Here is a 230,686-nt window from a genome sequence, read left to right on the forward strand (position 1 = left end):
GAGGGGAGACCCAAACAAGGGTTTTGGCAAATTTTTTGAAAGAAAAGTACCCCCGCCAATAAGTACACCATCACTTTGGCGGTATAAGGTGATATGTCCTTGGGCGTGGCCCGGGGTTTCAATGATACTCCATCCGTCAAGACCAGGAATACTTGTTTTTTCATCAATTGCCATACTAATGCGGCGGGGGCTGCAGGAAAACAGCAGCGTCTTTTTCATCCGGCCGATAGCAGGAACAAAATACTCATCTGGTATGCCAAATTGACGGAAAAGCATTGAGTAAAACTCGTCATGATGCTGGATAAATTCAGGCGTTCTTTCAAGCCAACGCTCATTATGAAGGTGGGCATATATTTCAAGCTCTGCAGGAAGGAAATCAAGCAGTCCGACATGATCTGGATGATGATGGGTCAAGATTACCTGCTCAATATCCTCTGGTTGAAGGCGAAGTTCTGCAAGCTGTTCCCGAAAAGCTTCCCAAGCTTTTTTCGTTCTTACACCAGCATCTACAAGCGTAAGCCTGTCGCCTTTAATCAAATAGGAATGAACGTCTCCGACAGGAAACGGAGTAGGCATTGTTAATTTTGCAATTCCATTTTTCCACTGTGACATTCTTTTGCTCCTTAAAAAATGATATTCCCATAAAATGTTCAGGTAAAATTTAGTTTACATGGAATCAGCCGTTATGTCATTATTTTCACATAATATTTTCTGAAAAAACTAATAATTTATTCTTTTGGACTTGACAGATTGTTTGTCCATGCTTCATAATCACAATTAAATTATTAATCAAGCATTGCGATGATCAGGCCAGTAAGCATGAAAATGGCGAAAAGAGAGTGAAGTCCATAGGCTGTAAGACTTCGCCGCCCGCTATCGTGCCCAAACCTACCTGTGAGCTGCCGGGAAAACCCGGACGTGCGCCCCCGTTAACGGGCTTTCGAGCTGCATTTTTCCAAAAGGAAAAATGAATGAAGGTGGTACCACGGAAGTTTCAGACCTTTCGTCCTTTGTACAAGGATGAAAGGTCTTTTTTATTTCATTGACAAAGGAGCGGTAAACATGAAGAAACTTGTATTTGCAGGGGCCGGCTCCATTGCCGAAGCCTTAATATCAGGGATTGTCAAAAGCGATCTGATTGATGGAAAAAACGTGTGGGCGACAAACCGGGGAAATGCAAAAAGGTTGGCAGAACTTGAAAAAAAATATAGAATCTCCACCTCCTATAATGTAAAGGGGTTATATCAGAGAGCGGATGCAGTCGTTCTGGCCATGAAACCAAAGGATGCTGCAAATGCGTTGAAAGAAATCTCTCCATATCTAGAACACGAAACAATGATTATTTCTGTGCTTGCTGGTATATCGATTAGCACAATCGAAAAAGCTGCAGCTCAGCCAATGACAGTTATCAGAGCGATGCCGAATACTTCTGCAGCGATTGGACTCTCTGCAACAGCGCTTGCTTCCAATCGTTTGGCAACAGACTCACAGTTAAAACTGGCAAGGACTTTGTTTGAAACGGTTGGAATTGTTTCCGTCGTAGAGGAGTGTCAGCTTGATGCGGTAACAGGCCTTTCAGGCAGCGGTCCCGCTTATATTTATTATTTAGTAGAGGCGATGGAAAAAAGCGCAGTTGAAATTGGACTCGACCGCAGGCTTGCTAATGATCTTATTGTCCAGACCTTGATTGGGGCTGCGGGAATGCTCTCGAAATCGGAAAAGACGCCTGAACAGTTGCGGACGGAAGTAACCTCTCCTGGCGGCACTACTGAAGCAGGGATTCGTATTCTTGACACACAAGGAGTACAGGATGCTATTATTTCATGTATTAAAGAGGCTTCCCTGCATTCAAGGAAAATGGGAAGTTTGCTTTCACAGCAATTGGAAAAAACCGTCCATCAATGAGACTTATTGTTTCTTCTTTTTCCAAAAAGCCCGTATACTGGGATTATATGTAGAAAGAGAAACCGCAAGGAGGCTAGAAGCATGAATGCAAAGCTATTTACTTCTTATACTGTCAAAAATGTCACATTAAAGAACAGAATTGTGATGGCTCCTATGTGTATGTATTCTTGCATGGAAGAAGACGGCATGATCACGGATTGGCACCATACCCATTATGAAAGCAGAGCGGTCGGCCAGGCAGGCTTGATTATGCTGGAGGCTACAGCAGTTACACCGGAAGGACGGATATCGCCGCAGGACTTAGGCATCTGGAACGACAGCCATGTCTCAGGGCTTTCTGCGCTTACAAAAAAAATTAAGCGGCATGGAGCAAAAGCGGCTATCCAGCTTGCTCATGCAGGGCGAAAGTCCACTGTCCCAGGCGAAATACTTGCGCCTTCAGCGATTCCGTTTGATGAAAGCTACAAACAGCCGAAAGAAATGGATAGAAATGAAGTGAAATTTATCATAAAAAGCTTTGGTGAAGCTGCAGCAAGAGCAGGAAAAGCCGGATTTGACATCATTGAAATTCACGCGGCTCACGGTTACCTTATCAATCAGTTCCTATCTCCACTTACGAACAAAAGAACGGATGAATACGGAGGCTCGGAAGAGAAGCGCTTCCAAATTCTTAAAGAAGTGATCGAACAAGTAAAGGCCGTTTGGAATGGTCCTCTATTTGTTAGGATTTCCGCCCATGACTATACAGAAGGCGGGCTGACACCAGATGATTATGAGAAGATGGCAATCTGGATGAAAGATCTAGGCGTCGATTTAATCGATGTCAGTTCCGGAGCAGTTGTACCGGCAAAGATATCTGTTTATCCAGGCTACCAGGTGAAATTCTCCGAAAAAATTAGGAATAATGCAAATATACCAACAGGGGCAGTCGGTCTCATTACGTCAGGCTTACAGGCGGAAGAAATACTCCAAAATGATAGAGCTGACCTAATTTTTATAGCAAGAGAGCTCCTTCGCGATCCATATTGGCCCCGCACTGCAGCAAAGGAACTGGGTACCGAAATTGCACCTCCAATCCAGTACAGCCGAGGCTGGAGATTCTGACATTTTGAATCTATCCAAAAAAAGAGCCTCCAATGACCGACACATCGGGAAATGGAGGCTCCTCTTCCTAAATAATCATTCCTTTTCAACTCTCTGACGAAAAGGAATGTTCACTTCCATAAAATCTTCAGAGATAACGGTATTAGGGAATACTTCCTGCGCTTGCATTTGAAGCTCTCTCCAATCATTACGGTCATAACGTGAGCTAATATGGGTTAAGACGAGCTTGACAGCACCAGCCTCCAAGGCCGTCTTAGCTGCCTGCAGTGTTGTCGAATGGAAGTACTCGCGAGCCAGCAGCTCTTCTCCCGAAGAAAACGTCGCTTCGTGCACAAGCAGGTCTGCATCCTCTGCCAGCAGCTTTGCGTTTTCACACAGTCTTGTGTCTCCGAGAATCGCAACAACCCTTCCTTTTTGGCTTGGGCCCATAAAAGCCCTTGGAGAAAGGATGCGGCCGTCTTCCAGGATCACTTCTTCCCCTTCTTTGATCTGCTTATAAATAGGTCCCGGTTTTATACCCGCTTCCTTTAACCTATCTGCAAGAAGTGTGCCGGGACGGTCCTTTTCTACTATACGATATCCGTATGAGGGAATTCCATGCTCTAGCAGCTTTGCTTCGACAAGGAACTGATCATCCTCATAAATTTTGCCTTCTTCTATTTCCACCACATTTAGCGAATACTTTAAATAAGTCTTGCAAACATCAAGAGTTACCCTTAAATATTCTTTCATTCCAGGTGGGCCATAAACCGTCACCTCTGAGGTTCCGCCCTGGAAAGACCGGCTTGCAAGAAGTCCGGGAAGCCCATAAAGATGGTCACCGTGAAGGTGGGTGATGAAAACCTTGGAGATTCTCCGCGGCTTAATAGAAGTATGCAGAATCTGATGCTGGGTGCCTTCCCCGCAATCGAATAGCCATATTTCCCCTCGTTCTTCCAGCAACTTGAGGGCGATCGATGTTACGTTTCTTTGTTTGGCTGGAACACCTGCTCCAGTTCCTAGAAAAAATAAATCCATGCAACTATCCCCTTTTGCACCTTTAAGTTTTGCGTTATCACTCTAAAGGCATACTACGCTGTTCCCACTATACCATAATTTCCTTTTGGGAAGGATACCATCCATTGGACACCACGAAGTTCCCGGCGTAACATTTGCTAAATGCGCGTGAAACAGCTAAAATTTTATATTTGAACAGTACTTTTGACGTATACTCCTATACTACATATAAAGAGAGGTCCTTCATTGTGACACAGAACAACAAACCAACTGCACTAATCATGATTTTTGGGGCTACAGGAGATCTAGCAAAAAGAAAACTCTACCCTTCCCTGTACCGCCTCTTCACAAAGGGAAAGCTTGACCGCTTTGCCGTTATTGGAGTAGCGCGGCGAGCTCTCACGAATGAAGCGTTTCAAACTAGCGTTAAGAATTCCATCAATGGGCATGAAACTTCAAATGAAAACGATCGAGTGGAGGAGTTCGTTTCGAAGTTCTATTATCATTCTCACGATGTGACTGATCCCCAATCATACGCTGTTCTGAAAAAAATGGCAGAAGAACTTGACAGCCATTACAACCTTGACGGCAACCGGGTCTTCTATCTAGCAATGGCTCCCGAATTCTTCGGATCGATTGCAGAACATCTCAAAAAAGACGGTCTCACTGATGTCGATGGGTTTAAGCGCCTTGTCATCGAGAAACCATTTGGCCATGACCTGGAAAGTGCAAGAGTCCTAAACCGTCAAATCAGGAAAGCCTTCAAGGAAGATGAAATTTACAGGATTGACCATTACCTCGGTAAAGAAATGGTGCAAAACATCGAAGTGATTCGTTTTGCTAATTCCATCTTCGAACCACTCTGGAACAACCGCTTTATCTCCAATATCCAGATTACCTCAAGCGAGGTGCTTGGCGTGGAAGAGCGAGGGCGCTATTATGAAACGAGCGGAGCGCTGAGGGACATGGTGCAAAACCATATGTTGCAGATGGTCGCACTTCTTGCAATGGAACCGCCAATCCGTCTGACAACAGATGAAATTCGATCAGAAAAAGTACGCGTTTTCCGCGCCCTTAGAACGGTTATAGGGAAAGACGTCAATGATTATTTTGTCAGGGGTCAGTACGGAGAAGGCGACATGAATGGAGAGACTGTCCCTGCTTATCGCGATCAAGATATGGTTGACCAGGAGTCCAATACGGAAACCTTTGTTGCCGGAAAGCTCATGATTGATAATTTCCGCTGGGCAGGTGTGCCTTTTTACATCAGAACAGGAAAAAGAATGGCCGTAAAATCAACGAAAATTGTTGTTGAATTCAAGGATACCCCAATGGATCTTTACAATCGTCAGGAAGGTTCTGTCAGCCCGAATCTTCTTGTCATCCATATTCAGCCGGAAGAAGGAATTACCCTTCATCTTAATGCAAAAAAAGGCCAGCACTCCGGCTCAACTCCAGTCAAGCTGAGTTATGCAAATAAGGGCATGGATGGTCTGAATACACCTGAGGCTTACGAAAAGCTCCTTTACGACTGCTTAAGGGGAGATGCTACAAACTTTACTCATTGGGATGAAGTGGCATTATCATGGAGTTTTGTGGATAATATCTCCGAAGTATGGGAGAACGAAAAAGAAGCGAGCTTCCCTAACTATCATTCAGGATCTATGGGACCTGATGCCTCTGAACAGTTGCTTGAGCGCGATGGCTTCTTCTGGTGGCCTGTTAACAACCTCGATGTAGACAAATGCTGACAAGAAAGTAGGAGAGAAAATGAAAATACATGATATTACAATGCCCATCTACGAAGGAATGCCTGTCTATAAAAACAAACAGGAAAAACAGCCGGAATTAAGGACAAAAACAAATGGACATGTAACCGAGTCTAGACTCTGTCTTGACGTTCATACAGGAACCCATATTGACGCTCCACTGCATATGATGAATGATGGGGAAACCTTTGAATCAATTGCGATTGAAAGGCTTGTTAGACAATGCAAGGTATTTGACATGACAGCAGTAGAAGAAAAAATCACATTGAAGGATATCGAGAACCTTTCGATTGGAGAAGGAGACTTCGTCCTGTTTAAAACGAAAAATTCTTTTGATGAAATCTTCAATTTTGATTTTATTTTTGTGGCGGAAGATGCAGCACGCCATCTCGCTGAAAAAGGAATCAGCGGCGTTGGAATTGATGCACTTGGAATTGAGCGGGCACAAGAAGGACATCCGACCCACCGTACGCTAATGAGCAAAGATATCATCATTATCGAGGGGCTGAGGCTGGGAGAAGTCAAAGCTGGAGAATATCTCATGGTAGCAGCTCCCCTAAAACTGCAAGGGACAGACGCAGCCCCTGCTAGGATACTGCTGATCGAGAATCAATCATAAAAATAAATTTGGCCTCTTGCTCATTGCAAGGGGCCGTTTTTTCGTCATCCTCCAAAAAACAAATCTAGAATATTAGAAGCATTCGAAGACTTTTTATTATAGAATTCTGAATAACCGCAATTTTTACAGTAAATAACAAGAAATTGGTTAGTTTGCAAATCAAATATTTTGGACATTCCAGTTCCAGTCATCGCTACTTCCTTTTGCCCGGCATTTCTGCTTCCGCACTTTAGGCAGCCCTTGCTTTCCATAGGATTACCCCCTCTTTTTCTGTGCTTAATATACGAGCAAAAAAGGAAAAAGTTTCATTTCCACTTCCGAAATAAAAAGCGAGTTTCCAAAGCAATAAGCCCTTTGGAACGCTCGCTTTTTTTGTAACCGTTCAACATCGATTCGCTCCGCTCATCGTGTTTCCTTTGCCGCTCATTAACGGGCAGTAATTTCAAACTGCCCGTAAATGCCCGATTGGCTCATCTAAAACCAGCAAAAAACGCTGGTTAAGATTCGCTTTACCTCAGCCGGATGCCTCCAGGCCGTACGGCGCTTAACGGTTGCCTACGCTTTTCATTTTGTCTAGCTCCGGCAACCAGCGCCTAACGTCCTTCGGCCTTCGCCTCTACGATAAGTCAACATCGATTCGCTCCGCTCATCGTGTTTCCTTTATCTCAGCCGGATGCCTCCAGGCCGTACGGCGCTTAACGGTTGCCTACGCTTTTCATTTTGTCTAGCTCCGGCAACCAGCGCCTAACGTCCTTCGGCCTTCGCCTCTACGATAAGTCAACATCGATTCGCTCCGCTCATCGTGTTTCCTTTATCTCAGCCGGATGCCTCCAGGCCGTACGGCGCTTAACGGTTGCCTACGCTTTTCATTTTGTCCATTCGGTGTGGAAGATTCCTTCCTTATCCACACGCTGATAAGTATGGGCACCGAAATAGTCGCGCTGTGCCTGCAATAGGTTTGCAGGAAGGGTCTCGGTCCTGTAGCTGTCATAGTAAGCAAGAGCAGATGACAAGCATGGTACAGCGATGCCGTTCATCACAGCGGACGATACCACTTGACGAAGCGCATGCTGGTATCCTTCTACAATCTCCTTGAAATACGGATCTAGCAAAAGGTTATTCAAAGCAGGCTCTCTGTCGTACGCATCTTTGATTTTTTGGAGGAACTGAGCCCTGATAATACAGCCGCCTCTAAAAATCATTGCAATATCACCGTATTTTAAATCCCAGCCATATTCTTCAGATGCTGCTCTCATTTGCGCAAAGCCTTGCGCATAAGAGCAGATTTTGCTCATATAGAGAGCTTTCCTGACGGACTCAATAAACGCTTCCTTGTCTCCGCTAAAGGCAGAAGCTTCCGGCCCCTTTAAGAGTTTGCTCGCTGCAATACGCTCTTCTTTCATTGCTGAAATAAACCGGGCAAAGACGGACTCCGTAATAAGCGGAAGGGGAACGCCAAGGTCAAGCGCACTCTGGCTTGTCCATTTACCTGTCCCTTTCTGTCCTGCTGTATCAAGAATAAGGTCAACAAGCGGTTTACCTGTTTCTTCATCGATCTTAGTAAAAATATCTGCAGTAATTTCAATCAAGTAGCTATCCAGCTCGCCTTTATTCCAATTTGCAAATACTTTATGAAGCTCTCCAGCGCTTAGCCCAAGCACACTCTTTAACAAAAAGTATGCTTCTGAAATCAGCTGCATGTCGCCGTATTCAATTCCGTTATGTACCATTTTCACATAATGTCCTGCACCATCTGGACCAATATAGGTTGTGCATGCTTCTCCATCGACTTTTGCAGAAATATCCTTGAAAATCGGCGCAACCAGTTCGTAGGCTTCTCTTTGTCCGCCCGGCATAATAGATGGGCCTTTTAACGCACCTTCTTCGCCTCCAGAAACACCCGTTCCGATAAAATGAAATCCGAGTTCGCTAAGTTCTCTATTTCTCCTTTGTGTATCAGCAAAGAACGTGTTGCCACCATCAATTAGAATATCTCCTTTTTCAAGGTACGGCTTAAGCTGTTCAATGGTTGCATCTGTTGGGCCGCCTGCTTTTACCATCAGCATAATTTTACGAGGCTTTTCAAGCGAATTCACGAATTCCTCCACCGAATAAGCTGGGAAGATGTTTTTACCTTGTGACTCCTTCACCATTTCATCCGTTTTTTCCTTTGAACGATTGTATACCGCAACGGAATATCCTTTGCTTTCCATGTTCCAAGCAAGGTTTTTTCCCATGACGGCCAGTCCGATGACTCCGATTTGTTGTTTCTTCATATGATTTTCTTCCCTTCTGTCTGAAGTCAATATAAGTCATAATGGAATACACTCTAATTTAGCAATAAACAGATTTTCTTGCAAACAATACCTTCCGCTTCCAATTAATCCTTGTCTTCCCGAGGTTTACTTCCCCGAAGGAAGTCTTTGTTGAAACCAGTATCTTGTCCTTTATTTCCGATTACAGCATCGGCTGTACTGATAATGCTCTTTCCAAATTTGTTTCTAAGCTTGGCGAGTGTTTCAAATAGCGGTTCTTTCTTTGCTTCCATTTCATAGGAGAAAAGATCCAATTGCTTCATTGCACTATTTGCTTCCACTAAGTGTCCCGCCGTTACCCCTAACAGCCTGACAGATTCGCCATTCCAGTTGCTAAGAAAGAGTTCTTTCGCAACAGCAAGGATTTCCTCCCTTCTCTGCACAGGATTGACGAGTCTTCGGTTCCTTGTAATCGTTTTTCTATCTTTGTAACGGATGGTAATCGACAGGGACGTCGCAGCTACCTGCTTCCTCTTCATTCTTCCCTCAACCTGCGCAGATAATTTTCGAAACACTGCAATTAGCTCCTGCTGATTGGCTACGTCTCTCGGCAAAGTAGTGGAATTACCAATGCTTTTGAAATCATGGATGGATTGTGGGTCCACTTTCCTTGCATCATTCCCATTGGCTCTTTCTTTCAGTCTCAATCCGTTTATTCCCAGTACTTTTTTTAGCTGAATCTCATTTGCATGTGCAAGGTCACTGATTGTGATGACAGAGATATCCCTGAGCTTTTCTGCAGATTTAACACCAATACCATGCATATCTTCAACAGGACGAGGCCAAAGAATACGGGGAACATCCCTTTTCCGGAGAATGGTGATCCCCATAGGCTTCTTCATGTCTGACGCCATTTTAGCGAGAAACTTATTAGGGGCTATTCCAATGCTGCATGGCAAGTCCAATTCTTCGAGGATTTGCTTTTGAATGCTCTTGGCTATTTCAATGGGAGTACCAAGTTCAGCACTATCCGTAATATCCACATACCCTTCATCGATGGAAACCGGTTCAACAATACTTGAATATTCGCGGAGAATCTCAAACATCGCATTTGAGGCCAACCGATAGCGGTCAAAATTAGGTCTTTTCACGATGAGATCAGGACAGAGTTTTTTTGCTTCCCATAAAGGCATGGTCGTTTTGACTCCCTTGCTCCTCGCTTCATAGCTACATGTAACGATAATTCCCCTGCGTTCTTCCGGATTTCCGGCAATCGCCAGCGGCTTACCCTTCAGTGAAGCATCATATGCCATTTCAACAGAAGCATAAAAACTATTCATATCAACATGCAAAATAACCCGCCCATTTTTAGGATACATTTCCTTCATCCCAACCCACCTCCCGCATCCTTTCCATTTTAGCAAAAATGCAGACATTCTGTCAGGCTCAATAAGAAAACCGCAGCGATTAAGGCCGCGGCAGTAAAAAGGAAATAATCCTCACCATATCGATCTTAGCTCTTTTCCTGCCATTTCACGGGCTGCATTGATTGCTCTTACAGAAAAAATTCGACTGTGGACTGAGCAAAGATAAATTTTGATGATTTTGTGACTTTTTTTATCACTTCGCACTTAGTTGGCTTGTTCCATTTTTTCCACATACTCAGTGACTTCTCCTATCCCATCGAGCGATACAATGAGAAGTTCAGGATCAATCATCATCACCATTCGACCGTCGAAGCTGGCAATCCTCGAGAAAAAACGGTTATTTCCGCTAGCTAAGAGACTGGTCTGTTTCAAATGTTCCACAGGTATTTCCAAGATCTCTCTGGCATCCCGAACCATGATACCTGCTGAAATACCGGAAGTGTTAATAACGATAATCCTCGTTTTTTCATCTTCTTCCGTTTTCCTGCCATACAATACCATTTCGGAATCAATTACAGGAATTAACTCTTCTCTCACCTTTGCAATACCCTTCAAATATTCGGGCATATGAGGCACATGTGTAATGCCCTCCGGTTTTTCAATCGATACCACCGCGAGAATTGGGAGGGCATATTCCTCCGAACCCGCTTGAAATACAACCGCTTGACTGTTTGCTTCCATACTGTCTGCACTTCCTTCACAATAAAATTCGCTTCCTGATAAAATAAATATACCAAAAAAGGAAAAAGAAAGAGCGCAGCCTGGCGCTCTTCTTAAAATTTATGCTTTTGAATTCACAACTTCTTCAATAATAGCCAATACCATTTCACCAAGCTTTTCAAGCTCTTCTATTGGCATTCTTTCGTTTGTAGTATGGATATCTTCATAGCCTACTGCTAAATTAACGGTTGGAATTCCAAAGCCTGCGATAACATTGGCATCACTCCCACCCCCGCTGTTCAACAGCTGGCAGCTGCGGCCAATTTTTGTTGCAGCTTTTCGGCCAATCTCCACCACATGGTCACCTTCGCCAAACTTAAAGCCAGGGTACATGACATGCACTTCCACTTCTGCACGTCCTCCCATCTGTTCAGCGACAGTCTCAAAGGCTTCTTTCATTTTAGCAGCTTGGGCTTCCATTTTTTCGCCAACAAGTGAGCGAGCTTCCGCAAGAATTTCTACATAATCACATACGATATTCGTCTGGGTTCCTCCTTGGAAACGACCGATATTTGCAGTAGTTTCCTCGTCAATCCTCCCAAGCGGCATCTTTGCAATTGCCTTTGCAGCAATGGTGATGGCAGAGATACCTCTTTCAGGGGCAACCCCCGCATGTGCTGTTTTACCGTAAATGACCGCTGAAATTTTCGCTTGAGTAGGAGCCGCGACAATGATGTTACCGACTTTCCCATCACTATCCAGCGCGTAACCGTATTTTGCCGTCACTTTAGCAGGATCTAGTGCTTTTGCTCCCACAAGACCAGATTCTTCACCAACCGTAATGATGAACTGAATTGTCCCATGCGGAATGTTCTGTTCCTTTAGGACACGGACGGTCTCAAGCATAACAGCCAGCCCTGCTTTATCATCTGCTCCCAGGATCGTTGTGCCATCTGTCACCACATATCCATCTTTAATGGACGGCTTAACCCCTTTTGCAGGTATGACTGTATCCATATGGGAGGTAAAATAAATAGGATCCACGCCTTCTTTTGTGCCACTCAGCGTGCAGATGAGATTTCCTGCTCCATGACCAGTATGCTCAGTAGTATCATCTTCAAAAACATCCACTCCAAGGTCAGTGAATTTTTGTTTCAACACTTTTGCGATTTCTGCTTCGTATTTCGTCTCCGAATCAATCTTGACCAATTCTAGAAATTCATTCAATAAACGCTCTTTATTGATCATGTTAATACCTCCAGTTATGTAGATGCAACTCCAGTATACCGCCAGTTTATCCCATCATTCAAATTCTTTTTCCTAAAGAGGGATATTCCCGTGCTTTTTGCCGGGACGTGACTCTTTTTTCGTCCTTAACATCTCCAATGCTTGGATGATTTTAATCCTCGTATCCCTTGGATCAATGACATCATCAACCATTCCCCTGCTTGCCGCTACATAGGGGTTAGCAAATTTTTCTCGGTATTCATTGATTTTTTGTTCTCGCACAGCCTCCGGGTTCGCGCTGTTCTGAATTTCCCGAGCAAAAATGATATTGGCAGCTCCCTGTGGCCCCATGACAGCAATTTCCGCATTCGGCCAAGAAAACACAAGATCCGCTCCGATCGATTTACTGTTCAATGCAACATACGCCCCGCCATAGGCTTTCCGTAAGATCACTGTAAGCTTAGGCACCGTCGCTTCCGAGTATGCATAAAGAATCTTCGCACCATGACGGATAATCCCCCCATGTTCCTGTTTTATTCCCGGGAAGAATCCTGTTACATCCTCGAATGTAATAATCGGGATATTGAAGGAATCACAAAAGCGTATGAACCGAGCTGCCTTATCAGAAGAATCAATGTCCAACCCGCCAGCCATAAACTTCGGCTGGTTACACACAAGACCGACGACTTCCCCCTTCACTCTTGCAAGTCCGATCACAATGTTTTTCGCAAAATCCTTTTGAATCTCAAGGAAACTTTCCTCATCTACAACCTGCTCAATCACTTTGCGGACATCATAAGGCCGGACTGCATCAAATGGCACAACATCCGTTAAATCCGGACGGTAATCATCCAAGCTGTCTGCTTCAAGCCGCGGTGGTTTTTCTTCATAGCTCTGAGGCAGGTAGTTAAGAAGCGCCCTTACCATTTCAAGAGTTTCTTCCTCTGACTCTGCACGGAAATGCGCATTCCCGCTGATCGTATTATGTACCCGTGCACCGCCAAGGTCCTCCGAAGAAATCTTCTCTCCTGTCACCGTTTCAATCACTTTCGGTCCTGTGATGAACATTTGACTTGTTTTCTCCACCATGAAGACGAAATCAGTGATAGCAGGGGAATATACGGCTCCACCTGCACATGGGCCCATAATGACAGAGATTTGTGGTATAACACCGGAATAAATAGAGTTCCGGTAGAAAATTTGTCCATAACCATCAAGGGATACAACACCCTCTTGGATCCTTGCTCCACCTGAATCGTTCAAGCCAATGAATGGAGCACGATTTTTGGCCGCCAAATCCATTACATTTGCAATTTTTTTCGCGTGCATTTCCCCTAGTGCTCCACCAAAAACGGTAAAATCCTGTGAAAACAAGTATATAGGACGTCCATTTACCTTGCCGTACCCAGTTACAACACCATCCCCAGGTCCTTTTTGATTCTCAAGACCAAAGTCCGAACAGCGATGTTCAATGAAAGGGTTGAGCTCAATGAAACTGCCTGGGTCAACAAGAAGCTCGATCCTTTCCCTTGCCGTTAGCTTTCCTTTTTCGTGCTGCTTTTCTATTCTCTCGTCACCGCCGCCCAATTCGATTTCCCGCTTGCGGTCATATAGTTCATTAATATCGTTGTATATATCACTCATGGCCCTCTCCCTCTTTTTTCTCGCAGAGTTCAAATAAAACGCTTCCAGTAGACTTAGGATGCATGAAGGCCACCAATGCATTTCCTGCACCTGTCTTAGGAGTGTCATGAATCATGAATATTCCTTTTTCACTTATTTCTTTAATCCTATCTTCTATGGACTCTACCCCTAGTGCCACATGATGGATTCCTTCGCCCCGTTTTTCAATAAACTTTGCTACAGGGCTTTCTTGATCAGTCGGTTCTAATAACTCGATTTTCGTTTCACCAACTTTTATAAAAGCCACTCTCACCTTTTGGCTCTCCACGTTTTCGACCCCTGCCAATTCAAGCTGAAGGACGTCCGTATAGAATGGAAGGGACTGCTCTAGCGATTTGACAGCCACTCCGATATGATCGACCTTGTTAATCATCCCATTCCCTCCAAACAAAATACAATTCAAAATAAAGACAATCATTTGATTATTCGACAAAAAAGACGAAAACCCTTCTTTTACATGCAGGTTGTTGAATTCCAAACTAGCATGTAAAATAGTAGACAAGCATAGTATAAGGAGGAATTTTGTGTGGGAAACAAAAAGATGCGAAAATTTATCGTTTATACGATGCTTTTGGTCATGCTTGCTTCCACTCTGCTGCTCGGAATATCTTCTTTCATGTGAGACGGACATTTCAACTGCCTTGAAGGTATAATGTGAGGACAGAATTACTGAAGCAATTTTCCAAAATAGTAGAAATGATAAGGGACTTTCCACTATCGAGTATTCGACAATTGGAAAGCCCCTTTTTTCATCTTCCTATACATATATATTTATGCCTTAGCAAGCTTACCTGCACTACGCAAACCCTTAAAAGAACGCTTCAAAAGAAGAAAGGATTCCATCTCATTTAAAAAATTGAGCAAGGCTGCCCTCGCTTCAAATTCTTCCCTTGATTTCGGCAGCTCCATGTTTTCAAATTCCTTCCTCATCCTCATTAACTTTTCCAAATGATAGAGCACCTTGTTCCCAGGATTAATTCCTTCGGAAAGGGTCTCTACGAAAGCAGCAACCATCTTAGCCTGCTCCACCTGATGAGGAATGGAAGTAACTGCTGGAAGTACTCTTTCAATGATGTCAAATTGCTTCTCACGAATTTTAAAGTATTGGTAGTATAGGTCATCATCTCTAAAGAAATGATTTTCGATATCTTGAAAGGACAATGTCTTCGCTTCATTGATAAGCCTTGCGGTCTCAGGCAGCTCTCTCCCATCCCAGTTGCTATCCCCACATTCAAGATACTTAGAAATTTCCTTCAATATCATTCGGAAGTTTTCTTCAATCTCCCTCCTATACGTTTCCAGCCTATCTTCTGAACTTGGCATATACAGATTCATAACTAAAGCGACCCCTATTCCGACAGTAATCAGGCCTAACTCCTCCATGAGAAAACCTGAAGTAACCCTTCCATTCATATAAATATGAAGAATGATGACACTGCTCGACACAATCCCTTCACTTGCTCCCGCCTTCACGGCAGTTGGAATGAAGAAAAGGAGCATAAGGCCGATGACAAGAGGATGATAGGAAAGCACTTCAAAAAAAGCGACAGAAAATATGATGGCAATGGCACAGGCGAGAAATCTCGACCAAGCAGCCTTCAATGATTGTTTCTTTGTAACCTGTATGCATAGGATGGTGATAATACCAGCAGAGGCGAAGTTTTGAAAGCCAAAGTATTGTGCAATCATCATGGACAGAACCGTGCCGAGTGCTGTTTTGACTGTTCGATAACCAATCTTGAATTTCATAAAATACTCCCGACAATGATTTTCATTCATTATATAACAATCACGCAAAAGACGAAAATGTTTATCCTTTTTTACGTGAAAGAGAAAGCAGCAACACGGATTCCTTTTATAAAAAAGATTCCCGCATTGCTGCATTTTTCAGTTCACTGATTTCTATTCTTTTTCCGATCCTATAACAGCTTTTCCAAAAACTCTTTTGCTCTTTTGCTTTTGGGAGAATGAAAGAACGCATCAGGAGAAGCGTCTTCGATTAACCGGCCGCCATCAAGGAAAAGGACTCGATCAGCGGCTTCCCTTGCAAAGCCCATTTCATGCGTGACAATAATCATGGTCATGCCGCTATGGGCAAGCGACTTCATCACCTCAAGCACTTCTTTCACCATTTCCGGATCAAGCGCTGAAGTAGGTTCATCAAAAAGCATAATAGCAGGCTCCATTGCCAGTGCCCTGGCAATCGCAACCCTTTGCTTCTGGCCACCTGAAAGTCTTGTTGGATATTCCGAAGCCTTATCGGAAAGCCCAACTTTTGTTAAAAGGTCGCGAGCCCTCCCTTCCGCATCTTGCCTTCTAACCCCCCTTACACGAATGGGAGCATACATTATATTTTGCAGGACATTCATATGCGGAAAAAGGTGAAAGTGTTGGAATACCATGCCGATATTTTCCCGTACCTTCGAAATACTGGTTGCTTTATCAGTAATATCCTTTCCATTGATGGATATATAGCCATCATTCGCTTCTTCTAAAAGGTTGAGGCAGCGAAGAAAAGTAGATTTTCCTGAACCAGATGGACCGATGACGGCTACCACTTCCCCCTCTTTTATACTAACATCGATACCTTTTAAAACTTCCAGTCTGCCAAAAGATTTATGCAATTTATGCACTTTAATCACACTGCCTCATCCTCCTCTCAACAATTTTACCAAGCAGCGTGAGAGCCATTACAAGGCAATAATAAATCAAGCCAGCAAACATCAATGGTTCAAGAAACCGAAACTTATCTCCTCCTACAATATAGGCGCGCCTCATCACATCTGTAACTGCTATCGTGGAAACGATCGCTGACTCTTTTGTCAAGGTAATAAATTCATTTATAAGTGCTGGCAGGATATTTTTCAAAGCCTGTGGCAGGATTATATCTTTCATCCTGCTTTTATATGGAATACCTAATGCCATTGCTGCTTCTGTCTGTCCCTTGTCTACCGCAAGTATTCCCGCCCTGATGATTTCAGAAATATAGGCAGCAGAGTTCAAGGCAAAGGAGATAACAGCTGCGGTATACGGCTCAATTTCATAACCTATGATTTGCGGTGCTCCATAGTAAATGAGCATAAGCTGTAAAATTAATGGTGTTCCCCTAAATATCGATGTATAGATGTCAGCAAGCAAGACTAAAACTTGCAATCTACTAATTTTCAGGAGTGCCAGCAAGATCCCGAACAGAAATCCGAGCAGCCCGGAAACGAGGACAATCTCAAGCGTTACAACTACTCCTTTTAAGATATAGGGGAGGGATGGAACTAAGGCTGTAAAATCAAGGTTCATGCAAAGTCCGTTCCTCTCTGTCATAATAATGCTGTCTTATTTTCCGCCAAACCATTTCACAACAAGCTTGTCCACTTCGCCATTTGATAGCTTTTCTTTCAGCACGCTGTTAAATTCTTTTGTGAGTTCACTATTTTTCGGGAAAGCAATAGCAGAACCAGCTTCTTCATCATTTCCTTTAATCGCAGCCCCATAAAGGTCAGGGTTCTTTTTAAAATAGCCATTTGCAACAGTATCTTCTATTATTACTGCATCCACTCTCCCTGATTTGAGCTCCTGTATTAGCTCCGGAATACGATTTCGTGTTTCGATTTTCAAATCGAGTAATTTTGCCAATTCTTTTGCTTTATCTTCCTGAATCGAAGCCAACTGAACTCCGACTGTTTTCCCTTTTAAACTGCTTTCTGATTTCATTTTGCTCTTTTTTTGTGAAACGATCATGTGCCTCGCTGTATAATATACATCACTGAAATCAACGCTTTTCTTTCTATCATCAGTAGGTGTCATTCCAGCCATGACAAAGTCAATCTGATTTGCCTGCAACGCAGGAATAAGGCCGTTAAAATCAATATCCTTCACTTCTACTTCATAACCAAGTTCGCCTGCTACAAGTTTTGCAAGATCAATATCAAAACCAATAATTTCATCGCTTTTTGCTGTATCAACAAACTCAAATGGTGGGTAATCAGAAGAGGTGCCCATCGTTAGCACTTTTTTCTCCTCACCTTCCGTACTTGATGCTTTCATTTTTGATTCCTTACTACTACCGCACGCAGCTAACAGAAAAATTAGCGTTACTGCGAGGAGCATACTAACTGCCTTCTTCATTTTTTGTTTTCCCCCTATAGCTTATGAATTCATATTTATAACTTTAAATGAATTTTAACACAAATTAATATTTATGCAATATGATTTTTAAATATACATATTTTTTCGAGCATAACAGCTAAAATGAAGACATGGAGCATACTCTAAAAAAACACCTTGAACGTAAAAAAGGGTTCAGAATAATGAATTCTGAACCCCTTCTGGGTTTATAACTGCATCATTGTGTATAATCTATACTTCCTCACAATAACGATCAAATGCTTTTTGCAGCTTTGCGACAACTGCTGCCGGATCGTGCCCTTCTATTTCATGGCGTTCGACCATCGTTAAAATCTGACCATCCTTCAACAAAGCGAAAGAAGGGGAAGATGGCGGATAACCTGTGAAATAATTCCTGGCTTTCGCAGTTGCCTCTTTATCTTGACCGGCAAAAACGGTAACAAGCTGATCTGGACGGCGATCATAATGAACAGCATGAGCAGCAGCCGGACGAGCGATTCCTCCCGCACATCCGCACACTGAATTAATCATTACAAGGGTAGTACCTTTTTTCTCCAGTGTTTCTTCAACCTCTTCAGGCGTCTTAAGTTCGCTATAGCCCGCAGCAACAATTTCTTGACGTGCCTGGCGAACAACGTCATTCATAAACAAATTAAAATCCATATTCAATACGCTCACTCCTTTGTGTGGCCTGGTGTCAAATACCTTCCTCTAATATAACAATATAAACATCATTATTTCAATTGAGAAGTTTTATCATCGTGTTTAAAGAAATCCACAGCGGGGTATTTAATTTCTAGTGCCAACACGATACCCTTAACTCCCTAAATGGAAGGACAGCGCGGATTGCGCTGTCCCTTCTTTTTTAAGAGAAGCCCTTAAAGAAAACACGGAACAATTCGTCCACCGCAGAAGCAACAGGTTTTGTCCCTGCAATCACTTCATTCTCGACTTTTGGAAGCAGTGCCTTCACTTCGGGCTGCTGATAAAAACTAAATTCCAGCCTGTCAGAAATGAGGGCGTGAATCCATTCCCTTGATTGTTCACGCCTTCTTTCATAGAAGACTCCAGATTCTTTTGTATTGCTCTCGAATTCCTCCAACATCCCCCAAACTCCAGGAATGCCATCACCAGTCACCGAAGAACATGCTAAGGCCCTTGATTCCCAACCTTTAGTTGCCGGCTGAAGAAAATGGAGGATCCTTCGATATTCCTCAGCCGTTTTATTGGCAATTGGAATATTGGAACCATCTGCTTTATTAACGAGCACTAAATCCGCGATTTCCATAATGCCCTTTTTCATCCCTTGAAGTTCGTCTCCTGCTCCTGTCAGAGCGAGCAGCATGAAGGCATCGACCATGCCTCTGACTAGAATCTCACTTTGGCCAACTCCCACTGTTTCCACGAGAACGATATCAAATCCTGCCGCTTCACAAAGAAGCATCGTTTCCCGCGTCTTCCGATGAACTCCCCCAAGCTTTCCTCCTGAAGGAGATGGGCGTATAAATGCACGAGGATTAACAGAAAGCTTCTCCATCCTTGTCTTATCCCCAAGAATGCTTCCTCCCGTTAAGGACGAAGTTGGGTCGACTGCAAGAACTGCCACCTTGTGTCCAAGATGGCAAAGATAGGTTCCAAATGCCTCAATAAACGTGCTCTTTCCTGCTCCTGGAACACCGGTGATACCAATCCTCATCGATTTTCCCGTTCTCGGCTGAAGCAGCCTCAGCAGCTCTTGAGCCTGATCAAAGTGCCTCTTAGCATTGCTTTCCACAAGCGTTATTGCACGTGCCAGCGCAACTCTGTCCCCTTTTAGTATGTCTTTAGCAAGATCTGCCGGTAAAGGACCTTGAACAGCATCCTTCTTAACGAATCTGCCAGGACGACCATTTCTTTTGCCCTCATTCACAGGTGTAACGATACCCTTTTTAATTTCCCCGACAAAGTGTTCAGAACTATCAGGATCATACCAGTCCGGTTTTCTATTCTTTCCCATACTATCTTGCCACTTCCTCGTAGCCAAGCTTCCTATATATGCATTCAATGACTTTCTGAGCTGCAATGGGAATAACCGTTCCCGGACCGAAGATTGCTGCAGCACCGTTATCAAGAAGAAATTGATAATCCTGTGCAGGAATGACTCCCCCAATGAAAACAACAATATCTTCTCGACCCAGCTTTTTCAATTCGCTTACAAGCTGAGGAAGCAAGGTTTTATGGCCTGCTGCCAGCGAGCTGAAACCGACCGCGTGCACATCATTCTCTACAGCCTGCTTTGCCGTTTCTTCGGGTGTTTGAAAAAGCGGACCGATATCCACGTCAAATCCAACATCAGCAAAGGCAGTAGCAATAATTTTTGCACCTCGATCATGCCCATCCTGCCCCATTTTAGCGATCAGGATTCTTGGTCTCCTGCCTTCGTTTTCCAGGAATTCGCCGGTCATTTCCTTGATTTCCTCTATTGCTTCTTCATTGGAATAGGCTGCACTGTATACCCCGCTGATCGAGCGTATTACTGCTTTATGCCTGCCGCATGCTTCTTCGACAGCATCACTAATCTCCCCGAGCGTTGCTCTTGCACGCGCGGCTCGAACCGCGTATTCAAGCAAATTTCCTTTTCCTGTTCTTGCTGCTTCAGCAAGCTGTTGAAGGGCTTCGCACACCACACTTTCATCACGGTCTCTTTTCAATTTTTCAAGACGTTCAATTTGTTTTTGGCGGACTGCGCTATTATCGATATCAAGAATATCGAGCGGTTCTTCTTGCTGAAGGCGATAGCGATTGACCCCAATAATTGCTTCCTTGCCTGAATCAATTTGCGCCTGCCTCCTCGCAGCAGCCTCCTCTATTCTCATTTTTGGCAAGCCCGTTTCGATTGCTTTAGCCATGCCGCCAAGCTCCTCGATTTCTTCAATATGTTTCCACGCGCGTTCCGCTAGCTGTGCTGTCAGTTTTTCCACATAGTAACTTCCCGCCCATGGGTCTATTACTTTTGTGATGCCTGTTTCTTCTTGAAGATAAAGCTGGGTATTACGTGCGATTCGTGCAGAGAAATCCGTAGGCAATGCGATCGCTTCATCCAAGGCATTCGTATGAAGGGATTGCGTGTGTCCCATAGCAGCTGCATGGGCTTCCACTAATGTCCTTATGACATTATTGTAAGGATCCTGTTCGGTTAGACTCCAGCCTGAAGTTTGGGAATGCGTCCGCAGTGCCATCGACTTTGGATTTTGCGGATTGAAGGACTTCATGATTTTAGCCCATATTTGCCTTCCTGCCCGCATTTTCGCAATTTCCATGAAATAATTCATGCCGATTGCCCAAAAGAAGGAAAGCCTCGGAGCGAAAGAATCAATGCTAATACCAGCTTTTTGGCCTGTCCTGACATACTCCAGCCCATCTGCAAGCGTATAGGCAAGTTCAATGTCAGCAGGTGCTCCTGCTTCCTGCATATGATAGCCTGAAATACTGATACTATTGAATTTAGGCATATATTTGGATGTATACTCAAAGATATCCGCAATAATTTTCATTGACATTTCCGGCGGATAAATATAGGTGTTCCTTACCATATATTCTTTCAAGATATCATTTTGTATCGTACCGGAAAGCTTATCCTGTGTCACACCCTGTTCTTCGGCTGTAACGATAAAAAAAGCAAGCACCGGGAGCACCGCACCATTCATGGTCATCGACACAGACATTTGGTCTAGGGGAATTCCGTCAAACAAAATCTTCATATCGAGGACAGAGTCGATGGCAACCCCTGCTTTACCAACATCTCCCACTACCCTCGGGTGGTCAGAATCATATCCCCTATGAGTAGCAAGGTCAAACGCAACGGATAAACCTTTTTGCCCCATTGCAAGGTTTCTACGATAAAATGCATTGCTTTCCTCTGCAGTTGAAAACCCGGCATACTGTCTCACTGTCCATGGCCTGTTTACATACATTGCAGGATAAGGACCCCTTGTATAAGGAGGCAAACCAGGAAAGTTCTGATCTAACGGTAAATTCTCCACGTCTTCCTGTGTATAAACAGGCTTTAGCTTAATGCCTTCATTAGTTTCAAAAAGGAGCTCGTCGAACTTCCGACCTGCTTCCTCTTCCATCTTTTTTTTCCATTCCTCTTTCGAAATCGCGGTATCAGAAAAAAGATTTACAGCTTTGAAATTTGGCTTATTCACCTTTCGTCACCTCCATCTCAGTCAAGAGTGTGTTCAGCAAAGACAGACTGCCGCTTTGCATGTGGATAAAACCATCCACGCCAGCTGCAATCCATGTTTCTCTTTCTTCTATGGCCGGAAGTCCTGCGAGGAAAACCTTTGACTCCGGTAAAACAGCCTTTATATTTTTCAGCAGTGCTATGCCATATTCCTTATACTGTTCATCTTTTCCACAAATGCAAAAATGTCGTAATCCTGTCGACTTCATCCACTCAATGGCTATGCTCACATCTTCAAGCACTGGATGGCGCTCCGAAGCTATACCACCCGCTGCAAGAAACCCAGCAACAAAGTCTGCTCTAGCTTTATGTTTCGATGGTTCGCCTAGACAAAGCAAACCTGCTGCCGGACGTTTCTCTGTCTGCTTGCGAATTTTCAAAGACTTATTCTTCAATGATTCAAATGGAGCTGCAAGCCTCTCTTGAACAAGGGGAGTGAATAGATTGCAGTTACCTAACTCCTTCAGCGAAAATTTCATCTCTTTTTCTTCTCTAATGAGTGACAGACACTCATCAAGTGTTTTTTCTGTGTAAAATTTCTCTGATGAAATTGCTGCTTCTGCTTGGGCAGGCTCTTCGTTAGGATTTGAATAAATATTCGTGCCGATAATGCTTTGTTTGCGAAGGTCAATGTCTTTATTCCTGGTGTCTCTTGTCTCGGCAATTTGCTCTTGTAACATACCCGATTTCAACGCTTCAAGCATTCCTCCTGCATCCTCCATATACAAAAAGAGCTTCCACGCTTCTTCTGCAAGCGTCCTTGTCAAGCTTTCTATATACCAAGAACCTCCTGCAGGATCTGCTACTTTTTCAAGAAGCGCTTCCTCTTTCAGAATGCTATGAGTGTTTCCTGCAATCCGCTCGGAGAACAATGTTGAGGCACCAATAGTGTTATCAAAGCTCCCTATTTCTAAAAATTGCACTCCTCCAAGCACTGCCGCAAATGCTTCATTACCGGCCCGAAGCAGATTGACATAAGGATCATAAATGGTTTTAGTAAAGATGGAGGTTTCTGCGGAAATAACACTTTTCCCCCATTGAGAGTCTGCTCCAAACGCTTCTGCTGCTTTAGACCATAGAAGCCTGGCAGCTCTGAATTTGGCAGTTTCCATAAAGAAATTTGCACCAGTTGAGAAGTGAAAAGCTATTTTCGACATTGCTTTTTCCAGTTCCCAGCCTTGTTCCAGCAGTCTTCGAATGTAATAGACACTTGTGGAAACGGCAATGGCAAGCTCCTGTACTGCATTCGCACCTGCATTGTGATAAGGGCTAACATCTACCAAGACTGTTCTGACATTCGGAAGCAATCCAGAAGCTTTACCTATCATCTCTCCCCAGTCTTTAAAAAACGCATCTTCGTCAGCAGGAAAGGAGCCAAAAATAGCCGCTTCCGCTATTACATCTGCTGCAATAATCCCATTGGTTCTTTCTCCAATGCCCGAAGCAATGACTGCTGCTAGCATAGGCTTTAATAATCCCTTTGGCCTGAGACAGAATGTCCCTCCATCACCGTGTATATTTAAAATATCTGATAGCTTCTTCGTATCGGAAAAGAGCTTTGGATTGACATGGAAAGAGACCGTAGTTTGTCCCCTCGAAAAAGCTTCCGCTAGCTTCGTTTTTAGTTCCTCCAAGTCACTCCAAGAAACGGGATTAGCGTTATGCCACCCCTTCGCTGCATAACCAGCAGCATTGATTCCTCTTCTGTACGAAGGAAACCCAGGGAATTCTTCATAAGGTTGAGCGTCTCCGGCTGTATACAATGGCTTTAGTCTAATATTTTCGTATGTATGACTATAAAGGCAATCCAAAGGCTTCCCTTTGAGAGATGCTTCAGCAGCTTGTTCCCAATCCTCAAGCGACACTTCCGGGAATTCGGTATTTTGCATGTTCTTCACACTCATCATCCGCTGCCCGAATTGGACAGCCTCCCCCCCTTCGTTAAATTGCATTAAAATTCAAATATTTTCGACCATCTTTATTTTAGTACAATAATGCAAAACTGACAACGGAGCCTTATTAGGGATAAAAACAACGCCGCTGTACGTTGTACAGCGACGTTGTTGCGATTAATAGAGCGGAGTATTTTCCTTCGAAATATTTTCTACTATTTCCTTGATTCTCTTCAGGAAGCGTCCACATACTAGGCCATCCAACACCCTATGATCGAGGGAAAGACAGAGATTCACCATATCCCTTACAGCTATCATTCCATTATCCATTACAACTGGCCGCTTCACGATGGATTCAACCTGGAGAATAGCAGCTTGAGGGTAGTTAATGATACCCATTGACTGAACTGAGCCAAAGGATCCGGTATTGTTGACCGTAAATGTTCCGCCTTGCATATCTTCAGAACGCAATTTTCCTGAACGCACTTTACCAGCTAGCTCTGTGATTTCACGTGCAATGCCTTTAATAGTCTTCTCGTCCGCATGCTTGATAACAGGAACGAAAAGCGCATCATCTGTTGCAACAGCGATTGAAATGTTGATGTCCTTTTTCCGGATGATATTTTCGCCTGCCCACATGCTGTTGATTTCAGGGAATTCTTTAAGCGCTTGAGCTATTGCTTTTACAAAGAAAGCAAAGAAAGTCAAATTAAAGCCTTCCTTCTTCTTAAATTCAGACTTCAGACTATTCCGATATTCCACAAGATTCGTTGCATCCACCTCAACCATCGTCCAGGCATGCGGGGCTTCATGCTTGCTGCGGAGCATATTGGCTGCAATTGCTTTCCTGACTCCAGTAACAGGAATTTCAACATCACCAGATGCGACTGGGATTGACGGAGCTGCTTGTAGCGTTGGAGTACCAGAGGCGGCTTGCTTTTCCTTTGCTGGTGCTTCCACTTCTGGAACAGCTTTCGTTTCAGGAGCGCTTTGCGGAATGTTACCCGAGTCAATGATCTTTTGCAAATCCTTTCTAGTAATACGTCCCTCTGTCCCTGTTCCCGTCACTAAAGAGAGATCAATTCCATGTTCCTGTGACATTTTTAATACTGCTGGAGAGTAGCGTGCTTTCCCTCTTTCTACCGCAGGGGAAGGAACTTGTTTGTCACCTAATCCTGCTGCCTCTGCAGGAACCTTTGTTTCTTTTTCCTCACCTGTTGCTTTTTCTTCCGCATTGCTGCTACCTGGGGTTTCTGTACCCCCTTCTGTCTCTATCGTCAGAATAACTTCACCGACAGCAAGTGTATCACCTTCGCCTGCAATCAATTCCTTAATGGTACCGGAAAAAGATGATGGTACCTCTGCATTTACCTTATCTGTCATCACTTCTGCAAGTGGATCATATTTATTTACCTTATCCCCAGGGGATACAAGCCATTTGCTAATTGTACCCTCTGTAACACTTTCACCAAGCTGGGGCATTGTAATCTGTTGTATAGCCAATGTATGGACCTCCTTCTTCTTTTTCCGCTATTCGTGTTATCAACCTCTGCTAAAACGCAGCAAGCTCCCGCATTTCTTTTTCCACTTTATCAGGGTTGATCATAAAGAATTTCTCCATTGTTGGCGCATACGGCATCGCTGGAACATCAGGACCCGCCAAACGCTTGATTGGTGCGTCGAGATCGAATAAGCAGTTTTCTGCAATGATTGCTGCAACTTCTCCCATGATGCTTCCTTCTTTATTATCTTCCGTCAACAGCAGGACTTTCCCTGTTTTGGAAGCCGCCTCAATAATTGCTGCTTTATCGAGTGGATATACTGTGCGCAAATCAAGGATATGAGCTGAAATCCCGTCCTTTGCCAACCTTTCTGCAGCCTGTAGAGCAAAGTGGACGCAGAGACCGTATGTGATCACAGTGATGTCTTCTCCTTCTCTCTTCACGTCCGCCTTCCCGATTGGCAATACGTAATCATCTTCTGGGACTTCTCCTTTAATCAGGCGGTACGCACGTTTATGCTCAAAGAACAATACCGGATCCTCGTCACGGATTGCCGCTTTCAGCAAACCTTTGACATCATACGGAGTTGATGGCATAACAATCTTTAAACCAGGCTGGTTTGCAAACAATGCTTCAACGGACTGAGAATGGTACAATGCTCCATGAACTCCTCCGCCATAAGGTGCTCTGATGACCATTGGACAGCTCCAGTCATTGTTTGAGCGGTAGCGGATTTTAGCCGCCTCTGAAACGATTTGATTGACAGCAGGCATGATAAAATCTGCAAATTGCATTTCTGCTATCGGGCGCATTCCGTACATTGCTGCACCGATACCGACACCAGCAATCGCTGATTCGGCAAGCGGTGTATCAATGACACGCTCTTCGCCAAACATGTCATACAATCCATGGGTTGCTTTAAAAACCCCGCCTTTCTTCCCAACGTCCTCACCGAGGACAAACACTTTTGGATCCCGCTCCATTTCCTCGCGGATTGCCATTGTCACAGCATCTATATAAGAAATAACCGCCATGTCCGTTCCCCCTTACTTTTCTGCGTATACGTATTTTAGAGCATGCTCCGCATCTGCGTATGGAGCGTTCTCAGCATAATCTGTCGCTTCGTTAACTTCTTTCATGATTCGATCGTTTATTTCTTTTTCTTTGGCATCATCCATTACCCCTGTTTCTTTCAGGTAAGCACCAAAGGTGATGATTGGATCGTTTGTTTTAGCTTGTGCAACCTCGTCTGGTGCACGATAGCTGCGATCGTCATCATCAGAAGAGTGTGGAGTAAGTCTGTAAGATACTGTTTCAATAAGCGTTGGGCCTTCACCGCGCCTGCCTCTTTCAGCCGCTTCCTTAACAGCTCTGTAAACTTCAAGGGGGTCGTTTCCATCAATGGTAACACCTGGCATACCATAGCCGATTGCACGGTCGGACACATTTTCACACGCAAGCTGCTTTTCAATCGGTACAGAAATAGCATACTTATTATTTTCACACATAAAGATAACCGGAAGCTTGTGAACACCTGCAAAGTTTGCTCCCTCATGGAAATCTCCCTGATTGGAAGAACCCTCTCCAAAGGTGACGAAAGTCACAAGGTCTTTTCCTTCCATCTTTCCAGCAAGCGCAATTCCAACTGCATGCGGAACTTGAGTAGTAACAGGAGAAGAACCTGTTGCAATTCGATTCTTTTTCTGGCCGAAATGGCCTGGCATCTGACGTCCGCCAGAGTTAGGATCTTCTGCCTTCGCAAATGCGGATAGCATTAGTTCCCGCGTCGTCATTCCGAAAGATAGAACGACTCCCATATCCCGATAATATGGCAGGACATAGTCTTTTTCCTTATTGAGGGCATATGCAGCTCCAACTTGTGCCGCTTCTTGCCCTTGGCATGAAATAACAAAAGGAATTTTTCCAGCCCGGTTCAGCAGCCACATACGCTCATCAATCCGACGTGCCAGAAGCATTGTTTCATAAATTTCAAGGACTTGGTCATCGCTGAGACCAAGTTTAGCGTGGCGGTTTTCTGCCATTCTATTTACCTCCCGTAAAGAATGTTGGCTAAACTGTTTTTCTAAAATTAGGAATGGATAGCGAGACCATCTACAGCTAGTGCTGCTTCTCCGATTGCTTCAGAAAGAGTTGGATGCGGATGAATGGTATGTGCTACTTCCCAAGGTGTTGCATCAAGAACTTTCGCCAATCCTGCTTCGGATATCATGTCAGTAACATGAGGGCCAATCATATGAACTCCAAGAATATCATTTGTTGCTTTATCTGCGATGATCTTTACAAAACCATCAGATTCCCCAAAGACAAGGGCTTTGCCAATTGCCCGGAAAGAGAACTTTCCAGTCTTGATATCATATCCTTTTTCTTTTGCCTCCTCTTCTGTCATCCCTACCCCTGCTGCTTCCGGGGAACTGTAAATGCATTTAGAAACAAGAGAATAATCAATTGGGGAAACATCTTTTCCAGCAATATGCTCTACGGCAGTAATTCCTTCATGGGAAGCGACATGTGCAAGCTGGAGTCCGCCGATACAATCGCCGATCGCATAAATATGTGATTCTTTCGTCTGGAAAAACTCATTTGTTACAACGAAGCCATTTTCCTTAACGATATCAGTATTTTCCAAACCGATTCCTTCTACATTAGCCTGCCTTCCTACAGAGACCAACAGTTTTTCCGCATGGAATTCCTGCTTTCCTCCTTTAACCTCCGCGCTTATGGTTACGCCTTCGCCTTTTTCCAAGGTATCCGGAAGCACCTTAGCCCCAGTGATGATTTTCACACCTTTTTTCTTCATTAGACGCTGCATTTCACGGGAAATGTCTTTGTCTTCTGTCGGTATGATCCTGTCCCCATACTCAATGACGGTAACCTCTGTCCCAAAGTCTGAAAGCATGGAAGCCCACTCAATCCCGATGACACCACCACCAACTATGATGATTGATTTCGGCACCTCTTCCATTTCAAGAGCTTCATCCGATGTCATTACATATGTTCCATCAACATCGAGACCAGGTAAAGACCTGGGCCTTGAACCAGTTGCCACGATAACGTTCTTTGGAATCAGCATTTCATTTTCTTCACGGTTGTTCATCTCAACCGAAATAGTCCCAGGCATTGGAGAGAATATTGATGGTCCGAGAATCCGCCCGAGACCCTCGTAAACATCAATTTTGCCTTGCTTCATCAGGTGCTGTACTCCTTTATGAAGCTGATCAACAATTTTGCTTTTTCTTTCCTGTACTTTTGAAAAGTCCAGTCCGACATTCCCTGTCATGACACCGAACTCCTCACCGCGCTTAGCTGTGGAGTATACTTCAGCACTTCTAAGCAAAGCCTTGCTCGGGATGCACCCTTTATGTAGACACGTACCTCCAAGCTTTCCTTTTTCGACGATAGCAGTCTTTAAACCTAATTGTGATGCTCTGATTGCAGCAACATATCCCCCAGTGCCGCCTCCAAGAATCACCAAATCATATTCATGAGCCATGATGTTACCTCCTTTATTCGTCTCTCTTTCATCGCTTTCCAGGGTATTCCTTCGCGTCTTCTTCCCCACGCAATACCCTCAAGCTGCCTTCCGCCAGTGCCTGTAACTCATTTTCTCCAGGATGAACGATGACATCGGCGATCCAGTTTACTCTCTCCGAAATTTCCTGGACAAATCCTTTGCCATAAGCAAGTCCGCCTGTCAGGATAATCGCATCTACCTTTCCAAACAGTACTGCACTTGCCGATCCAATCTCCTTTGCAGTCTGATATGCCATAGCTGAATAGACGAGCTTTGCTTTCTTGTTTCCTTTTTCAATCATCTGCTCGACTTTAATGGCGTCATTAGTACCAAGATAGCCGACAAGTCCTCCCTGACCAACGAGTTTCTTCATGATTTCTTCGCGGTAAAACTCGCCGGAAAAGCACAAGCTTACCAAGTCCCCCGCCGGGACAGTGCCAGCACGTTCCGGACTAAAAGGTCCATCGCCATGAAGTCCATTGTTCACATCAATTACTTTGCCCTGTTGGTGGGCCCCAACGGTGATTCCTCCGCCAAGATGCGCAACGATAAGATTGATTTCCTCATATCTTTTCCCAAGCTCTTTTGCCACTCTTCGTGCAACTGCTTTCTGGTTCAGCGCATGGAAAATGCTCTTTCTCTCGATCAGGGAGAAGCCTGATATCCTTGCAAGCGGCTCCAATTCATCCACCACAACAGGGTCGACGATGAATGCAGGAATATTCAGGCCAATGGCTATTTCATACGCAAGGATGCCCCCCAAATTGGAAGCATGCTGGCCTGCAAAACCTGCTCGAAGGTCATCAAGCATACTGTCATTAACGCTGTATGTTCCACCCTCTATCGGTCGCAGGAGTCCCCCGCGACCGCAAACTGCGTCAAGCCGGGAAATATTGATTCCCTCTTCATCCAGCGTTTCAAGAATAGTTTTTTTTCTGAACTCATATTGGTCATTAATTCTCTCAAAGGAATTAATCGTGTCAGCGTCATGCCTGATTGTCTTTTCAAAAACAGAAAATTCGTTATCAAAAACGCCAATCTTAGTTGATGTAGAACCCGGATTGATAACTAAAATTCGATACTCCGATTGCTGCAAAGCCTAAACCTCCAATTATGTGTAAAAGCAAACCAAAATTTTCTTTTAGTAATCCTTCTTCTTTGTAAACAGCAGGAGGCGCCGGATGGCCATCCAGCGCTCCCGCAATTATCATCTTAACGTCTGCTCAAAATATGGTGACCATCCCGCAGGAATTGGCTTCTGGAGTTACGCATTCTCTCGATGCGCTCTTCTACCATCCTATCTGCAGCTTTGTAAGTAGGGATTCCATCACGTTTTCCAATTTCAATGACTTTTTGGATATTGTCATAGATTTGCTCTACTTTCTTCAAAGCACGCTCGCGATTATAGCCATAAAGCTCATCAGCAACGTTAATAACGCCACCTGCATTGATTACATAGTCAGGAGCATAAACAATCCCCATCTCATGGATTTGATCACCATGTGTCGTTTCTTTCAACTGATTATTAGCAGCTCCAGCAATCACTTTCGCCTTGATTTGAGGAATGGTTTCGTCATTGATTACAGCACCAAGAGCACACGGTGCATAGATATCACATTCCACACTATAGATTTCGTTCGGATCAACAGCTTTTGCACCGAATTCTTCAACGGCTCTTTGTACCGCTTCCTTATTAATATCTGTAACAATGAGACTAGCACCTTCTTCATGAAGGTGTCGGCATAAATTATAGGCAACATTACCTACGCCCTGTACAGCTATAACCTTTCCTTCAAGGGAGTCAGTTCCAAATGCCTCTTTTGCAGCTGCCTTCATACCGCGGTAAACGCCGTATGCTGTTACTGGGGACGGGTTGCCGGAAGAGCCGAAAGCCGGTGAAATACCTGTAACATAGTCTGTTTCTTCATGGATTAAATCCATATCTGACACAGTTGTACCTACGTCCTCTGCAGTTATGTAACGCCCATTAAGACCTTGAATATAGCGTCCGAATGCACGGAACATCTCTTCATTTTTATCCTTGCGAGGATCACCGATAATGACGGTCTTTCCTCCACCTAAGTTAAGGCCTGCTGCCGCATTTTTGTAAGTCATACCTTTCGCAAGACGAAGCGCATCCTCGATTGCAGCTTCCTCGGATGCATATGTCCACATACGGGTTCCGCCAAGGGCTGGTCCAAGAGTTGTGTCATGAATAGCGATAATCGCTTTCAGTCCAGACTGTTTGTCTTGGCAAAACACTACCTGCTCATAATCATACTTCTCAAGATATTTGAAAATTTCCATGTTCTTCTTCCTCCCCGAATTGTTTTTTATTGTGCAGAACATAGCGCAAGCGCTAATGAATTAACTTTACTTTCGGCTGAATCAGCTCTGGATGTCAGGACAATGGGCGCTGCAGCTCCTGCGATAACAGCCCCGACTTTGGCACCTGCAAAATACATCAGCGATTTATAAAGGATGTTTCCTGCCTCAATATTAGGGACAAGCAAAATATCTGCTTTGCCAGCAACTTCGCCTTTTACACCTTTATGCTCTGCAGCAATGGCAGAAATCGCATTATCGAGCGCAAGCGGTCCATCCACAATGCAGCCTCTGATTTGCCCCCTGCGGTTCATTTGAGTAAGTGCTGCTGCATCAATGGTAACCTGCATGGCAGGATTGATGACTTCAACCGCAGCAAGCGGAGCAACTTTAGGCTTCTCGATTCCAGCAGCTTTCGCTATGCCGACTGTATTAGTAATGATTTGCGCCTTTTGATGCAAATCTGGAGCAATATTCATCGCAGCATCCGTTACGATAATAAGCCGGTCAAAACCGGGGATTTCAAATACTGCTGCATGCGACAGCACATTCCCTGTTCTAAGGCCATGCTCCTTGTGCAAAACTGCTTTCAAAAGGGCTGCTGTTGGTATGTTCCCCTTCATTAATACATCCGCTTCTTTATTCCTCACAGCTTTCACTGCTTTTTCGGCTGCATCACTAGCAGAAAAAGCATGGACGATCGTTAAATCTCCCGTATTGATTCCAGGATGATTTTTTTCCAGAAGTTTGCTGATTTCCGTTTCGCTACCGAACAGAAGAAACTCTGCCATGCCTCTTTCGATTGAAGAAGCAACCGCTTCCAAGACCTCCTGATCTTCCGCAGCCGCCACAGCGACCTTCTTCTTTCTATTCTGGGCTGCTTTTTCGGAAAGATTTTCGAGCTTCATGTAATACACCCCATTCCCTTCTCCATAAAAAATGCTGGATGCACTAATCTATATTGCAAGAAGCGTGCCAACTCACAAAACTTGTAAACGCTTTACTTTTTTCGCTAAGCATCTGCATTTTTCTGCACTATGTGCAATTAATTGCGTGCAATTTTATTCAAGTTGGTGCTTTTCCAGTTTATAATAAAGGCTTCTAACTGAAATTCCCAATGCTTTAGCAGTTGCTGTTTTGTTTTTGTTATACTTCAAGAGCGTTCTTTGAAGTATTTTTGCTTCCTCTGCATCAAGCTGGCTCGCAAGCGAGCTATCGGACTCAGGGAACGCTTCTTGCCCGCCAGTATCCTGCTTGTCTTTCGGCCGAAGATCCGGAAGGTGCGGAAGAGTAATAACCGTTTCGGTATAATTCATGAAAATAATCGCCCTACCTAGTACATTCTCGAGTTCCCTTACATTTCCCGGCCAGTCGTAATCCATCAGCTTCTTTTCCGCATCCGGGGTTACTCCTTCAATATTTCTTCCATAATCCTGATTGATTTTCTGGATGAGCCTTTCGCAAAGAGCCGGGATATCCTCCTTCCTTCTTCGAAGCGGCGGGATATGAATCGGCATTCTATTCAAACGATAGTACAAATCTTCCCTGAATGACCCATTAGCGATCCCTTTTTCAAGGTTCACGTTTGTTGCAGCAATGACACGGACGTTAATTGGAATTGGCTTGGTGCCGCCAACCCTCGTGATCTCATTCTCTTGCAAGACCCTGAGCAGCTTCGCCTGGGTGTTGGAAGGAAGCTCTCCAATCTCATCTAAAAAAATACTGCCATTATGTGCCTCTTCAAAAAAGCCTCGTTTTCCACCCCGCTTCGCTCCAGAAAAAGCACCTTCCTCATAGCCAAAAAGTTCGCTTTCAAGCAAAGACTCGGAAATCGCTGCGCAGTTCACACGGATAAACTTATTGTATTTTCGATCGCTTGCATTATGGATAGCATGGCCGAAAAGCTCTTTTCCTGTTCCAGACTCTCCCCTTAGCAAAATAGTAGCAGGTGTTTTAGCCCCAAGCTTTGCCTGTTCGATTGCAATTGTCATTTCTTCCGAACCGCCAATAATATCTTGAAAGCTATATTTCGCTTCAAGCGTCCGGATGATTTGCCTTGCTCTGTTCAATTCTCTGCTAAGGCTTTTGATTTCAGACATATCATGGATTACCCCAACGCTTCCTTTCAGCTTTCCATCCACAATAATAGGGGCAACATTCACAATGACTTCTTTCTTATTAGGTCCTACCCTCATGGCAACACCACGCACAGGTCTCCTTGTTTGAAGGACCTTCATATGCATGCTTTCGCCTTCATATATATCCGCAGTTGCAGGCTTACCGATCACTTCTTGTTCCGACAGCCCTGTTATTCGAGAATAGGCTTTATTAATCAGGATTCCTTTCCCATCTTCATCCACTACAGAAACAGCTTCTTCACTCGACTGGATAATTGCTTGAAGGAGGGTTTGGATTTCCTTCAAATTTGTAATTTCTTCCGCCAAGTTCACTACTTCTGTTATATCTTTAAAAACAGAGAAAGCCCCAATTATCGCTCCATCATCGTCGATGATCGGTATTCGGGTAGCAATGATTTTCGAACCATCCGGCAGGACGAGTTCCTGGTTTGTTTCCGTTCTCCCGGACGCAATTACCATCGGAAGTCTGCTAGAAGGAATGACATCCAATATATTCCTTCCAATCGCTTCTTCCTGTGCAATGCCGATTATTTTTTCCGCTGCCCGGTTATACAGAATGATTTCACCATCATTGCTAACTACAATCATTCCGTCTCCGGTAGAATTGAAAATTAAGTCATGCTTGTGCGTTTCATTTTTGAGCATTTTGATTAGCCGCACTTTTTCTTCCATCATGCTTGCCATCAATAAAGCTACGCTGCTTGGTATAATTGCTGCATCCTTTCCGCGGACAGCCCTCAGCTCCTGAAAGACACGGTCATCATCAGTCACTTCAATGATAAAATCAAAATTCTCTTCGTTATACTTCCGCCAATCGCTGCCTGTCCTAATCCCAAGCTGCTTGGCGAGAATAAATCCCGGTGCTTGAGGATTCGTATCGATGATGACACCTATTTCGGCAGTTTCTTTCAGCATTTCTAATATCAGGCTTCCTCCCTTGCCCGCACCAACAATCATGATCCTCTGCATAAATTCCCTCCCTCTCCTCGGAAATTTTTTTCACAGTTCTTCCAAGAAGTCTGCAACTTTCTTCATATTCATTTTAGCTTTTTTCATTTTCCTTGACAAATTTCACGAATGTTTTATCATACTCCTGAGAGTATAAATTTGAAGGGATCTAACCTTATGAGTAGAATTATTGCCCTAATTATTATGCTAATTCCCGGCGCTCTTGCCGCATATGGGATTAAGCTAATGCGCGATATGGTCTTCGGGATAATGCAGCCACCTTTTTCGCACCTCACCTTACAGTTTCTAGCTGGACTTATCCTTTTTCTCGCTGGATTAGGATTTATTGCTGGATTTGTCCTTTATAGGGACCGAAAAAGGAACAAAGTACAGGCACGCTTCCGGCTGCCAAAAGATAAGGTGGAAAAAAGGCCGTGACTGGCAGTCACGGCCTTTTTTCTACTATTTTATTTCTTTTCTGATTGCCACTCCTTTGGCAGGGTCATCAGTAATGATTGCACTGCAGCCCCTTCGAATGAAACGTTCCATTGCCGCTTCTTTGTTTACAGTATAAGGCCTTAACCTAATTCCTGAACGCTTTGAAGCATCAATGATGTCGTCCTGCAGGGTCCGATGATGGGGATGGAATCCTTTCGCCCTGATCGAGGCAGCATATATCCAAGGCATATATATTCCATCCGTTAAGAGGGGAGCTGTCTCGATATTTGGAGCAAGCTGATGAAAGCGGACGATGCTATAATGGTTGAAGGATGAAATGATGATTCTATTCTCCAAGTTCCGCTGTCTGATAAGCAATGCCACTTTCTCTTCCATGCCTTCATAAGGAAAAATACCGTTTTTCAATTCAATATTGCAGACGAGTGCGGTTTCTGCCAACCATTCCAACACTTCTTCCAGGAGAGGGATTCTTTCACTTTTTGGTAAATCCCCGAATTTGTATCTCGCATCAAGCTTTCTCAATTGTGATGCGGAATAATCTCGTACATATCCAGTTCCATTCGTAGTCCTGTCCACTTTTTCATCATGAATAACGACCAATTCACCATCGTTTGTCATTTGAACATCCAATTCTATCCCATCAGCCCTTGCCTTTTCTGCCTCCTGAAAAGATATCATTGTATTTTCCGGATAAGCTGCAGCATATCCTCTATGAGCAAAAATTTCTGTCATATCCTCACACCCCATCACACCATTTTCCTGAACAAATGAACCATTCTATGTAATTCTATTCAGAACTCCTTTATCCATACCCTCATTTTACACAGCAAACACACAATAGGGTAGGGATATAAAGAAAACTCTGCTGTTACCCAGCAGAGCTAACTGATTCACTATAACAGCCTGCAAGCATGGCAATATTTCCCCATCGGTAATGCTCACACTAAATGAAAAAATCCTCGTCTGTAAAATAAAAGGCGAGGACTTTTTTATCTTCGTATGAAGTTAGAAACGCAACATAGTTATCTGCCTAATCACAGATCCTAACCCTTTCAAGAAGCTTTATGCTCGAGTCTCAATTTATCAGCAACCATCGCGATAAATTCAGAATTAGTTGGCTTTGCTTTTGTCATTGAGACTGTATAGCCGAAAAGTGAAGAAATGGAGTCAATGTTACCCCTGCTCCACGCCACCTCGATTGCATGTCGGATGGCTCTCTCCACGCGGCTGGCAGTCGTATTATACTTTTTAGCAATGTCTGGATAAAGGACCTTCGTAATCGAACCGAGCAACTCAATATCAGAGTAGACCATCGAAATGGCCTCTCGAAGATAAAGATACCCTTTAATATGTGCCGGAACGCCTATCTCATGGATGATGCTTGTAATGCTGGCATCAAGATTTCTAGGTTTCTGATCCGATTGGGATGGGCGGTATCCAGGAGTAGACGGTTTTCTTGCAGACACTTTTGCTTTTCCACTTACCTGACGAATATGACTGCCCAGGTTTTCCATATCAAAAGGTTTCAAGATAAAGTAGGATGCACCGAGTTCCACTGCTTTCTTCGTCACATCTTCCTGTCCAAATGCTGTAAGCATGATAACATTTGGAAATGATCCATTTCCAGGCTCTCTAAGCTTTTCAAGTACAGCCAAACCGTCCAAATGAGGCATGATAATATCCAGCAGCAGGACATCAGGTTCCGTTTCCTGCATCATCTCAAGGCAATCCTGTCCATTATGCGCAATCCCGGCAACCTCCATATCTTCCTGGGAGGATACATATTCCTCTAAGAGACCCACCAATTCTCGGTTATCATCAACGATGCAAACTTTAATCTTATCCAATTCCCTGTTCCTCCTCATCCCAATTTCACTATATTTCTTGTCACATTCTATTCTAAAGGACAAATTCGACAATGCAACAGAAAATCCTTTTATATTTTAATTTTTCTTAAAAATAACCCAAAATCTCTATTTTGCTTTAATTATCTCTTAAATTCGACTTATTTTGCAATTTGACAAAATTCCCTGCAGGTAATTGTCGAATTATTTTCTTTATAAAAGTTAAAAGAAGGCCAAAAGGCCCTCTTTTAACTTGCTTTATTTTCCAATTTCCCGTAAATATCTATTCCTGCCTCATTTAACATCCATTCTATATGAACCCCATATCCACTTGTCGGGTCATTTACAAAAACATGAGTGACTGCCCCAACCAGTTTTCCATTTTGAATGATTGGGCTTCCACTCATTCCTTGTACGATCCCGCCTGTTTTCTCAAGCAATCTTGGGTCTGTGACCTTGATGACCATACCCTTTGTTGCAGGAAACTTTTGTGGAATGGTGCTGACAATTTCAATATCGAACAGCTTCACTTCATCTTCTGAGACAACAGTCAAAATTTTCGCAGGTCCTTCTTTTACCTGATGAGATAGAGCGATTGGCATCGGTTTGTCATAAACCCCATTTTCTATATTCCTGTTAAGTGCTCCAAAGATGCCAAATGGACTGTTTCGCTTGATGTTACCGATTACTTCCCTGTCAGATGAAAAACGAGCAAGTTTCTCACCTGGGTTTCCATCTGCGCCTTTTTCAATGGAAGTTACTGTCGATCGAACTATTTGTCCGTTTTCCACTACTACGGGTTTCTTTGTATCCATGTCTGAAATAACATGTCCAAGGGCACCATATTTCTTCGTCTCTGGATGGAAGAATGTCATGGTACCAATGCCAGCAGCAGAATCCCTTATATAAAGGCCCAGTTTGAAACCGCTATCCTGCTTGTCCTTCTCAGGTTTCAGCTTTGTATTGAAATTTCCGCTGTCACGTTTGACGACGACATCCAGGGCACTTCCATCTTCTCCGGCTTGTTGAACGAATGGTGCAACATCAGCCATTTTATCAATTTTCTTTCCGTTGATGGATGTAATAATGTCGCCAACCTTTATTCCAGCACTTTCTCCCGGAGACACTGTCCTTTCCACCCCTTCCACCTGGTGATGTCCAACTACAAGAACACCAACAGTATGGAGCTTTACGCCTATGGATTGTCCTCCTGGTATGACTTTAAAATCTTTCAGGACATTGACATCCACCTTTTTAACAGGGAATCCAGCAAGTTCAAGGACAACTTCGTCTTTGCCAAACCTGCTCCCTTCCAATTTCATCGCATTCTCAGCCTGTTGTATTTTAACTTTTTCATCTGCATTTCCGGTCACACCCGCATATGCAGCAACACTATTTTCTATCTCAAAGTTCTGGCCTTCAAACAAAGTGACCTTTTCAGGGAGAGCAATGTACTCCTGTACCGGTCTGGAGAATCCAATAGAAATTAATGAAACAAGGAGAATTCCACCAATTAAACGCCTGAGAAATTCTATTTTCAATCTTTTCACTCTCCTCGCTTCTAGTCCACACATGCTTTTTAAAAATGGCTACACGTATAACTTTGCCTTGATAAAAGCCATTTATAACCCTAAACAAATAAAAAACCTACCCGATTATGGATAGGTTTGTCATTGTCGAATAATGAATAAGAAAAAGGTCCAGGGAAAAGAGCTATTTACTAGGCAATTTTGTCGTTCTTGCAAGCTGGAGAAGCTCTTCTGCATGTTTCCTCGTGAGATCAGTGATTTCGACCCCTGAAATCATTCGCCCAATTTCTCTTATTTTTTCTTCTTGTGACAAAGGAGTCAGCGACGTTTTCGTTCGTCCATTTTTAATTTTTTTACTGATATACAAGTGGGTATCAGCCATTGCTGCAACTTGCGGTAAATGAGAAATACAAAGCACTTGGGAACTTGCTGCGACCTTGAATATCTTCTCCGCAATAGCTTGTGCTACCCTTCCGCTCACACCAGTATCCACTTCATCAAAGATAATAGATGTCACTCCCTGATGCTTGGAGAATATACTCTTAAGTGCAAGCATAATCCTCGAAAGCTCGCCGCCAGAGGCAATTTTCGATAGTGGCTTCAACGGTTCGCCCGGATTGGTGGACAAGTAGAATGACACTTCATCCCCCCCGCTTTTATAGAATACTCCTTCTTCGGAAGAGAACCTCACTTCGAAGACAGTCTTGTCCATATATAAATCCCTTAGCTCCCGGTGAATCAAATCAGTCAGCTTTTTTGCCCATTTCTTTCTGGCTGACGAAAGGTTTTCCGCTTCAATCTTCAGGTCCTTCTTAAGGGAAACAAGCTCTTTTTCAATTTGGTCAATATGGACTTCTTTATTCTGAATCGTTTCGATTTCCTCCTCGATTGCTGAAGCATACTCGAGAATCTCTTCTATGGTGCGACCATATTTCCGTTTAAGTCCATTCATTTCATTGAGACGCTCTTCAATTTCATTCAAACGTCCTGGATCGAACTCCAGCCCATCCAGCTCACTGCGGAGTGACCGGGCACAGTCCTCGAGTTGATAGTAACAGTTCGCGATCGTTTCATATAAGTCCTTGTATACTTGATCCGCTTCTGAAGCACTCTCAAGGCTTTCCATCACCATACCAATCCAATCAAGACCCTTTTGGTCTCCCTGCAAGGCATTGTATCCAGTATGTATGGACTCGAAAATTTTTTCAAAATTGTTGAGTTTTCTTTTTTCCTCTGCCAGCTCGCTGTCTTCTGAAATTTTTAACTGTGCTGACTGAATTTCGCTGAGTTGGAATTTAATCAAATCGAGCCTGTGAGCCATCTGCTGTTCGTTTTCGCTTAAGTTCTTTAGTTTTTTTAACGTCTGTTCAAATGCACGGTATACATTTTGATACTCTGAAAGAGCTGGTGTGATTTCTGAAGCGCCAAACTGATCGAGCAAATTAATATGCCTTGTTTCATCCATCAATTCCTGGTGTTCATGCTGCCCATGGATATCAATCAAGCTTGATCCTATTTCCCTAAGCACTGCAATAGTCACCAATTTTCCGTTCACCCTGCATACACTTTTGCCGGATTTGGATATATCGCGCCGGAGAACAATCATGCCTTCTTCAACGTCAATACCAAATTCCTTCGCTCGTGTGCAGCAAGGATGACTAGTCCCTTCAATGTAAAACAAACCTTCAATTTCTGCTTTTTCCTCTCCATGGCGTACGAATTCCGCAGAGCCTCTTCCGCCAACCAGAAGATGGACAGCGTCGATGATGATGGACTTACCTGCGCCGGTTTCACCAGTCAGAACAGTCAAACCTTTTTGAAAGGATACAGACAGCGCCTCGATAATGGCAAAATTCCGGATAGATAATTCACTAAGCAAATACCGTCACCTCTTTTACAGCATTTCAAGAAATCGTGCCGAAATAACTTGGGTATCTTCATCATTGCGACAAATAATGAGGATCGTATCATCCCCGCAAATGGTTCCGAGTATTTCTTCCCAATCAAGGTTGTCAAGAAGTGCTCCAATTGCGTTCGCATTACCCGGCATCGTTTTCATTACAAGAAGATGCCCAGCATGATCAAGCCGAACAAAAGCGTCCATTAGTGCACGTTTAAGTTTTTGCAGCGGATTAAAACGCTGATCCGCAGGAAGACTGTATTTGTACCTTCCATCAATGAGCGGAACTTTTACAAGATGCAGTTCTTTGATATCCCTGGAAACCGTTGCCTGGGTTACATTGAATCCAGCTTCCTTCAATTTTTCAACAAGTTCGTCCTGTGTTTCGATATCTTGATTTGTAATTAATTCACGAATCTTTATATGTCGCTGACCTTTATTCAAATATATCACCCCTGTAGACATTCAAATCATTTGCTAATAATTTCTTCTCTCTCATATGTTATCCGATTTTTTAGTATTCCACAATCACGACAGGCCAATCTCCATTGCCCTTTCTTTCATATGGACAAAATTCCGACAATACCATGAAAAAAGAACAGGCTAGGCCTATTCTTCGTTTGTAGATTTACTTTTGAGCACTTTATGTGCTTCTTCCACAATTTGTGCAGGAGAAACAGCCAGGGACAACTCCTCTTCTTCTTCTATTCCGCTCCAATAAAGATGAAGAAGAAATTCTATATTTCCGTCACCGCCAGTAATCGGAGAGTAGGAGAGGTTGCGGACAATAAAACCAAGGCTTGTCACCATAGCAATTACTTTTTCCAATACTGCCTCATGCACCTTTTTATCCCTGACGATTCCTTTTTTTCCAACCTGTTCTCGGCCTGCTTCAAATTGCGGCTTTACGAGCGCAACCACATCGCTTCCCGGAACAAGAAGCGTCCGCAAGACAGGGAATATTAGCTTTAAGGATATAAAAGAGACATCAATGGATGCAAAATTCGGAAGCCCCTTGGTAAGTTCAGCGGGTGTTACATAACGGAAGTTGGTGCGTTCCATCACAACAACTCTTTTATCTTGACGCAGCTTCCAAGCAAGCTGATTATAACCAACATCCAATGCATAGGACATTTGGGCTCCATTCTGCAATGCGCAATCGGTGAATCCCCCAGTCGATGCACCAATATCGAGCATCGTTTTCCCTTTTACATCAATGCAAAATTCTTTCAGCGCCTTTTCTAGCTTGTATCCCCCCCTGCTTACATATGGCATAACATCTCCTTTTATCTGCAAAGGGATATCCGCAATCACTTTCTCTCCAGGCTTATCCAGTCTTTCTTCATTTGAATAGACAAGCCCCGCCATAACAGACCTCTTAGCCTTTTCCCTAGTCTCTGCCAGACCGCGTTCCACAAGGAGAACATCGAGCCGCTCTTTTCTTATTTTCATCGCTTACGCCCTTTTTTCTTTTTGCTTTGCTAGTTTTTTTATTTTTAATTTCACTTGCTTCTCCGTCATCCCAATCTCTTCTAGAAGGGAATCGACATTGCCATGTTCAATGAATTTATCTGGGATACCCATTCTGTCAATAATGGCGCCTTCAAAGCCCAGCTCTTGTGCCGTTTCCATGATGAAGCTTCCAAAGCCGCCTTGAAGAACAGCCTCTTCAATTGTAAGGATTGGAAGATTATCCCTTAGGATTTCAGTCAGCATGGCGATGTCTAAAGGTTTTAAGAAGCGGGCATTAATCACTTTAACCGCAATACCTTCCTTTTCCAAGGACGATGCTGCTTCAAGAGCCATCGGAATGGTCGTTCCGAAAGTAAGGATGACTGCGTCTCCACCCTCTCTAAGCACTTCCCATGTCCCAATTGGAATCGGCTCTAATACCTCATCAAGCGGGATCCCATACCCATTCCCTCTGGGAAAGCGCATTGCGATAGGGCCTGCATCATAGCTTAATGCTGTTTTTACCATATGCCTTCCTTCATTTTCATCTTTAGGCATCATTAAAACGAGGTTTGGAAGATGTCTAAGGAAAGCAATATCAAAAACACCCTGGTGAGTTTCACCATCTGCCCCAACAAGCCCCGCTCTATCTACTCCAATGAAAACATTCAAGTTTTGCCTGCAAATATCGTGGACTACTTGATCATAAGCACGTTGCAGGAATGTGGAATAGATAGCCAGGAATGGTTTCATCCCTTGTGTAGCAAGTCCTGCGGCGAATGTTGCTGCATGTTGCTCCGCAATGCCTACATCAAACATCCTGTCAGGAAATTCGCTTGCAAAGCCTTCCAGTTTAGATCCTACAGGCATAGCAGGCGTAATAGCGACAATACGTTCATCTGCTCTCGCAATTTCCCGGACAGTCTCGCTGACAAGCTTGCTCCATGCTGGGGGAGCTCCTGCTGGCTTGATAAAATCACCTGTCTCCATCTTATAAGGCCCTGTTCCGTGCCATGTCCCAATTTTATCGTTTTCCGCCGGAATAAAGCCTTTCCCCTTTTTCGTAATAACATGGAGCATGACAGGTCCGTCCAGTTTCTTTGCATATGTCAGATTCTCAAATAGATCCTCATAATTATGTCCATCCACTGGACCTAGGTAAGTAAATCCTAGTTCCTCAAAAAACATTCCGGAAACAAACAAGTATTTGAAGCTGTCTTTTATTCTCTCAGCGGTAATCGCAAGCTGCTGCCCTACTGCAGGTACTTTCTTCAAAAGCATTTCCAACTCGTCTTTTGCACGATTGTATTTTCCGGCTGATCGCAGTTTTCCTAAAACATTGTGAAGTGCGCCGACATTAGGAGCAATAGACATTTCATTGTCATTCAGGATCACAATCATTTTTTCTTTTTTATGGCCAATATGATTCAGCGCTTCAAGAGCCATGCCTCCTGTAAGGGCTCCATCACCAATGACAGGGATGACATGGGAATCTTCTTTTTTCAGATTCCTTGCGACCGCCATTCCCATCGCGGCTGATAGTGAGGTAGAGCTATGCCCTGTTTCCCAAACATCATGCTCGCTTTCTGTCATCTTCGGGAAACCGCAAAGGCCCTTATACTGCCTGAGCGTTTCGAATTGGCAGGCTCTTCCAGTTAAAATTTTATGAACGTAGGACTGATGGCCAACGTCCCATATTATCTTATCTTTCGGGCTGTTAAAACATCTATGAAGAGCAATAGTCAATTCGACGACTCCAAGGTTTGGGCCGATATGACCTCCCGTCCTTGACAGGTTCTCGATTAAAAATCGTCTTATCTCGCCGCTCAGCGCTTCCAGTTCTTTCATTGAAAGCTGTTTAAGGAAGGCAGGGTCTTTTATTGATAATAGATCCATATCGGACCACTCACTTTCATTTCTGACTTATGGGTTTCATACAAAGCCACACCCATTAATGGAAAAAGAGCCGCTCACTCGTATGTGATAACGGCGTCCGTTATATTCCATTCTCTATATTTTATTACCATTATGATGCACTAAAATCAAAGGTCTGACAAGCTTGAAAGCAGTACAAGTATAACATAAACCTATCGTGTCCTCAACGAAAGGCTTTGATCTCACGATTTCCGATTACCTATTAATTCGGTAATTTCTGATAAAAGTTCTGTTTGTAGGTTTGTGCTGCCAAGTGCCGCTTTCGCCTTCCCTATTTGTTCTTCCAGTGCTTTTTTAGCACCTTCCATTGTAAGCAATGAAGGGTAAGTACTTTTCTTGTTGTTCTTATCACTTCCTACAGGCTTTCCGATTTGCTCTTCTGTACCTTCCAAATCCAAAATATCATCTCGAATCTGAAAGGCTAGGCCAAGGTGCTGTGCAAAAGTGGATAATTGTCTTTTGGTTTCTGAGTCTGCTTGTGCAATGGCCGCTCCAGCCAAAACACTATATTCCAGCAGTCGACCTGTTTTATTTAAGTGAATATATTTCAGTTCCTCCAGAGAGAGGCTTTTCCCCTCCCCTTGCATATCAGCAGTTTGCCCACCGACCATTCCTTCCGCACCTGCTGCATTCGACAAACCCGCAATCAAGCTTAGCTTTATTTCTGCACTGGCGACATCCTCCGGGATATCGGTTATAAGGCGAAAACTGTATGTCAGGAGTGCATCTCCCGCCAAAATCGCTGTTGCATCTCCAAATATGATATGGTTTGTAGGTTTTCCCCTGCGAAGAGCATCATTATCCATACTTGGGAGATCATCGTGAATAAGCGAATAAGTATGTACCATTTCAATTGCTCCAGCGGTTTCAAGACCGATTGCAGGGCTCTTCCCGAAAGCGTCCAGTGTTGCGAATAATAATAGTGGCCGTATTCTTTTACCGCCTGCTTCAAGAGAATATTGCATCGACTCTTTCAAAATGGCAGGAGCAGCAATCTTTTTCACTTGTTCTGATATATACTGTTCCACTAGTTGTTTATACTCGTTTATAAACTGATCACAGCGCTTCGAATCCAAATTCACTCCTCCTCATTGACAATGAACGCAACAGCCTGGCCGTCTTCTGTCAGTACCTGGGTTAGCTGGTTCTCCACATTCTTCAGCTTATCGCTGCATAGCTTCGACAGTTCAACACCCCTTTTGTAATAGGTGATTGCTTCCTCCAAGGGGACATCGCCTTCTTCGAGTTTTGACACAATATCCTCCAATTCCTCCATCGCCTGTTCGAATGTCAGCTTTCTGTCATCCAACACTTTTTAGTCCCCCTTTTCTATATTGGTAACAACACAATCGATTCTCCCATCAGGAAGCCTGATGAAAAGCTTGTCTTTTGTTTTTATTTGCGAAACGGATTTCACCATTTTCCCCTCCTCGCTATAGGAAATGCTGTATCCTCGCTCCATTATTTTTAGCGGGCTTAGCGCGTCAAGGGTCTGGATGGTTGCATTTAGCTTCCCTTGTTTCGTATTCAAAACGGCAACCATAGTTCTGTTCAATTCCTTTAACAGTCTCTCCTGCTTTTCCTCTGCCACTTTTAGCTGAAAAGCTGGATTTGCTTGTACTAACCGCCTTTTTATATTTGAAAGGGAGTTTTCTTTCATTCTAAACATGGTCTCTGAAGCCCGCTTTAAAGAGTCTTCAAGTTTATCCAACTGCTCAAGTTTTTGCTCATACAGACGGCGAGGATAGCGGAAAGCATAGGAACGTGACAGTCGATTGAGACGGTCACGCTGCCGGCCAGTTTTATCCTTCATCGCTCGGAATAGTCTCGCATGGCGGTCCATAGCTCTTTCCATCAATTCTTCGATATGAGGTACAGCAATTTCCGCTGCACCTGTTGGTGTCGGTGCGCGCATGTCGGCCACGAAGTCTGAGATAGTAAAGTCCGTTTCATGGCCAACCGCAGATATGACAGGTACGGAAGAAGCAAATATTGCCCTTGCGACGATTTCTTCATTAAAAGACCATAGTTCCTCGATTGAACCGCCGCCACGTCCAACAATTAATACATCCAAATCGCCAAGGCTGTTTGCTGTTTCAATCGACTTAACAATAGATTTAGCGGCTTGTTCCCCTTGTACAAGAGCTGGGATAATAAGTACATCTGCAATAGGAAATCTCCGATTTATTGTCGTAAGGATATCCCTGATTGCTGCCCCTGTTGGCGAAGTAATGACTCCGACTTTTTGTGGAAATTTAGGAAGGCTTTTTTTATGCTTCATCGAGAACAAACCTTCTTGCTCCAATCTTGCTTTCAACTGCTCGTATGCCAAAAACAAATCGCCTACGCCATCGGGTTGCATCTCTTTAACATAAACCTGGTAGTTTCCACTAGGTTCGTAAATAGTGATATCTCCCTTGATAAGGATTTTCATCCCATTTTCCGGACGGAATTTCAATGATTTGTTAAAGCTTGAGAACATGACAGAAAGAATTCTCGCTCGTTCGTCCTTAAGGGTAAAATACATATGACCACTCGAATGTTGTTTAAAATTTGAGATTTCCCCTTTTATGTAAACATCCTGTAGATGAGGATCTCGGTCAAATTTTCTTTTTATGTATTTCGTTAAGGCACTGATGGTCAAATATTGTTGTCTATCATTCATGGATACCTCACCTCTTTCCTGCCACCACAAAGCAGCATCCCTGATAATCAACAAAAGCCCGTATCCCCTTTGCTTCACCTAGGCCGGCTGCCTTTCTGGCTATTGGCTTTGGCAAGGTGGCATGGGGATACGGGCAGGCGCATTTAAGACATTTAAAGCGTTGCGGTTTTTTCGGCTGCCTTACGCGCCGACTTCAGTGTATTGAACATGAGCATAGTGATGGTCATTGGCCCTACACCACCCGGTACAGGTGTTATGTAGCCAGCAACCTCTTTTACTTCGGCATATTCAACATCGCCGCATAATTTTCCTTCTTCGTCCCGATTCATTCCGACATCGATGACAACTGCTCCTGGTTTGACAAGGTCTTTTGTAACCATGTTCGTTTTGCCGACAGCAGATACAATAATATCAGCATCGAGTGTGAATTTTTTCAGATCCTTCGTTCTTGAATGGCAATAGGTTACAGTGGCATTCTCATTCAGCAACAGTTGGCCCATCGGTTTTCCGACGATATTGCTCCGCCCAATGACCACAGCGTGCTTTCCTGTCAATTCAATACCTGCTTCCTGAAGCATCACCATAATTCCAAATGGGGTACATGGTAGGAAAGCATCCTGTCCCGTCATCATTCTTCCGGCGTTTACAGGATGAAAACCATCCACGTCCTTATCAGGAGAAATCGCTTCGATTACCCTTTTTTCGTTGATATGGCCAGGCAATGGCAGCTGTACAAGAATACCGTGAATACGATCATCCTTGTTCAACTCTTGAATTTTCTCAAGCAATTCATCCTCACTAAGGCTAGCAGGATATTTAGCTAAGACTGAATGCATCCCAAGTTCATGGCATGCTCTTTCCTTGCTTCCTACATATACTTTTGATGCTTGGTTATCCCCTACAAGAATTACCGCGAGGCCAGGGGTAATACCCAGGGACTTTAGCTGTTCCACCTCGGCAGCAATTTCTTCCCTCTTTTTCTTCGCAATAAGTTTACCGTCAATGATTTTTGCTGTCACCCTAATTCCCCCGTCTCCCTGGAGACTTAAGTAATCAAGTTGTTTGGTTAGGAGTAGCGCTGCAAAATTTTAGAAAGCACTCCATTTACAAACCTGCTTGATTGCTCGTCTCCATATATTTTGGCAATTTCAATCGCTTCATCCAACACCACATTACCAGGTACATCCTCTTTGCAGAACATCAACTCGAAGGCACCAAGGCGCAGCAAATTCCTGTCAACGTTAGCCAGCCTGTCCATTGTCCACTTTTCCAAGTGCTGCTTAATTTCTTCATCTATTTTTTCCTGATTTTCTACATACCCCTCTACAAGGTTTGTCAAATAAGCATCTTGCGGCTCATTATCTAGAACATGGGAAATAGCATCCCTGGGTTCCACCTTGCTTATATCCATCTGGAATAAGGCTTGCATCGCCTTTTCTCTAGCTGTTCTTCTCTTCATTCCTTTTCTTGGCTCCTTTTCTTGGCTCCTTTGCGGCTATATGCTGATCTCTTCTAAGATGATAATAGCATAACATAACCTTTTACGCATGCTTCCCGGTTATTTTTGCTGATATTGATTTCATTTATTTCAGGTTGCCACATTTTCCATTGAAAAAACCAAAGTCCTGTAAAAGGGCTTTGGTTTCTCTTCAAATTATAGCTCCTGTTCGAAATCGCTTTCAGCCTTTTGCGTTTCAAATTGAATTCCTACAACATGAATGTTTACCTCAGCAGCTTCCAAAGCTGTCATGTTCAGTAGAGCCTGACGGATGTTATCCTGAATTTTTTGGGCAACAGCTGGGATGGAGACACCAAACTTCATTACACAAAATACGTCCACGATGATCCCTTCATCGGAGAGTTCTACTTTGACGCCTTTGCCGTGATTTTTCTTACCAAGCCGTTCAACGACTCCTGCAGCAAAGCTTCCACGCATCTGAGAAACTCCCTCGACCTCTGATGCTGCAATACCGCCAATCACTTCAATAACTTCTGGAGCGATTTCCACCTTGCCTAGACCATTGTCTCCATTACTCATTTCCAGTACATGCTGTTCACTCATTGCCTGCACCTCCAGTTATTCTTCTGCCATTACATCATATATTTCTAGGAACTTCGTATTGAATTGGCCCTCCACAAATTTTTCGTGGCTGAGCAATTTCAAATGGAAGGGGATTGTCGTATGGATGCCTTCGACGACGAATTCTGCCAAAGCCCTCTTCATACGGCTGATCGCTTCTTCCCTTGTGCTCCCGTATGTGATTACCTTTGCAATCATTGAATCATAATATGGGGGAATAGAATAGCCAGGATAAGCAGCAGAATCTATCCTGACCCCAAGACCGCCAGGAGGAAGGTACATGTTAATTTTCCCAGGTGATGGCATGAAATTTTTCAAAGGGTTTTCTGCATTAATCCTGCATTCAATTGCCCACCCGTTAAACTCGACCTCTTCCTGTTTGAGTCCAAGCTTCTCTCCTGAGGCGACTTTGATTTGTTCCTTAATCAAGTCGACGCCTGTTACCATTTCAGTAACCGGATGCTCTACCTGGATACGCGTATTCATTTCCATAAAATAAAATTTGCGATTGCGGTAATCATATATAAATTCTACCGTGCCTGCACCTGTATAGGCAACTGCTTTCGCCGCTTTAACTGCTGCTTCGCCCATTTCTTTGCGAATTTCGCCATCAAGTGCCGGCGAAGGGGTTTCTTCCAGAAGCTTTTGCAACCGGCGTTGGATAGAGCAATCGCGTTCTCCAAGATGAATTGTATTACCGTAAGAATCTGCCAAAACTTGTATCTCTACATGTCTGAAATCTTCAATAAATTTCTCAATATATACTCCTGGATGACCGAATGCAGTCATTGCTTCCTGCTGGGTAATGCTGATACCTTTCAGCATTTCTTCCTCTGATTTGGCAACACGGATTCCTTTTCCGCCTCCGCCAGCAGTAGCCTTGATAATAACAGGATAGCCAATGCTCGTTGCAAGCTCGATTGCATCTTCATTGCTTTCAATGATACCTCTTGAACCAGGAACGATTGGCACTCCCGCTTCTCTCATCGTCTCCCTTGCAACATCTTTTGTCCCCATTTTTTGAATAGCTTCCGGTGTCGGACCGACAAAAGTAATATTGCATTCCCTGCAGAGCTCTGCAAAAGCAGCGTTCTCTGCGAGGAATCCATAACCAGGATGGATAGCATCGCACCCTGTCAATTTTGCCACACTAATGATATTAGTAAAGTTCAAGTAACTGTCTTTTGATGGCTTTGGGCCGATGCAATACGCTTCGTCAGCAAGCTGTACATGAAGGGATTCTCTGTCTGCGTCCGAAAATACCGCGACAGACTCAATGCCCATTTCCCGACAAGCCCGGATGATACGTACTGCAATTTCACCCCGATTGGCAACCAATAATTTTTTTATCATCTTGACCTCTCCTTACTCTGGCTTAACTAAGAACAGAGGCTGTCCGTATTCGACGAGCTGTCCGTCTTTTACAAGTACCTCAACGATTTCCCCATCGATCTCAGCTTCAATTTCATTGAATAGCTTCATTGCTTCCACGATGCAGACAATGGAATCCTTTTTTACTTTTGATCCAGCTTTAACATATGCATCTGCGTCTGGAGTAGGTGATTGATAGAATGTTCCCACCATTGGAGAAGTAATTTTATGTAGGTTTGCTGTATCCTTCACTTCTTCCTTCTTCTGTTCCTGGACAGGTGCAGCAACAGCCACAGCAGGCGTTTGTACTGGTGCCGGAGTCTGAACAGCAGCTGGTTGAACTGTCTCGACAGAAACAGTATTAACAGGTGCTTGAACCGTTTGCATGTTCGCACCCTTCTTCATTTTAACTTTCACACCTTCAACCTCATATGAAAATTCATCAATGGTCGACTGATCGATCAATTTAATCAGTTCACGAATTTCTTGCACTTTCAACATTGCTGGCACCCCTTGTCTTATTTCAAATATAATTGAGACTAACTACTAATACTATACGATAATACCATGTTATACTTCAATAAATTAACTGTCGTCTATCATTTTAATCTTTTCTGAATTAAAAGGGAATTCTTATTGTATAATAAACCGCTGGCTATAATGAAAATAAAACAGGGAGATGATGGCACTGGGCAGTTAAAAACCTCGCCATTTCTCCCTGTTTTTAAACATTCTTGCAAAATCTTATTTGCCCGGCTGAAAGTCAACCACGACCGGCTGGTAATCGCCAAGCTCTGTCCTTACCATTTGGATAATTTCATTTGCTTTAGATCTTGAGTGTTTTTCAGCTTTTACGGTAATTCTGACTTTTTCTCCATCTGCTCTAACAAGTACATCCTCATAATCCATTGATTTAATGAGCGTCTCGAGTACATTTTCTTTTTGAGCAATATCATCAAGTTCTTTCATTTTTTCATAGGCATCGTTTCGCTGCTCTGCAGGTATATCAGTAGAGGCTACGATGTCTTGAAGCTCTTCCTTCATCTCATTTCTCTGGTCATTCATTTGCATGCGCAATGCTTCAAATGCTTCATCTGTCGCTGCAGCAGAAATGACTGTCTGTCCATCTTTAGACTGGACAGCTGCTTGCTGCTTGCTTTCAACCATTTTTGCTTCGCTCTTCTCTTTCGCCTCTTGTGTCGCCATTTCCGTCATGTTCTGTTCTGGAGAAGTGATGTAATAGACAGATAGAACAACAACAAGACTCAGCATTGTCAACAACCAAACTGTTTGTTTTTTCAATAACATCTCCTTAATCCCCCTTTGTTTTCTTAGGCAATACGGATACTCGGTGGCTAGGAACATCTAGTGACCTCGTTACCGCTTCTAGTATCCATTTTTTCACTTGTATATTTTCAGCGCCTCTCGCCACGATGAGCACACCCCTTATTTCTGGTTTTTTCGTCTCCAGCACAATCGGCGTTTCCTTATCCCCGTTCTTGACGATGACAAGCTGCTCATCCTTTGAAAGGTCTTCCACTTTTCTGCTACCGCCTTCCCTGTCTGTCTCATCTGTTGTTTGCGACTGAGTGACCGTATTTTTCTCAAGCACTTTCTTTTCCGTCGAATCAGCATTTACCATGACAGATACATCCCTAACTCCCGCAATTCCTTCCAGTACTTCTTTCAACTGCGTTTCACAAGCTTCTTCATACTTGCTGATACTATCGTTTTTTTGTGGTTTTCTCTGTCCAAATACAGCCTCAGTCTTTTTGTTTTGATCTTGTACGGTGGCAGGAACACTGTTGGTTTCTCCATTCTTATCAAACATATTCCCTACCATCATTGCACCTGTACCAATAAGGATGACAAAAAGAAAGTACGGATGTTTGCCTGTTTTTTTATCAGATGGACTTTTCGCTTTAAAAAAACTGTTCTTCAGCCAGCCCAGCGGACCTATCTTATTCTCTTTCACCATTGGCCAGCCCCCCTCCTGACACAATTTTGATTGATTGTACTGGAACATTCCATTTCTTCGCCAGAAGGAAAGCCGCTTCTTCATTTCTATCAGGCGCCATGTCCGATGAATGGGGATGCTGAGTATCAATCCGGATTTCTTCTACCACGGTTACCGCTCCCCCGCTGCTGCCTTCTGCCTCTCGTACAAGAACGGTAATCTGCTCAAGATTTTCCGGAAATGTACGCTTGTCTTGCTCTTTTGTCACTATTTCCACCGAAGCTATCTCCAGGTGGTATTTTTCCATCATCTCCTCCTTTGCGTCCGCTTTTAGTTGGACAGCCATTTGTTCTAAAATATATGCATTCTGGGACTCTTGTATTTCTGTTTTCTTCAATTCTATTAAATTTTCCATGCTGCTTCCTCCAAATTTCCCTTCGGATGGCACCTTTTCAAGCATCTGCTCCAAATCGCTTGAGAAAATTTTGAAAATAGGCGATAGAACAATCGTAATCAACAAGAGTCCTGTAACAATTTTTACGTACTTCTGAAGAGCTGAATTCGGTAGCAGCATTTCAAGCAATGTCGCTAAAAGGATAAAAAGGATGATATTTGTTACCCACTCTGTGAGAAATTCCATTATCCACCTCTATCTGACCATCATGGAAAGATTGCCTGCCGAGACAATGACCGTTATTGTTAGGAAAAACATCAAGGATACGATTGCAAGTGCAACAAAAACATAAATGATGCTCTTGCTTATGACATCAAGGAAAGCAATTACCGGCCCTCCTCCTAGAGGCTGCAGTACAGCTGCAGCAAGTTTATATATAAAAGCGATCAGCAGAATCTTAACCGCCGGAAACGCTGCTAACAAAAGAAGGATTGCTACTCCCGCTATGCCTACAGTATTTTTTAAAAGGACCGAAGCACTGATGACTGTTTCAGCCGCATCCGTAAATGTCCGGCCGATAACCGGGATGAAATTTCCCGTGACAAACTTTGCTGTTTTGACTGTCACTCCATCCGTCACGGCTGAAGCTGCTCCCTGTACGGATATGACACCGAGAAAAACGGTGAGGAATAGTCCGAGCAAACCAACGCTCCAGTTTCTAAACAAACCAGCAAGCTGTGTTACTTTGTAATGCTCTGTCAAAATGCTGACAATTCCCAGAAGAGCTGAGAGGAGCAAAAGTGGGAGAACAATATACTGAACAAACAACCCGCTTGTATTCATCAGGAAAAGGATGATGGGATGAAAAAAAGCAGCGGAGATGACTCCACCCGACGAAGCAATTAGTGCAAGAAGCAAAGGAACAATGGCAAGGATAAAACTGATCATGCTTTCAATAGTCTGATTGGTATAATCAATAACTATATGAAAGCTGTTTAGCGCGATGATAATTAACACCATGAAAACGATAGAATACGCCACTTTACTTACTGCACTATTTTCAAAGGAGTTGTGGAGGGTCTGAAGAAACATGCTGAAGACTGTCAGAAGAACAAGGGTACCAAGAAGTTTTCCATTAGCTGTGAACTCGTGGAATCCATACTTTAGAATGCCGATGAACCACTCTTTCAGGGAAAACTCCTTCTCTCCTTTTATAAAGTCATAGAGGCTACCCTTCTGACTCTCTGGAAGAAAACCACCGTATTCATCCAAGATATTCTCCCAATATTCCGTTAACTCATCCAGTTGTAATTCCTCGAGCTGCTTGTCCGCAATCGTTCTCACACTCTTAGGTTTGTCTCCTCCTTCCTCTCCCGCAGCCTGCACTCCAGAAAAAGCGAAAATGTAGAACAGGAGGCCAAACATAAGAGTCAGTAATTTGTGGAAGACTTTCAATACTTCACCCCCTTTCTTTCATCCAAAACTTATCCGGGAATTAAATTAATAATGGTTTCAATTAATACCGTTAAAATTGGTACGGCCATCGCGAGAATCAACACTTTGCCCCCAAGCTCAATTTTCGAAGCTAGCGCTCCCTGACCTGCATCTTTTGTTATTTGTGATGCAAACTCAGCAATATACGCGATGCCAATGATCTTTAAAATAGTCTCGATATAGATAAGATTAACTTGGGCATCAGCAGCCAGATTTTTCACCATGGAAATGATCATCCAAACCTTGTCCACTAAAAAAAGAAAAATGGCACACCCGCTAAACACGACGAGAAGGATTGCAAAGTTCGGTTTCTGTTCTTTCAGGACCAGTCCAAGGAAGGTTGCGACGAGTGCTGTGCCTGCTATTTGAATGATTTCAATCGCTTGTCCCTCCTAACCTTGAAACAGAAAAACCGATTTAATTTTTTCAAATAGATCGTCCACTATGGAAGCAACCATAAAAAGAATATAGATAAAGCCAAATAGCGTTACCCATTGTGCATATTCCTTTTTCCCCATCTGATCGAGGATGGTATGCAAAAATGCGACAACTATCCCTACACCAGCAATTTTAAATATGATATCTACATCCAAACCCATCTATTAATCCCCCTATAATTACATCAGTAGGATGATAATCAGTAAGCCTGACAGGAATCCGAGGCTTTTGACCATTTTTTCATACTTAGACTGTTTTTCGAAAGCGTCTCCTTCTTCTCTTTGAAGGTGGGTGATGGCAAGCTGGATTTGCTTTTGCTGTGATTGCTTGTCATGCCGGCCCAACGTCTCTCCAAACTGCTTAAGGATTTCTAATTCCCCGTTCCGGAGGGCTGTTTCCCGCCAAATTTCGTCAAGGCTTGCGTTCCAAGCTGAGCTCACTGTCGTCTCTTCTTCCAATAGTCTTTTCGAGAAGGAGGAAAACAAGCGGGATAATGGCGCCTGCAACTGTGTGGAAAGCCTTCTTGCTGCTTCATGCAACGGCGTGTGCCCGTACATTATTTCCGCCTCAAGTGATTGAAGTGCTGATTTCAGCTGCCGCAGCTGTCTAGGCCGTTCATTAAACTTTCTTGCAGCTTCGAGGCCCGTCCAAGTTGTTGCTGTTATGATTAGAGCCGCACCAATTAACTTAATCATGCGATCCTCACCTTTATCTTTGATTTGATCACTTTCCCTAAGTTGTCTTTAATACATGCTGTGTTTCCTTGCTCAGCCTCTCGCGAAAGCTCAATGTAACGCTCAAATATTCCCTCCTCGATGATCTCCTTCATGACAGGTCTCCTGCGGATATCTAGCAGTGATTTACCGTGAACTGTCATCAGTAGAGTAATCCCTGCATTCGCAGCCTCGAGTATCGCAGCCGCGTCCTCTACACTTCCCGCCTCATCAACCACAATCACATCAGGACTCATAGATCGAATCATCATCATCATTCCTTCAGCCTTTGGACAAGAATCGAGCACATCGATGCGGGGACCAAAGGTAAACTGCGGAATACCATTTAGACACCCAGCGATTTCCGAACGTTCATCAATAATACCCGCTTTGCATGCTGGAATACTCCTCTTGCTGCAGCCCTTTGATATAAGGCGAGCAATATCCCGCAAAAGAGTCGTCTTCCCAGTCTGAGGGGGACCGATAATCATCGTGTGCTTCCATCCCGCACCATAGAGGAAGGGTGCAAACACATCCGCAGTCCCAATTTTCTCTTTTGCAATCCTGATATTAAAAGAACCCACATCTCTGATGGATTTTACCTTCCCGCCATCTAAAATTACTTTTCCTGCTAATCCAACACGATGCCCACCTGCAATCGTAATATAGCCCCTCTTCAATTCTTCCTCGAGCGTGTACATGGAAAAATTACTTAGCTTGTTCAAAAGCTGAACTCCATCTTCCAATGTTGCAATATAAGACAAGAATAATGCTTTTCCGCCAACATTGATTTCAATAGGGCGATTAATTCGAATCCGGATTTCTTCTGCCCGCATTAATTCAGCATGAGACAGGTGCCTCAATTGATCCGAAACTGCTTTAGGCAAAAAAGAGAACAGTTTCTCCATAATCATTCCTCCCGGGACAAGCGCATCACATATTAAAATGTATGCCTGCACGAAGACTTTATGACATGCACGTCGAACCTCAACAGGATAGATTGCTGTTTTTTTGAAAATAATGTACTGGAAAGGAGGGAACAAGATGGTTAACGAGAATCGAAAGAATTTTTTCGAAGCACAGAAACAACGAGGCAAATACATTGGGGATGCACACGGAAATAAGAGCAAACCGGAATCTGATAAATACAATACAAGGGAAAATACGGATAAATCTCCTGGAACAACAGGGAGGGAATAAAGGCGATAAGGGCGGAATGGCTGGGAGAAACTTGCCATAGGATAGTGGTAAAGGCTGCGGGGTGATAGTGGTATGAACACAAAAAGCGACTTGTCTCTCCCTGGAAAACTTACAGTCCAAGGCGAAGCGACAATACAGATTCCACCGGACACAGCATCTACGGTTATTGGCGTCCGATCAGAAAACAGAGAGCTGGCACCTGCCCAAGGAGAAAATGCAACCATAATTGCAAATGTGACTAGAGCGTTGATGGAAAACGGAGTAAAAAAGGAAGATATTCAAACGATCAGCTACAAAATTGAAGCGCTATATCAATATGATGAGGGAAAACAAGTTTTCCGCGGATATAGGGTAACCCATCTGCTAAAAGTTAAATTGAAGGATATTAGCAAAGCAGGGGTTATAATCGATGAAAGTACGAAGAACGGCGCCAACGAAGTGTACGGCGTTGAGTTCTCCCTATCTCAGGAAAAGCAGTATTATGAAAAGGCACTACAATCTTCCATCCAAAATGCCTGGAATAAAGCAAGAAAGCTTGCTGATGCAGCTGGAGTACATCTTTCCGCTGTTCCAGTCGAAATCAATGAGATTTCCTCACCGCCCTCTCCTATCACTCCAATGGTCAAGGCATTTTCAGAGGGGACGCAGCTTGAGCCAGGAGTCATTTCCGTGCGAGCAGCTGTCACAGTACATTATGAAATACTAAAATGAAGAAAGCCCCGCTGCTGTTGCAGCGGGGCAATTTCCATTAAGCACGGGAAACATAGGAAGATTCCGTCGTATTAATAATGAGTCTGTCGCCTTGATTCACGAAGAATGGAACCTGTACGATCAGGCCAGTTTCAAGTGTCGCAGGCTTTGTACCTCCGGAAGCTGTATCACCTTTAATTCCAGGTTCTGTTTCCGTCACTTCAAGCTCTACTGTATTTGGAAGTTCGACACCAAGTGTTTCACCATGGAACATCATGATGGAAACCTCCATGTTTTCCTTTAGAAACTTCAATTCGTATTCAATTGCACTTGCAGGCAATTCAATTTGCTCGTAGCTTTCATTATCCATAAATACATGCTGGTCGCCACTTGCATAAAGGTATTGCATTCTGCGGTTATCAATTTGAGCTTTTGCTACTTTTTCACCAGCACGGAAAGTTTTTTCTTGTATAGCACCATTTCTAAGATTACGAAGTTTGGAACGGACAAATGCGGCTCCTTTTCCTGGCTTGACGTGCTGGAAGTCCATTACACGCCAAATGCCTCCATCTACTTCGATTGTTAATCCTGTACGGAAATCGTTAACAGAAATCATGATAGTCCTCCTATATAGGTTAAAGAATGATGAGTTCTTTTGTAGAGTGAGTCAGCTTTTCATTGCCATCCTTTGTGATGATAGTATCATCTTCTATCCTGACACCACCTACATTAGGGATATAAATACCAGGCTCGACGGTGACAGCCATTCCAGGCTCGAGAACCGAATCTGATTTCATAGACAGACTCGGCCCTTCATGTACTTCAAGCCCTATTCCGTGTCCTGTGGAATGCCCAAAGTATTCACCGTATCCCTTGCTGCTAATATAATCCCTTGTCAGCGCATCCGCTTCTCTGCCTGTCATACCCGGTTTAAGTCCCTGTAATCCGCGGAGCTGCGCTTCGCGAACAACCTCATAGATTTCACGGAGTTTTGCTGACGGCTCTCCAACAGCAACCGTACGAGTGATATCAGATATGTACCCATTATAATATGCACCGTAATCCATTGTCACCAAGTCGCCGGTTTCAATTACCTTATTGCTAGCCACGCCATGGGGCAGGGCAGAACGGTAACCAGATGCCACAATGATATCAAAGGAAGAAGAAACTGCTCCTTGCTTTCTCATAAAGAACTCCAGTTCATTGGAAACGTCCAGCTCTGTCACTCCGGGACGAATGAACTCAATGATATGCTCAAAAGCATGATCGGCAATCTCTGCCGCTTCCTTTAATATCTTAATCTCTGCATCAGTCTTTATCAAGCGCAACTTCTCAATTTCGTTTGAAACAGGAACAAGCTCAGCATCCGTTGCTTTTCCAAGCTCACGATAGGAAGCGAAAGTTGTATGGTCTTCTTCAAAACCGAGCCTTCCAACTCCTAGCTTCCCACATTGAATGCCTACTTCTTCAAGAAGCATGCTTGCTTGCTTTACAATCTCATATCCTTCGCATTGCTTCGCAGCCTGTTCAGTATATCTGAAATCGGTGATGAACAGCGCTTTTTCCCCTGTTATTAATACTGCACCTGCAGAGCCAGTGAAGCCTGTCATATACCTGCGATTATAATCGCTGGCAATCAATATTGCATCGACATCCAGTTCTTGAAAGCGACTCCTTAAACGTTCCAGTTTCCCCATCAGCTTTCCCTCTCCTTTATTATTTCTCTCAGTGCATCAATCGCTAGCTCGTATCCTTTGAACCCAAGGCCGGAAATCTGGCCGGCGGCAACAGGCGCAATGACGGATGTATGTCGAAAAGACTCTCGTGCGTGAATATTCGAAATATGAACCTCAATAACAGGACAATTAATTCCTGCTACTGCATCTCTTATAGCATAACTATAATGCGTGAATGCTCCAGGGTTGAACACCACTCCAGATATTTTTGCATCCATTGTGCTATGCAGTTTATCGATCAATTCACCTTCATGATTGGATTGAAAGCACTCCAAACCAAGTCCATACTCTAAAGCTCTTTTCTCCAAACTTTTCTCCAGCATTTCGAGCGTGCCGGCGCCATAAATACCAGGTTCCCTTTTTCCAAGCAGGTTCAAATTAGGGCCATTTAAAAGCATAATTTTCCTCATTTTTTCTCACCTGCTAAAAAAAGAATGTTCAATAAGAACATTCTACCATAACCTTTTTCTGCAGCAACAGCCTATTCTGTTTCTTGTGGAGCAGCAGCTGTATTATTTTTTTCTCTGTATTGCAATTCATTTTCCTCGAACGAGATAGAATAACCAACAAACACACCATAGAGCAAGTAAAAACAAACGGATGTAACAAGCGTGTTCCTTGATAAATCAGAAATCGGCTTGATCCCTGGGAAAACAGGATTGAGTACATAAAAAACCAGCAGGAATAATAACAAACCAAAAATGGCGCCTCCCCACATGCTTTTTACTTTCCTCATTGTCCAGTAATAAACAAAAGCCACACCGATCGATATAATTCCTAAAGCAATAATAGAAAACACCGTCCCAATCCAACCTTTCTTCCAGGCTCCGAATGCCCACGGTTCAAGAAGCACATTCACCCTTACATCCGTGAAATTTAAATAATGGGCAAACTGCGCAAGCGAGCTCCATAGTAATCCTCCAAACAATCCTGTGACAGCTACCATTGCGACCATCGACATCGGCTTTTCATGCTGTTCTTGCTCTAGCTTTCTCTTTTCCTGATCCATTTGCATACCTCCGTCTTTATCATCTTTTGTATATAAGGTTTTCCACTTTGGCATGGATATAGTCGCTTTATTTCCATGCCTTTGCATTTACACAATGTTGTTATAGAGGTTTTTCCGTTTTTTTAGTAAGATGTAGATAAGGGTTAGATTTTTTAATTAAATCCCTTGCAGACCATAAATAGGCTGGTGTATACATGTCCAAAAAACAAAACCCGGTATATGGCGGCCAGGCAGTTGTCGAAGGCGTCATGTTTGGCGGAAAAAACCTTACTGTTACCGCTGTAAGAAGAAAAGACGATACCATTGAATATTTCGAATTGCCGAGGAAGGTAAACCCCTCTCTTGCAGCACTGAAAAAGATTCCTTTCATTCGTGGCATCGTCGCCATAATCGAGGCCAGTGCAAATGGATCAAAGCACTTGAATTTTTCTTCAGAGAGATATGACCTCGATCCTTCTGAGAAAGTGGAAGAGAACGAGGAAAAGGGTTCAAAGCTTTCGATGATTCTAGGTGTTGCAACGATCGGCGTAATCTCCTTCCTGCTAGGAAAATTTCTTTTCACGCTTATTCCTGTTTTCCTTGCAGCATTAACTAAGCCTATCTTCCCTGGACACACTGCTCAAATCATGTTAGAGAGCCTTTTTAAGCTTTTCCTTCTACTGGCTTATATTTACTTTGTTTCGCTAACACCAATTGTAAAAAGAGTGTTTCAATATCACGGGGCAGAGCATAAAGTAATTAATGCATATGAGAACGGAAAAGAATTAACTGTTGCGAATGTACAGGCGGAGTCGAGACTCCACTACCGTTGTGGAAGCAGCTTTATACTCTTCACGGTAATTGTCGGAATGTTCCTTTACTTTCTTGTACCAACCGACCCTCTCCTGGTCAGAGTGTTAACGAGAATCGCATTGATTCCAGTCGTCCTTGGAATTTCCTTTGAAGTCTTGCAGTTGACGAACAAAGTGCGAGCTATCCCAGGATTGAAATATTTAGGATTACCAGGCTTATGGCTCCAGCTCCTTACGACAAAAGATCCTGATGACAAACAAGTAGAAGTTGCCATATCTTCATTTCACATGCTTTTAAAAAAGGAAAAAGAAGCAGGAATAGCAGAAGAATCTGAAGAAATTGTATAATGTAAGAACTTATTTAGTTTAAAAGCGTGAAAAATTGCTCATGATGCTCATAGGGAGGTGGCTTTCTTGTACAATCGAACTTCTTTTTATGTCGTGTTTGGCCTGATTATTCTTGCGGTGATTGGAGTGGCGCAGAGCCTCTTTGAAAATCCCTTTGCTCTTCTGCAGACAGTCGGGGGGGTCATGTTGGTTGCTGCAATCGTTTTTCTTATTATCAATCGCTTTTCCAAAGCTAACCCTATGAAGCAAGAGCAGCGTTCTTTCCATAAAGCGGCAAAGCAGTCGAAGAAACGTTTCCAAGCGAAAAATCATTCCCCTTCACCGAAGCGAACTTCTGTCGGTTCGCTCTCTGCAGCTAGAAAAAAGAAGGATTCGCCACATTTGACAGTAATAGAAGGAAAAAAAGGAAAGAAAAAAAATCGGGCCTCTTTCTAGCCCGATTTTTTATTAATGTTCAATAACACCACTTCCGCAGGAACTGCTGAGCACAGTTTCGTCCAAGCTGTTTCAGTTGTTCTTTTTTCTCATCTGACATCCCAAAATCGGTGAATGAAACTCCTTCGACAGGAACAAAAATAATATTCTTTTCATGCCGCCGTGAAATGTACCTTGAATCATGTGCATCCTTCATTGTTTCAAATAAGGCTTCAAACATATGGACCGCATTGCTGATTTTATGCCGCGGATGCTCCTGAAGGTTATGACTCAGTCTAATGCCGATAACAGGACGAACTTTTTTCACATTTTCCTTATCGAAAAGCCACATTGGAAAATTACTTAACACTCCCCCATCGACAATTATATTATTTCCGATTGGATCCTTTATTTTTACTGGTTCGAAAAAAAAGGGAAGACTACAGCTCATCCGGATTGCTTTTGCTACTGAAAATCTCCTAGGATCCAATCCATATTTCGGGAGGTCATCCGGGATAATCATCAACCTGCCGTTCGTCAAATCAGATGCTACTACCCTCAATGTTTCTGGATGAAGATCACCAAATGTTCTAAGCCCTTTTGCTGCAAGTTTTTCCTGTATCCACCGTTCCAGCTCCGCTCCTTTATAAAGACCGAGCCTCCAATAAAGCAACAGCCACTTTGCGAAAGGCAAAGGAAAAAGGTTATTTCGCAAATCCATAAATCGTTTTAAATCCATTTCATCCACAAGCTTTCCAGCTTCCCTTGCTGTATATCCTGCTGCAAGCATTGCTGCAATCATGGACCCTGCACTTGTACCTGCCATACGCTTAAAGCGAAAACCTTGTTTCTCAATCGCTTCACAAGCTCCTATAAGCGCGTAGCCTTTGATTCCTCCACCTGAAAACACCCCGTCTATATACATGAACGTTCACTCCCATCAGAAACGTCATGTTACATCTTTAAGCGAGGTATCTAAAAAATAGTACGGTGTCCAGGCATAATGATGCACTTTTTAACGGTTAAGTGAAATATTGGACTTCCGCGCGAGGGAAGCTTTCTTTAATATAGCCGCGAATTACGCGCTCCAATTCCTCTGCTTCCGAGCTTGGATAAACATACTTTCCAATTCCATACCTACCCCACTTATATTTTCTTTTTTCTTCATCCATTTCCAGCTTAGTCTTCGGATATCTTTTCATAATCACTTTTTTGGCCGGTTTAGTAAAGCGATGCTGAATTAATTCAAACGTAAGTCCAGCTGTATCGACACCTTTCAAAGAGTCACTCAACCGCTGAAACAATTCTTCATAGCCTTCTTTCCATCCATCATGCCTGTATATCGGTGCAACAATAAATCCTAATGGGTAGCCTGCAGCAGCAACCTTTCTCGCTGCTTCCAGCCTCTCCTCGAACGAAGAAGTTCCCGGTTCAAAGTTCTTTATCACATATCTGCTATTCACACTGAACCGGAAATGCGTTTTTCCGTTATGTGCTGCATCCAACAAGTGATCGACATGGTGATATTTAGTTACGAATCTCAGCCGACCGTATTCTGTTTCTCCAATGAACTCAATGGCTTTCTTCAGTGAATGCGTAAGGTGATCGATTCCAACAATGTCCGAGGTACAAGCCGCTTCAAACCGTGTGATTTCAGGTAGTCTTTCTTCCATATATTTGCTGGCCTGAGCGAAAATCTCATCAAGGTTTACATACGTTCTGATGTAAGGTTTACTTCCTAGGGTAGTCTGCAAATAACAATAGTGGCAATGGCCCATGCAACCTGTTGCCAGCGGGATAGCGTACTCTGCTGATGGTTTGGAGGAATCAAATTTAAGGGTGCGCCTTACCCCGACTACTAGTGTAGATTTTGCTGTCCGATACTGCTGAAGTTCTGTATCTCCAGGTATACCTCTTACCTGGTTATGTGACGTCGTCTCTCTGATCTCCACCCCCATCTTTTCGAACTTATCTTTCAGTTCTTGACCAAGCTCATACTGAAGTGCCTGCGGTTCAATATATACAAGTTGCGGTACGAAAGGCTTCATTTTTCTCTCATCTCCCTATAATCTCTTACCCTTAGTATGGTCAGGAAGCAAAGTTTCATGTTGGCGGTAACAGAAAAGCAGCACAACAAAATATAGGGAGACAGCTCTAGGCAGGATTGAAGAATAATACCAAAAAAACAAACAAATAAAGGAGTTCGGAAAATATCATTCCGAACTCCTTTATTAAAGCATTTTGCTTTACTTCTCTTATAAGCCGCATTTAAGCTGGGCATTGCAGTTCGTGCAAGTGTTGCAGCCGCCGATCTCTTTCACAGTACCTTTACGGCACACAGGGCAAGTGTTTCCGACTTCAGAGCCTATCGTTACATTCGTAGACCGAAGTTCGCTGATTGTATCAACAAGGACTACGTGCTGCTTTGCTTTTTCTGTTTTAGTAGTGCTTTCTTCAAAGGAATTTTCCTCTGCTTTCAATGTCAGCACTTGGGTATCTCTAGAACCATCTACATAGACAGTTCCCCCTTTTGCTCCGCCTTTATATAGACGCTCGTAAACTTTTTCCACTTGCTCTACACTGTAACCTTTTGGTGCATTCACCGTTTTACTGATAGAGCTGTCAATCCATCGCTGAATTACACATTGTACATCAGCATGTGCTTCTGGTTTCAGCTCCATTGCAGTTACAAACCAGTGAGGCAAGTTCTCAGAATCAGCTTCTGGATGCTTATCGAGGTATTCTTGAACGATATCTGCCTTTACTTCGATAAACTTACCGAGGCGTCCGCTCCTGAAATAAGAGAATGAAAAATAAGGTTCCAGGCCAGTTGATACGCCAACCATCGTTCCTGTGGATCCTGTCGGTGCAACCGTAAGCAAATGAGAGTTCCTGATTCCATGCTCTAAAACGGATTCCCTAATATCTTCCGGCATTTTCTGCATGAATCCAGTTTCGATGAAAGCATTGCGTAATCGGTTTGTCTCCTCCACGCTTTCTCCGACAAGGAATGGGAAGCTGCCTTTCTCTTTCGCCAGTTCAATAGATGCGCGGTATGCGGTTGTTGCAATCGTTTCAAATACCTTGTCCACTAATTCATTGCCCTTTTCAGAGCCATATTCCGTTTCGCAGTAAATCAAAAGATCATGCAGACCCATAACACCCAAACCAACACGTCTCTCTCCAAGAGCTTGGTGCTTGTTGTCTTTAAGGAAGTATGGAGTTGCATCGATGACATTATCCTGCATCCGAACACCGACTTCGACTGTCCTCTTCAATTTATCGAAGTTTACCGATTTTGTTTCCCTGTCAGCCATCTCTGCCAGGTTGACAGCAGCAAGATTACATACGCTGTATGGTGCGAGAGGCTGTTCACCACAAGGATTGGTCGCAACAACTTTTTGACCGTATGCCTGTGCATTTGTCATGTCATTTGCATTATCGATAAAGAAAATACCAGGTTCTGCAGAATAGGTTGCGCAAATATTAATCAGGTTCCAAAGTTCCTTTGCCTTGATTTTCCTATACGTTCGGACTTTATAACCTAGTTTTTCCCACTCGCGAACATCGCCTACTTTATGCCACTCTTCATTGTACTTCTGCATTGTTTCAGCGTCATAGCTTTCCACATCAGGGAAACGCAATTCGTATTCACTGTTTTGCTCAACTGCTTCCATGAAATCCTTTGTGAGACAAACAGAAATATTTGCCCCTGTAAGGAATTCAGGATTATGGACAGTATAGTTCCCACCAATTGCAAGCTTTTCCTCGGCAGATTTAATAATATCCGCACTGAAGCCGCCATAACCAGGGATGTTTTTATAATTAACAATTCCCTGATACATTGCTTCCTCCTGCAATGTAAACGGTGTGAATTTCAATTTATCCTTAGCATGTTTCTTGATCGTTTCATCTTCTGTATTCTCAATAAGGAATCTGAGGATGCGCGGATTTTGCATTTTCGAAATGATGAACTCGATAATATCCGGATGCCAGTCGGCGAGCATAATCATCTGTGCTCCTCTTCTTGACCCCCCCTGCTCTACAAGGTGCGTGAGCTTTGCGATATCATCAAGCCAAGAAACGGAACCAGAGGATTTACCGTTGACTCCTTTTGCAAGTGTATTCCTCGGACGAAGAGTAGAACCGTTCGTACCAACTCCACCCCCGCGGCTCATAATTTCCATGACCTGTTTGCGGTGTTCAGAAATTCCTTCCCTTGAATCCTGGACAAAAGGCATGACGTAGCAATTGAAATATGTAACATCTGTATTTGCCCCTGCACCATATAAAACCCTGCCAGCAGGGATAAAGTTAAGCCCAGCAAGCTCCTGATAAAATTTCTCGAACCATTCTTGTCGCTTCTCTTCAGTTTTTTCAACAGAGGCTAATCCTGTTGCATTCCTTTTTGCAATTTGTTCGTAAAAGACTTCAAGGGGCTTTTCAATTACATCAAGCGGCTTGCGAATGATGCCTGATTTTGCTTCCTCAGGATCATCCAGTACACCTCGGAATTCCTCTTCTACCAAGACGGTGGCGCTTTTCTTTTCCCAGTCGATATCGAGAATGAATCCTAGGCCTCTTGCAGGGAACTTTGGATCCTCCTTGATAGTGAGCACAACAAAATCCCCTTTTGCGAGGGTAACCTTTTCTGTATCTTTGAATGCATACCGATCTAGCATTACTAGCCTTGAAACACCTTTGTGGGTCATTTTCATATCAAGGGTAACAGGATGCACCTGCGGGAATAACCTGATATCCCTATTTAAGTTATCAACATTAATGATCATTTTTTTGCCAAGCTCAACAGACATGATTACAACTCCTTAGTGAAAATTCATACATTGCCGTCATAGTATGCTAGGATGAAAGCTACCAAGATGTATGCCCGGATGTATTTGAATTACCCTTACGTTATCATATCAAACCGAAAAAAATCAATATATAGTGTATTAAATATTTTTTTCGACACTATATATTGATATTTGGTCAAGTGATAGTAATTTTGTCAAACATGCAATACATTAAAAATAAGAGAATAAATGAGAGAAAGAGCATAAAGCCCAATTAATTACGATAATTTAACAAATTTCGCACCTTGCAATTTTCCGAATCGGGTCAACCTGTTGAAAAATATGGCAAAAGACAACGAAGAAAGATTTTTCGTTTCTTATCTGCGAAAATTCCAATTTTCAGACTCGTATTTATTTTCAGCCAATTCCTTTACATAACTTAATTGCGATGGAGATAATTCATACGCTTTTAGATTGATATTCAAGCCTTCTTCAAACCCCGATTTAAATGCGTTTTTTGCTTCTTCCAATGTAATCCTTCTGCTGCTAATTTCATTTATAGCCACGGCCTTTGACTTAAACGCTTTTTGCATCCGTTCTTTCACCCGTTCATTCGGATATTTAAACAGGCTGAAAAGCTTATCTTCATCAAGGTCGAGCAGGATGGATCCATGCTGAAGTATAATACCTTTTTGCCTAGTTTGAGCGCTCCCTGCAACCTTCCTGCCTTCGACCACGAGCTCGTACCAGCTTGGAGCATCGAAACAGACGGAAGACCGAGGATTCTTTAGGGCGCTTTTTTCTTCATCCGTCCTTGGCACTGCAAAATACGCTTCAAGACCAAGGTTCTGAAATCCCCGTAATATCCCCTCGGAAATAACTCTATAAGCTTCTGTTACTGTATTTGGCATCATATGATGGTCTTCTGTCACAATGACGCTGTACGTTAATTCATGCTCATGAAGTACCCCTCTGCCTCCAGTTGGCCTGCGGACGAATCCCAATCCATGCTCGTTAACCGCATCCATATCGATTTCTTTTTCGTATTTTTGGAAATATCCTATTGATAATGTAGCGGGCGACCACCCGTAAAAACGAATAACTGGCGGAATTTCCCCTCTGCTGTGCCAATCAAGCAATGCTTCATCTAGCGCCATGTTGAAAGACGGCGAACCGTCTCCTGAGTCTATATAACCCCATGTTTCTTTCTCCATCTCGCAACCCCACTTATCGTTTATTACCTACTCGCGATAATTAGTCTACCAAAACTAGTTTTAAAAGCAAAGCAGCTTGTCTAAAAGGATATAATTACAAAATTCATTCTCCATTCTATTTCCCTTTGCCCTCGAGCCCAATCACTTATATAATAGTAGTTGTCTTTAGTTAGTTTGAAAGGAGAAATAATTTTGGATACAATTTACTTTTTACTGATTTTATCCGGTGCATTTCTTGTCTATTCCATCTTCATTTTTTTCTACCAGCGTCGGATTGTTAAGACCCTGACCGAAGAAGAATTCAAAGCAGGTTACCGGAAAGCCCAATTAATCGATGTCCGTGAACCTAATGAATTTAATGCAGGCCATATTCTTGGGGCAAGAAATATTCCGATGTCCCAGTTAAAGATGCGGACGAAAGAAATCCGCCCGGACAAGCCAGTGTATCTCTATTGCCAAAGCAGCACAAGAAGCGGTCGTGCAGCACAAATGCTATACAGGAAGGGATATCGTGACCTTTACCAGCTTCAGGGCGGCTTTAAGAAATGGGCCGGAAAAGTAAAAGCAAAATAATCATGGTTTTTGTACTAGACACTAATCTGCTGATTATAGAAGGGGCTATGCCAAAAGTACCGATCTTTTGGAAGCCTCTTTTTAATCAGCTTTTTTGTGCTTCTGACTGCAAACGATATATTAATATGCAAAAAAAGGGGTCGCTCAAAAGGGAAAATAAATTCACCTTTTGAGACGACCTCATTCTTTTTTTAGGCTTTCTGATATCTTAAAATCGGTTTCCTTGCTGCAGTTGCCTCATCCATTCGGCCTACAACCGTTGTATGCGGAGCTTCCTGGACGATTTCGGGGTTTTCCTCCGCTTCCTTTGCTATTTGGATCATAGCATCGATAAAGCTGTCTAAGGTTTCCTTGGATTCCGTCTCTGTTGGCTCAATCATGATACATTCCTCCACATTAAGCGGGAAGTAGATGGTAGGAGGATGATACCCAAAGTCAAGAAGCCTTTTGGCAATATCAAGGGTTCTGACCCCGAGTTTCTTCTGGCGTTTTCCGCTCAATACAAATTCATGTTTGCAATGCCTGTCAAACGGTAGATCGTAATGTTCTGCGAGCCTGCGCATCATATAGTTCGCATTAAGCACAGCGTACTCTGTCACCGCATTAAGTCCATCCGGTCCCATGCTTCGGATATAAGTGTACGCACGAACATTAATGCCGAAGTTACCATAATAAGGTTTGACACGACCAATGGATTGAGGCCTGTCATAGTCAAGGACAAAGCGACCGTCTCTCTTATCCACCAATGGCTTCGGCAGGAATGGGATTAGGTCTGCTTTAACTCCGACAGGACCAGAACCAGGACCACCACCGCCATGCGGGCCTGTGAAAGTCTTGTGGAGATTCAAGTGAACTACGTCGAATCCCATGTCCCCTGGGCGCGCCTTCGACAATACGGCATTCAAGTTTGCTCCGTCGTAGTACAGCTTACCGCCTGCTCCATGAACAATCTCGGCCATTTCTAAAATATTCTCTTCAAACAGCCCAAGTGTGTTTGGGTTCGTCAGCATCAATGCCGCAGTATCTTTGCCGACAACCTTCTTCAAATCTTCCAGATCCACAAGACCATTCTCATTGGATTTAACAGTAATTGTTTCAAACCCTGCAACTGTAGCCGAGGCCGGGTTAGTACCATGAGCGGAATCTGGAACGATTACTTTCGTCCTTTCACTATCACCATTCGCTTCGTGATAAGCCCTGATCATCATCAAGCCTGTCCATTCGCCGTGTGCCCCTGCTGCTGGCTGAAGGGTAACTTCGTCCATTCCCGTAATTTCTTTCAAGTGCTGCTGCAGGTCATACATCAATTCAAGGGCTCCCTGAACTGAGCTCTCATCCTGGAGCGGATGGATATGTGCAAATCCATTATAGCGAGCGACCGTCTCATTAATTTTCGGATTATATTTCATCGTACAGGAACCAAGCGGGTAGAACCCGGAATCGACACCATGATTCCGTGTAGACAAAGCAGTATAATGGCGCATGATATCAAGTTCAGATACTTCCGGAAGATTCGGTTCTTCCACTCTGATGAATTGTTCCGGAACAAGGTCATTTAACTCCATCTCAGGAATATCCATTTCAGGTAAGCTGTATCCTATTCTTCCTGGACTAGTGATTTCAAAAATCAGCGGCTGGTCTTCCTTATGCATGACAATCCCCCATTTCCTTCACGAAAACATCAATTTCTTCTTTAGTCCTCATCTCTGTTACCGCAACCAACATATGCTGCTCCAATTCAGGGTAATCCCTTCCAAGGTCATAACCGCCGATGATTCCTTTATCTAAAAGCTCTTCGTTAATTGCTTTAACAGGACGATTCAACTTGACTACAAACTCATTAAAGCTTGGACCGTCAAACGCTAATTGAAATCCGTGCTCTTGGAAGACCTTTTTTGCATAGCATGCCTTTTGGATGTTAGCGAGAGCCATCTCGCGTACCCCTTTCTTCCCTAATGCTGTCATTGCCACAGAGGCCGCAAGCGCGTTTAACGCTTGATTGGAACAAATATTGGACGTCGCCTTGTCGCGGCGGATATGCTGTTCCCTTGCCTGAAGAGTAAGTACAAAACCTCTGCGTCCCTGGTCATCCTTTGTTTGTCCAACAAGGCGGCCTGGCACTTTTCTCATCAGCTTGGAAGTAACAGAAAAGTATCCGCAATGAGGTCCCCCGAATGCTGCCGGAATACCGAAAGGCTGTGCATCCCCAACAACGATATCAGCACCAAACTTTCCAGGAGGCGTTAATGCACCAAGGGAAAGAGGGTTACTCGAAACAATGAACAACGATTTTTCACTGTGGATGATTTCCTCAAGCTCTGCCATTGGTTCCAGTCGGCCGAAGAAATTCGGATATTGTACGATCACACCAGCAATATCCCCGCTCATTTTCTCTTTGAGCACTTCGATATCCGTCACTCCATCGTGATGCGGTATTTCTTCCACCTCGATATATTGCCCTTTTGCATATGTCCTGACAACAGCTTTTGCTTCAGGATGTACAGCAGCTGAAATGAGAATTTTCTTCTTTCTTGTATGTCCAGCACTCAGCATAGCTGCTTCAGCCAGAGCTGTTCCTCCGTCATACATAGAAGAATTGGCCACTTCCATGCCTGTCAGTTCACAAATCATTGTCTGGAATTCAAAAATCGCCTGCAGTTCTCCCTGAGAAATCTCTGGCTGGTATGGAGTGTATGCAGTATAGAACTCAGAACGAGAAATCACATGGTCTACGATTACAGGCATATAATGATCATATACACCTGCACCAAGAAAGGATGCATGAGTTCTCAAATCTGCATTCTTTCCTGCCATCCTTGCAAGTTCCTTGGCAAGGGATGGTTCGGGGCTTGCAGGCTTGATATTGTATTCCCCTTTGAACCTGACTTTCTCCGGAATATCACTGAATAGTTCATCGATTGACGATACTCCAATAGCTTCAAGCATGGAGTTTTTATCACTTTCGGTAAGCGGAAGGTAGCGATGCTTCATCATTTTTCCCTCTTTCTCGGTTTATTGCTTTTCCCGTTTATAAAATGGAGTCTTTACTGTCACTGCCTTTAACTGTTTACCTCGGATTTCCACTTCTACTTCGGTTCCGATTGCCGCAAACTCTGAGTCTAGCAGGACAAGTCCAATGTTCCTTTTCAATGTTGGCGATTGCGTGCCTGTTGTCACCTCACCGATAACCTTACCTTCTTTATATACAGGATATCCGTGACGCGGTATTCCCCGATCAATCATTTCAATCCCGACAAGCTTTCGCGGAACCCCATTTTCTTTTTGGCTGTTAAGCGCTTCTTTTCCAATGAAATCATCTTTTCCTAGCTTAACTGCAAACCCGATACCTGCCTCAAGCGGACTAATGCTTTCTGAAAGCTCCTGGCCGTATAGTGCAAGGTTTGCTTCGAAACGCAAGGTGTCCCTGGCTCCTAGCCCACATGGCTGTACACCTGCATCTTTTCCAGCTTCAAGAATCTTTTTCCATAGAAAAGCCGCATCTTCCGGACGGCAATAAATTTCAAAACCGTCTTCACCAGTATAGCCTGTCCTTGATACAAGCGCTTTTTTACCGACGATATCCACTTCTTCCTTGAACTTAAAGAACCCGATTTCTGCCAGGTTCTCATGGGTCAGCCTCTGTAAAACTTTTTCTGCTTCCGGTCCTTGAAGCGCAAGCTGTGCTGTTTCATCTGAAACGTTCTTAAGCTCGACATCATCAGTAAGCTTGGATTCCATCCACTGGAAGTCCTTTTCGATATTGGAAGCATTTACAACAAGCAAATAATCATCCTCGGCAAGCTTATAGATTAGAAGATCATCCACAGTGCCACCGTTTTCGTAGCACATTGCTGTGTATTGAGCACCTCCCACCTTCAGACGGGAAACATCGTTCGTCATTAATTTTTGCAAATAAGCGAGACTTCCTGCACCTTTCACTTCGAATTCTCCCATATGCGAAACATCAAATAAGCCTGCCTTATTTCTGACAGCATGATGTTCCTCTTTGATTCCGGAAAATTGGACAGGGAGTTCCCATCCTCCGAAGTCAATCGTCTTTCCCCCATACTCGCTGTATAAATCCAACAGCGGTGTTCGCTTCAAATCACTCATTTATGTATCCCCCTTTTACTTTTTGCTTGCGACTGACCCATGGTACAAAAAAAGGACAGAAGACCCCCTTTAACTTATTAAATGGGTCTCTGTCCTGGCACCTGAAAGTTTTACCTTTTAAAAGGCTTTCCCCTTTGGTGGCTCCCTTAAAAGGAGCTCTCTCCAGAGTCGCGTCCTGCAAGAGTACTTTTGCCTGAGAGATTCACATACCTGCTTGCTCCTTCGGCGCTACAAATGTAGTCTCTCCCCTTGCGCTCATCCGCATTATTATTTTCATTTCGGGCATGCTAAGCGAGATTACTTTAAGAAATTCGACGCAATGTGACAAATTTCTAAACATTCTAAGCTATCTACATCCTATCATTAAACAATGTTATTGGGCAATATATTTTAGACTGAAAGGGTGTGCAAAATGAAAGCTAGCATTGCTTTTGACTTTTCCTGGGATGAAGGCCTATTCGAAAGAATTTCGAAAGATGGACCTTGGTCGAATTGGGAACTATATAAGCTCGCAGTAGAAGCGGAAAAACTGTCGATTATTCCAGAATTCGAAGGCTTGCAGGCGCCTGTCAGGCTTCCGCAGCTTACCCCTCTTCCGCACCAGCTTGAGGTTGCTAGGCGAGTGGTCGAAAACATGAATGGCAAAGCTATCTTAGCTGATGAGGTAGGACTTGGGAAAACGATTGAGGCTGGTCTCATTCTTAAAGAATACATGATACGCGGACTTGTGAAGAAAGCACTGATTCTTGTCCCTGCTTCACTTGTTTCTCAGTGGACATCTGAACTGAACAGCAAGTTTTATATACCAGCAGTTGCCCAGAGAAAAAGCTATGTATGGGACCAATGCGATATAGTCGTGTCTTCGATTGACACAGCAAAACGAAACCCGCATCGTGACCTCATTCATAAGCAGGATTACGACATGATTATCATCGATGAAGCTCACAAGCTAAAAAACAGCAAAACAAAAAACTATGAATTCGTTCAAAGCTTAAAAAAGAAATTCTGCCTTTTACTAACCGCAACACCAATACAAAATAAAATTGAAGAAATATTTAACCTTGTATCTCTCTTGAAACCTGGCCACCTAGGAAACGAAGAAGCTTTCTTTGACAGGTACAAAAAAGCATCGCGATCCGTGCATGATGATGAACATTTGCGGGAGCTTGTCAATAAGGTCATGATTCGGAACCGCAGGGGAGATACGGGGATAGAGTGGACAAAACGGATTGTCAAAACCATTCCAATCGAATTCTCGAAAGAAGAAAAATCGTTATATGAAGCTATCTCCACTCTTAGAAGTGGAACAGGAAGGCTTGAATCCAATCAATTTTCGCTTATTACATTGCAGCGTGAAGCCTGCAGCAGTAGAGAGGCGGTCTATTTCACCTTAAAGAATATGCTCGGTCGCAAGGATCAAAACTCCCAATTATACGAGGAACAGATCCATAAGCTGATCAAGATAATTGAAGAGATCAAAGTGAATTCCAAAGCCGAAAAAGCATTAGAGCTAATAGAGCGAATTGGGGATAAGGTGATCATTTTCACGGAGTATAGAGCTACACAGCTTTATCTGCAGTGGTTTCTTAGGCAGCATGGAATCACATCTGTGCCTTTCAGGGGGGGCTTTAAGCGAGGAAAAAAAGACTGGATGAGAGAACTATTTGAAAAGAAAGCTCAAGTGCTCATCGCGACGGAAGCTGGAGGTGAGGGTATTAACCTTCAGTTCTGCAGTAATATCATTAACTTCGATCTCCCATGGAATCCAATGCGGCTTGAGCAGAGGATTGGCCGAATCCATCGTCTTGGACAAAAAAAGGACGTCATGATTTATAATTTCGCTATAAAAGACACAGTCGAAGAACATGTACTAAAGCTTCTCTATGAAAAAATTGAACTGTTCGAAAAAGTCATCGGTGACTTGGATGATATCCTGACAAGACTGAGACTCGGGAGTATCGAGGAACATTTAGCCGATATTTTCGGACAATCGCTTTCAGAAGGAGAAATGAAAATAAAGCTAGAGAACTTGTCCGCATTGTCCAGAATTACCGCGGATCAATAAGGAGGAAAAATGGTATGCAGCAACACGAAATCCAGGATTTCCTTTTGCGGTATTTTTCTGCAAACAGCTGCGAACTTGAAGAAAATCTTTCCGGAAAAATTACTGTACAGCTTACGGAAGAAATTGATCGAGAGTTGATGAACCGCCCTTTTTATTGGCACTATCTTGAAAAAACAGGCGGAGTGGCGCAACCGATGAAACTGACTCTCATAACAGATAGAGATGCTTTCCCTGAGGAAAAGGGGGAATTCATTCATTATGGTTCTCCCCGTCTCCATCAATTATTTTCATCAACAAAAAAACTGGCAGGCTATATTCGGCTTTATCAGCAAAACGGAGCATTGCCTGATAGGCAAACTCCTCTATTTCCCTGGCTTTGTATAAACTTTAAAATCAGCTATAAATGCGACAGAAAGAGAGACGTTTATCAATCCATCGGGTTGCAGTTAATTAACGGAAGAATGGTGCAGGGTTTTCACGAAAAGATGCTGTCTTTATCTCTTACACCCAAAATCCCCGATTATTCTTTTACGCTGTCACCATTAATCCTTCCTAAAAGCGGGATGATGAGAATTCAAAAGCAACTTACCGAGTCTATTGAAAAAGAGGATCACTCGTGGGCAGAGGCTGCGCGAAAGCGCTGGCAGAAAGACCTCGATTTGCTGCTTCATTTTTATGAAGGAAGGGAAGGAACTGAAACAGGCATAGAAAACGAAAAAGAGGCGCTGAAGGAGCAGTATGAACCAAAAGTTCTTATTTCCGTCATTAATGGAGGGCTGTTCTACCTCACTGAGAATGCAGTGAAATAAAAATAAGCCGGGCTAAATCCCAGCCCGGTTATCTACCTTTTTTCCTGAACCTCTCTATGATCAAAATAGGTGCAGGTCCAAACCACCGATAAAGGAAAGGAAGCTTTGCATCTTTGTGCTTCTTCTTGCTTTCCTTCCTCCTGTCCTTTGGTTGGTCCAAATATTTAACAGCAGTTTCTGTCAAGTATTTAATATATTCATTTGTTTTCAATCCCGTCACCTCAACAACCATTATGCCCTGGCAAACAGTTCTGTAAACGGCTCTGTATCACGCTTGCAATTTCATCCGGTTTGCATTCAGTTGTATCCACCATAAAATTCGCTGTATTTAGATAGAGTGACAGCCTTTCCATATATAAACCCGCAATTTTATTTTCCTCATTCCCTTTAAGTAGGGGTCGTGTATCATCTTCTTTTAATCTTTTCTTTATTTCCTCAAGCTCTGTGTGGAGATATACGATGATACCACGTTCTTTCATGCATAACCGGTTCTTTTCCGACAGGACTATTCCACCGCCAGTTGCAATGATGGCATGATCTTTTGGAAGCAACATTAAAGCAGACGTTTCCATTTCCCTGAAAACAGCTTCGCCATCCTCCATAAATATCGTATTGATGCTTTTGCCAGAACTCTTTACTACTTCTTCGTCTGTGTCAAAATAACGGACGCCGAGGCGCTTTGCGAGCAAGCGTGCCACCGTCGTCTTCCCTGCCCCCATGAATCCCGTCATGTAGATTGCCTTCATGATCATTCTCCTGTCAATTCTTTTCATACCATTTTATCATTACTTTTTTCGATTTGTCATAATGAGCAATAGCATACAGTACCTCCCCTGTATTCATTCTAAGGGTAAAAGAAAGGGAATCAACAGTAGAAGAAATCGGTTCTACCTTATATTCAGCCTTTCCCTCACGAAAGGCCATTTCCCCTTTCCCTTTAAGGCTTCCCTCTGCAGCCAGCTCTTCCACCGTCTTCAGCATGGACAAAAAATAATATTCTTGTAAGTATATCTTCTCTGATTCGATAATCATCATCTTCTCTTGGCGGAAAAGACCAACATGTAAAAGAAGGAACATACAGAAAAAAAGTAGCAAACAAAAGGTGATAGGATAAATGAAGCCATCTTCTTTTTTCATACCCCCGCACCTGCTGAAAGAAATGGCATTAGCCTCGATCCGTATTCCTTTTGCCAAATATCTCTTAGGGCAACCACGACGCTATGACCATCACTTGTAAATCTAACTTCACGAACATTCTGCAGCATGATTTCATGACCCTCATTGTTAACCCGCCTCCTGATGTTACTCCCATACTTCTCATATAGAATTGTATCGCTTCCTTTCTGGATGAGTAGCTTCTCCTTTTGCGCGATGATCAGGAAGCCTGTCCTGAATTCTCTTTTTAACTGGCTATTGAACACCTCCCATTCTAGTGTTTGGATTTTCCTGTCCGCAACGCCCTCCTGTAGGACGATACCGATTGCAGAAGGCAGCAGAGAAACAATAATCAAGAAACATGTCAGCGCGAGAAGTGTTTCCGCGAGCGTGAAACCATGTTCATTCGACAGGCCTGCAAATTTCCCTTTTGTTTTTTCCTTGGCCGACATACTGTGCACATACCTCCTTTGATATTCCTGGTCCGGGTTTTACGCTGAGTTTATATTCGACTCCATTTAATGAAACACGATAATTGTCCCTTTCTGTTCCCTTTGATTTCATCCAGAGCATCTCCTCGTAAACAAGCCGTACTGCTTCATGCTCCTCGGCAATTCGTTCGTTTTCCCCCAATATAAACATGGCTAGAGGAAGAAGAAATGAGGCAGCAATGAGCCATGTTAATAAGGCTAACAAGAGCTCTGCAAGGAAAAACCCCTCATTTTTCCACAACATATACTCGTCCGCTCCCTATTGTGAATGTCATCCGCAAAGCTTTATTTCCAATAAATACATACATCGAACCGAAGCGATTGACATTGCCATCCGGCATATATTGAAAGTAGCTTGGCATTGTAACAGGCGATATTGTTACATTACTGGAATATTCCCGGTGATAGAAAGATCCGCTCTCTCCTGTCCTGCGAATATAGTAAGTGTGGGAAGAAGGCATAATATTGACCGATACGATTTGCTGGTGAGATATAGCGGCCTGTTGAGCAAGAAGTAAATCGCTTCTGAAGTCAGACATAAAGAGGGTTTTTTCCATTAGATAAAACGAAGGTTTCATAATGAGGAATCCAGCTGAAAAAATAATCATTGCGATGGATAGGACGAGCAGCATCTCGATTAGTGTAAATCCACCTTGGCTTTCATGCTTCACGGCGAAACTTCACTTACTTCACTCACTTCTCCTGTCGACGAAATAGTAATCTTGCCGCCGCCAGGACAACCTGCTGAGCCATCTCGTAAATAGCCTTCTGTCTTAAGCTCCTCCACCGAAACAGGAAGTCTTTTTTTATCTATCTCAAAAGCTTGAACTTGAGCCTCTACCATTTTGATATAGGCCTGGCATCCTTTTTTATTGATGTTGGAGTTGTGCTTTGTAATATTCGGCACTGTAATAATAAGTAAAACCGAGATGACAAGCAGGACAATCATCATTTCAATAAGGGTAAAACCTTCCTCATTTTTCAATTCAATCACTCTCCTACAATTTTAAATTCCTTCTATAAGTTTGAACATTGGCAATAAGATCGCAAGATACAGCGAAATAATTAACAGCCCGATAAAGCTATAAAGGACAGGCTGAATGACCCTCATTCCTTTTTCGGTACGCTCTTCGATTATAGCGAGGCAATGTCTGCTGTAAAAAAACAGTTCTTGGCCAAGCCTCCCATTTTCCTGTCCAAGCTTGACAACCCTGCATAACTCTTCTTCCAAAAAAGGAAACTCTGAAAGAGAGGTGCTAAATTCCTTTCCATCCGTGAGCATCTGCTCAATCGCTATGCCGACTTCTGCAGAAAAAGACTCCGTTTTATCCTTCCGGAAAATTTCCATTACTTCATATACGGACAATCCACCGGAAAATAAGTAACTTAGCTGAGTGGAAAAGGATTGGGTATATAAAAGCTTCAATATCTTGCCTGCTACAGGGATGCGAACAAGCTTTTTTCTTTGCTGTATCGAGGGGAGTTTCACGAAGTACAACCGAAAATAGAGCACGAATGCGATTAGACAGACGACTAATCCGTAGAATATGACAGGGAGAAGGTCTCCAAGGAAATATATGATTCTCGTGAATTTCGCCTGTTCAACATCCATGCTATCGTAAAGCGAAGTAAACTTTGGGAGCAGCGTTTTGTCGACAAAGAAAAAGAGGACAAAAGTCAGCGCAGCAAGAAAAAGGGGGTACGCTGCAAGCCTTTGTAGCCGGCGAAAATCTTCCAGCCGCTTCATGACCATCTGACTTCCATCTTTTAACGCTTCTGCAAGATCTCCATGCTGTTCTGCAAAATAAACATAACTAACAAGTACTCGCTTAAAACCAAGTTCACTGAGCGCCTGATGGAATGAGTATCCTTCATTCAAATCAGCAATCACTTTAGCTAACTGTTCCTTCCTCGCTTTTTCTATATAGGAAGCAATGGAGTGTATTGCTTCAGCTAGGGAGTAGCCCCTCGTTAGAAGTTCACCAATGCGTTTCAGGAAGTATGCCTGTTCTGCTGCTTTCCATTCATTCCTCCATTTCATCCAGAACCCACCTTTGATACTCTTGTTTTTTAATGAACCCAAGGGCGATTCCCTTTGCAATGTGATGGCCCAATGACATAAAGTTCGATGTGTTCGGAACTTCAAGACCCTTTGACTCAAGAATAGCTTGTTTCAATTGATCCCCTGCTAAAAATTCAAAGACACTTCCCCTTTTCGGTCTACCCATCCCATAGCATTGGGGAGAACATACATCCCCACAATAAGGACAGGATAATTCAACTAGCCGCTGTGCTGTGGAAGCTATCATCGTCTGTTCGATCTCCTGATGCGTAATGCCGAACTCCAGAAGCCTGTAAATCGCTCCTTTCGCATTCCGAGTATGCATGGTCGTCAGAACAAGGTGGCCGGTTAAAGCTGCTCTGACTGCGATATGGGCTGTTTCAGCATCACGGATTTCCCCAATTAAGATAATATCCGGGTCATGGCGAAGAATCGCTTTTAAACCTGATGCGTAAGTAATACCAGCCTTTTCATTCACTCCAACTTGAAGGACTGTATCGCTCTCTTTCTCAACAGGATCTTCTATAGAAATGATATTTTTTCCTGCTATAAGGGAAGTTTCCGAGAGAAGAGAATAGAGGGTTGTCGATTTTCCGCTTCCGGTTGGACCAGTGAGAATAATCAAACCGTTCGCACATTTCAAAAGGGAGGCAAGCTTGCATGAGGTTCCGGGAAACAGTGATAGCTTATAGACTGGGATCTTTTCCTGACTATAGAGGAGACGAATTACCATGCTCTCACTCCCATTTGCAGGAAGAGTGGAAATCCTCAGTCCGATTTTTTTGCCATTGTGAAGGAAGGAATATGCACCGCTTTGCGGTCGTCTTCTGTCTCCAATATCCATGGAAGCAGTAAATTTGAAGTGTGCGAGGAGCCTCTCAAAGGCATGTTTTTTCAATGAAGGACCAGTAGTCAGGTTGTTGCCGACCCTGAATCTGACAAGGCCAGCATTTTGTTGGGGAATGATGTGGAGGTCTGATGCACCCTTTTGCAGTCCAATCATAAGGAGGGAATCTGCAAGGTTACGAATTGTACTCTCAATACGAATCACCGCCTTTCTTTTTCAACTTAAAAGGTTCGACTGCACGGTAGAATAACCTGCTAACTTTCGGTCTAACCTTTGACAAATTAGTGACAACTACAAATGTTGCATAAATGATGTTTACATTTTCAGTTTGCGATTTCTTTCAATGATAAGTTCATTAATTCGCCAATTAGTTGTGAACATTTTCTAAACATATAGTGTTTACAGTAGAAACCCGTATTCACGTACTAGGAGCTGTATTATAATAAAGGAAATTATAGTTTCCAGAGGTGAAATAAGTGGAACAGACATTAAAAATTACAAGTGTTTTATCCGATCCCACACGCTATTATATTTATCAATATATAACCAAACGCCATAAAGACGTAACGGTACAAGAAATAGCAGAGCACTTTGACATTCACCCAAACGTTGCAAGGCTGCATCTTTCTAAACTTGAAGATGTTAACATGCTCGTCTCCGAAACAAAAAAAACTGGAAAAGGCGGCCGTCCAAGCAGACTTTATCGTCTATCAGAAGACGTCATCCAGCTCAACTTCCCATTTAGGGATTATCAGCTTTTATCAAAAATTACAATGACGTCGATGATGTCGTTAGGTGAAGCAGGCAAAAAAGCATTGTACCTGACAGGAAAGCGTTTCGGCTCAGAGCTGATCGACCAAGAAATTGCCCTGCACCCACATGTTTCAGAAATTCTCACCTTTGAGCAAAAATTAAATATCATTAAGAGTGCTGCCACAATCGCAGGATTTTATCCAGAGTTTGAAATGAATGAGGACAAAACAAAAATTTACTTCCAAATTTTCAACTGTCCCTTTAAGGAAGTTGCCATTGACCACACCGAAACTGTTTGCGGCATGCATGCCGAGTTTCTTCGCGGGATGTTCGAATCCCTCTTTGGAGAAATTGAATTAGTTGAAAAACAAAATCTGGTTAAAGGCTGCGATTCATGCAGTTACCAGGCAATCATTGCACAATAGGTTTACAATTCCCTCCTTTGTATCTTATAATATTTAAGTGATGGTCTCATAAGGGTAAAAGGAGGGATGGCTTTGGACCGGATGTACAGGGTTTTAGGCTTCTGGACAGGAATTTTCGCGATTATGTTTTTCTTAGGGGATATGTATACGACTTCCCTGATATTCTTCGGCCAGACAGGATTCTTCTTGTTGCTTAGCTACTTGAAGTTATCCGAGCGTATGTATATTTATGTCTTTGGCGCATACTTAACGATTTTCTTTGCAGGTTTTACTTACTGGACAACCTTCATGATGGTGCCGGGTGCCGGAGGGCATTGATTATTAACTTCACAGCAAAAAAGCGATGGTTTACTCCATCGCTTTTTTGCTGCCCGGAAGACCATTGGATAGTCCAAGTCCCTTCTCCTGCACGATTACATGAAAATAAGGACTGATACCACCAGGCATGACAAGACTTCGTATCGCTCTATTGCGGCGGCTAGTTTCCGAGAAAGGGTTGGGGTCATAACACTCCGCCAGTTCATCCAAAATGCCGATTTCCAAAAAGAACCTATCCTGCGGGAGAATTTCAAGGAAGTGCATCCCGCATTCTTCCCCTTTGGAGATAAGCGCATCAAAATGAACATGACTTGTGATATCCATATCGCCAGGATGCCGCAGAACATTCCTCACCATCGAATGGTTCTCATACCCTCTTAAGCTTCCATCCATTCTCTCAGGCTCCATCCAATCAGCTTTCCGGTAGCCATAGTCCGCTGTTACGATGATGCTCGCAGCTAGTGCATGTGAAATAGACTCCGTCATTCTTAGCATAGCTAAAGGTATTTCCATCCTTTGACCTTCCGCTAGCTCATAACCTTCCTTCATTAGGAAGGATTTCACTTCATCATCACAGAGTGGGACAAGTACTTCCTCAAGAATCCGCTTTTCACCATTCACTCCTACCATCACTTCCATGAGAGATCCACCCTCATTTTTTACCACTCGTACAGGGAGAGCATCAAATAGCTCGTTCGAAAAAAACAGTCCGCTAAATTTTTGGATATCGCTCATTGAGTCAAAAAAAGAAACGTGATGATAGGCATCAAGAAGGCTTCTTTGAAGATTTTGATGATAGGGACTTGCTTCTACCAAAATATACGTTAGCGTATTTTCTGAATACTTTTTCCATCCGTCAAGAAAAGCTTTAGCAAATCTGCCGTTGCCCCCGCCTAGTTCGCATACTGCCGCAGGAATGCCTAGTTCGCTACATAAACCTGCATACCATTTCGCCATTATGTTTCCGTATATATCAGAGAAATTGCTTGTGGTGATATAGTCTCCATCACGGCCGATTTTCGCTTTCTCCGCCATATAATAACCATATTCAGGGTGATAAAGTGCTTGCTCCATATACTCTGCATAATTTATCAAGCCGCCATGGCGCTTTTTAATCATTTTTCTAATGAATGCTTCCATTGTGTCCCCTGTCATAATCAAAATCCGTTCAAATAAGGATTCCGGTCGACTTCTTCCAAGATAGTAGTTGTCGGTCCATGTCCCGGGAGGACTGCCGTTATTTCATCAAGCACAAGAAGTTTTTCATGGATGCTCTGCAACAGCATTTGGTGATTACCACCTGGCAGGTCCGACCTCCCTATGCTCTTGGAAAACAGTGTGTCACCAGATACGACAAAATCACTATCTGGAAAATAAAAGGATACACTTCCTGGCGAATGCCCTGGTGTTTCCTTGATCATAAATTTAAACTGGCCAATTTCCATTTCTTTTTCTTCAGCAATGATGTAGTCAGCAGGCTTGATTCTTACAAGACTCCCCATCATAAAAAACTGCGAGCCATTCAATGATGGATCAAAAAGCCATTTCGCTTCTTTCTCGTGCAAGTATACAGGAATGCCGTATTTTTCCCGCAATTCATCTACCGCACCAATATGGTCAAAATGCGCGTGGGTCAACAGGATGGCAATTGGCGTTAATTCCTTATCCTCTAGGAAGGTGAAAATTTTTCCTGCCTCTTCTCCAGGGTCAATCACAAGACATTCCTTATTTGGGGCAAAAATGATATAACAATTCGTCTGAAGAGGCCCTAACGGAAGCTGGCTCCATTTCATCATTTCTACTCAACTCCTCAAAAGTAGTACTCATAATATTATTCTACACTATTACAGCCAAGGTTTTAAGGAACGTTTTCCCATTCCTTAAATGATTACTTCTCGACAAATCCAGCAAACAACGCTAAAATAGTATGGAATGTACTTTTATGTCTACATAACAGGCTTTTTTAGCCTGCTTAACATCGGACAAAGGGGGCTATATCATGGGATTGGTCATTATTTTTGCCATTGTCACCATTCTATCAGCAGTTGGAACATTCTCCGCACTTAAAAACAAAAATGTTCTTGGAATCGTTTTTGGCGGAGGGTCATTGGCTATCTTCGGATGGTTCACCGTCATGACTATTGTGTATAGCGGATTTCCTACTGCACATTGATTGACAAGGTTAAAGGGCATTATAAAGCCCGGACAAAATGCTGTTTCCTCTTGGAAGCAGCATTTTTTATGGATTCGATTTTACCTCAATCAACGGTTCGGTATCCTTTTTCTTTATATTTAGCAACTTCTCAAGGTTATACCCTGTAAGGCAAAAGGAACCGGAAAGCGAACAGGACAGCGGCTCGTTTGATTCTAGCTCCAACATCTTTCTCTGTTCCTTTGTCTTCATGTTATATTCCATTAGATGAAAACCTTTATCATAATAATCGGCTTCTCCGCTTTCCTTTGGAGATAGATAACGGAATAATTCCTTCTCCTCATTATAATCATAGTAAGGGACAACCCACCCGGAAAAATTAGAAAGCTGAGGAACCTTAATATTAGCAATTCTTTTCTGCTTATTATCATATAATTGATATTCAGCAATTCCAGGCTCATTTAGGTAGGGTGTTACAGCCAAGAAAAAATTTTTCGCCGCGTCCGCATAGTAGACAGCAGGAAGCAGCTCTTCCTTTTCTTTAGAAGAGGGCACCAACTTCACAACGGGGGCTGACAAAGATGGACTGTCTTTGTCCCAATCAAGGAAAACAAGTTCTTCTTTGTTTATCCACCAGGAAAATGGCTGCGGCATGCTTACCGGTTGCAAGTCCTTTTTCTCAACATCGAGCAAATAGCTTTTATAATTCCACGATTCGTCAAAAGCGGTAAACATAATGTTATTTTCGTCATACTGGTTCCACTCATAGGCAAGTTCAGTAGATCCTATCTTCCCTTTATATTGAATATCTCCATCAAGGTCTATTACTGTCACAATACTCTCATATGTGGAAGGAGCGGAGTGGATAAGAATACGACTCCTGGACGGGCTAATAGTGATGCCAGCGATGGGCTCTTCACTGGCAGTTAACAGTTCCATTCTGCCAGTCCGTAAATTATAGCTGTACACATTATCACTTTCTCCCATACCGGTATAGAAAAGAATCGTCTCAGCATTGAGCCAGCCCACAGCTTTGTTGAACTCCCCTTCAAAATCCTTGATTGGCAAAACAGGTTCATATTCCATTTTCTTTTCTTGACCAGTTTTCGGCTTACCTTCTGTTTCTTGAGGTACCGCTTTTTCACATCCCGAAAAACTTGCTGCAAAAGCAAGCACTGCAGCAAATAAAAGTAATTTTTTACCTTGGGCAAATCTGTTTAACATCGCCGCTTTTGCACCGCCTTTCTCCACATCAATATCATTACGTCCTTCTCGATTAAATGTTTCAAAAAGGAAAGATTTTATCAAAACTTCTCCCTAGCATTGGAAAAAGCTTGCGCCTAACGCGCAAGCTTTAATTATTTTTTACCGGTAATCTCTTCATGAGATCCGTTAGGGTGTCCGTAGAATCTCAGCAAGTCTCCATAAATAATTTTATCGGAGTAGTCTAGCTCATTCTTTGCTTTCTCTATAAGCGGCTTGCATGCTTCTGAATCTGCAGCAGGTTCTCCTGTCGCTTTATCATAACATGTTTCCCTTGTATAGACATAGTCCTTCGTAATGAAACTGCCATCCCTAAGTATTGCAAAATCAGGACGGTCCTTTGCAAAAATGTCTGTGCCAAATTCCAAGTCGCTGGCAGTTTCTATTCCAAGAAGATGCAAGATGGTTGGCTTCAAGTCGATTTGCCCTGAAACAGTAGAAAGCTTACCGCCTTTTTGACCCGGGATATGGATGATAAGTGGCACCCGCTGCAACTGTGCAGAAACGAATGGGTTCACTTCTGTTCCTAAGTATTCAGACATTGCTTTATTATGATTCTCGGATATTCCGTAATGGTCTCCATACAGAATAATAACGGAATCTTTGTAAAGACCTTCTTCTTTCAGTTTCTCGATAAACATTTTCAATGCTTCATCCGTATACCGGACAGTAGTAAAATAATTGTTTACCGTTTTATCATCCGAAGTATACGGATCGATAAGTTTGTCTTCTTCCTCCAGTTCAAAAGGAAAATGATTCGTCAAAGTGATAAACTTTGCATAGAACGGCATCGGCATCTCTTTCAAATGCTGTACAGACTGTTCAAAAAAGTCTACATCCTTCATTCCCCAACCAACAGAGTTGCTTTCATCTACTTGATAATCTGGCAAAGAATAAAACCGCTTATAGCCAAGTGATTTATACATGATGTCTCTATTCCAAAAACTTTTGTTATTGGCATGAAGGGATGCGGTAAAGTACCCTTTTTCACTTAATATTTTCGGTGTGGCGTTATATTTGTTTCCTGAATGAGTAAAAAAGACAGCTCCCCTGCTGAGCGGATACAGTGAGTTTTCGACAATGAACTCGGAATCAGAGGTTTTTCCCTGCCCTGTCTGGTGGTAAAAGTTATCAAAGTAATAACTTTCTTCTATAAAATCATTGAGGAATGGCGTTATCTCCTGGCCGTTCACTGTATTGTTGATGACAAAATTTTGTGTCGACTCCATTGAAATGAGAATGATATTCTTGTTCTTCGCTATCCCGAACATTTCTCCATTAGGCTTTTTGTGGTTTGCGCGAACATAGTTATCAATTTCAGCAAGTTCACTCCCATCGGCCAGTGCTCGCTGGGCGGATGACTTGGATTGCAAGAATGCATCATAGAGATGATAACTGTACGTTCCAATATTTTTTACAAGCATTTCCCTGTCAAATGTTCTTGTCAATAGCTGCGGGCGCTCTGCTTCTGCCATGCCCAAATTAAAGAAAGCAACAGCAGCTGCAAACAAGAAATACGCACGGCGCCCAACCCTTGAATAGACAGGGTACTTCATAAATGAAGGGCTCAGTTTCAGCAAAAGCATGAGGATGATGAAATCAGCGAAGTAAAAGAGGTCCGTAAAATTGATAAGCTCATTCACACTGCTTCCCAGATCGCTCATATTGCTTGTTTGGAACAATACAGGTATTGTTAGGAAGTCATTGAAAAACCGGTAAAATACAACGTTCGCAAACAAGATAGCAGACACACCGAAACTCATCCACAGTATGTACCGCTTTTGATGCTTTTCCTTCATAAATAGGCTAAAGCCGAATACGATGAGTAAAAAGCTTAAAGGGTTGATGAAAAGTATCATTTCTTGCCTGACATTTTCGATTTTAATTTCAAAACTAGTTTTATAGACAATATACGTCTTGATCCAAAGCAAGATGACTGCGATAGTAACAAAAGACACTTTGGACAATTTCCACGACTTCATTTCAAACGTACCTCCCTGTTATAAATAACAGAAACGGAAATTTTAAGCAAATTACCTTCCTGAGAATCAAAAACAATCTTAATACTTTTTTTACAATAAAGCAATTATTTACAAAAATTCTTAAGAAATATCTGGTTTCCTTTCCAGTATAAACGCCCCTAAGATTATAGACGTTCTTAAAACAAAAAGGTTTCAGGCATGGCCAAATTTCTCCAATAAGGTGTTTGGAAAAAAAGCAACAGCAACATTCCATTAAAAAAAGGGCTACCCAAAATACCAATAGGCCTAGGGTACCCTTTTAAACCACAAAACAATCTTATAAATTCGATAATTGCTCACGAATCAGCATTCCCGCCCCGATTACACCAGCATCATTGCCGAGCATTGCTGGTGATAGCGCCGTCGAGCGTGCCACTCTCGGAAAGGCATATCGAGTAAAATGATCCCTTAACGGGGCAAACAGGATATCTCCTGCCCTCGAAACGCCTCCCCCGATGACTATCTTATCAGGATTAAGCGTATTTGCAATATTAGCAAGTGCAATCCCTAAATGAAAGGAAACTTTCTCCACTACTATAGCTGCTAAAGCGTCTTTGTTCCTTGCCGCGTCGAAAACATCCTTTGCTGTTACAAACCCTCTATCTTCAAATATTTCCGAAAGCTCACAAACCTGATCGTTTTTCAAGAGAAGTTCATGTGCAAGCCTAACCACTCCTGTTGCAGAAGCAATCGTTTCAAGACAACCGTTTTTTCCACAATTACACGGCGCCCCTCCATCCGGCAGCGAAATGATATGACCAATTTCTCCAGCAGCGCCGCCCTTTCCATGAACAATTTTCCCTCCAGTAATGACACCGCCGCCTACGCCTGTCCCAAGCGTCACACAGACTAGGTCAAGAGCACCTTTCCCAGCTCCTCTCCACATCTCGCCAAGTGCTGCACAGTTTGCGTCGTTATCAACTAATACTGGAAGCGACAGCGTCTCCATTAATATCGATCCAAGGGGAAAAGCACTTTTCCAGCCGAGATTGACCGCCTCCGATATAACACCTGTCTCCGGATCAGCAGGACCTGGAGCTCCAACCCCTATCCCCACAATCCTGTTCTTTTCCAGTCCTGTCTCTTCCAATTTGTTATGGATAGATTGAGCAATCTGTACAGGAATGTCCCTGCCTTCGTGCTCTTTATCGGTCAAAACTTCCCATTGGAGTAGGATCCGCCCTTCCCAATCTAGTACGGCCAGCTTGATGCTCGTACCACCGAGATCAACACCAACTAGTAATTTATCCTCCATCCTCTTTTCACCCTATCCCAGTTACTCTCTTTTTTCTCTCTCAAGCCTAATTGTATGCCTAAGCAGCAATAATGCAGTCTGGAATTCCCTCGTCTCGATGAGCTGCGACTGGTGGAGCTCCTTAAGTTCGTCTTCCATTAATTCGAGGTCGGCAACCCTATCACCAACATAGATGATTGTTCCGAACCTTTTCAGGAATTGCTGTACATCGTAAATCGTTTTCATGTAATCTCCCTCAGCTCTGACTCCTTAATTCATTGCTTCTCGGATTAAGTATAATCGATAGCCTTCCCGCTCTCAAGTACAGAATAGCTCTAGTCAACGGTCGGGATCCTGAGGCCTTAGTACCGGCGGACGTTTGTTCTTAAGAGGAATAGGCGCTCTAATGATAACGTCCCGGAATGAACGATAGTTGAATGGAAGGAACGGCCAGAGATACGGAATTCCGAAAGTTTTCATACATACTAGCAATAGAAAAAATCCCGTGATACCAACAACATAACCAAAAAGCCCGAACAAAGCAGTCACTGAGAGCAACGCGATTCTTGTGAGTCTATTTGCCAATCCAAGCTCATAGCTAGGGGTTGCAAATGTGCCAATTGCTGCTACAGCAAGATACAGGATTACCTCATTCGTTAATAACCCTACTTCAACTGAGACCTGGCCAATCATCAGCGCAGCTATAAGGCCCAATGCTGTCGCTAGCGAGGTAGGCGTATGGATAGCCGCCATTCGAAGAACATCAATTCCTAATTCTATAATTAGAAATTGCAGGAACAGCGGAATATGCCCTGGATCATTCGGACCGATGTAAGAAAGGGTTTTTGGCAGCATCTCAGGGTGTGCCGCAAATAAATACCAAAGAGGGAGTACAAAAATTGATGCCCATACCGCAAGAAACCTTACCATCCGCAAGTAGGCTCCAACTAGCGGCTTATTGCGATACTCTTCTGCATGTTGTAGATGATGCCAGAAAGTAGCAGGTGTGATGATCACGCTTGGTGAACCATCAACAAAAATGCATATATGACCTTCATAAAGGTGAACAGCAGCAGTATCAGGCCGCTCTGTATAACGAACTACAGGGAAAGGATTCCAGTGTCTTCCGGAAATAAATTCTTCAATCGTTTTTTCCGCCATCGGAAGGCCGTCCGTATCAATTTTTCTCAAGGATTTCTTCGTCTGTTCTACCATATCCGGATCAGCAATATCCTCTATGTAGCAGACCACGATATCTGTTTTTGATCTTCTTCCAACTTGAAGATACTCCATACGCAGCGTCCTGTCCCTTATACGCCGCCGCGTAAGCGCAGTATTAAACACGATTGTCTCTACAAAACCATCGCGCGCTCCCCTGACCACCCTTTCCGTATCAGGCTCTTCGGGTCCTCTGACAGGGTATGTGCGTGCATCGATGAGGATGATTTCCTTTATTCCATCCACCACGAGCGCAGTTGGTCCTGCCAGTACGGTATCGGCTACCTTATCTAAATCATCAGATGTCTCAACTTCCACATATGGCAAATACGTTTTTAGCAGTTTCTTTAACACATCTGGCTGAAGCTTGTCCTTTTCCAACTTTGCTAAAAGCTTCATTAAATGCAGAAGAATGTCATCTTTAGCAAAACCATCAACAAGGAACATTGCCATTTCTCTTCCTGCATATTCAGCATCCACTTGTACAATATCAAAGCTTTTTCCTACTCCTAGAGCTTCCCTAAGAAAATCGACATTTTTCTTCAGGTTTTCCTCAACAGGATTTTTAATAGAAGAATCCATGATCCACCTCAATTTAACCGTCTTCAACTCCATTTCTTCTTCCATCATAGACATTCCCGCGGCTTATCATACATCTTGGTATGTACCCGAGATGGCTTGCATATATTTTCATTAAGAATCAGAAGACTCACGAGAGAAGGAATGATAAATGCAAGTTTCCTATTTTCGGTTGCTATGCTGGATTTTTACTGCCTGCGTTGCCGCTGTCACCGTTATTGCATTTAACAAGCAGGATGCAAAGGAAACGTTCACCTTTTTCCCACCCGACCCAGCCGCAACCTATACTTCTGCAGACACCAGCCTTTCTTTAGCGAAAATCTCTGCCAGTGAAAGCTATGCTGTGGAATGGAAGGCTTTCTCAACACTCAATCAAAAGGCCTACCTGAGGCAGGATATAAGCCTTCTTTTCAAAAATGGAAGGTTGACAGACGGAATGGGAAAATGGAAGACCAATGCAGAAACGCTCTACCAGTTAAAAAACCTGAAAGAAAATGAAAATGCATTGTACGAAGCGATAACCTTTCATTATTCAGAAATCCATCGGAACGACGATACTATTTCGAGCGCGCAAAAGCTTACTAATGATACGCTATATGTGCTAATAAGCCCTTCTACAAACGCAATTGGGTTTCAAACCCCTTCCTCTGCTGAAGAAAAAGAATGGCAAAGCATCTTGAATCGCGCTGTTGGTCTTGTCTCTTCCTCTACAGTACGAAAAGCAGCAGCATCTTTGAACATAGAGCCTCAAAATTACGAGAGCATTGCATTAACCGGTTTACCTGCCTACCGCGACCAGACTTTTCCAGGGCTTAATAAAAGGCAGACAAGGGATGCAATCGGGAGACTTTGGGAAGGAATCTACAAAAACTATTATCTAGGAATAAAAAAACAGAACGGCACGATCGTGAGTCCTGTAGGCAGTACCGTTCCTATTATCCTGTTATCGAAAACAGGAAACGTTCTTTATTTAGTTTTTGAAACTAAGGATGGGGAATTGATTTATCTTAAACAGCTTACCGGCTGAAAGAATCTATATACTCTACTAGTTTTTGGTACTCTGCTTTTCGGGGCTGAAGCTTAACCGCTATCTCTGCATATTCCATTGCTCTCGGTATGTTCTGTTCTTCTAAGTAGAGATTTCCAAGAAGGTAGAAAGCTTCGTGAAATTCTGGGTCGAGTTCCAGTACCTTTTGTAAATGCGATTTGGCCTCTTCATGCTTGTTTAATTCTTTTTCCGTAATGGAGAGAAGAAATAATGTTTCAGGTGAGGCTCCTTGTATTTTTATGTAATTTTTCATAACTTTCTCACCGTCGGCGTACTTTCCCTGTTTGATTTTATCTTGGACGTACCATAGCAAGCTTTTCTTATCTACCAGCTCCATACTCTTAACGTTGCCATATGAAAGAAACCCTATCACTGCACTAATAGTCGCAATCAAGAACACAAGCTGCTTATTCCGTTTCAGAATACCAGGAAAACCAACAATAGCTGCTGCAGCAAAACCGCCCAATAGACCGCCGATATGGCCAGCATTATCCACTCCTTGTACGGTAAACCCAAAAGCAAGGTTCACAACAAGAACCGAGAGGAGACTCGGACCTATTGATCTAAAGAACAACTCTCTATTCTTCAAGCCGAAATATAATAATGCACCGAAACAGCCCATAATCGCACCGCTTGCTCCAGCGGAGAGTACGGGACTATAAAGGAAGCTTCCTAGAACTCCAGCAAACCCAGCGAAAAGAAAGATGAAAAAATAGCGAATACGACCAAAAATTTGTTCAACGACTGGCCCAATATAGAAAAGAGCTATACAGTTCATCAACAGGTGGAGTACTCCGATATGGATAAACACCGGGGTGAGGAACCTCCACCACTCCCCCAATAGAATATGAATGTTTGACTTCGCCCCAAAGGAAATCAACGTTTCTGGATTGGTGCTTCCTCCAGAACCTGTCATCAAAAGAAAGACAAGAATGGAAATTCCGATAAACAGGTAGGTAAACCTAGGCTTTTTCACAGGCTCTGCAGCCTCTTCCCTAACTTTTGCCTGCGCTTCGTTCAACGTCGATTCGATCAAGCTACTTTGAGCAGTTTTCCGAAAACGATAATCTTCTCTTCCCGCCATTTTCCCCCTACCTTCCTTGCAGGTGTCCTCATACTTAATATCCATTATTATAAACTAAGCACCGGGAAGGGGAAATTTTCTCACTGTAATAATCCCAAAAAAACGGGCTGCCTATTTCATGGCAGCCCGTTCTTCATCTCCACTCTTCAGGACCACGAAACAGTGGACTCATCATTTTCTTTCTAGCCCATGGTACCCCCATAAGATAGCTAACAGCCACTCGCCTTATTCCAGGGTTTCCAAGAAGGCTGTTCAAAACTCGGAATCGGTTGCTGTATAATCCGTATCCTGCAAAGAAAAGGAGCAGTAATGTAAAAGACTTTTTCTTCATTTTCATCCCTCCCTCCATATTCTTCAATGAAGAGGGGTTTTTTATCCATACCTCACTCACTCTCAAGACGAATGCAATGCTATTCTTTAAAAAAAGGATCCTTAATTTTTTTCAAGACATCGACGGAGTGTTCAAACTGCTGCTTTTCTTTTTCATTTAGCGTCAATTCCATTACTTCTCTGATTCCGTTTCGATTTACTATTGCAGGAACCCCGATGTAAATATCGTTATGGCCGTATTCTCCATCCAAGTAAGCAGAAACGGTCAAAATGGAGTTTTCATTATGGAGGATTGCTTTCGTCAGCCTTACAAGACCCATCGCTATTCCATAATAAGTTGCTCCTTTTCGCTGTATGATGTGATATGCCGCATCTCGTACATTTGTAAAAATCTCTTCCAGTTCTTCTTCCTTATAACCGTCCTTTTCTTCCATGATTTCCGAGATGAGCTTACCACCAATATCCGCGTGACTCCACACAGGAAGCTCCGTGTCACCATGTTCTCCAATGATATAAGCATGGACATTCCGCGTATCCACTTCAAAATAATTTCCCAGAAGGAATCTAAGTCTTGCTGTGTCCAAAATGGTTCCTGAACCAATGACTCTCTCCTTTGGAAGCCCTGAGAACTTCCAGACCGCGTATGTAAGAATGTCAACAGGATTGGTCGCAACGAGAAATATACCATCAAAACCGCTGGTCATTACTTCGCCAACGATACCTCTGAAAATACGGGTATTCTTTTCAACAAGGTCCAACCTCGTTTCTCCCGGCTTCTGGTTAGCACCTGCACAAAGGACGACAAGGTCGGCATCCTTGCAATCAGCATAGCTTCCGAACCATATTTTCGTTGGAGAAGGAGCAAATGGCATACCGTGGTTCAAGTCCATTGCGTCGCCTTCTGATTTTTCCTTATTTAAATCAACGAGGACCAGTTCTTCTGTTACACGTTGGTTAAGAAGGGCAAATGCATAGCTTGATCCCACAAAGCCTGTTCCTACCAATACAACTCGATTTACTTTACCTTTCATTGACAACTCCTCCTATTAAAGCGGAATTTTTCATTCAAATAACTTTCATTATCATGATACCCAAAACAACGGCAATAAAGCCGGAGAGAAAATTAACTCCATCATTATCAAGCCAAGGCTTCCCTTTTGAAAGCTTTGTTCGCCTGCCGCAGTGTACAGCTTTTTCCGTCCTAATACCGCAAATTTCACACTGATACAACGATTGCCAATAGGCTCCGATGATTGTATCTATCAGCGAGCCTGCAAAGCCAAATATAACAATAATAATTACAGCAAAGGCATTCAATTTAAAAATACAGGCAGCTAGGATGGCAATGCATACCGCACCTGCAAAGGATGCGACTGTCCCTATAAGGGAGACGGCACCGGATGTCCCAGACGGCACTCGTTGAAGTCCTCCGAGAGATACAGGATCACCCTTCCCCATCGGGCCAATTTCGGAGGCCCATGTATCAGACGTTGCGCTTGCTAGCGAAATGCAATATGCCACTATCCATATTTCGTTTCCTGATACTGCAGCACATGCTCCAAGCGCAGCCGCTAAGCCTCCATTCGCCAACACTTGTTTCCAATCTCTTGTCGAGCCTTTTTCAAGGATAGTCTTCGCAGTATTACTGCGGTCATTATTGTCTTTAACCTTCGAGAGGAGGCTTGAACTGATAAAGAAGAATCCCATAACCAATATTCCTCGGAAGCCTAATCCCCATGCAGACAACAGACCGACAACCATGCTCGCAGCCATACCGGAAATTGTCAAAAAGGAAAAGCAATAAGCAGCCAACGCTGCGGCTATGACAAAACTAAAAGCATAAAGCAAATCACTCTCCACGAAGAATCATTCCTCGTTCGGTAATGATTCTTCCAATTTTTAAGTCATGATGTTCAAGAGGCACCTCAGGGAGCACTTGAATGGCGAAAGAAAGGGAGACAGTTTCCCCCTCAAATTGATCTAAATACCTATCATAGTACCCTCCGCCAAAACCTAAGCGAAAACCTTCCGGTGTATAAGCGAGTCCAGGTACTATCATCAAATCGATTTCTGTTGAAGCGATTTCCATCGTTTCGGAAACAATCGGCTCCCAAAGGCCGAAATATACTTTTTCTAGCGCATCAAAAGTATCCAGCCTGCGAAAAACCATCGTTTTCGTTGATGGTATGCATTTAGGGACTGCAACTATCTTGCCGCTTTCCCAAGCTTCCTCGATTATTCTATATGTATCTACTTCTGGGAATCTAGAAACTGTAATTCCAACCGTCTCGGCTTCTCTCCATTGATTGCTGGCAAAAAGATTTTTCGCTATCATTGCTGACTTTGCCTCATACTCTTCTCGGTTCAAGCTTTTTAACATCGTTCCCATCTTTTTTCGCAACTGATTCTTTTCCAAGAGTATCCCCTCCTTCAGATTGTTTAAGCATAACAAAAAAACAGCCGGGAAAAATTCCCCGAGCTGTTTTATTTTGTTTCACGATGTTGTGTTGCACGTTTTTCTCTTGGGCAATATTTCTTAAGCTCAAGACGGTCTGGATTGTTACGTTTATTTTTTTTGGAGATATAGTTACGATCTCCGCATTCTGTGCAAGCCAAAGTAATGTTCACACGCATATGTTATCCCTCCAAACTAATCAAACTGAGTTCGTTCATACGACTTTTCTATAATATCACTTTTCAATTGGAAATGCTAGTCCGTTTTTTAAAAGCTTCGATTGATTTTAAGTAATGAATCCTTATCCTTTCCTCGGGTACACCAAGTATGAAAGATTACTGGGTGCTCCTCCTTAAAGTTGAAGTCAAATACCTGTAAACTAGCAACATCACCTTGCCCCAGCGGTTGATATAGGAGACTTTCTTGCTGTTTAGTTCCCCAAATATTACCTTTCTTGACTATTGACCAAGGCAGAACCGTGCTCTGCCGGATTCTTCCCGTACTATCATCGCTGTCAACAAGGTAAACAAATTGATTGTCTAAGTGAAAAATTACGTTTTCAGCAGGTGACAGGAATGCAAACCCTTTATTCCCAAGCAGCTTGTGCCTATGCATGATAATCAGCTTTCCGCTCATTCCCATATTACTCTCCCCAGAAATGATAATCTCATAGAAATTGACATCCGGCAGCATTTCGACCTTTTCGTATTGTATAGAAACTCCTGCCTCTCGAATATAGAAATTGTTCTCCAAAACCCAATGCAAATTTCCATTATGCCAAATACAAGGAATCATCGTAGGAAAACCTTTATCAGCTAGGACGTGCGGCTGATCGGCTATGCTAAGCATATTTAAAGTCATTGTCATTTTCATCACCTTTTATCCTTTTTTTATGAAGAACTCCATGGGAACTGACTGAAAAGTTTATATATTAATGTTAGCATCCGTCCTTTCCTTCCACAATAAACGCATTTTGTCGGAATCTGACCAACTATCGCACATTGGCGTATGAAGGTTTTTTTTTGCTCACTTCCGCCTATGTCCTCTAGTAGATTTTCTTTTTTTCGACAGGCTGAAAAGGTTCATAACACAATAAATAGGCTTAAAGACCTATAAACATTAGGTACAAAATACGAATCGAAACTTGTCGAATAAAATGTTAGAATAGATTGGTACGAAAAATCTGCTTGGAGGTATGAAAGTGACATATATAATGGTTGGCCTGCTCGTCCTTGCAGTTGTCCTATTTATCCTTTCCTTTTTCTTGAAAGAACCATACGGGGAAATTCGTGAAGAAATCGATCAACTGACGATACAGCAGGCTCAGGAATTGTTCCAGATGAAAAAGAAAATGAAAGTGCTTGAAGAGGAATTGCTTGTCGTCCCCGAAATCATGAACGCAAAACAGCAGAAAGGCAGCGGAACCAACGAGATAAACAGCATTATAAAGAATCAAGTCTGGTCACTCAGAAAGCAAGGAAAGAGCTTGGAGCAAATAGCGCTCCAATCATCCCTTACTACAGAGGAAGTGTCCCAAATACTGCGTGAATTCTCAGAACGGGGGCAAGCATAATGAATAAGCAAACAGCAAGAATGTTTGCCCTTGGCATCCTGTTCACACTTCTCATTGTCTGGCCAGCTCAGTACTTTACCCAGCCTGCCGAAGAGGAACGCACTAAACCGACAGTGGCAGACGCAAAGCAACTGTTGAAGAAAGAAGGCTATTCTGTACTCTCTCAATCACAATTGGCTGAACTCGAAAGCAAAACTGCAGAAAAGCAGCCCACACCTTCTAAAAAGCAACCTAAAGGCAAAGACGCAGACCAAAAAGAGAAAGCTGAAAAAGAACAAGCAGCACAACTTGAGAAAGAAAAAGCAGCAAAAGAAAATGAAGTAAAGAAATTCACATTGAATATTACAAAAGGAATGAGCCCTGGAGAAATCTCATCCCTGCTCAAAGAAAATAAAATAATCAAAGACTCAGGAGAATTTGAAAAGTATCTCATCGACAACGATTTCCATACAGATATTCAAATTGGGAGATACACATTGGATTCCAAAATGGACTTCAACAAAATATCCAAGGTTATCACAAAAAATGATTAAAAAGGAGACATCTGGAAAGGGTGAAGAAATCAACCTTTTCCAGATGCCTCCTTTTTCTCTTAATTATTCAAATCATATCTTTTTCCTTTTACAAGGTAAAAGATGCTTTCCGCAATATTCGTCGTATGGTCCGCTGCACGTTCTAGATAGCGGCAAATGAAAGATAGCTGGGTGATTTGCGAAAGATGGCCAGGGTTTGCTTGGTTCAATTCCAGCAAATCGCGGATTACCTGGCCATACAGTGCATCGACACGGTCATCCATTTCCGCTACCATTTTGGCTTTTGCCACATCTTCTTCATAGAAAGCTTCAAGAGTAAGACGTAGCATCTCCAGTGACTGCCTATGCATCTCTTTAATATGCTCAATTGGCTTGACAAGTGGTTCATTGCCAATCCTGATGGCGGACTTAGCGATATTCACACCAAAATCCGCGATTCTTTCGATATCTGTTGCGATTTTAATTGCTACAATAATTCTTCTCAAATCGACCGCAACGGGCTGCTGCTTGGCGATGAGAAGAATAGCACAGTCATTGATATCCTCTTCCAGCATGTCGACTTTAATATCATCGTCCATAATCTTTAACGCAAGTTCTACATCGCGATTTTCAAGCGCATCTAAAGATTTGGTCAACTGAATAGATGCCAGACTCCCGAGCTCCATTATTTTTGATTGAAGATCCTTTAAATCATCGTGAAATTTCTCCCTTACAACCATACCGATACCCCTCTCTGTCGTGAAACTAGTCTATTCGCACATCACCCGAAACGGCCGGTGATGTAATCCTCGGTACGCTTATCCGAAGGGGTGGAGAAAATTTTGTTCGTATTTGCGTACTCCACAACTTCCCCATTAAGGAAAAACGCCGTTTTGTCGGAAATACGCGCAGCTTGTTGCATATTATGCGTTACAATAATGATGCTGATATCCTTCTTCAGTTCCTGCACCAGTTCTTCTACCTTCAATGTGGAAATTGGATCAAGAGCAGAGGTAGGTTCATCCATCAGAATGACATCCGGCTCGATTGCAAGCGCTCTGGCAATGCAAAGACGCTGTTGCTGTCCGCCTGATAGTCCATAAGCATTCTCGTTCAGCCTGTCTTTGACTTCATCCCAGATTGCTGCTCCTCTTAGGCTCTTCTCCACGATTTCATTTAAAATTTTCTTGTCCCGGATTCCATGAATCTTTGGGCCGTATGCCACGTTTTCAAAAATGGACTTTGGAAATGGATTCGGCTTCTGGAAAACCATTCCAACATTTGTCCTCAATTCTTCCACCTTATAAGACTTATCAAGGATATTGCGTTCTCTATAAAGGATTTCGCCTGAAACCTTAACTACTGGAATCAGTTCCACCATCCTGTTCAAGGTTTTAATATACGTAGACTTGCCGCAGCCGGACGGCCCGATGATTGCTGTTACTTCGTTTTCATAAACATCGAGATTGATATTCTTCAATGCTTGATCCGCTCCGTACCAAAGGTTCAAATCCTTCGTTCCGTAAACAACCGTCTTTTCTGCCTGCCCCATTTTTTCTTGCACTTCCATCCTGTGTTTCGTCTCCGCCACAGTCAATACCGCCATCTCGAATTCCTCCCTATTTTCCTTCGTTTAATATCGTTTTTGGAATTTGTTTCGGATTAAAATCGCCACTGAATTCATCAAGAAGAGAACAAGCAGCAAGATAACAATCGTCGCTGCCGCAAGGTTCGCATACTCCGCCACCAATGCTGAGTCTGTTGTCCAATAATAAACCTGCACAGGCAGAATGGTGAACCTGTCAAACACACCATCAGGCAGTGGAATCAACAATGCTGGGATACCGAGAACAACGAGCGGAGCAGTTTCACCAATTGCTCTTGAGAGTGCTAGTATGACTCCTGTCAGAATGCCTGGAAGTGATGCAGGCAGGACAACGTTTTTGATTGTCTGCCATTTTGTCGCTCCCATTCCGAAAGACGCTTCGCGCAAAAATTGCGGAACCGCTCTAATTGCTTCTTGACTTGCCACGACAACGACCGGCAAGACGAGAAGCGCCATTGTCAGACCTCCGGCCAATACGACAGATCCGAGATCCAGGGCCCTTGCAAATACAGTTAATCCAAGTATTCCAAATACAACGGAAGGTACACCTGCAAGATTGGTTATATTCGTTTGAATAAACCTTTGAACTCGACCTTTTCTTGCATATTCCTCAAGGTATATTGCTGTGCCGACTCCCAACACTAGCGTAATCGGTGCAACGACAGCCATTAACCAAAGTGTTCCGAGAATAGCTCCCATGATGCCGGCATTTTCAGGGTCTGTGGATAGTTTATTGAACAAAAAATCCACATCAATCCAGCCCATGCTTTGAGCGAATACACGATAGATTAGGATAAGCAGTACAACTAAGCCAAATAATGTAGAAGCGAAAAACATACTTTTAGCAAATTTATTTGCAAAAAGCCTTGATCCCATTTTCTTCTGTACTACAGCAGCATCCACATATTTCATGTTAATATTCCTCCCTGAATTTACGGGAAATATACTGGGCTATAAGGTTCATGATTAGCGTGAAGACAAAAAGCGTCATCGCCACAGCGTAAAGACTGTAGTAAAGGGTTGTCCCTGCTGCTGCTTCTCCGCCGGTTACCTCAACGATATAGCCTGTCATTGTCTGAAGCGACTGAGTCACATCAAACGTGAAATTTTTCGAGCTTCCGCTTGCAATTGCAACAATCATTGTTTCACCGATTGCCCGGGAAATCCCAAGCACAAACGATGCAATGATACCCGAAATTGCTGCTGGAATCACGACTTTCCATGTCACTTCAAGCTTCGTAGAACCAAGAGCAAGTGCTCCCTCCCTCATCGAATTCGGCACAGCACTCATAGCATCTTCAGAGAGTGAAGCAACCATTGGGATAATCATGATACCCATTACGATACCAGGACTCAAGATATTCGTTGGTTCAAGACCAGGAATGAAAGACCTGAGGAGCGGAGTTACGAAAGTAAAGGCAAAGAAACCGTATACGATGGTCGGAATTCCGGCCAGGATTTCCAGCATTGGTTTCAGTGTTTTCCTTACTTTATCCGAAGCATACTCGCTTAGAAAAATAGCAGTCATGAGACCAATGGGAATTGCCACAGCCATAGCAATCGCTGATGACAAGATTGTCCCTGTTAATAGCGGCAGTACTCCAAATACCGCCTCTTCTCCAAGAGGCTTCAATTTTGTTCCCGTAAAGAAATCAAGGAAGGGCACACGATCAAAAAATGTGACTGTCTCCGTTAGAAGCGTTAGCAGAATACCAACGGTCGTAAAGACGGAAACTGCTGCAATTCCAAAAAGGATTCGAGGAACGAGCTTTTCAACTATTGTCCTTATACTTGCAGATTTCCTTTTTTCTTCAATCATACCCCTGACATTCAAACCGGCCCCTTTTTCTGGCATAACGGTTTTTTCCACTTGTAAAACCCCTTTCACATCATATCCAAGGTGCTATTATTCTGGTAAACACACGCAAGAAGATGAGAAGGAATCTCCTCTCATCTCTCGCAGCTTGTGCCGTATTAAAGCATTTGCGTTATTTAAGGCCTTCTAGTTCTTCTACTGTTGCTTTGATATCTTCGTCAGGAAGCGGTGCAAACCCGGTTTCTTTCGCTACTTCCTGCGAATTGTTCATTGTGTAGATAGCATAGTCAAGAACCTGCGCTTTTTCTTTGGCCATACCTTTGTTCAAATAAGTGAAGACAGGGCGTGTAAATGGTGCATAATCTCCATCTTCAGCAATCGTCTCAACTTTTGGTTCTACAGGACCTTTGCCAAAGTCTATCTTCACCGCTTTCACCTTATCTTTATTGCTTGCATAGTAGCCATATCCAAAGAAAGCAATGGCGTTTTTATCCTTTGAAACAAGGTCTACAAGCGTGGAATAATCTTGCTGAAGATTGATTCCTTCTACCATTTCTTTTTCTTCAAGAATGTTTTCAAACATGAACTCATATGTTCCGTGGTTTTCATTAGGGCCGTATGTCTTGATAGGCTCGTTCGGGAAGTCTGTACGAACATCAGACCAATTTTTCTTACCTTTTTCTGCAAGGAAGATATCAACGATTTCTTGCTGCGTAAGCTCCTCTGCCCAGTCATTGTCTTTATTGACAACGAATGTCAGACCATCAAGTGCTACTTTCATTTCAAGCGGATCAATTTTCAATTTTTCTGCTTCCGCTTTTTCTTCGTCTTTTATTTCACGCGATGCGTTGTTGAAGTCTGTGCCGTCTTCAACAAGAAACTTTTTAAAACCAGCAGATGTACCTGCGCGGCTTACTTCCACAGAGACACCTTCTTGCTCGTTTGTCATATAGTTTTCAGCCATTTTTGCCATAAATGGGTAGACAGTCCCTGATCCGTCAATGACGACACTGCCTTCTAGTTCAGCCTTATCGTTTCCGCCTTCCCCTTTAGCTTGCTTGTCATTGCCGCAAGCAGCTGTAAACACCATAATTGCTGCAAGCAACGCCAGCAGGCTAAACTTTTTAGAACGCTTCATTCCTCAATTCCCCCTAAAGTTGTGGTTGTTTGTCCTACAACTAAAGAATAACGCCCAAGTTTTAATAAGGTATAAACGCAATGTTAAGCTTTTGTAAATGGCTGATATTTTTGTTAATTAGAGAAAATACTGCATAGTTTACATAAAAAAAGAGCCGCCAGTAATTGGCAGCTCTAATCGAAGCTTATTTTGTTATTGCGAGATTTCCTCTCGAAGCTCATCGCCCTCTTTTTTCTCTTCTACTTGCTGATCCGGCTTGATGGGATTCATGTTTTCTTCCGCACGCTTTTTCTTAAGCTCAAAATAAGCATCGAGAACGCGCCGGCCAATATCGTTGTTTGCATGATGTCCCGTATTGCTTTCATACGCCCACGGCACCATGACAGACATTGCTACTTCCGGATTGTCATAAGGCGCATATCCGATCAAGCTAAGATTCATTGTTTGCGGCGGAGCGCTATAATTTTTGCGAAGTGGCCCATCATAAAATGCCTGTGCTGTACCTGTCTTCCCGGCAGGTCTGTATGGCGCATTGCCGAATGAACCGTAAGCTGTTCCTCCTGGCGATTGCATGACTTGCCTAAAACCTTCATGTACGGTGGCCATCCATTCTGGCGTTACGTCCACTTTGTTCAGTACATTAGGTTCGAAGGATTGCAGTACAGGGCCGACTTCATTGCTGTCAAGCTTCGGCTCGCGAATTTCTTTTACCATTCTCGGCTGAATACGGCTGCCGCCATTGGCAATTGTTGCAGCATATTGCGCCAATTGCATCGGCGTATATGTATCAAACTGCCCGATAGAATAGTCAAGGAGAAGACCACTTCTTTCTGGAACATTTTCATTTCCTTTAAAGCCAAACATTTCGTTCGGCAGATCAATTCCTGTCTTGACGCCAAGGCCAAACTGCGAAAATGAATTGCGGAAAACGTCAAATACATCATCGCTCAAAGAGAGCGTCTGCTGCGGAACATAATTTCCTTTGCCGACATTAATCGCTGTCCGGAACATATAAACGTTGGAGGAAACCTTCAAAGCACCAACAGGGTTTAAGCTACCTAACCCTGCTCGCCATGACTTCTTAGGTGGTGTACCCTTTATCAAGATTGGTGTGTCGTAAAAAACGGTTCCAGTTGAAATTGCACCAGTTTTAAGCCCTGTTAAAATCGTCGCACCCTTGACAGTAGAACCAACGTTATAGGAGGTAGTGATATTACCCAATGCGAAGTCCTGCATTTCAGTTCTACCGGTTTCCTGATTACGTTCCAAGCGTTTTCCGGCCATTGTCAGCACTTCTCCGGTATGCGGGTCCATCAAAACGACAAACGCCCTGTCAAGAAGGCCAGTGGCTCGATTTTGCTTTGCTCTCATTAATTCTTCTTCAATGATTTTTTCGACAGCAAGCTGAAGGTCCATATCGATGGACAGCACTAAATCCTTGCCGCGTGCACCTTCAGAAACGACAACTGTATCGAGAACATTTCCCGCCTTGTCTGTCTTATTCTTTACTTTTGCCTTTTGTCCGTGGAGTACATCCTCGTACTGCATTTCCAAATAGCTCTTGCCAACGCGATCGTTTCGGCTGTAATCCCTTGAACGATAATAGTCGAGACGTTCTTTCGGCAAACCTTCATCCGAATCTGTCACTTTCCCAAGGACGGTTTTCAGCGTCTTATCGAAAGCATAATGGCGTTCCCAGTCTGTTGTTGTATCAACGCCCGGAAGCTCGTCGAGATTTTCATTCACTGCAGCGAGTTCCTGCGGTGTAACATGCTTTTTGACGATTTGTGGTGTCAGTGCATAACCGCTGTTGAATTCCCGATAAATTGCGAGAATTTCAAGCTCCTCAGGAGAGAAATTTAATTCATCCTTTGTAATCCTGTCGAGCTGCAATTGATAGAGATCTTTATCGTCAAGCTTTTTAGCTTGAAACTGCTGCATTTCTTTTTTGGTGATTTTTTTCTCTGCTTCCTTTGAGTGGCGCAAAATCCAGTAATCCTTCTTGTCGCGCTCCCGGACCTTTTCTGTATCCATTTCTATCATGCTTGCCAGCTTTTCAGCAACTTTCAGCATGTCCTCTGCCTTTGTCGTCTGGCTCCGAGTATAGGTGATGGCATCATTCGGGATATTGTCGACAATGACTTTTTTGTTCCGATCATACATTTTACCACGCGGAACAGGATTGTTCACCGTAACGTCCTCAGTCCGCTCGATTTCCCTTTTAAAGTCTTCACCATATACAATTTGTACAATTCCAAGCCTTAACACAAGCATGGAAAAAAGAACGAAAACAATAAAGAAAAGCATATTCAGCCTGAAAGGCACCAGTGCTTTCTTTTTCTTTTTTGTATTCAAGGCTTCCCCTCACCCTTCTCTTGCTTTGCAAATAAAAGTTCACTAACTGCTATTTTAAAGGAAAAGAAGGCATATTTCCATCATGAATCCTCTTTGGTTTATTTTTCACTTCATAGCGAGATATGCAGGTTCAAGAAATTGGAACAAGACGAATTCTTCTGATAAACAAGTAAATAAGCATATGGCCGCTGCCTACGACTAAGAGGAGAATGGGAATACTCTTCTCTTGGTTGAAAAACTTTACGCTGATAAGGAAGAGTAAAATAGAAATAATTCTCCCACAATTAAGGAAAATTTCCCGTACGACAATATATTCAATTCGCATTTCTGCTGCATTCCTTCCTCTTCCGATTACATCATATGTAAGCGACATATATGGAACTAGAAGTAAGGGGTATCCGACGGCAATGACTGCTGCATAAATCAACAGGTTGGTGTAAGACGGTTCAAAAACGATCAAAAAAATAGCCAGATAAAGGATGATTCCCCCTATAAGTATGGCCTTTTTCCGATACTCTTTTTTTAACAATCGCGATGCAAGGTAGTAGGATACAAAGGCGATGCCTGAATTAATCAATCCGAACATGCCTAGCGCCATCTCACTTCCCTTTGCCAGGAAGACGAAGACAGAAATAATAAAGACAAATGTCCCTTCCCTTATCCCTTGGAAAAAGTGGGCGTTTGTTACCATCCTCCAATTGAAATCCTTTTTCCGTTCGCCTACCACTTCTAAAAACACATACCTTCCGTTAGCGGGGCGGCGTTTAAGGGAAAAGCTTAAGAATACTGCTGCGGAAAAAAGCAGCAGGGACAGCCCAAAAACAACCGTATAGCCTGTGAATTTCTCCAGCCTTGAAATAATGAATCCTGAAGCAAATGGTCCTACCATTCCTCCAAGAGAAGAAAGAATCCCAAGGAAGCCATTAAAAAAATCTCTAGTCTCTGGTTCGGTTATTTCAAATGTCAGCACATTGAATGCCAACCAATAAAAGCCATAGCCTATTCCTAAAAGCGCTCCAAGAAACAGAAGAAATTCTGAGGCCTTTGTTCCAAAAAAGAGGACGGCCATGTAAAACATCGCCAAAAAGATGACACCGATTCTAAGGACGATGACACGATCAATTTTCTTGGCCCACCTTCCAGCAAGAATAAAGGTCAAAGGCTGCAGAACCACAACAGCCAGATTGTATAGCCCAAGGTCGATGAACTCGCCAGACTGCTTCCATAAATAGATGTTCACGAAAGTATTCGATAAGGCTACGCTTAATGAATAAAGCCCGCCTATGAAGAGCAACAGTCCGAGATCCTTTGTAAATTCTATTTCTCCGAGCAGTTTTTGCATTTTCAGCATAATGGTCGACTCCCCTTTTCTCATGGGGTAGTTTCCTACAATCATGCCTTTGTTATGCACCAGAAAAAGGAGGCAGACCTCATTCGGCCTGCCCCCTGCTCGATCCTTTATTATTTCGCCGCAGCAAAACGCTTGTTCACTTCATCCCAGTTGATAACGCTCCAGAACGCGTTGATGTATTCAGGGCGTCTGTTTTGATATTTCAAGTAGTATGCATGCTCCCAAACATCCAAGCCCAACAATGGAGTCTTGCCTTCCATTAGAGGGGAATCCTGGTTTGGAGTGCTTGTTACTTCAAGTTCACCATTGTTAACAGCAAGCCATGCCCAACCTGATCCAAAGCGAGTAGTAGCGGCTTTTGCAAATTCTTCTTTAAATCCTTCAAAGCTTCCGAATTTCTTGTTGATTGCTTCACCAATTTCTCCTGTTGGCTCACCACCGCCATTTGGAGAAAGAATTGTCCAGAATAGAGTGTGGTTCGCATGGCCGCCACCGTTGTTTCGCACAGCAGTGCGGACAGCTTCTGGAACGCTGTCAAGGTTAGAAATAACTTCCTCGACTGATTTAGCGGAAAGCTCTTCGTTTCCTTGAAGCGCATTGTTCAGATTAGTCACATATGTGTTGTGATGTTTCGTATGGTGAATATTCATTGTTTCTTTGTCGATGTGAGGTTCCAATGCATCATAAGCGTAAGGTAATTGTGGAAGTTCAAAAGCCATTTTAAAATCCTCCTATGTAGTGTATTATTTCCTTTTGAACAAATTGCTTGTCAATTTATTCTGACATTAGAATTGTTCTAAAGGATATTTCTTATGATTAGATTACCAAAGAACGGCATTCGATTTCAAACAATACGATTCAAGCACAGCAATTTATCTGTCGGAAAGTTGTCATTTTTAAAGCCAACTCAATGGTGTCAATGATTTATATCGCACCCTCTCACTACGCATTCCCACTATTTACCATAACACTATTGACATAGTACATACAATTCTTTTAAATCAAAGTTGTAAAGCTCTATATAAGGAGAAGATCCCTGTGGAAAAAAGCATATCATTATACAGTTTAATGTTGCAGCACTTCATTGATAAAGAGTCCGTTCAGAAAATTAAAGGAGATACAATCCTCTTTCAGGAAGGGGATCCCGTTAGCTCTGTCTATATTGTGCTAAGCGGTGCTATTTCCATCGGGCGTGTTCATATGAAAGGCAAAGAATTCATCATGAAAATACTGAATGGAGAAGAAATGATGCTTGAATACGAGTTATTCAAGCATTCACCGCGATACTACTACTCCGCAAAGGCTATGTCTGACTGCGAAGTAATCATGGTTCGGAGAGAGCACTTTGAGGAATTTGTCCAAAGCGACAAAATGGCCATGAATGCATTGATGAGCTGGCTTTCTACACGCTATCTTAAGGCGCAGATGAAGTGCCAGGATTTAATAATGAATGGCAAGAAAGGCGGCCTTTACTCCATTCTGATCAGACTTTGCAACAGCTATGGTGTGATGACAAGCGAAGGAATTTTAATCGACTTGCCGTTGACCCATCAAGAATTGGCCAATCTTACGTTTGGAACAAGAGAAGTCGTTCAGCGGATGTTAAAGGAACTCCGGGAACTTGATGTTATTTCGTATGACCAAATGAAATTCACTGTGAAGAATATTGGGTACTTAAAAAAGGAAGTAGACTGCCAAAATTGTCCTTATGAAATTTGCGGACTTAATTAAAGAAGAAAGGCTGTTCCACAGGCGTGCCAGCTCCCTTTGGACAGCCTTTTCCTTTTTTATAATACAAGAATCAAGAAATATAATAACATCGCACCTTGGATAACTCCTTTAGTGAGTATACTTGTGATAAACCCAACTACAGATCCGATTCCGATTTTAGCTGCCTTCGCTATTCCTCTTCTATGTATAATAATTTCTGCAACAAACGCTCCAAGAAAAGGACCCGCGATAATACCAGCTACTGGGATGACAAAAGGACCAACGAGCAGTCCAATCGTGCTTCCCCAAATACCTGCCTTTGAACCGCCGAATTTCTTCACACCTAGCATATTTGCGGCATAGTCTGCTCCGAACAACAAAAGAACAAACAAGCCCTGTACAGTCCAAAACATCCAGTCGAACGGCTCAAAAGTAAAAAATACACCGTACAGCAGAAATCCTCCAAATAGAGCCAGCACGCCCGGTATTACCGGGATAAACAGCGCAGCAAATGCTGCAGTGAAAAGCAAAATAATGATTCCCCAATAAAGATACTCCATCCTTCTCTCCCTTTGCATAAATGACTTCGAGACTCTAATCAGAACCCCTTCACCAATTTATTCTAGCAGGGTCCCTGATGTTCTGCCATGTCAAAAGCCGATTAAAAACTTGTGTATCGCTTCCCAGAAGGATAAAATAAAGCCTGAATATAGTAAAGGACGTGAACCGGTTGAACATTTTCAAACAGTATTTCAGGAGTTTATACTCCCCTAAGGATATAGCGTTGTTCCGTTTTCAAGGAATAGGGAAATCAATTCTTTACGTCTTCTTCCTTACGCTGTTGTTTTCGCTTCCCAATATGATCTATTACAGCAAGGAAGTTGCAACAGTTGTTTCGAACACGAAACAAACCTTTAGAGGAGATGTTCCGTCATTTGTAATAGAAAATGGTACCCTAAGTTCAGAAAACAAAAAGCCCTATATCAAACAGAATGGCTCAACAGGCCTCATCATTGATGCTAGTGGTACAGTAGAGGTTTCTGAAGTACAGGAATTAGGAGCTACGATTGCTTTTCTAGAAAACGAGGTTGTCTTGCGCGCAGGGGGCAACGAGGAAGTCGTTCCGTATTCCATGCTTGTCACCCCTATCAGCAGTGATGATATTCAACATTTCATTAAATTTGCTAATGAATCGCTAGGAGTTTTTATTTTTATCCTGGTGATTACACTTTATCTCACATTCCTTGGAACTAAATTTCTTGAAGTCACATTCCTGGCCTTCTTTGGTCTATTCCTCAAAAACATTCTGGGGCGTAAATTACAATACAGGCACCTTTGGAGAATGGCTGCATGCAGCATTACCATGTCAACAACATTCTTTGCCCTAATGTCTTTATTAAAAACACCGGTGCCGTATACTACCTTAATTAACTGGTTCGTTTCTTCGACGATTCTTCTGCTTGCAATGAAAGAAATTCCGCTTCCTAAACGGGCTCAATGACCAAAAATAAGCGCACAGAAGCCTCTTTCAATCATGATATAGAAAAAGACTGCTGCCAAAATTTTTAAAAATCTGTTTGGCTAACAGTCTTTTTTCTCGTCTTCCGGCATACAATGGACAAACCTTGTACCATTATAGGAGGAAAAACATGAAGAGGATTGCTGCATTCGTGATACTTGCAATTGCTGCCTATTCCATTTATTTCGATTTAACGAAAGGGACCATCCCCGTTGCAGTAGATGTTGCTACTGCGAAGGAAAAAGAAGTTTCCTCCGAAGAAGAAGAATACTTCCTATATAAAGTGAAGCCAGGGGACACCGTCTTATCCGTCCTCGAGTTAAAAATGGAAGGATCGCTTCCAGTTCCTGTTAGTCGCGCTGTCAATGATTTTGAAAAACTAAATGGAAAAGCACCTGAAGAAATCAAATTATCGGAAACATATAAATTTCCTCTTTATGATGGACAAGCTGATTGAGTAGCTGAAAGAGGAACATTTCTTGTCAAGGTTCAGGATACACTGATAAAATAGTGTCAGGACATATAGTCCACTTTACGTTCAAAAAGGAGCGAATCACCATTGAGTGAAATCATACATCGTACTAAGACGAGACCTGTAAAGGTCGGTAACCTTACAATAGGCGGTAACAATGAAGTAATCATCCAGAGCATGACAACGACGAAAACGCATGATGTGGAAGCAACGGTAGCGGAAATAATGCGTTTGGAAGAAGCCGGATGCCAAATAGTTCGGGTGGCATGCCCTGATGAAAGAGCGGCAAACGCCATTGCGGAAATCAAAAGGCAAATTAAAATACCACTCGTTGTTGATATCCATTTTGATTATCGGCTCGCCTTAAAAGCAATTGAAGGCGGGGCGGACAAAATAAGGATAAACCCAGGGAATATCGGGAAACGAGAAAAGGTGGAAGCGGTAGTTAATGCAGCTAAAGAGCGAGGCATCCCAATCCGAATAGGTGTAAACGCCGGCTCTTTGGAACGTCGAATACTTGAGAAGTATGGATATCCTACAGCAGACGGAATGGTAGAAAGCGCCTTGCATCATATCAAAATTCTGGAAGACCTGGATTTTCACAATATCATTGTTTCGATGAAAGCATCCGATGTCAATTTAGCAATAGAGGCCTATGAGAAAGCCGCAAAAGCATTTGATTACCCACTTCATTTAGGAATCACAGAATCAGGAACGCTTTTTGCTGGAACGGTAAAGAGTGCTGCTGGCCTTGGAGCCATCCTCAGCAAAGGAATTGGCAATACATTGCGCGTCAGTCTTAGCGCAGACCCTGTTGAAGAGGTTAAAGTTGCACGTGAATTGCTGAAAAGCTTCGGGCTTGCAGCAAATGCGGCAACTCTCATTTCCTGTCCAACCTGCGGAAGAATTGAAATCGACCTTATCAGCATCGCCAATGAAGTCGAAGAGTACATCAGCAAGATTAAAGCTCCCATCAAAGTTGCTGTTCTTGGCTGTGCAGTCAATGGACCAGGAGAAGCTCGAGAAGCTGATATTGGGATTGCAGGAGCTCGCGGGGAAGGGCTATTGTTCCGTAAAGGCGAAATCGTTCGAAAAGTTCCTGAAGATCAGCTTGTTGCAGAGTTGAAAAAAGAAATAGACATTCTTGCTGCCGAAAAAATTGCTGCAATGGAATCTAATTAATTATTTCGTTCAAAAAAGTGCCTGCCGGACCGCTCCGACAGGCACTTTTTTCTCATAAAGAAAGCCCGGAAAGACCGGGCTTTTCATGCTCCTTCACACTATCGATAAAACGGGAGAATAAACAATCCAATGATAATCGAAACAGCACCAATACCAATTGCCCAGCCCCCCATTGACCTTGATCCCCTTCTCATTGCAACGTAACCAAGGACAATGCCTGCCGCACCTAGGAAAATTGGCAATACAAACAGTGAAAGGATAGACAGAGCAAGAGCGGAAAATCCCAAAATGGTACCGCTGTTTTCCATATCAGCAGTATTGGTTTCTTTTCTCTTGCCAGTGTTTTCGCGTCTTCTCAATCCTGTTACTGGTGCAGCGATTTCAGCCGCAGTTTCTTCCCGATAGCTCTCTTGCCTATCACGTATTCCATTGGTATTTGTTGTTGATAGCTGATCAAATTCTGCCGTGTCTGGAATACCGGGTTCTTTCGACCTCTTGCTTATATTGGAGCTACCAGCAATTGTAGTCCCTTCAGAACGAAATTCATCTGATGTCGTATTGCCCATACCATAACCTGTATCAGATGGCTGATAAGCTTTACCCGAATCCTCATTAGGTTTTTGATTGAGTGAAATGTTATCCTGCTCTGGTTCATGAATAAACTGGTTTCGGTTTTGGTCTGCCACTATTATCCCTCGCTTTCAATGGTGGAGCAGTTCTTATTGTCCGCAGCTGGTCAATGTTTTACTATGTCAATGTTTAACTGTCTAGGAAATTGCGGAAATGAATATGGATATCGCCCGTTTTTTGTTATAATGAGATATATTTTCTTCAAGGAGACTACCCAGCAATGAAAAAAAGAAGACTTGGCATTGATATTGATGGAACAGTAACTTGTCCCTCCTCGATCATTCCGTTCCTCAATAAGGACTTTGAACTGAACATAACGTTACAAGACATTAAGGAATATGATTTGCTGCCGCTTGTCAGCGTCAGCCGCGAAGAGTTCAACAAATGGTTTATGGACAATGAACCGGAAATTTACAAAACCTCCCCTCTTGCCATTGGAGCAAAATACATTTTACAGAAATGGCAAGAAGAGCATGAACTTTATTTTATCAGCGCCCGCGGGCATCACTTGTTAGACGTCACCAAAGCATGGTTTTCCACTCACGACCTTCTCTTTAGCCATATAGAGCTCATAGGGAGCCACGATAAAGTGGAAACGGTAAAAAACTTCAGTGTGGAATTATTTTTCGAAGATAAACATGATAATGCGGTTGCTATTCATGAACAATGCGGCATTCCAGTGATTCTTTTCAATACACCTTATAACCAAGACCCCATTCCAGAGGGAGTTGTCCGAGTAAATGATTGGTTTGAGGCGAAAGCATGGGTGGATGATTGGGTGCGAAAGACTTCATAGCACAGCAAGAGGCCCTGCCGAATGGCAGCGCCTCTTTTTCAATAAAAAAATTTAGTGAATGCATTCAGGACATCTCCCGTATATTTCAAACTTGTGCCCGGAGATATCGTATCCTCCAAGATTGTCTTGGAGTGCTTGCATGGGACACATTTGTATCTCTTTTGTTTTTCCGCAATCAAGGCAGATAAAATGATGATGGTGATAATCATGGGCACATGTAAAGCGAAAATGTTTTTCACCTGATAACTCGGTCATTTCGAGTATCCCCAATTGGACAAACAAAGAAAGGTTCCGGTAGATCGTATCGAAACTTAAACCCGGGTATGCTTCTTTCATTTCTTCCAGTACATCCTTAGCAGTTAAGTACTTATTGCTGTCAGAAAAAAGCTCCAGCATTTCTTCTCTCTTTCCCGTATGCTTATAGCCTTGTTTTTTCAGCAGCATCATCGCTTCCTGTACATTCACTTCCTGTTTCACCCCTGTCAGGCAACACTTGCAGTGCGAGTTTTTTTCCAGAAGACGGTCGCAACGAGAATGAGCACAGCTATCATGACAATCGTTCCACCTGGTGCCAAATCAAGGCTGTACGATAAGAGCAGTCCCCCGAGCACCGAAGTCTCCCCAAAGACGATGGAATACAAGATAGCCTGACGGAACCCTTTTGCAATCCGAATACTTGCAGCAACAGGAAGAGTCATGAGCGACGAGACAAGAAGGACACCGACAATCCGCATGGATGCTGCAATAACTAATGCAACCATGATGATAAAAATAAAATGGATAAATTTAGCCGGAATTCCCGTTGCTTTCGCATACTCCTCGTCAAAAGAAAGCAAAAATAGTTCCTTGTAAAATAAAACGATTACAGTAATGACTGCAAGGCTGATAAGCGTAACCGTCCATAGATCTCCCCTGCTTACAGCGCTGACACTGCCAAATAAATAACTAAATAAATCGGTATTGAATCCGTCCGCTAACGAGATGAAAATGACACCAAGCCCTATTCCTCCTGACAGGATAATGGGAATAGCAAGCTCCTGATAATGCTTGTACACCGAACGCAGCTTTTCGATGAACAAAGAGCCGCCGACCGAGAAAGCCATTCCCATATACAGAGGATTCAAACCGGAAAAGAACGCTGTTTTCTTAGCGAGCAGCAAGCTAGCTGCTATCCCTGCCAGCGTAACATGGCTGAGTGCATCGGCAATTAAAGAAAGCCTGCGTACAACGACAAAAACGCCAAGAAGCGGAGCGACAATCCCAATAATCATGCCTGCCAGAAAAGCATTTTGAAGGAATTCATATTCGAAAATTCCGCTGATCATGCCATGTCCTCCCCTTGCTTTTCTGATTGATGGTCGTGGTGGATCAGCTTTACATCGTGTCCATATATTCCCGATACATCTTCCATTTTCAACTGTTCAAATTCCTTTGTGCTTCCATGGAAAAATAACTCTTTATTCAAGCATGCTACTGAAGTTACTTTTTCAGAAACAGCGCCAATATCATGTGTTACCATCAAAAGCGTCAACCCTTTTTCTCTATTCAATTTGCCTAAAAGCTCATAAAAAGACTGAACGCTTTTAGCATCAACTCCGACCGTTGGTTCATCAAGCACAAGGAGTTCAGGCGTTCCCGCTAGCGCTCTCGCAATAAACACCCTTTGCTGTTGCCCACCGGAAAGTTCTCCGATATTCCGTCCAGCAAACTTTTCCATCCCGACAGAAGAAATCGCGCGATAAACCATCTCTCTGTCTTCTTTTTTCAAAAAACGGAAAAGACCCAGTTTCTTTGCCAAACCGCTTGCCACTACTTCAAAGACAGTTGCGGGAAAACCGGTGTTGAATGAATTGGCTTTCTGCGAGACAAAACCAATTTTCTCCCGTTCTCGAAATGTGTTACTGTCTTTGCCAAACATCCTGATTTCCCCATGTTGCGGGTTGAGCAATCCGAGTATTAACTTCAATAGCGTGGATTTTCCTGACCCATTTGGCCCGACAATCGCCAAAAAACTTCCATTCTCCACTTGCAAATTAACATTTTCCAATACATTTTCTTTATCGTAGCGATAAGATAAGTTATTTATTTCAATCAAAGGTTGATTAGTATCCATTTTTCCCACCCAAAAATAAGAATGATTCCGATTTAACCATCTTCTTAGTATAGCGAAAGTTGCTTTTCTTGTAAACCAATCGCCCTTTTGTAAAAAGTTCTCTTGGTATTGGTTATTTTTAGTCACGCTTTTCCTCTTTGCCTCATACGATTCTATGGGGGAGTGATAAAAATGAAAATTTTTGAAACCATTATTAACCATAAAATAAACACGATTACAGCGGACGAACTGCTGAAGTATGCTTCCCAGTTCGATGTCAAGATCACGAAACTACAAGCAAACAAACTCGCTGAATACCTGAGGGGAAAAGAAGTGAATATCTTTGACGATCAGGAAAGATCTGCACTTGTAAAACAGATTGCCTTAGTTGCTGGACCGAGCACTGCTAAAGAAGTTAATAAACTGTTTCTTCAATTTGCCAAGAAAAATCGATGATATGAAAAGGAGGCCTTCCATACTAGGAAGCGCCTCTTTCATTCGGAAGTTATCATGCCCACTTCCCTTTCCATTTCGACAAACTCCGTCAATGCCTTTTGTTTCGAAATTCTAGTTAGCAGACTGATGGTAACAACAGCCGGATAACTTAAGAATTAAAATAGGTTCTTTTTAGCCTTGGAGGATGATATCCAAAAGATTTTCTTCGAATCTCTTGTTTTTCAACATCTCGATTTCATGCAGATATGGAGCCTTTTTGTTATTTTTGTCCTCTCCTACATAAGGAGTCTCCAAGATTTTAGGGACATCCTTTAACTCTGGATGGTGAACAATATAACTTAGGGCAGCAAAACCAATATGGCCGAACCCGATATTCTCGTGCCTGTCCTTCCTCATGCCTCTAGCATTCTTGCTGTCATTGATATGCAGAACTTTCAACCTATCTAAACCGATGATTTGGTCAAACTCTTCTAATACTCCGTCAAAGTCATTGACGATATCATAACCAGCATCATGGGTATGGCACGTATCAAAACAAACAGACAGTTTGTCATTATACGTGACTCCATCCATAATCATGGCAATCTCTTCAAATGACTTTCCGCATTCCGACCCTTTTCCTGCCATCGTTTCAAGGGCTATTTGGACGTTTTCACTGCCTGTGAGAACTTCATTCAACCCCTCCACAATCTTCTTGATTCCCACTTCAGTACCTGCACCAACATGCGCGCCAGGGTGCAGGACAATCTGCTTGGCACCGAGTGCTTCCGTCCGCTCCATTTCGCTGCGAAGGAAGTTCACTCCAAGCTCGAATGTATTGGGATTTTCACTGTTACCGATATTGATGATATATGGCGCATGGACGATAATTTGTTCAATTCCGTTTTCCGCCATATGACGCCTGCCTGCTTCAATATTCAAATCCTCTATTTTCTTTCTGCGGGTATTCTGCGGAGCCCCAGTATAAATCATAAATGTGTTTGCTTTATAAGAAACAGCTTCTTCACTGGCAGCCAGCAGCATTTTTTTTCCGCTCATAGATACATGGGAACCGATAATCACAAAATATGCACCTCTCCCTTTTTCACAGGCTATTTTTTCTTTTGAAGCCTTTTTGCCCGCTTCTTGATTTTGTCGATATCTGCCTGCATTTTCTTCTTATATCCTGGCTTTACCTTATTCGGTTTTCGAACTAGCGACTGAGCAATCGTTTCCGTACCATCTTCTTGTTTCTTTCTTTTCTTTCGTTTGTTTCTATCACTAATCTCAGTAAATTCGCCCTTCTGGAGATCTACATTCTTGAATGCAATTCCCATCTTTTCAAGTCTGTTCAAAGCATCTTCATCAGAAGAATCATAAATCGTCAGCGCAATACCCGTGTTTCCCGCTCTGGCAGTCCTACCCACTCGGTGGATATAAAAGTCGAGATCAGCAGGTAGTTCATAGTTAATGATATGGCTTACTCCTTCAATATCTATTCCACGTGCAGCCAGATCTGTTGCAACGATATATTGAAACTCTAGATCCTTTACTTGCTTCATGACTCTCTTGCGTTCACGGGGATTGAGATCACCGTGAATCCTTCCAACTTTTACCCCTTGTTCAAGCAAAGCATCTGCCACTTCGTCCGCTTTTTTCTTTGTATTTGTAAAAACAATCGCTAGATAAGGATTGAAAGCTGTAAGCGCTGAGTGAACAAGATTTGTTTTGTTCCGGTGTCGTGCCGGCAAAAGCAAATGCTGTATATTTTCAGCAGCTGCTCGTTTTGGATCAATACGAATATATTTAGGATTTTCCATATACTTCTTCAGGAATGGCTTTAATTTCTCAGGAATCGTCGCAGAGAATACGAGCATTTGAAGTTTTTCAGGCATTCCAGAAGCAAACTGATCCACATCATGAATAAAGCCCATGTCCAGCATCAAATCCGCCTCGTCAACCACTAGGACGGAAGCCTTATGCATCGTTAACGCATTTTCCTTCACAAGGTCATTGATCCTGCCAGGAGTCCCTACAACAATTTGCGGCTGGGTTTTCAGCTTATCAATCGCTCTCTGCTTGTCCGTTCCTCCGATAAAGCAGCGGGCTGTAATCGATCCTTCCCCGGTGAATGCCTCTGCGACCTTCAAAATCTCCTGGTAGATTTGGTTTGCAAGTTCCCTTGTTGGTGCCGTGATCACTGCCTGAACTTCTTTTTTTTCCGGATCGATACGTTCAATAATAGGTAAGATATAGGAATGTGTTTTCCCGGTCCCAGTTTGCGATTGGCCGATGGCACTGTGTCCTTTTAGAATAACAGGAATAATCCGCTCCTGAATCTCAGTTGGTTCAAAGAAACCGAGTTTTTTTATAGCCTCCAAGATGAAGGGCTGAAACCCGTACTTTTCAAATTTTGTTTCCTTCATATTCTATCTCCTTTCATTTCTTTTTTGGAGTTCATACTATGCTTTTTATGTCCATCACATCATTATAATAAACGAACGGAAAAATCTCCAACTAAATTTATCTTAACCGTTAATTTGAAAAAAACAAACTTAAATTTCAGCGAATGTCCTTATATTCCTAAACAAATTGAAGCTTGATGCATATTCTGGAATGAGAGTTTTTTAAAGGAGGAATGCGGGATGCGTTATAGCTCCCCAATAGGGATACCCTCAAGGCTGATGACAACTGCTCCCAGATACGGTTTTCACGGAATGTATCCCCCCTACAGAGGATCATTTCCAGGAGGAGGCTCATTGGCAGGAATGGGGCGGCAGGCAAGGCGAGGCGGCGGCTTATTGGCTAAGATTTTTGGAAAGTCCAATCCAGCGAGGGGCATTCCAGGTCTGTCGTTTGCTCCCCGAGCTGCAGGCCAATCCGGTGGTTTCCTTCAATCCATTGCTGACCCTGCTTCTATTAATGGATTTTTGAACAATACCCAAAATGTTTTAAAAGCTGCCCAGACTTTCGGGCCTATGGTTCAGCAGTATGGTCCCCTTGTACGAAACCTTCCATCCATGTGGAAGCTTTATAGGGGGTTGAAAGACTTGCCTGATGCCGAAAACCAGGAAGACGCTGCAGAAGATGTAAAGGTAGAGGCAAAGGCGAAGACAGAAAAAGCGGAAAAAAAGCTGAGCTCTTCAGTAAATGGCTTGGATCAGGAGAAAAAATCCCCTGCCGCCCAAAAAAGAAAAAGTATAAAACCTAAGGTTAGTAAGCAAAGCGGAATACCACTTCCAAAACTATATGTATAGTCCTCTGAATAAGTATTTTGTATTATGTTTTTAAGTCTTATATAATAAAAGCATGAATACAGAGTTATTATCAGGAGGACGTCCGATGAATGTAATCAAAATTTCGCCACGAGGTTACTGCTATGGCGTTGTGGATGCTATGGTTATTGCACGGAACGCGGCATTGGATAAAAGCCTGCCTAGGCCAATATATATACTAGGGATGATTGTCCACAATAAACACGTTACAGATGCTTTTGCCGAAGATGGAATTATCACGCTTGACGGAAAGAACCGACTTGCAATATTAAGCCAGGTTGAAACCGGCACCGTAATTTTTACTGCACACGGCATTTCCCCAGAAGTAAGAGAATTAGCTGCTAAAAAAGGCCTTGTAACTATCGATGCGACCTGTCCGGATGTAACAAAAACCCACGATTTGATCGGGGAAAAGACAGCCCATGGCTATGAAGTGATATATATCGGCAAAAAGGGACACCCGGAGCCCGAAGGAGCAATCGGCGTTTCGCCAGAACATGTACATCTCGTTGAAACGGAAGCAGAAGCCTCCGCTCTCGAACTCCAATCATCGAAAATCATTGTTACGAACCAAACTACAATGAGTCAATGGGATGTTGCAGATATTATGGAGAAGGTTAAAGAGAAATTTCCTCATGCAGAGGTACACAGGGAAATATGCATGGCGACCCAAGTTCGGCAGGAGGCTGTTGCCAAACAGGCTGGAGAAGCTGATGTTTTGATTGTTGTGGGAGATCCTAAAAGTAATAATTCGAATCGGCTCGCTCAGGTTTCGGAAGAAGTTGCAGGAACAAAAGCGTACCGCATTGCAGATATCACAGAGCTAGACCTTAATTGGCTAAAGGGCGCAAATACTGTTGCTGTAACAGCAGGGGCTTCCACTCCTACTCCAATTACGAAGGAAGTCATTGCTTTTCTCGAGCAGTACAACGAAGAGGATGAAAGCACATGGAGAATGGAAAAGAAAGTTCCTCTCCATAAAATATTACCAAAAGTAAAAAGAACTGATGGCAAACTCTAATTGTATAGCTACAAATAAAAAGCAGGCTTGAATCACCTCTGCCGATTTTATAGTCTATCCAGGGTATAAATGAAAAACCGGACTGATTTCGTATTTTAGAATTAGTCCGGTTTTTTTTGATTAATAAGGAAAAATAATGCATCTTGGTGTATCAAATAATGATATAACTCTGGATTTTTATGTCACATCGTGATATATTGATATCGGATATATATCACGTTGTGATATAACTATAAAAATACAGGAGGTGATTGGTTGAAGAAAACGGAGCAATTAACGGATTCTATGTTTAATATTATGGCTGCTTTAACTAAACCTAGACATGGATACGCGATTATGAACTTAATTGAAGAAACAACAAAAGGGGCAATTACTATCGGTCCAGCTTCCATGTACACCATTATTAAAAAATTATTAAAACAAGAATGGATTTATTTGTATGATGGGTCGGATTCAAGACGTAAAACATATCTGCTTACTGAAAAGGGCAGAAGAGTATTAGAAGAAGAGGTGAAAATAAGAAAACTGACGCTTCAATTAGCGGAGACTGGATTGAAGGAGAGCGAAGAATGAGACAAACAAAGTATGTTATATCAGGCGGGTTAGCTTTTTCTGAGGAAAAGGATATGGAAAAATTACGCAAATTATCTTTGAAGGGTTGGCATGTTGCTGACTTTAAGTTTCTGGGATATTCGCTTGAAAAAGGAGAAAGCTTAGATTATATATACAGTGTTGATTATCGTTCATTAAAAGAAGGTGAGAAAGAGGAATACTTTGACTTTTTTTCCTCTTCTGGATGGTCGCATATTGCCTCAGAAGGAGATATTCATTTATTTCGAGCACTTCCCGGTACAAAACCGATTTATAGTGACCGCGATACATTAGTGGAAAAACATGAAAATTTAAATCGGTCCATGAAATACCTAGCAATTCCGTTAGTTTTAATAACACTATTCGTATGGGTTGGAACCATGATAAGCACCGGTACCTTAAAATCATTTCTTCAAGTATTAGCTGTTATTCTCAGTATATTTGCCGTCCCTGCAGCTTGGACTTTATTAGCAACATACAATAACAAATGGAAAGTAAAAGAAAAAAAAGGATTAGTCAATTTATTGAAAACTTTCTATTTCCTCCTCTTTTTAATTGCTGTTATTATTTTGTTACTTGGCGTTGACTCAAATGGCGCAGTTCGCCTCTTAGCGTCTATGGTATTTGGAGCGGTCGCACTTCCAACTTTTATCTGGATCGCGATGTCTCTATTCATAAAACAAAGGGGGAAGGGAGCTTAGTACAGGAATAGAAAAAATCATTTTAGTCGAATAGAAATTTATCCTCTTTAAAGAGCCAAACTACAATACCCGTAGCACGGCTCTTTTATTTTTATCTTCAATTTATACCCACTTCACACCAGCGGATTCTCTTATTGGAAATGAAAAGGATCGGTATGCGCCTCAGAAGGAAAAATCATCACATCATACCCCTTTTCCTCGCACAATCTCTTCAGCATTTTCACTGTTCCAGCTTTCATCACCTTTTCCGCATGGTGTCCAGGGTCTACCATATTCAAGCCTGCCATCATGGCATCATGGGCGGTATGATAGTAAATATCCCCTGTGACGAATACATCCGCCCCTTGCTGCTTTGCTTTCGGCCAATATTTATTCCCATCTCCGCCGAGCACAGCCACTTTCCTGACTTTTGCATGAAGATCACCAACAACTCTGACACCCTCCACATCAAGGGAAAACTTCACATGTTCTGCAAATTCACGCAGGCTCATTTCCTCGATAGTGCCGATGCGTCCAAGGCCAAGTTCCTTTCCTTTGTTCTCTAAAGGGTAGATGTCATACGCAACTTCTTCATAAGGATGTGCGCGAAGCATTGCTGCAATAATTTTCTTCTCTAAGCTAGCCGGAAAAATAGTCTCCAACTTTGTTTCTCCGACTTCCTCTAGTTTTCCTTGTGTTCCGATGTAAGGGGTTGACCCTTTTCCAGGGAGAAATCTTCCTGTACCTTCCATGGAGAAGCTGCAATGACTGTATTCCCCGATTGAACCAGCTCCAGCGCGTCCCAATGCTTCCCTCACAGCGCCTGATGCGGAGTTAGGCACATAGACTGCAAGCTTCTTTAATCGATCCTCAAATGTCGGTACAAGGACTTTCGTATTCTGCAGACCTAGCGCTTCTGCAAGGAGGTCATTAACTCCCCCTTCAGCAACGTCTAGATTTGTGTGCGCAGCATAGACAGCAATATCATGCTTGATGAGCTTGCTCACAATCCTCCCTGAAGCAGTGTCGCTCGTCACTTTCCCTAGCGGCCGAAAAATGGGTGGATGATGAGCGATAATTAACTGTACACCCTTTTCTATCGCCTCATCGACAACGTTCTCGAGGACATCTAACGTCACCATGACCTTTTGTATTTCCCCCTTAAGAGAACCGACCTGCAGGCCAACTTTATCTCCCTCCATTGCATATACCTTCGGAGAAAATTGTTCGAACAAGGATATCACTTCATAGCCGTTCACTTTTTTCACAGCTTAATGCCTCCTTTGCAATGGCTCTTTTCCACTCGATTTCCTTCCTTTTTTCGGCTGTCTCCGAGTTGCTTTCGGCAAGTGATAATTGCTCCAATATCCTTCCCCAATTATCATATTCAGCCCTCCATTTGCTTCTGAAGGCCTCATTCTTCTCTTTTAAAAGAAATGGTCCGAACAGCTTTTCCGCTTCCATATTAGTTTCTGTATACGGACGCTTTGGTTCGCCCCTTTCCGCAATTAGTATCTCGTAAATTTTCCCGTCCTCCGTGAGAATTTGTTCCGAGACCAGCTCCCATTCGTTGGTGATGAGCCATTCCCTGACTGCCGATGCCCCAACATTCGGCTGGAGAACAAGCCTTTTTACGTTATCCAGCTTCGCCTTTCCCTCTTCCAGGATGCGAGCAATAAGGGCACCTCCCATACCTGCTATTGTGATGGTGTCTACTTCGCCAGAATGCACCGCTTGAAGGCCGTCTCCTTTACGGACAGCGATCTTTTCCTGAAGTCCTTCTTTTCTAACCTGGCTCACAGCAGAGTCATATGGACCGTCAGCCACTTCTCCAGCAACTGCAAATGCTGCAATACCTTTCTTTACTGCGTAGCAAGGCAGGTAAGCATGATCCGACCCAATGTCTGCCACCCTGCTGCCATGAGGAATATAACTTGCGACTGCCATCAGCCGTTTTGATAATTTTTCCGCATTCATCCTTTTCCACCTACTAGTTCATGTTAAAGCGAAATGATACATCGCCTTCTATCAGTATAAAAAAAGTCCTTTGCAGTTGCAAAGGACTGACAAAATAATTATTTCATTTTAGAAAGCCATTTTGCCATTTCTTCTTCCTTGCCGGCTACAAGGCCACCTGGCATTCCAGAGCCTTTACCATTTACAAGGATATCCTTGATTTGGTCTTTGGAATATTTTCCTCCGACTTTCTTCAAGGAAGGACCAACGACGCCTTCGTACTGGTCACCGTGGCAGCTTGCACAGGACTGTTTATAAAGATCCTCTGGATTTGCTGCGACTTCTTCCGTTTTCTTACCTCCACCCTCTTTTTCCTTTGCCACTTCCTTAGCATCCCCAAGACCTTTAATTGACAGAGCAAACATTAGGACAATCCCCATCACCATAATTACAACAAACGGGATGATTGGATTTCGGTTCATACGTACCCCTCCTTTTTATGTACGGCTTTGCTTATTTCTATAACAAATGCAAACACTTTTATTTTACTTGAAAAATGTTACGAGGAAAAGCAAAAAAGCAAACTTTGTCACATTAGTTCATAATTTAGACAAAAAACCTCACCACCAGGATGAAGTTTTTTCCATTTTCTATTCTTTTAGCCTATCAGCCTTGAGATGACCATTCTCTGTACTTCTGAAGTTCCTTCTCCGATTTCCAAGAGTTTCGCATCCCTCATATACCGTTCAACATGGTAATCCTTCATATAACCATAACCGCCGTGGATCTGTACAGACTGATCAGCAACCTCCATTGCGATTTCAGAAGCATAGAGCTTACACATAGAAGCCTCCTTTGTAAACGGCCTTCCCTGGTCTTTCAGCCACGCTGCTTTGTATACCATATTTCGTGCGAGTTCAATTTTCATCGCCATATCAGCAAGCTTAAACTGGATTGCCTGGAAATCAGAAAGAGAACGGCCGAACTGCTTGCGTTCTTTCGCATACTGGACAGCCTTCTCCATAGCTGCAGACGCAATACCTACCGCCATAGCCCCAATACCAATCCTGCCTCCATCAAGAGTGATGAGAAACTGCTTAAAGCCTTCTCCCTTTTTGCCCAGAAGGTTCTCGAGCGGAACCCGGACATCATCCAAGACAAGCTCAGTCGTGTTTGAGCTATGCAAACCCATTTTTTCGTAGTTATCTATGACAGTGAACCCGCTTGCCGCCGTAGGAACAATAATGGCACTAATTTCTTTCTTTCCATCCTTCTCGCCGGTAATTGCGGTCAATGCAAGATGCTTGGCATAACTGGCATTTGTAATGAAACATTTATTTCCATTGATAACATATTCTCCATCCTGTTCCACTGCCTTCGTCCTTGTGCCACCGGCATCCGAACCTGCACCTGGCTCTGTTAGGCCAAATGCTCCAAGTGACTCACCAGTGCAGATGGGCATTAAGTATTTCGCTTTCTGCTCCTCTGTTCCAAATAAATGAAGTGGAGCTCCTCCAAGAGAAATGTGTGCAGAATAAGTGATCCCCGTTGAGCCGCATGCCTTGCTTAATTCTTCTGTAACGATAGCAAAACTGATTGTATCTGCGCCTGCTCCGCCATACTCCTCTGGAAAAGGCAAACCTAGCATTCCCAAATCCCCAAGCTTTTGAAAAATTTCCTCTGGAAATTCCTTCGTCCGATCACGTTCTAGAGCACTTGGTGCTACTTCCTCCTCAGCAAATTCCCTTATCGTCCTTTTAATCATTTCCTGTTCTTGTGTTAAATCAAAATTCATTTCCATCCCCCCTTAGGCTGTATGAATGCGTTTGCAATTCCATTATATAAGAATTTGCTAATTATTCTCAACATTTAAAAATATTTAAAAATTAAATTATTATAGAGGGATAGTAAACTAAGAAACAGATGGTGCCGGCGAAGAAAGAATGGCCGGGAAAAACTTGGAACCTCCATTTGCAAAGTGAAAGACAATTCAGTAAAATAGAGTAAAAATAGGCAATAATTATACCCAGCATAGGTTATTTACTTAGAAACAACAAAACTAAAAAAGGAATAATTAGCTTTCTGTACAAAAGCAAATTATTCCCTAGTATATGGTTCTATTCTAAAAAGTCTTTCAAGCGTTTGCTGCGGCTTGGATGCCGCAGTTTTCTAAGAGCCTTAGCTTCAATTTGCCGAATTCGTTCTCTTGTAACGCCAAATACCTTGCCCACTTCTTCAAGCGTACGGGTTCTGCCATCATCTAGACCAAAGCGCAACCTAAGTACATTTTCCTCCCGATCCGTAAGCGTATCGAGAACATCTTCAAGCTGTTCTTTCAAAAGCTCGTAAGCAGCATGCTCTGATGGCGATGTTGCGTCCTGGTCTTCGATAAAATCACCAAGGTGTGAATCATCTTCTTCGCCAATAGGCGTCTCAAGGGATACAGGCTCCTGGGCAATTTTTAAAATTTCTCTAACCTTTTCAGGAGTCAGATCCATATCTTCTGCAATCTCTTCAGGCGATGGTTCTCTTCCAAGATCTTGAAGAAGCTGCCTTTGAACCCTGATCAGTTTGTTGATGGTTTCAACCATATGAACAGGAATCCGGATAGTTCTAGCCTGGTCAGCTATAGCCCTTGTAATTGCCTGTCTGATCCACCATGTGGCATACGTACTGAATTTATATCCTTTTCGGTAGTCGAATTTCTCTACTGCCTTAATCAGGCCCATATTTCCTTCCTGGATTAAATCTAGGAAAAGCATTCCCCTGCCGACATAACGTTTTGCAATGCTGACTACCAGACGAAGATTGGCTTCGGCCAGGCGACGTTTAGCCTCCTCATCGCCTTCTTCAATCCGCTTCGCAAGGTTTATTTCCTCCTCGGCGGAAAGGAGATCGACGCGCCCGATTTCTTTTAAGTACATCCTAACAGGGTCGTTGATTTTGACACCCGGAGGAACACTTAAATCATTGAGATCAAACTCTTCTTCGTTCTTTGCAAGTTCCTGAATATTTGGGTCAGACTCCTCGCTGTCACCAACAAGCTCTACTCCCTGGTCTCCTAGAAATTCATAGAATTCATCCATCTGGTTTGAATCCAATTCAAAGCTGGATAACCTTTCGGCAATATCATCGTAAGCAAGGACTCCGGTTTTTTTTCCCAGTTCCGTCAACTGGTCTTTTGCTTGCTCAAGGGTCACTTCTGGATCGACCTCTTTAGAACGCGCTGACTTTTCAGCCATACGTCCCCCTCCTTCCAAGAATCAAAACAATTACGCATCATCTATAATGATTTTCGCATTAGGATTATTTCCATTGCGATTGAGGCTGCACGTACAAAATCTTTTTCACGTTCAGCAGCTGTTCTTTCAGCTTCTTTTTCTTTTATTTTTAACAATTTTTGATAATTCAACACCTGCTTGATATAATCGGAAAGTTCCTGATCCCCTGCTTCAGGGTTAATGGACATCATTTCGATATCAGCTACAACCCTTTTTAGCTTATTATCCTGAAGATAATTTAAGAACGCTGGCGAATCGGGGGCTAGCCCTTTTTCGTAATAACCTAGTAAATATGTCATAATGGCCTGATGCTCATCGACATTTAAAGTATTTTCTCCAAGCATCTCCCTGACTTTATATGCTATCTCCACATCCCTCAACATATGGGCGATAAGATGCCTTTCTGCATTGTAGTAGGCAGGTTTCAGCCCCCCCTGTCTTGAAAGGGTGATATTGGGACGAGGAATTTCTTCCTGGGGTGCTTTTTTTCGGCTGGGAGAGAGTTTGCCTTCCATCTCCCTCACTTGATGAACGAGGGCTTCAAGCGAAAGAGAAAAGTCCGAGGCCAGCTGCCGTAAATACATATCTTTTTCCACAGCTTTTTCAAGCTTTGCAATTTCGCCTAATGCCTCATCAATGTAGCGAAGACGATCCCCTTCATTCCGGAGGTTTTTTCCTCTTCTGAAGTATTGCAGCTTAAAAGCCATGAGAGTGAGACTTGACTCGATAATATCCTTTCGGAACTTTTCACCGCCATGCTCCTTGACAAAGTCATCCGGGTCCATTCCATTTGGCATGGTGGATACCCGAACGGTACAGCCTCCCTTGTCTAAAAGGAGTGCAGCACGGTATGCCGCTTCAATTCCAGCATGATCGGAATCATAGCAGACGGTTATTGTTTCAGCGTTCCGCTTCAGGATGGAGATATGCTCTCCTGTAAGAGATGTGCCCATAGTCGCAATGCCGTTTTCCACACCGGACTTGTCCGCTGCGATTACATCGGCAAAACCTTCAAACAAAACAGCATGCTGCTGTTTGCGCATCATTGCTCGGGCATTGCTGAAGTTGTATAAAATTTTGCTTTTATTGAAAATTGCCGTTTCCGGGCTGTTTAGATATTTGGGCTCTTCGGCCCCGAGCGATCTGCCGGAAAAGGCAATCGTATTGCCTTGGTGGTCCAGTATCGGGAACATAATTCTGTCCCTGAATCTGTCAAAGTAAGTGCCGTCTCGTTCCCTTTTGATAATTAATCCGGCTTTTTCCATCGTTTCCTGGTCGAAACCCCTTTTCTTCAAAAGGTTTGAAGCAAAATCCCATGAAGGCAGGGCGTATCCAATCTGAAATTTCTCGATGGATTCCTCTGTAAAACCACGGTTCTGCAAATACTCTAAGGCATCTTGTCCTTCAGCAGTATGGACAAGCAAATGGTGATAAAACTTTTTCAAAAGCTCATGAGCTTCCACCATCTTGCGGATGCCTTCGGGGAGTTTTTTTTTGCCCACTGTAGGGTTTCCATTCCCAATGTCAAGCTCTACATTCGCTCTTGCAGCAAGTTTCATCGCAGCTTCCTGAAATGAGAGCCCTTCTATTTCCATAAGAAAAGAAAAGACATTTCCTCCTGCTCCACAACCAAAGCAATGGTAAATCTGCTTTTCAGATGAAACAGAAAAGGAAGGTGAGTTTTCACCATGGAAAGGACAAAGTCCAAAGTAATTACGTCCCTGTTTCTTTAACTGGACGTATTCTCCCACAATATCAACAATTTCTAACGACTGTCTTATTTCATTCAGTTTTTCTTCGGCAATTCTTTCTGTCATGACCTTTAATCCAACTTTCTAGTCACTAGTAGACAAATGCTTTGCCAATTCCTTCACAAATCTCTCTCTGTCATCTTGACTAAAAGCCTTCGGTCCTTTGCCAAAGTGGCCCTTCCTGCGTAATCTGGCTGAATAATGACGGATTTCCAGCATCATTGGTATCTTGTCTTCCTGATACTCCATGCCCCTTGGCGAGAGGACATAAACTCCTTTACCAAGCAAGGCGGAAGCAAGTCCAATATCCTGAGTCACTGCGAGATCGCCACGCAAAGCATGATTCATGATATACAGGTCTGCGGCATCGCTGCCTGGGTCAACATACACCCATTTTCCCACGCTTTCATCATTTAACATGTGATCATAGGAGGCAACAAAGACCACTGGAACTTTGTAGCGGGACGACAATTCGACAATTTCTTTTTTCACCGGACAGGAATCAGCATCCACATAAACAGTCCGGCTCTTTATTTCACTAGTATTTATTCTACATCACTCCGCAAACTCCTTCTTTAGAACCGGAATTTTTAAGAATAGAATTTTGTCGATTTTTTTCATTGAATAATTCTTGACATGTTACAACAAATAGTTTATTCGTAAATTGCCAAGTCTAAACCCATTCCATGTCTTTTTATCACAATTTTTTATTATAGTATATAGAAGGTAATTTTGCTATACTTTTTTAGCCGTAAATTTCCCCCAAAAAAGAAGAGCACATAAAATGTGCTATGTTAATCAAAATCCTTCTTATGTATTCGGGATAAAATGACATTCGCTGTTTCTTCCACTGCCTTATTGGTTACATCAATGACAGGGCAGCCAATCTTTTCTGCGATGCGATTAAAAAAAGCAGTCTCTTCGTTAATTCGCTCAACAGTTGCATAGCTTGCTGTATCTTTCAAACCAAGCGATAAAAGGCGCTCACGGCGAATTTCATTCAGCTTTTCGGCTGATATTCTTAGACCAAAGCATTTTTCTTTCGGAACCATATAAAGTTCTTCGGGTGGATCAACCTCTGGCACGATTGGCACATTCGCTACTTTAAGCCTTTTGTGAGCAAGGTACTGGGAAAGAGGGGTTTTTGATGTTCTCGAAACGCCGACTAATACAATATCTGCCTTCAAAATGCCTCTTGGATCCCTGCCATCATCGTACTTCACTGCAAATTCAACCGCCTCCACTTTACGGAAATAATCCTCATCCAATTTACGGACAAGACCCGGTTCAAACATCGGCAACTCTCCGCTAAGCTCAGATACGCTATTCATCAGAGGACCAAGAATATCAATTGCTGTGATTCCTTCTCTTGCAGCCGCTTCCTTCATATGCCTGTTTATTTCCGGCTTAACAAGTGTATAGGCAATCATTCCTGCATCTAATTTTGCAAGGTTAATGACCTCTTCCACATTCGATGTGTCTTCCACGAACGGAAATCTCTTGATCATGATATGTGATGCTGCAAATTGGCTTGCAGCCGCTTTTGTGACAAGTTCTGCTGTCTCCCCAACAGAGTCAGAGACGACATAAATGGTTGTCTTTTTACTCATTAATAGGCCACCTCCTCATCTTTTTACACTTTACCCTTCCGCCAGCGCAACAAAGGCTTTCGTTATGTTTGTCTTCGTCAATCTCCCGACAATCTCTAAGCCATCCTTGTTGTTTCTTACAACAGGGAGGGCATCTATTTGCCTGTCTATCAGCTTTTTAGCCGCATCAATCAATAGCTCCTCACGTTCGCAATACGTGATGTTTGGCATCCTTGTCATGATGATGTTGACAGGCAGAGTATTTAAATCCTGCTTCCCAATGCTTGCCCGCAGCAAGTCCTTTCTGGACAAGATTCCTGCCAGATGCGAGGAGGTGTCTGAGACAAACAATGTCCCGACATCTTCCAGAAACATGGTACAAATGGCATCATAGACGGACAGATTCTCACTGATGACAACCGGAATGGATTGATAATCTTTTACAATAAGTTTCTTTAAGTTTTCCGTAAGCAGCTCGTTTCCTGATTTACCGGTGTAAAAATACCCAACTCTAGGCCTTGCATCAAGAAATCCGGCCATTGTCAAAATAGCCAGATCCGGCCTAAGTGTTGCTCTTGTTAAGTTAAGCTTTTCAGCAATATGTTCCCCGGTGATAGGTCCGCTTTCCTTGACAATCTCCAAAATAAGTTCCTGTCGTTTATTCAGTTCTATTGTACTCACCGCCTGCATGCTCGTTTCTGTTTCCCGTTCTAGGAAGGCAGCCTGCCGTTATCAAGGCAGGCTGCTGACATCAAATTATTTCACAAGAATCTCGTTTACTTTTCCAAGTTTCATGATGAGAACAGCTATTGCCGCCATCAAATTTAACCGGTTTTTTCTGATCTCATGGTTTTCAGCCATGACCATATTATTATCGAAATAGTTGCTGATATATGGTTCAAGACCTACAAGGCTATTATATAGCACCTCAGCATCGATTTCCTCATCTGCTTTCAATGCTGCAGCAACATACTTTTCATATAACTCCTGCTCTGACTGATGCAGAAAGAGTTCTGTATGGATATCTTCCATAGTCTCTGCTTTTGAAGCAATGTTCAATACCCTGCTAAGCGACTCCATGCTTTCCTTAAATCCTGCATCATCCTTATGATTTTGGATTACTGCCGCTTTAGCCATTAACCCTGATATAGAACCTATTTCCCCACCAAGAACAGCATCAATAATATCATAGCGAATTCCTTTCTCTTGGAGGTGATGTTTGATCCGCAGCTTAAAAAATTGGCATACATCATGATAGATTTCTTTATCCTCTCGCTTGGAAAAACCTGCTTTCCGAACAAGCGAAAGTGACAAGCCAATCAAGGTTTCCAACGGTATATCCCAACTCTTGGCAACGATCGTCTGTGCGATACCGGAAGCTTGACGTCTAAGCGCATACGGATCCTGAGAACCGCTCGGGATGACCCCAATCGCGAAGAATGACACAATAGTATCTAATTTCTCCGCTATCGCCAAAACCGCCCCAACATCACTGGCAGGAGTGCTATCCTCTGCATTCCTAGGCATATAATGTTCGTTGATTGCTTTTGCTACAGCTTCTGCCTCTCCTTTTTGGAGTGCATACTTTTCACCCATGATTCCTTGAAGTTCAGGAAATTCATAAACCATTTGTGTCACAAGGTCAAACTTGCAAATTTGCGCTGCTCTATCTACTGCATCAGCCCGGGATGCTTCCAGCCCAAGTCTTTGGCTAATCTGGTTGGCAAGGCTTCTGACCCTTTCCGTCTTTTCTGCAAGCGTTCCGATTTCCTCATGATAGACAATAGTTTTGAGCTTATCAAGCGCATCTTCAATCACAAGCTTTTTGTCTTCCTTGTAGAAGAAAGCAGCATCGGCGAGTCTTGCTCTTAGTACTTTTTCATTACCCTTTGCTACCGTATCTAAGTGAAGATGGCTTCCATTCCTAACTGTTACAAAATGAGGAAGCAGTTCACCGTTTTTCGCTTTTACTGGGAAATAACGCTGATGCTCTTTCATTGATGTGATTAAAACTTCTTCAGGAATTTCTAGAAACACTTTTTCAAAATTGCCGAAAAGAGCTGTAGGATATTCTACAAGGTTTGTTACTTCAGATAGCAAATCCGCATCGACAGGAATTACCCAGTCGTTTTCCTCTTCAATTCTTTGCAATTGGGAGAGAATTGCCTGCTTCCTGTTTTCTGCATCTGCAACTACATATTGACTAAGCAATGTTTCTTCAAAGCTTTCTGGAGACTGTAGCATTATCTCTTCCCCAAGGAAACGGTGGCCTCTCGTCATCTTCCCTGCTTTAACTCCTGCAACTGACAGTGAAATCACGTCCTGTCCATACATAGCGACAATCCACTTGATCGGTCTGATAAACCGCAGTTCTTCCTTGCCCCAGCGCATATTTTTTGGGAAAGTCATAGAGGATATAATGTTTTCTAAATCTCCAAACAGTCCGAAGGTTTCTTGCCCTTTAATGAACTTCCTGACATGGGCATACTCTACACCATTGATTTCCTTGAAGTAAATATCTTCTACACTCATCCCTTGGCCCCTTGTAAATCCAAGGGCAGCCTTTGACCATTCGCCATCAGGGGTTAAAGCTATTTTTTTCGCTGGACCTTTCGCTTCTTCACGGCTGTCCTCCTGGCGTTCAGCCACATCATATATAAGAACAGCAAGTCTCCTAGGAGTGGAGAAGAGTTTCACTTGCCCATATTCTATATGTTTTTTCTGGAGCCAATCCGTTATTTTTCCGCCAAGCTGGTGAATAGAATCATCAATAAACCGCGCAGGCATTTCTTCCAGACCAATTTCAAGAAGCAGATTACGTTTATTCATTCTCTGTCAGCTCCTTCCGCTCTAAAATCGGGAAACCAAGCTTTTCCCTCTCCTCATAGAATGTCTTTGCCACTTTTCTGGCGAGGTTTCGACATCTGCCAATATACCCTGTTCTTTCCGTTACGGAAATCGCTCCCCTAGCATCTAGAAGATTGAAAACGTGTGAACATTTCAGCACATAATCATAGGCAGGATGGACGAGTCCTTCATCCATTTGCCTGTGGGCCTCTTTCTCAAATGTATGAAAAAGAGAAAACAGCATCTCTTTATCGGAAGTTTCAAAAGTATATTTTGAATGTTCGTATTCCGGTTGCCCAAAGATGTCTCTAACGGTAAAGCCGTTAGTCCATTCTAGGTCAAAAACATTTTCCTTATCTTGGATGTACGATGCAAGCCGCTCAATTCCATAAGTAATTTCGACAGAAACAGGCTTGCACTCAATGCCACCCACTTGCTGGAAATATGTGAATTGGGTGATTTCCATTCCATCAAGCCATACTTCCCAGCCTAAGCCTGCACAACCAAGCGATGGGTTCTCCCAGTTATCTTCAACGAACCGGATATCATGCTCTAGCGGATTAATTCCTAAAGCCTTCAGGGATTCAAGGTAAAGCTCTTGAATATTGTCAGGAGAGGGCTTGATAATAACTTGGAACTGATGATGCTGGTAAAGCCTGTTTGGATTCTCTCCGTAGCGTCCGTCAGCAGGGCGCCTCGATGGCTCCACATAAGCAACGCTCCATGGTTCAGGCCCGATAGCTCGGAGAAAAGTGTAGGGACTCATTGTTCCGGCACCCTTTTCCACATCATATGCCTGCATCAAAATGCATCCTTGCTGGGACCAGTGGTTTTGCAATGTAAGAATCATATTCTGGATATTCATTTAGCCACCTCCGTTTTTTTATCAGAGTGAATTCACCAACGAGTCATTAAAACAAAAAACTCCCGTCCCTATGCCAATATGGCATAGGGACGAGAGTTACCCGCGGTTCCACCCTATTTGCTGCACGATGCAGCCACTTTCTTCGTAAAATGTCGCTCCAAAACGCCTTCCTTATGCTGCTGCACCCCGGCTCGCACCATCCCGGGTTCGCTTTTGCAGAGTTGATAAGTACTACTTTTTTTCACCGCAACATATGTGATTTTAATAAGAATCATAGCGAAAACATACAGGGTTGTCAATAACCTATAGTTTATCCTTCAAATTATCCATTTGGTCAAGAAATTTTTTTGTCTTTAAGTGGAGACCTGAATACTCTTCGTAATAGGCAGTAATCACTCTTTTCAATTCTGCTTTCGTCGTTTCTTTGACGGAAATATTACCAACCCTTGATGGATCAAGAAGGTAAAACAGCCTTAAAAGCTTGATGGCCGGCGCCGAAACCTTGAGGTGATAGGGATCAATTCCAATACACCGGTGGCATAGAATACCGCCTTCCCTAATGGAAAAAGCAAAAACACCTTCTGTATTCCCACAGTTCACACACCGGTCTAGAACCGGATATAAGCCGATGACATTCATCATTTTCATCTCATAAATATTTACAATAATATCCGGGTCGTAGCCTTCATCAAGATGCTGTAGCGTCTTGAATAATAATTCGAATAAAAACGGGTTAGATTTCTTTTCTTCCGTACATTTATCCGTTAGTTCCGCGATGTAGCTGGCATAGGCTGTCAAGAATATATCCTCCCGGATGCTTCTCATAGACTGAACCATATCCCCTTGCTGCAGGGAACCCATCCCGCGGCCGCGCTGAATGAGAAAATAACCATATGTAAACAATTGCGTGACAGCTGAGAGTCTGCTGTTTGGCTTTTTTGCACCCCTTGCCATCACACCTGTCTTTCCCCATTCACGTGTAAATAATGTTGCAATTTTATTGGTTTCTCCATAATCGTTCGTTCTGATTACGATGCCTTCGCATTTTTCAAGCATATTCCGTCACCGCCCAGTGCTGCAGAACACTGTTTATGAGATGGGAAAATCAATCTCGGCTAGTTCATCCTCCTGATTTCCGGGTATTTCTGTTCTTTCTTTCTCCATTTCTTTGAAGAGAAGATATGTGTCAATATTACCTGTCTGTGCAAAAAACCTCCAGGTAAAATCCAACATCAAAACCCCACCTTTCAAATTTTAACTAGCTATACTTCCCAAATCCTTAACAGTATTTTTGGCCTGCAGGTGATTTTTCATGATGAAAAAAATTTGTCAATTACATTTGTGAATAATTTTATTGTGAACAAAATACGCTATTGAGGGCAACCCGTAAACTGCATATTAATACTCATCGTCACGGAAACCAAAATCCCGTAAATGGCTTTGTCTGTTCCGCCAGTCTTTCTGAACCTTAACCCAAAGCTCCAGATATACCTTCGAACCGAGTAGATTCTCTATATCCAACCTCGCTCGCTTACCGATTTCTTTCAGAAGTTTTCCTTGCTTACCGATAACAATTCCTTTTTGCGAGTCTCGTTCTACGATAATTGTAGCCATGACATGAACCATATCTTTAGACTCTTCACGCTCCATCTTTTCAATGATGACTGCCAATGAGTGAGGAATTTCCTCTCTAGTCAAGTGCAATGCCTTTTCCCTGATTAGTTCAGAAACAATAAACCTCTCTGGGTGGTCCGTAACTTGATCTGCAGGATAGTACTGTGGCCCTTCTGGCATATATTCTTTAATTTGCTGGAGAAGACGGTCAATATTGTTGCCTTCAAGCGCAGAGATAGGAATAACTTCTTTGAATCCGAATTTATCCTTATAGTCATTAATTAGGGACATAAGTTCTTCTGGACTGATAAGGTCAATTTTATTGATGACAAGAAAGACAGGAGTCTTAACTGTTTGAAGTTTATCAATAATAAACTCTTCCCCACGGCCATAACCTTCACCTGCGTTAACCATGAATAGTATTAAATCTACTTCCTTCAAGGTATTCTGTGCAACCTTCATCATAAAGTCGCCTAGCTTATGTTTTGGTTTATGGATTCCAGGCGTATCGATAAAAACTAACTGAGCATCTTCTTCTGTAAGGACACCTTGAACTTTGTTACGAGTTGTCTGTGGCTTATCGCTCATAATGGCGATCTTTTGCCCAATCACTCTATTCAAAAAAGTTGATTTCCCAACATTTGGTCTGCCTATAATTGAAATAAATCCCGATTTATAACCCTGTTTCTCATAATTTTCCATGATTGACCTCCAGGCAAGAACTTCCTTTTACATGAAGGCCATTTATTGCTTTCATTTCCTTAGTGATGTTATTCAAAACCAGCATGCTGAATTTCCTGCCTTTATTTTTCTTCATCCTGTCCAAAGCTTCATCTATCCTTTCCATTCATTTTACCTTATTTTGTATCCGATATCACTGTCTTAATCAAAAAAAAGATAAAAAAATTTTAAATTTTCTAAAAACTAATCTCCTTCCATGTATGCTATGCCATTGTACAAAAATTGCTGTCCCTTTTCAACGGAACCGTCATCACAATAAAAACAGCCACCAAAAGGCAGCTATTCAAAAAATTGTAAGATCTGTGGACCGAATATCATCATGCCAATGACAGCGCTGATGACAGCTAACACAAGTACTGCTCCTGCGGCAATATCCTTTGCCAGCTTAGCAAAGGGGTGCGGCTCTTTGAAAGTAAGATCAACGGCTTTTTCAATTGCTGTATTCATCATTTCAGCAGAGATCACGCAACCTGAAGCAAGTATGATGATCAACATTTCCATTTTAGATATCGAGAGAAATATGCCAAGCGCGATAGCCGCTATAAAAAAGAAAAGATGAATTTTCAAATTGCGCTCTTCCTTTATTGAAACTACAATCCCTTCCCACGCATAGCCAAATGCCGTTATCAGGCTGCCCCTTTCTTTCCCTTTACCTTTCAAGCCCAAACTCATCTAAAATCTCCTTTTGCCTTGAGAACATCACTGCCTCATCCTCTTTATTCATATGGTCATATCCGAGAAGATGAAGAAAACCATGAACCGCTAGAAATCCAAGTTCCCTTGCATAGGAATGCTTATACTCCTGTGCCTGTTCTTTTGCTTTTGCAGACGATATGATAATATCACCGAGTACTCTCGGCATATTTTCACCTACTATCGCTATTTCTCCTTCCCCCTCCTCTTCAAGGGCAAAGGAAATAACATCTGTCGGAGCATCCTTGCCGCGATACTCCCGATTAATTTCCCTAATCCTTTCATTGCTTACAATTGTCACGGAAACCTCGCTGCCCTCCTCGACGCTCTCCATCTCGGCAGCGAGGTTTAGCAAATCATTAAGCAGGGTTCGATCCGCTTCTGTTAATTCATTTACTTCATCCAATAAGTCCATTTCCAGTCTCATGCTCGTTCCACCTTCTGTTTTATCATTTCTGGATATTCTATTCTCGAGTGAAAGATCCCCTTTAATGTTTCACATAAGGAGTATGCTACCGTTTCTAGTTCTTTCAACGTCAAGTCACACTCATTCAATTGCCCATCTTGAAGCCTGTCTGTAATGATACTTTTTACAAGCTTTTCAATTTGTTCGCTTGTAGGGTGCGACATCGAGCGAACAGCCGCTTCCACGCTGTCTGCAATGCCGATAACAGCAATCTCTTTCGTCTGCGCTTTCGGACCAGGATATCGATACTCCTCTTCCACTATCTCCATGCCTGACTGTTTGGCTTTGTGGTAGAAATACTTAAGTAGAGTAGTACCATGATGCTGCTCCGCAATATCAATGATTTCCTTTGGCATCTTATGTTTTCGAAGCATTTCACCGCCGTCTATCGCATGAGCAATGATGATGTCACGGCTTGTTTCCGGCGGAAGCTTATCGTGCGGATTCTCAATATTCATTTGGTTCTCGATAAAAAACTGGGGACGTTTTGTTTTGCCGATATCATGGTAATAACAGCCGACTCTAGCAAGCAGTCCGTCCGCCCCGATTGCTTCACATGCAGACTCTGCTAAGTTTGCGACCATAACACTGTGATGATATGTACCAGGTGCTTCCGTAAGTATTTTTCTAATCAGCGGATGATTGGGACTGGAAAGTTCAATCAGCTTCATTCTCGATAAAAAGCCAAATCCAGCTTCAAAAAACGGTAAAAGGCCAATTGCTAGGACGGCAGATCCAAGGCCGGAAAAAACGGCAGCCAAAAGATATATTCCATATTCTCCACCAGTTAAATGCATATTTCGGATAAACAATAAGCTCATAAGGACGAAAATATTCACAAGACTAACGACTAATCCGGATTGCAAAATTTTTGTCCTATGCTGTTTTTCCCTTAAAAATAAAATGGCAGACAAGCCCCCCGCAAGAATGTAAATACTCACCGAAATATTCAATGCTCCTGTAATCCCCTGATTGTATATAATGCTTCCGCAGATGGACAGAGCAACGGTGTGAAAGATAGCTGCTCTTTCGTCAACCAGCAGTTTTACGAGCATCGCTCCCATCGCTGCAGGGAATACATATCCCATTTCTGAATAATCAAATTCCTGTAGAAGGCTTATCAGCTTCATCATTAATAACGATAAGACGAATAAAATGCTAAAAATTAAAAGTTCCTTCTGGGATGTTTCCGCGCTTCCACTTACAGGAAATAAAAAATAAAAGAATGCCAAGAAGGTTACCACCAGAAAAGTGAGACCAATAAACGGCAACATGGAATTTTCACTTTCCAATAGGCCTGTTAGCTCTAATTGCTTATATATATCCCTGCTGATGAGCTGTCCTTCTTCAACAAGAATCTGACCTTCTAAAATCTTCACAGGCTCGATGCTGTCCCGTGCTTGCTGACGCTGTTCATCCGTCGCCTTAGAATCATAAAATTCGTTCTGAATAACCGCATAGCGAGCTAATTCGATCACAGCGGATTTCAAATCTCCATTTAGGCTTGTATACTTTAATTCTTCTTCAACACGCTTTTTAGCGTTCTCTACATCATCTGCAGATATCCTTTCGTTCATCACATTATTTACAGCTGTCACTGCAAGGTCTTTCGCAATATCTATTTCATCATCAGCTGCAGCTAAAAGCGAAGCAAGACTTCTGTCAGATATATTCTTCGTCACATTGTCCGTAAGGTTTTTCTTATATGCTTCAAGCATCGCTTCAGCGGAAGGCGCTTCGCTTGCAGTACCACCCTCTTTGCCCTTTGCTTTGGCTTCCTCTTCGACTTCCTTTGCGGAATCAAAGATAGAATTAAGTAAGTCAACTCTATTTTGGGTGTATTCATTTTTCAGAATGTAAACATCTTCTACCTGATCCACTGCTTCTTTTCTCTTTTTCTCTGTCTGGAGCCTGTCCTCCACCGTTACTGGTGAACGGATGGTCTTTGTCGCAACGGAGAAAAGAGAGAGGTCAAGCTTTTCGGGCTTTACATTGCTGAACATAGCAAAGAACATAATTACTCCTAGCATAGCAAACAAAAGTAATTTAATCGGGGTCAGCTTTAATAGATGTAATAATGCTGACAACAGCCGCTGCAGCTTTTCCATTTCTGTCCTCCTGTCCCGGCCAGACATCCTGTCATTAACCGTCAAACATTCTGGGATTATGTTACATCATATCAGTTTTCACCATTTTTTTCACCTTCTAATTACCTTGCTTGGCAATACATAGAAAAAAGCGCCTCCATAAAAGGAAGAGCGCTACAGAAAAAAACTATTGATGCTTTTCGTACGCCGCAATAATTCTCCCCACAAGCGGGTGGCGGACGACATCGGATTGCTCCAGTTTAATAAAAGAAATTCCCTTGACTCCTTCAAGTATATCGGACGCCACAAGCAAGCCTGATTTTATGCCCTTTGGTAAATCCACCTGTGTGCTGTCGCCTGTAACAACCATTTTCGAACCGAAGCCAAGCCTTGTCAAAAACATCTTCATTTGCGCAGGAGTCGTATTCTGTGCTTCATCAAGGATAACAAAGGCATCATCCAACGTCCTGCCTCGCATATAGGCTAGCGGTGCAACCTCGATCGTTCCTCGCTCAATCAAACGGGCTGTATGCTCCATGCCTAGTATGTCATGCAAGGCATCGTACAGCGGCCGCAAGTAAGGGTCCACTTTTTCCTTTAAATCCCCCGGAAGGAAGCCGAGGCTTTCTCCTGCCTCAACAGCTGGCCTTGTCAGGATGATTTTGGCTACATTGCCGTTTTTCAAGGCGTTTACTGCCATGACCACAGCAAGATAAGTTTTTCCGGTACCTGCAGGGCCCATTCCAAACACCATATCATGTTTTTTAATGGCGTCAATATAATGCCTCTGGCCTAAAGTTTTGACACGGATCGGCTTTCCTTTTACATTTCTTGCGATTTCCTCATTATACAGGTCATCAAAGAAATCTAAGGCACCTTTTCTCGCCATTTCCAACGCATAGATTACATCCCTTTGGGAGATGCTGATTCTCCGCCTGACGACCGAAAGAAGGTTAACAAGAACGGAGTGGGCTATTTCAATATTTTCTTCCGTCCCAGTCACATGTAGCGTGCCACCCCTTGTAATGATTGACACATCAAGCTCCTGTTCAAGTACTTTCAGATTTGCATCGGCATTGCCGAACAATGACACTGCCTCTTCTGTATTTTCCAGCTGTACATCGATCGTTTTCAAGTCTGCTGTCATTACTCGTCTCCTTGAATAATTGGTTGTCCCATTGCAATATCTTCTATGATTCGGAAATAAACTGTTACGTTTACTTTATCATTCCCGATTGACTGGTGTAAAATTTTTTCACTTTTTATTATAGCATTTTCAGGAATCATCCTTTTTATATCTCTTCTTGCAAGCTCCTTTGCTTTTTCAATTGCCTGCTCTTTATTGTAGACACGAAGCACTTCCTCTCTTTCCCGAACTGTTTCCGACCTAACGTGAAGTGGAATTTGCCATTTTAAAAATTTCAGCTGGTTTCCATTCGTTTCAATTTCCCACTCCTTGAAGGAGTGCTTCCCGAATCCCCATATTTTTAAATCTTTCCCACCATAAGCAGACAAATAATAACTCCTCTTTTCCTTTCCACTGAATACTTTGAATTTGCTGTTTAATGGGAGTTCGACGGAAGTCTTATACCAAGTTTCCCCAAGTATCTCTCCTCTTGCCGGCACCTGTTTTTCTTCTCCTTCCTTGCCAATCAGGCCTGAAACAAGAACTTGCCCAGGTTTCACATATTCGTTAACCGTCGTAATTGGATTGCCCTCTTCAACAAATATTTTTACAACTAGCGCCTTTTTTTTTGCGACAAGATTCCTAGGTTTTATCATTTCGGGCTGTTCTGGTTCTTCTTTTTCAACTGCCTGAAGATGATAGGTTGTTCCTTTGAGTTCCACACCTACCCATGTAAGTTCTTTCACCCTATTCGTCAGGCTTCGCTGTATATCATCGACGTCCTTCACTGTGAATTGAAGCTTCCCTTTTTTGACGCCAAGCTTCGATAGTTCCCTTCGAATTTTATGTTCCGTTTCTGGTGCTGCACCTTTTATTTCAATTCCCCATACCATATTAGACAACAGGAAGATGACAATAAGGAATGCTAATCCTCCGGCAACGAAGCCGCTGTTTGTCCAAAGTTTCATTAAAAAGAAAGGGCCGCCCCCCCTTTCAATAAAGCGTACTTTACATTGGCTTTGCCTTGCGGGCATCCTAATCCGCTTTACATCCCTTAGTCCCATTTGGAAAGTGACTGCTTCCGGTCCATGCCGCTTAACATTCCAAATATTAATATTATTTCTCGTCAGCATATTAAGGAATCGCTCGATGCCTTTTCCAGTTATCTTCACTTTTGTTATTCCGGTAAAAATTGATGACCAGTGATTTTTCATCATAAGCCTCCCGATTTATTCGTTTATATATGTCACCTGATCGATTTGTCCTTCAAGGAGTATTTCTTCGGGCATGATGGTTTTTATGACAAATGCTTTGCCCTTGACAAGAAGCTGCCCCTGCTTTAACAGGAGACGAAGCTCACGATCTGAGAAAGCAAGCAGACCTCGATGGTTTTCAATATATATATGGATTTGCCCAATCATAGTGATGCGGGGGAGATCCATCATGACATCCTGCGGAAGGTCCATCCTTTGGGTCATCCAGTTCCGTAAGCGTTGGCCCAATTTTTTCGCCATAACAAAAGAACCCCCTTTCATCTCATATGTATGAAATGAAAGGGGGTTCTAGCACATTTTTCTGACTGTCCAACCGTTATATTATCTACGATTTAGCGACGGGATTTATGCGGTTTTCTAGCACGAGGAGGACCAAGAACTTCCGCCCATATCAGGCCGCTCAGAAGGCTGTCTCCATCCTTTTTCAACTCTGGCTTAATGTATTTAACGGTTGATGATGGTTCCTTGACTAATCTGCTGTCTCTGATGATTAATTCGCTTGCAGTTTGTTCTGTTGGCTTTGCTATTCCGTCAAGCTTCGCAGCATTTTGTTTTGTCCTGGTACTAACCGGACGTTTGCTGTCTACTTGCTTGGCCTTAGCTGCAGATTTTTTTGTATCAGCATAACGCTGCTGCATTTGCCCTTTATCGGTAGATTTAGCTTCTTTACGTCTGGGATCCTCCGTTTTGCTGTTTTCTTTCTTTTTGCCAAAAAAACTTGAAACCATTCCGATGATTATTGCAATGATTATCGGGTTACCGAGCAGATCCTCCATGGAGCAAACCTCCTCCGCAAGGATTTAGCTTATTCTTACTCATTTTTATTATCGCCTTTTTTGTTTCCGCCAAGTCTACCGATGGAATCCCTCATGTCTGTATCAGCAGAAATGTTCTGGTAATTCATATAATCCATCACGCCGATGTTACCTTCGCGCAGCGCTTCAGCCATGGCTAGCGGTACTGTCGCTTCGGCTTCCACAACCTTCGCTCTCATTTCCTCTACCCGCGCCTTCATTTCCTGCTCTTGCGCCACTGCCATAGCCCTGCGCTCTTCCGCTTTCGCTTGGGCGATATTCTTATCTGCTTCCGCCTGCTCTGTCTGCAGTTCCGCTCCGATATTTTTGCCTACATCAACGTCCGCGATATCAATTGATAGAATTTCAAAAGCTGTTCCTGCATCAAGTCCTTTGGAAAGAACTGTCTGTGATATCAAATCTGGATTTTCCAATACCTTTTTATGATCTTCAGAAGAACCAATCGTTGAAACAATGCCTTCACCGACACGAGCTACTACTGTTTCTTCTCCTGCTCCCCCAACTAGGCGCTCAATATTTGCCCTTACCGTAATCCTTGCTTTCGCCTTTACTTCAATACCGTTCATCGCAACGCCTGCAATGAATGGTGTCTCGATTACTTTCGGGTTAACGCTCATCTGAACCGCTTCAAGAACATCACGGCCAGCCAGATCAATTGCTGCCGTTCGTTCAAATGAAAGCTCAATATTTGCACGATGAGCAGCGATCAAGGCGTTCACAACTCTGTCTACATTTCCTCCTGCTAAGTAGTGACTTTCCAATTGATTTGTCGTAACATTCAATCCAGCTTTATGAGCTTTAATTAAAGGATTGATAACCCTGCTCGGAATAACCCGGCGCAAACGCATCCCAATCAGTGTGAAGATGCTGACCTTTACTCCGGCAGCTAATGCCGAGATCCAGAGCATGACGGGTACAAGGGTGAATAAAATTCCGAGCAAAATCAGCCCGAGAACTACTGCGATAATCGTAAATGCACTCCCAGTTATTATCATCATAATACCTCCAACTATTCCATAATTTCTTAATCTTTTTCCCTTACAACAATCCTTGAGCCTTCTGTTTTAATGACAGTAACTACTGTGTCTTTTTGGATAAAACCTCCCTCGGAAACAACATCAATTCTTTCCTCTCCAATCCTAATCGTTCCAGCTGGACGCAGAGGGGTCACTGTTATTCCCTCTATCCCTATTAGTTCCGGCCTGTTCGCATTGGAGATATACCCTTTTTCTGTACTTGTTGAGTCTGCAAGCACAATCTTTCCAAAAAGTCTCATTCTTTTCCCCAACACCTTTATCATCAAAATACTTGCCAATACTGATACGGCAAGAGCAATCAATAAAGAGATTGCCATGTGAGTGACATTGCCCGATGCCAGAAAGAAACTCGAAATAATGGAGACAAAGCCAATACCGCCAGCAATTCCTCCCGCTACAAAAAATTCTAATACGACAAGCACAATCCCTATAGCGAAAAGAATAACGGATTCATAGCCTGCAAACCCTGCAACTAGATGACCATAGAAGAACAACAGCAGCGCGGAAATCCCCATGAACCCAGGAATGCCGAATCCAGGAGAGTAAAGCTCCAGCACAAGTCCCAGCGTCCCAATCGTCATCAGAATTGGTACCACAACAGGATGCGTCAGGAACCTGGCAACCTTTTCTGCAAAGCTTTCCTCTACTTTCACCATCTTTGCATGCTCAAGGCCGATTTCTTGTAGCAGCGCATCCAAATTTTTTACCGTTCCTTCCGAATACCCTACTTTTTCTGCTTGACTAGAAGTAAGTGTTAAGAGCTTTCCTTTTCCAGCCCCGTACTCCGGCAAATCCACCCTCTCATCCGCCATTGCAAGGGAATAAATCGGGTCTCTTCCGTTTTCTTCGGCAGCCGTCTTCATCGCTGCGTGCCAATACGATTCTGCTTTCTTCCCCGCAGCGTTTCCATTTTGGTCAATGATTGCAGCTGAACCCATGACTGCTCCCGGTACCATATAAATCTCATCCGCATTCAATGCGATGTAGGCACCTGCCGATAATGCCTGCTTATGGACAAAGGCAACTGTTTTAATGTCAGTATCGGACAGGAGCTTTCCAATTCCTGCAGCAGCGTCTACTGCCCCGCCGGGAGTATCAATATCAAGGATAATCGCTTTTGCATTCTCTTTCTCCGCAACCGCGATTGCTCTCTTTAGGAAAGCGTGCATCCCTTTCTCCACCGTTTCCTCTACTGGGACAACGACCACTTTCTCTCCCGCCGCTTCTGTACCTACTCTGTCTAATCCACCAATTGTAAGGGTCAAAAAGATAAGGATGAGGAAGGTCGGCAGCAGTTTTCTTTTCTTCACTAACATCTCCCCTTTCCAGGAAGAAATTTAATCCGTGATTTTACTACGTTTTTCCTCGTATAAAAGTTCCAGTACCCAAGAAATTTTTCTTCTATGTAAAATTATGTATAGATTTACTATAACATACCCGGAGAAATAATGCCCACCTTGCCTAAACAGTATGGTAAAAAGACTCCAGGCGCTTGCCTGGAGTCTTTAAGCTCATTTCTTATGAAAGGTGTTGTTGTACAAGTTTGTTGACGAGTGCGCCGTCTGACTTGCCTTTTACTTTAGGCATGACTGCCGCCATCACTCTTCCCATATCTGCTTTAGAAGCTGCTCCTGTCTCAGCAATTGTTTCCTTGACGATTTCAGTCAGTTCTTCCTCACTGAGCTGTTGCGGCATATAAACTTCAACATGGGTAATTTCTGTTCGCAGCTTTTCCACTAGGTCTTCACGACCTGCTTTTTCAAATTCCTGGAGGGAATCTTTACGCTGTTTCATTTCGCGAGAAAGTACGGTCAACTCTTCCTCTTCGGACAGCTCCTGCTTCCCGAGCTTAATAGCTTCGTTTTGCAAAGAAGACTTAATCATCCGAATGGTTGTGAGTTTGTCTTTTTCTTTGTTCTTCATCGCTTGGACCATATCTTTATTTAAACGCTCGAGAAGACTCAATGAATTCCCACCCTCTCTTAGAACTTGCGTTTTCTTGCAGCTTCAGACTTTTTCTTCCGCTTTACACTAGGCTTTTCATAGAATTCGCGCTTTCTAGCTTCTTGAATTGTACCGGATTTAGAAACAGTACGTTTGAAGCGTCGAAGAGCATCTTCAAGCGATTCGTTTTTACGAACGACAGTTTTAGACATTCTCTTTCCCTCCCTCCGAACACAACACACTTACATCAAAACATGGAAACCATGTACCTTGCAATTATAATATAACAGCACTGCAAGGTCAACCGAAAATAGCTGTTTCTGCCTTGAATATACCTATTCTTTTTTGCTTTTACGATAATGTTGCATGTCCAGCCTTTTTTTTCATAAGAATGAAGCGAGGGGTGGAAATCAATATGGGTGTTGTGATACTGTTTCTATTGTTTATCCTCATGTTCATTGCTGGCATGGCCTTACTTCGACAAGGTCTGTTTCACAGTGCAGGATCGTCCATGAAAAAACAGCTGGAAAAGATGGTCGGCTCCCCATGGAAAGGTTTTGTTTCCGGGTGTATTGCAGCCGCCTTCCTACATAGCAGCTCTGCAGTGATGGTACTGACAATAGGTTTAATTTCCGCTGGTTTGTTAACCTTCAGGCAATCAATCGGCATCATTCTCGGATCGAATGTTGGGACGACCTTTACCCTTGAACTGATAACGATCAATATCGATTTTTTCATTGTTCCGCTTGCTGTCACCGGGGCTATGCTAATTGCTTTCAACTCTTCTCTATTTAAAAATATCGGCAAAGTTACTTTTGGCATTGCTGCTGTATTTGTTGCCATGAGAGGGTTTACGTTTCTAGCAGGCCCCTTGACAGAATTTACATCGGTTGAGAGCCTGCTGCAACAAATGGATAGCAGCCATCTTTGCGCAATCCTTTTAGCGGCAGCCTTTACGGCACTCATCCAATCTAGTACCGCAATGACTGGCATTGTAATGGGATTTTTGGCACAGGAATTGATGGAATTTGATACAGCACTTGCCGCAATGCTTGGAGCGAACATCGGTACATGCGCTACAGCATTGCTCGCTTCTGCCGGGGCGGGCAAAGAGGGGCATTTGACTGCATATGCTCATCTTTGGCTTAATATCGGAGGTGCGCTTGCTTTTCTTCCATTGATAGATAGTTATGCGGCGATAGCACCCTTAACAGCAGCTCGCCCGGAAGTCCAGCTCGCCCACGCGAGCGTACTGTATAACCTTGTATCTTCCATTGCTGTCCTTCCGTTTGCCGATGGATTTAGCAGGTTCATTTTAAAATTGCACGGAAGAAATCAATAGATAAAAATGGCCATGCCGCTTATGCGACATGGCCTGTTCCTCAATAACTATTAGCTACAATACCGCTGATTTTTCCTCCCGTTTTTCCACGATCCTTACAAATTCACCAATGCAATAAGGGTAACCAGCTTTTGAGATTTTCACTTTCACAATGCAGCCAACCATGTCTTCCTTTGCCGGGAAAGCTATTTTCAAGTAATTATCCGTATAGCCGGCATAAAAACCCGCACCTGCTTCCCTGAAAGGCTCTTCAGGAATGACCTCGAGCACTTCACCTTCAAAGCTGGATGCGTATTCTTTAGCCAACTGGTCGGATAGATTAATCAGCCTGTGAACTCTTTCGCTTTTCACTTCCTCATCGACCTGATCCTCCATTCGTGCAGCAGGAGTTCCAGTTCGTTTTGAGTATGGAAAAACATGCAGTTCGGAAAATTTGTGTTTCTTAATAAAGTCATACGTTTCCATGAATTCTTCTTCTGTTTCCCCCGGAAAACCAACAATAACATCCGAAGTGACAGCCAATCCAGGAAGCGCCATTTTTAATCGCTCGATTCTCTCAGCAAAAAACTCCATTGTATATTTCCGTCTCATCCTCTTTAAAACGGTATTGGAACCCGATTGAATTGGAATGTGGAGATGGCGAACAATAATCTTCGATTGATCGATTACATCAATAACTTCATCCGTAATTTGGCTCGCCTCGATGGAGGAGATACGCAAACGTTTAAGTCCCTTCACTTCCGCTTCGATATCGCGTAGAAGCCCGGCAAAGTTGTAATCTTTCATGTCTTCGCCATACCCGCCTGTATGAATGCCTGTCAGCACGATTTCTTTGTAGCCTGCGTCTACTAGCTGCTGTGCCTGGCGTATTACTTCCTGTGGATCACGCGAACGCATAAGGCCGCGCGCCCATGGAATGATACAGAAAGTACAAAAATTATTGCACCCCTCCTGTATTTTAAGGGAAGCTCTTGTGCGATCGGTGAATGCTGGAACATCAAGCTCTTCATATACACGGTTTTTCATGATGTTTCGAACTCCATTAATCGGCTGTCGCTCTCTCTTATACTGCTCGATGTAACCTAACATTTTCGTCCTGTCTTGTGTTCCGACAACTACATCGACTCCAGGGATTGCCATAATTTCGGCGGGAGAAGTCTGAGCATAGCAGCCTGTTACACAAATAACCGCATCCGGGTTTTTTCTAACTGCCCTTCGGATTACTTGGCGGCTTTTTTTATCCCCTGTATTGGTCACCGTACATGTATTAATAACATAAACATCGGAAGCTGATTCGAATTCAACTCTTTCATAGCCCTGTTCCTTGAACAGCTGCCAGATGGCTTCTGTTTCGTAATGATTGACTTTGCAGCCAAGTGTATGGAAAGCCACTTTGGGCATTTAAATTCACCTCATTAGTTCAGTTTGATAGGATGCTGCTGAAAGCAAATACAATGGAGCTGTTTCTGTCCGCAATATGCGAGGGCCAAGCGAACATTCGCGGAAACCGTTCTCTTTCAGGAATGCAACTTCCCCTTCAGACAGACCGCCTTCCGGACCGAAAACAGCAAACAGTGTTTCACCTGCTTTCATACTGCCAAGCGTTTTTGCAAGATTTGATGTTTCCCCTCGTCTCGCTTCCTCTTCATACGCAATCAGCTTATATGAGCAGTCGGTGGAAAGGTCCGCAAGCTCTTTTATGGAAACAGGTGAAAAAACGCGTGGGATTCGACTGCGATGCGACTGCTCCGCAGCTTCCTTTGCAATTTTCATCAAACGTTCTGTTTTTTTGCCTGCCTTTTTTTCATCCCATTTCACTACGGAGCGGGATGCAGCAAAAGGGACAAACGCTGTCGCTCCCAGTTCTGTGCCTTTTTGGATAATATACTCCAATTTGTCCCCTTTAGGCAAACCGCTCGCTATTGTAATCGAAACGGGCAATTCAGAAGACCTTTCCTCCCATTCTACAATGGCTGCTTCAGCGTGTTCACCGGTAATATTTACAAGTTCACATAATGCAGTCCTGCCGTCAGGACTAACACAAAAAATCCGATCTCCTATAACCATTCGCATCACTTTCATGATATGCCGAGCATCTTCACCGCAAATAGTGAACATGCCTTCCACAGGAACGGATTCTGTAAAATATCGCTGCACTAAAACGACCTCCAAGCACCTTTAGTATTGTCGGCAGAAACGCCGAAACTTTCATGAAAGGAAAAGCAGAAAAAAGGGGTAAATTAATGCCCCTTTTTCTCGTTCAGGCCTATTTCCTTACTGCAACGATTGCTACCCAGTCTTCCATCGAAAGGATTTCTTCAATGTGAAATCCTGCTTCCAACATTTTTTGTTTAACCAAGTCTTTCTTTTGTTGGATGATTCCAGAAGCAATGAATTTTCCTCCCGATTTTACAACCTTTGCCGCATCCTCAGCAAAACGTAATATTACTTCTGCAAGGATGTTCGCGACGACAATGTCTGCGCCTGCTTCGATACCATCAAGAAGATTACTTTGCTTAACCTTTGTTACTTCTTGTGTCTGATTTAACTTGATGTTAAGCCTTGCTACATTGACTGCTACCTCGTCCAAATCAAGCGCCTCTATTTCTGAAGCTCCCAATTTTGCTGCTGCGATACTTAGAACCCCCGACCCTGTGCCCACGTCTATTACACGGTCATGAGCCTTGACGTTGCGTTCAAGAGCTTGAATGCACATGACCGTAGTTGGATGCGTACCTGTACCAAATGCCATACCGGGGTCGAGCTCGATAATCAGTTCATCGCTATTCACAGGCTGGTAATCTTCCCAGGTTGGAACAATGGTGAATTTCTCAGAGATCTTAACAGGGTTATAGTATTTTTTCCAGGCTGTCGCCCAATCTTCTTCATTTACCTCACTGATTGTCACCTTGTTTTTCCCAATATCAATATTGTAAAGGACAAGATTATTGATCGCCGCTTTAATTTCTTCAACCGTTTCCCCAAGAAAACTGTTTACAGGCAAGTAAGCTTTTACGATAACGCCTTCGGCAGGATAATCGGCTGGATTCAACTGATAAATCTCACCGAACTGGTCTTCTCTATCCCTATGCAATTCAAACGGGTCTTCGATGACCACACCGCTTGCTCCTGCTTCATGAAGGATGTTAGAGATCGGCTCGATTGCCTCATTCGTTGTCAAAATGCTGATTTCTGACCATTTCATAATAGTTGCAGCTCCAATCTTAATCACCTTTGAAGGCGCGCTTCACTTTAGAGAAAAAGCTTTCTTCGTGTTCGCCAAGAGGCGTTTGCCCGCTTACATCTGCAAACTCTCTTAACAGTTCCTTCTGTTTTTCGGTCAGCTTTGTAGGAGTCATGATACGAACAATTGTATGCTGGTCACCAGTACCATATCCTCTAACATTCGGCACTCCTTTCCCCTTCAAGCGGAATCTTGTTCCAGTCTGCGTCCCAGCTGGAATTTTAAGCTTTACCTTGCCATGGAGCGTCGGTACTTCAATCTCATCTCCAATAGCAGCTTGTACGAACGTAATCGGCATTTCACAGTAAATATCATCACCATCGCGCTCAAAAAATTCGTGGGAACGAATATGGAAAACAATATAAAGATCGCCTGAAGGGCCTCCATTGGTGCCAGGTTCTCCTTTTCCAGCTACTCTTAGCTGTTGGCCATCATCTACACCTGCCGGTATCTTGACATGGATTTTCCGCCTCTTCTGAACTTTTCCGGAACCATGGCAGCTTGAACATTTTTGTTTGATTTCTTTACCGCTTCCATTACAGTATGGACATGTACGTCGATTGACAATCCTGCCAAACGGTGTATTCTGCTCCACATTAAGTTGACCACTGCCATGACAATGCTTACATGTTTCAGGTTTCGTTCCAGGTTTGGCCCCAGACCCATCACATGTCTCACATGTTTCTTCACGCGGAATTTCAATATCCGTTTCTTTCCCGAACACAGCTTCTTCAAAGCTTAATGTCATCGTATATTGGAGATCGGCACCTTGCCGAGGCGCATTTGGATCTCGCCGCCTTCCTCCACCTCCAAAGAACGAATTGAAAATATCTTCAAATCCGCCAAAACCGCCGCCAAAATCCCCACCGCCAAAGCCTTGGTTAGGATCAGTATGACCAAATTGATCATAGTGAGCACGCTTTTGTTCATCACTAAGTACTTCGTATGCTTCTTTTACTTCTTTAAATTTTTCATCGGCATCCGGCTCTTTGTTTATATCCGGATGATACTTTTTGGATAGCTTCCGATAAGCTTTTTTTATTTCGTCCTTAGTAGCACTCTTCGCTACACCGAGGACGTCATAGTAATCCCTTTTCGACATGATTACCACTCCCGAATCTTTTCACATAAAAATTATTTTAACATTCCGCTATAAAAAAACGCAATCATTTCATCATTTATGCACCTAGTTCTCATCTCGTTCAAAGAAAAAGCCAAAGTCAAGAGAATCCCTGACTTTGACTCTGGTGTCTGTTTCTTATTTATTGTCGTCCACTTCCTCAAACTCAGCATCGACAACATTGTCATCCTTTGCCTTATCAGAACCTTGCTCGCCTTGCTGGGCTTGCGCCTGTTTAGCAGCCTCTTCATAAAGCTTGACAGTCAAGTTTTGAACAATTTCATTCAATGCATCCTTTTTCGTGCGGATTTCATCGATATCGTTCTTTTCAATAGCAGCTTTTAATTCTTCCTTAGCGGCATTTGCTTTGGAGATTTCCGCTTCATCTGCTTTTCCTTCTAAATCCTTCAATGTCTTGTCTGTTGCGAAAAGAAGCTGATCCGCCTCATTGCGCAGCTCTACTTCTTCCTTGCGCTTCTTATCTGCTTCTGCATTTTCTTCGGCTTCTCTTACCATGCGATCGATTTCCTCATCATTTAGTCCTGTGGATGACTTGATGGTTATCGTTTGTTCTTTGTTTGTACCAAGGTCCTTTGCTCTAACGTTCACGATGCCGTTTTTGTCGATATCGAAGGAAACTTCGATTTGCGGGACACCACGAGGTGCTGGTGGAATTTCGGACAATTGGAAACGTCCAAGCGTCTTGTTATCCGCAGCCATTGGCCTTTCCCCTTGAAGCACATGGATATCTACAGCAGTCTGGTTATCGGCAGCAGTAGAGAACACTTGGGATTTTGAGGTAGGAATGGTTGTATTACGATCAATAAGCTTCGTGAATACTCCTCCCATTGTTTCAATCCCAAGAGATAGAGGTGTAACGTCAAGGAGAACGACATCCTTCACATCTCCAGTGATAACTCCCCCTTGAATAGCTGCACCCATTGCAACAACTTCGTCTGGGTTAACACCGCGGTGCGGCTCTTTTCCAGTTTCTTTCTTGATTGCTTCCTGCACGGCAGGAATGCGTGTTGAACCTCCGACAAGGATTACCTTATCGATTTCTGAAGCACTCAAACCAGCATCTTTCAATGCCTGGCGTGTAGGCCCCATCGTACGTTCAACAAGATCGGAAGACAGTTCTTCAAACTTCGCCCGTGTCAGGGTCAATTCCAAATGAAGAGGACCAGCTTCTCCTGCTGTAATGAACGGCAGAGAAATTTGCGTAGAGGTTACGCCGGAAAGGTCTTTTTTCGCCTTTTCTGCTGCGTCTTTTAAACGTTGCAGTGCCATTTTATCTTTTCCAAGATCAATACCGTTTTCCTTTTTGAACTGTTCTACAAGGTAATCAATAATCACTTGGTCGAAGTCATCTCCACCAAGCTTATTATCACCTGCAGTTGCTTTTACTTCGAACACTCCATCTCCAAGCTCAAGGATAGAAACGTCAAATGTACCGCCACCTAGGTCATACACAAGGATTGTCTGATCTTCGTCCATTTTGTCCAACCCGTAGGCCAGGGCAGCAGCAGTTGGTTCGTTGATAATCCTTTCAACTTCAAGGCCTGCAACTTTTCCTGCATCCTTTGTTGCCTGGCGCTCAGCATCATTGAAATATGCAGGCACTGTGATGACTGCTTTTGTTACCTTTTCACCAAGGTAATCTTCTGCATAGGATTTCAAGTGTTGCAGAATGATGGCAGATACTTCTTGAGGTGTATATTTTTTGCCTTCAATTTCAACCGAATGAGTTGTACCCATATGGCGTTTGATAGACATAATAGTATTTGGGTTCGTAATGCTTTGGCGTTTTGCCACTTCCCCAACCTGACGTTCACCGTTTTTGAACGCGACAACAGACGGAGTTGTCCTGTTACCTTCAGGATTCGGAACTACTTTAGGTTCGCCGCCCTCAAGGACAGCAACGCAAGAGTTCGTTGTCCCTAAGTCGATACCGATAATTTTGCTCATGTTCATACCTCCAGAAAATGTGATATGTAGACTATTGGTTGACCTTCACCATTGAAGGGCGAATTACTCTGTCCTTGAGAATATAGCCTCTTTGGAACTCCTCCACTACAATATTGGAACCAACGCTCTCATCCTGCACTTGCATGACAGCCTGGTGCTTATGTGGGTCGAATTCCTTCCCCTCGGCCTCGATTGGCTCGGCACCTTCTTTTTTGAACGCATCAAGAATCCCGCGGTATACCATTTCCATCCCTTGCAAAAGGGACTTTGCCTGGTCATTGTCCACTTCCATCTTCATGGCGCGCTCAAAATTATCGAGTGCCGGAAGCAAATCTGAAATAAGGCTTTGTGCTCTATATTTTGCGCTCGCTTCAAGGTCCATCCTTGAGCGGCGGCGGAAGTTATCAAAATCTGCCTGGAGCCTCAAATAGCGATTTTCTGTTTCCTCGAGCTTACTCTCCAATTCTGCCACCCTCGGATCTGCTTCTGCTCCAGGAGCTTGCTGCTCCTTCTGCTCCACCGATTCTTCCTTTTGTATTTCAGGTTCCACTTTGGTTTGTTCTGTTAAGCTTTCGGCTGTTTCTTCCCGCTCCATTTTCTCTTCTTTCTCCATGCTTGTCACCTCCCAAAAAAGGTTAAATTAATCTATAAAAAAGCAGTGCTGGCATCAAAAAAGATGCCGCAGCTTTTCCACCATTGTACTTCTTGGTCTTTCAACACTATTGCCACCATCAACCGTTTTGATACAGCTTTGTCAAGACTGCCGACATGTCCGCGCTGACGATTTTCAACAACGGAATGACACGGGAATACTCCATTCTCGTTGGACCAAGCATTGCAATCGTTCCTAACTTCTCCGCCCCGACAGAGTAGGTTGCAGTTATGAGACTGCAGTTCTCCATTGCAGAGTTATTGTTTTCTCGGCCTATTTTAACGCTAATACCTTCAGGATTTTGCCGAATCATTTCAGAAAGACCATCCTCCTGCTCAATCATCGACATGAGGCCTCTGACTTTTTCCAGGTCCGTAAAATCAGGCTGATTCAGCATATTCGTTTTGCCGCCAAAAAAAATTTTTTCGTTAGAGGGAATTTTGAATGTTTCCCCTAGCACCTCTGTCATTAAATCATAATTTTGGATATGGCGACGAAGAATTGCGGCAATCTCCTTATAGATTTTCGCATTCAACTCTACCAGCGGAACCCCTGAAAGCTTCTCGTTTAAAATATTGACCATTTTCTCCACTTCGCTTGGACTAACGCCTGAAGGGAAATGGAAGGTGCGGTTTTCGACATGCCCTGTATCCGTCACGATAATGGCTGTGGCTGTCTCCCTGTTCAATGGGACAATCTGCAGCCTTCTTAGGCGATTATCTTTTACCGCCGGTCCAAGCACGATAGAAGTATAACTTGTCATTTCAGACAGAATTCTGGCGGATTTTTGAACTATCTTCTCTAGTTCATAAATCCTCTCAGCAAAAATCGACTTAATGATCCTGAGATCGGCTGATTGGAGTTCCTGTGGCGCAAGCAAATGATCCACATAATATCTGTAGCCTTTTTCAGATGGTATCCTGCCTGATGAAGTGTGCGTCTTCTCGATAAAACCCAGCTCTTCCAAATCGGCCATCTCGTTCCTGATTGTCGCGGAACTGAAAGATATCTCTTCTTTCTTCGACAGGCTTCTTGAACCCACTGGAAGGGCATAACGAATAAAGTCATCAACAATTACCTGTAGAATTAACACTTGACGGTCCGTTAACAACAGTCATCACCCCTGTTAGCACTCTCTTAAGATGAGTGCTAATTCTAATAATAAATTATCAATAATGAGCCCCAATGTCAATAATTTGATACGAAAGATAATCTTATACCGAAAGGAATGACTGGAACACCTCGTTACCAAGGAATTTTCCTTTCTTGGTTAGCCTGATTCTTTCTTCCTTACATTCCAAAAGGCCTCTCGCTGTAAGGCTGGATATTGCGGAACGGAACAACACAGAGGCATCCTTGCCGAATTTCTCGTGAAAATGTCGAAGCGAGACACCTTCTGTCTTTCTTAGGCCAAGAAACATTTCTTCTTCCATCATTTCCACCAACGTTACTTCATGCAAATGAATCAACGGAAAAACACCTTCCTGTATGGGTTCCATATATTTCTTCAGCGGACCATAATTGGATACACGCCTGCCATTTACATAGCCATGCGCTCCGGCACCAAATCCATAGTATTCCTCGTTGTTCCAGTATGTTAAGTTATGGATACTTTCATATCCCGGAACAGCAAAATTGCTGATTTCGTATTGCTCCCTGCCATGTCGCTCCATTTCATCCATTAATATTTCATACATCTCCGCCTCCGTTTCTTCTGCTGGAAGTGTAAGCTTCCCCCTGTTCACCAGGTTGTAGAAGACCGTTTTAGGTTCTATGATAAGAGAATAGCCGGAGTAATGAGGAAGATCCAGGCTTAAAGCCTGTTTGAGCGAGACCTGAAAGTCCGCTGCTGTCTGTCCCGGTAAACTGTAAATTAAATCAATGCTGATGTTATGAAAGCCTGTCATCTTGGCCTCTTCTATCGCTTTATAAACATCCGCCGCCCTGTGCGATCTACCGATTGACTGAAGTAGTTCATCGTTAAAAGATTGAACTCCAAAACTCAAACGATTTACACCGCCTGCTTTCAATATTTCCAATTTCCCCCTCGAAAGGTCACCTGGATTGGCTTCGAACGTATACTCTTTTACCGAATTGCTATATAGATGTCTGCCAATTGCATCAACAAGAAACTGGAGCTGTTCTTCATTCAGCGCTGTCGGTGTACCTCCCCCTACAAATATTGTTTCGATTCCACCGCTTGGATTCGATGCAACCCTCATGCTGAATTCCTTTTCCAAGCTCCTCAAATAGTCACCAACCGGCTGCCTATCCATCAACACTTTATTAAAGTCACAATAATGGCAAATATGGTGGCAAAATGGTATATGGATATATGCTGCTTGTGCCAATAGAATCACTTCCCGTCTACTTTATCCCGGACTGCCGGATGGAGCAAAAAAAGGTTAGAACGCCAACTGTCAGAACAGGGCCTTCTAACCTCTGGGGGTTACTTTTTCGTGCTGCTATCGTCCATTTTCAATACAGCCATGAATGCTTCCTGTGGAACCTCTACCGAACCCACCTGCTTCATCCGCTTCTTACCTTCCTTCTGCTTTTCCAGAAGTTTTCTTTTCCTGGAGATGTCACCGCCGTAGCATTTCGCAAGAACATTTTTTCTCATTGCTTTGATGGTCGAACGCGCAACAATTTTTTGGCCTACCGCGGCTTGGATCGGTACTTCAAATTGCTGACGAGGAATAAGTTCCTTTAGCTTGTCGACGATCACTTTTCCTCTTTCATAGGCGAAGTCTTTATGCACAATAAAGCTTAAGGCATCCACTTTTTCTGCATTGAGGAGAATATCCATCTTCATCAGCTTTGAAGGCTTATAGCCTATTAGTTCGTAGTCAAAGGAAGCATATCCTTTTGTATTAGATTTCAGCTGATCAAAGAAGTCATAAACAATTTCGGAAAGGGGAACTTCATATACGATGCTTACCCTTGTTTCATCAAGGTATTGCATATCGATAAAATTACCCCGTTTTTGTTGGCATAATTCCATGATCGGTCCGACGAATTCGTTCGGTGCCATCATGGTAGCTTTAACATAAGGTTCTTCAATCCGCTCGATTTTCTGCGGATCCGGCATATTGGATGGGTTATCCACCTTTATCTCTGTTCCATCGGTCATGATGACATGATAGATAACGCTCGGTGCGGTAGTGATGAGATCAATGTTAAATTCTCGTTCAATCCGCTCCTGAATAATTTCCATATGGAGAAGACCAAGGAAACCACAGCGGAAACCAAATCCGAGCGCCTGGGAAGTTTCTGGTTCAAACTGCAGGGCAGAATCGTTCAATTCCAGCTTCTCCAACGCTTCACGTAAATCATTAAATCGTGCAGAATCAATTGGGTAAAGTCCGCAATATACCATTGGGTTCAGCTTGCGGTAACCTGGAAGCGGTTCTGTCGCTCCATTCTTCGAATTTGTAATGGTATCTCCAACTCGGGTATCCCCAACGTTTTTGATCGCTGCTGTCAGGAAGCCTACGTTTCCAACCGATAGTTCGTCAACCGGGAGAGCCTTAGGTGTAAAGACGCCGACTTCGGTTACTTCAAATTCTTTCCCAGTCGCCATCATCCTAACTTTATCGCCAACCTTCACGCTGCCATCCACTACACGTATGTAGGCAACGACACCCCGATATGCATCATAGAGCGAATCGAAAATAAGCGCTTTAAGCGGAGCATCCGGGTCCCCTTGTGGTGCAGGGACCTTCTCAACCACTTGCTCTAAAATATCTTCGATGCCGATTCCCGCTTTAGCAGAAGCGAGCACCGCTTCTGATGCATCAAGGCCGATAACATCTTCTATTTCGCCTCTGACCCGTTCCGGATCCGCACTTGGCAGATCAATTTTGTTAATCACAGGGATAATTTCCAGATCATTATCAAGCGCGAGGTAGACGTTTGCTAAAGTCTGTGCTTCAATTCCCTGGGCCGCATCTACAACAAGCACCGCACCTTCACACGCTGCAAGACTCCTGGAAACTTCATAAGTAAAATCGACATGACCCGGCGTGTCGATCAAATGGAACGTGTAAGTTTCTCCATCCTTCGCTTTATATTTCAATTGGACGGAATTAAGCTTGATGGTGATACCTCTTTCTCGCTCAAGATCCATGGAATCCAACAGCTGGTCCTTCATTTCCCTTGCTGTTAGCGCATTGGTCTTTTCTAAGATTCTATCAGCCAATGTTGATTTGCCATGGTCTATATGAGCAATAATGGAAAAATTCCGTATTTTCGATTGCCTTGCTAGTTTTTCTTCTCTATTCATAAAAGTTCACTCCTGTTAAACTCACGCATGTACACTGCTTTTGATTATAGCAGTCTGGAAATGAAGATTCAATTAGAATCGTGGAGAGCGATGCCATTACCAAAAAATAAGACTGAGGGGCATTTGCTCCCATCAGTCCTGGCTTTTCTTCCCGGTTATCCATTCAACTAGATTTCCAACTGCTCCCGTCATTGCATCTCCCAGCCTTCTTCCCATATCAGAGAAAAAGTTATAGCTTTCCATCTGCTCCAATTTCTCTTTCTTTTTTTTCAAATCTTGCGAAGAAACCTCTGTACCCAGTACTTCGGTTTCCACCTTTCCTTCTGGACCTTCGCCTACTGTGAATGCGTTTTTCATGGACGGATCTTCATAGCCCCTCATTCTATCCATCCCATCGTTTGCCAGCTGCATACCTGCCAAAACGCAGATAAACATGAGAGAAGCCAGCAAAAAAGCTTTCAACATAAAAATCTTCATACCCGCCACCTCTCACGATTGCCGCATTCACGGCGCGTTTACTTTTTCCGCTTGCCAGTACATTTCACTGAATACATCAGCTAAAGCATCCGCAGATCGATCCAGCTCCTCGAATGTATTATCGACTCCGCCGAATTCTATCAAAAGTGCATTTTCCGATAAATCTTGGTTGAATTTCCCATTTGTGCCTGCACCTCTTTTTTCGATGATACCCCTGCTTATCCCTTTATACTTCCCTTCCAAACGGTGATGCAGTTCTGTTGCAAGCTGAAGGTTTTTCTCGTAATTCGCGTTTTCTCCTCCGATAACGAATGCCAGTTTCGCATATGGCTGTCCGTTAATATCAATTGTTGTTTTATCCTTTCGGTACCCATCTCTATGGATGTCGATAAAATAGGTAAGATTCTTGTCACGGTTCATGGCAGATGCCACAACGGACCTGGATTCCTGGTAAGCACTATTGAACCCGGCATTCAAGATATCGGTTTTATCGACAGTAGTTCCTATCCCATTGCTTTCAAGGCTCGACTTCAGCCTGTCCCCAACCCTCGTAACATTCACCTTTGTATGGTATGCCTTATCTGGATCAGTAACTCCTTTTAAATATGGAAGATAGGATTCACGGTTATGCGTAAAGTAAAGGTAGACTACTTTCTTGTCACCAGTTGTAGCTGAAGGAGCAGGGGCGTCTCCTGAATCATTCCCCTTTTCGATATCGTCCGTATTTTGCAGTGCAGCTTCCTTTTCCGCTTTCAACACTTCTGGGGGAGGCGCTGATTCCATCGGCATATTAGTGTAGTTCGTCCCTTCTCCGGCTACCAGGATTCTTCCATCAAAAATTGAAAATCCCGGCAGCTCCCTTCCAAGCAAGCTTCTTGGGTCTTCGAGACTAATGTTTGTTGAGAGCCGAAACAGAACATTGCCAAGATTAATCAAACTGGCTTCGTCCGGAAGAACATTCAGGAACTGGTGATTTTCCATCCCGAACATCCGGAAAAGCGTTTTTCCATCAATTTTATCCGCTGCATGATTGACAGATGAAGATGCAGGCCGGTAATCCGGCTTGACCGATGTCAATAACCCGCTTAAGGAAAAAACAGCTACCAAAAAAATTAAAAATCCGAGCATCACTTTTACAAGGCTTGTACCATGGATGGTCAATATCAGTCCATTGCTCTTAATCAGCTTCAAAAGTTTCCACCTCTTCTTAGCAAGTCTAGTAAAATTCTATGACTGCATTCAAAAAGGTAGAACTTAAACTATTTATCGAGTTATCCAATAAGGACTCTAGTGGGTCGCAAAGCCTGCGTTCTCTTGATCAATTGCTTTGTGGAGGGCTGCATTCAAGCCTGATGCGATCAAGTTAGCCATATCCTCGATAAAAACGTCAATTTCTTTTGGTGTCACCATCAAGTTATGCCCTAAAGGAGACAGGACTTCATGGATTAGCTGCCTTTTTTCCTCCTCCTTCAACGCTCCTACCATGCCTAAAAACGCTTTTCGGTGTTCCTCTTCCGGCAAATCTTCGTCTGTCAATACCTCGCGCTTTCCAAAGCTCATTCCCGCAGGGACAAGCGCTCTTGATGGCTTGTCTCCCTCCCTTAATTCCTTGCCGAAATGTTTTAAGATAAAATCGATTGTATCGCTCGTGATGGAAACCGCATCTACTACTGTCGGTACCCCAATGGCAAAAACCGGAATACGAAGCGTCTCCTTGCTAATTTCCTTTCGTTTGTTTCCAACACCAGACCCTGGATGGATCCCAGTATCGGAAACTTGAATCGTGCTGTTAACCCTTTCTATCGATCTTGATGCAAGCGCGTCTATCACGATAACAAAATCGGGTTTGATATTTTCGACGACCCCGAATATAATGTCACTTGTTTCAATCCCGGTAATCCCCATCACCCCTGGAGCAAGCGCGCTTACAGGCCTATATCCATCTTCTACACTGCTCGGCTGCAGTTCGAATAAATGCCTTGTCACCATGACACTTTCGCAGACAAGAGGCCCTAGTGCATCCGGTGTAACGTTCCAGTTTCCTAGCCCTACGACAAGGCAGGATGCCCCTTCCTTTATTCCTTGATGTTCAATGAATCGGGCAAATTCTGAAGCAAAAACCTGCTCGACATTCTTTTGGTAATCGCTATCCTGCCCCCGAATGCCAAGTCCTTCGATTGTTAAATATTGCCCCTTTTTCTTCCCTAGCGTTTTTTCACCCTTATCATCCACTGAGACAAGAGAAACCTTGATTCCTTTTTCTTCTTTCTCCTTGATGACAACCCCTTCTAATTGGGATAGGTTGCTTGTTTCATGCACGCTACTCTCCTTCCCAGTCAACACCATTTCCCTTGCTTCCAATGCCAAGTCTGTTCTTACAGAGTAATGACTCAAATCCAATTCCTTCATGGGTTTTCTCCTCCTTTGAATTCTTTCCTCCCATCTTTCCCCTTCCATCTCAAAAACATTCTGATGACACGATGAAATTGTTCAATAGTATTGCATTATAGACATGGGTTTGATAGAATACTTCTTGTTCTTAATTTTATTAAATAAGAAAAGTTATTGGATATCGAGTGCCATAAAATCTCGATGCTTTGTAGGAGGTGAACGGAATGCCAAATATTAAATCTGCAATCAAACGCGTAAAAACAAGTGAAGCTTCTAATGCACAAAACACTACTGTAAAATCCACTATGCGTACTGCGGTCAAGAAAGCTGAAGCTGCCATCGTGAACAACGACAGCAACACTCAAGCTGCATTTGCCGCTGCGGCTAGCAAGCTTGACAAAGCTGCTGCAAAGGGTCTGATCCACAAAAACGCAGCTGCTCGCAAGAAGTCCCGCATGATGAAAAAAATGAACGCTAACGGCTAATCTTCTCAAAATAAAAAACGGCCCTAAGGGGCCGTTTTTTATTTTGTCATTTTTCATCCTATTCACGATCGATTCAGCTTAAAAAGAATCATTTCAATAATAAGCTCTTTTCGTAACCCGCCTGTTTTCATTTGATAGTCACCTTCCGCAAGCATGGTGATAATTCTTGCCAGCTCCTGCTCGGTAAAGTAGGAAGCTTGTCCTGCTGCAAGCTTCACACGAAAAGGATGTACTTTAAGAGTGCCAGCAATTTGCTGCTGCCCGTATCCTTTTCTGGACAGTTCCTTCACTTGATAAATCAGTCTGAACTGCCCTGCTATAATCGATAGAATTTTCAGCGGCTCCTCATTCTGCTTCAATAGGTCTTGATATATCATAAGTGCTTCCCCTATCCTGCGGTGGACCACTTTATCTACAAGCGAGAAGATATTTTGTTCAAGAGATTTTGAAACGAGTTTTTCCACTATATCCGGTCCTATTTGCGCCCCACTTCCTGCGTATAAAGCAAGCTTGTCCACTTCGCTTGTCAACAGCGATAAGTTGGTGCCAGCAAGTGTCAGCATTCTTTCAACTGCTTCATTAGTAAAGTCCACACCATTTGCAATTGCTCTTTCTTTTATCCACTTTTTCAGTTCTGATTCAGTCAGCTTCTTTGCTTCTACAACTGTTGCAGCCCGCTTCAGCTCTTTCGTTATCTTTTTTCTCTCATCAAGCTTCTCGTAAGGAGCCAGGAGGATGAGCACTGTATACGGCGCCGGTTCCTTTAAATACTTCTCCAGCTTTGCCAGATTATGCTCTATCTTTTTTGCTTTCTCTGCCGTCAAAAAAATAGGATTCTGCAGAATGACCAATCGCTTTTCCCCCATAAAAGGAAGGGTTTCAGCATCTTCCATCGCAACATCAAGAGCTGTTTCCTCTAGATCATATACCGAGAGATTAAAATCCAGTTCTTCTTCTTGTATAGTGTTATCGATCAACAGCTGTCTAGTCTCGCTGATCAAAAAAGACTCAGTCCCATACACAAGATAGACAGGTTTTATTGACTTCTGTTTTAACTGCTTCCATACTTCCAGCACCAAGACGCTTCTCTCCTGTTCAACCACTATTTCTATTTTCTATGGTAAAGAAGACAATTGCTTTTCGCAATAGAAATCATTTGTAAACAGCAGTTTATGGGGCCAATAGAAAGCCTTGGCCCCATTTTATTTGAACGCTGCTCCATGAGTCCCGGGTATCCCATGAAGAAGCGGTACAGCGCATCTTCTCTGTTCATTATTCCTTATTCGCGGAAGATAAGCTGCTTTTTAACAAGATAGAAAACGTGGAAAGCTAGCTGGCTTTTTTTTATGAAATCGCTTATACTATAATGGAAATAGGGGGGATTGACTGTGAACCAGTTTGAAAACGAGATCACGAAGCGCAATGATGCAACCGACTCTGCTGTCGGATTCATCGTTTCATTTGGTTTTTTCGCAACCATGTTCATCATTGCTACAGTCGTTCAATTCATCGGAAGATAATGACGGCTATAACCATTGCCTAGGGGAGGAACCGCAAGCTGCGGTTCCTTTTTCTTTTCATGCTATATCCTATGGACCATAGGCTGAAAAGGTTCCGAAGTCCTCTTGGAAGGTATAGGTAACAGCACCGCTTTTATCCGTTCTCCAGATCCGCACATTCCTTTCCTTCAAACGAATTAGTGTCTCCATATGGGGGTGTCCATACCTATTTTTCCTTCCTGAAGAGATGACGGCTTCTTCGGGGGTCACAACGTCAAGAAAATGTTCGGACGAGGAGTGTCTGCTTCCATGGTGCCCTGCCTTCAAGACATCAATATTTAACCCATTGATGCTTTTTAGCAGTCCATTTTCCCCATCCTCTCCCAAATCACCTGTAAAAAGCCAGGTTTTCCCGCCAATCTTTGCCCACAGAACAATGGAACCTTCATTTTTATCGTCCTCCTCTTTAATAGGCCATAGTGCTTGAAATCGGCTTCTATCCGATTCCCACTTATATCCTGCCTTTATTCTTACAATGTTCGCTCCTCTCCCTGCCATAACCGCTTCTCTCTCAAGTTCTCCATACTCTGCAAAGGCAGGAAGGCAGATTTCACCTACTTCTATCCCTTGTATGAGTGCTGCTGCTCCTCCAATATGGTCGGCATCTCCATGACTTAGGATAAGTTTATCGACTGTCCTAATTCCTTTACTTTTTAAATACGGAAGCACAATATCCTTTCCCGTATCAAAGGCATCCTGCTTTTCCCGCCATGCCTCTTTGTTAAATGACAAAACTCCCCCCGTATCAATAACATAAACTCCTTTTCGATAAGGAAGCTCGATCACAATGCTGTCACCCTGACCCACATCAAGAAAAACAATCTTACCTTCCGGATTAAAATAATAATGCAAAAGCTGAAAGGTGAGTGGAATGGCAGGAAGGAGGAGAAGTTTCACCATCTTCCCTGGGGAGGGGGCCCTTTCAAGCAAGAAGAAAAAGAATAGAATCATGATAGAAAGAAAGAACAACAGCGCGAAAGAAGGTTTTCCAAAAATAACGGAGGCATACGGGAGGTTCGCGAGAAAATCTGCCAGTGCTTGTGTAAGCTGAACAGTCATACGGAGAAGTTCGCCGACAAAAACAGCTGCCAATGGCAATACAGAGGCCAGCCCAAATTCAAGAATAGCGAGAGGAAGGATAACAAAAGAAAATAAAGGAACTAACAAAATGTTGGCTGCAACAGATATGAAAGACATTTCATAGAAGAAATACAGAATCACAGGAGCAGATGTAACCTGTGCAATGATAGAAACTGCAATCAGCTTTGCTGTTGAAGAAGAAAAGGCTATTAAAATTTTTGGAGTAGAGAGGATAAGAGAGAAGGTTGCTAGAAAGGAAAGCTGAAATCCCGCGCCATAAATACAGTAGGGATCAAGAGCAATAAGAAGTAAGAAAGCGATAGAGAGAGAATCGAGAGGGGATATCTTTATCTTCATTCTCTGACCGCCTAAAAAAATCATTGCCATCAATACGGAGCGGTTGACTGGCGGGGAAAGACCTGTAAGAACAGCATATAGCGGCAGTAAAAGGAGCAACAACAGTTGGGCGTTTTTTCTTGTAATACCCATCCTTAATAGTCCATAGTAGAGCGCGCCTGTTAAGAGGCCCACATGAAGACCTGATATCGATAAAAGATGTACCGTTCCTGTTTTTTGAAAAGACTGTTCCATGTCATCATCGATGTCTTCCCTGCTGCCAAAGAGCATTGCTGCAGAAAGAGCAGCTGTATGATCATCAAGTGATTCATTCAAACGCAAAATCTGTTTTTGGCGAAAGCTTTTGATGAAAAAGAGCAGAGAATCATCGCCATTATAGGATGCCGGAGACACGGTAGTCGCATCAAAAATCCAGAAAACTCGTTGTCTTTCAAGATACGTACGGTAATTAAAAGCATTGGGATTGCGAGGTGGTTCGGGCTGGCGCATTCTCCCCCTTATCCTCAAGGCAGCGCCAGGCAAGGCTTCTTCCATAAAGAATTCCGTTTCTTCCCGAGTGTTTAACCTGTAGCGGAGGACGACCTTTTCTTTCTCATTCACTGTCCTTACCAGTCCTTTTAGTACATCTCCATCCATTGCTATATTGTCAACCAGAACGTACAGTTCCTTTTCCGTCCCTTTATATTCTGATTTCAATGCATTCTTTGCGTCAATCGCTATCCAGCCGAAAACAGCGGATACGAGGATGAGCGTTGTCCCGGCATAGGCCGGGAGCCTTTTGGAAGCAAACAGGAAGAAAAGAAAAATGATAAAAAGCCCTCCGAAAAGAAAAAGATTTTCAAACACTGCTAGAATTCCTGCTATGGCAGCACCTGCAAAATAAATTAGCTTCCCCTTCATCGCAATCACCTACTTAGCAAAGGATCTGTTGCAATAGTTATGTAGTAAAAAGATTCTTCGCCTTTTTTTCAAAAGCTGCAATAGTGTTTTCTTCCACACCGCTTGTCCTCAAGGAAGTGATCATAGATTCGATAAACAACCTTTTTTCATCCTCCTGTTGGCCAATCGAAATTGGCAGGCTTTCCACTTGCACCATTTTAACACCAGCCTTTTCAAACAGTTCGAGGGCGTAAGGATGGTTTTTATAATCCTTCGCGTAGAATACGGTTTGAATTCCCGCTTGAATGATAGCCTTGCAGCACTGAAGGCACGGAAAATGCGTTACATAAATATCAGCTCCTGAAGCTGGAACTCCAAACTTTGCGCATTGGAGCAGGGCATTCATTTCAGCATGGATTGTCCGTACACAATGATTGTCGATGACATAACAGCCTTCGTCCATACAGTGATCTCCGCCTGCTATCGATCCATTGTATCCGCCGGCAATGATCCGCTTATCCCTTACAATGGTAGCTCCGACAGCCAGTCTCGTGCATGTGCTCCTGTAGGAAAGAAGCTGGCTTTGCGCCATAAAATATTGATTCCACGAAATTCGGTCCAAGTTGTTTCTCTCCTTCCAGATAGTATGAATGCCGTACTTTTTCAGTTTAATCCTTTCCCGTGAATGCTGCAATCAGTATCAATTGACAGTTACGGACTGTGCCAGCTTTTCAAAGGTTTTGTCTCCGATTCCGCTGATTTCTTTCAATCCTTCCGTGCTCTTAAAGGGACCATTCGTTTCTCTGTATTCTACAATTGCAGCAGCCTTTGAAGGCCCGATTCCCGGCAGCGTGTCCAATTCAGCAACCGTTGCGGTATTGAGGTTTATTTGTTCTGCTTGATCTGTCCCGGGTACATTAACACCTCCGCTATCAGAAGAGAGCATAGTCGGACTTTCTCCTTTTACAGGAATCCGGACTGCCATTTCATCTCCTACTTTCATGGCGAAATTGACAGAAGTGGTATCCGCCTCATCCGTCACTCCTCCTGCCTTTTTCACAAGATCAGCAACTCTGTCTCCATGATTTACGGTATACACACCAGGATTCCGGACTGCGCCTTTAATATCTGCCATCATAATCGAATTTCCTTCCCTGCTTTCCCCATTTCCTCCGGGAGAGGTACTGAGGGAATCACTTCCCATTGCGGAAGCCTCTGCTGAAGTCTCTTCTTGAGGCCATTTTTCAAGGTTTTGTACTTCGTCCTCGCGCTTAAAATAGCTGCCGGAGAGAATCACAATAGCTGCCAAAGCTGCTAATATTATATTCTTATGTTCCTTAAGCCAGTCTTTCATCTCAGAAACCACCCTTCAAAAAGTCATAAATGAGCTTTTGTTTCATATTCTAATACGAGAAATAACGAAATAAGGAGGGAAGAATGATGAGAGTTGGAATCATCGGTACTGGAAATATGGGCAGGATACTTGCAGAGGCACTCATTGAGGGCAAGGCCATCTCCCCCACCTCCATGACAGTGACAAACCGGACATTGGCAAAGGCGCATGAACTGAAAACGTCGTACCCGGAAATTAATATTGAAAAGAGTGCTGCAAAGACTGCGGAAAACTCAGACCTCATTTTTGTATGCGTAAAGCCGCATGATGTATACCGTGTACTTCATGACATAAAAGTCGCAGCGACGGAGGATAAATGCGTCGTATCCATTACAAGCCCAATCAGCGTGGCAGAAATTGAAAGTGTGGCTGATTGTTCGGCAGCAAGAATCATTCCAAGCATTACAAATCGTGCATTATCAGGAGTTTCACTGATCACTTTCGGGAGAAGCTGCAGTTTGGAGTGGCAGAGGGAGCTTGAAGGGCTAATGGGGAAGATATCCGTTCCGCTAGAGATCAACGAAGACATTACAAGAGTCGCATCCGATATCGTCAGTTGCGGGCCTGCATTTATTAGTTATCTAATTCAACGGTTCATTAATGCTGCTGTGGAAGAGACAAAAATTGAAGAAGATACGGCAACAAAGCTGGCAAGCGAGATGCTGATTGGCATGGGAGAATTGCTTCAAAAAGGATATTACACCCTTCCAAAGCTGCAGGAAAAGGTATGTGTGAAAGGCGGTATTACGGGAGAAGGGATCAAAGTACTTGAAAGAGAAACGGGGGATATGTTTAACAAGTTATTCCAAGCGACACATCATAAATTCAAAGAAGATATCGAAAATGCTAATGCACAGTTTGACTTGAACATACGTAGATAATGTCATCGTATCTTCATCTTATCACCCTTTCCTAAATGCTTCAATATGGAATCGCTCAATGAAATAAACTAGTACAAAAAGACTTGGACGCAGGTCTGTTTCTCTTTGTAGATAAAAGTGGTTAGGAATCGCATATTCCAAACCACTTTTTAATTTTAAGTTCCTTGCTTAGCGAGGCCACTGAAATTCTGTAGATAGTTTTAATCTTTTCCTACCGGGTTTTTCATCAGTCTGAGTCTCGACAATGCAGGCTATTATTTCTTTAATGGTTTTAAGGCAGTAAAAAAAATCCGTTCAGAATCCTCACCAGGAGAAGTCTCCTGGAAATCTGCCATAATAGAAACATTACTGAACCCTGCTTGGTAGAGCAATTCCTTGTAAGTTTCAGGCGGAAAAGTACGCTGAAAATGGCTTTCATCAATTCTTTCATAAAGGCCCGTACTTTCGTTCTCTACAAAGAAAGTTAAATCATGCTCTACACTGTCAGGATGGGAGCCCGGATAACAATCCCAAATATAAGCAATGTGCTCCTCGTTCAATGTAAAAGTGTTTCCTGCAAAAATTGTATTGATTTTGTAGCAGGAATGAACATCAAATAAAAAAGTCCCACCTGGTTCAAGATGTCGCGAAACTCCTTCAAACGTTTTACGAACAGCTTCGGCATTGGGCAAGTAGTTCAAAGAATCACAAAATATTACAGCGATGTCAAAGCTTCCAAGCCCCTCCATATCCGACATGTCCTGCATGATAAAAGGGATGCTGATCCCCTGCTCCATAGCTTTACTGTTTGCAACAGCAAGCATATCTTCCGATAAGTCTAAACCGGTGACATCGAAACCTGCATTTGCAAAACGCAAGGATAACTCCCCGGTACCGCACGCAATATCCAGCAGCCGTTTCTTGGAAACAAACGGCCGCTCTAAAATCGCCTTTCGAGTCCAATTTACCCAATCATCATAGGGGACATCACTCATTAATTCATCATAAAGATATGCGAATCCCCGATAGTTCATTGTCCGACTTTCTCCTGGGGTGCATCTCCCCATAGCCGCTCTAAATTATAATAGCTTCTCTCATCCCGATGGAATACGTGTACTACCACATCTCCAATATCGATCAATATCCACCGTGCTTCATCGAAGCCCTCCATCCGCTTGATATGACGGCCCATTTCCTCGGACTTTTCTTTGATTTCCTTCGCAATAGCTTGAACCTGCCTGTCAGAGTTCCCATGGCAGATAATGAAGTAATCTGAAATTAGAGAGATCCCCTTCATGTTGAGAACGAGGATATCCTCTGCTTTTTTATCATCTGCAGCTTTCACTGCCATTTCTAGCAATTGGCGTTCATTCATTCAATCAATCCTCCCTGATTCTATTAGGCTGTTGTACGTTAGAAACGTATCGGGGTATATCGGCTGATTCCTTTTGAATAAAAAAGAAACCGTGTTTTTAATTGCCTGGACAAGAGCAACGTTTAAATCATTCTCTGCCAATCCCCTTACCTCCTCGACACCAGGAAACTGTCTGCCTGGCTCAATATAGTCAGCTAGGTAGATGACTTTTTCCAAAAGTGTCATTCCCGGACGTCCGGAAGTATGGTATCTGATTGCATCAAGAATTTCTATATCCTTAACACCCGCTTCTTTTTCCACAAGATAAGCCCCGACAGGAGCATGCCAAAGCTCATTGTTGAAATCTAACAGGTTTCCGGGAATTCCTTGCTCCAAGATAATTTGTTTCATCTCATCCTTCGGGCGGAACTTGGCATAATCATGAAATATTGCTGCTAGCTCTGCTTTTTTCATGTCAGCACCATATTTGTCAGCAAGCTTGATTGCGGTTTCAGTTACACCAAGCGTATGAAGATAGCGATGTTCTGTCAATTGCTCCTTGACGAGCAAAAGTGCCGTTTCACGATTCATATAAGCCATTCTCCTCTATATACTCTCTGATATCATCAGTTACAAGGTATCGTATCGTCTTCCCATCTCTTATCCTTTGCCTTATATCACTTGATGATATTTCGATAAGAGGAGTATCCATATGGATTATTGGATACGGTGAATCTGTCTGGAACGATGGCCTGCTGACCCCGACAAAATTTACAAGCCGCAGCAGTGCATCGATATTTTTCCAATTAGGAAGATACTCGACCATATCACCGCCGATAATAAAATAAAACTCGGTATCAGGATGCATTTCTGCCAAAGTCTTCATCGTGTCAAATGTATAAGAAGGACCCTCTCTTTCCAGTTCTATTGTCTGTATGGAAAAACCCGGGTGGCTCTTTGTTGCCAGCTTCAGCATTTTTAGTCGATCGTTCTTGGATGCATTACCAGTCATGGATTTATGCGGAGGCTTATTATTCGGCATGAACCAAACAAGATCTAGCTCTAGCTTAGAGTATACTTCATTTGCAATAATTAGATGCCCAATATGCGGCGGATTGAAGGTACCACCTAGAATTCCAATCTTAGACATCACTATTCAACTCCCTTAGCGAGGGAGTTCTATTTTTTTATTTTCCCTCGATTCTTTATACAAAACGATAGTATGGCCAATGACTTGAGCTACTTCTGCGCCTGTGCCTTTAGAGAGTTGTTGGGCAACCGTGTTCCGGTCATCATCGCAGTTTTGCAGAATACTGACTTTGATTAATTCTCGTACTTCCAGTGCTTCCTTAATTTGACCTGTCATATTGTCATTTACCCCGCCTTTACCCACTTGAAAAATGGGGTTTAGCTCATGGGCCATCGACCGTAAATAACGTTTTTGTTTTCCTGTTAGCATGTTGTTCCTCCTAGTTGGTTCATTACCGTGTTTCTCATTCTTTCCAAATCCGGAAAGATTCCTGTCCACTTCTCGAAGGCTAAAGCTCCTTGCCAGACAAACATATCAAGACCATTTTGTATTCCTGCTCCATTTGCTTCCGCTTGCTGGAGGAAGCGAGTCTTCAAAGGGTTATAAATGATATCGCTGATGAAGCTGCCTTTCCTCAAATTGTGCAATGACAAGGGGGCCTCTTCCGTTAACGGGTTCATTCCGATAGATGTCGTCTGAATTATAAGACTGTAATCTCCAGCCTTTCTCTCAGCTGTATCTAAATCAAGTATACTTGAATGTACATCAAAAGGGCAGTTTGCCAGGAGGGCTTCCGCTTTTGACAGCGTCCTATTGGCGATATCAATCTTACTCACCCCTGATGCAGCAATAGAATAAAAAATCCCTTTGGCTGCACCACCCGCACCAACGATAAGCACCTTCCGGTCCTCAATACTCCCCAGCTTTTCCTCCAGCCCTCTGACAAAACCCGGTCCATCCGTATTATGGCCAATCAGTCTGCCATCCTCTATTGTTACCGTATTGACTGCACCGATGCTCAAAGCTAACGGGTCCATTTCATCCATTAATTCGATTACAGATGTTTTATGAGGAATGGTGACATTAAAACCGCCCGCACCTATAGCTTTCAAACCAAGAACCGCTTCTTTCAAAGAACTTCGATTTACACGGAATGGGAAATACTCGGCATCGCATTGATAAAAACGAAACAAGTCATTATGCATTGCTGGTGACATCGAGTGAGCAATAGGATCGCCTATAACCCCATATAGTTTTTTCATTATTCCAACCCCTATCGCTTTAGATCAGCGATCTTCTCAACAAGACCTGTACACCCCTAGGTACATGAGCTGCAATAACTGTGCCAGGTTCATTTACTGTCACCCAACCAAGTCCGGAAAAAACGACATCCATTTTTCCTTGTTTGATAGTGAATTCATGTTTTACAAGCTCAGGAAACTCTCCTAGCTGTTCGGGTCTTGGAGGTGTAAGCATTCCTCCTGCATGCTTTTCATAAAGAGCATCAGCATTTTCAAGTTTTGTCCGGTGAATATCCAGTTCATTTGATAAATAGCATGTGAAAGACTTTCTTCCACCGGATAAATAGTCAAACCTGGCAAGTCCCCCAAAGAAAAGTGTTTGCTGCTCATTCAACTGATAAACTCTTGGTTTGATTTCCTTTTTGGGAGTAATGACTTTTAGATCCCTTTTATCGATGTAATGAGCCATCTGGTGATGGTTGATGATTCCAGGAGTGTCGGTCAGGAACTTTCCATCCTCCAGCGGTATTTCTATCGTATCTAGCGTGGTACCAGGAAAATGTGATGTAGTAATGACATCTCCCTCTCCGGTAACTTCCTTAATAATTCGATTGATAAAAGTGGATTTGCCTACATTTGTACAGCCGACGATATACACATCTTTACCATTGCGGTATTCATCAATCAGCTCGGCAGCTTCTTTCATATTATGTCCTTTTGATGCACTGACAAGCAGCACATCCTTCGGTACCAGACCGTTCTCTTTTGATTCTTTTCTCATCCATTCAATTACTTTTTGCCGCTTCACAGATTTTGGAAGAATATCCGCTTTGTTTCCGATCAAAACGACTGGGTTGCTTCCGGCGAAACGCTGAATCCCAGGAAGCCAGCTTCCGTTAAAATCGAAAATGTCGATAATCTTTACGATAAGCGCATCCTTGCTGCCGATTCCATTCAATATTTTAAGGAAGTCATCATCTGTCAGACTAACATCCTGTACTTCATTATAATGTTTCAAACGAAAACAACGCTGGCAAACGATGACCTCCTTTTCAAGTGAGGACGGAGGAGCGTATCCAAGCCCTGCTGTATCTTCTGTCTGTATTCTCACACCGCAACCGGTGCAGGTAAAGTTATTCTCGTCCAACATTAATCCTCCCATTTAAGTTTGCCTTGTTTTCTAAACATGTCAAGGAGCCTTCTTTCAATTTTCCTGTTAAATCTTGTCCAAAAACCGTCTGTTTGGGCTACCGGGACAACGAGGATGGTATGAAAGCCACCAAGGTTCCCTCCCAGCACATCTGTTAGAAGCTGGTCACCGATTACAACAGTCTCTTCCTTTTTCAAGCCCATTTCCATCATTGCTCGATGGAATGCACGGCGCATCGGCTTTCTCGCTTGGAAGATATATGGAATTCCAAGCGGTTCCGAAAAATACTTCACACGATTTTCCTTATTATTCGAGACAATGGTTACTGAGATACCACTGTGCTTTATTTCTTCAAACCAATTAATCAGTTTTGGGGTGGCTGAAGGCCTGTCCCATTCAACAAGGGTATTGTCTAAATCCGTGATAATTCCCTTAATCCCTTTGTCCTTTAAACTTACCGGGGTAATTTCAAAAATGCTTTTTGCATGCTGATCAGGCAAAAAATGCTTTAGCAATGTATACACCTCATTAACAAGATTCCTGTTCCATCGATATCATACCAATTTTGACACATGTTTCAAAGCAAACATTTCTATTATCTTATCCCAACTAGAGAGGAAGTTCATTCATACCGTAAATTTTTCGACAAATTCCTTCCTCACCCCTTCCTGTGGATAACTTTATACACAATAAAAGATAGGAATTGTTTAGTTTTTTCCCAATTATAAACAAACTAATCACAGGTTATCCACCATACCCTGTGGATAACAGAACGGTTGTTCTGTCCGTTTAATTCTGTTACAGTATGGGTACAACTTAATAGCTTGCCATTAATTGTATGTAACACAATTGTTTTTTACTATTGGCTGGGGGTGAAGGGCTGTAATGCGTAAACTATCTGACGACTTGTTGATCGAATCCTATTTCAAAGCAAGAGAACTCAATTTAAGCCTTGATTTCATTCGCCTTATTGAGTCAGAAATTCAGAGACGATCCTTATCACACAAGATACGATATACTTCCTAATACCCAACGCCTGATGAAAGGCGTTTTCTTTTCTTGCCGTATCTATAAATAAGGAAAAGCACAGGTCACTGTGCTTCCCGCTTCATACACCCAAGCTTTTGACCCATTTTCACAGAAACTGGCAGTTGTGCGTGGACAGCTTGATGAAAGCTGTCTTTTTCAAAAAGGAGGACAACGGTGGATCCAAAAGTGAAGTATGCCATTTCTTCTCCTTTTTCCAGCCGTTCGCCTTTGTGCACGACCTCAATGGAGTTGACGAACATCGCACCCACCTTAACCACTGCAATGCGATGGCCGTATTCATGCTCCATTTCCGTTATAGTTCGAAAATTCTTTGATAATGTCGACTTTCCATACTTCAATCCAAGACGGTTAACAGGATAGGAACGACTCCCCAGCGACCAGGTTTGGATAACCTTGCCGGAAATAGGACTATGAATACGGTGATAGTGGCTTGGACTAAGATAAAGAACCATATAGGTACCGCCAGCATAACGCTCTGCGATTTCCCTTTCGCCAAGCATTTCAGCGATCGAATAAGTTTTTCCTTTTACCCTTATTTCTTGCGATACCTCAATAAGTCCAATATCCTCAAGCTCTGCATCTACAGGACTTGTTACCGCACACGGTTCAACCGCTACCGTTCTGGATCCTGTCTTTAGCCTTCTCGTGAAAAAATCATGAAGCGAATTGTACTGATCCAGCTCTTTCTCCATCTCTTCCTTATTGATTCCGTAGACCTTCGCAAATGACGGTATCATTTTTTTACTGACATTTGACTGGGCGAATTTAAAGAGCAGGCGCGAAGACCACTTTCTGTTTGTCAGTTCGATAAATAACCGGTATATTCCCTGCAGCAAAATAAAACCCCCGATTGTATTTAATGTTCAGTGACTTTCATGCCATGGATAAATATTATACCACTGGAAGAGATAATACAGCCATTATTTATGCCGTGCTTTATTTTCGTCGAGGAGTACCAATCAAAATTTCGGGAACAGGTTATAAAAAATATAAAGAATCAAGCAACACCAATTTAAAAATTCGGGAGGTAATAGTATGCAAACTTTGTATGAAAAATTCGGGGGACAAGCGGCCATTAGCAAAGTAGTGGATATTTTTTATGACAAGGTACTCGCTGATCCTACCGTGAACCATTTCTTTAAGCACACGGACATGGAGAAACAAAGAAAACATCAATCCTTGTTTATTTCCTGGGTGCTTGGCGGACCAAATCAATATTCTGGAAAAAGCATGGCAAAGGCACATGAGGGCATGAATCTTGATGATAAGCATTTTACAAGTATAGCGAACCATCTAGCCGACTCGTTAAGGCATTTCAATGTTTCGGAAGAAGACATCCAGGACGTTCTCACAAAGCTTGCAACAATGAAAAGCGAAATCCTATATAAATAAAACAAATGTATTGCGACCCGAATAGGGGTCGTTTTTTTATTGTTAGGTAATGGGAATTTTTTCATTTTCAAGTTTTTGCATCGGACATACACGAAGAAGCACAGTACCTCATAGGATTGTTTTATAGGCGAATGACCTAAACAAACGGGGGTGGAAGGGTGTCCGGAATACTAACAGCACTAGGCTTTTTGGTGAAAGAATTCATTTTTCTCGTTTCGTATGTGAAAAACAATGCGTTTCCCCAACCATTATCTGCAGTGGATGAACGAAAATACTTAACATTGATGGCAGAGGGAAGCACAGATGCGCGCAATAAACTGATTGAGCATAATTTGCGGCTAGTAGCTCACATTGTCAAAAAATTCGAGAACACTGGAGAAGACTCGGAAGATCTGATTTCCATCGGTACAATCGGGCTGATTAAAGCTATTGAAAGCTTCTCAGAAGGCAAAGGAACTAAGCTTGCTACCTATGCCGCTCGTTGTATTGAAAACGAAATCCTCATGCATCTTCGCGCCCTCAAGAAAACAAAGAAGGATGTTTCCCTCCATGATCCAATTGGTCAAGACAAAGAAGGCAATGAAATTTCCCTCATTGATGTACTGAAATCTGAATCAGAGGATGTGGTGGACACCATCCAGTTAAACATGGAACTTGAGAAAGTGAAACAATATATCGATGTCCTTGATGAAAGGGAAAAAGAAGTCATCATAGGACGATTTGGGCTGGATCTCAAAAAGGAAAAGACTCAGCGGGAAATCGCAAAAGAATTGGGTATCTCAAGGAGTTATGTTTCCCGAATAGAGAAGCGGGCGCTTATGAAAATGTTCCATGAATTCTACCGTGCGGAAAAAGAAAAAAAGAAAAAGCGGAACTAACCCTGCACCCTTGGGCGTTCAGAGGAATAGGATACCCCGAAAAGGATGAACAGAATGGGAGGTTATTTCAATGGCATACCCAAACCACTTGGCATGGCATGAAACAATGGAATTACATGAGCTTGTCGCTTTTCAGACGAACGTACTTACAAAGCTGAAGATGCATGTCGGAAAAATCAGAGAGCCTCAACTTCAAAAGATTTATCAAGTTTCCATTGTTGTGCTGGAAAACAACCTTCGGGACTTACTGAAGTTTTTTCCAAAAGCTGCAGGACACGAACAGCCAGCAAGAGCGGATACCCGCTTTTATGCAGGGGACATTCTTGGAGCAGCAAAAACCTCTGTAAGGAACTATGCAATAGCGATTACGGAGACAGCGACACCAGCGCTTAGAGAAGTGCTCAAGCGCCATTTAAACGGTGCTGTTGACTGGCATGCAATGATTTTCAACTATATGTATGGGAAAGGGCTTTATCCCGCATATCATTTACAGGCATTGCTGGAGAATGACGTGAAAAACGCTCAAAAAGCGCTCTCAAGGTAGTAGAATACGTCCCCAAGGGGACTTTTTTTATTATAAAGGAAAAGAAACAGCGCCAGCGGTCGCCGGCGCTTTAGCATTTACTATTCTACACTGACCTCGGCGGCGATAATGCTGCCGATCGAAGCGACAATTACTAGAGCCATAACGATTGCGAACATTTGGTTCACACCCCTTTTGCTACCCTGATATGTTTTTAATTTACCACACTATCAAAGTGACAAAAATCACCGACTGTGAACATTCTGTTACATCCTTCAAAAAGTTAGGTCGTGTCCTTCTCATTGTATAAGTCTCCCTTACATCCTCTCACCTGCATCAACATTTCGACCACTGCTCCTTTCTCATTATAGTTGATTATTCATATAGCTTACTTGTCTTTCTCTGTGCGCTTCGAATATTTCCTTCACTCTTTCCTCGTGAACAAGTTCTTCCTTTGTCGCCTTCTTCCTTTTAATTGTCAATGTGAAAAATATAATATTTAATGTCATCGTAACACCTCCTTTCATATACCCTATCCCTTTTAAAAAATGAAAAAGCCGCAGGAATGCTCCCTGCGGCCGCCAAAAAAGGCATAAAAATGCCGCAGGATTCGCTTCTCCCTGCGGCATGGATAGGAAAATCATAAAAAATGATCAAGCCATCCAGTTCTCATCGGTCGAATGCGTGCAGTTGCCAATATTCATCTTCACCTTAAATGACATTTTCGATACTCTCATCATTTCACTCGACCTCCTTTAAAAGAATGGAATGTTCATAGTGGTAATTATATCCACAGAACAACAAAAAGTAAACCACTTTTTCATACATTTTTCAAAACATTCTTGTAACATTATACTGCAATAAAAAAACACCCAACATTTGGGTGGAGGACTCTTAAAATAAAAATCTTCCCAAACCCCTTAAAAATTATCAATTTAATTGATTTTTTGAGGAGAAAAAGAAAGATTTCAAGTATAGAGCAATATTTACGAAAAGGGAAGCAGCTGTAACCGGTTAAACAGCTAACTTGGACTCAGTACACTACTGCCATAATTGGGAATATCCAAGGTAACGGTCCATTTATCTACGGTAAACAGCAACTTATCTACAGTAGGCGCCATTCTACTTCCATTTACCCTTATCTTTAATCTGTAAAATCAAAAAAACTGACTCACAGAATAATTTTGTAAAGTCTCCCTCTATCACTTTACATACTAAGAAGACTATTTACTTGGCCTCCGCTAGAGTGTTCATTTCTTCATAAGATAGTCTTGTCCCTCGTCTGTTTCCATCAATTTTTTGCGTAACGATTTGGAAAACGAGAAAAACAAGATCGAAAACAGCAGGAAACCTAAAGAAACACCTGCATTTCCATATAATTCAAGCGTCGACTTCCTATCAGGAATAATCATACCAAAATAAAAAAAACTGCCGACAGCAAGAAGGACAATACCAAACATTCTAAAGTCAACCATTCTTTCATATAATTTCTTCACATTCATAGTATTTCCCCCTGTTTCTAGAAAGTGAATCTATCTATCTTTCTGATAAAAAATCACTTTTACTTTAACATATTAATTGAAAAAAAGAACAGGTAAATTCTAGTAGACACACAAAAGAAACGGGAATTCGCCCCTCTTATAAGGATTGCATTCCCGTTTCTGCATTTGAAGTTTTACTCCAAACCGTATGCCAAATCTTCCATAAGGTCTTCTGCATCTTCCAGTCCAACCGATATGCGAATAAGACCCTCGGTAATCCCTAGTTGTTTCCTTCGCTCTGAAGGAATTGAAGCATGCGTCATCCTTGCAGGTACCGAAATCAAACTTTCCACAGCTCCGAGACTTTCAGCAAGCGTGAAGTATTTAAGCTTGCGCAAAAGCTCATCTGCTTTTTCTGCGCTTCCTACATCAAAGGAAATCATACCGCCAAAACCGCCTGATTGCTTCTTTGCTATATCATGGTTTGGATGATGAGAAAGCCCAGGATAGAAAACCTTTATAACAGAAAGATGAGCATCAAGAAAATCAGCAATGCGTTTCGCATTTTCTTCGTGCTCCTCCATCCTGATGCCCAGTGTTTTTATCCCTCTGATCAATAGCCAGGAATCTTGCGGTCCAAGCACTCCACCTGTCGAATTTTGAATAAAGTGAAGTTCCTCTGCAAGTTCCTTATTTCCAACAACCACAAGGCCAGCAACTACATCGCTATGCCCCCCGATATACTTTGTTGCACTGTGGAGCACAATATCAGCACCAAAGGAGATTGGAGTTTGCCAGTAAGGCGTGGAAAAAGTATTGTCAACAACAGATAGAAGCTTGCATTCTTTTGCTATCTTCACTGCTTCCTTGATATCAGTAATTTTCAGCAATGGATTTGTTGGAGTTTCAAGGTAAAGCATTTTTGTATTAGGCTTAATAGCAGCGGCAATATTCGCTAAATCACTTGTATCCACAAAACTGCTCTCTATTCCAAAGCGGTTCAATACTTTATTCATAATACGATAAGTGCCACCGTATACATCATCCGTCATAATTACATGATCACCGCTGTCAAGCAGCATCATTACAGCGGATATTGCCGCCATTCCCGAACTAAAAGCAAAGCCCGCCGCACCGCCTTCAAGGTCCTTGATTAATTCCTCAAGTGCGTGCCTTGTCGGATTGCCAGTCCGTGAATATTCAAATCCGCGATGAACTCCCGCCGCCAACTGTTTGTACGTGCTTACCTGGTAAATCGGAACGTTCACGGCACCTGTATGAGGATCACCCGTAATTCCGCCATGTATCAGTTTTGTTTTCCGTTTCATTCCGATTCCCCCTTATAGATGTTCTTGCTGAGGTATCTTTCACTGCTGTCTGGAAGGATAACAACAATTTTAGTTCCAGCTGAAGCTTGTTTGGCCTCTTCTAATGCTGCATAAAGCGCTGCACCTGAAGAGCTTCCAATCAACAAGCCTTCTTTCAAAGCTGCTTTTCTCACCATCCTGAAGGCTTCCTCATCCTTTACAGTGTGAATAGCATCGAAATAGGAAGGGTCCATATAGCTTGGGATAAACTCCATGCCAATTCCTTCCGTCTCATGCGATCCTGGTGCTCCGCCATTCAAGATGGAACCTTCAGGCTCTACAATGACCGTTTTTATTTTTTCATTCTGTTCTTTCAAGTACTGTGCTGTTCCCATGAAAGTTCCGCCAGTTCCGGCACCAGCTACAAACACATCTATTTCGCCGTCAAGCTGATGCCATAACTCTGGGCCAAGCGACTTATAATACGCTGCAGGATTTGCCGGGTTGGCAAATTGCTGAGGACAATAAGAGTTTTCCAATGTACCGACCAATTCTTTTGCCTTTTTGATAGCACCAGCCATTCCGTCCTCCGTAGGGGTATTGATTACTTCTGCACCCAACGCTTTCATCAGCGTTTGTTTTTCACTGCTGAATTTTTCTGGCACGCAGAAGATCACTTTGATTCCCCTATTGATTGCCGCTAGGGCTAGCCCTATCCCTGTATTTCCTGCAGTCGGCTCTATTAAGGTACCGCCAGGCTGCAATTCCCCGTTCTTAAAAGCTGCAGCAAGAAGCTCCTGGCCGAGCCTGTCTTTTACGCTCCCGCCAGGATTTGCGAACTCCAATTTTGCAAATAATCTTATTCCTTCAGGAAGGCCTAATTGGGATAACTCCAGGATGGGGGTGTTTCCAATTAATTCATGGATGTTTTGATAAATCTCCATTTTTCGCCTTCCCTTCCTTATCTGTTATTTCAGTGCCTTCACCATATGCACAACAAGGTTTGCTGAATTATTTGCAGCAGTTTCTAGAAAAGCATCGAAAGAAATATTCGATTCTTTTCCTGCGATATCGGAAAGCGAGCGAATGATGACAAACGGAACACCAAACTGATGGCATACTTGCGCAATAGCTGCTGCTTCCATTTCTACTGCTTGCAGCGCTTCAAATTTTGTTTGGATAAAAGCAACCCGTTCAGGATCACTCATGAATGAATCTCCTGTTGTGATCAAACCCTTGACAATCTGGACCTCTCCGGTTCCCTTTGCTGCTTCTTCAGCGATTTCTACTAGCTTGCTGTCTGCCTCGAAAGCAGCAGGCAGCTGTGGAACTTGGCCGTAATCGTAACCAAAAGCAGTAACGTCTACATCATGATGGCGCACTTCGGAAGAAATAACGACATCCCCCACGTTTAACTCTGGATTCAATCCTCCTGCAGAACCTGTATTGATCACATAATCAGGCTTAAAACGATCAAGAAGAATAGATGTTGACATAGCGGCATTTACTTTTCCTATCCCTGAACGGAGCAAAGTAACATCTGCGCCGTTGAGCTTGCCTGTTGTGAATTCACAGCCGCCGATTGCTGTTGCCTGACGTTCCTCCATCCTATCCCTCAGGATGGAAACCTCTTCTTCCATTGCTCCAATTATTGCTATTTTCATGGCGATAAACCTCTTTCTACTTTTTTTCCGCGGTCATCAGCCATACAAATTCATTGCATCGTTCAAAGGAGACTAAAAAACCATTTTTATCCATCATTTCTTTTAATACTGGAATAGTCGTATAATACTCCCGCTGCAAATCCTCTGCTAGGCTATTAAATCCTTTTGATGCTGCATCTTCGATTGCCTTTTCGTACATGGCCAAAGATTCATACATCGTATCCGCAAAAACTATTTTACCACCTGGAGCAAGAAGGTTTCCATAGTCTCTGATTGCCCGTTCTTTTTCTTCGTCAGTTAAATGATGAAAAGCATAAGTGCTGACAAGCGTATCAAAACGGCCTTCCGGGTATTGAAAGAAGTCTCCTTCCTCAATTTTTGCCTCATCACCAAGCTTCGCAACTGCCAGTTCTCTCATCGCTCGTGAAGGTTCCACAGCTATCACCACTAGACCTTTTGCGGCCATCTTGCTCGTAAGATTACCAGTGCCAGGACCAAATTCCAGCACGCGCCCTTCTGATCTTTTTGCCACTTCATTTAAAATAAACTCATAGTTTTTGAAAACCTCGCGGTATTCTGGGTCAATTCCTTTGACTGAATCATCATAAGACCCAGCCCAATGTTCAAAAAGCTCAATAAATTCCTTCCCCATCCTGATCGCCCCTTTAATCTCTTAAATACCTATAGATATACTATGGATTAAAACAGGTATGGTGCCAATTTTACAAAATATATTTCCAAAACGCAACAAAAAGTTGCCATAAACTGTTTTTCTCCCTAAAATAAAACGAAGTGTAAAGGAGGAGAGATTATGAATTTTAGCTTTGATATCCTAGAAGATAAAGTGGAGTTTTTCCAAGCAACAGACCTGAAAGAACTAGAAAGAAAAATAAATGACCAAATTGAAGTGAATAAAGCAATCATGTTGTCTGTTCATCATGTCTCTCATGCAATGCATGTGGACAGCGATGGAAAGCCGCTTTTCACTGCAGTCGCCCATTTTAAGGCAAAAAAATAAGCCGGGAGCATATAGCTTCCCGGCAAAATAACTTTACATTTTTTCAACTTTTACTGGCTTCCAGCCTTTTTTGTCCACCCATTCGATCGAAACTCTATATATTTCTCCGGTATCTAAAGTTTTTATTGTACCAACAGCACTATTTGGACCACCGTTATTTCCTAACCATTGGACTTTGAAGTTATTCTCATCTATCCCCGTTGCATAGGAGATCGCCTTGAGCATCTCCTGCCAGTCAACGGAACTGGAATCATAAATTGCTGTCGGATGTTCTTTCTGAACAGTACCGATAGGCTTCCAATCGCCTTCCTTTTCTTTATCCTTTTTATCCTTCTCCTTCTCTCTATCTTTCTTTTTCTCCTCTTTATCTTTCTTATCTTCTTCTGTTTTATCTTTCTCTTTTTCGTCCTTGCTTGCACTGTCTTCATCATCAGCGGCTACGTTATTTTCATCACTCTTATTTGGATTGCTGCCATCGCCAGAACCTGAGTCTTTGCTCGAAGCAGGTGCCGAAACATTTCCGTTTACCTGTGTAGATGAGTTACCTTCCTTTGCAGGGCTCTGGCTGTCACCAAAAAAAATTTTCCCCGATACAAAAATAATTAATAATACCACGATGGCGATTAGGCTGTTGAGGACGATATTCGTCTTCCTTCTTCTGGCAAGCTTACCTGCCCGGGAATCATCGCCCATATTTCTAAAGTTGTTTTCCAATGTGTTCACTCCCTAGATAAGGATGTCAACATTCTATCATGCCTTGAGGAAAACATGAAAGGATTTTACATTCTCCGCCATCAATCTTTTTCATTTTTTAAAGCTATCCCCTTAACGATGTCCGAAAATAGCATGTTAACACCTCCTTCGTCTTCCAGAGTATCCAAACTGACGGCAACAAGAGCGTACCTTGGCTCCTCATATGGAAAATATCCCGCAAACCATTTATGATGGAGCTGCTTGTCCCCTTTGAAAATACCTGTTTCAGCAGTGCCTGATTTTCCTGCAACACTCATTGGCAAATCACGGAACCACTTGCCTGTCCCTTTCTCATCCACAACTACTTGCCTAAGAAGGTATTGCAACTTATCTGCAGTCATTGGGGTGATACTTTCACCTGAGAGCTTTTTGGCGGGAAAGTCTGCCAGCTTATTTCCATTTTTATATTTAATGGCGCTGACTGCCCTAACCATCTGTTTTTCTCCTCCCCTTGCAATCGTTGACAACATGTTTGCTACAGCAAGAGGCGTTACTCTTACCTCGTGCTGCCCAATACCGGTCAAACGAGAATAATTGCTATCCTTTCTGGCCTCATCCGATAAGAATACGCGACCTCTTTCTTCCTCTGGAAGCTGAAGAAAGAGATTTTCATGAAACAATGTGCCTCGCCAACCTACCGATCCTGTAAGTGAGAGCTTCTCCGCATACGTTTCTAATACATGCGGGTCCTTTTTTTGAAGTTCTTTGGCTACCTCTGCAAAGGTCCTATTGCAGCTCCTTGCAAAACTTTTATTAAAATCAAGCATTCCATGGTCATATTTTGTATCCTGATTTCCATTTAGTTTTTTGCTGCAATTGAAAACTCTTCCATCCAAGCCTCCCTGATCAAGGGCGGCGGCAGCTACAACAGTTTTGAAAACAGAACCTGGGATATGCTGCTTCAGCATCATATTGTTGTTTCCCTCATCAGCATACGGCGAATTTCGGTTTACCTTTGGACGCGACACCATAGCGAGGATATTATTCGTTTTAATATCAAGAAGAACCACTCCGCCTTTTTTGATTTCATGATCATCAACCAATTTTTCCGCCATTTTCTGCAGCTCAAGGTCAATCGTTGTCGCAACATTAGCAGGATAGAAAGGATTTGCTGGCTCTGCGTATTTTACATCAATGCCAAAAAGCGGCTCTCCCCTTCCATCAACATGGTATACAAGCCTTGTTTTTCCTTCCCCTATCAAAAACTCATCAAAGCTTCTTTGCAAACCGGAAATGCCTATCAGTGTACCGGAAGGAAAGTCCTCTTTCCGGTATTTTTCCTTGAGACTCTTAGGATTCATACTCGTCAAACCCAGCAATTGCTCTGCATAGCGAGGAGAAGCAAGATACTTTCTCTTCGCAGCAATTACTCCAGGAATATTCAGTCTATTTACCTCATCCATCTGGTCTTCTGTCAGAACTATTGGTTTTTTCCCGCCCACTACAGCTGGCATCTTCGCGTTCTTTATGGCATTATGTAATTTTTCCTCTTGAATGCCTGTCACCTTGGAAACTTTATCAGCGGGCCACTCATTCTTACCAAGGAACGGAAATAAGATTAATACTGGTACAGTCTCATAAGACATTGGCTTTCCGGAACGGTCAAGAAAGTTTCCTCGTCCATTATCTATAACAATCTCCTGCATCCTTCGCTTTGTACTCTCTTCAAGCAAATCAATATTGTGCCGGGAGAATGACTTTGTTTCTATCAGCTGGATTTGAGCAAGTCTTGCGACTAGTATTCCAATTCCGAGCATCATCATGGCGAGACATACAAGCATCCTCTTTTTTCTCATAAAAAAACACCTCGTCAAAAGTCTTGACGGAGGCGCTTCGTTTCAAACCTATGTTTATTTAATGCTGGTGATTCTTACGTTCATTTCTCCACCAGGAGTTTGAACCGCTACTTGATCGCCAACCTTTTTTCCCATCAGGCTTTTAGCAATCGGTGAATCATTTGAAATCTTTCCTTCAAATGGATCTGCTTCTGCACTGCCGACGATTGTGTACGTCTCTTCATCTCCATCAGGAAGCTCGACAAAAGTAACAGAAACGCCAAGCGTAACACTGTCACTCTTAAGGTCGTCCTCTGCAATAATCTTGGCATTGCGAATCATATTTTCAAGTGTGGTGATACGACCTTCCACAAATGCCTGCTCTTCTTTAGCAGAATCATACTCGGAATTTTCAGAAAGGTCACCAAAACTCCGGGCAATTTTTATCCTTTCTACTACCTCTTTACGCTTTACTGTTTTTAATTGTTCTAATTCCTGTTCTAATTTTTGCTTTCCAGCCATTGTCATCGGAAAAACTTTCTCTGTTGACAAAATCATTCACTCCTTCTAGTCTTTACAATTCCCCAATTAATCGAAAGTGTATTATGTAGGCATTTCAAAATACACAGGAGCGCGTCCTAATAAAGGCCGCGCGTCCCAATGGCCCTCTTGGGCCCGATATTGGATGATTTTAGGTCATGGGCAAAGCATATTAAAAACCCGGCAAAAATGCAAGAGTAAAATTTATGGATTTTTTTAATATTCTCTTACAGTTTTTCCTAATGTTTCTTGCTAATTGCAATTATATTTTATTGTGTCATAAAAGTGACTTTTGTTCAAGAATTGTTTGAATTTTAGTTACCATTAAATCTATTGCTACGCGGTTATGACCGCCTTCTGGAACAATAATATCAGCATAGCGTTTAGTAGGTTCAATGAACTGGTTATGCATTGGACGAACTACACTCACATATTGTTCAATAACAGAATCCATTGAACGGCCTCTTTCTTTTATATCTCGAAGGAGACGGCGAATAATTCTTAAGTCGGCATCTGTATCAACATAAAGCTTGATATCCATTAGGTCTCTAAGACGTTCATCTTCTAAAACAAGGATTCCTTCAAGAATGACAACATCCTTGGGCTCAACATGGATGACCTCTTGGGATCTGGTATGGATTGTGTAGTCATAAACCGGCTTTTCAATCGCTTCGTATTGTTGAAGCTTTATCAAATGTTGTATGAGGAGATCATTATCAAACGCCAGCGGATGGTCATAATTCGTTTTCAATCTTTCCTCAATCAAAAGATGGCTTTGATCCTTATAATAATAATCCTGCTGCAGCATTAGAATGGAATGCCCTTTAAAGCTTTCGTAGATGGCTTTCGTCACGCTTGTTTTTCCAGAGCCTGACCCTCCTGCCACACCGATCACCACGGGTTTTGGACCCATGCTTAAATCCCCTTTCGCATCATGTTGTATGGAAATACCTTATGATCGAGTTTGAACTTTACAACCTGGAGAGGATGCCTAGCCGCATCAAGTTCGTTTCCTTCCTCATCCCAGATGGTTTCAATCACGCTGGTGAAGTTTTCAATTTCAGGTCCAAAGAATTCTACTTCTTCTCCTGGCTTGAAGTGATTCCTTTGCTGAAGTGTAACCATTTTTGTCTCTTCGTCATAATCCAGCACCATACCAACAAAGTCAAAAGCTGTCTTCTTGCTATGTTTGCCAAACATTTGCTCTTTATACCCCGGGACACCCTCGAAGAAAGCAGGTGCTGTTTCACGGTTTGCACACTTATCAAGTTCTTCGAGCCACTCCCGTTTGATTTGAAAGTGGTCTGGATCGGCACAATAAGCATCGATTACTTTGCGGTAGACACTTACTACTGTAGCTACATAGTGAATCGATTTCATTCGACCTTCAATCTTCAGACTGTCAATGCCTAATTCAATCATCCTCGGGATAGATTCAATTAATTTTAAGTCTTTTGGACTCATGGCAAACGGGCTATCCTCTGCTTCAAACAAAGGCTTCTCTATATCTCCATTCTGTTCGTATAAATCGTAATCCCATCTGCATGACTGACAGCAGCCTCCTCTGTTTGAGTCTCTTGCTGTCATGTGGTTGCTGAGCGTACACCGTCCAGAATAGGCAATACACATTGCTCCATGAATGAACGTTTCAATTTCGATATCCACTTTTTCTTTCATTTCACGTATTTCCTCTGCACCTGTTTCCCTGGCTAGCACAACCCTTTCAAGCCCCTCTTCTTTCCAGAATTGCACTGCTTTCCAGTTAGAAAGAGACTGCTGAGTGCTGAGATGAACTTCGATTTCCGGAGCCACTCTGCGGCATGTTTCTATGATGAGAGGATCTGCAACAATAATCCCGTGAATTCCTGTTGTTTTCAGTCCTAATAAGTATTCTTCAAGTCCTTCAATGTTTTCGTTATGCGCAAAAATATTGGTCGTTACATAAATTCTAGCGCCATATTGTTTCGCAAATTCGGCTCCTTCTTTCATTTCCTCGAAAGTGAAGTTATCAGCATTGGACCGAAGACCATATTCTTGCCCACCAATAAAGACAGCGTCCGCGCCATATCGGACTGCAATTTTTAACTTTTCCAAGTTTCCTGCAGGTGCAAGCAACTCTGGTTTTTTCACAATGATTCGTTTGCCGTCCACTATTTGGGAAATGCTGTTTTTCACTGTTGACATTAAGCAATCCTCCTTAAAAGTTAGTAAACCGTCTCTTTGAAGAAGAATCCCGTATCTAAAGGTCGATTCTTCGGTTGGATACTTTCTGCTTCTTCGAGAAGTTTTTCCTTTTCTTCTTCATATCTCTCTTCGTCCTCGGCTGCTAAGTCGATTGCCTTTCGATAAATCTTTGTTATCGTCTCCATATAATCCGGTGATTTCAGAATTCCATCAATTTTAAACGAATCGATTCCAGCTTCCACCATTTCCTGTAATTCATCAACCATACAAATATCGTTTGGACTCATGATATGCGTCCCGTTTTCATCCTCAAAAATCGGATACTTATTGTTCCGCTCTTTGTCATGAAGAAACATATCTCGTTGCTGTTTCTTTTTTTCGATTTCGAGAGTCTTACCTTGGTATTCGAAATAGTTTCCGAGGAGGGAACGCTTGGATTGAAACATGCAAGACATTCCATGGACTTGCACTTCAATTTCTACGCTGGCATGCTCTTTTATATCGAGAACAGCATCCATGCTTATCTCTCTTGCAAGCACCGCTCTGCCTGCACCTTTTCTTCCCCAGTAATCGCATGTATACCAGTTCGTACCGGTTGTTTCGGTATTCCAATGGAGCTTCAGGTTGGGTGCAGCTGCCCTTGCCGCCATTAATACTGCAGGATCACCAAAAACAACTGCATCCGCTCCTGCTTCCGAAACAAATGAGATATATTCTTCAAGAGCATGTACCTTTTCATTATGGAAAATCGCATTCATTGCCACATATACTTTTTTCCCTTTAGCATGTGCAAGCTCAATACTTTTTTTAACATCTTCACGCGAAAATTCACCTGCAAGCCTAAGACCGAATTTTTGCTCTCCAATAAGGAACGCATCTGCACCAGCTTCTGCAAGCCTTGAAATTTCTTCCACAGAAGTCGGGGTAACGAGCAATTCAGGCTTTTTCATGTTGCTTCACCTCTTTCTGCTGACTGCAATACCATCACCTGACGGAATGATGATGGTATCATATCCTGGATGCCCAGCAAGCCAGCGATTAAATTGATTTATCTTCTCGACAAGCTTCTTAGTCCTTTTATGTTCGATATCTGTTTCTGCAACGAGACCCTTAAACAGAACATTATCTGTAATTATCATCCCCTTTGATTGGAGAAAGGGTTCGTACATCTCGAAAAACTTCCTGTATTGCCCCTTGGCGGCATCGATAAAAATGACGTCATAGGGAGCATATTTGCTAACTGCTTCTCCCATTTCAAGTGCATCACCTTCAAGCAGGACAACCTGCTTATTTCGACAAGCTTTGTCTATATTTTCCTTTGCAAGCTTACAGCGCTCTTGATCACGCTCAATGGTAATAACCATTGCGTCGGGAAGTGAGTCCACCATCCTAAGCGCAGAGTAACCAATTGCCGTCCCTACCTCGAGGATCGTTCTCGGCTGACAGATTCTTAAAATTTGAAGCATTGCCTCCAAACCTGCTGGCTCCATTATGGGCACTCCATTGGCTGCGGCATACTCTTCCATTTCTTTAAAAATACCTTCGCTAGTAGGGATTAGCGATTCAATATAGTCTTGCAGCTTCTTGATCTCCAAGCTGCCATCACCTCTATTCTAAAAGCAGGTCAAAATAAAAAAGCGCATGCGCTTATTGTATTTTGGCATCACTGCGCGAAAACACTCGAATTATTTTATCACAAGTAGGAGGGGAATGCTATGTTTCTATTCCCCTCCTAGAAGCTGTTATTGATTGTTTCCAGTGATATGCCTTGCCTTTTCAGTATTATGCTCGTCCAATGTCCTTGTGTAGATGACATCTCCCGCAGGAGTGGCAAGAAAATACAGATAGTCTGTATTGTCCGGCTCCAATGCGGCTTCGATTGACATAACTCCCGAATTTGCAATTGGGCCCGGTGGGAGTCCTTTATATTTATAAGTATTATAAGGAGAATCAATTTCAAGGTCTTTGTAGAATACCCGCTTTTTATGCTTTCCATGTGCATACAGTACGGTCGGATCGGTTTGAAGTGGCATATCCTTCGCAATCCTGTTATAGAAGACACTTGAAATCTTTTTTCTGTCCGCTTTTTCTGTTGCTTCCTCTTCAATAAGCGAGGCCATTGTCAAAAGGTTATGTGTGGACATCTTACCTGCCTCTGCCTGTTCACGGTAATTCTTCAAAACTTTATCTGTTTTCGCCAGCATTTCCATAACCATTTCTTCCACTGTTGGTTTTTCTGTATAGAAAGGATATGTTGCAGGATAAAGATACCCTTCAAGTGGATATTTAACATCCTTGTCCAGTATTTCTTGAGAAAGCAGGTCAGGGTACTTTTCCATCATTGATTTAATAAATTTCTCGTCATTTAATACCTTAAGCATTTCTTCAGCATTTCCGCTTGTTTTATCTGCCATGATATCGGCAATTTGGGAAAGCTGTTTTCCTTCTGGTATCGTGATGCGTATGGTTTCTTTTTGCATCACTTTACCGCTCTTTAGTCCTGTGACAACTTCAGATAGCGTCATGGAAGGCTTCATGCTATACTTGCCGGCCATAAATCCTGATTCATTTTTAAACTTAACGTAATATTTAAAAACCCTTGCATCCCGGATGATTCCTTTATCCTCCAAAATCTGGCCGATTCCGTTTACAGTTGACCCGATCGGTATTTCTACATTTACTGTCTTTTTGCTGTCAGGATCGACCGGTTTCAGTGCACTGTTCACATAAGCATATGCCCCAATAAGCAATACTGCTGCAAGGGTTCCTATCGCTAGTACTGTGATCGCAACAATTCTCCTTATCGTTTTTGCTTCTTTCCTTTGTTCCGACAACTTTTTGTATATGTGTTTTTTCTTCTCAGAAGAATCACTTTTCCCCTTCTCTTCCGTCATGCCTTCCCCTCCCGGTTCTGCCTAAAACAGCTTTTTATCTCGAATCATTATACTATATTTTACCTATGGGAATTAAATAATTATCAAAAAAACACGATTTTATTCGAAAAATGCCGTAAAAAAACCCAGCTGACTCAGCCGGGCCCTTCACTTATTACTCTTCATCCTGCTCTGCAAGAAAAGTTTCAAGCATTTCTTCAATCATGTCCCACTCTTCATCTGTTTCAATTGGCGTCAACTCGCCATCCTGGCCATCCTCCGTTGGAACAAAGGAAGATGCATGAATTTCGATCTCTTCATCCTCGTCCTCTTCCGCACCAATTGGATAGTAAAGGACGTATGACTTACCGAACTCTTCGGAATCAAACGTGAACAAAACCTCGCAAAGCTGCTCGTTTCCATTTTCATCTACTACTGTAATATTGTTTTCACCATGATCCATTCTATTCACCTCATTATATTTGACTATCAAGATAACCCTGAAGGATCATCATCGCAGCCATTTTGTCAATAACTTTTTTTCGTTTGCTTCTGCTTACATCGGCTTCCAGCAGGACCCTTTCGGCAGCCATAGTTGTCAGGCGCTCGTCCCACATTATAACAGGTAAACCGGACAGTTTTTCAAGCTCCCGAGAGAAATGCATACAAGCTTCGCCTCTTGGCCCGATTGAACCATTCATGTTTTTCGGCAGTCCTACCACAATTTTGCCCACTTCATACTCTTTTATAATGGACTCTAGCTCACCAAAACCTAAATCATTTTTTTCTTCATTGATTTTAAGGGTTTTCAGCCCTTGTGCTGTCCAGCCGAGCTCATCGCTTATCGCCACGCCGACTGTCTTTGTTCCAACATCCAAACCCATTGTCCGCATTACTTGCCCTCTCGCTCCTGCTTCAAGTATGATTTCACCAATTCTTCGATGATTTCATCTCGCTCGAGCTTCCTGATAATATTCCGGGCATCCCGGTGTCTAGGGATGTAAGCCGGGTCTCCAGAAAGGAGATAACCTACAATCTGATTAATCGGGTTGTAGCCCTTTTCCTTCAACGCTTCATACACCTGAAAAAGCACATCCTTTACATCATGCTCAAAAGGTTCCTCAGGAAAATTAAATTTCATGGTTTTGTCGAAAGAGCTCATCATAATGCACCTCGCTTTATTCGTAAGCAGGATTCGTCAATACCTACAGTTTACACTACTTTAGCATGATATCAAATTGATTTTATCCATTCTTCAGCAAATTGCAGTGCGTGATCCAACTTCTCTGGCTGTTTTCCCCCGGCCTGAGCCATGTCTGGACGGCCTCCGCCTCCGCCCCCACAAATAGCAGCAGCTTCTTTAATTAATTTTCCGGCATGGAAACCGCGGTCAATCAAATCCTTCGTTACTGCTGCAATCAAGTTAACTTTATCATCATTCACACTTCCCAAAAGAATGATGCCAGATCCAACCTTTTGCTTTAAATCGTCAGCGATGTTTCTTAAGCTTCCCATATCTGCAACTTGAACACGTGCTGCCAGAAGTGGGATTCCATCTATATCCTTCACCTGTGTCAAAAGGCTCCCTGCTTCAATATTCCCCAGTTTTGCCGTAAGAGATTCATTTTCTCTCTGTAGCTGCCTGTTTTCGGCAATTAAATTCTCTATTCTCCCTGCTACTTCCTTCGGTGAAGTTTTCAGCAATGCCGAAGCAGATTTCAATATAATCAAATAATCATTTAAAGCCTCGTATGCAGCTTCCCCTGTTACTGCTTCAATCCTTCTTGTACCAGCCCCGATTCCTGCTTCAGCTATGATTTTAAACAAACCGATAGCAGAAGAATTCGAAACATGGCATCCTCCACAAAGTTCAAGACTGTAATCTCCCACCTCAACAACTCGGACGATATCTCCATACTTCTCACCAAAGAGGGCCATTGCACCCATTGATTTTGCTTCACCAATTGGCTTGAGGTCGGTTGAAACCTCCAGACCTTTCCATATCTTCTCGTTCACAATTTTTTCGATTTTCTCTAATTCTTCTTGAGAAACCTGGCCGAAGTGGGAGAAATCGAATCGTAGCCTGTCCGCTTCCACAAGGGATCCTGCTTGATTAACATGCGATCCAAGGACATCCTTCAATGCTTGGTGGAGCAGATGAGTCGCCGTATGGTTTTTCGTAATCTTTGCCCTGTTGTCAGCATCGACTCTAGCAGTGACCTTTTCCCCAGTAGCAACAACGCCTGACTCGACGATTGCATTATGAAGATTCTGGCCGTTTGGTGCCTTTTTAACGTCCTTCACTAACACTTTGGCAGCAGCAGTCGAAATGCTTCCTGCATCCGCTACCTGGCCACCGCTCTCGGCATAAAATGGAGTGTTATCAAGGATAAATTGGAAATTATCCCCTTCCTTTACTTCTTGAACGATTTCCCCATCCTTGATTAGCGCTATAATAACACTCTCAGTCATCAGTTTATGGTAACCAACAAAAGTGCTCTCTGTTTTGATATCTCCAAGCACCCCGCCTTGCACAACCATCGAACCAACATCCTGACGAGCAGAACGCGCTCTTTCCCTCTGCCTTTCCATTTCCGCTTCAAATCCATCATGGTCGGCTTTCATGCCCTCTTCTTGGGCATATTCTTCCGTAAGTTCGACTGGGAATCCGTATGTGTCATACAGGCGGAAAATATCTTCGCCTCTGATGGTGTCGCTGCCTTTCTCCTTTTGGTCCTTAATTAAATCAGCAAGGATCGCCAAACCCTCATGAAGGGTTTCATGGAACCGGTCTTCCTCATTTTTGATGACCTTTCCAACGAAATCAGCCTTGTCCTTCACTTCCGGATAATAATCATCCATAATTCCTGCCACAACTGGGACAAGCTCATACATGAACGGCCTGTTAATGCCAAGTTTCTTTGCATAACGGACGGCTCTGCGAAGAAGGCGCCTAAGGACATAGCCTCTTCCTTCGTTGGACGGAAGCGCACCGTCTGCGACTGCAAAGGAGACGGTCCTAATATGGTCGGCAATTACTTTGAAAGATGTATCTTTTTCTTTTGTTTCTCCATATTTTTGGCCGGATATATTTTCTGTTTCTCTGATAATCGGCATGAAAAGATCTGTGTCAAAATTGGTTGGAACATTCTGGACAACACTAGCCATCCGCTCAAGTCCCATGCCAGTATCAATATTTTTCTTTGGCAGCGGTGTATAAGTTCCATCAGGGTTATGATTGAACTCCGAGAACACTAGGTTCCATACTTCGAGATAACGGTCATTTTCTCCACCTGGATATAGCTCGCTGTCACTAGGATCATCTCCATAAGAAGGTCCCCGGTCATAAAAAATTTCTGTGTTCGGACCACTTGGTCCTTCTCCTATATCCCAGAAGTTCCCTTCCAGGCGAATGATTCTATCTTCTGGAATTCCAATTTTTTTGTTCCATATTTCAAAGGCTTCCTCGTCTTCCGGGTGAATGGTAACCGAAAGCTTTTCTTTATCAAAAGCGATCCATTTTTCATCAGTAAGGAATTCCCAAGCCCATTGTATTGCTTCTTCCTTGAAATAATCTCCAATGGAGAAGTTTCCAAGCATTTCAAAGAAAGTATGGTGCCTTGCTGTATTACCCACATTCTCAATATCGTTTGTCCTGATCGATTTCTGGGCATTCGTGATTCTTGGATTAGCAGGAATTACTCGACCGTCAAAATATTTTTTCAGCGTTGCAACTCCGCTGTTAATCCACAAGAGAGATGGATCTTCATGTGGCACAAGCGATGCGCTAGGTTCTACCGCGTGTCCTTTTTCCTTGAAAAAGTCAAGGAACATCCTTCTTATTTCAGAGCCTGTCAGCTGTTTCATAAAAAAGCCTCCTACGTTTTTTTAAATTTGTGAGATGAATTTTAGGCAAATAAAAAAGCCCCCATCCCTGGACAGGGACGAGAGCACTCTCGCGGTACCACCCTGATTATGAGCACTACAAGCACTCATCTCTCAAAAAGCCTTAACGCGGCAAAACGGCAGTCTTACTAAACTGCACTCCGGATTAGCCTTCTGCTGCCCTTCACCGAAATTCCTTCCAGCCGTGGGAATCTCTCTCTGATGGTGGTCTTCAGCATACTCGATCCTTCAACATGTTTGCTTATTGACAAGATTGTATAGCCGAATTATATAAAGCACGGACTCATTTGTCAAATTTCTTTTTTTATGGAACATGTTCCGTTTTTGACTTGATAAAGTGATCCCTCGCATGCACAATGGCTGCGCGCAGTATGACAACGATCGGAACCGCGAGAACCATGCCAACTATCCCCCCCGCCTTCCCTCCAGCAAGAAGAGAAAACATAATAATCAATGGATGCATGTGAATGCTTTTTCCGACAATAAAAGGCGAAAGAATATTCCCCTCAATAAACTGCAAGGTAAATACGATGAGAGCGCAAATGACCGTCAGTTTAAAGGAAATGGTTGCAGCGATAACGACTGCAGGTATGGCGCCTATTACAGGACCAAAATACGGGATGACGTTTGTTATGCCGACAATAACTCCTAGCAGCGCAGCATATGGCATTCCAGTCAAGGAAAATAACAATGTTGAAATTAGGCCTATGGAAAGACAGACTAGAAGCTGTCCCCTAATATAGCCCCCAAGAGATTGATCAGCATCCCGAATGAACTGCTTCCCAGGTTCGCGCCATGCTTTCGGTGTTAGATACCATGCGGCCTTCTTGATTTGTTCATGATCTTTCAGCATATAGAAGGCAATGAACGGAATAACGGCAAGACTTACGATAGAATTTAACAGGGCAAACAACAAACGAATAATGGCTCCTAAAATATTGGAGAGCGTATTCTCGATAGCCTCAATAATTTCTTCAATGCGGCCATGCAGTCCTGCAGGCAATCCAGAGGTTTGCATTTCGATTTCTGATATCCACTCTCTGTATTGCGCTGCGAATAAAGGAGCATTTTTCGACAGATCCTCAAGCTGCGATACAAACAGCGGAATCCCTTTGTATAATCCATAGCCCGCTATGCTAAAAAACAGGGTGTAAATAAGAATCACTGCCACCCCTCTGTGCATACCTTTCTTCTGTAAATAACCTACCAGCGGATGCAGTAAATATGTAATGAATCCCCCCACAAAAAAAGGACCTATAAGCGAACCAATGATTTCTGCTGCTGGAACCCAGACCTGGCGGATTTTCAGAAAAACATAAATGACTGCAAATAGCAGGAGCAAAAAAGCTAACCGGTAAAACCATTTCATCCGGATATCCAATCTCTTCGCCTCCTCTAAAGCATATCTTTTGGAAGAACGCGAATTATATACAGGTTCGGAAGGAAAAAAGAATGCGGCAAGAAAAAAAAGAAAGGATTCCCAGCTTACTGCTTGGCACCCTTTCTAAGTCATGCGGTTTCTCTCTTGGCAAATTTTATTCCTTACCGTTTATCCTCCATATTGACGGAACTCTTCATCAAAAAGGTCATCAAGGGATGAAACACTTCCATCCTCTTCTACTTGGTGCGTATGGATAATGCCATTCTCAAGCGACATTTCAATAAAGCAGTTCCAGCAATAATATTGATTAACACCAATTTTCCCTATGTCTTTGCTGCTGCAATTAGGACACGTTAACATAAAAAGGACACCTCTTCGTCACTTGTCTACGTTCACAAAGATGGCGTCCTTCTCGATTACCGTCGGGCCCCTGGGTTTAACCAGCCGCTTTCCTTCCGAGATATCGGAAAAGAAGCCATCAGTTAGTTCGTACCCTACAATCGTGCCCATTTCTTCCATAAAATATACATCTTCAAGCAAGCCGAGTTCGTCTCCAGCATTTGTGAAGAGCATTCGTCCTAACAAGCAATCGCCGTTTTGGAGTGTGTATTCTCCTGGCAGCTTGTCTGCATTTTGAATTCGAGAACCGTCTACAATGATCAAGCTTTCCTGAATGGAAATAACATCGTTCATCACGATAGAGACAGGATTTGAAAAAATATTACCCGTTTTGATCAGCAGCTTCTCAACACGGTTGTTTTCTGAAACGGAAAGATCACTAATCGTACCGATTTTCTCACCTGTAACGGCATCAACGACAGGCAATCCTCTCAACACGGAAAATGTCCGCAAGATGACCCCCACCTTTCCGGATCAAGATTAGTTTCCGCTTTCCTCCATGAAATCATAAGGGGAAACGTTTTCCATTCCAATCATGGGATCTACCTTCATCAAATAGGATTCCAGATTTTCCTCCGTAGTGATCATAATTTCATCATCTGTATTTGGCGTGGCCTTGTCAGCTTTTTTTTCAGTGGAGGGGATGCCTTCTCTGAGCTTTTCAACGAGGGTGGTGTTTCGTTTTAGGTCATCCGCACGCTCCACTCCAATTCGAAAAGCCTCTTCTTCTCCGCATAGGATAAGGAATTGTCTGCTTCTTGTTATTGCTGTGTAAAGCAAGTTTCTTCGAAGCATCCGATAATAACTTTTTACAACAGGCAAGACGACGATTGGGAACTCGCTTCCCTGGGATTTATGGACAGAGCAGCAATAAGCATGCGTGATTTGTGAAAGATCCTGCCTTGTATACGTAACTTCAATTCCTTCAAAGGAAACAATGAGCTGGTCTTGCTTCTCCGTATTTTCCTTCGCGTAAAAGATAGCAACTACTTCTCCCATATCTCCGTTGAATACGTTCGCTTCAGGTTGGTTGACGAGCTGCAGTACCTTATCGCCTACTCTGTACTTTACATCCCCAAACGTCAATTCCTTTCTGCTTCCGTCAGGATTGGGATTCAGAATTTCCTGCAGCTCTACATTCAGCTTATCAATGCCTGCTGGTCCCCGATACATTGGAGCAAGTACTTGGATGTTCTTCGCAGTATAACCTTTTTTCTTTGCGTTTTTAACAACCTGCTCTACTACGTTGGAAATTTGTCCTGCAGAACAATGGATAAAAGACCTGTCAGGCTGTTGTACAGAAAGGTCAGAAGGAATCTTGCCCTCTTTCATGCTATGGGCCAAATCAATAATGGATGAACCTTCTGCTTGCCGATATATATCCGTCAGCTTCACCGTCGGAATTTTGCTGCTGTCAAGCAAATCCTTCAGCACTTGGCCTGGACCGACTGAAGGAAGCTGATCTTCGTCTCCTACCACTATTACTTGAATACTCTCGGGAAGTGCTTTAAAAAGCTGATGAGCAAGCCAAGTATCAACCATGGATGTTTCATCCACAATTAAGAGCTTTCCCTCAAGCGGCTGTGACTCGTTTTGGTCAAACCCTTCATTTCCATTCCACCTTAAAAGACGATGGATAGTCACTGCAGGAAGCCCGGTTGATTCCGCCATCCTTTTCGCAGCTCGTCCAGTAGGTGCCGCAAGCAGGAAAGGAAAAGGCTCCTCTTTTCGATAATCGTTAGGATCAAGAGAACACCCATGAAGCTCGGCATACAATTCAACGATCCCTTTTATTACAGTAGTCTTACCCGTTCCGGGACCACCTGTCAAAATCATCATCGGGGACATTAGCGCCGTCCTGATTGCATCCTTTTGGGAAGGAGCATACTGGACTCCCAGCCGTTCCTCCAAGCTTCCCAGAGCTAAAAGAAATTCCGACTCAGGAAACTGGTCCTCATACTCGGTTTGTTCGAGGATTCGCTTGATGCTTGAAACAATTCCTTTTTCTGAATAATAGAGTGAGGGTGTATACACTTTCCTACCCTCGACCACTATTTTCCCTTCTTCTCCCAGTTTGATTATTTCATTTGAAATCAAGTCAAATTCAATTTCACAAGACTGGCTTCCTTCAAGCAATTTTTTCACAGATTCGAGCAGTTCTTCCGCTTCAAGATAGACATGTCCAGACTGCTGGCTAGATCTCTCAAGGATATAGAGACAGCCAGCTTTAAGTCGGTCAGGGTTATTCCCGGTAATACCCATTTGTCTGCCGAGTTCATCAGCTCGGCCAAAGCCTATTCCCTCAATATCTTCCACCAGCTTATACGGATTGTCTTTGATAATCTTAAGCGCTTGATCCTTATAGGCTTGGTAAATTTTCATTGCAATCTGCGGTCCGAAGCCAAATTGGTTCAATCCAACCATTACCTGTTCAAGCCCTTGATGTTCCAGTAATGTATCATAGAGCATTTTTGCTTTTTCAGGGGCAAGCCTGGGAACATTGTCAAGAAGCGAAGGGTTTTCAAGTATCTTGCTAATCGCCTTTTCACCAAGCGTACCGACGATGGTTTCTGCAGTTTTTTTTCCAATGCCTTTGAAAAGGTCACTTGATAGATAACTGATTATCCCTTGCTTCGATTGAGGAATGTCTTTTCGGTAATGAGTTGCCGCAAACTGCGCACCAAATTTCGGATGCTCTTTCATTCCCCCAAAAAAAACATATGTTTCCTGATCATGAACCATTGGAAAATAGCCAGTAATGACTGCTTCTTTTTCGCCGTAGTCCTCGTTTGTATCTTCTACACGAATTCTTATCACTGTATATAAATTTTGTTCGTTATGGAATATGGTTACAAGGTGTTTGCCCTTGATATATTTATCCTGTCCGGAAAACAAATCAATGGAAGCCTGTTCTTCCACAGGATCACCCCTGTTCATTATTTCTGTTCGTCCATGGATTCCTCTATTAATTTCTTGCCGTGCAATGCTAGTAGGTGATCAGGCTGGACATCAAGCGCCCTTTTGAACATTTCAAGGGCCTTCTCTCCTTCCTCCATGAAACCATAAGCAACGCCCAGATTATAAAGTGCATCCGCATGTTCAGGAAGTATTGCTATAGCCTTTTCCAACTGTCGAATCGCTTCTTCTATGTATTGACTTTTTGCAAGGGCAAGTCCGTACTGAAAGAATGCTTCCGCGTCATTTTCAAGCAGTTCTGTACTGCGCTGAAAGTATGGAATTGCAAGCTTAGGCTGGTCCATCTGTACCATAGACATCCCAAGCATAAAGTAATTATCCCCTGTTGTGAGCCCTTGTTTCATCGCCTGCTCGAACATTCCTCTTGCTTCTTCAAACTTTTCAGAGTCATAATAAAGGTTCCCCTTGCTATAATAGGCAGCTCCAGCTCCTTCGTCTAACTCGATTGCCTTGTCATAGAACTTATGTGCCTTCTCTATTTCACCAACTGCTGAAAGCATATTTCCAAAATTAATGTAGGCTACGGTATCTTTCGGACTTTCTTCGATTGCTTCCATAAATGCGGCAGCGGCTTCTTCCCACTTTCCTTCTTGCATATATTGAATTCCTATTACATTTTTATCCAATTTAACACACTCCATTCAATCGAAGTATAGCATAAACAAGAGCAGACTCGTACTGCATAGGTAAAAAAAACCCGATTCAAAAGGAACCGGGGTCAAATTATCAACCGACATATGTCAGCCTTTTTCCATCCTTATAGACTTTATCAATCGTTCCGCCCCCAAGACATTCCTCTCCTTTGTAAAAAACTACTGCTTGTCCAGGCGTAACAGCTCGAATTGGCTCTTTGAAAATTACTTCAGCTTCCCCGTTTTCCATTAATTTAACCTTCACTTCGTTATCGCTTTGGCGGTAGCGAAACTTTGCTGTACATTCAAACTCTTCCGGCTTTGGTTTGTCAGATGTCCAGCTTATCTTTTCCGCAATAATGCTATCCGAATAAAGTGCATCATGATGGAAACCTTGCCCTACATATAGAAGGTTTTTCTCTAGATCCTTGCCGATAACAAACCAAGGCTCGCCAGAACCTCCAATTCCCAATCCGTGCCTTTGTCCGATTGTGTAATACATCAAACCATCATGTTTTCCTTTTACTTCATCGTCAAAAGTTTGCATGTATCCAGGCTGTGCCGGAAGATAATTGCCGAGGAATTCTTTAAAATTACGCTCTCCAATAAAGCAAATCCCGGTGCTGTCTTTTTTAGAGGCAGTAGCAAGTTTCGCTTCTTTGGCAATTTCACGTACCTTTGCCTTTTCGAGGTTCCCAATCGGAAATAATACTTTGCTGAGCTGTGACTGATTCAATTGGTTTAAAAAATAAGTCTGGTCCTTGTTTTCGTCAAGACCTCTCAGCATTTTATATTCGCCGTCACGATAGGTTACCTGAGCGTAATGTCCTGTCGCAAGATAATCAGCCCCAAGGCTGACCGCGTGCTCGAGGAATGCCTTAAACTTGATTTCTTTGTTGCACATCACATCAGGGTTGGGAGTTCTTCCCGCTTTGTATTCATCAAGGAAATAGGTGAACACCTTATCCCAGTATTGCTTTTCAAAGTTCACCGCATAATAGGGAATCCCTATGCTGTTGCAAACACGAATCACATCGTTATAATCTTCCGTTGCCGTGCAGACACCATTCTCATCAGTATCATCCCAGTTTTTCATAAAAATGCCGATTACATCGTATCCCTGCTGCTTCAATAGAAGGGCAGCGACAGAAGAATCCACGCCGCCGGACATACCGACAACTACTCTCGTATCCTTAGGAGATTTTCCCGCCATGACTTTCACCTCACTTACTGTTTTTTCAGCCTATTTATTATGCTACCTGTTTTCTCTGCAGCCGCTTTTACTGTTTCTGCGGTATTTCCCAATCCAAAGCTAAATCTGACTGAATTAGTTATCCTCTCGGAGTCACTGCCGAACATAGCAACAAGAACATGGGAAGGCTCAATTGATCCTGCAGTACACGCAGAGCCGCTTGATGCTGATATTCCTGCCAAGTCTAAATTCACAAGAAGCGATTCCACATTCGTTGCCGGAAAACTGACATTCAGGACATGCGGAAGAGAACTTTCAAGAGTGCCGTTCAAGCAAAAATCAACTTCCTGCTTTTTTAGCTCCTCAAGGAATACAGTTTTAAAGTGAGAAAGCTCCTTTCTTTTTTCCGCTGCATGATTCCGCATGATTTCCACCGCTGTGCCAAACCCAGCAGCTCCGGGCACATTTTCTGTTCCTGCACGCCTTTTCCGCTCCTGCTCTCCACCAATCATTCTTTGGGCTAATTTCACCCCATCACGCACGTATAAAAAGCCCATCCCTTTCGGACCGTTTATTTTATGGGCAGAAACAGAAAGCATATCAACTTGAAGCTCGTCTACATCGATTTCCACTGCTCCATACGCCTGTACGGCATCAGTGTGGAATGCAGCCTGATGACTTGAGAGTATTTCCCCCACTTCTTTAATAGGCTGGATGGTTCCGACCTCATTGTTTCCATACATAATAGATACCAGTATCGTATCGGCACGAAGTTTTCTGCTTAAGTCATCAAGAGAAATAGTTCCAGTTTGATCGACAGGGAGATATGTCACTTCAAATCCTCGTTTCTCCAGTTCATTGCAGCTATGAAGTACTGCATGGTGCTCTATCGATGTAGTAATAATATGCATTCCCTTATTCTTATTCTCCTCGGCATAACCAATCACAGCTAGATTATCAGCTTCTGTCCCACCGCTAGTAAAAATGATATTTTGTTGTTTCGCCCCAATGCTATTTGCCATGGTTTCCCTTGTGCGATCGAGTATTGCCCTCGTTTCCCTGCCGTGATGATGAATGCTCGATGGATTTCCGAAAGATGAAACCATTACATCAAGCATCACCTTAGCGACATCTGGGTGAATGGGCGTCGTGGCAGCATGATCAAGATAAATTCTATCCAATTTGGCACCTTCTCCTCATACATTGATGGATCAAATATAAAACATATAAGCATCCGTCTCGCCATTGTCGTCCGAATGGCTGGCCAGATCCTCGATTGTTGTGTTATCGAGAACATCCTTGACTGCATCCCTGATGCGGATCCACAACTCTCGCTTCGCCGGCTCCTCATCTTCAATTCCCTCTACTGGGCTAATCGGTCCTTCCAAAACTCTGATAATATCCCCAGCAGTAATGTTGGCTGGCTTATCGCCAAGGAGATATCCTCCATATGCTCCGCGAATACTCCTTACGAGACCTGCATTTCTCAGCGGGGCAACTAGCTGTTCCAAATAATGCTCTGACAGATTGTTAGTCGATGCAATGGATTTAAGGGAAACCGGCCCTTCCCCATATTTTTTTGCTAGCTCAATCATAATAGTAAGACCGTATCGGCCTTTGGTCGAAATTTTCATCTTCCAGCACCTCTATTTTTCCCCTACCGAAAAAGAAAGGGGGTTGTTTACAATGGAATCCTAAATCCTTAGTCTATAGGTTGGCTTTAGCCATTATAGCACAGTTTTTGGGCCTTATACATTGGACCGCGCTTGCCGTTATGTTAAATTTAACATAATAATGCTTTTTGCATGGGAGAGATGAACATGAACGAAAAGCCTCTTGCTTTCAGGATGCGGCCAAGGAGCATAGATGAAGTCGTCGGCCAGGAACACCTCGTCGGTTATGGCAAAATTATTCGCCGCATGGTAATCGCAAGGCAGCTTTCCTCCATGATTTTGTACGGTCCTCCGGGAATCGGAAAGACCTCGATTGCAAGCGCCATTGCCGGCAGCACTAATTATGCCTTCAGAACTTTGAATGCCGTCACCAACAATAAAAAAGACATGGAGATTGTAGCGGCAGAAGCAAAAATGTCAGGGAAAGTCATCCTTCTTCTTGATGAAGTACACAGACTTGATAAAGGCAAGCAGGACTTTCTATTACCTTTTCTTGAAAACGGCATGATTACCATGATTGGTGCAACGACAAGTAACCCTTTCCATGCAATTAACCCTGCTATCAGGAGCAGATCCCAAATTTTCGAACTGAAACCGCTAAGCCCTGAAAATGTAAAACAGATGCTTCTCCGAGCACTTTTGGATGAGGAGAGAGGACTAGGCAAATATAATGTGAGCATCGAAGAGAATGCTCTTGCTTATTTTTCTGAAGCATGCGCTGGAGATGTACGGAGCGCCCTCAATTCTTTAGAGCTGGCGGTTCTTTCGACACAACCTGCAGAAAATGGCGCCATTACCATTACAGCAAAGACTGCAGAGGAATGCATGCAAAAAAAAGGCTTTGTACATGACAAAGACGGTGACGCACATTATGATGTCCTTTCTGCTTTTCAAAAATCCATTAGGGGAAGCGATGTAAATGCTTCGCTCCATTATCTTGGCAGGCTAATTGAAGCAGGTGACCTTGTCAGCATTGCGAGGCGGCTTACTGTCATCGCATATGAAGATATCGGGCTCGCCAGCCCGCAGGCTGGAGCGAGGACACTTTCAGCCATCCAGGCTGCAGAAAGACTTGGTTTCCCTGAAGCCCGAATTCCGCTTGCTAACGCAGTTATCGAACTTTGCCTTTCTCCGAAATCAAACAGTGCCTATCTAGCTATCGATGCTGCCATTTCTGATATCAGGGCAGGAAAAATCGGGGATGTTCCCGACCAATTGCGCGATGCTCATTATAAAGGTGCAAAGGAACTTGGGCGCGGCGAGGGCTATCAGTACCCTCATGATTTCGATAGCGGCTGGGTCAAACAGCAATACTTGCCCAATGACTTAAAGTCAAAAAAGTATTATTCCCCGAAAAAAAGCGGGAAGTTTGAACAAGCATTGGGGGAAATTTACGAAAGGCTTAATCGCTCTTGAGAACCGCTCGATAACAGCATGGAGAAGCCTCGCACTAAAAAATGCTGGGCTTCCCTTTATCGCTAAAAGAGATTCGATTAGATTTGCTTGGGTTGTTATAGAAAGCTTTAGCACAGGGACGCTCACCGCTCCCCCCCCCGCATAAAGCGAAGCGCCTGAAACGTAATTACAATCTCAAATCAAAACATAGAACAAATAAACTTGAAGACTCACAAAACAAAACTATCCCCAATACCAATAAAAATAGTCATTTTATTAGTTCTTTAAGGAGAAAAAAAGAAGTACTTTTAAAGATGGGGGTATTATTTTTAAAAAGGAGTGCATGTGTAACCGATTACACAAATAACCCAGCTCTAGTTGATAGCTTTTCCAATTGGGATATCTGCAGTAACAATCCATTTATCTACGGTAAACTGCAATTTATCTACGGTAATCGCTCCTTTATCTACGGTAGACTGCAATTTATCTACGTCAGGCCCCACGTAGTTTCCATATTATCAATAATATGTGTTTCTTAAAACTATTCAGCACCCCCCCTAATCGAAGCTTATAAAACAAAGTCAACGAAATCAGCCATCCCTTTATAAGATAAATTTAAATCGCCCGCACTAAAAATAATGCGGGCTTCTTGTTATTCTTTTTCGTTCACCCTTTTGATCGGGATTTCTTTTAGAAGCTCTCTTACAACATAGCTTGCCATAATCAGCCCGCACACAGATGGCACAAAAGCATTAGAGGACGGCGGCATTTTGGCTTTCCTGATTTCTGCATCATCCTTGCCCACAATCTTACGTACATCTTCTTTAATCACAATAGGACTTTCATCCGAAAACACAACCGGAATTCCCTTGTATATTCCTTCTTTACGAAGTCTCGTCCTGATTACCTTAGCGATCGGGTCCGTATGAGTCTTTGAAATATCAGCTATTTTAAATCTTGTCGGATCAAGCTTATTTGCAGCCCCCATACTCGAAATAATAGGTATGCCGCGCCTCAAGCATTCTTTTGCCAAATGAATCTTGTACGAAATGGTGTCGGACGCATCGACAACAAAATCAAGCTCATGGCTGAAAAATTTTTCATATGTATCTTCTGTATAAAACATCTTTAACGAAACAACTTCACAGTCCGGATTGATATCGGCTATCCGCTCTTCCATCAGCTCGACCTTTGGACGACCAACCGTTGAAAGCAGTGCAATCAACTGCCTGTTAACATTAGTAATATCCACATCATCCTTATCGACGAGTACCAGCTTCCCAACCCCCGACCGTGCGAGTGCTTCAGCTGCAAAAGAACCTACACCTCCGATACCCAAAACAGCAACAGTACTGCCCTTCAAAAGCTGCAATCCTTCCTTCCCGATCGCAAGCTCATTTCTCGAAAATTGATGAAGCATTTTCCTCACTCCAAATCACCTGGCATCCACCAGAAAATCTTAATCATTATACCTGTTTAAATATATATCATCCTTTATCCAAAACTCAAGTAAATTCATAGGAATAAAGAGATTTACTGCCGTTCAAAATGTCACCATCATATAGAACTATTTTTCCCAAAATCCTAAAAACAAAAACTCCATATCCGAATAATCGGATATGGAGTTTAATAGCTATGTATCGAAAAGTCCCAAGCGTGCCGTTATCATACTCCTACGTTTTGAACCCGCTCTTTCAAGCAGGTGGGTGCCCTGTCCCAGGCTTTGCAAGTCCACAAGAGAGGCATTTGCGCAGGCTGGAAACTCCAAGCTCCCGTATTGACTATGTTCGGTCAAAACATCAGGTTGGACAACGTACACATCAGGACTTTTCTGGTGTTGAGAAAATAATAGCATAATCGAGAGAAAAATTCAAGAAATGCTCTGTGTCCTTTTTTCTACTCTCCTTGCTTTAATTGAAGATGAAGGTCATCTAGCTGCGCAGAGTTAACTTCTCCCGGTGCTTCTGTCAGCAAGCAAGATGCGCTTGCTGTTTTAGGGAATGCAATGGTGTCTCTGAGGTTGGAGCGCCCGGAAAGCAGCATGACAAGCCTGTCAAGCCCTAGAGCGATGCCGCCATGAGGCGGTGTTCCATACTCGAACGCTTCCATTAAGAAGCCAAATTGCTCTTTCGCTTCATCTTCCTTAAACCCAAGTACCTCGAACATTTTCTCTTGTACATTGCGCTCAAAGATACGGAGGGAACCGCCGCCAAGCTCATATCCGTTCAGAACAAGATCATACGCCTGCGCCCTTACTTCACCAGGGGCTGTATCTAGCTTGGAGAGGTCCTCTCTGACAGGCATTGTGAATGGATGATGTGCTGCATAGTAGCGCCCTTCCTCCTCAGCATACTCTAACAGCGGCCAGTCTGTGATCCATAGGAAGTTGAAGAGTGACTGATCTATCATGCCAAGTTCTTTCCCAAGCTTCAGCCTCAGCGCACCAAGCGCATCTGCTACGACGCTTTTTTTGTCTGCAACAAATAGCAGTAAATCTCCTGGTGTTGCTTCAAATATCGCTCCCATCGCTTTTTGTTCGTCATCATTGAAAAACTTGGCGATTGGGCCTTTCAGACCATCTTCCTCTACTTTAAGCCAAGCAAGGCCTTTTGCCCCATATACGGCCGCAAACTCGCCAAGACCATCAATGTCTTTACGTGAATATCTACCCGCTGATCCCTTTACATTTATCCCTTTTACTTGGCCTCCGTTTGCCACAGCGGAGGCAAAAACCTTGAAACCACAGTCCTTAACCAGCTCGGATAGATCCTTTAACTCCATTTCAAAACGAGTATCCGGTTTATCTGATCCGTAACGCGCCATAGCTTCATCGTAGCTCATCCGCTTGAATGGCACTTGTATATCGATACCCTTCACTTCTCTCATGACTCTCTGCATCATTCTTTCTGTCAGCGCGAGAATATCCTCCTGACTCAGAAAGCTTGTTTCGATATCGATTTGCGTGAACTCTGGCTGGCGGTCTGCGCGAAGGTCTTCATCACGGAAACAGCGGGCAATTTGGTAGTACCTCTCAAAGCCGGCAACCATCATCATCTGCTTGAAAAGCTGAGGCGATTGTGGCAATGCGTAAAATTCACCTGGATGCACCCTGCTTGGAACAAGGTAGTCTCGCGCTCCCTCTGGCGTACTCTTTGTCAGAATCGGTGTTTCAATGTCTAGGAATCCTTCGCTATCAAGGAAATCACGGACAGCCTTCGTAGTCATATGGCGCATCTTGAAAGTTTCATACATTACCGGGCGCCTAAGATCAAGGTATCTGTATCTCAGGCGAATATCTTCGGCAACATCCGTTTTATCAGCAATTACGAAAGGAGGTGTTTTCGCTTCATTTAAAATAGTGATTTCCTCGGCATGCACTTCGATTTTTCCTGTTTTGAGGTTCTCGTTCACAGTGCCTTCCTGCCTAGCTACTACCTTTCCTTTTATATCAAGTACATATTCGTTCCTTACCTTTTCCGCTGTCTGAAGCGACTCTTTTGAAACATCAGGATTGAAAACAATCTGGACAATTCCTGATCTGTCGCGGAGGTCGATGAAAATAAGGCCGCCGAGATCCCTTCTTTTTTGAACCCATCCTTTAAGGGATACTGTTTCACCTATCGCTTTTTCTGTTACATCACCGCAAAAATATGTTCTTCCAAACATCACTGTTCCTCCTTAAGCCTGTAGTTTACGAAAAGCGTCTATAAATTCATCCAGCGGGAGTTCTGTCTGCCCGCCGTCTGCCATCGATTTCAGGGTAATCTTGTTTTCCTGCAGTTCATCGTCCCCAAGCACTGCAACGTACTTAGCATTTAGCCTGTCTGCTGATTTAAATTGAGCCTTCACTTTTCTTCCTAAATAGTCTCGTTCTGCTGAAATACCTTTCTTCCGAAGCTGATGAAGCAGCCCAACAGTATATTCTGCAGCATTTTCGCCAAGAGAAGCAAGATAGATATCGATTCCTTCTGAAACTTCCATATTCACACCCTCTGCTTCTAGCGCTGCAATTAGACGCTCAATGCTGAAAGCAAAACCGATGCCAGGAGTTTCCGGTCCGCCGATTTCTTCTACAAGTCCATTGTAACGACCTCCGCCACATAAAGTGGTGATGGCACCAAAGCCTTTCGCGGTGCTCATAATTTCAAAAGCGGTATGGTTATAATAATCGAGACCACGTACCAAATTAGCATCGACTTCAAAAGGAATATCCATTGCAGCAAGATATTTTTGAACCTTTTCGAAATAATGCGCAGATTCTTCATTGAGATACGCTGTGATTTTCGGAGCACTTTTCATGAGCTCGTGTTCCCTGTCCTTCTTGCAGTCAAGAATCCTCATTGGGTTCTTTTCAAGGCGACTCTGGCAGTCGCCGCAAAACTCCCCGATTCTTGGCCTGAAGTGTTGTATGAGCGCTTCCCTGTGCGCCGTTCTGCTTTCCTGATCACCGAGGCTATTAATGACAAGCTTCAAGTTTTTTAGTCCCATCTCCCGGTAAATTTCCATTGCAAGGGAAATCACTTCTGCATCTATTGCAGGATCCTTGCTTCCAAGGGCTTCGACCCCAAACTGAACAAATTGACGGAACCTGCCTGCCTGAGGGCGCTCATAGCGGAACATCGGTCCCATATAATAAAGCTTAACGGGTTGATTAGGCATACCATACATTTTATTCTCCACAAACGAGCGGACTGCAGAGGCAGTTCCTTCAGGTCGAAGCGTGATGCTCCGGCCACCTCTGTCCTCAAAGGTATACATTTCTTTTTGAACGATATCCGTTGTATCTCCTACACCGCGCTGAAAAAGCTCAGTGAGTTCGAAAATTGGTGTTCTTAGCTCTTTATATTGGTAATAAGAGCAGATTTCCCTTACTCTATCCTCAATGTACTGCCATTTTTCCGAGTTGCCAGGTAAAATATCCTGTGTTCCGCGCGGAATATTGATTGACATTTTTCATTCCCTCCATCCTTACAGTATGTGTAAATAAAAAAAGCCCCCGTCCCTTGTTTTCAAAAAACAAGGGACGAGAGCTTTGTCTCCCGTGGTGCCACCCTAATTGAAGCGAAATTTTGCGCTTCCACTTTAACAGTTAACGCCTGCATACGTCTCTCCCTAATAATGTGTACACCATGTTCAGGAAAGAGCCTACGGAGTGTTCATTTCATTGAGGCACAAGCAGAAATGCTTTCAGCCACGGCATTTCCTCTCTATCCTAGTGAATCCCAACTACTGTTCTCCATCATCGGCATTGTTTTGTATGATTATTTACTTAATAATAAAGAGCAGATAGTACATTGTCAAGAACGTCCAAGCTGTTTTTTTAAATTTTTCACATCACGAATGCTTAGAGAGAATTCTGAAGCTAACTCTATCATATTGGCGCTTTGCTCTTTTTGAATAAAATCATGAAAGTCAATTCCGAATAATTGATTCTCTCCTACTACAGTGGAGGCATGTTTGCTGCCGCTCCTCAAAAGTATCACCTTCCATTTTTTCGTCTTATTCTATTCTTTCCCAGTGCCAAGAAATAATTCATCACCACTTTTTTTATCGAAATAAAACGCTTTTTCGGATACTTTTTCTCCTTACAACAGCTTTTGTCGAAAGCCTCGATTTCCCCTTACTTTTCCTATACGATGTTCATAACGGAAAAAGTTGGACAGGAGTGAGTCTATTTGCATTCGAAAGTGTTATTCTTGCTAGCACTAAGCCTTCTGTTATGTGACAGCGTTACAGTGGCAAAAGGTCCTCCAGTAAAAGTAACCATTACCGAAGACAATGTGAATATCCGATCAGGACCTGGTATGCACTATAACATCATAGAAAAAGCGATGATAGGAAATCAATTCTCTTTTCTAAGAGCAACTAATGAGTGGACAAGCATTGATCTTCCCAGCGGCAAAACAGGGTGGATATCAAATAAATTTATTGCGATGCCAGAAACAAAAAAAACGAAAGAAAAAGGCAAATCTATCATTCGCACGGTTGTTCCCGCCGTCCACATTAGAAGCAAGCCGTTAAATGGACGAATTCTTGGAACGATTCATAAGGGAGAAGAATACGAGGTTATCGCTGTGAGAAAGCATTGGATCAAACTAAAAGGGAATGGTCATCGCGGCTGGGCGCCCCAATGGTTTTTTGAAGGAGGAACTCCCCGGATTAACCATGAGACTTGGCGAACAAGCACTTTGAACAGAAGGCGTATTCTCATCGACCCCGGACATGGCGGAAAGGATCAAGGAACATCCGGGCAACTAGGATTTGTAGAGAAAAATCTTACTCTACAGACGTCAAGACTCCTATATGAGAAATTGGTTCTTTCCGGAGCGGAAGTTTCGTTAACTCGATACAGCGATTATTTCCTACCGCTAAGCGAAAGGACAAAGAAAGCTGCCAAAGAAAAGGCCGATGCGTTTATCAGCATCCATTATGACAGCAGCAATGGAAGTTCAGCTTCTGGTACAGCTTCCTATTACTACTATAAAAATCAAAAAGGATTAGCTGAGAAACTTGGGGATAAAGTTCCGCAAGCTACAGGGGCTGCAAGCCGCGGAATTAAAGAAGGAAATTATCATGTGATTAGGGAATATACCGAAACAGCAGCACTTGTTGAACTGGGATTCCTTGATAACCCTTTTGAGGAGAAACAAATTATCACCCAACAATATCAACATAAGGCAGTAAACGGGATATATGACGGTCTTGCCGGCTACTTTGATTCCAATGCAGAATAATAAAAGGCAGAAAAGACTTCACCCTCTTCTCTGCCGTATTTCTCATTTGCTATCGATAATAAGAGTTACAGGACCTTCATTAACAAGGCTGACATCCATCATCGCACCAAAGATACCTTTCTCTACACTTACTCCTTTTTCTCGAAGAGCAGCATTAAATGCTTCGTAGACTTCCTCCGCGACATCCGGTCTTGCTGCTTCCATGAAGTTTGGTCGCCTTCCTTTCCGACAATTCCCATATAAAGTGAACTGCGATACAGAAAGCACTGCACCTCCGATGTCGAGAAGCGAAAGATTCATCTTTCCTGCCTCATCTTCAAAGACACGCAAGTTACTTACTTTGTCTGCAAGATACACTGCATCTTCCTTTGAATCGGCATGGGTCACTCCTACGAGTACCATGAAACCTTTTTCGATTTGTCCTGTAACGCTTCCTTCCACTGTAACCTTCGCTTCACTGCACCTTTGGACTATTACTTTCACGAATGCATCCCTCCAATCAAATAGTGCCTGAATCATCAGGCACCAATTTTTGATATTGGAAGAAAAGGGTCAGTTCAATACCCTTCTCACCGAGTAAATATCACGAATCTGCTTTATTCTGTCTACCACTTTATGAAGGTGGCTAACATTATGGATAGCGATAGACATATTTATAGTAGCAACCTTATTGCGATCAGATTTTCCAGAGACTGCTGAAATATTTGTCTTCGTTTCATTGACTGCCTGTAGAACTTCATTTAAAAGTCCACGACGGTCATAGCCGCTGATTTCTATATCAACATTGTATTCCTTCCGGTCATTAAGGCCTGTTTCCCATTCAACAGGTATCAGCCTTGCCTGGGCGTCTTCCGTGTTGATGTTCGTGCAGTCTGCACGGTGGACAGAAACACCGCGCCCTTTTGTAATGAATCCGACAATTTCATCGCCTGGTATCGGATTGCAGCAGCGCGAGAGCCTGATAAGAAGATTGTCAATGCCAGACACTCTGACACCTGACTCTCGTTTCTTAACAGGTGCAATTCCTTTTAATTCTGAAACAGCCTCAGCGATGTTCTTCTCTTGCTCCATATCGCGAATTTTTCGCCATTTTTCCGTTAACCTGTTTGCTACCTGTAGAGCTGTTACTCCATTGTAGCCAACAGCAGCATACATATCTTCCTCATTAACAAAATTAAATTTCTCCACAACACGTTTGATATTTTCGGCTGTTAAAATTTCTTTCGGTTCGAATTCCATTGACCGAATTTCCTTTTCAACCATTTCCTTACCTTTCTCGACGTTCTCCTCTTTCCGCTGTTTTTTGAAAAATTGGCGGATTTTGTTTTTCGCCTGAGAAGTTTGAGCAAGCTTAAGCCAATCCTGGCTGGGACCATAGGAATGCTTAGATGTCATGATTTCGACAATATCGCCTGTTTTCAATATATAGTCGAGAGTGACCATTTTGCCATTTACTTTGGCCCCAATGGTTTTATTTCCGATTTCAGAATGGATGCGGTAGGCGAAATCGATTGGTACAGAACCGGCAGGCAATTCGATCACATCGCCTTTAGGCGTAAATACGAAAACCATATCGGAAAAAAGATCAATTTTCAAAGACTCAATAAACTCTTCGGCATTTGCCGTTTCATTCTGAAACTCCAATATCTCGCGAAACCATGTCAATTTTTTCTCGAATGCTGAGCTTTCATTGAGTGGTTTCCCTTCCTTGTATGCCCAGTGAGCCGCGATACCGAACTCGGCAATCCTGTGCATTTCCTCCGTACGTATCTGTACTTCAAGCGGATCGCCTTTTGGCCCGATGACTGTCGTATGCAATGACTGGTACATATTCGGTTTAGGCATTGCAACATAATCCTTAAACCGTCCTGGCATTGGCTTCCAGCATGTGTGGATGATTCCAAGGACTGCATAGCAGTCTTTGATGCTTTTGACGACGATTCGGACAGCAAGCAAATCGTAAATTTCGTTAAACTGCTTATTCTGCAGAACCATCTTTCGGTAAATGCTGTATATATGCTTGGGTCTCCCGAAAATTTCCGAAGTGATGGCTACCTCATCCAGCCTTTCCCGCACTTCATCAATAACATCATCGAGGTAGCGCTCGCGCTCCGCTCGCTTACGCTTCATGAGATTTACAATCCGGTAGTATTGCTGCGGGTTCAAGTACCGTAAAGCCGTGTCCTCAAGCTCCCACTTGATTTTCGATATCCCAAGCCTATGCGCAAGAGGAGCAAAGATTTCAAGCGTTTCATTAGAAATTCTGCGCTGCTTTTCTGGCGGCAAATGCTTAAGTGTTCGCATGTTATGGAGCCTGTCAGCGAGTTTAATAAGGATGACTCGAATATCCTGAGCCATAGCCACAAACATCTTCCGATGATTTTCCGCTTGTTGCTCCTCATGGGATTTGTACTTAATCTTTCCAAGCTTTGTCACACCATCTACAAGCATCGCGACTTCAGCGTTGAAAGCTTCTTCGATACCCTGCATCGTGACGGAAGTATCTTCTACTACATCATGCAAGAAACCGGCAGCCACTGTGGATGGATCCATTTCCAAATCAGCCAGGATGCCGGCAACCTGAATGGGATGGATAATATAAGGCTCGCCAGATTTGCGAAACTGGTCGTGATGGGCATCTCTGGCAAATTCATAAGCTCTTTGTACCAGTTCAACATTCTCATCATTTAAATATGTTTTAGTCAGTTCGATGACTTGCTCGGCGGTCATCACATGATCATTCGCCATTTAGGATCTCACCTTATTTATTATTAAAATCAGAGAGTTCGTTTAACTCCCATTGTCAATAGTCTGAAGAAACATGTACCTTGTGATTCATATAAAAGAGTATTGTTTTTATTATCAAAGAAAATGGGATAGATGTAAAGAGAAAGGATGTATTTCAATGGATAAAGTGGAATTTTGTCGAAAATTATTTGTTTTTTCCTATTAAAATTTAGAAGTTTTCCGATGCTATTATAAAACCTCCGTGATTTTCACGGAGGCTCAAATCATTATCAGTATTTCATCAAGGTTAAAACATCGTAGCCTTCGAGTTTTGAACGTCCTTCCAAATAGGACAACTCAATCAAGAATGCAATTCCTGCAACTACTCCGCCAAGCTCTTCTACCAGCTTGATGGTCGCTTCAATTGTTCCGCCTGTCGCAAGCAGGTCATCCGTGATTAACACTTTTTGTCCTGGCTTGATTGCATCTTTGTGGATAGTCAGTACATCCTTGCCATACTCCAGACCATAATTGATCTTGATGGTTTCCCTAGGAAGCTTGCCTTCCTTGCGGACAGGAGCAAATCCTACCCCAAGAGAATACGCTACTGGGCACCCGATAATGAAACCACGGGCTTCTGGCCCAACAACAAGTTCGATTCCTTTTTCCTGTGCATACTGGACAATTTGATCTGTCGCATACTTGTATGCTTCGCCATTATCCATTAATGTTGTAATATCTTTGAACTTAATACCCGGCTTCGGCCAATCGGGTACGATTGTCACAAATTGTTTTAAATCCATTCTTCAACTGCCTCCTCATTTTGCACCGACCCTTGAATGACCTGGTCGAACCAGTCTTTCAACTGTTCATAGGAAGAATAAAGCAAATCATTCTCAAGAGTAAAAGTCGCTAGTTTTTCCTGATAGGTTTTTGATTCAGACAAGTCCTTTTTCAAAGCGTTCTTTTCTAAGGCTAATAGTCCATTGTTTATTTTAACAAAATCAAGTTCAAAAAACACCTTTGACATAAAATTGACGGTTTCTGATGTCCAACCGCGATATTTTGCAAGTTCTTCCCCATAATCCTTTAGATTAAAAGGACCTTTCTTGGCAAGAAACGCATAGAACCATTTAAAGTGCTCCCTTGTTGGCATTGTGCTGAAAAATTCGCTGTTATTTTTGTAGAAATGTACATAGAGCCTTGATGGCGTTTTGCCTTCCAGGAGTTTCACCAAGAGTTCCTTAGATGGAGGCAAATCAAGCAGCATAATGTTCCTCCCGCCAAGCTCCACCGTTTTAGCATCTTCTTCTGAAAGGATGGTGATGATCTCGCACGCAAACGCTCCTTGAAATCTTTCTAGATTTCCAGAGTTAAAAAGAATTGGTAGCGTATCCATTGGGACAGTACTCTTTAATTTCCCAGATCCTTTCATGCCGCGCAAATCGAACATTTGCCAGTTATCAATCGCAATATCATGCAGAAATATTTGCGGTTTTCGAATATTATTCCACTCATTAATCGACAATTCGCCGATAACCGATACCTTTGCCAGCGGTGAGATATGATCATAAAGGCTGCCAAGACCAAACCCAATACCATCTAGCTGATTTCCTTGATCAGCAAGTGTTACTTTTAAATGCGTCTTGTCTCCTCCAATTTTTCTCATCGACGAAAGCGCAGCATTCTTGACGAGAAACTTCGGCTTCGGATTTGCCACTCCAAACGGTGATAGCATGTTCAACTGTTCAATCGTTTCGAGAGAGATTTCTCCTAGGCTCGGAGCGGCCTCCAGTTCTGTAACCGGAATGAGCTCCTCCTCGGAAAGCTGAGCATGTGCAAGGTCATTAAGCCTCGCCCTTAACTCCCCTACATTGTCCAAATCAAGCGTCATGCCTGCAGCCATCGGGTGTCCTCCGAAGTGTGGCAGCAATTCTCGGCAAGAGGAGAGATTTTGGAACAGATCAAATCCTGGAATGCTCCTGGCAGAACCTTTCGCAATTCCTTTCTCTCTGTCAAAGCTTAAAACAATGGCCGGCCTGTAGAACTTTTCTACAAGCCTTGATGCAACGATACCAATGACACCAGGATTCCAGCATTCATTGCCAATGACTAAGACCCGATTTTCATCTGTTGGATAGTATGTCTCTACTTCTTTGATTGCCTCTTCCGAAATAGCGGATACGAGTGCCTGACGCTCTTTGTTCAGTCTATCAATCTCGGAAGCAAGCGCTTCCGCCTCTAACTTGTCTTCGGTCATTAGGAGTTCTACAGCAGGATCAGCACTCCCCAGTCTTCCCGCTGCATTAATCCTCGGACCGATGAGAAAACCAAATGATTCTTCATTGATGGCATTAGCATCCGCTTTGGCCAGCGATAATAATGCACGCAAACCAGCATTCTGGGTTGTCTTTGCCTGCAAGATTCCTTTTCTCGCAATCAATCTGTTTTCATCCCGAAGCGGAACAAGGTCAGCAATGGTACCGATTGCAGCTATTTCGCATAGTTCCTCAGGAACTCTGCCAAGCAGCGCATGCGCAACCTTGAATGCCACTCCTACACCAGCAAGATCCCGGAAAGGATAGCAACTGCCGGGAAGCTTTGGATGAATAATCGCAAAAGCTTGCGGAAGTTTAGGACCAGGCTCATGATGGTCCGTAATAATTAAGTCCATCCCCAGTTCTTTGGCTACATCCGCTTCATGTAGCGCCGAAATCCCCGTATCCACTGTAATGATCAACCTGATGCCATTCTCTGATGCTTTCCGAAATGCTAGCTCGTTTGGCCCGTACCCTTCCGTAAACCGGTTGGGGATATAGTAACGGACATTGGCACCCATTTCCCCTAGCGCTCTCATCATAATCGTCGTGGAACTGACACCGTCCGCATCATAATCTCCAAAAATCATGATTGGTTCCTGGCTGGTGATTGCCGAATTTATGCGTTCAATTGCTCTATCCATATCTTGAAGGAGGAATGGGTCATGAAAATCTGCCCCATCTCCAAATAAGAAACACCTAGCTTCCGCTGCTGTTGTGATTCCCCTGTTGACTAGCAGACTTGCCGTAAGAGGGGCAAGATTCAGCTCTTCTGATAGTTCTTCTGCTATTTTTATATTCTCATTATCAGGAGGATTCATTACCCACCTTGTTCTGGACTTTAACATGCTTTCACCCCTAACTTTTTCATTATACAGAAGCGGCGTTTTCGTTTCAATGCAAGTTGCGGACAATAAGAGAGACCGCAGGGATTCCCTGCGGCCTGCAACATTAAATTTTATACTTGTGGCTCATCGCTGTATTTACGTTTCTCTTTATATGTTTTGATTGTTCCTTTTTTCTTAAGCTCCTTCTTCTTCCATACATACCAAAGCTGTGCAGCAATAAAGACAGAAGAGTAGGTTCCTGATACTAGACCGATAAGGAGAGCGAATGAGAAATTCCAAATCGACTCGCTTCCGAAGATCAACAGTGAGACAACGGTGATGACGACTGTTAGCACCGTATTAACGGAGCGGCCAAGCGTTTGACGCAAGCTTTTATTGACGATTTCCGCAACATCTTCTGGTGTTTTAAGACGGCGTTTTTTCTGCATATTCTCACGCATCCGATCGAAGGTTACGATTGTATCATTGATGGAATAACCCACAATTGTCAAAATGGCCGCAATGAATGTCATATCTACTTCAAGGCGTAATAAACTGAAGACAGCGACAATCAGGAAGGCATCATGCAGAAGGGAAACAATTGCAGCAAGCGCCATATAAATCTCGAATCGAACTGTGACATAAATGATAATCCCAATAGAAGCAATCACCAAGGCGATAAACGCATTTTTCGCTAGTTCTTTTCCGACTGTAGGTGAAACTGTACTCACATTCGGTTCAGATCCATACTTTTCTTTGAAGTGCTTTTTCAAATCTAATACTTCTTGTTTTGATAACACACCTTTGTATCGAGCAACACCTATGTCTTTATTATCACCAGATATAACGATATCATCGGTTTTGATTCCGGCTTTCCCTAACTCTGTCTTTACTTCTTGAGTGGTCAGGGGTTCTTTTCCTATGAATTCCACCCGGGTTCCGCTTGAGAAATCAATGGCAAGATTAAGCTTAAACACACCAAGAATGATAAACCCAGCTATAATGAACGCTGCTGAACCAAGGAAGAACTTCTTGTAATTTTTAACAAAGTCAAATTTATCAAACCTTGTTTTCAAATCAAGCGTATCCACATTTTCAGAGATATGATGGATTTCGCTCTTCTTTACCCCAAACCATTCTGGCTTCCCGTTAAACAAACCGGATTTAACCCACATACCAAGGAAAAGCCTTGATCCAAAAACAGCTGTGATAAAGCTTCCAAGAATACTTAAAATCAGCATTGTCGCAAAGCCCTTCACAGAGCTTTGTCCATAGAAGAACAAAACGACTGCGGCAATCATTGTTGTAAAGTTGGCATCAAGGATAGTAGAAAGAGAGTTTTTGCTGCCGGTTTCAAACGCAGCCTTGATGTTCCTGCCTACTTTCAACTCTTCTTTTATCCGCTCATATGTGATGATATTGGCATCTACCGCCATACCTACACCAAGAATCAGTGCTGCAATTCCAGGAAGTGTCAGTACCCCATTCATCCAATCGAACACGAGCAGGATGAGATACATGTAAATCACTAGGGAAACTACCGCGATGAAGCCTGGGAAACGATAGTATAGGAGCATGAATGCAAAAATGACTGATACACCGACTATGCCCGCGAGTATTGTCTCGTTTAAGGCTTGTTCTCCAAATTGGGCACCAACGGAAGTGGAATAAACTTCCTTGAGCTTAACCGGCAGTGCTCCAGCATTCAGAAGATCTGAAAGTTCTTTTGCTTCCTCGATGGAGAAATTACCTGTAATTTGAACGGTCTTTTGATTCAAGATTTCCCTTACAGCAGGGTCTGAGAGATACTTTGGATTCTTCCTGGCACGCTCTTCCTTATAGCTATCTTTTCCTTCTTCAAAATCAAGCCAGATGACGAGCTGGTTCTCTGGAGCCATTTCCAGTATCTGCTTTGTAACATCACCGAATTTTTCGGCGTTTTTTAATGTGATGGAGACACTTGGAGCGCCATTCTCATCAAAGCTTTGTTTCGCTCCATTTTCTGCAAGGTCGGTTCCATCGAGCATTTGTCTATCATTGACATCTCTAAAGCTCAGGTTCGCCTCTGTTGACAGGATTTCCCGCGCTTTACTTTGGTCTTTCACACCCGCTAACTGTACACGGATGCGGTTATCCCCCTCTATCTGGATATTAGGTTCACTGACGCCAAGCACATTCACTCGTTTATCTAATGCTTTAGAGGTGCTGACGAGCGTTTCACGGTCAACTTTCTTCCCATTCTCAGGCTGAACTTCATACAGGACTTCAAATCCACCCTGCAAATCAAGGCCAAGCTTAATTCTGTCGATAATGCCATTGGTTGTGGCGCCCATCGCACTTCCCAAAAGAAGGAGAATCAAAAAGAATGCGAGGATGCGGCTGCGTTTTACCATTATGTATAAGTCCTCCTTAAAAAATGAACAAAAAACGCTAGGATTGGTTTGTTGTTCGATTGTTTTTTCATTATGTAACAGAATAAAAATTCCGTCAATTAAAGGTAGGAAAGTTTCTTAGCGCAACAGATCCAGGTCCACATTCTCTTCTCTGAAGGCTTCCACTGTTTGAAAGCTGATAAACTCCCCGGGTTTAACAGCGAGAATATCTGCAACAAGCTGATAGCGCCGAAGCTCACCTTCAATTTTTGCCCATTTTTTTCTCTTCAGATAATTCCAAAGCTCCTCCGCTGTTACCCGATTTAATCCTAACATACGAAACTCTTCAATTTTGCTTTCCAGCGCAGGCTCTACTTCGCGCGGCCATGCGGTTTTCCTGTCTCCGGTTTTCATAAAACCAGCCTCCCTATTTGAGGAAAATGGAATATACCTATTCTTGTCATGCTTTGTCCACATTGTTGCATATAGTTTATTGTATCTGAATTAAGCTATTTTGAGAAGGCAGGGAAAAGAGATGTCAAAATTTTTAAAAGGCACTGTCATTTTGCTCATCGCTGGATTAGTAACAAGAGTGCTTGGGTTTATAAATAGAATTGTCCTTGCCAGATTTATAGGGGAAGAAGGAGTGGGGCTATACATGATGGCCTTTCCGACCCTGATACTTGTGGTAACCATAACCCAGCTGGGGCTCCCGGTCGCCATCTCGAAGCATATTGCGGAAGCAAAGGCAAATGGAGATCATGCTAAAATTAAAAAAATCCTAACCGTATCCCTTGCCTTAACTATTTCTTTATCCGTTATCTTCACACCTACCTTAATCTTGCTTGCTCCTTATCTTTCACAGCATTTGTTTACCGATTCGCGAACACTGCTTCCGCTTTTAGCAATTGCACCCGTGATCCCAATTACAGCTGTATCTTCCGTCCTTCGAGGGTATTTCCAAGGGCTGCAAAATATGAAGCCGGCAGCCCTATCGCAAGTAATGGAGCAAATTGTCCGCATTATGCTGATTGCTGCATGTACCAAGACTTTCCTACCATATGGTGTGGAATACGCCGCAGCTGCAGCAATGGTTTCGGCTATCGTAGGAGAACTAGCCGCATTGGCTTACATAGTCGCTGCATTCAAAATCAGAAAAAAATTCAGGCTTCGGAGAAACTTTTTCGGGGCGGTTAAGTCAGGGAAGGACGTTCTCGAAGATTTAATGAGCATAGCAATTCCAGCGACAGGGAGCAGGCTAATTGGTTCTGTATCATGGTTTTTCGAGCCGATTGTTGTTGCTCAGGGTCTGGCAATCGCCGGTGTTGCCACTTCTATTGCAACAAGACAATACGGTGCGTTAACAGGGTTTGCCATGCCGCTCTTAATGCTGCCATCTTTCATCACATTTTCACTTTCAACCGCCCTCGTACCAGCAATAAGCGAGGCTAACTCCAAGAACAATCATGCGTTAATTGAGCACCGGCTGCAGCAATCGCTTCGGCTTTCTCTTGTTTCTGGCGGAATTGCTGTTGTGCTCTTATATGTCTTAGCAGAACCATTGATGTTAGCAATGTACGGATCAGAGAGCGGTTCCCAGTTCATAAGGCTCATGTCTCCTTTTTTTATTTTTTACTATTACCAAGGACCGCTTCAGGCGACCTTGCAAGCCTTAAACCTTGCAAGAGCTGCAATGGTGAACAGCCTCATTGGGAATGTTGCAAAGACTGCAACCGTCTTTTTCTTGGCCAGCCAGCCAGCTTTCGGAATAAACGGCGTTGCCCTTGGAATTACTCTAGGAATTGTACTCGTTACGCTACTTCATTTTGCAACAGTGCTGAAAGTGATCCCATTCACCTTCGCGGTCCGTGAGTATGCTGCGGCATTTACAATTATAGGGTTATCCCTTGGAGGAGGCTTTTTGCTATTTGACTTTATTCCTGAATTCTTCGGGTTGCCTTGGAAAATAATTTTCGTTGCTTTCCCGCTTACAGTAGTTTATTTTTCCCTAACGATTGGAACCGGATTATTGAAAAAAGAGGAGGTACGCAGGATCCCTGTTTTCGGGAAAGTATTAGTGAAATTTTCCTTTTTTCGCAATACCTAAATAATATTATTTTTTGGCATCGATCAAATCAATGAAAAAAGACCCGTTATTATAGCTGCAGAAAGATATACTCTCAAGGTTTATGAAGCCTTTATTTTTTAGCTTTTCCTCCAGCCATTTTTGTGATTTATTCAGCATCTTCAAATTGTCTTCCATGACTGTGCCATCGACAATCATTGGAACAGCCATTGGACTCCTATTGCTGTTTTCATCCTTCGAAAAAACGGAAAGATTTCCGGAAGGCTCCAGAATCGCGTAATCAACAAGGCTGATATCCGCATAACCCTGCTGGCGCAGTTGAAGTAATAAATCATCGAAGTTATACCTATGACGGCGCATTTCCCGTTCATCTATTTTTCCATTATTGATAATCATCGTCGGCCTGCCGTCAATTAGGTCACGAAACCGCTTGCTTTTTAAAGAAATATAGGCAAGCAGCATCTGGATACTAACCAAAAGGAAGATTGGCAAGAGAGAGCGGAAAAGGGATATATTGGTCTCCTCAATTGCTAGTACAGCGATTTCAGCTATCATGATAAAAACAACGAGATCCAGAAGGCTGAGCTCCCCAACTTCTCTTTTTCCCATCAGCCTGAAGATAAAAATAATCAGAGCATACAGCAATAATGTCCGAAAAGCAATCATCAAGTATTGGTCCATGGCAATCTCTCCTTTTTAAACAATCTTTTTTATGTTCCTACAAGAAAGAAAAAGTATGAGGTTTTTCTATTGTTAAGTAATCCCTAACCCAAAAATAACTTCTACTTTTCTGAACGATGAATATGCTTGTACTAAAAGAAACTTCTCGCCGGTCCTGGTTTCCGGTTAGAAAGGGGATGAAGTAATGGAATCAAGGAACATGGGGGTTGCTGTCCTTTATGGGCTGGGTATCATCTTCTCACTTGCAATTATAGGGAGTCTGGTCTTTTCACTGCTCCTGAGGTTCACGGCTATTCAGGAAAATTCACTGCAGTACATTGTTACAACCATTTCCTTTATAGCTCTTTTTGTTGGAGGATTCATTACGGGAGGCAAGGGGAAGCAAAAAGGATGGCTGCTTGGTGGGGTGACTGGCGGTACATATACACTCCTCGTTTTGCTGTTTCAATATCTCGGATATGACTCCCTCTTTTCAATGGAACAAATGGTCTACCACGTTTGCTATATTATCACTGCAATGATGGGCGGCATTCTTGGGGTTAACATGACCTCCGGGAAAAATTAAAGAAGGAAGCAGCGGACTGCTTCCTTCTTCTTTCTTCTTATTCGCCTTCTTTTTGGATCACTTCGCGAATGGCACCGCGATCGTATGTAAGCCGGCTTCCATCACCGCATTTAATGACAACAGTATTCTCATCAATGGAATCCACGAACCCATGAAGTCCACCAATAGTCACAACTCGATCCCCTTTTGTCAAATCGCTTTGCATCTGCTGTACTGCTTTTTGCCTTTTTTGTTGCGGACGAATCAACAGGAAATAGAAAAGCACGAACATTAACAGCAGTGGGAATACTGTACTAACCAAACTACTATTCATTCTTCATCAGCCTCCTTTTATTTATTTGCAAGCCTTATGTTAAAAGTTTCTGGCATTCGGTTTATTAAAACCATAGCGCTCAAAAAACTCTTCCCTAAAATCTCCCAGCCTATCTTTCATGATAGCCTTTCTGACCTGCTCCATTAATTTTAGCAGAAAATAAAGGTTATGATAAGACGTAAGCCTAATTCCAAAGGTTTCATCAGATTTAATTAAGTGACGAATATATGCGCGTGAATAATTTCTGCATGTATAGCAATCACATTCCTTATCGATCGGGTCAAAATCTCTGGCATATTGAGCGTTCTTGACAACTAAACGTCCTTCACTTGTCATCAGGGTACCATTTCTGGCAATCCTCGTTGGAAGAACACAGTCAAACATATCAATGCCTCTGATGGCTCCATCAATCAACGAATCAGGAGAGCCTACACCCATCAAATAACGAGGTTTACCTGACGGAAGCAAAGGAGTAGTGAATTCCAGCACTCGATTCATAACATCCTTTGGTTCCCCGACCGATAGCCCTCCAACGGCATACCCTGGAAAATCAAGAGATACAAGGTCTTTTGCACTCTGTTTCCGCAAATCTTCGTATTCTCCGCCCTGGATAATGCCAAAAAGCCCCTGATCATTCGGACGTTTATGCCCTTCCAGGCATCTTTCCGCCCACCTTGATGTCCTTTCAACAGATTTCCGCATATATTCATGCTCTGCTGGATATGGAGGGCACTCATCAAATGCCATCATGATATCCGATCCTAGAGCATTCTGAATTTCCATTGCCTTTTCGGGTGAAAGAAAAAGCTTGTCCCCATTCATATGGTTGCGGAAGTGGACACCTTCTTCTTCAATTTTCCTGAACTTGCTGAGCGAGAATACCTGGAAGCCGCCTGAATCTGTCAGGATGGCGCGATCCCAGTTCATAAACTTATGGAGTCCACCCGCTTCCCTGATGATTTCGTGCCCAGGACGAAGCCAAAGGTGATATGTGTTTCCAAGGATAATACCTGCTCCCATCTCCTTCAGTTCCTCTGGGGACATCGTTTTAACAGTAGCAAGCGTACCTACAGGCATGAAAGCAGGTGTATCGAATGATCCATGCGGTGTATGCACTCTGCCAAGCCTAGCTCCTGTCTGCTTGCATGTTTTGATTAATTCATAAGTGATTGCAGGCAATTGTTATTTCTCCTTCCGATGCTTATAGATAGCGATTTAATATCTTTCTAAAGGACGAGCATGGCGTCGCCGAAACTGAAGAACCTGTATCGTTCCTTGACAGCCTTCCTATACGCTTCAAGAACGTTCTCTCTTCCTGCTAATGCGCTCACGAGCATGACAAGCGTAGATTTCGGAAGGTGGAAGTTAGTTACCATCCCGTCGATTGCCTTGAATTCATATCCTGGGTAAATGAAAATGTCCGTCCAACCGCTGGTTTCCTTGAAAACACCGCCGTGATCTCTTGCAATGGTTTCCAGCGTTCTTGTCGAGGTTGTGCCAACCGAAATGATACGGCCTCCGCGTTCTCTCACCTCATTCAACAGCCTGGCAGTACCTTCTGTCATCTGGTAAAATTCCGCATGCATCTCATGTTTATCGATGGTTTCCACGCTAACTGGCCTGAAAGTACCTAACCCTACATGAAGCGTGATGAAAGCAAGATGTACACCTTTATTTGCAATTTCATCTAGAAGCTCCTGGGTAAAATGAAGTCCGGCTGTCGGCGCTGCTGCAGAACCTCTCTCTTTTGCAAAGACAGTCTGATACCTATCCTTATCATCAAGCTCATCCTTTATATATGGCGGCAATGGCATCTCGCCTAGCTGATCCAGAACCTCGTAAAATATGCCTTCGTAATGAAACCGGAGAGATCTGCCGCCATGCTCGGTTTCAGCCGTACATACAGCAGTTAACCTGCCATCACCAAAAGTAAGGACCGTGCCGATTTTCACACGTTTTGCAGGCTTTATAAGCGTCTCCCAAATATCGCCTTCCTCCTGTTTGAGAAGAAGTACTTCAATTTTCGCCCCGGTCCCCTCTTTTATTCCGTAAAGCCTTGCTGGCAATACTCTTGTATCATTAAGCACGAGACAATCCCCCGGCCGGAGATATTCGGCAATGGTACGGAATTTCTCGTGATGTATGCCCCCTGTTTTTTTGTCTAGCACCATTAGCCTGCTGTCGGTTCTTACCTCGAGCGGCGTCTGTGCAATCAATTCTTCTGGTAAATGGAAATCAAAACTATCCACTTTCATTATTCTTCACCCTATTCTGATTAACGGAATTTCCCGATGAGATAAAAAACTATAGAGAGGAGAACACTTGCAATTAAAGATGTCATGATTGGGAAATATACTGTTGTGTTACCTTTTTTCATCATGATGTCTCCAGGAAGCCTGCCCAACTTGATGAACTGCAGCAAAAAGCCTGCCACTAAAAGGACTCCTCCTGCAATCATTAACACTTTGCCTATTGTCATCCTGGTACCTCCAAATGGAAATGTCGGTATACATCTGCTGTTGCCACCCTGCCTCTTGGTGTCCGTTGAAGGAATCCAATCTGCAGTAAATATGGCTCGTATACATCTTCAATCGTATGGGACTCTTCTCCAATGGTAGCAGCAATGGTCTCAAGACCAACTGGTCCCCCTCTAAATTTCTCAATGATTCCCTTAAGTAATTTATGGTCAATATGGTCAAGACCTAAACGGTCCACTTGCATTAATTCTAGTGCATCGCAAGCAAGATGCTCATCTATCACGCCATTTGCGCGCACCTGGGCAAAATCTCTTACGCGTTTCAGCAGTCTGTTGGCAATCCTCGGTGTTCCTCTGGACCTCCTAGCGATTTCTTCCGCTGCTTTTATGCTGATTTCTGTCTCCAACAGAATAGCCGTTCTTGAAATAATTTCTCTTAAATGTCCTTTTCCATAATACTCCAGTCTTGAAAGAACCCCAAACCTATCCCTAAGCGGGGCGGATAATGAACCTGCCCTAGTGGTTGCACCGATTAGGGTAAACGGCGGAAGATCAAGACGGACAGACCTCGCAGAAGGACCTTTCCCAATCACAATGTCGAGACAGAAATCCTCCATCGCTGGATAAAGGACTTCCTCGATAGAACGGGGAAGCCGGTGGATTTCATCAATGAAAAGCACATCTCCCGGTTCAAGAGCTGTCAAGATTGCAGCAAGATCTCCCGGTCGTTCAATAGCTGGTCCTGAGGTGGTTCTAAGGTTAACCCCCATTTCGTTGGCGATAATCGCCGCTAGCGTCGTCTTGCCAAGTCCAGGCGGACCATACAGCAAAACATGATCAAGGGTTTCCTGCCTTTGCCTTGCAGCCTCTATAAAAACTTCCAAGTTCGCTTTCACTTTTTCCTGGCCGATATACTGTTTTAAATTTTGGGGGCGGAGGCTTTGTTCAAATGAAAGATCTTGGTCGCCAGCTTCCCCTGAGAGAATACGTTCTTCCATCTGTTTGTTCACCCTTTAACATAAAAATTAACGCAACATTTTTCGCAATGCCTTCTTAATATACTGATCTGTCGACATCTTTTCTTTCCTTAACTCCGGAACGACTTTTTGGACTTCTTTTTCCGAATACCCCAGCGCTTTCAATGCTAGCAATGCTTCATCCAGTTCATCAGGAGAAGCAGGCACATGGTTGTTGAACAGGTTAGGAAAGTAATCAGGTACAATTTCTTGAAGCTTCCCTTTTAAATCCAGTATCATTTGCCTTGCCGTCTTCTTTCCTACACCAGGAAACTTAACAAGATAGCTTTCATCTTCATTTTCAATCGCTTCGACAACATGCTGCGGATTGCCGGAGGCGAGGATGGCTAGGGCTCCTTTAGGACCAATACCTGTAACATTGAGAAGCTTCATGAACAGTGCCTTTTCCTCTCGTGACCTGAACCCATAAAGGGCTGCAGTGTCTTCTCTTACATAATGATAGGTAAATACTTTTACAGCAGCATGCTCCAAATCGTTCGTGAAGGCAAAAGGGTTAGGTGTGTATACTTGATAGCCTATCCCGTTATTCTCTAACACGATATATTCGGGACCTACATAATCTATTGATCCTTTAATAAACTCATACAATGTATTTTCGCTCCTCCACAGTGCTGTTACCCATTTTATCATAAGAATTCCAGAGGATTGAAGAAAAAACGATCGTTTTGAAAAAAAATGCGAACATACAATCTTGAATAGGTCAACAGCCCACGACAAAAGGCCAAGAAGATCAACTTCCCGGCCTCTCACCAACTTGGTCTTCAATCGGCTTGAGTGTTTCCAATACTTTAACAAAAGAAGCTTTTGTTTTTACAGGAATACCTTCCCTCAATAATTCAAGGGTGCTGCTCTCCAATTTGCCAACATCTATCTGATAAAAAGACTGAATTACTTTGCTTTTTCCTGGAGGTCCATCGTAAATTGTCAAAACATCGTTGTTTGAGAGTCCAAAATAACCGTTCGCTTTTAACAAAGGCGATATATCATCAATGCTTCTTCTGAAGACTATTTGGTCTTGTTCCAGTTTTACTAGTTGCCATGTGTGATAACGTACCCAAAAATCTTTCATTGAACTAACATTTTCATAAATGGTTTCTTTGCTTATTTCTCCATCAAGATAATATCGCAAAAGCACCACTCTTATCTCTCTTTCGACTTCGGCTGCTTTTGCTTTTTCCGGATTGATGGCCCTGGTTGCCTCTCCGGACACCGCCAGCAGCAAACCGATGATGGAAAATGACATGCCGAGCTTTTTTAGTACAGCTAGTGATTCCACTTGAGGCCACCTCATTCTATTTTTTTCATTTTATATTGTGGCCGACAAACGAAATAATATCCATTTTTATTTTTTGATTAATATAAAAGGGAGCGGATAGTAGAGACAAATCTTCGTCTCTTTTCGAATTGTCCTTCGGTTAATTCCAGAATTCTTCCAACTCTGCTCGAAGTAAGCTGCACCCCGCTTTCCAATAAGCGGTTCCACTCCCTCATAATATCGGAAGGAAAGAGAAGCCCATACAGGAAAGCAGGATTGCTAAGCGAATCTTTCAACTTTCCTGTCCGAAAAAGACCAGCGAGTGACCAATTTGTATGTGGGAGAATTCTACCTGCATACTGCAAATAATCATAATCCGCCGGACCGATGCTAATTAAATCAAAATCAATTAAGTAAAGCTCTCCATTTTCCCCCCTTAAGAAATTATGATAAGCCAAGTCACAATGAAGGATTGTTCTTTCCTTGTCTTGAAAGTTCGATTCGAAACGGAGCAAACCGTCCAAAGCTTCCTCTGACCAGCCTATGATTTCTTTCCATTTTCGCTTGCCTAAATATCTTTGAAGAGTTGACTCATTTTGCAGGAATTTACTCGATCTTTGTTCCCATTTCTCATAAAGATCCATGTGTGGGAGCTTATTTTCGAATAGGGGTACGCATTTTTGTGCAGCACTATGATACGATAAGAGAAGCTGCAAACCTTCCTTTCTCTCCTTGCTGGTCATAAAGGAAAATGGCCTGTTAGGATGAGGATAAATATATTCAAGGATGCCATAGTACAAACCTTCAAAAAAAAGCGGCTTGAATGGGATTCTTCGATAAAGATAAGAATTCAGAAAACCCGCAGCACGAATCGAATCGGTAAAATCCTCCTGGAGCTTCAGCCTTTCAGCCGACCGATAACCTTTTATAATATATATTTTGTCTCCTAATTTCAGCATATAAACATGAGCGCGAATCGGTTTAATTCCATGCACTTTCTCTGAAAACACCGTTCTTAAATAAGAGAAGAGACGATCGATAAATCCATCGCCTCTTCCCTGATTTTGTTTAATACTCATCGCTTTCGTCATCTTCCGCTCTTGACATAATTGGCGGGGCATTATCTGGCATCATGACATTCCCCATGTAAGGATCATAAGCTCCTTGCACTTGAGTCATTCCATATCCATGATAAGGAGTTGGCATCATGCTTCCTCCCCCACAACCGCAATCATTTGGTTGATGCATCATTGGTGACCCGTAAGGAGAGACTGCCGGCATGTAACCATGGTGCATATATGGTGACATTCCTCCATGCATTCCAGCATGCGGCGGGAAACCCTCAGGCTCATACAAACCAGTTCCCGGTAATACTGGAGTGATAGGAGTTCCTTGGTGATCACAATCTGGCATTGTCATTAATGGTGCAACCTGACTTCCATCATGCACCATATGCGGCATATTCGGCATGTTCGCTCCGCCTACGCTTCCCATATGAGGCATATTCGGCATGTTCGCTCCGCCTACGCTTCCCATATGAGGCATATTCGGCATGTTCGCTCCGCCTACGCTTCCCATATGGGGCATATTCGGCATGTTCGCTCCGCCTACGCTTCCCATATGGGGCATATTTGGCATGTTCGCTCCGCCTACGCTTCCCATATGGGGCATATTCGGCATGTTCGCTCCGCCTACGCTTCCCATATGGGGCATATTTGGCATGTTCGCTCCGCCTACGCTTCCCATATGAGGCATATTCGGCATGTTCGCTCCGCCTACGCTTCCCATATGAGGCATATTTGGCATGTTCGCTCCGCCTACGCTTCCCATATGAGGCATATTCGGCATAGAGATATAGGAAGAGGATTCCATCTCCGCCTGTGGTGCAGGGTACGCTGCAGGCATTCCGTAGTTAGGCTGATAAGGATATCCCTGCATTCCTCCTTGTGGAGAATAGCCGACTCCTTGGACTCCAGTTGAAACAGGACAGTAATTATATGGATACGGTATCATGGACTGTTGGAAACCTCCTTGAGATGTTGGTACCATTGAAGACGATTCCGGTTCAACGGTAGGTTGAAGCTGTGCATTATGTGCTTGCTGCTTAAACGGCGGAAAAATATTATCCGGTTTTGGCGGCAACTTAGGCAATGGCTGTTCGTTTGGCTGCACACCCAAGTTAGCCATATTTTGCATATAATAATTTTGTATATCTGTTTCTGGGATTACTGGTGCAGGCATTTTAGGGACGTATGGCTTCATTGGGTTTTCCTGTTGAACTGCCGCTTTCTCTTCAATCTTTGGCAATGTTTTTGGTGCTTCTGCCTTTGGAAGTTTTGGTGCCGGTTTAGGAATGTGCTTCATTGGCAGTTCTGCCTTTGGCATAACATACGGTTTTTCTGTTTTTGGAACTGCGACAGGAGCTTTTGGCTTTATTTCCTTTACCGGTGCTTTTGGCTCCACTTTTGGTTTTGGGACCTCCGATATGACCTCAGGTGATTCCTGTTCTGGAAGCGGAACAGGTTTTTCCTTTGCGAATGGGTGGTCAACTATTGGCATTTCTTTCTTGCTTCCAACATTGATTTTTGTACCCTTTCCCCCTCCGCCGCTTATTGGAGCCTCCTTTTTAACAGATCCTCCGGCTGCGGGGACTTTGATTTTCATCCCGGGCATTATCATATCAGGGTTGCTGAGCTGGGTATTCATCTGCTTCAGCTCTTCAAAGTTTACGCCGTATTTTTTGGCGATTTTCCAAAGAGTATCCCCTTTCTGCACGATGTGGATTTTCACTCTGGTGTCCCCTCCTATGCATAAGTCCATACATTGTATGTTGGTATGGGCCAATTGCCATTAAAATATGAAAAACTTTCTTTCTCTTGACATGTATATGTGCAACAAACAAAATTAAAGCTTATCCGTCAAAAAAACTAGGATTTTTAAGAAAACTCGAAAAAAGCTGCTGTCTCTTTCAAATAAAAAGGGACAGCAGCCTGAAGAAATTATCTTTTATCATTGGTCAAGCATCCGTTGAAGCGCAGTTCTCGCAAACTCAGCAACTCTGCTGTCAACGGCTATAATGTTCCGATCTTCTCCTTGGTCAATTGATTCAAGACACCATGCCAGGTGCGGAAGATCAATCCGGTTCATGGTGAGACATGGACACATATGAGGATTTAAAGAAACGATTGTTTTATCAAGATGACAAGAAATAAGCCGGTTAACAAGGTTCATTTCTGTACCGATTGCCCAGGAAGATGCCGGAGGGGCAGATTGTATTTTTTCAATAATATAGTTTGTTGAACCAGCAAAGTCGGCCAATTCCACTACTTCATGCCTACATTCAGGATGTACAATTACTTTCATTTCTGAATGATTTTTCCGGACTTCTCTAATCTGCTCTGCTGTGAAATTTTCGTGGACTGAGCAATGCCCCTTCCACAAAATCACTTTGACTTTCTCGAGAGGACCATCACTTTCAAGTTTGTGATCAATAGGGTTCCAAACAGCCATTTCATCAAGTCCCACTCCGAGAGAGAACGCGGTATTCCTACCAAGGTGCTGGTCAGGAAGAAACAGGACCCTTTCTTTCTGCTGAAATGCCCAATTCAACATTTTTTCCGCATTGGATGAGGTTACTGTCGCCCCCATGTTCTCCCCTACAAAAGCTTTAATTTCCGCAGTAGAGTTTACATAGGTAAGCGGAATGATGCTGTCTCCAAATATGCCTTGGAGAAGCTGCCAAGCCCTTTCTGTTTGATGAATGTCAGCCATGTCAGCCATGGAGCATCCTGCTCTCATATCAGGGAGGTAGACTTTCTGGTGGTCGAGAGAAAGGATATCTGCTGTCTCTGCCATAAAATGAACACCACAGAAAACAATATGCTGCGCCTCCTTGTTTGCTGCTGACAATTGGGCAAGTTTAAGCGAGTCACCTGTTGCATCCGCAAACATAATAACTTCGTCTTTTTGATAATGGTGTCCGGGAATAAACAGCCTTTTTCCCATTTTAGCTTTTATAGATAATACAATCTCCCTTAACTCACTGTCTTCCATTTTTCTATACTTATCAGGCAATTGTCCTGCTCTTGTCTTCAGCACATTTAACATACTCATTTTCTCTCTCCTTCCATCAAGCTTCTACTTTTACGCTAATATCAAGCGCAGCTGCAGAATGTGTAATGTAACCTAGGGATATATAGTTGACACCCGTTTCCCCGTATTCAGGAAGTTTATTAAAGCTGATTCCTCCCGATGCTTCCGTCAAAATTCCATGAGGTACCCGCTTTATCCATGATTGTATTTCTTCTGGTTTCCTATTATCAAACATGATGCAGTCAACGCCTGCCTCCACCGCTTCTGCTACTTGTTCTTCCGTTTCCGTTTCTACCTCAATCTTCACCATATGGCCAAGACTTTTCCTTGCAGCACTTATAGCTTCCGTAATGGATCCAGCAAAAGCAATATGGTTATCTTTTATCATCACTGCGTCGTATAGGCCGTATCTATGGTTGACTCCCCCTCCGCATCGCACAGCATATTTTTCGATCATCCTGAGTCCAGGCGTTGTCTTTCTTGTATCCGTTATGCGAGATTTGCTCCTGCCAAGCGCATCAACAGCTTCTCTTGTTACGGTGGCAATACCGGACATACGCTGAACGAGATTAAGTGCGACTCGCTCCCCCTTGAGCAGTTCGGATATTTGTCCTTCCACCACTGCAAGCTTTTGCCCTTCCTCCACCATGCCGCCTTCGGATACATGCACGGTAGCCGAAGTACTAGAATCAAGCAGGGAAAAGACCGTTCTAATAATATCTCCTCCAGCAAAGATACCCTGCTCTTTTGCAATAAAGATAATGCTCCCTTTTTCCTGCTTGTTGAAAATGGAAGCACTGAGATCCCGGTCCCCGATATCTTCAAGAAGAAACTGTTCGAGCATTAAACGGAGTTTCAGCAAATTCATTCATCGTTTCCCCCTTTTGTCTTTTGTAACGGTTATGAATGATTCTTTTCCCTTCCCAATCTTCACTTGCCACTGGAAAATCGGCACGGAAATGGCCACCTCTGCTTTCTTCTCTTTTGAGGGCAGCATCTGTAACCATTTCTCCCACAAGAAGCAGGAAGAGGTTTTCGATTTCTTTACTTGAGAGCGCCGCTAAATCGGCTGTTAGCCAATGATCAAGCTGAAAACTGCGAATCCATTGCAGGTTTTTTTCAAGATTTTCTTGCGTCCTTATTATTCCGGTATTTTCCATCATTCTCTCCTGCAATTCCCGTCGTTCTGGAAGGGCTAACCCCGTTTTCGGGTTGACAGACTTAGAAACAGCTAAGGTCCGATTAGGCACTTCCTTTCCCTTTAAAGATTCATTGATAAAATCTGCAACTCTTTCTCCGTAAACAAGACCCTCTAACAACGAATTGCTCGCAAGCCGATTTGCACCATGTACGCCAGTGCAGGCTACCTCTCCTACTGCCAATAATCCTTTAATGGACGTTCTTCCCACATTATCTGTTAAGATTCCTCCCATAAAAAAATGGCAGCCTGGTGCCACAGGAATTCTTCCTGCCTCGAGAAGCAGTCCGCTTTTCTTACATAGATCTGTAACAGTCGGGAACTTCTCTTCAAATCGGCTAATATTTTTTATATTAAGAAATACGGACTTCCCTGCCATGATGGAAGCATATATCTCTGCCGATACAATATGCCTTGGAGCCAAATCTCCAAGTGGGTGTTTCTTCTCCAACAAAGAAGCACCTGTTTCATTTACAAGTCTTCCTCCTTGACCACGGACAGCTTCGGATACAAGGCCGCAAGCTTTGCCATCTTGAAAAAGCAACGTAGGGTGAAACTGAATGAATTCGAGATCAGCCAAATCGGCGCCTGCAATATAAGCCAGAGCTATTCCATCACCAGTAGCTCCAGAGGAATTAGAAGTACAGCTATAGAGTTGTCCTCCTCCTCCTGTCGCGATGATGGTGTAAGCCGCAAAAAAGTCTACTACTCTTCCATCTTCAGTGCGTGCTTTTACACCGATACAGCGCCCTGCTTTATCTTGAATGAGCTCAAAAACAAAGGTATGCTCATAAACCGTGATATTGCTGTTCAGCTTAGATAATAAATGTTCTGCAAGAACGCGCCCTGTTGCATCTCCACCGCTGTGAAGAATCCGTTTTTTTCGATGTGCACCTTCAAGCCCAAGTTCCAGTTTTCCGGCTTGGTTGAAGTCAAAATGACAACCGTCTTTCTGCAATTCAGCTACTAATCTAGGTCCCTCTTTTGTTAGGCTAAAAACTGCATCCTTGTCACAATGTCCCGCTCCGGCATCAATGGAGTCCTGACAATGCAGCCAAGTGTTATCGTCATCACCCACTGCTGCCGCGATTCCCCCTTGCGCTTTATATGTATTACTGCTCCTAACCTCACCTTTTGTGAGAAGCGTAACATTTAGCTTCTCATCAAGTTTGGCTGCTGCCTGAAGCGCTGCAATGCCGCTTCCGATAATTAATACATCTATTTCTCTCATAAGATATTCCCCTTAACCAACAGGTGTCTTGACACATATCTTTACATAGTTTTACACTGTTGACAAGACTTTTTTTTAGGAGAAGATGACATGATATATTTTGATTATGCTGCTACATGCCCATTAGATTCTAACGCTGCCACCCTCTATGTTGAAGCCGCAACCCAACTGTTCGGAAACAGCCAAAGTCTCCATGACACAGGCGGAGAGGCAAAAGCATTACTGGAAAACTGCAGAAAGACTCTATCTAATCTGTTGGGTGTAGACCCCGATGGACTTTACTTTACATCCGGAGGATCTGAGAGCAACGACCTTGCCATTCGTG

The 230,686-nt window shown here is 43.0% G+C and carries 241 protein-coding genes, 1 other RNA gene, 2 riboswitches and 3 other annotated features (1 of these 247 running past the window's edge); of the genes, 43 read left to right on the plus strand and 199 right to left on the minus strand.

What is annotated here, in order from left to right; genetic code table 11:
- The coding region (locus BQ5796_RS09705; protein WP_141769954.1) for an MBL fold metallo-hydrolase at positions 1-612 on the minus strand (612 nt) is incomplete at its 3' end.
- A gap of 450 nt (positions 613-1,062) precedes the next feature.
- On the opposite strand from BQ5796_RS09705, the gene proC reads away from it, so the two are divergent.
- Together proC and namA are read left to right on the plus strand one after the other, a co-directional pair.
- The gene (gene proC, locus BQ5796_RS09710; protein ID WP_071460049.1) at positions 1,063-1,905 is read left to right on the plus strand and encodes a pyrroline-5-carboxylate reductase; all 843 of its coding nucleotides are present in this window, start codon (positions 1,063-1,065) and stop codon (positions 1,903-1,905) included.
- Positions 1,906-1,986: 81 nt separating this feature from the next.
- A complete protein-coding gene (gene namA / locus BQ5796_RS09715) occupies positions 1,987-3,009 on the plus strand; it encodes an NADPH dehydrogenase NamA (RefSeq protein ID WP_071460050.1) in 1,023 nt (340 codons plus the stop codon).
- A 75-nt stretch (positions 3,010-3,084) separates the two neighbouring features.
- Here namA and rnz read toward each other — a convergent pair whose 3' ends face one another.
- Complete coding sequence (rnz, locus tag BQ5796_RS09720) at positions 3,085-4,026, minus strand: ribonuclease Z (RefSeq protein ID WP_071460051.1); 942 nt, start codon at positions 4,024-4,026, stop codon at positions 3,085-3,087.
- Between the two features lie 227 nt (positions 4,027-4,253).
- Here rnz and zwf point away from each other — a divergent pair, with 227 nt between their 5' ends.
- Positions 4,254-5,756: a glucose-6-phosphate dehydrogenase gene (zwf, locus tag BQ5796_RS09725; protein WP_074033942.1), complete on the plus strand. Its 1,503-nt coding sequence runs from the start codon at positions 4,254-4,256 to the stop codon at positions 5,754-5,756.
- Positions 5,757-5,775: 19 nt separating this feature from the next.
- Positions 5,776-6,393, plus strand: a complete 618-nt coding sequence (locus tag BQ5796_RS09730) for a cyclase family protein (protein WP_071460052.1) — start codon at positions 5,776-5,778, stop codon at positions 6,391-6,393.
- A 44-nt stretch (positions 6,394-6,437) separates the two neighbouring features.
- On the opposite strand, the gene BQ5796_RS09735 is transcribed toward BQ5796_RS09730, so the two are convergent.
- The 7 genes from BQ5796_RS09735 to mce all read right to left on the minus strand — a co-directional run bounded on the left by BQ5796_RS09735 (position 6,438) and on the right by mce (position 14,018).
- A complete protein-coding gene (locus BQ5796_RS09735) occupies positions 6,438-6,644 on the minus strand; it encodes a zinc ribbon domain-containing protein (RefSeq protein WP_071460053.1) in 207 nt (68 codons plus the stop codon).
- A gap of 615 nt (positions 6,645-7,259) precedes the next feature.
- On the minus strand, positions 7,260-8,669 hold the full coding sequence (gndA, locus tag BQ5796_RS09740) for an NADP-dependent phosphogluconate dehydrogenase (protein ID WP_071460054.1): 1,410 nt from the start codon (positions 8,667-8,669) through the stop codon (positions 7,260-7,262).
- 104 nt (positions 8,670-8,773) lie between these two features.
- Positions 8,774-10,036 carry a DNA polymerase IV gene (locus tag BQ5796_RS09745; RefSeq protein ID WP_071460055.1) on the minus strand — a complete coding sequence of 421 codons (1,263 nt, stop codon included), beginning with the start codon at positions 10,034-10,036 and terminating at the stop codon, positions 8,774-8,776.
- A 243-nt stretch (positions 10,037-10,279) separates the two neighbouring features.
- Entirely contained in the window at positions 10,280-10,756 is a 477-nt protein-coding gene (locus BQ5796_RS09750) for a chemotaxis protein CheW (RefSeq protein ID WP_071460056.1), read from the minus strand.
- 99 nt (positions 10,757-10,855) lie between these two features.
- The gene (locus BQ5796_RS09755; RefSeq protein WP_071460057.1) at positions 10,856-11,983 is read right to left on the minus strand and encodes a M20/M25/M40 family metallo-hydrolase; all 1,128 of its coding nucleotides are present in this window, start codon (positions 11,981-11,983) and stop codon (positions 10,856-10,858) included.
- A gap of 72 nt (positions 11,984-12,055) precedes the next feature.
- Positions 12,056-13,606 carry an acyl-CoA carboxylase subunit beta gene (locus BQ5796_RS09760; RefSeq protein WP_071460058.1) on the minus strand — a complete coding sequence of 517 codons (1,551 nt, stop codon included), beginning with the start codon at positions 13,604-13,606 and terminating at the stop codon, positions 12,056-12,058.
- The gene (mce, locus tag BQ5796_RS09765; protein WP_071460059.1) at positions 13,599-14,018 is read right to left on the minus strand and encodes a methylmalonyl-CoA epimerase; all 420 of its coding nucleotides are present in this window, start codon (positions 14,016-14,018) and stop codon (positions 13,599-13,601) included. Before mce ends, BQ5796_RS09760 begins: the two co-directional genes overlap by 8 nt.
- Before the next feature lie 153 nt (positions 14,019-14,171).
- Between mce and prli42 the strand changes: the two genes are divergently transcribed.
- A complete protein-coding gene (prli42, locus tag BQ5796_RS18135) occupies positions 14,172-14,267 on the plus strand; it encodes a stressosome-associated protein Prli42 (RefSeq protein WP_159430997.1) in 96 nt (31 codons plus the stop codon).
- Positions 14,268-14,416: 149 nt separating this feature from the next.
- On the opposite strand, the gene BQ5796_RS09770 is transcribed toward prli42, so the two are convergent.
- The 16 genes from BQ5796_RS09770 to BQ5796_RS09845 form a co-directional block, all read right to left on the minus strand.
- Entirely contained in the window at positions 14,417-15,394 is a 978-nt protein-coding gene (locus BQ5796_RS09770) for an aromatic acid exporter family protein (RefSeq protein WP_071460060.1), read from the minus strand.
- Between the two features lie 170 nt (positions 15,395-15,564).
- Positions 15,565-16,287, minus strand: coding sequence for an amino acid ABC transporter ATP-binding protein (locus BQ5796_RS09775; RefSeq protein WP_071460061.1), 723 nt, complete (start codon positions 16,285-16,287; stop codon positions 15,565-15,567).
- Positions 16,280-16,939 (minus strand): amino acid ABC transporter permease, encoded by a 660-nt coding sequence (locus BQ5796_RS09780; RefSeq protein WP_071460062.1) that lies wholly within the window; start codon positions 16,937-16,939, stop codon positions 16,280-16,282. Before BQ5796_RS09780 ends, BQ5796_RS09775 begins: the two co-directional genes overlap by 8 nt.
- Positions 16,940-16,975: 36 nt before the next feature.
- Positions 16,976-17,767: a transporter substrate-binding domain-containing protein gene (locus BQ5796_RS09785; RefSeq protein ID WP_071460063.1), complete on the minus strand. Its 792-nt coding sequence runs from the start codon at positions 17,765-17,767 to the stop codon at positions 16,976-16,978.
- A gap of 231 nt (positions 17,768-17,998) precedes the next feature.
- Positions 17,999-18,436 carry a BrxA/BrxB family bacilliredoxin gene (locus BQ5796_RS09790; protein ID WP_071460064.1) on the minus strand — a complete coding sequence of 146 codons (438 nt, stop codon included), beginning with the start codon at positions 18,434-18,436 and terminating at the stop codon, positions 17,999-18,001.
- A gap of 196 nt (positions 18,437-18,632) precedes the next feature.
- Positions 18,633-19,763 carry a methylmalonyl Co-A mutase-associated GTPase MeaB gene (meaB, locus tag BQ5796_RS09795; RefSeq protein ID WP_071460065.1) on the minus strand — a complete coding sequence of 377 codons (1,131 nt, stop codon included), beginning with the start codon at positions 19,761-19,763 and terminating at the stop codon, positions 18,633-18,635.
- Between the two features lies 1 nt (position 19,764).
- On the minus strand, positions 19,765-21,954 hold the full coding sequence (scpA, locus tag BQ5796_RS09800; RefSeq protein WP_071460066.1) for a methylmalonyl-CoA mutase: 2,190 nt from the start codon (positions 21,952-21,954) through the stop codon (positions 19,765-19,767).
- The gene (locus tag BQ5796_RS09805; RefSeq protein ID WP_234969378.1) at positions 21,947-23,881 is read right to left on the minus strand and encodes a methylmalonyl-CoA mutase family protein; all 1,935 of its coding nucleotides are present in this window, start codon (positions 23,879-23,881) and stop codon (positions 21,947-21,949) included. Before BQ5796_RS09805 ends, scpA begins: the two co-directional genes overlap by 8 nt.
- Before the next feature lie 180 nt (positions 23,882-24,061).
- Positions 24,062-25,387, minus strand: coding sequence for a dihydrolipoamide acetyltransferase family protein (locus tag BQ5796_RS09810; RefSeq protein ID WP_071460067.1), 1,326 nt, complete (start codon positions 25,385-25,387; stop codon positions 24,062-24,064).
- Between the two features lie 49 nt (positions 25,388-25,436).
- Positions 25,437-26,420 (minus strand): alpha-ketoacid dehydrogenase subunit beta, encoded by a 984-nt coding sequence (locus tag BQ5796_RS09815; RefSeq protein ID WP_071460068.1) that lies wholly within the window; start codon positions 26,418-26,420, stop codon positions 25,437-25,439.
- 12 nt (positions 26,421-26,432) lie between these two features.
- Positions 26,433-27,428 carry a thiamine pyrophosphate-dependent dehydrogenase E1 component subunit alpha gene (locus BQ5796_RS09820; protein WP_071460069.1) on the minus strand — a complete coding sequence of 332 codons (996 nt, stop codon included), beginning with the start codon at positions 27,426-27,428 and terminating at the stop codon, positions 26,433-26,435.
- Positions 27,429-27,475: 47 nt separating this feature from the next.
- Positions 27,476-28,897, minus strand: coding sequence for a dihydrolipoyl dehydrogenase (lpdA, locus tag BQ5796_RS09825; RefSeq protein ID WP_071460070.1), 1,422 nt, complete (start codon positions 28,895-28,897; stop codon positions 27,476-27,478).
- A gap of 28 nt (positions 28,898-28,925) precedes the next feature.
- Positions 28,926-30,014 carry a butyrate kinase gene (gene buk / locus BQ5796_RS09830; RefSeq protein WP_071460071.1) on the minus strand — a complete coding sequence of 363 codons (1,089 nt, stop codon included), beginning with the start codon at positions 30,012-30,014 and terminating at the stop codon, positions 28,926-28,928.
- Positions 30,015-30,130: 116 nt separating this feature from the next.
- Positions 30,131-31,225: a branched-chain amino acid dehydrogenase gene (bcd, locus tag BQ5796_RS09835; protein WP_071460072.1), complete on the minus strand. Its 1,095-nt coding sequence runs from the start codon at positions 31,223-31,225 to the stop codon at positions 30,131-30,133.
- Positions 31,226-31,251: 26 nt separating this feature from the next.
- Positions 31,252-32,151 (minus strand): phosphate butyryltransferase, encoded by a 900-nt coding sequence (yqiS, locus tag BQ5796_RS09840; RefSeq protein ID WP_071460073.1) that lies wholly within the window; start codon positions 32,149-32,151, stop codon positions 31,252-31,254.
- Positions 32,152-32,304: 153 nt separating this feature from the next.
- Positions 32,305-34,350 carry a sigma-54 interaction domain-containing protein gene (locus BQ5796_RS09845; RefSeq protein WP_071460074.1) on the minus strand — a complete coding sequence of 682 codons (2,046 nt, stop codon included), beginning with the start codon at positions 34,348-34,350 and terminating at the stop codon, positions 32,305-32,307.
- Positions 34,351-34,506: 156 nt separating this feature from the next.
- Here BQ5796_RS09845 and BQ5796_RS09850 point away from each other — a divergent pair, with 156 nt between their 5' ends.
- A complete protein-coding gene (locus BQ5796_RS09850) occupies positions 34,507-34,767 on the plus strand; it encodes a DUF2627 domain-containing protein (RefSeq protein ID WP_071460075.1) in 261 nt (86 codons plus the stop codon).
- Between the two features lie 24 nt (positions 34,768-34,791).
- Here BQ5796_RS09850 and BQ5796_RS09855 read toward each other — a convergent pair whose 3' ends face one another.
- The 23 genes from BQ5796_RS09855 to spoIIIAA form a co-directional block, all read right to left on the minus strand.
- Positions 34,792-35,520, minus strand: coding sequence for a glycerophosphodiester phosphodiesterase (locus BQ5796_RS09855; protein WP_071461247.1), 729 nt, complete (start codon positions 35,518-35,520; stop codon positions 34,792-34,794).
- A 320-nt stretch (positions 35,521-35,840) separates the two neighbouring features.
- Entirely contained in the window at positions 35,841-36,635 is a 795-nt protein-coding gene (gene spo0A / locus BQ5796_RS09860) for a sporulation transcription factor Spo0A (protein ID WP_071460076.1), read from the minus strand.
- 245 nt (positions 36,636-36,880) lie between these two features.
- The gene (gene spoIVB, locus BQ5796_RS09865; RefSeq protein ID WP_071460077.1) at positions 36,881-38,206 is read right to left on the minus strand and encodes a SpoIVB peptidase; all 1,326 of its coding nucleotides are present in this window, start codon (positions 38,204-38,206) and stop codon (positions 36,881-36,883) included.
- Between the two features lie 139 nt (positions 38,207-38,345).
- Positions 38,346-40,040 carry a DNA repair protein RecN gene (gene recN / locus BQ5796_RS09870; protein WP_071460078.1) on the minus strand — a complete coding sequence of 565 codons (1,695 nt, stop codon included), beginning with the start codon at positions 40,038-40,040 and terminating at the stop codon, positions 38,346-38,348.
- 15 nt (positions 40,041-40,055) lie between these two features.
- A complete protein-coding gene (gene ahrC, locus BQ5796_RS09875; protein WP_071460079.1) occupies positions 40,056-40,505 on the minus strand; it encodes a transcriptional regulator AhrC/ArgR in 450 nt (149 codons plus the stop codon).
- Positions 40,506-40,670: 165 nt separating this feature from the next.
- Positions 40,671-41,513, minus strand: a complete 843-nt coding sequence (locus BQ5796_RS09880; RefSeq protein WP_071460080.1) for a TlyA family RNA methyltransferase — start codon at positions 41,511-41,513, stop codon at positions 40,671-40,673.
- 3 nt (positions 41,514-41,516) lie between these two features.
- Positions 41,517-43,409 carry a 1-deoxy-D-xylulose-5-phosphate synthase gene (gene dxs, locus BQ5796_RS09885; RefSeq protein ID WP_071460081.1) on the minus strand — a complete coding sequence of 631 codons (1,893 nt, stop codon included), beginning with the start codon at positions 43,407-43,409 and terminating at the stop codon, positions 41,517-41,519.
- Between the two features lie 221 nt (positions 43,410-43,630).
- On the minus strand, positions 43,631-44,524 hold the full coding sequence (locus BQ5796_RS09890; RefSeq protein WP_200792876.1) for a polyprenyl synthetase family protein: 894 nt from the start codon (positions 44,522-44,524) through the stop codon (positions 43,631-43,633).
- A gap of 2 nt (positions 44,525-44,526) precedes the next feature.
- On the minus strand, positions 44,527-44,760 hold the full coding sequence (gene xseB / locus BQ5796_RS09895) for an exodeoxyribonuclease VII small subunit (protein ID WP_071460082.1): 234 nt from the start codon (positions 44,758-44,760) through the stop codon (positions 44,527-44,529).
- A 3-nt stretch (positions 44,761-44,763) separates the two neighbouring features.
- Entirely contained in the window at positions 44,764-46,113 is a 1,350-nt protein-coding gene (gene xseA, locus BQ5796_RS09900) for an exodeoxyribonuclease VII large subunit (protein WP_071461249.1), read from the minus strand.
- A 152-nt stretch (positions 46,114-46,265) separates the two neighbouring features.
- Positions 46,266-47,132, minus strand: coding sequence for a bifunctional methylenetetrahydrofolate dehydrogenase/methenyltetrahydrofolate cyclohydrolase FolD (gene folD, locus BQ5796_RS09905; RefSeq protein ID WP_071460083.1), 867 nt, complete (start codon positions 47,130-47,132; stop codon positions 46,266-46,268).
- 47 nt (positions 47,133-47,179) lie between these two features.
- The gene (nusB, locus tag BQ5796_RS09910) at positions 47,180-47,572 is read right to left on the minus strand and encodes a transcription antitermination factor NusB (RefSeq protein WP_071460084.1); all 393 of its coding nucleotides are present in this window, start codon (positions 47,570-47,572) and stop codon (positions 47,180-47,182) included.
- Positions 47,573-47,767: 195 nt separating this feature from the next.
- Positions 47,768-48,175, minus strand: a complete 408-nt coding sequence (locus tag BQ5796_RS09915) for an Asp23/Gls24 family envelope stress response protein (RefSeq protein ID WP_071460085.1) — start codon at positions 48,173-48,175, stop codon at positions 47,768-47,770.
- 15 nt (positions 48,176-48,190) lie between these two features.
- A complete protein-coding gene (gene accC, locus BQ5796_RS09920) occupies positions 48,191-49,546 on the minus strand; it encodes an acetyl-CoA carboxylase biotin carboxylase subunit (protein WP_071460086.1) in 1,356 nt (451 codons plus the stop codon).
- A gap of 12 nt (positions 49,547-49,558) precedes the next feature.
- Positions 49,559-50,065 (minus strand): acetyl-CoA carboxylase biotin carboxyl carrier protein, encoded by a 507-nt coding sequence (gene accB, locus BQ5796_RS09925; protein ID WP_071460087.1) that lies wholly within the window; start codon positions 50,063-50,065, stop codon positions 49,559-49,561.
- A gap of 243 nt (positions 50,066-50,308) precedes the next feature.
- The gene (locus tag BQ5796_RS09930; RefSeq protein WP_071460088.1) at positions 50,309-50,872 is read right to left on the minus strand and encodes a SpoIIIAH-like family protein; all 564 of its coding nucleotides are present in this window, start codon (positions 50,870-50,872) and stop codon (positions 50,309-50,311) included.
- A 4-nt stretch (positions 50,873-50,876) separates the two neighbouring features.
- Positions 50,877-51,542 carry a stage III sporulation protein AG gene (spoIIIAG, locus tag BQ5796_RS09935; RefSeq protein WP_071460089.1) on the minus strand — a complete coding sequence of 222 codons (666 nt, stop codon included), beginning with the start codon at positions 51,540-51,542 and terminating at the stop codon, positions 50,877-50,879.
- Positions 51,526-52,161 (minus strand): stage III sporulation protein AF, encoded by a 636-nt coding sequence (gene spoIIIAF / locus BQ5796_RS09940; protein WP_071460090.1) that lies wholly within the window; start codon positions 52,159-52,161, stop codon positions 51,526-51,528. Before spoIIIAF ends, spoIIIAG begins: the two co-directional genes overlap by 17 nt.
- Positions 52,162-52,170: 9 nt before the next feature.
- The gene (spoIIIAE, locus tag BQ5796_RS09945; protein ID WP_428839295.1) at positions 52,171-53,370 is read right to left on the minus strand and encodes a stage III sporulation protein AE; all 1,200 of its coding nucleotides are present in this window, start codon (positions 53,368-53,370) and stop codon (positions 52,171-52,173) included.
- Between the two features lie 29 nt (positions 53,371-53,399).
- Positions 53,400-53,780, minus strand: a complete 381-nt coding sequence (gene spoIIIAD, locus BQ5796_RS09950) for a stage III sporulation protein AD (RefSeq protein WP_074033945.1) — start codon at positions 53,778-53,780, stop codon at positions 53,400-53,402.
- Between the two features lie 21 nt (positions 53,781-53,801).
- Positions 53,802-54,008, minus strand: a complete 207-nt coding sequence (gene spoIIIAC / locus BQ5796_RS09955; RefSeq protein WP_071460092.1) for a stage III sporulation protein AC — start codon at positions 54,006-54,008, stop codon at positions 53,802-53,804.
- Between the two features lie 18 nt (positions 54,009-54,026).
- Positions 54,027-54,542, minus strand: coding sequence for a stage III sporulation protein SpoIIIAB (spoIIIAB, locus tag BQ5796_RS09960; RefSeq protein ID WP_071460093.1), 516 nt, complete (start codon positions 54,540-54,542; stop codon positions 54,027-54,029).
- Positions 54,539-55,468, minus strand: a complete 930-nt coding sequence (spoIIIAA, locus tag BQ5796_RS09965) for a stage III sporulation protein AA (RefSeq protein WP_071460094.1) — start codon at positions 55,466-55,468, stop codon at positions 54,539-54,541. Before spoIIIAA ends, spoIIIAB begins: the two co-directional genes overlap by 4 nt.
- 136 nt (positions 55,469-55,604) lie before the next feature.
- On the opposite strand from spoIIIAA, the gene BQ5796_RS18140 reads away from it, so the two are divergent.
- Both BQ5796_RS18140 and BQ5796_RS09970 read left to right on the plus strand, forming a co-directional pair.
- Positions 55,605-55,760, plus strand: a complete 156-nt coding sequence (locus BQ5796_RS18140) for a hypothetical protein (protein ID WP_159430999.1) — start codon at positions 55,605-55,607, stop codon at positions 55,758-55,760.
- 72 nt (positions 55,761-55,832) lie between these two features.
- Complete coding sequence (locus BQ5796_RS09970; RefSeq protein ID WP_071460095.1) at positions 55,833-56,471, plus strand: SIMPL domain-containing protein; 639 nt, start codon at positions 55,833-55,835, stop codon at positions 56,469-56,471.
- 37 nt (positions 56,472-56,508) lie between these two features.
- Here the strand turns inward: BQ5796_RS09970 and efp are convergent, their stop codons facing one another.
- From efp to BQ5796_RS09990, 4 genes are all read right to left on the minus strand, one after another.
- Positions 56,509-57,066, minus strand: coding sequence for an elongation factor P (efp, locus tag BQ5796_RS09975; RefSeq protein ID WP_071460096.1), 558 nt, complete (start codon positions 57,064-57,066; stop codon positions 56,509-56,511).
- 19 nt (positions 57,067-57,085) lie between these two features.
- Positions 57,086-58,147, minus strand: coding sequence for a M24 family metallopeptidase (locus BQ5796_RS09980; RefSeq protein WP_071460097.1), 1,062 nt, complete (start codon positions 58,145-58,147; stop codon positions 57,086-57,088).
- The gene (gene aroQ, locus BQ5796_RS09985; protein WP_071460098.1) at positions 58,147-58,596 is read right to left on the minus strand and encodes a type II 3-dehydroquinate dehydratase; all 450 of its coding nucleotides are present in this window, start codon (positions 58,594-58,596) and stop codon (positions 58,147-58,149) included. Before aroQ ends, BQ5796_RS09980 begins: the two co-directional genes overlap by 1 nt.
- 71 nt (positions 58,597-58,667) lie before the next feature.
- Positions 58,668-59,195, minus strand: coding sequence for a YqhR family membrane protein (locus BQ5796_RS09990; protein WP_071461251.1), 528 nt, complete (start codon positions 59,193-59,195; stop codon positions 58,668-58,670).
- A 194-nt stretch (positions 59,196-59,389) separates the two neighbouring features.
- On the opposite strand from BQ5796_RS09990, the gene BQ5796_RS09995 reads away from it, so the two are divergent.
- Together BQ5796_RS09995 and BQ5796_RS10000 are read left to right on the plus strand one after the other, a co-directional pair.
- Positions 59,390-60,334 carry a DUF1385 domain-containing protein gene (locus BQ5796_RS09995; RefSeq protein WP_071460099.1) on the plus strand — a complete coding sequence of 315 codons (945 nt, stop codon included), beginning with the start codon at positions 59,390-59,392 and terminating at the stop codon, positions 60,332-60,334.
- A gap of 66 nt (positions 60,335-60,400) precedes the next feature.
- Positions 60,401-60,769 carry an SA1362 family protein gene (locus BQ5796_RS10000; RefSeq protein ID WP_071460100.1) on the plus strand — a complete coding sequence of 123 codons (369 nt, stop codon included), beginning with the start codon at positions 60,401-60,403 and terminating at the stop codon, positions 60,767-60,769.
- Positions 60,770-60,788: 19 nt separating this feature from the next.
- Here BQ5796_RS10000 and BQ5796_RS10005 read toward each other — a convergent pair whose 3' ends face one another.
- The 4 genes from BQ5796_RS10005 to BQ5796_RS10020 form a co-directional block, all read right to left on the minus strand.
- Positions 60,789-61,673 carry a patatin-like phospholipase family protein gene (locus BQ5796_RS10005; protein ID WP_071460101.1) on the minus strand — a complete coding sequence of 295 codons (885 nt, stop codon included), beginning with the start codon at positions 61,671-61,673 and terminating at the stop codon, positions 60,789-60,791.
- Positions 61,674-61,770: 97 nt separating this feature from the next.
- Entirely contained in the window at positions 61,771-62,796 is a 1,026-nt protein-coding gene (gene splB, locus BQ5796_RS10010) for a spore photoproduct lyase (RefSeq protein WP_071460102.1), read from the minus strand.
- A gap of 207 nt (positions 62,797-63,003) precedes the next feature.
- Entirely contained in the window at positions 63,004-65,562 is a 2,559-nt protein-coding gene (locus tag BQ5796_RS10015) for a vitamin B12-dependent ribonucleotide reductase (protein ID WP_071460103.1), read from the minus strand.
- A 356-nt stretch (positions 65,563-65,918) separates the two neighbouring features.
- Positions 65,919-66,755 (minus strand): lipoate--protein ligase family protein, encoded by an 837-nt coding sequence (locus BQ5796_RS10020; RefSeq protein WP_071460104.1) that lies wholly within the window; start codon positions 66,753-66,755, stop codon positions 65,919-65,921.
- A 201-nt stretch (positions 66,756-66,956) separates the two neighbouring features.
- Between BQ5796_RS10020 and BQ5796_RS10025 the strand changes: the two genes are divergently transcribed.
- Entirely contained in the window at positions 66,957-67,328 is a 372-nt protein-coding gene (locus BQ5796_RS10025) for a rhodanese-like domain-containing protein (RefSeq protein WP_200792911.1), read from the plus strand.
- A gap of 191 nt (positions 67,329-67,519) precedes the next feature.
- Here BQ5796_RS10025 and gcvPB read toward each other — a convergent pair whose 3' ends face one another.
- From gcvPB to gcvT, 3 genes are read right to left on the minus strand one after another with little or no spacing between them, the layout of a single operon-like run.
- Entirely contained in the window at positions 67,520-68,980 is a 1,461-nt protein-coding gene (gene gcvPB / locus BQ5796_RS10030) for an aminomethyl-transferring glycine dehydrogenase subunit GcvPB (RefSeq protein WP_071460106.1), read from the minus strand.
- Positions 68,973-70,319, minus strand: a complete 1,347-nt coding sequence (gcvPA, locus tag BQ5796_RS10035) for an aminomethyl-transferring glycine dehydrogenase subunit GcvPA (protein WP_071460107.1) — start codon at positions 70,317-70,319, stop codon at positions 68,973-68,975. Before gcvPA ends, gcvPB begins: the two co-directional genes overlap by 8 nt.
- Before the next feature lie 21 nt (positions 70,320-70,340).
- Positions 70,341-71,441, minus strand: coding sequence for a glycine cleavage system aminomethyltransferase GcvT (gene gcvT, locus BQ5796_RS10040; RefSeq protein ID WP_071460108.1), 1,101 nt, complete (start codon positions 71,439-71,441; stop codon positions 70,341-70,343).
- Positions 71,442-71,528: 87 nt separating this feature from the next.
- Positions 71,529-71,609: riboswitch (glycine riboswitch) on the minus strand.
- A gap of 3 nt (positions 71,610-71,612) precedes the next feature.
- Positions 71,613-71,700, minus strand: a riboswitch (glycine riboswitch).
- A gap of 153 nt (positions 71,701-71,853) precedes the next feature.
- Between gcvT and BQ5796_RS10045 the strand changes: the two genes are divergently transcribed.
- Together BQ5796_RS10045 and BQ5796_RS10050 are read left to right on the plus strand one after the other, a co-directional pair.
- Entirely contained in the window at positions 71,854-73,506 is a 1,653-nt protein-coding gene (locus tag BQ5796_RS10045) for a DEAD/DEAH box helicase (protein WP_071460109.1), read from the plus strand.
- Positions 73,507-73,520: 14 nt separating this feature from the next.
- Positions 73,521-74,315, plus strand: coding sequence for a YqhG family protein (locus BQ5796_RS10050; RefSeq protein ID WP_071460110.1), 795 nt, complete (start codon positions 73,521-73,523; stop codon positions 74,313-74,315).
- Between the two features lie 28 nt (positions 74,316-74,343).
- Here the strand turns inward: BQ5796_RS10050 and BQ5796_RS10055 are convergent, their stop codons facing one another.
- Genes BQ5796_RS10055 through comGA form a run of 9 tightly spaced genes read right to left on the minus strand, consistent with a single transcriptional unit; the run spans position 74,344 to position 79,074 of the window.
- On the minus strand, positions 74,344-74,547 hold the full coding sequence (locus tag BQ5796_RS10055; RefSeq protein WP_083413090.1) for a YqzE family protein: 204 nt from the start codon (positions 74,545-74,547) through the stop codon (positions 74,344-74,346).
- On the minus strand, positions 74,537-75,061 hold the full coding sequence (locus BQ5796_RS10060; RefSeq protein WP_071460112.1) for a shikimate kinase: 525 nt from the start codon (positions 75,059-75,061) through the stop codon (positions 74,537-74,539). The genes BQ5796_RS10055 and BQ5796_RS10060 overlap by 11 nt, the downstream gene beginning before the upstream one ends.
- A gap of 13 nt (positions 75,062-75,074) precedes the next feature.
- Positions 75,075-75,452, minus strand: coding sequence for a competence type IV pilus minor pilin ComGG (gene comGG, locus BQ5796_RS10065; protein WP_071460113.1), 378 nt, complete (start codon positions 75,450-75,452; stop codon positions 75,075-75,077).
- Complete coding sequence (gene comGF, locus BQ5796_RS10070) at positions 75,449-75,922, minus strand: competence type IV pilus minor pilin ComGF (RefSeq protein WP_083413091.1); 474 nt, start codon at positions 75,920-75,922, stop codon at positions 75,449-75,451. The genes comGG and comGF overlap by 4 nt, the downstream gene beginning before the upstream one ends.
- Entirely contained in the window at positions 75,873-76,202 is a 330-nt protein-coding gene (locus BQ5796_RS10075) for a hypothetical protein (RefSeq protein ID WP_141769932.1), read from the minus strand. The genes comGF and BQ5796_RS10075 overlap by 50 nt, the downstream gene beginning before the upstream one ends.
- Positions 76,189-76,632: a competence type IV pilus minor pilin ComGD gene (gene comGD, locus BQ5796_RS10080; protein ID WP_083413092.1), complete on the minus strand. Its 444-nt coding sequence runs from the start codon at positions 76,630-76,632 to the stop codon at positions 76,189-76,191. Before comGD ends, BQ5796_RS10075 begins: the two co-directional genes overlap by 14 nt.
- A complete protein-coding gene (gene comGC, locus BQ5796_RS10085) occupies positions 76,629-76,913 on the minus strand; it encodes a competence type IV pilus major pilin ComGC (protein ID WP_200792912.1) in 285 nt (94 codons plus the stop codon). Before comGC ends, comGD begins: the two co-directional genes overlap by 4 nt.
- Before the next feature lie 54 nt (positions 76,914-76,967).
- Positions 76,968-78,002 carry a competence type IV pilus assembly protein ComGB gene (gene comGB / locus BQ5796_RS10090; RefSeq protein ID WP_071460116.1) on the minus strand — a complete coding sequence of 345 codons (1,035 nt, stop codon included), beginning with the start codon at positions 78,000-78,002 and terminating at the stop codon, positions 76,968-76,970.
- A complete protein-coding gene (gene comGA / locus BQ5796_RS10095) occupies positions 77,986-79,074 on the minus strand; it encodes a competence type IV pilus ATPase ComGA (protein ID WP_346190291.1) in 1,089 nt (362 codons plus the stop codon). The genes comGB and comGA overlap by 17 nt, the downstream gene beginning before the upstream one ends.
- Before the next feature lie 272 nt (positions 79,075-79,346).
- Here comGA and BQ5796_RS10100 point away from each other — a divergent pair, with 272 nt between their 5' ends.
- Together BQ5796_RS10100 and BQ5796_RS10105 are read left to right on the plus strand one after the other, a co-directional pair.
- Positions 79,347-80,048 carry a helix-turn-helix transcriptional regulator gene (locus BQ5796_RS10100; protein WP_071460117.1) on the plus strand — a complete coding sequence of 234 codons (702 nt, stop codon included), beginning with the start codon at positions 79,347-79,349 and terminating at the stop codon, positions 80,046-80,048.
- 72 nt (positions 80,049-80,120) lie between these two features.
- Complete coding sequence (locus BQ5796_RS10105; protein WP_071460118.1) at positions 80,121-80,366, plus strand: DUF2626 domain-containing protein; 246 nt, start codon at positions 80,121-80,123, stop codon at positions 80,364-80,366.
- Positions 80,367-80,396: 30 nt separating this feature from the next.
- Here the strand turns inward: BQ5796_RS10105 and BQ5796_RS10110 are convergent, their stop codons facing one another.
- Positions 80,397-81,506, minus strand: coding sequence for a class I SAM-dependent methyltransferase (locus tag BQ5796_RS10110; RefSeq protein ID WP_071460119.1), 1,110 nt, complete (start codon positions 81,504-81,506; stop codon positions 80,397-80,399).
- A 17-nt stretch (positions 81,507-81,523) separates the two neighbouring features.
- Positions 81,524-82,159, minus strand: a complete 636-nt coding sequence (locus BQ5796_RS10115) for an MBL fold metallo-hydrolase (RefSeq protein ID WP_071461255.1) — start codon at positions 82,157-82,159, stop codon at positions 81,524-81,526.
- Positions 82,160-82,365: 206 nt separating this feature from the next.
- Between BQ5796_RS10115 and BQ5796_RS10120 the strand changes: the two genes are divergently transcribed.
- Positions 82,366-82,539, plus strand: coding sequence for a DUF2759 domain-containing protein (locus BQ5796_RS10120; RefSeq protein ID WP_071460120.1), 174 nt, complete (start codon positions 82,366-82,368; stop codon positions 82,537-82,539).
- Positions 82,540-82,605: 66 nt separating this feature from the next.
- Here BQ5796_RS10120 and BQ5796_RS10125 read toward each other — a convergent pair whose 3' ends face one another.
- From BQ5796_RS10125 to BQ5796_RS10145, 5 genes are all read right to left on the minus strand, one after another.
- Positions 82,606-83,826, minus strand: coding sequence for a YqgU-like beta propeller domain-containing protein (locus tag BQ5796_RS10125; RefSeq protein WP_071460121.1), 1,221 nt, complete (start codon positions 83,824-83,826; stop codon positions 82,606-82,608).
- 50 nt (positions 83,827-83,876) lie between these two features.
- Positions 83,877-85,763 carry an LTA synthase family protein gene (locus tag BQ5796_RS10130; RefSeq protein ID WP_071460122.1) on the minus strand — a complete coding sequence of 629 codons (1,887 nt, stop codon included), beginning with the start codon at positions 85,761-85,763 and terminating at the stop codon, positions 83,877-83,879.
- A 316-nt stretch (positions 85,764-86,079) separates the two neighbouring features.
- Positions 86,080-87,057, minus strand: coding sequence for an ROK family glucokinase (locus BQ5796_RS10135; RefSeq protein ID WP_071460123.1), 978 nt, complete (start codon positions 87,055-87,057; stop codon positions 86,080-86,082).
- A gap of 21 nt (positions 87,058-87,078) precedes the next feature.
- On the minus strand, positions 87,079-87,282 hold the full coding sequence (locus tag BQ5796_RS10140) for a YqgQ family protein (protein WP_071460124.1): 204 nt from the start codon (positions 87,280-87,282) through the stop codon (positions 87,079-87,081).
- 93 nt (positions 87,283-87,375) lie between these two features.
- Positions 87,376-88,836 (minus strand): spore germination protein, encoded by a 1,461-nt coding sequence (locus tag BQ5796_RS10145; RefSeq protein WP_071461256.1) that lies wholly within the window; start codon positions 88,834-88,836, stop codon positions 87,376-87,378.
- 148 nt (positions 88,837-88,984) lie between these two features.
- Between BQ5796_RS10145 and BQ5796_RS10150 the strand changes: the two genes are divergently transcribed.
- The gene (locus BQ5796_RS10150; protein ID WP_071460125.1) at positions 88,985-89,860 is read left to right on the plus strand and encodes a hypothetical protein; all 876 of its coding nucleotides are present in this window, start codon (positions 88,985-88,987) and stop codon (positions 89,858-89,860) included.
- Here BQ5796_RS10150 and BQ5796_RS10155 read toward each other — a convergent pair.
- The 7 genes from BQ5796_RS10155 to BQ5796_RS10185 form a co-directional block, all read right to left on the minus strand.
- Positions 89,850-90,965 (minus strand): rhomboid family intramembrane serine protease, encoded by a 1,116-nt coding sequence (locus BQ5796_RS10155; protein ID WP_071460126.1) that lies wholly within the window; start codon positions 90,963-90,965, stop codon positions 89,850-89,852. The two genes, BQ5796_RS10150 and BQ5796_RS10155, sit on opposite strands and share 11 nt — an antisense overlap.
- A gap of 133 nt (positions 90,966-91,098) precedes the next feature.
- The gene (locus tag BQ5796_RS10160) at positions 91,099-91,296 is read right to left on the minus strand and encodes a hypothetical protein (protein WP_071460127.1); all 198 of its coding nucleotides are present in this window, start codon (positions 91,294-91,296) and stop codon (positions 91,099-91,101) included.
- Between the two features lie 79 nt (positions 91,297-91,375).
- Positions 91,376-92,326, minus strand: a complete 951-nt coding sequence (locus tag BQ5796_RS10165) for an L-lactate dehydrogenase (RefSeq protein WP_071460128.1) — start codon at positions 92,324-92,326, stop codon at positions 91,376-91,378.
- 34 nt (positions 92,327-92,360) lie between these two features.
- Positions 92,361-93,155: a DUF92 domain-containing protein gene (locus BQ5796_RS10170; RefSeq protein ID WP_071460129.1), complete on the minus strand. Its 795-nt coding sequence runs from the start codon at positions 93,153-93,155 to the stop codon at positions 92,361-92,363.
- Positions 93,145-93,711, minus strand: coding sequence for a 5-formyltetrahydrofolate cyclo-ligase (locus BQ5796_RS10175; RefSeq protein ID WP_346190292.1), 567 nt, complete (start codon positions 93,709-93,711; stop codon positions 93,145-93,147). Before BQ5796_RS10175 ends, BQ5796_RS10170 begins: the two co-directional genes overlap by 11 nt.
- Positions 93,712-93,779: 68 nt before the next feature.
- Positions 93,780-93,929 carry a 50S ribosomal protein L33 gene (gene rpmG, locus BQ5796_RS10180; protein WP_071460130.1) on the minus strand — a complete coding sequence of 50 codons (150 nt, stop codon included), beginning with the start codon at positions 93,927-93,929 and terminating at the stop codon, positions 93,780-93,782.
- Between the two features lie 88 nt (positions 93,930-94,017).
- Positions 94,018-94,623 carry a hypothetical protein gene (locus BQ5796_RS10185; protein ID WP_071460131.1) on the minus strand — a complete coding sequence of 202 codons (606 nt, stop codon included), beginning with the start codon at positions 94,621-94,623 and terminating at the stop codon, positions 94,018-94,020.
- A 328-nt stretch (positions 94,624-94,951) separates the two neighbouring features.
- Here BQ5796_RS10185 and BQ5796_RS10190 point away from each other — a divergent pair, with 328 nt between their 5' ends.
- Positions 94,952-95,323, plus strand: a complete 372-nt coding sequence (locus tag BQ5796_RS10190) for a hypothetical protein (RefSeq protein ID WP_234969330.1) — start codon at positions 94,952-94,954, stop codon at positions 95,321-95,323.
- The gene (locus BQ5796_RS17675) at positions 95,323-95,856 is read left to right on the plus strand and encodes a hypothetical protein (protein WP_071460133.1); all 534 of its coding nucleotides are present in this window, start codon (positions 95,323-95,325) and stop codon (positions 95,854-95,856) included. Before BQ5796_RS10190 ends, BQ5796_RS17675 begins: the two co-directional genes overlap by 1 nt.
- A gap of 59 nt (positions 95,857-95,915) precedes the next feature.
- On the opposite strand, the gene phoU is transcribed toward BQ5796_RS17675, so the two are convergent.
- From phoU to BQ5796_RS10235, 8 genes are all read right to left on the minus strand, one after another.
- Positions 95,916-96,575: a phosphate signaling complex protein PhoU gene (gene phoU / locus BQ5796_RS10200; protein ID WP_071460134.1), complete on the minus strand. Its 660-nt coding sequence runs from the start codon at positions 96,573-96,575 to the stop codon at positions 95,916-95,918.
- A gap of 41 nt (positions 96,576-96,616) precedes the next feature.
- On the minus strand, positions 96,617-97,405 hold the full coding sequence (pstB, locus tag BQ5796_RS10205) for a phosphate ABC transporter ATP-binding protein PstB (RefSeq protein ID WP_234969379.1): 789 nt from the start codon (positions 97,403-97,405) through the stop codon (positions 96,617-96,619).
- A 63-nt stretch (positions 97,406-97,468) separates the two neighbouring features.
- Positions 97,469-98,353, minus strand: coding sequence for a phosphate ABC transporter permease PstA (gene pstA / locus BQ5796_RS10210; protein ID WP_071460136.1), 885 nt, complete (start codon positions 98,351-98,353; stop codon positions 97,469-97,471).
- Position 98,354: 1 nt separating this feature from the next.
- Positions 98,355-99,296 carry a phosphate ABC transporter permease subunit PstC gene (gene pstC, locus BQ5796_RS10215; RefSeq protein WP_071461258.1) on the minus strand — a complete coding sequence of 314 codons (942 nt, stop codon included), beginning with the start codon at positions 99,294-99,296 and terminating at the stop codon, positions 98,355-98,357.
- A 133-nt stretch (positions 99,297-99,429) separates the two neighbouring features.
- Positions 99,430-100,395: a PstS family phosphate ABC transporter substrate-binding protein gene (locus BQ5796_RS10220; protein WP_071460137.1), complete on the minus strand. Its 966-nt coding sequence runs from the start codon at positions 100,393-100,395 to the stop codon at positions 99,430-99,432.
- A 192-nt stretch (positions 100,396-100,587) separates the two neighbouring features.
- Positions 100,588-102,702: a penicillin-binding transpeptidase domain-containing protein gene (locus BQ5796_RS10225; RefSeq protein WP_234969380.1), complete on the minus strand. Its 2,115-nt coding sequence runs from the start codon at positions 102,700-102,702 to the stop codon at positions 100,588-100,590.
- A gap of 178 nt (positions 102,703-102,880) precedes the next feature.
- Complete coding sequence (locus BQ5796_RS10230) at positions 102,881-104,101, minus strand: MFS transporter (protein WP_071461259.1); 1,221 nt, start codon at positions 104,099-104,101, stop codon at positions 102,881-102,883.
- A gap of 110 nt (positions 104,102-104,211) precedes the next feature.
- The gene (locus BQ5796_RS10235; RefSeq protein WP_071460139.1) at positions 104,212-104,820 is read right to left on the minus strand and encodes a superoxide dismutase; all 609 of its coding nucleotides are present in this window, start codon (positions 104,818-104,820) and stop codon (positions 104,212-104,214) included.
- Positions 104,821-105,139: 319 nt separating this feature from the next.
- Here BQ5796_RS10235 and BQ5796_RS10240 point away from each other — a divergent pair, with 319 nt between their 5' ends.
- On the plus strand, positions 105,140-105,832 hold the full coding sequence (locus tag BQ5796_RS10240) for a Crp/Fnr family transcriptional regulator (RefSeq protein WP_234969331.1): 693 nt from the start codon (positions 105,140-105,142) through the stop codon (positions 105,830-105,832).
- A 56-nt stretch (positions 105,833-105,888) separates the two neighbouring features.
- On the opposite strand, the gene BQ5796_RS10245 is transcribed toward BQ5796_RS10240, so the two are convergent.
- Positions 105,889-106,371 (minus strand): DUF456 domain-containing protein, encoded by a 483-nt coding sequence (locus BQ5796_RS10245; RefSeq protein WP_071460140.1) that lies wholly within the window; start codon positions 106,369-106,371, stop codon positions 105,889-105,891.
- Positions 106,372-106,541: 170 nt separating this feature from the next.
- On the opposite strand from BQ5796_RS10245, the gene BQ5796_RS10250 reads away from it, so the two are divergent.
- From BQ5796_RS10250 to ispG, 3 genes are all read left to right on the plus strand, one after another.
- Positions 106,542-107,312 carry a DUF1189 domain-containing protein gene (locus BQ5796_RS10250; protein ID WP_071460141.1) on the plus strand — a complete coding sequence of 257 codons (771 nt, stop codon included), beginning with the start codon at positions 106,542-106,544 and terminating at the stop codon, positions 107,310-107,312.
- Between the two features lie 148 nt (positions 107,313-107,460).
- Positions 107,461-107,787: a hypothetical protein gene (locus BQ5796_RS10255; protein ID WP_071460142.1), complete on the plus strand. Its 327-nt coding sequence runs from the start codon at positions 107,461-107,463 to the stop codon at positions 107,785-107,787.
- Between the two features lie 102 nt (positions 107,788-107,889).
- Complete coding sequence (ispG, locus tag BQ5796_RS10260; RefSeq protein WP_071460143.1) at positions 107,890-108,984, plus strand: flavodoxin-dependent (E)-4-hydroxy-3-methylbut-2-enyl-diphosphate synthase; 1,095 nt, start codon at positions 107,890-107,892, stop codon at positions 108,982-108,984.
- 98 nt (positions 108,985-109,082) lie between these two features.
- Here the strand turns inward: ispG and BQ5796_RS18425 are convergent, their stop codons facing one another.
- Entirely contained in the window at positions 109,083-109,670 is a 588-nt protein-coding gene (locus tag BQ5796_RS18425) for a DUF308 domain-containing protein (protein WP_234969332.1), read from the minus strand.
- Positions 109,671-109,834: 164 nt separating this feature from the next.
- On the opposite strand from BQ5796_RS18425, the gene BQ5796_RS10270 reads away from it, so the two are divergent.
- Entirely contained in the window at positions 109,835-110,410 is a 576-nt protein-coding gene (locus BQ5796_RS10270; RefSeq protein WP_071460144.1) for a hypothetical protein, read from the plus strand.
- Positions 110,411-110,461: 51 nt separating this feature from the next.
- Here BQ5796_RS10270 and zur read toward each other — a convergent pair whose 3' ends face one another.
- From zur to BQ5796_RS10285, 3 genes are read right to left on the minus strand one after another with little or no spacing between them, the layout of a single operon-like run.
- Positions 110,462-110,875: a zinc uptake transcriptional repressor Zur gene (gene zur, locus BQ5796_RS10275; protein ID WP_071460145.1), complete on the minus strand. Its 414-nt coding sequence runs from the start codon at positions 110,873-110,875 to the stop codon at positions 110,462-110,464.
- A 17-nt stretch (positions 110,876-110,892) separates the two neighbouring features.
- Positions 110,893-111,735 carry a metal ABC transporter permease gene (locus BQ5796_RS10280; protein WP_071460146.1) on the minus strand — a complete coding sequence of 281 codons (843 nt, stop codon included), beginning with the start codon at positions 111,733-111,735 and terminating at the stop codon, positions 110,893-110,895.
- The gene (locus BQ5796_RS10285; protein ID WP_071461262.1) at positions 111,732-112,523 is read right to left on the minus strand and encodes a metal ABC transporter ATP-binding protein; all 792 of its coding nucleotides are present in this window, start codon (positions 112,521-112,523) and stop codon (positions 111,732-111,734) included. The genes BQ5796_RS10280 and BQ5796_RS10285 overlap by 4 nt, the downstream gene beginning before the upstream one ends.
- A 171-nt stretch (positions 112,524-112,694) precedes the next feature.
- Here BQ5796_RS10285 and BQ5796_RS10290 point away from each other — a divergent pair, with 171 nt between their 5' ends.
- Complete coding sequence (locus BQ5796_RS10290) at positions 112,695-112,958, plus strand: DUF2624 domain-containing protein (RefSeq protein WP_071460147.1); 264 nt, start codon at positions 112,695-112,697, stop codon at positions 112,956-112,958.
- 171 nt (positions 112,959-113,129) lie between these two features.
- Here the strand turns inward: BQ5796_RS10290 and BQ5796_RS10295 are convergent, their stop codons facing one another.
- Both BQ5796_RS10295 and BQ5796_RS10300 read right to left on the minus strand, forming a co-directional pair.
- Entirely contained in the window at positions 113,130-114,020 is an 891-nt protein-coding gene (locus BQ5796_RS10295; protein ID WP_282956858.1) for a deoxyribonuclease IV, read from the minus strand.
- A gap of 29 nt (positions 114,021-114,049) precedes the next feature.
- Entirely contained in the window at positions 114,050-115,363 is a 1,314-nt protein-coding gene (locus tag BQ5796_RS10300) for a DEAD/DEAH box helicase (RefSeq protein WP_071460148.1), read from the minus strand.
- Between the two features lie 342 nt (positions 115,364-115,705).
- Between BQ5796_RS10300 and BQ5796_RS10305 the strand changes: the two genes are divergently transcribed.
- The 4 genes from BQ5796_RS10305 (at position 115,706) to BQ5796_RS10320 (ending at position 118,525) form a co-directional block, all read left to right on the plus strand.
- Positions 115,706-116,194, plus strand: coding sequence for a YqfQ family protein (locus BQ5796_RS10305; RefSeq protein WP_234969381.1), 489 nt, complete (start codon positions 115,706-115,708; stop codon positions 116,192-116,194).
- Positions 116,195-116,279: 85 nt separating this feature from the next.
- On the plus strand, positions 116,280-117,233 hold the full coding sequence (locus BQ5796_RS10310; RefSeq protein WP_071460149.1) for a 4-hydroxy-3-methylbut-2-enyl diphosphate reductase: 954 nt from the start codon (positions 116,280-116,282) through the stop codon (positions 117,231-117,233).
- A gap of 255 nt (positions 117,234-117,488) precedes the next feature.
- Positions 117,489-117,806, plus strand: a complete 318-nt coding sequence (locus BQ5796_RS10315; protein WP_071460150.1) for a PadR family transcriptional regulator — start codon at positions 117,489-117,491, stop codon at positions 117,804-117,806.
- The gene (locus BQ5796_RS10320) at positions 117,803-118,525 is read left to right on the plus strand and encodes a DUF2812 domain-containing protein (RefSeq protein ID WP_071460151.1); all 723 of its coding nucleotides are present in this window, start codon (positions 117,803-117,805) and stop codon (positions 118,523-118,525) included. Before BQ5796_RS10315 ends, BQ5796_RS10320 begins: the two co-directional genes overlap by 4 nt.
- A 131-nt stretch (positions 118,526-118,656) precedes the next feature.
- On the opposite strand, the gene BQ5796_RS10325 is transcribed toward BQ5796_RS10320, so the two are convergent.
- The 26 genes from BQ5796_RS10325 to rpsU all read right to left on the minus strand — a co-directional run bounded on the left by BQ5796_RS10325 (position 118,657) and on the right by rpsU (position 142,802).
- A complete protein-coding gene (locus tag BQ5796_RS10325; RefSeq protein WP_071460152.1) occupies positions 118,657-119,772 on the minus strand; it encodes a Nif3-like dinuclear metal center hexameric protein in 1,116 nt (371 codons plus the stop codon).
- A complete protein-coding gene (locus tag BQ5796_RS10330) occupies positions 119,750-120,481 on the minus strand; it encodes a tRNA (adenine(22)-N(1))-methyltransferase (protein WP_071460153.1) in 732 nt (243 codons plus the stop codon). The genes BQ5796_RS10325 and BQ5796_RS10330 overlap by 23 nt, the downstream gene beginning before the upstream one ends.
- 98 nt (positions 120,482-120,579) lie before the next feature.
- On the minus strand, positions 120,580-120,942 hold the full coding sequence (cccA, locus tag BQ5796_RS10335) for a cytochrome c550 (RefSeq protein ID WP_071460154.1): 363 nt from the start codon (positions 120,940-120,942) through the stop codon (positions 120,580-120,582).
- Between the two features lie 176 nt (positions 120,943-121,118).
- Positions 121,119-122,255: an acyl-CoA dehydrogenase family protein gene (locus BQ5796_RS10340; protein ID WP_071460155.1), complete on the minus strand. Its 1,137-nt coding sequence runs from the start codon at positions 122,253-122,255 to the stop codon at positions 121,119-121,121.
- Between the two features lie 322 nt (positions 122,256-122,577).
- Positions 122,578-123,702 (minus strand): RNA polymerase sigma factor RpoD, encoded by a 1,125-nt coding sequence (gene rpoD, locus BQ5796_RS10345; RefSeq protein WP_071460156.1) that lies wholly within the window; start codon positions 123,700-123,702, stop codon positions 122,578-122,580.
- Positions 123,703-123,743: 41 nt separating this feature from the next.
- Entirely contained in the window at positions 123,744-125,558 is a 1,815-nt protein-coding gene (gene dnaG, locus BQ5796_RS10350) for a DNA primase (RefSeq protein ID WP_071460157.1), read from the minus strand.
- An 18-nt stretch (positions 125,559-125,576) separates the two neighbouring features.
- A complete protein-coding gene (locus tag BQ5796_RS10355; RefSeq protein WP_071460158.1) occupies positions 125,577-126,005 on the minus strand; it encodes a YaiI/YqxD family protein in 429 nt (142 codons plus the stop codon).
- A gap of 281 nt (positions 126,006-126,286) precedes the next feature.
- Entirely contained in the window at positions 126,287-127,102 is an 816-nt protein-coding gene (locus BQ5796_RS10360) for a pyruvate, water dikinase regulatory protein (protein WP_071460159.1), read from the minus strand.
- A 30-nt stretch (positions 127,103-127,132) separates the two neighbouring features.
- On the minus strand, positions 127,133-127,771 hold the full coding sequence (ccpN, locus tag BQ5796_RS10365; protein ID WP_071460160.1) for a transcriptional regulator CcpN: 639 nt from the start codon (positions 127,769-127,771) through the stop codon (positions 127,133-127,135).
- 66 nt (positions 127,772-127,837) lie between these two features.
- Positions 127,838-129,910 (minus strand): glycine--tRNA ligase subunit beta, encoded by a 2,073-nt coding sequence (gene glyS / locus BQ5796_RS10370; protein ID WP_071460161.1) that lies wholly within the window; start codon positions 129,908-129,910, stop codon positions 127,838-127,840.
- Positions 129,903-130,793 carry a glycine--tRNA ligase subunit alpha gene (gene glyQ / locus BQ5796_RS10375; RefSeq protein ID WP_071460162.1) on the minus strand — a complete coding sequence of 297 codons (891 nt, stop codon included), beginning with the start codon at positions 130,791-130,793 and terminating at the stop codon, positions 129,903-129,905. The genes glyS and glyQ overlap by 8 nt, the downstream gene beginning before the upstream one ends.
- Positions 130,794-130,875: 82 nt before the next feature.
- Positions 130,876-131,047 (minus strand) — a binding site (T-box leader).
- 49 nt (positions 131,048-131,096) lie between these two features.
- Positions 131,097-131,849, minus strand: coding sequence for a DNA repair protein RecO (gene recO, locus BQ5796_RS10380; protein WP_071460163.1), 753 nt, complete (start codon positions 131,847-131,849; stop codon positions 131,097-131,099).
- Positions 131,850-131,882: 33 nt separating this feature from the next.
- Positions 131,883-132,026, minus strand: a complete 144-nt coding sequence (locus BQ5796_RS10385; RefSeq protein WP_071460164.1) for a YqzL family protein — start codon at positions 132,024-132,026, stop codon at positions 131,883-131,885.
- A gap of 165 nt (positions 132,027-132,191) precedes the next feature.
- The gene (era, locus tag BQ5796_RS10390) at positions 132,192-133,109 is read right to left on the minus strand and encodes a GTPase Era (RefSeq protein ID WP_071460165.1); all 918 of its coding nucleotides are present in this window, start codon (positions 133,107-133,109) and stop codon (positions 132,192-132,194) included.
- Entirely contained in the window at positions 133,096-133,254 is a 159-nt protein-coding gene (locus tag BQ5796_RS18145; protein ID WP_159431000.1) for a hypothetical protein, read from the minus strand. Before BQ5796_RS18145 ends, era begins: the two co-directional genes overlap by 14 nt.
- A gap of 173 nt (positions 133,255-133,427) precedes the next feature.
- A complete protein-coding gene (locus BQ5796_RS10395; RefSeq protein ID WP_071460166.1) occupies positions 133,428-133,820 on the minus strand; it encodes a diacylglycerol kinase family protein in 393 nt (130 codons plus the stop codon).
- Positions 133,798-134,268 carry an rRNA maturation RNase YbeY gene (ybeY, locus tag BQ5796_RS10400; protein WP_071460167.1) on the minus strand — a complete coding sequence of 157 codons (471 nt, stop codon included), beginning with the start codon at positions 134,266-134,268 and terminating at the stop codon, positions 133,798-133,800. Before ybeY ends, BQ5796_RS10395 begins: the two co-directional genes overlap by 23 nt.
- Entirely contained in the window at positions 134,265-136,415 is a 2,151-nt protein-coding gene (locus tag BQ5796_RS10405; protein ID WP_071460168.1) for an HD family phosphohydrolase, read from the minus strand. Before BQ5796_RS10405 ends, ybeY begins: the two co-directional genes overlap by 4 nt.
- Positions 136,416-136,581: 166 nt before the next feature.
- Positions 136,582-137,541 carry a PhoH family protein gene (locus BQ5796_RS10410; protein ID WP_071460169.1) on the minus strand — a complete coding sequence of 320 codons (960 nt, stop codon included), beginning with the start codon at positions 137,539-137,541 and terminating at the stop codon, positions 136,582-136,584.
- Entirely contained in the window at positions 137,541-138,734 is a 1,194-nt protein-coding gene (yqfD, locus tag BQ5796_RS10415; RefSeq protein WP_071460170.1) for a sporulation protein YqfD, read from the minus strand. The genes BQ5796_RS10410 and yqfD overlap by 1 nt, the downstream gene beginning before the upstream one ends.
- 15 nt (positions 138,735-138,749) lie before the next feature.
- On the minus strand, positions 138,750-139,034 hold the full coding sequence (yqfC, locus tag BQ5796_RS10420; protein WP_071460171.1) for a sporulation protein YqfC: 285 nt from the start codon (positions 139,032-139,034) through the stop codon (positions 138,750-138,752).
- A 92-nt stretch (positions 139,035-139,126) separates the two neighbouring features.
- On the minus strand, positions 139,127-139,570 hold the full coding sequence (locus tag BQ5796_RS10425) for a hypothetical protein (RefSeq protein ID WP_071460172.1): 444 nt from the start codon (positions 139,568-139,570) through the stop codon (positions 139,127-139,129).
- A 35-nt stretch (positions 139,571-139,605) separates the two neighbouring features.
- Positions 139,606-140,604, minus strand: coding sequence for a flotillin-like protein FloA (gene floA, locus BQ5796_RS10430; RefSeq protein ID WP_071460173.1), 999 nt, complete (start codon positions 140,602-140,604; stop codon positions 139,606-139,608).
- A gap of 29 nt (positions 140,605-140,633) precedes the next feature.
- A complete protein-coding gene (locus tag BQ5796_RS10435; RefSeq protein WP_071460174.1) occupies positions 140,634-141,962 on the minus strand; it encodes an NfeD family protein in 1,329 nt (442 codons plus the stop codon).
- Between the two features lie 202 nt (positions 141,963-142,164).
- On the minus strand, positions 142,165-142,611 hold the full coding sequence (locus tag BQ5796_RS10440; protein ID WP_071460175.1) for a GatB/YqeY domain-containing protein: 447 nt from the start codon (positions 142,609-142,611) through the stop codon (positions 142,165-142,167).
- Between the two features lie 17 nt (positions 142,612-142,628).
- The gene (gene rpsU, locus BQ5796_RS10445; protein ID WP_015595024.1) at positions 142,629-142,802 is read right to left on the minus strand and encodes a 30S ribosomal protein S21; all 174 of its coding nucleotides are present in this window, start codon (positions 142,800-142,802) and stop codon (positions 142,629-142,631) included.
- A gap of 203 nt (positions 142,803-143,005) precedes the next feature.
- On the opposite strand from rpsU, the gene BQ5796_RS10450 reads away from it, so the two are divergent.
- A complete protein-coding gene (locus BQ5796_RS10450; protein WP_071460176.1) occupies positions 143,006-143,932 on the plus strand; it encodes a Na/Pi symporter in 927 nt (308 codons plus the stop codon).
- A gap of 54 nt (positions 143,933-143,986) precedes the next feature.
- On the opposite strand, the gene mtaB is transcribed toward BQ5796_RS10450, so the two are convergent.
- From mtaB to gpr, 12 genes are all read right to left on the minus strand, one after another.
- Positions 143,987-145,333 (minus strand): tRNA (N(6)-L-threonylcarbamoyladenosine(37)-C(2))-methylthiotransferase MtaB, encoded by a 1,347-nt coding sequence (gene mtaB, locus BQ5796_RS10455; RefSeq protein WP_071460177.1) that lies wholly within the window; start codon positions 145,331-145,333, stop codon positions 143,987-143,989.
- Positions 145,334-145,339: 6 nt separating this feature from the next.
- Complete coding sequence (locus BQ5796_RS10460; RefSeq protein WP_071460178.1) at positions 145,340-146,089, minus strand: 16S rRNA (uracil(1498)-N(3))-methyltransferase; 750 nt, start codon at positions 146,087-146,089, stop codon at positions 145,340-145,342.
- 109 nt (positions 146,090-146,198) lie between these two features.
- A complete protein-coding gene (gene prmA, locus BQ5796_RS10465; RefSeq protein ID WP_071460179.1) occupies positions 146,199-147,137 on the minus strand; it encodes a 50S ribosomal protein L11 methyltransferase in 939 nt (312 codons plus the stop codon).
- Positions 147,138-147,156: 19 nt separating this feature from the next.
- Entirely contained in the window at positions 147,157-148,278 is a 1,122-nt protein-coding gene (gene dnaJ / locus BQ5796_RS10470) for a molecular chaperone DnaJ (protein WP_071460180.1), read from the minus strand.
- A 156-nt stretch (positions 148,279-148,434) separates the two neighbouring features.
- Positions 148,435-150,264 carry a molecular chaperone DnaK gene (dnaK, locus tag BQ5796_RS10475; protein ID WP_071460181.1) on the minus strand — a complete coding sequence of 610 codons (1,830 nt, stop codon included), beginning with the start codon at positions 150,262-150,264 and terminating at the stop codon, positions 148,435-148,437.
- 31 nt (positions 150,265-150,295) lie between these two features.
- Complete coding sequence (grpE, locus tag BQ5796_RS10480) at positions 150,296-150,877, minus strand: nucleotide exchange factor GrpE (protein ID WP_071460182.1); 582 nt, start codon at positions 150,875-150,877, stop codon at positions 150,296-150,298.
- Positions 150,878-150,995: 118 nt separating this feature from the next.
- The gene (hrcA, locus tag BQ5796_RS10485) at positions 150,996-152,027 is read right to left on the minus strand and encodes a heat-inducible transcriptional repressor HrcA (protein WP_071460183.1); all 1,032 of its coding nucleotides are present in this window, start codon (positions 152,025-152,027) and stop codon (positions 150,996-150,998) included.
- 103 nt (positions 152,028-152,130) lie between these two features.
- Positions 152,131-153,267, minus strand: a complete 1,137-nt coding sequence (gene hemW / locus BQ5796_RS10490; RefSeq protein WP_071460184.1) for a radical SAM family heme chaperone HemW — start codon at positions 153,265-153,267, stop codon at positions 152,131-152,133.
- A 98-nt stretch (positions 153,268-153,365) separates the two neighbouring features.
- Positions 153,366-155,201, minus strand: a complete 1,836-nt coding sequence (gene lepA / locus BQ5796_RS10495) for a translation elongation factor 4 (RefSeq protein ID WP_071460185.1) — start codon at positions 155,199-155,201, stop codon at positions 153,366-153,368.
- 132 nt (positions 155,202-155,333) lie between these two features.
- Positions 155,334-155,678, minus strand: a complete 345-nt coding sequence (locus tag BQ5796_RS10500) for a YqxA family protein (protein ID WP_071460186.1) — start codon at positions 155,676-155,678, stop codon at positions 155,334-155,336.
- Between the two features lie 27 nt (positions 155,679-155,705).
- A complete protein-coding gene (spoIIP, locus tag BQ5796_RS10505; protein WP_071460187.1) occupies positions 155,706-156,869 on the minus strand; it encodes a stage II sporulation protein P in 1,164 nt (387 codons plus the stop codon).
- A gap of 96 nt (positions 156,870-156,965) precedes the next feature.
- On the minus strand, positions 156,966-158,087 hold the full coding sequence (gene gpr, locus BQ5796_RS10510) for a GPR endopeptidase (RefSeq protein ID WP_071460188.1): 1,122 nt from the start codon (positions 158,085-158,087) through the stop codon (positions 156,966-156,968).
- Between the two features lie 206 nt (positions 158,088-158,293).
- On the opposite strand from gpr, the gene rpsT reads away from it, so the two are divergent.
- Positions 158,294-158,554, plus strand: coding sequence for a 30S ribosomal protein S20 (rpsT, locus tag BQ5796_RS10515; protein ID WP_071460189.1), 261 nt, complete (start codon positions 158,294-158,296; stop codon positions 158,552-158,554).
- A 62-nt stretch (positions 158,555-158,616) separates the two neighbouring features.
- Here rpsT and holA read toward each other — a convergent pair whose 3' ends face one another.
- Entirely contained in the window at positions 158,617-159,633 is a 1,017-nt protein-coding gene (gene holA, locus BQ5796_RS10520) for a DNA polymerase III subunit delta (RefSeq protein WP_071460190.1), read from the minus strand.
- A 309-nt stretch (positions 159,634-159,942) separates the two neighbouring features.
- On the opposite strand from holA, the gene BQ5796_RS10525 reads away from it, so the two are divergent.
- Positions 159,943-160,074 carry a YqzM family protein gene (locus tag BQ5796_RS10525; protein WP_071460191.1) on the plus strand — a complete coding sequence of 44 codons (132 nt, stop codon included), beginning with the start codon at positions 159,943-159,945 and terminating at the stop codon, positions 160,072-160,074.
- 69 nt (positions 160,075-160,143) lie between these two features.
- On the opposite strand, the gene BQ5796_RS10530 is transcribed toward BQ5796_RS10525, so the two are convergent.
- From BQ5796_RS10530 to BQ5796_RS10540, 3 genes are all read right to left on the minus strand, one after another.
- On the minus strand, positions 160,144-162,450 hold the full coding sequence (locus tag BQ5796_RS10530; protein ID WP_071460192.1) for a DNA internalization-related competence protein ComEC/Rec2: 2,307 nt from the start codon (positions 162,448-162,450) through the stop codon (positions 160,144-160,146).
- Between the two features lie 37 nt (positions 162,451-162,487).
- A complete protein-coding gene (locus tag BQ5796_RS10535) occupies positions 162,488-163,051 on the minus strand; it encodes a ComE operon protein 2 (protein WP_071460193.1) in 564 nt (187 codons plus the stop codon).
- A gap of 78 nt (positions 163,052-163,129) precedes the next feature.
- Positions 163,130-163,783, minus strand: coding sequence for a helix-hairpin-helix domain-containing protein (locus tag BQ5796_RS10540; RefSeq protein ID WP_071460194.1), 654 nt, complete (start codon positions 163,781-163,783; stop codon positions 163,130-163,132).
- Between the two features lie 86 nt (positions 163,784-163,869).
- Here BQ5796_RS10540 and comER point away from each other — a divergent pair, with 86 nt between their 5' ends.
- A complete protein-coding gene (gene comER / locus BQ5796_RS10545; protein ID WP_071460195.1) occupies positions 163,870-164,703 on the plus strand; it encodes a late competence protein ComER in 834 nt (277 codons plus the stop codon).
- Between the two features lie 254 nt (positions 164,704-164,957).
- Here the strand turns inward: comER and BQ5796_RS10550 are convergent, their stop codons facing one another.
- The 8 genes from BQ5796_RS10550 to BQ5796_RS10585 are packed head-to-tail and all read right to left on the minus strand — an operon-like array spanning position 164,958 to position 169,972.
- Positions 164,958-165,716 carry a class I SAM-dependent DNA methyltransferase gene (locus BQ5796_RS10550; RefSeq protein ID WP_071460196.1) on the minus strand — a complete coding sequence of 253 codons (759 nt, stop codon included), beginning with the start codon at positions 165,714-165,716 and terminating at the stop codon, positions 164,958-164,960.
- Entirely contained in the window at positions 165,713-166,057 is a 345-nt protein-coding gene (rsfS, locus tag BQ5796_RS10555; protein WP_071460197.1) for a ribosome silencing factor, read from the minus strand. The genes BQ5796_RS10550 and rsfS overlap by 4 nt, the downstream gene beginning before the upstream one ends.
- Complete coding sequence (yqeK, locus tag BQ5796_RS10560; RefSeq protein ID WP_071460198.1) at positions 166,058-166,627, minus strand: bis(5'-nucleosyl)-tetraphosphatase (symmetrical) YqeK; 570 nt, start codon at positions 166,625-166,627, stop codon at positions 166,058-166,060. It lies immediately after the preceding gene.
- Positions 166,617-167,186 carry a nicotinate-nucleotide adenylyltransferase gene (locus BQ5796_RS10565; RefSeq protein WP_071460199.1) on the minus strand — a complete coding sequence of 190 codons (570 nt, stop codon included), beginning with the start codon at positions 167,184-167,186 and terminating at the stop codon, positions 166,617-166,619. The genes yqeK and BQ5796_RS10565 overlap by 11 nt, the downstream gene beginning before the upstream one ends.
- A gap of 15 nt (positions 167,187-167,201) precedes the next feature.
- Positions 167,202-167,495 (minus strand): ribosome assembly RNA-binding protein YhbY, encoded by a 294-nt coding sequence (yhbY, locus tag BQ5796_RS10570; RefSeq protein ID WP_071460200.1) that lies wholly within the window; start codon positions 167,493-167,495, stop codon positions 167,202-167,204.
- On the minus strand, positions 167,489-168,328 hold the full coding sequence (gene aroE, locus BQ5796_RS10575) for a shikimate dehydrogenase (RefSeq protein WP_071460201.1): 840 nt from the start codon (positions 168,326-168,328) through the stop codon (positions 167,489-167,491). Before aroE ends, yhbY begins: the two co-directional genes overlap by 7 nt.
- Before the next feature lie 19 nt (positions 168,329-168,347).
- A complete protein-coding gene (yqeH, locus tag BQ5796_RS10580) occupies positions 168,348-169,457 on the minus strand; it encodes a ribosome biogenesis GTPase YqeH (protein WP_097677994.1) in 1,110 nt (369 codons plus the stop codon).
- The gene (locus tag BQ5796_RS10585; RefSeq protein ID WP_071460203.1) at positions 169,457-169,972 is read right to left on the minus strand and encodes a YqeG family HAD IIIA-type phosphatase; all 516 of its coding nucleotides are present in this window, start codon (positions 169,970-169,972) and stop codon (positions 169,457-169,459) included. Before BQ5796_RS10585 ends, yqeH begins: the two co-directional genes overlap by 1 nt.
- A gap of 370 nt (positions 169,973-170,342) precedes the next feature.
- On the opposite strand from BQ5796_RS10585, the gene BQ5796_RS17390 reads away from it, so the two are divergent.
- On the plus strand, positions 170,343-170,483 hold the full coding sequence (locus BQ5796_RS17390) for a sporulation histidine kinase inhibitor Sda (RefSeq protein WP_074033952.1): 141 nt from the start codon (positions 170,343-170,345) through the stop codon (positions 170,481-170,483).
- 65 nt (positions 170,484-170,548) lie between these two features.
- On the opposite strand, the gene BQ5796_RS10590 is transcribed toward BQ5796_RS17390, so the two are convergent.
- Positions 170,549-171,343 carry a phosphatidylserine decarboxylase gene (locus BQ5796_RS10590; protein WP_071460204.1) on the minus strand — a complete coding sequence of 265 codons (795 nt, stop codon included), beginning with the start codon at positions 171,341-171,343 and terminating at the stop codon, positions 170,549-170,551.
- A 199-nt stretch (positions 171,344-171,542) separates the two neighbouring features.
- On the opposite strand from BQ5796_RS10590, the gene BQ5796_RS10595 reads away from it, so the two are divergent.
- The 3 genes from BQ5796_RS10595 to BQ5796_RS10605 all read left to right on the plus strand — a co-directional run bounded on the left by BQ5796_RS10595 (position 171,543) and on the right by BQ5796_RS10605 (position 173,321).
- Complete coding sequence (locus tag BQ5796_RS10595; RefSeq protein WP_071460205.1) at positions 171,543-171,899, plus strand: group I truncated hemoglobin; 357 nt, start codon at positions 171,543-171,545, stop codon at positions 171,897-171,899.
- A 158-nt stretch (positions 171,900-172,057) separates the two neighbouring features.
- Positions 172,058-172,777: an RNA polymerase sporulation sigma factor SigK gene (gene sigK / locus BQ5796_RS10600; protein WP_071460206.1), complete on the plus strand. Its 720-nt coding sequence runs from the start codon at positions 172,058-172,060 to the stop codon at positions 172,775-172,777.
- 70 nt (positions 172,778-172,847) lie between these two features.
- The gene (locus BQ5796_RS10605; RefSeq protein ID WP_071460207.1) at positions 172,848-173,321 is read left to right on the plus strand and encodes a spore coat protein; all 474 of its coding nucleotides are present in this window, start codon (positions 172,848-172,850) and stop codon (positions 173,319-173,321) included.
- A gap of 344 nt (positions 173,322-173,665) precedes the next feature.
- On the opposite strand, the gene BQ5796_RS17395 is transcribed toward BQ5796_RS10605, so the two are convergent.
- The 6 genes from BQ5796_RS17395 to BQ5796_RS10635 form a co-directional block, all read right to left on the minus strand.
- Positions 173,666-173,809, minus strand: coding sequence for a YrzI family small protein (locus tag BQ5796_RS17395; protein WP_074034008.1), 144 nt, complete (start codon positions 173,807-173,809; stop codon positions 173,666-173,668).
- A 741-nt stretch (positions 173,810-174,550) separates the two neighbouring features.
- Positions 174,551-174,802, minus strand: a complete 252-nt coding sequence (locus BQ5796_RS10615) for a YrhC family protein (protein WP_071460209.1) — start codon at positions 174,800-174,802, stop codon at positions 174,551-174,553.
- Between the two features lie 173 nt (positions 174,803-174,975).
- Complete coding sequence (locus BQ5796_RS10620; protein ID WP_071460210.1) at positions 174,976-176,109, minus strand: bifunctional cystathionine gamma-lyase/homocysteine desulfhydrase; 1,134 nt, start codon at positions 176,107-176,109, stop codon at positions 174,976-174,978.
- A complete protein-coding gene (locus tag BQ5796_RS10625) occupies positions 176,106-177,032 on the minus strand; it encodes a PLP-dependent cysteine synthase family protein (protein WP_071460211.1) in 927 nt (308 codons plus the stop codon). The genes BQ5796_RS10620 and BQ5796_RS10625 overlap by 4 nt, the downstream gene beginning before the upstream one ends.
- A gap of 24 nt (positions 177,033-177,056) precedes the next feature.
- On the minus strand, positions 177,057-177,752 hold the full coding sequence (gene mtnN, locus BQ5796_RS10630) for a 5'-methylthioadenosine/S-adenosylhomocysteine nucleosidase (protein ID WP_071460212.1): 696 nt from the start codon (positions 177,750-177,752) through the stop codon (positions 177,057-177,059).
- A 16-nt stretch (positions 177,753-177,768) separates the two neighbouring features.
- Entirely contained in the window at positions 177,769-178,404 is a 636-nt protein-coding gene (locus tag BQ5796_RS10635) for a class I SAM-dependent methyltransferase (RefSeq protein WP_071460213.1), read from the minus strand.
- 159 nt (positions 178,405-178,563) lie between these two features.
- Between BQ5796_RS10635 and BQ5796_RS10640 the strand changes: the two genes are divergently transcribed.
- Positions 178,564-178,770 carry a YrzA family protein gene (locus tag BQ5796_RS10640; RefSeq protein WP_071460214.1) on the plus strand — a complete coding sequence of 69 codons (207 nt, stop codon included), beginning with the start codon at positions 178,564-178,566 and terminating at the stop codon, positions 178,768-178,770.
- 33 nt (positions 178,771-178,803) lie between these two features.
- Here the strand turns inward: BQ5796_RS10640 and BQ5796_RS10645 are convergent, their stop codons facing one another.
- The 20 genes from BQ5796_RS10645 to cymR all read right to left on the minus strand — a co-directional run bounded on the left by BQ5796_RS10645 (position 178,804) and on the right by cymR (position 199,015).
- A complete protein-coding gene (locus BQ5796_RS10645; protein WP_234969333.1) occupies positions 178,804-179,484 on the minus strand; it encodes a YrrS family protein in 681 nt (226 codons plus the stop codon).
- Positions 179,485-179,564: 80 nt separating this feature from the next.
- Positions 179,565-181,319, minus strand: coding sequence for a peptidoglycan D,D-transpeptidase FtsI family protein (locus BQ5796_RS10650; protein WP_071460215.1), 1,755 nt, complete (start codon positions 181,317-181,319; stop codon positions 179,565-179,567).
- Positions 181,320-181,373: 54 nt separating this feature from the next.
- A complete protein-coding gene (gene greA / locus BQ5796_RS10655) occupies positions 181,374-181,850 on the minus strand; it encodes a transcription elongation factor GreA (protein ID WP_071460216.1) in 477 nt (158 codons plus the stop codon).
- Positions 181,851-182,115: 265 nt separating this feature from the next.
- Positions 182,116-182,751 (minus strand): uridine kinase, encoded by a 636-nt coding sequence (udk, locus tag BQ5796_RS10660; RefSeq protein WP_071460217.1) that lies wholly within the window; start codon positions 182,749-182,751, stop codon positions 182,116-182,118.
- 2 nt (positions 182,752-182,753) lie between these two features.
- Positions 182,754-184,022 carry a peptidase U32 family protein gene (locus BQ5796_RS10665; RefSeq protein ID WP_071460218.1) on the minus strand — a complete coding sequence of 423 codons (1,269 nt, stop codon included), beginning with the start codon at positions 184,020-184,022 and terminating at the stop codon, positions 182,754-182,756.
- A 20-nt stretch (positions 184,023-184,042) separates the two neighbouring features.
- Complete coding sequence (locus tag BQ5796_RS10670; RefSeq protein ID WP_071460219.1) at positions 184,043-184,972, minus strand: peptidase U32 family protein; 930 nt, start codon at positions 184,970-184,972, stop codon at positions 184,043-184,045.
- A gap of 6 nt (positions 184,973-184,978) precedes the next feature.
- Complete coding sequence (locus BQ5796_RS10675; protein ID WP_071460220.1) at positions 184,979-185,617, minus strand: O-methyltransferase; 639 nt, start codon at positions 185,615-185,617, stop codon at positions 184,979-184,981.
- Between the two features lie 147 nt (positions 185,618-185,764).
- Positions 185,765-186,916 (minus strand): endolytic transglycosylase MltG, encoded by a 1,152-nt coding sequence (gene mltG / locus BQ5796_RS10680; protein WP_071460221.1) that lies wholly within the window; start codon positions 186,914-186,916, stop codon positions 185,765-185,767.
- 154 nt (positions 186,917-187,070) lie between these two features.
- Positions 187,071-187,358, minus strand: a complete 288-nt coding sequence (locus BQ5796_RS10685) for a DUF1292 domain-containing protein (RefSeq protein ID WP_071460222.1) — start codon at positions 187,356-187,358, stop codon at positions 187,071-187,073.
- A gap of 13 nt (positions 187,359-187,371) precedes the next feature.
- Positions 187,372-187,788 (minus strand): Holliday junction resolvase RuvX, encoded by a 417-nt coding sequence (gene ruvX / locus BQ5796_RS10690; protein WP_071460223.1) that lies wholly within the window; start codon positions 187,786-187,788, stop codon positions 187,372-187,374.
- Complete coding sequence (locus BQ5796_RS10695) at positions 187,788-188,057, minus strand: IreB family regulatory phosphoprotein (RefSeq protein ID WP_071460224.1); 270 nt, start codon at positions 188,055-188,057, stop codon at positions 187,788-187,790. The genes ruvX and BQ5796_RS10695 overlap by 1 nt, the downstream gene beginning before the upstream one ends.
- A gap of 71 nt (positions 188,058-188,128) precedes the next feature.
- Positions 188,129-190,762, minus strand: a complete 2,634-nt coding sequence (gene alaS, locus BQ5796_RS10700; protein WP_071460225.1) for an alanine--tRNA ligase — start codon at positions 190,760-190,762, stop codon at positions 188,129-188,131.
- Positions 190,763-190,832: 70 nt separating this feature from the next.
- Positions 190,833-191,042: a binding site (T-box leader), on the minus strand.
- Between the two features lie 63 nt (positions 191,043-191,105).
- A complete protein-coding gene (locus tag BQ5796_RS10705; protein ID WP_071460226.1) occupies positions 191,106-192,182 on the minus strand; it encodes an AI-2E family transporter in 1,077 nt (358 codons plus the stop codon).
- 168 nt (positions 192,183-192,350) lie between these two features.
- Entirely contained in the window at positions 192,351-192,542 is a 192-nt protein-coding gene (locus BQ5796_RS10710) for a hypothetical protein (protein WP_071460227.1), read from the minus strand.
- An 18-nt stretch (positions 192,543-192,560) separates the two neighbouring features.
- Positions 192,561-193,034: a PRC-barrel domain-containing protein gene (locus BQ5796_RS10715; RefSeq protein WP_071460228.1), complete on the minus strand. Its 474-nt coding sequence runs from the start codon at positions 193,032-193,034 to the stop codon at positions 192,561-192,563.
- A 27-nt stretch (positions 193,035-193,061) separates the two neighbouring features.
- Positions 193,062-195,500, minus strand: a complete 2,439-nt coding sequence (gene recD2, locus BQ5796_RS10720; protein ID WP_071461266.1) for an SF1B family DNA helicase RecD2 — start codon at positions 195,498-195,500, stop codon at positions 193,062-193,064.
- A gap of 17 nt (positions 195,501-195,517) precedes the next feature.
- Positions 195,518-196,183, minus strand: coding sequence for a tetratricopeptide repeat protein (locus BQ5796_RS10725; protein WP_071460229.1), 666 nt, complete (start codon positions 196,181-196,183; stop codon positions 195,518-195,520).
- A gap of 100 nt (positions 196,184-196,283) precedes the next feature.
- Positions 196,284-197,402, minus strand: a complete 1,119-nt coding sequence (mnmA, locus tag BQ5796_RS10730; protein WP_071460230.1) for a tRNA 2-thiouridine(34) synthase MnmA — start codon at positions 197,400-197,402, stop codon at positions 196,284-196,286.
- Between the two features lie 14 nt (positions 197,403-197,416).
- Complete coding sequence (locus BQ5796_RS10735) at positions 197,417-198,562, minus strand: cysteine desulfurase family protein (protein WP_071460231.1); 1,146 nt, start codon at positions 198,560-198,562, stop codon at positions 197,417-197,419.
- Between the two features lie 30 nt (positions 198,563-198,592).
- Positions 198,593-199,015, minus strand: a complete 423-nt coding sequence (cymR, locus tag BQ5796_RS10740; protein WP_071460232.1) for a cysteine metabolism transcriptional regulator CymR — start codon at positions 199,013-199,015, stop codon at positions 198,593-198,595.
- Between the two features lie 186 nt (positions 199,016-199,201).
- Between cymR and BQ5796_RS10745 the strand changes: the two genes are divergently transcribed.
- Entirely contained in the window at positions 199,202-200,470 is a 1,269-nt protein-coding gene (locus BQ5796_RS10745; protein WP_071460233.1) for a replication-associated recombination protein A, read from the plus strand.
- Between the two features lie 353 nt (positions 200,471-200,823).
- On the opposite strand, the gene BQ5796_RS18675 is transcribed toward BQ5796_RS10745, so the two are convergent.
- The 6 genes from BQ5796_RS18675 to BQ5796_RS18285 all read right to left on the minus strand — a co-directional run bounded on the left by BQ5796_RS18675 (position 200,824) and on the right by BQ5796_RS18285 (position 205,923).
- A complete protein-coding gene (locus BQ5796_RS18675) occupies positions 200,824-200,952 on the minus strand; it encodes a hypothetical protein (protein WP_282956859.1) in 129 nt (42 codons plus the stop codon).
- A gap of 149 nt (positions 200,953-201,101) precedes the next feature.
- A complete protein-coding gene (locus BQ5796_RS10750) occupies positions 201,102-201,869 on the minus strand; it encodes a tRNA threonylcarbamoyladenosine dehydratase (RefSeq protein ID WP_071460234.1) in 768 nt (255 codons plus the stop codon).
- Positions 201,870-202,092: 223 nt separating this feature from the next.
- Positions 202,093-202,279: non-coding RNA, 6S RNA (gene ssrS / locus BQ5796_RS10755), on the minus strand.
- A 66-nt stretch (positions 202,280-202,345) separates the two neighbouring features.
- A complete protein-coding gene (gene aspS / locus BQ5796_RS10760) occupies positions 202,346-204,115 on the minus strand; it encodes an aspartate--tRNA ligase (RefSeq protein ID WP_071460235.1) in 1,770 nt (589 codons plus the stop codon).
- Positions 204,116-204,127: 12 nt separating this feature from the next.
- A complete protein-coding gene (gene hisS / locus BQ5796_RS10765) occupies positions 204,128-205,399 on the minus strand; it encodes a histidine--tRNA ligase (protein ID WP_071460236.1) in 1,272 nt (423 codons plus the stop codon).
- Positions 205,400-205,465: 66 nt separating this feature from the next.
- Positions 205,466-205,701: a binding site (T-box leader), on the minus strand.
- Positions 205,702-205,746: 45 nt separating this feature from the next.
- Positions 205,747-205,923 carry a hypothetical protein gene (locus BQ5796_RS18285; RefSeq protein ID WP_200792878.1) on the minus strand — a complete coding sequence of 59 codons (177 nt, stop codon included), beginning with the start codon at positions 205,921-205,923 and terminating at the stop codon, positions 205,747-205,749.
- 201 nt (positions 205,924-206,124) lie between these two features.
- Here BQ5796_RS18285 and BQ5796_RS10770 point away from each other — a divergent pair, with 201 nt between their 5' ends.
- On the plus strand, positions 206,125-207,183 hold the full coding sequence (locus BQ5796_RS10770; protein WP_071460237.1) for an N-acetylmuramoyl-L-alanine amidase family protein: 1,059 nt from the start codon (positions 206,125-206,127) through the stop codon (positions 207,181-207,183).
- A gap of 42 nt (positions 207,184-207,225) precedes the next feature.
- Here BQ5796_RS10770 and dtd read toward each other — a convergent pair whose 3' ends face one another.
- From dtd to BQ5796_RS10800, 6 genes are all read right to left on the minus strand, one after another.
- Positions 207,226-207,666: a D-aminoacyl-tRNA deacylase gene (dtd, locus tag BQ5796_RS10775; protein WP_071460238.1), complete on the minus strand. Its 441-nt coding sequence runs from the start codon at positions 207,664-207,666 to the stop codon at positions 207,226-207,228.
- Between the two features lie 69 nt (positions 207,667-207,735).
- A complete protein-coding gene (locus BQ5796_RS10780) occupies positions 207,736-209,931 on the minus strand; it encodes a RelA/SpoT family protein (protein WP_071460239.1) in 2,196 nt (731 codons plus the stop codon).
- A gap of 269 nt (positions 209,932-210,200) precedes the next feature.
- Positions 210,201-210,713: an adenine phosphoribosyltransferase gene (locus tag BQ5796_RS10785; RefSeq protein ID WP_071460240.1), complete on the minus strand. Its 513-nt coding sequence runs from the start codon at positions 210,711-210,713 to the stop codon at positions 210,201-210,203.
- Positions 210,704-213,076, minus strand: a complete 2,373-nt coding sequence (gene recJ, locus BQ5796_RS10790; protein WP_071460241.1) for a single-stranded-DNA-specific exonuclease RecJ — start codon at positions 213,074-213,076, stop codon at positions 210,704-210,706. The genes BQ5796_RS10785 and recJ overlap by 10 nt, the downstream gene beginning before the upstream one ends.
- A gap of 110 nt (positions 213,077-213,186) precedes the next feature.
- Positions 213,187-215,448, minus strand: a complete 2,262-nt coding sequence (secDF, locus tag BQ5796_RS10795; RefSeq protein ID WP_071460242.1) for a protein translocase subunit SecDF — start codon at positions 215,446-215,448, stop codon at positions 213,187-213,189.
- Between the two features lie 117 nt (positions 215,449-215,565).
- Positions 215,566-215,841 (minus strand): post-transcriptional regulator, encoded by a 276-nt coding sequence (locus BQ5796_RS10800; protein WP_071460243.1) that lies wholly within the window; start codon positions 215,839-215,841, stop codon positions 215,566-215,568.
- Between the two features lie 121 nt (positions 215,842-215,962).
- Here BQ5796_RS10800 and spoVB point away from each other — a divergent pair, with 121 nt between their 5' ends.
- Complete coding sequence (gene spoVB, locus BQ5796_RS10805; RefSeq protein ID WP_071460244.1) at positions 215,963-217,534, plus strand: stage V sporulation protein B; 1,572 nt, start codon at positions 215,963-215,965, stop codon at positions 217,532-217,534.
- Positions 217,535-217,540: 6 nt separating this feature from the next.
- On the opposite strand, the gene BQ5796_RS10810 is transcribed toward spoVB, so the two are convergent.
- Positions 217,541-218,194, minus strand: coding sequence for a DUF421 domain-containing protein (locus BQ5796_RS10810; RefSeq protein ID WP_071460245.1), 654 nt, complete (start codon positions 218,192-218,194; stop codon positions 217,541-217,543).
- A gap of 184 nt (positions 218,195-218,378) precedes the next feature.
- Here BQ5796_RS10810 and BQ5796_RS10815 point away from each other — a divergent pair, with 184 nt between their 5' ends.
- Entirely contained in the window at positions 218,379-218,759 is a 381-nt protein-coding gene (locus tag BQ5796_RS10815; RefSeq protein WP_071460246.1) for a TIGR04086 family membrane protein, read from the plus strand.
- A 37-nt stretch (positions 218,760-218,796) separates the two neighbouring features.
- On the opposite strand, the gene yajC is transcribed toward BQ5796_RS10815, so the two are convergent.
- The 12 genes from yajC to nadB all read right to left on the minus strand — a co-directional run bounded on the left by yajC (position 218,797) and on the right by nadB (position 230,361).
- Positions 218,797-219,072, minus strand: coding sequence for a preprotein translocase subunit YajC (gene yajC / locus BQ5796_RS10820; protein WP_071460247.1), 276 nt, complete (start codon positions 219,070-219,072; stop codon positions 218,797-218,799).
- Positions 219,073-219,111: 39 nt separating this feature from the next.
- Complete coding sequence (gene tgt, locus BQ5796_RS10825; protein ID WP_071460248.1) at positions 219,112-220,251, minus strand: tRNA guanosine(34) transglycosylase Tgt; 1,140 nt, start codon at positions 220,249-220,251, stop codon at positions 219,112-219,114.
- 47 nt (positions 220,252-220,298) lie between these two features.
- Positions 220,299-221,327 (minus strand): tRNA preQ1(34) S-adenosylmethionine ribosyltransferase-isomerase QueA, encoded by a 1,029-nt coding sequence (gene queA, locus BQ5796_RS10830; protein WP_071460249.1) that lies wholly within the window; start codon positions 221,325-221,327, stop codon positions 220,299-220,301.
- 20 nt (positions 221,328-221,347) lie between these two features.
- Positions 221,348-221,551, minus strand: coding sequence for a DUF2905 domain-containing protein (locus BQ5796_RS10835; RefSeq protein WP_071460250.1), 204 nt, complete (start codon positions 221,549-221,551; stop codon positions 221,348-221,350).
- Entirely contained in the window at positions 221,548-222,546 is a 999-nt protein-coding gene (gene ruvB, locus BQ5796_RS10840; protein WP_071460251.1) for a Holliday junction branch migration DNA helicase RuvB, read from the minus strand. Before ruvB ends, BQ5796_RS10835 begins: the two co-directional genes overlap by 4 nt.
- Before the next feature lie 27 nt (positions 222,547-222,573).
- Positions 222,574-223,173 carry a Holliday junction branch migration protein RuvA gene (gene ruvA, locus BQ5796_RS10845; RefSeq protein ID WP_071460252.1) on the minus strand — a complete coding sequence of 200 codons (600 nt, stop codon included), beginning with the start codon at positions 223,171-223,173 and terminating at the stop codon, positions 222,574-222,576.
- Between the two features lie 142 nt (positions 223,174-223,315).
- Complete coding sequence (locus BQ5796_RS10850) at positions 223,316-223,861, minus strand: BofC C-terminal domain-containing protein (RefSeq protein ID WP_234969334.1); 546 nt, start codon at positions 223,859-223,861, stop codon at positions 223,316-223,318.
- 77 nt (positions 223,862-223,938) lie between these two features.
- The gene (locus BQ5796_RS10855; protein ID WP_071461268.1) at positions 223,939-224,919 is read right to left on the minus strand and encodes a phosphotransferase; all 981 of its coding nucleotides are present in this window, start codon (positions 224,917-224,919) and stop codon (positions 223,939-223,941) included.
- Positions 224,909-226,630 (minus strand): SafA/ExsA family spore coat assembly protein, encoded by a 1,722-nt coding sequence (gene safA / locus BQ5796_RS10860; protein ID WP_071460253.1) that lies wholly within the window; start codon positions 226,628-226,630, stop codon positions 224,909-224,911. Before safA ends, BQ5796_RS10855 begins: the two co-directional genes overlap by 11 nt.
- A 219-nt stretch (positions 226,631-226,849) precedes the next feature.
- Positions 226,850-227,953, minus strand: coding sequence for a quinolinate synthase NadA (nadA, locus tag BQ5796_RS10865; RefSeq protein WP_071460254.1), 1,104 nt, complete (start codon positions 227,951-227,953; stop codon positions 226,850-226,852).
- Positions 227,954-227,969: 16 nt separating this feature from the next.
- A complete protein-coding gene (gene nadC / locus BQ5796_RS10870; protein WP_071460255.1) occupies positions 227,970-228,800 on the minus strand; it encodes a carboxylating nicotinate-nucleotide diphosphorylase in 831 nt (276 codons plus the stop codon).
- Entirely contained in the window at positions 228,754-230,361 is a 1,608-nt protein-coding gene (nadB, locus tag BQ5796_RS10875) for an L-aspartate oxidase (protein ID WP_071460256.1), read from the minus strand. The genes nadC and nadB overlap by 47 nt, the downstream gene beginning before the upstream one ends.
- Before the next feature lie 90 nt (positions 230,362-230,451).
- Here nadB and BQ5796_RS10880 point away from each other — a divergent pair, with 90 nt between their 5' ends.
- Positions 230,452-230,686, plus strand: the 5' portion of a protein-coding gene (locus BQ5796_RS10880) for an IscS subfamily cysteine desulfurase (protein ID WP_071460257.1). It continues 890 nt past the right edge of the window; 235 of the gene's 1,125 nt are visible here — the first part of the coding sequence; it begins with the start codon at positions 230,452-230,454; its stop codon lies beyond the right edge, outside the window.

This window comes from Bacillus massilinigeriensis, assembly GCF_900111815.1.
Taxonomy (GTDB): Bacteria; Bacillota; Bacilli; order Bacillales; family Cytobacillaceae; genus Mesobacillus_C; species Mesobacillus_C mediterraneensis.

Excerpts from the sequence above, each read along its gene's own strand:
- proC (WP_071460049.1), top strand. The coding sequence starts at position 1,063 with ATGAAGAAACTTGTATTTGCAGGGGCCGGCTCCATTGCCGAAGCCTTA.
- namA (WP_071460050.1), top strand. The coding sequence starts at position 1,987 with ATGAATGCAAAGCTATTTACTTCTTATACTGTCAAAAATGTCACATTA.
- rnz (WP_071460051.1), bottom strand. The coding sequence starts at position 4,026 with ATGGATTTATTTTTTCTAGGAACTGGAGCAGGTGTTCCAGCCAAACAA.
- BQ5796_RS09730 (WP_071460052.1), top strand. The coding sequence starts at position 5,776 with ATGAAAATACATGATATTACAATGCCCATCTACGAAGGAATGCCTGTC.
- BQ5796_RS09735 (WP_071460053.1), bottom strand. The coding sequence starts at position 6,644 with ATGGAAAGCAAGGGCTGCCTAAAGTGCGGAAGCAGAAATGCCGGGCAA.
- gndA (WP_071460054.1), bottom strand. The coding sequence starts at position 8,669 with ATGAAGAAACAACAAATCGGAGTCATCGGACTGGCCGTCATGGGAAAA.
- BQ5796_RS09745 (WP_071460055.1), bottom strand. The coding sequence starts at position 10,036 with ATGAAGGAAATGTATCCTAAAAATGGGCGGGTTATTTTGCATGTTGAT.
- BQ5796_RS09750 (WP_071460056.1), bottom strand. The coding sequence starts at position 10,756 with ATGGAAGCAAACAGTCAAGCGGTTGTATTTCAAGCGGGTTCGGAGGAA.
- BQ5796_RS09755 (WP_071460057.1), bottom strand. The coding sequence starts at position 11,983 with ATGATCAATAAAGAGCGTTTATTGAATGAATTTCTAGAATTGGTCAAG.
- BQ5796_RS09760 (WP_071460058.1), bottom strand. The coding sequence starts at position 13,606 with ATGAGTGATATATACAACGATATTAATGAACTATATGACCGCAAGCGG.
- mce (WP_071460059.1), bottom strand. The coding sequence starts at position 14,018 with ATGATTAACAAGGTCGATCATATCGGAGTGGCTGTCAAATCGCTAGAG.
- BQ5796_RS09770 (WP_071460060.1), bottom strand. The coding sequence starts at position 15,394 with ATGAAATTCAAGATTGGTTATCGAACAGTCAAAACAGCACTCGGCACG.
- BQ5796_RS09780 (WP_071460062.1), bottom strand. The coding sequence starts at position 16,939 with ATGAACCTTGATTTTACAGCCTTAGTTCCATCCCTCCCCTATATCTTA.
- BQ5796_RS09785 (WP_071460063.1), bottom strand. The coding sequence starts at position 17,767 with ATGAAGAAGGCAGTTAGTATGCTCCTCGCAGTAACGCTAATTTTTCTG.
- meaB (WP_071460065.1), bottom strand. The coding sequence starts at position 19,763 with ATGGGAAAGAATAGAAAACCGGACTGGTATGATCCTGATAGTTCTGAA.
- BQ5796_RS09805 (WP_234969378.1), bottom strand. The coding sequence starts at position 23,881 with ATGCAAAATACCGAATTCCCGGAAGTGTCGCTTGAGGATTGGGAACAA.
- BQ5796_RS09815 (WP_071460068.1), bottom strand. The coding sequence starts at position 26,420 with ATGGCGGTTATTTCTTATATAGATGCTGTGACAATGGCAATCCGCGAG.
- BQ5796_RS09820 (WP_071460069.1), bottom strand. The coding sequence starts at position 27,428 with ATGGCAGAAAACCGCCACGCTAAACTTGGTCTCAGCGATGACCAAGTC.
- lpdA (WP_071460070.1), bottom strand. The coding sequence starts at position 28,897 with ATGGCTCATGAATATGATTTGGTGATTCTTGGAGGCGGCACTGGGGGA.
- bcd (WP_071460072.1), bottom strand. The coding sequence starts at position 31,225 with ATGGAAATTTTCAAATATCTTGAGAAGTATGATTATGAGCAGGTAGTG.
- yqiS (WP_071460073.1), bottom strand. The coding sequence starts at position 32,151 with ATGAAGCTCGAAAATCTTTCCGAAAAAGCAGCCCAGAATAGAAAGAAG.
- BQ5796_RS09845 (WP_071460074.1), bottom strand. The coding sequence starts at position 34,350 with ATGCAGAGGATCATGATTGTTGGTGCGGGCAAGGGAGGAAGCCTGATA.
- BQ5796_RS09850 (WP_071460075.1), top strand. The coding sequence starts at position 34,507 with ATGAGTAGAATTATTGCCCTAATTATTATGCTAATTCCCGGCGCTCTT.
- BQ5796_RS09855 (WP_071461247.1), bottom strand. The coding sequence starts at position 35,520 with ATGACAGAAATTTTTGCTCATAGAGGATATGCTGCAGCTTATCCGGAA.
- spoIVB (WP_071460077.1), bottom strand. The coding sequence starts at position 38,206 with ATGTGTGGACTAGAAGCGAGGAGAGTGAAAAGATTGAAAATAGAATTT.
- BQ5796_RS09880 (WP_071460080.1), bottom strand. The coding sequence starts at position 41,513 with ATGAAAATAAGAAAAGAGCGGCTCGATGTTCTCCTTGTGGAACGCGGT.
- dxs (WP_071460081.1), bottom strand. The coding sequence starts at position 43,409 with ATGGATCTATTATCAATAAAAGACCCTGCCTTCCTTAAACAGCTTTCA.
- xseA (WP_071461249.1), bottom strand. The coding sequence starts at position 46,113 with ATGAATGATAGACAACAATATTTGACCATCAGTGCCTTAACGAAATAC.
- nusB (WP_071460084.1), bottom strand. The coding sequence starts at position 47,572 with ATGAAGAGAAGAACAGCTAGAGAAAAGGCGATGCAAGCCTTATTCCAG.
- BQ5796_RS09915 (WP_071460085.1), bottom strand. The coding sequence starts at position 48,175 with ATGAGTGAACAGCATGTACTGGAAATGAGTAATGGAGACAATGGTCTA.
- accC (WP_071460086.1), bottom strand. The coding sequence starts at position 49,546 with ATGATAAAAAAATTATTGGTTGCCAATCGGGGTGAAATTGCAGTACGT.
- accB (WP_071460087.1), bottom strand. The coding sequence starts at position 50,065 with ATGTTGAAAGTGCAAGAAATTCGTGAACTGATTAAATTGATCGATCAG.
- BQ5796_RS09930 (WP_071460088.1), bottom strand. The coding sequence starts at position 50,872 with ATGTTATTGAAAAAACAAACAGTTTGGTTGTTGACAATGCTGAGTCTT.
- spoIIIAG (WP_071460089.1), bottom strand. The coding sequence starts at position 51,542 with ATGGTGAAAGAGAATAAGATAGGTCCGCTGGGCTGGCTGAAGAACAGT.
- spoIIIAF (WP_071460090.1), bottom strand. The coding sequence starts at position 52,161 with ATGGAATTTCTCACAGAGTGGGTAACAAATATCATCCTTTTTATCCTT.
- spoIIIAC (WP_071460092.1), bottom strand. The coding sequence starts at position 54,008 with ATGGGTTTGGATGTAGATATCATATTTAAAATTGCTGGTGTAGGGATA.
- spoIIIAB (WP_071460093.1), bottom strand. The coding sequence starts at position 54,542 with ATGATTAAGTTAATTGGTGCGGCTCTAATCATAACAGCAACAACTTGG.
- spoIIIAA (WP_071460094.1), bottom strand. The coding sequence starts at position 55,468 with ATGGAGAAACTGTTCTCTTTTTTGCCTAAAGCAGTTTCGGATCAATTG.
- BQ5796_RS18140 (WP_159430999.1), top strand. The coding sequence starts at position 55,605 with ATGGTTAACGAGAATCGAAAGAATTTTTTCGAAGCACAGAAACAACGA.
- BQ5796_RS09970 (WP_071460095.1), top strand. The coding sequence starts at position 55,833 with ATGAACACAAAAAGCGACTTGTCTCTCCCTGGAAAACTTACAGTCCAA.
- efp (WP_071460096.1), bottom strand. The coding sequence starts at position 57,066 with ATGATTTCTGTTAACGATTTCCGTACAGGATTAACAATCGAAGTAGAT.
- BQ5796_RS09980 (WP_071460097.1), bottom strand. The coding sequence starts at position 58,147 with ATGGGGAAACTGGAACGTTTAAGGAGTCGCTTTCAAGAACTGGATGTC.
- aroQ (WP_071460098.1), bottom strand. The coding sequence starts at position 58,596 with ATGAGGAAAATTATGCTTTTAAATGGCCCTAATTTGAACCTGCTTGGA.
- BQ5796_RS09990 (WP_071461251.1), bottom strand. The coding sequence starts at position 59,195 with ATGGATCAGGAAAAGAGAAAGCTAGAGCAAGAACAGCATGAAAAGCCG.
- BQ5796_RS09995 (WP_071460099.1), top strand. The coding sequence starts at position 59,390 with ATGTCCAAAAAACAAAACCCGGTATATGGCGGCCAGGCAGTTGTCGAA.
- BQ5796_RS10005 (WP_071460101.1), bottom strand. The coding sequence starts at position 61,673 with ATGTATATAGACGGGGTGTTTTCAGGTGGAGGAATCAAAGGCTACGCG.
- splB (WP_071460102.1), bottom strand. The coding sequence starts at position 62,796 with ATGAAGCCTTTCGTACCGCAACTTGTATATATTGAACCGCAGGCACTT.
- BQ5796_RS10015 (WP_071460103.1), bottom strand. The coding sequence starts at position 65,562 with ATGTCTGTTGAGCTTGGCAAAAAAATGATCATTAATGTTGATAACTTA.
- BQ5796_RS10020 (WP_071460104.1), bottom strand. The coding sequence starts at position 66,755 with ATGGAGAAAGAAACATGGGGTTATATAGACTCAGGAGACGGTTCGCCG.
- gcvPB (WP_071460106.1), bottom strand. The coding sequence starts at position 68,980 with ATGCATAAGGAAGACCAGCCGCTGATTTTTGAAATCACTAGTCCAGGA.
- gcvPA (WP_071460107.1), bottom strand. The coding sequence starts at position 70,319 with ATGAAGCATCGCTACCTTCCGCTTACCGAAAGTGATAAAAACTCCATG.
- gcvT (WP_071460108.1), bottom strand. The coding sequence starts at position 71,441 with ATGAGTGATTTGAAGCGAACACCGCTGTTGGATTTATACAGCGAGTAT.
- BQ5796_RS10045 (WP_071460109.1), top strand. The coding sequence starts at position 71,854 with ATGAAAGCTAGCATTGCTTTTGACTTTTCCTGGGATGAAGGCCTATTC.
- BQ5796_RS10050 (WP_071460110.1), top strand. The coding sequence starts at position 73,521 with ATGCAGCAACACGAAATCCAGGATTTCCTTTTGCGGTATTTTTCTGCA.
- BQ5796_RS10055 (WP_083413090.1), bottom strand. The coding sequence starts at position 74,547 with ATGGTTGTTGAGGTGACGGGATTGAAAACAAATGAATATATTAAATAC.
- BQ5796_RS10060 (WP_071460112.1), bottom strand. The coding sequence starts at position 75,061 with ATGAAGGCAATCTACATGACGGGATTCATGGGGGCAGGGAAGACGACG.
- comGG (WP_071460113.1), bottom strand. The coding sequence starts at position 75,452 with ATGAAAAAAGAAGATGGCTTCATTTATCCTATCACCTTTTGTTTGCTA.
- comGF (WP_083413091.1), bottom strand. The coding sequence starts at position 75,922 with ATGTCGGCCAAGGAAAAAACAAAAGGGAAATTTGCAGGCCTGTCGAAT.
- comGC (WP_200792912.1), bottom strand. The coding sequence starts at position 76,913 with ATGATGATTGTCCTGCTTGTCATCTCGGTTTTACTTATTATTACAGTG.
- comGB (WP_071460116.1), bottom strand. The coding sequence starts at position 78,002 with ATGAAATGGAGGAATGAATGGAAAGCAGCAGAACAGGCATACTTCCTG.
- BQ5796_RS10110 (WP_071460119.1), bottom strand. The coding sequence starts at position 81,506 with ATGGAAGCATTCATTAGAAAAATGATTAAAAAGCGCCATGGCGGCTTG.
- BQ5796_RS10115 (WP_071461255.1), bottom strand. The coding sequence starts at position 82,159 with ATGAAATGGAGCCAGCTTCCGTTAGGGCCTCTTCAGACGAATTGTTAT.
- BQ5796_RS10120 (WP_071460120.1), top strand. The coding sequence starts at position 82,366 with ATGGGATTGGTCATTATTTTTGCCATTGTCACCATTCTATCAGCAGTT.
- BQ5796_RS10130 (WP_071460122.1), bottom strand. The coding sequence starts at position 85,763 with ATGAAGTCGTGGAAATTGTCCAAAGTGTCTTTTGTTACTATCGCAGTC.
- BQ5796_RS10135 (WP_071460123.1), bottom strand. The coding sequence starts at position 87,057 with ATGGAGGATAAATTACTAGTTGGTGTTGATCTCGGTGGTACGAGCATC.
- BQ5796_RS10140 (WP_071460124.1), bottom strand. The coding sequence starts at position 87,282 with ATGAAAACGATTTACGATGTACAGCAATTCCTGAAAAGGTTCGGAACA.
- BQ5796_RS10145 (WP_071461256.1), bottom strand. The coding sequence starts at position 88,836 with ATGGATTCTTCTATTAAAAATCCTGTTGAGGAAAACCTGAAGAAAAAT.
- BQ5796_RS10150 (WP_071460125.1), top strand. The coding sequence starts at position 88,985 with ATGCAAGTTTCCTATTTTCGGTTGCTATGCTGGATTTTTACTGCCTGC.
- BQ5796_RS10155 (WP_071460126.1), bottom strand. The coding sequence starts at position 90,965 with ATGGCGGGAAGAGAAGATTATCGTTTTCGGAAAACTGCTCAAAGTAGC.
- BQ5796_RS10160 (WP_071460127.1), bottom strand. The coding sequence starts at position 91,296 with ATGAAGAAAAAGTCTTTTACATTACTGCTCCTTTTCTTTGCAGGATAC.
- BQ5796_RS10165 (WP_071460128.1), bottom strand. The coding sequence starts at position 92,326 with ATGAAAGGTAAAGTAAATCGAGTTGTATTGGTAGGAACAGGCTTTGTG.
- rpmG (WP_071460130.1), bottom strand. The coding sequence starts at position 93,929 with ATGCGTGTGAACATTACTTTGGCTTGCACAGAATGCGGAGATCGTAAC.
- BQ5796_RS10185 (WP_071460131.1), bottom strand. The coding sequence starts at position 94,623 with ATGAAAATGACAATGACTTTAAATATGCTTAGCATAGCCGATCAGCCG.
- BQ5796_RS17675 (WP_071460133.1), top strand. The coding sequence starts at position 95,323 with ATGAATAAGCAAACAGCAAGAATGTTTGCCCTTGGCATCCTGTTCACA.
- phoU (WP_071460134.1), bottom strand. The coding sequence starts at position 96,575 with ATGGTTGTAAGGGAGAAATTTCACGATGATTTAAAGGATCTTCAATCA.
- pstB (WP_234969379.1), bottom strand. The coding sequence starts at position 97,405 with ATGGAAGTGCAAGAAAAAATGGGGCAGGCAGAAAAGACGGTTGTTTAC.
- pstA (WP_071460136.1), bottom strand. The coding sequence starts at position 98,353 with ATGAAATATGTGGATGCTGCTGTAGTACAGAAGAAAATGGGATCAAGG.
- pstC (WP_071461258.1), bottom strand. The coding sequence starts at position 99,296 with ATGCCAGAAAAAGGGGCCGGTTTGAATGTCAGGGGTATGATTGAAGAA.
- BQ5796_RS10220 (WP_071460137.1), bottom strand. The coding sequence starts at position 100,395 with ATGAAGCGTTCTAAAAAGTTTAGCCTGCTGGCGTTGCTTGCAGCAATT.
- BQ5796_RS10225 (WP_234969380.1), bottom strand. The coding sequence starts at position 102,702 with ATGCTTTTCTTTATTGTTTTCGTTCTTTTTTCCATGCTTGTGTTAAGG.
- BQ5796_RS10230 (WP_071461259.1), bottom strand. The coding sequence starts at position 104,101 with ATGCTGAAAATGCAAAAACTGCTCGGAGAAATAGAATTTACAAAGGAT.
- BQ5796_RS10235 (WP_071460139.1), bottom strand. The coding sequence starts at position 104,820 with ATGGCTTTTGAACTTCCACAATTACCTTACGCTTATGATGCATTGGAA.
- BQ5796_RS10245 (WP_071460140.1), bottom strand. The coding sequence starts at position 106,371 with ATGGAGTATCTTTATTGGGGAATCATTATTTTGCTTTTCACTGCAGCA.
- BQ5796_RS10255 (WP_071460142.1), top strand. The coding sequence starts at position 107,461 with ATGAAGAGGATTGCTGCATTCGTGATACTTGCAATTGCTGCCTATTCC.
- BQ5796_RS10270 (WP_071460144.1), top strand. The coding sequence starts at position 109,835 with ATGAAAAAAAGAAGACTTGGCATTGATATTGATGGAACAGTAACTTGT.
- BQ5796_RS10280 (WP_071460146.1), bottom strand. The coding sequence starts at position 111,735 with ATGATCAGCGGAATTTTCGAATATGAATTCCTTCAAAATGCTTTTCTG.
- BQ5796_RS10285 (WP_071461262.1), bottom strand. The coding sequence starts at position 112,523 with ATGGATACTAATCAACCTTTGATTGAAATAAATAACTTATCTTATCGC.
- BQ5796_RS10290 (WP_071460147.1), top strand. The coding sequence starts at position 112,695 with ATGAAAATTTTTGAAACCATTATTAACCATAAAATAAACACGATTACA.
- BQ5796_RS10300 (WP_071460148.1), bottom strand. The coding sequence starts at position 115,363 with ATGAAGGAAACAAAATTTGAAAAGTACGGGTTTCAGCCCTTCATCTTG.
- BQ5796_RS10305 (WP_234969381.1), top strand. The coding sequence starts at position 115,706 with ATGGGGCGGCAGGCAAGGCGAGGCGGCGGCTTATTGGCTAAGATTTTT.
- BQ5796_RS10310 (WP_071460149.1), top strand. The coding sequence starts at position 116,280 with ATGAATGTAATCAAAATTTCGCCACGAGGTTACTGCTATGGCGTTGTG.
- BQ5796_RS10320 (WP_071460151.1), top strand. The coding sequence starts at position 117,803 with ATGAGACAAACAAAGTATGTTATATCAGGCGGGTTAGCTTTTTCTGAG.
- BQ5796_RS10330 (WP_071460153.1), bottom strand. The coding sequence starts at position 120,481 with ATGAATGCGGAAAAATTATCAAAACGGCTGATGGCAGTCGCAAGTTAT.
- cccA (WP_071460154.1), bottom strand. The coding sequence starts at position 120,942 with ATGAACCGAAATCCAATCATCCCGTTTGTTGTAATTATGGTGATGGGG.
- BQ5796_RS10340 (WP_071460155.1), bottom strand. The coding sequence starts at position 122,255 with ATGAATTTTGATTTAACACAAGAACAGGAAATGATTAAAAGGACGATA.
- rpoD (WP_071460156.1), bottom strand. The coding sequence starts at position 123,702 with ATGGCTGAAAAGTCAGCGCGTTCTAAAGAGGTCGATCCAGAAGTGACC.
- dnaG (WP_071460157.1), bottom strand. The coding sequence starts at position 125,558 with ATGACAGAAAGAATTGCCGAAGAAAAACTGAATGAAATAAGACAGTCG.
- BQ5796_RS10360 (WP_071460159.1), bottom strand. The coding sequence starts at position 127,102 with ATGAGTAAAAAGACAACCATTTATGTCGTCTCTGACTCTGTTGGGGAG.
- ccpN (WP_071460160.1), bottom strand. The coding sequence starts at position 127,771 with ATGCAGGCGGTGAGTACAATAGAACTGAATAAACGACAGGAACTTATT.
- glyS (WP_071460161.1), bottom strand. The coding sequence starts at position 129,910 with ATGAATAAACGTAATCTGCTTCTTGAAATTGGTCTGGAAGAAATGCCT.
- glyQ (WP_071460162.1), bottom strand. The coding sequence starts at position 130,793 with ATGAATATCCAGAATATGATTCTTACATTGCAAAACCACTGGTCCCAG.
- recO (WP_071460163.1), bottom strand. The coding sequence starts at position 131,849 with ATGCTTGAAAAATGCGAAGGCATCGTAATCAGAACGAACGATTATGGA.
- BQ5796_RS10385 (WP_071460164.1), bottom strand. The coding sequence starts at position 132,026 with ATGTTGGATTTTACCTGGAGGTTTTTTGCACAGACAGGTAATATTGAC.
- era (WP_071460165.1), bottom strand. The coding sequence starts at position 133,109 with ATGGAAAATTATGAGAAACAGGGTTATAAATCGGGATTTATTTCAATT.
- BQ5796_RS18145 (WP_159431000.1), bottom strand. The coding sequence starts at position 133,254 with ATGGAAAGGATAGATGAAGCTTTGGACAGGATGAAGAAAAATAAAGGC.
- BQ5796_RS10395 (WP_071460166.1), bottom strand. The coding sequence starts at position 133,820 with ATGAGTTTGGGCTTGAAAGGTAAAGGGAAAGAAAGGGGCAGCCTGATA.
- ybeY (WP_071460167.1), bottom strand. The coding sequence starts at position 134,268 with ATGAGACTGGAAATGGACTTATTGGATGAAGTAAATGAATTAACAGAA.
- BQ5796_RS10405 (WP_071460168.1), bottom strand. The coding sequence starts at position 136,415 with ATGGAAAAGCTGCAGCGGCTGTTGTCAGCATTATTACATCTATTAAAG.
- BQ5796_RS10410 (WP_071460169.1), bottom strand. The coding sequence starts at position 137,541 with ATGACAGCAGACTTGAAAACGATCGATGTACAGCTGGAAAATACAGAA.
- yqfD (WP_071460170.1), bottom strand. The coding sequence starts at position 138,734 with ATGAAAAATCACTGGTCATCAATTTTTACCGGAATAACAAAAGTGAAG.
- yqfC (WP_071460171.1), bottom strand. The coding sequence starts at position 139,034 with ATGGCGAAAAAATTGGGCCAACGCTTACGGAACTGGATGACCCAAAGG.
- BQ5796_RS10425 (WP_071460172.1), bottom strand. The coding sequence starts at position 139,570 with ATGGAGGATCTGCTCGGTAACCCGATAATCATTGCAATAATCATCGGA.
- floA (WP_071460173.1), bottom strand. The coding sequence starts at position 140,604 with ATGATAATAACTGGGAGTGCATTTACGATTATCGCAGTAGTTCTCGGG.
- BQ5796_RS10435 (WP_071460174.1), bottom strand. The coding sequence starts at position 141,962 with ATGTTAGTGAAGAAAAGAAAACTGCTGCCGACCTTCCTCATCCTTATC.
- rpsU (WP_015595024.1), bottom strand. The coding sequence starts at position 142,802 with ATGTCTAAAACTGTCGTTCGTAAAAACGAATCGCTTGAAGATGCTCTT.
- BQ5796_RS10450 (WP_071460176.1), top strand. The coding sequence starts at position 143,006 with ATGGGTGTTGTGATACTGTTTCTATTGTTTATCCTCATGTTCATTGCT.
- mtaB (WP_071460177.1), bottom strand. The coding sequence starts at position 145,333 with ATGCCCAAAGTGGCTTTCCATACACTTGGCTGCAAAGTCAATCATTAC.
- prmA (WP_071460179.1), bottom strand. The coding sequence starts at position 147,137 with ATGAAATGGTCAGAAATCAGCATTTTGACAACGAATGAGGCAATCGAG.
- dnaJ (WP_071460180.1), bottom strand. The coding sequence starts at position 148,278 with ATGTCGAAAAGGGATTACTATGACGTCCTCGGTGTAGCGAAGAGTGCT.
- dnaK (WP_071460181.1), bottom strand. The coding sequence starts at position 150,264 with ATGAGCAAAATTATCGGTATCGACTTAGGGACAACGAACTCTTGCGTT.
- grpE (WP_071460182.1), bottom strand. The coding sequence starts at position 150,877 with ATGGAGAAAGAAGAGAAAATGGAGCGGGAAGAAACAGCCGAAAGCTTA.
- lepA (WP_071460185.1), bottom strand. The coding sequence starts at position 155,201 with ATGAATAGAGAAGAAAAACTAGCAAGGCAATCGAAAATACGGAATTTT.
- BQ5796_RS10500 (WP_071460186.1), bottom strand. The coding sequence starts at position 155,678 with ATGAAGATTTTTATGTTGAAAGCTTTTTTGCTGGCTTCTCTCATGTTT.
- gpr (WP_071460188.1), bottom strand. The coding sequence starts at position 158,087 with ATGAAGGAATTGGATTTGAGTCATTACTCTGTAAGAACAGACTTGGCA.
- rpsT (WP_071460189.1), top strand. The coding sequence starts at position 158,294 with ATGCCAAATATTAAATCTGCAATCAAACGCGTAAAAACAAGTGAAGCT.
- BQ5796_RS10530 (WP_071460192.1), bottom strand. The coding sequence starts at position 162,450 with ATGAAGGGGAAGCTAATTTATTTTGCAGGTGCTGCCATAGCAGGAATT.
- BQ5796_RS10540 (WP_071460194.1), bottom strand. The coding sequence starts at position 163,783 with ATGAAAGACTGGCTTAAGGAACATAAGAATATAATATTAGCAGCTTTG.
- comER (WP_071460195.1), top strand. The coding sequence starts at position 163,870 with ATGAGAGTTGGAATCATCGGTACTGGAAATATGGGCAGGATACTTGCA.
- BQ5796_RS10550 (WP_071460196.1), bottom strand. The coding sequence starts at position 165,716 with ATGAACTATCGGGGATTCGCATATCTTTATGATGAATTAATGAGTGAT.
- rsfS (WP_071460197.1), bottom strand. The coding sequence starts at position 166,057 with ATGAATGAACGCCAATTGCTAGAAATGGCAGTGAAAGCTGCAGATGAT.
- yqeK (WP_071460198.1), bottom strand. The coding sequence starts at position 166,627 with ATGAATCGTGAAACGGCACTTTTGCTCGTCAAGGAGCAATTGACAGAA.
- BQ5796_RS10565 (WP_071460199.1), bottom strand. The coding sequence starts at position 167,186 with ATGTCTAAGATTGGAATTCTAGGTGGTACCTTCAATCCGCCGCATATT.
- yhbY (WP_071460200.1), bottom strand. The coding sequence starts at position 167,495 with ATGCTAACAGGAAAACAAAAACGTTATTTACGGTCGATGGCCCATGAG.
- aroE (WP_071460201.1), bottom strand. The coding sequence starts at position 168,328 with ATGAAAAAACTATATGGGGTTATAGGCGATCCTATTGCTCACTCGATG.
- yqeH (WP_097677994.1), bottom strand. The coding sequence starts at position 169,457 with ATGTTGGACGAGAATAACTTTACCTGCACCGGTTGCGGTGTGAGAATA.
- BQ5796_RS17390 (WP_074033952.1), top strand. The coding sequence starts at position 170,343 with ATGCGTAAACTATCTGACGACTTGTTGATCGAATCCTATTTCAAAGCA.
- BQ5796_RS10595 (WP_071460205.1), top strand. The coding sequence starts at position 171,543 with ATGCAAACTTTGTATGAAAAATTCGGGGGACAAGCGGCCATTAGCAAA.
- BQ5796_RS10605 (WP_071460207.1), top strand. The coding sequence starts at position 172,848 with ATGGCATACCCAAACCACTTGGCATGGCATGAAACAATGGAATTACAT.
- BQ5796_RS17395 (WP_074034008.1), bottom strand. The coding sequence starts at position 173,809 with ATGACATTAAATATTATATTTTTCACATTGACAATTAAAAGGAAGAAG.
- BQ5796_RS10615 (WP_071460209.1), bottom strand. The coding sequence starts at position 174,802 with ATGAATGTGAAGAAATTATATGAAAGAATGGTTGACTTTAGAATGTTT.
- BQ5796_RS10620 (WP_071460210.1), bottom strand. The coding sequence starts at position 176,109 with ATGAAACGGAAAACAAAACTGATACATGGCGGAATTACGGGTGATCCT.
- BQ5796_RS10625 (WP_071460211.1), bottom strand. The coding sequence starts at position 177,032 with ATGGAGATTTATCAAAACATCCATGAATTAATTGGAAACACCCCCATC.
- mtnN (WP_071460212.1), bottom strand. The coding sequence starts at position 177,752 with ATGAAAATAGCAATAATTGGAGCAATGGAAGAAGAGGTTTCCATCCTG.
- BQ5796_RS10635 (WP_071460213.1), bottom strand. The coding sequence starts at position 178,404 with ATGGGGAAGGAATTTATTGAGCTTTTTGAACATTGGGCTGGGTCTTAT.
- BQ5796_RS10640 (WP_071460214.1), top strand. The coding sequence starts at position 178,564 with ATGAATTTTAGCTTTGATATCCTAGAAGATAAAGTGGAGTTTTTCCAA.
- BQ5796_RS10650 (WP_071460215.1), bottom strand. The coding sequence starts at position 181,319 with ATGAGAAAAAAGAGGATGCTTGTATGTCTCGCCATGATGATGCTCGGA.
- udk (WP_071460217.1), bottom strand. The coding sequence starts at position 182,751 with ATGGGTCCAAAACCCGTGGTGATCGGTGTGGCAGGAGGGTCAGGCTCT.
- BQ5796_RS10665 (WP_071460218.1), bottom strand. The coding sequence starts at position 184,022 with ATGTCAACAGTGAAAAACAGCATTTCCCAAATAGTGGACGGCAAACGA.
- BQ5796_RS10670 (WP_071460219.1), bottom strand. The coding sequence starts at position 184,972 with ATGAAAAAGCCTGAATTGCTCGTTACCCCGACTTCTGTGGAAGAAATT.
- mltG (WP_071460221.1), bottom strand. The coding sequence starts at position 186,916 with ATGACGGAAGAGAAGGGGAAAAGTGATTCTTCTGAGAAGAAAAAACAC.
- BQ5796_RS10685 (WP_071460222.1), bottom strand. The coding sequence starts at position 187,358 with ATGGATCATGGTGAAAACAATATTACAGTAGTAGATGAAAATGGAAAC.
- ruvX (WP_071460223.1), bottom strand. The coding sequence starts at position 187,788 with ATGCGGACAATGGGTTTGGATGTTGGAACAAAGACAGTCGGCGTGGCG.
- BQ5796_RS10695 (WP_071460224.1), bottom strand. The coding sequence starts at position 188,057 with ATGAGCTCTTTCGACAAAACCATGAAATTTAATTTTCCTGAGGAACCT.
- alaS (WP_071460225.1), bottom strand. The coding sequence starts at position 190,762 with ATGAAACAGCTGACAGGCTCTGAAATAAGAAGGATGTTCCTTGACTTT.
- BQ5796_RS10710 (WP_071460227.1), bottom strand. The coding sequence starts at position 192,542 with ATGTTAACGTGTCCTAATTGCAGCAGCAAAGACATAGGGAAAATTGGT.
- mnmA (WP_071460230.1), bottom strand. The coding sequence starts at position 197,402 with ATGGCGGGAAAATCTCCTAAGGATACGAGAGTAGTTGTCGGTATGTCC.
- cymR (WP_071460232.1), bottom strand. The coding sequence starts at position 199,015 with ATGAAAATTTCGACCAAAGGCCGATACGGTCTTACTATTATGATTGAG.
- BQ5796_RS10745 (WP_071460233.1), top strand. The coding sequence starts at position 199,202 with ATGAACGAAAAGCCTCTTGCTTTCAGGATGCGGCCAAGGAGCATAGAT.
- BQ5796_RS10750 (WP_071460234.1), bottom strand. The coding sequence starts at position 201,869 with ATGCTTCATCAATTTTCGAGAAATGAGCTTGCGATCGGGAAGGAAGGA.
- aspS (WP_071460235.1), bottom strand. The coding sequence starts at position 204,115 with ATGTTTGGAAGAACATATTTTTGCGGTGATGTAACAGAAAAAGCGATA.
- hisS (WP_071460236.1), bottom strand. The coding sequence starts at position 205,399 with ATGTCAATCAATATTCCGCGCGGAACACAGGATATTTTACCTGGCAAC.
- BQ5796_RS10780 (WP_071460239.1), bottom strand. The coding sequence starts at position 209,931 with ATGGCGAATGATCATGTGATGACCGCCGAGCAAGTCATCGAACTGACT.
- BQ5796_RS10785 (WP_071460240.1), bottom strand. The coding sequence starts at position 210,713 with ATGGATTTAAAACAATTTGTGACAATCGTACCCGATTGGCCGAAGCCG.
- recJ (WP_071460241.1), bottom strand. The coding sequence starts at position 213,076 with ATGTTAAAGTCCAGAACAAGGTGGGTAATGAATCCTCCTGATAATGAG.
- secDF (WP_071460242.1), bottom strand. The coding sequence starts at position 215,448 with ATGGTAAAACGCAGCCGCATCCTCGCATTCTTTTTGATTCTCCTTCTT.
- BQ5796_RS10800 (WP_071460243.1), bottom strand. The coding sequence starts at position 215,841 with ATGAAAACCGGAGACAGGAAAACCGCATGGCCGCGCGAAGTAGAGCCT.
- spoVB (WP_071460244.1), top strand. The coding sequence starts at position 215,963 with ATGTCAAAATTTTTAAAAGGCACTGTCATTTTGCTCATCGCTGGATTA.
- BQ5796_RS10810 (WP_071460245.1), bottom strand. The coding sequence starts at position 218,194 with ATGGACCAATACTTGATGATTGCTTTTCGGACATTATTGCTGTATGCT.
- BQ5796_RS10815 (WP_071460246.1), top strand. The coding sequence starts at position 218,379 with ATGGAATCAAGGAACATGGGGGTTGCTGTCCTTTATGGGCTGGGTATC.
- yajC (WP_071460247.1), bottom strand. The coding sequence starts at position 219,072 with ATGAATAGTAGTTTGGTTAGTACAGTATTCCCACTGCTGTTAATGTTC.
- queA (WP_071460249.1), bottom strand. The coding sequence starts at position 221,327 with ATGAAAGTGGATAGTTTTGATTTCCATTTACCAGAAGAATTGATTGCA.
- BQ5796_RS10835 (WP_071460250.1), bottom strand. The coding sequence starts at position 221,551 with ATGACAATAGGCAAAGTGTTAATGATTGCAGGAGGAGTCCTTTTAGTG.
- ruvB (WP_071460251.1), bottom strand. The coding sequence starts at position 222,546 with ATGGAAGAACGTATTCTCTCAGGGGAAGCTGGCGACCAAGATCTTTCA.
- BQ5796_RS10855 (WP_071461268.1), bottom strand. The coding sequence starts at position 224,919 with ATGAGTATTAAACAAAATCAGGGAAGAGGCGATGGATTTATCGATCGT.
- nadA (WP_071460254.1), bottom strand. The coding sequence starts at position 227,953 with ATGAGTATGTTAAATGTGCTGAAGACAAGAGCAGGACAATTGCCTGAT.
- nadC (WP_071460255.1), bottom strand. The coding sequence starts at position 228,800 with ATGAATTTGCTGAAACTCCGTTTAATGCTCGAACAGTTTCTTCTTGAA.
- nadB (WP_071460256.1), bottom strand. The coding sequence starts at position 230,361 with ATGAGAGAAATAGATGTATTAATTATCGGAAGCGGCATTGCAGCGCTT.